General features: G+C 51.8%; 196 protein-coding genes, 1 tRNA gene and 4 pseudogenes (2 of these 201 running past the window's edge). 64 read left to right on the forward strand and 137 right to left on the reverse strand.

What is annotated here, in order from left to right:
- The 5 genes in view from EYZ66_RS08045 to EYZ66_RS08065 are tightly spaced (at most 50 nt apart) and all read left to right on the forward strand, a layout consistent with a single transcriptional unit that may run on beyond the window.
- Positions 1-1,135 carry the 3' portion of a TonB-dependent receptor plug domain-containing protein gene (locus tag EYZ66_RS08045; RefSeq protein ID WP_009574921.1) on the forward strand. 716 nt of this gene lie to the left of the window's left edge, so the window shows 1,135 of its 1,851 coding nt (coding positions 717-1,851); the start codon falls outside the window, past its left edge; it ends in the stop codon at positions 1,133-1,135.
- 8 nt (positions 1,136-1,143) lie between these two features.
- A complete protein-coding gene (gene cobO, locus EYZ66_RS08050; RefSeq protein WP_009574923.1) occupies positions 1,144-1,749 on the forward strand; it encodes a cob(I)yrinic acid a,c-diamide adenosyltransferase in 606 nt (201 codons plus the stop codon).
- Positions 1,736-2,749, forward strand: a complete 1,014-nt coding sequence (locus tag EYZ66_RS08055) for a FecCD family ABC transporter permease (protein ID WP_244948410.1) — start codon at positions 1,736-1,738, stop codon at positions 2,747-2,749. Before cobO ends, EYZ66_RS08055 begins: the two co-directional genes overlap by 14 nt.
- Positions 2,742-3,533 carry a heme ABC transporter ATP-binding protein gene (locus EYZ66_RS08060; RefSeq protein ID WP_009576616.1) on the forward strand — a complete coding sequence of 264 codons (792 nt, stop codon included), beginning with the start codon at positions 2,742-2,744 and terminating at the stop codon, positions 3,531-3,533. Before EYZ66_RS08055 ends, EYZ66_RS08060 begins: the two co-directional genes overlap by 8 nt.
- A 50-nt stretch (positions 3,534-3,583) precedes the next feature.
- Positions 3,584-4,441: a cobalamin-binding protein gene (locus EYZ66_RS08065; RefSeq protein WP_158027012.1), complete on the forward strand. Its 858-nt coding sequence runs from the start codon at positions 3,584-3,586 to the stop codon at positions 4,439-4,441.
- On the opposite strand, the gene sstT is transcribed toward EYZ66_RS08065, so the two are convergent.
- Complete coding sequence (gene sstT / locus EYZ66_RS08070) at positions 4,392-5,633, reverse strand: serine/threonine transporter SstT (protein ID WP_009576618.1); 1,242 nt, start codon at positions 5,631-5,633, stop codon at positions 4,392-4,394. The genes EYZ66_RS08065 and sstT overlap by 50 nt on opposite strands.
- Before the next feature lie 85 nt (positions 5,634-5,718).
- Here sstT and EYZ66_RS08075 point away from each other — a divergent pair.
- A pseudogene (locus EYZ66_RS08075) lies at positions 5,719-6,996 on the forward strand (O-acetylhomoserine aminocarboxypropyltransferase/cysteine synthase family protein).
- 61 nt (positions 6,997-7,057) lie between these two features.
- On the opposite strand, the gene EYZ66_RS08080 reads toward EYZ66_RS08075, so the two are convergent.
- From EYZ66_RS08080 to EYZ66_RS08150, 15 genes are all read right to left on the reverse strand, one after another.
- Positions 7,058-8,656: an isocitrate lyase gene (locus tag EYZ66_RS08080; RefSeq protein ID WP_009576621.1), complete on the reverse strand. Its 1,599-nt coding sequence runs from the start codon at positions 8,654-8,656 to the stop codon at positions 7,058-7,060.
- A 130-nt stretch (positions 8,657-8,786) separates the two neighbouring features.
- Positions 8,787-9,815: an RNA-dependent RNA polymerase family protein gene (locus EYZ66_RS08085; RefSeq protein WP_009576622.1), complete on the reverse strand. Its 1,029-nt coding sequence runs from the start codon at positions 9,813-9,815 to the stop codon at positions 8,787-8,789.
- A complete protein-coding gene (locus EYZ66_RS08090) occupies positions 9,812-10,669 on the reverse strand; it encodes an ABC transporter ATP-binding protein (protein WP_009576623.1) in 858 nt (285 codons plus the stop codon). Before EYZ66_RS08090 ends, EYZ66_RS08085 begins: the two co-directional genes overlap by 4 nt.
- On the reverse strand, positions 10,666-11,031 hold the full coding sequence (locus EYZ66_RS08095) for a GntR family transcriptional regulator (protein WP_009576624.1): 366 nt from the start codon (positions 11,029-11,031) through the stop codon (positions 10,666-10,668). Before EYZ66_RS08095 ends, EYZ66_RS08090 begins: the two co-directional genes overlap by 4 nt.
- A 12-nt stretch (positions 11,032-11,043) precedes the next feature.
- Complete coding sequence (locus tag EYZ66_RS08100) at positions 11,044-11,862, reverse strand: GIN domain-containing protein (RefSeq protein WP_009576625.1); 819 nt, start codon at positions 11,860-11,862, stop codon at positions 11,044-11,046.
- Positions 11,863-11,980: 118 nt separating this feature from the next.
- On the reverse strand, positions 11,981-13,372 hold the full coding sequence (gene der, locus EYZ66_RS08105) for a ribosome biogenesis GTPase Der (protein ID WP_009576626.1): 1,392 nt from the start codon (positions 13,370-13,372) through the stop codon (positions 11,981-11,983).
- Between the two features lie 3 nt (positions 13,373-13,375).
- The gene (gene bamB, locus EYZ66_RS08110) at positions 13,376-14,548 is read right to left on the reverse strand and encodes an outer membrane protein assembly factor BamB (RefSeq protein ID WP_009576627.1); all 1,173 of its coding nucleotides are present in this window, start codon (positions 14,546-14,548) and stop codon (positions 13,376-13,378) included.
- Between the two features lie 2 nt (positions 14,549-14,550).
- Entirely contained in the window at positions 14,551-15,234 is a 684-nt protein-coding gene (locus EYZ66_RS08115; RefSeq protein ID WP_009576628.1) for a YfgM family protein, read from the reverse strand.
- Between the two features lie 40 nt (positions 15,235-15,274).
- Entirely contained in the window at positions 15,275-16,549 is a 1,275-nt protein-coding gene (gene hisS, locus EYZ66_RS08120) for a histidine--tRNA ligase (protein ID WP_009576629.1), read from the reverse strand.
- A 12-nt stretch (positions 16,550-16,561) separates the two neighbouring features.
- Positions 16,562-17,686: a flavodoxin-dependent (E)-4-hydroxy-3-methylbut-2-enyl-diphosphate synthase gene (gene ispG, locus EYZ66_RS08125; protein ID WP_009576630.1), complete on the reverse strand. Its 1,125-nt coding sequence runs from the start codon at positions 17,684-17,686 to the stop codon at positions 16,562-16,564.
- Positions 17,686-18,474, reverse strand: a complete 789-nt coding sequence (gene pilW, locus EYZ66_RS08130) for a type IV pilus biogenesis/stability protein PilW (RefSeq protein WP_009576631.1) — start codon at positions 18,472-18,474, stop codon at positions 17,686-17,688. The genes ispG and pilW overlap by 1 nt, the downstream gene beginning before the upstream one ends.
- Positions 18,474-19,625, reverse strand: coding sequence for a dual-specificity RNA methyltransferase RlmN (gene rlmN, locus EYZ66_RS08135; protein WP_009576632.1), 1,152 nt, complete (start codon positions 19,623-19,625; stop codon positions 18,474-18,476). Before rlmN ends, pilW begins: the two co-directional genes overlap by 1 nt.
- Positions 19,625-20,053, reverse strand: coding sequence for a nucleoside-diphosphate kinase (ndk, locus tag EYZ66_RS08140; RefSeq protein ID WP_009576633.1), 429 nt, complete (start codon positions 20,051-20,053; stop codon positions 19,625-19,627). Before ndk ends, rlmN begins: the two co-directional genes overlap by 1 nt.
- Before the next feature lie 138 nt (positions 20,054-20,191).
- On the reverse strand, positions 20,192-21,352 hold the full coding sequence (locus EYZ66_RS08145; protein WP_009576634.1) for a cysteine desulfurase family protein: 1,161 nt from the start codon (positions 21,350-21,352) through the stop codon (positions 20,192-20,194).
- Positions 21,345-22,121, reverse strand: coding sequence for an RNA methyltransferase (locus EYZ66_RS08150; RefSeq protein ID WP_009576635.1), 777 nt, complete (start codon positions 22,119-22,121; stop codon positions 21,345-21,347). The genes EYZ66_RS08145 and EYZ66_RS08150 overlap by 8 nt, the downstream gene beginning before the upstream one ends.
- A 107-nt stretch (positions 22,122-22,228) precedes the next feature.
- Here EYZ66_RS08150 and EYZ66_RS08155 point away from each other — a divergent pair, with 107 nt between their 5' ends.
- Positions 22,229-23,029, forward strand: coding sequence for an inositol monophosphatase family protein (locus tag EYZ66_RS08155; protein ID WP_040817133.1), 801 nt, complete (start codon positions 22,229-22,231; stop codon positions 23,027-23,029).
- 49 nt (positions 23,030-23,078) lie between these two features.
- Here EYZ66_RS08155 and secF read toward each other — a convergent pair whose 3' ends face one another.
- The 3 genes from secF to purL all read right to left on the reverse strand — a co-directional run bounded on the left by secF (position 23,079) and on the right by purL (position 29,823).
- The gene (secF, locus tag EYZ66_RS08160; RefSeq protein WP_009576637.1) at positions 23,079-23,993 is read right to left on the reverse strand and encodes a protein translocase subunit SecF; all 915 of its coding nucleotides are present in this window, start codon (positions 23,991-23,993) and stop codon (positions 23,079-23,081) included.
- Positions 23,990-25,873, reverse strand: coding sequence for a protein translocase subunit SecD (gene secD, locus EYZ66_RS08165; protein ID WP_009576638.1), 1,884 nt, complete (start codon positions 25,871-25,873; stop codon positions 23,990-23,992). Before secD ends, secF begins: the two co-directional genes overlap by 4 nt.
- 89 nt (positions 25,874-25,962) lie before the next feature.
- Positions 25,963-29,823 carry a phosphoribosylformylglycinamidine synthase gene (purL, locus tag EYZ66_RS08170; RefSeq protein ID WP_009576639.1) on the reverse strand — a complete coding sequence of 1,287 codons (3,861 nt, stop codon included), beginning with the start codon at positions 29,821-29,823 and terminating at the stop codon, positions 25,963-25,965.
- Between purL and mltF the strand changes: the two genes are divergently transcribed.
- Entirely contained in the window at positions 29,822-31,348 is a 1,527-nt protein-coding gene (gene mltF / locus EYZ66_RS08175; RefSeq protein WP_009576640.1) for a membrane-bound lytic murein transglycosylase MltF, read from the forward strand. The two genes, purL and mltF, sit on opposite strands and share 2 nt — an antisense overlap.
- Positions 31,349-31,393: 45 nt before the next feature.
- Here mltF and tadA read toward each other — a convergent pair whose 3' ends face one another.
- Complete coding sequence (gene tadA, locus EYZ66_RS08180) at positions 31,394-31,873, reverse strand: tRNA adenosine(34) deaminase TadA (protein ID WP_009576641.1); 480 nt, start codon at positions 31,871-31,873, stop codon at positions 31,394-31,396.
- Between the two features lie 104 nt (positions 31,874-31,977).
- On the opposite strand from tadA, the gene pgi reads away from it, so the two are divergent.
- Positions 31,978-33,555, forward strand: a complete 1,578-nt coding sequence (pgi, locus tag EYZ66_RS08185) for a glucose-6-phosphate isomerase (protein WP_009576642.1) — start codon at positions 31,978-31,980, stop codon at positions 33,553-33,555.
- A gap of 137 nt (positions 33,556-33,692) precedes the next feature.
- On the opposite strand, the gene sppA is transcribed toward pgi, so the two are convergent.
- The 3 genes from sppA to EYZ66_RS08200 all read right to left on the reverse strand — a co-directional run bounded on the left by sppA (position 33,693) and on the right by EYZ66_RS08200 (position 38,303).
- Entirely contained in the window at positions 33,693-35,507 is a 1,815-nt protein-coding gene (sppA, locus tag EYZ66_RS08190) for a signal peptide peptidase SppA (RefSeq protein WP_009576643.1), read from the reverse strand.
- A 97-nt stretch (positions 35,508-35,604) separates the two neighbouring features.
- Positions 35,605-37,605, reverse strand: a complete 2,001-nt coding sequence (locus EYZ66_RS08195; protein ID WP_009576644.1) for a beta-propeller domain-containing protein — start codon at positions 37,603-37,605, stop codon at positions 35,605-35,607.
- Positions 37,606-37,622: 17 nt separating this feature from the next.
- Positions 37,623-38,303: a 2OG-Fe(II) oxygenase gene (locus tag EYZ66_RS08200; RefSeq protein ID WP_009576645.1), complete on the reverse strand. Its 681-nt coding sequence runs from the start codon at positions 38,301-38,303 to the stop codon at positions 37,623-37,625.
- 158 nt (positions 38,304-38,461) lie between these two features.
- Here EYZ66_RS08200 and EYZ66_RS08205 point away from each other — a divergent pair, with 158 nt between their 5' ends.
- Positions 38,462-38,692: a YgaP family membrane protein gene (locus tag EYZ66_RS08205; RefSeq protein ID WP_009576646.1), complete on the forward strand. Its 231-nt coding sequence runs from the start codon at positions 38,462-38,464 to the stop codon at positions 38,690-38,692.
- 3 nt (positions 38,693-38,695) lie between these two features.
- Positions 38,696-40,636 (forward strand): putative bifunctional diguanylate cyclase/phosphodiesterase, encoded by a 1,941-nt coding sequence (locus tag EYZ66_RS08210; RefSeq protein WP_009576647.1) that lies wholly within the window; start codon positions 38,696-38,698, stop codon positions 40,634-40,636.
- Between the two features lie 103 nt (positions 40,637-40,739).
- Here the strand turns inward: EYZ66_RS08210 and EYZ66_RS08215 are convergent, their stop codons facing one another.
- A complete protein-coding gene (locus tag EYZ66_RS08215; RefSeq protein ID WP_009576648.1) occupies positions 40,740-42,293 on the reverse strand; it encodes a bifunctional 3-(3-hydroxy-phenyl)propionate/3-hydroxycinnamic acid hydroxylase in 1,554 nt (517 codons plus the stop codon).
- 73 nt (positions 42,294-42,366) lie between these two features.
- Here EYZ66_RS08215 and EYZ66_RS08220 point away from each other — a divergent pair, with 73 nt between their 5' ends.
- The 5 genes from EYZ66_RS08220 (at position 42,367) to EYZ66_RS08240 (ending at position 48,844) form a co-directional block, all read left to right on the forward strand.
- Complete coding sequence (locus tag EYZ66_RS08220; RefSeq protein ID WP_160195639.1) at positions 42,367-42,978, forward strand: TetR/AcrR family transcriptional regulator; 612 nt, start codon at positions 42,367-42,369, stop codon at positions 42,976-42,978.
- 10 nt (positions 42,979-42,988) lie between these two features.
- Entirely contained in the window at positions 42,989-44,065 is a 1,077-nt protein-coding gene (locus tag EYZ66_RS08225; protein WP_009574348.1) for a VOC family protein, read from the forward strand.
- 13 nt (positions 44,066-44,078) lie between these two features.
- On the forward strand, positions 44,079-45,029 hold the full coding sequence (locus EYZ66_RS08230) for a fumarylacetoacetate hydrolase family protein (protein WP_009574347.1): 951 nt from the start codon (positions 44,079-44,081) through the stop codon (positions 45,027-45,029).
- A 177-nt stretch (positions 45,030-45,206) separates the two neighbouring features.
- The gene (katG, locus tag EYZ66_RS08235; protein ID WP_009574346.1) at positions 45,207-47,429 is read left to right on the forward strand and encodes a catalase/peroxidase HPI; all 2,223 of its coding nucleotides are present in this window, start codon (positions 45,207-45,209) and stop codon (positions 47,427-47,429) included.
- Positions 47,430-47,593: 164 nt separating this feature from the next.
- Positions 47,594-48,844 carry a transporter substrate-binding domain-containing protein gene (locus EYZ66_RS08240; protein WP_083814300.1) on the forward strand — a complete coding sequence of 417 codons (1,251 nt, stop codon included), beginning with the start codon at positions 47,594-47,596 and terminating at the stop codon, positions 48,842-48,844.
- Here EYZ66_RS08240 and EYZ66_RS08245 read toward each other — a convergent pair.
- The gene (locus tag EYZ66_RS08245; protein ID WP_009574344.1) at positions 48,841-50,586 is read right to left on the reverse strand and encodes an AsmA family protein; all 1,746 of its coding nucleotides are present in this window, start codon (positions 50,584-50,586) and stop codon (positions 48,841-48,843) included. The genes EYZ66_RS08240 and EYZ66_RS08245 overlap by 4 nt on opposite strands.
- A 117-nt stretch (positions 50,587-50,703) precedes the next feature.
- On the opposite strand from EYZ66_RS08245, the gene EYZ66_RS08250 reads away from it, so the two are divergent.
- Positions 50,704-51,888, forward strand: a complete 1,185-nt coding sequence (locus EYZ66_RS08250) for an MFS transporter (RefSeq protein WP_009574343.1) — start codon at positions 50,704-50,706, stop codon at positions 51,886-51,888.
- On the opposite strand, the gene EYZ66_RS08255 is transcribed toward EYZ66_RS08250, so the two are convergent.
- Together EYZ66_RS08255 and EYZ66_RS08260 are read right to left on the reverse strand one after the other, a co-directional pair.
- On the reverse strand, positions 51,885-52,520 hold the full coding sequence (locus tag EYZ66_RS08255) for a glutathione S-transferase (protein ID WP_342353802.1): 636 nt from the start codon (positions 52,518-52,520) through the stop codon (positions 51,885-51,887). The genes EYZ66_RS08250 and EYZ66_RS08255 overlap by 4 nt on opposite strands.
- 9 nt (positions 52,521-52,529) lie before the next feature.
- A complete protein-coding gene (locus EYZ66_RS08260; protein WP_040815675.1) occupies positions 52,530-53,315 on the reverse strand; it encodes a crotonase/enoyl-CoA hydratase family protein in 786 nt (261 codons plus the stop codon).
- Between the two features lie 119 nt (positions 53,316-53,434).
- Here EYZ66_RS08260 and EYZ66_RS08265 point away from each other — a divergent pair, with 119 nt between their 5' ends.
- The gene (locus EYZ66_RS08265) at positions 53,435-54,370 is read left to right on the forward strand and encodes an alpha/beta fold hydrolase (RefSeq protein WP_160195640.1); all 936 of its coding nucleotides are present in this window, start codon (positions 53,435-53,437) and stop codon (positions 54,368-54,370) included.
- 53 nt (positions 54,371-54,423) lie between these two features.
- Here the strand turns inward: EYZ66_RS08265 and EYZ66_RS08270 are convergent, their stop codons facing one another.
- The 4 genes from EYZ66_RS08270 to EYZ66_RS08285 form a co-directional block, all read right to left on the reverse strand.
- Positions 54,424-54,633: a hypothetical protein gene (locus tag EYZ66_RS08270; protein WP_139042503.1), complete on the reverse strand. Its 210-nt coding sequence runs from the start codon at positions 54,631-54,633 to the stop codon at positions 54,424-54,426.
- Between the two features lie 128 nt (positions 54,634-54,761).
- Positions 54,762-55,319: a nuclear transport factor 2 family protein gene (locus EYZ66_RS08275; protein WP_009574338.1), complete on the reverse strand. Its 558-nt coding sequence runs from the start codon at positions 55,317-55,319 to the stop codon at positions 54,762-54,764.
- A gap of 10 nt (positions 55,320-55,329) precedes the next feature.
- Entirely contained in the window at positions 55,330-56,385 is a 1,056-nt protein-coding gene (locus EYZ66_RS08280) for a phosphotransferase (protein ID WP_083814299.1), read from the reverse strand.
- Between the two features lie 40 nt (positions 56,386-56,425).
- A complete protein-coding gene (locus EYZ66_RS08285; RefSeq protein ID WP_009574336.1) occupies positions 56,426-57,526 on the reverse strand; it encodes an Rv3169 family protein in 1,101 nt (366 codons plus the stop codon).
- Positions 57,527-57,696: 170 nt separating this feature from the next.
- On the opposite strand from EYZ66_RS08285, the gene EYZ66_RS08290 reads away from it, so the two are divergent.
- Positions 57,697-59,229, forward strand: a complete 1,533-nt coding sequence (locus tag EYZ66_RS08290; protein WP_009574335.1) for a 4-hydroxyphenylacetate 3-hydroxylase family protein — start codon at positions 57,697-57,699, stop codon at positions 59,227-59,229.
- A gap of 38 nt (positions 59,230-59,267) precedes the next feature.
- On the opposite strand, the gene EYZ66_RS08295 is transcribed toward EYZ66_RS08290, so the two are convergent.
- The 5 genes from EYZ66_RS08295 to EYZ66_RS08315 are packed head-to-tail and all read right to left on the reverse strand — an operon-like array spanning position 59,268 to position 67,692.
- Positions 59,268-62,138 carry a DUF7133 domain-containing protein gene (locus EYZ66_RS08295; RefSeq protein ID WP_009574334.1) on the reverse strand — a complete coding sequence of 957 codons (2,871 nt, stop codon included), beginning with the start codon at positions 62,136-62,138 and terminating at the stop codon, positions 59,268-59,270.
- 12 nt (positions 62,139-62,150) lie between these two features.
- Positions 62,151-64,049, reverse strand: a complete 1,899-nt coding sequence (locus EYZ66_RS08300) for a TonB-dependent receptor plug domain-containing protein (RefSeq protein WP_009574333.1) — start codon at positions 64,047-64,049, stop codon at positions 62,151-62,153.
- Positions 64,050-65,141 carry a Gfo/Idh/MocA family protein gene (locus EYZ66_RS08305; protein WP_009574332.1) on the reverse strand — a complete coding sequence of 364 codons (1,092 nt, stop codon included), beginning with the start codon at positions 65,139-65,141 and terminating at the stop codon, positions 64,050-64,052. It abuts the gene before it with no gap.
- A 7-nt stretch (positions 65,142-65,148) separates the two neighbouring features.
- Positions 65,149-66,510: a divalent metal cation transporter gene (locus EYZ66_RS08310; protein ID WP_009574330.1), complete on the reverse strand. Its 1,362-nt coding sequence runs from the start codon at positions 66,508-66,510 to the stop codon at positions 65,149-65,151.
- 24 nt (positions 66,511-66,534) lie between these two features.
- The gene (locus EYZ66_RS08315) at positions 66,535-67,692 is read right to left on the reverse strand and encodes a Gfo/Idh/MocA family protein (RefSeq protein ID WP_009574328.1); all 1,158 of its coding nucleotides are present in this window, start codon (positions 67,690-67,692) and stop codon (positions 66,535-66,537) included.
- A 212-nt stretch (positions 67,693-67,904) separates the two neighbouring features.
- Here EYZ66_RS08315 and EYZ66_RS08320 point away from each other — a divergent pair, with 212 nt between their 5' ends.
- The 4 genes from EYZ66_RS08320 to EYZ66_RS08335 all read left to right on the forward strand — a co-directional run bounded on the left by EYZ66_RS08320 (position 67,905) and on the right by EYZ66_RS08335 (position 71,459).
- A complete protein-coding gene (locus tag EYZ66_RS08320) occupies positions 67,905-68,810 on the forward strand; it encodes a ThuA domain-containing protein (RefSeq protein WP_009574323.1) in 906 nt (301 codons plus the stop codon).
- A 40-nt stretch (positions 68,811-68,850) separates the two neighbouring features.
- Positions 68,851-69,564 carry a 3-keto-disaccharide hydrolase gene (locus tag EYZ66_RS08325; protein WP_244948411.1) on the forward strand — a complete coding sequence of 238 codons (714 nt, stop codon included), beginning with the start codon at positions 68,851-68,853 and terminating at the stop codon, positions 69,562-69,564.
- A 177-nt stretch (positions 69,565-69,741) separates the two neighbouring features.
- Positions 69,742-70,548 carry a putative RNA methyltransferase gene (locus tag EYZ66_RS08330; protein WP_160195641.1) on the forward strand — a complete coding sequence of 269 codons (807 nt, stop codon included), beginning with the start codon at positions 69,742-69,744 and terminating at the stop codon, positions 70,546-70,548.
- A gap of 26 nt (positions 70,549-70,574) precedes the next feature.
- Positions 70,575-71,459, forward strand: coding sequence for a crotonase/enoyl-CoA hydratase family protein (locus EYZ66_RS08335; RefSeq protein ID WP_009576701.1), 885 nt, complete (start codon positions 70,575-70,577; stop codon positions 71,457-71,459).
- A gap of 59 nt (positions 71,460-71,518) precedes the next feature.
- On the opposite strand, the gene EYZ66_RS08340 is transcribed toward EYZ66_RS08335, so the two are convergent.
- The 4 genes from EYZ66_RS08340 to EYZ66_RS08355 form a co-directional block, all read right to left on the reverse strand.
- Positions 71,519-72,979, reverse strand: coding sequence for a coniferyl aldehyde dehydrogenase (locus EYZ66_RS08340; protein ID WP_009576700.1), 1,461 nt, complete (start codon positions 72,977-72,979; stop codon positions 71,519-71,521).
- Positions 72,980-73,218: 239 nt separating this feature from the next.
- Positions 73,219-73,998 carry an SDR family NAD(P)-dependent oxidoreductase gene (locus EYZ66_RS08345; protein WP_009576699.1) on the reverse strand — a complete coding sequence of 260 codons (780 nt, stop codon included), beginning with the start codon at positions 73,996-73,998 and terminating at the stop codon, positions 73,219-73,221.
- Between the two features lie 288 nt (positions 73,999-74,286).
- Complete coding sequence (locus tag EYZ66_RS08350) at positions 74,287-75,462, reverse strand: phytanoyl-CoA dioxygenase family protein (RefSeq protein ID WP_009576698.1); 1,176 nt, start codon at positions 75,460-75,462, stop codon at positions 74,287-74,289.
- 94 nt (positions 75,463-75,556) lie between these two features.
- Positions 75,557-76,438, reverse strand: coding sequence for a TauD/TfdA dioxygenase family protein (locus EYZ66_RS08355; protein ID WP_139042615.1), 882 nt, complete (start codon positions 76,436-76,438; stop codon positions 75,557-75,559).
- 232 nt (positions 76,439-76,670) lie between these two features.
- On the opposite strand from EYZ66_RS08355, the gene EYZ66_RS08360 reads away from it, so the two are divergent.
- Entirely contained in the window at positions 76,671-77,573 is a 903-nt protein-coding gene (locus EYZ66_RS08360) for a LysR family transcriptional regulator (protein ID WP_009576696.1), read from the forward strand.
- Positions 77,574-77,642: 69 nt separating this feature from the next.
- Here the strand turns inward: EYZ66_RS08360 and EYZ66_RS08365 are convergent, their stop codons facing one another.
- From EYZ66_RS08365 to EYZ66_RS08405, 9 genes are all read right to left on the reverse strand, one after another.
- Entirely contained in the window at positions 77,643-79,304 is a 1,662-nt protein-coding gene (locus EYZ66_RS08365; RefSeq protein ID WP_009576695.1) for an N-acyl-D-amino-acid deacylase family protein, read from the reverse strand.
- Positions 79,305-79,397: 93 nt separating this feature from the next.
- Entirely contained in the window at positions 79,398-81,338 is a 1,941-nt protein-coding gene (locus EYZ66_RS08370; protein ID WP_009576694.1) for a serine hydrolase domain-containing protein, read from the reverse strand.
- Between the two features lie 262 nt (positions 81,339-81,600).
- Positions 81,601-83,268: an amidohydrolase family protein gene (locus tag EYZ66_RS08375; protein WP_009576693.1), complete on the reverse strand. Its 1,668-nt coding sequence runs from the start codon at positions 83,266-83,268 to the stop codon at positions 81,601-81,603.
- Between the two features lie 71 nt (positions 83,269-83,339).
- The gene (gene bla, locus EYZ66_RS08380; RefSeq protein ID WP_009576692.1) at positions 83,340-84,338 is read right to left on the reverse strand and encodes a class A beta-lactamase; all 999 of its coding nucleotides are present in this window, start codon (positions 84,336-84,338) and stop codon (positions 83,340-83,342) included.
- Between the two features lie 67 nt (positions 84,339-84,405).
- A complete protein-coding gene (locus tag EYZ66_RS08385) occupies positions 84,406-85,527 on the reverse strand; it encodes a membrane protein (RefSeq protein ID WP_009576691.1) in 1,122 nt (373 codons plus the stop codon).
- 115 nt (positions 85,528-85,642) lie between these two features.
- Positions 85,643-87,877 (reverse strand): TonB-dependent receptor, encoded by a 2,235-nt coding sequence (locus EYZ66_RS08390; RefSeq protein WP_158027013.1) that lies wholly within the window; start codon positions 87,875-87,877, stop codon positions 85,643-85,645.
- A 62-nt stretch (positions 87,878-87,939) separates the two neighbouring features.
- On the reverse strand, positions 87,940-89,109 hold the full coding sequence (locus EYZ66_RS08395) for an NAD(P)/FAD-dependent oxidoreductase (protein ID WP_083814410.1): 1,170 nt from the start codon (positions 89,107-89,109) through the stop codon (positions 87,940-87,942).
- A 155-nt stretch (positions 89,110-89,264) separates the two neighbouring features.
- On the reverse strand, positions 89,265-89,660 hold the full coding sequence (locus EYZ66_RS08400) for a RidA family protein (RefSeq protein WP_050793455.1): 396 nt from the start codon (positions 89,658-89,660) through the stop codon (positions 89,265-89,267).
- Positions 89,647-90,315 carry a helix-turn-helix domain-containing protein gene (locus EYZ66_RS08405; protein ID WP_009576687.1) on the reverse strand — a complete coding sequence of 223 codons (669 nt, stop codon included), beginning with the start codon at positions 90,313-90,315 and terminating at the stop codon, positions 89,647-89,649. Before EYZ66_RS08405 ends, EYZ66_RS08400 begins: the two co-directional genes overlap by 14 nt.
- Before the next feature lie 346 nt (positions 90,316-90,661).
- On the opposite strand from EYZ66_RS08405, the gene EYZ66_RS08410 reads away from it, so the two are divergent.
- A complete protein-coding gene (locus tag EYZ66_RS08410; RefSeq protein WP_160195642.1) occupies positions 90,662-91,951 on the forward strand; it encodes a serine hydrolase domain-containing protein in 1,290 nt (429 codons plus the stop codon).
- Between the two features lie 138 nt (positions 91,952-92,089).
- A complete protein-coding gene (locus tag EYZ66_RS08415; RefSeq protein WP_009577283.1) occupies positions 92,090-93,289 on the forward strand; it encodes an acyl-CoA dehydrogenase in 1,200 nt (399 codons plus the stop codon).
- A 146-nt stretch (positions 93,290-93,435) separates the two neighbouring features.
- Here EYZ66_RS08415 and EYZ66_RS08420 read toward each other — a convergent pair whose 3' ends face one another.
- Entirely contained in the window at positions 93,436-93,666 is a 231-nt protein-coding gene (locus EYZ66_RS08420; RefSeq protein WP_139042650.1) for a hypothetical protein, read from the reverse strand.
- Positions 93,667-93,694: 28 nt separating this feature from the next.
- Here EYZ66_RS08420 and EYZ66_RS08425 point away from each other — a divergent pair, with 28 nt between their 5' ends.
- Complete coding sequence (locus EYZ66_RS08425) at positions 93,695-94,756, forward strand: efflux RND transporter periplasmic adaptor subunit (RefSeq protein ID WP_009577282.1); 1,062 nt, start codon at positions 93,695-93,697, stop codon at positions 94,754-94,756.
- Positions 94,756-97,863 (forward strand): efflux RND transporter permease subunit, encoded by a 3,108-nt coding sequence (locus EYZ66_RS08430; protein ID WP_009577281.1) that lies wholly within the window; start codon positions 94,756-94,758, stop codon positions 97,861-97,863. Before EYZ66_RS08425 ends, EYZ66_RS08430 begins: the two co-directional genes overlap by 1 nt.
- A 13-nt stretch (positions 97,864-97,876) precedes the next feature.
- On the opposite strand, the gene EYZ66_RS08435 is transcribed toward EYZ66_RS08430, so the two are convergent.
- The gene (locus tag EYZ66_RS08435; protein ID WP_009577280.1) at positions 97,877-98,101 is read right to left on the reverse strand and encodes a putative signal transducing protein; all 225 of its coding nucleotides are present in this window, start codon (positions 98,099-98,101) and stop codon (positions 97,877-97,879) included.
- Positions 98,102-98,175: 74 nt separating this feature from the next.
- Entirely contained in the window at positions 98,176-98,850 is a 675-nt protein-coding gene (locus tag EYZ66_RS08440; RefSeq protein ID WP_160195643.1) for a tellurite resistance TerB family protein, read from the reverse strand.
- 700 nt (positions 98,851-99,550) lie between these two features.
- Here EYZ66_RS08440 and EYZ66_RS08445 point away from each other — a divergent pair.
- Positions 99,551-100,555, forward strand: a pseudogene (locus EYZ66_RS08445) (IS256 family transposase); the annotation flags it as partial.
- On the opposite strand, the gene EYZ66_RS08450 reads toward EYZ66_RS08445, so the two are convergent.
- Entirely contained in the window at positions 100,543-101,076 is a 534-nt protein-coding gene (locus tag EYZ66_RS08450) for a glutathione S-transferase family protein (RefSeq protein ID WP_009577157.1), read from the reverse strand. The pseudogene EYZ66_RS08445 and the gene EYZ66_RS08450 sit on opposite strands and share 13 nt — an antisense overlap.
- Positions 101,077-101,441: 365 nt before the next feature.
- Between EYZ66_RS08450 and EYZ66_RS08455 the strand changes: the two genes are divergently transcribed.
- From EYZ66_RS08455 to EYZ66_RS08465, 3 genes are all read left to right on the forward strand, one after another.
- Complete coding sequence (locus EYZ66_RS08455) at positions 101,442-102,023, forward strand: thymidine kinase (protein ID WP_009577253.1); 582 nt, start codon at positions 101,442-101,444, stop codon at positions 102,021-102,023.
- A 309-nt stretch (positions 102,024-102,332) separates the two neighbouring features.
- Positions 102,333-104,675, forward strand: coding sequence for a sulfatase-like hydrolase/transferase (locus tag EYZ66_RS08460; protein ID WP_009577252.1), 2,343 nt, complete (start codon positions 102,333-102,335; stop codon positions 104,673-104,675).
- Between the two features lie 231 nt (positions 104,676-104,906).
- A complete protein-coding gene (locus EYZ66_RS08465; protein WP_009577394.1) occupies positions 104,907-105,755 on the forward strand; it encodes an SDR family NAD(P)-dependent oxidoreductase in 849 nt (282 codons plus the stop codon).
- Between the two features lie 133 nt (positions 105,756-105,888).
- On the opposite strand, the gene EYZ66_RS08470 is transcribed toward EYZ66_RS08465, so the two are convergent.
- Complete coding sequence (locus EYZ66_RS08470; protein WP_160195644.1) at positions 105,889-108,417, reverse strand: membrane-bound PQQ-dependent dehydrogenase, glucose/quinate/shikimate family; 2,529 nt, start codon at positions 108,415-108,417, stop codon at positions 105,889-105,891.
- A gap of 371 nt (positions 108,418-108,788) precedes the next feature.
- On the opposite strand from EYZ66_RS08470, the gene EYZ66_RS08475 reads away from it, so the two are divergent.
- The gene (locus EYZ66_RS08475) at positions 108,789-109,853 is read left to right on the forward strand and encodes a helix-turn-helix transcriptional regulator (protein WP_139042614.1); all 1,065 of its coding nucleotides are present in this window, start codon (positions 108,789-108,791) and stop codon (positions 109,851-109,853) included.
- Between the two features lie 189 nt (positions 109,854-110,042).
- Complete coding sequence (locus EYZ66_RS08480; protein ID WP_009577104.1) at positions 110,043-110,825, forward strand: SDR family NAD(P)-dependent oxidoreductase; 783 nt, start codon at positions 110,043-110,045, stop codon at positions 110,823-110,825.
- Positions 110,826-111,035: 210 nt separating this feature from the next.
- Here EYZ66_RS08480 and EYZ66_RS08485 read toward each other — a convergent pair whose 3' ends face one another.
- A complete protein-coding gene (locus EYZ66_RS08485; RefSeq protein ID WP_009577103.1) occupies positions 111,036-112,013 on the reverse strand; it encodes a transketolase family protein in 978 nt (325 codons plus the stop codon).
- Entirely contained in the window at positions 112,010-112,876 is an 867-nt protein-coding gene (locus EYZ66_RS08490; protein WP_009577102.1) for a transketolase, read from the reverse strand. The genes EYZ66_RS08485 and EYZ66_RS08490 overlap by 4 nt, the downstream gene beginning before the upstream one ends.
- 283 nt (positions 112,877-113,159) lie before the next feature.
- Between EYZ66_RS08490 and EYZ66_RS08495 the strand changes: the two genes are divergently transcribed.
- From EYZ66_RS08495 to EYZ66_RS08505, 3 genes are all read left to right on the forward strand, one after another.
- The gene (locus tag EYZ66_RS08495; protein ID WP_009577101.1) at positions 113,160-114,347 is read left to right on the forward strand and encodes a DUF1214 domain-containing protein; all 1,188 of its coding nucleotides are present in this window, start codon (positions 113,160-113,162) and stop codon (positions 114,345-114,347) included.
- Positions 114,348-114,395: 48 nt separating this feature from the next.
- A complete protein-coding gene (locus EYZ66_RS08500; RefSeq protein ID WP_009577100.1) occupies positions 114,396-115,229 on the forward strand; it encodes an SDR family NAD(P)-dependent oxidoreductase in 834 nt (277 codons plus the stop codon).
- A gap of 94 nt (positions 115,230-115,323) precedes the next feature.
- Entirely contained in the window at positions 115,324-116,568 is a 1,245-nt protein-coding gene (locus EYZ66_RS08505) for a sulfotransferase family protein (protein WP_009577099.1), read from the forward strand.
- Between the two features lie 399 nt (positions 116,569-116,967).
- Here the strand turns inward: EYZ66_RS08505 and acuI are convergent, their stop codons facing one another.
- The 12 genes and pseudogenes from acuI to EYZ66_RS08565 all read right to left on the reverse strand — a co-directional run bounded on the left by acuI (position 116,968) and on the right by EYZ66_RS08565 (position 129,338).
- Positions 116,968-117,951: an acrylyl-CoA reductase (NADPH) gene (acuI, locus tag EYZ66_RS08510; protein WP_009577098.1), complete on the reverse strand. Its 984-nt coding sequence runs from the start codon at positions 117,949-117,951 to the stop codon at positions 116,968-116,970.
- A 263-nt stretch (positions 117,952-118,214) separates the two neighbouring features.
- Positions 118,215-119,168, reverse strand: a complete 954-nt coding sequence (locus EYZ66_RS08515) for an alpha/beta fold hydrolase (RefSeq protein WP_158027023.1) — start codon at positions 119,166-119,168, stop codon at positions 118,215-118,217.
- 315 nt (positions 119,169-119,483) lie between these two features.
- Positions 119,484-120,491: pseudogene (locus EYZ66_RS08520) on the reverse strand (IS91 family transposase); the annotation flags it as partial.
- Between the two features lie 206 nt (positions 120,492-120,697).
- Positions 120,698-121,002, reverse strand: a pseudogene (locus tag EYZ66_RS14205) (transposase); the annotation flags it as partial.
- Positions 121,003-121,082: 80 nt separating this feature from the next.
- Positions 121,083-122,423, reverse strand: coding sequence for a BatD family protein (locus tag EYZ66_RS08530; protein ID WP_009576556.1), 1,341 nt, complete (start codon positions 122,421-122,423; stop codon positions 121,083-121,085).
- Complete coding sequence (locus tag EYZ66_RS08535; RefSeq protein ID WP_244948412.1) at positions 122,420-123,007, reverse strand: tetratricopeptide repeat protein; 588 nt, start codon at positions 123,005-123,007, stop codon at positions 122,420-122,422. Before EYZ66_RS08535 ends, EYZ66_RS08530 begins: the two co-directional genes overlap by 4 nt.
- 101 nt (positions 123,008-123,108) lie before the next feature.
- On the reverse strand, positions 123,109-124,080 hold the full coding sequence (locus EYZ66_RS08540; RefSeq protein WP_009576559.1) for a vWA domain-containing protein: 972 nt from the start codon (positions 124,078-124,080) through the stop codon (positions 123,109-123,111).
- A 2-nt stretch (positions 124,081-124,082) separates the two neighbouring features.
- Positions 124,083-125,069 carry a vWA domain-containing protein gene (locus EYZ66_RS08545; RefSeq protein ID WP_009576561.1) on the reverse strand — a complete coding sequence of 329 codons (987 nt, stop codon included), beginning with the start codon at positions 125,067-125,069 and terminating at the stop codon, positions 124,083-124,085.
- The gene (locus EYZ66_RS08550; protein WP_009576563.1) at positions 125,062-125,577 is read right to left on the reverse strand and encodes a DUF4381 domain-containing protein; all 516 of its coding nucleotides are present in this window, start codon (positions 125,575-125,577) and stop codon (positions 125,062-125,064) included. Before EYZ66_RS08550 ends, EYZ66_RS08545 begins: the two co-directional genes overlap by 8 nt.
- Positions 125,574-126,539 (reverse strand): DUF58 domain-containing protein, encoded by a 966-nt coding sequence (locus tag EYZ66_RS08555; protein ID WP_009576564.1) that lies wholly within the window; start codon positions 126,537-126,539, stop codon positions 125,574-125,576. The genes EYZ66_RS08550 and EYZ66_RS08555 overlap by 4 nt, the downstream gene beginning before the upstream one ends.
- 36 nt (positions 126,540-126,575) lie before the next feature.
- The gene (locus tag EYZ66_RS08560; RefSeq protein WP_009576565.1) at positions 126,576-127,550 is read right to left on the reverse strand and encodes an AAA family ATPase; all 975 of its coding nucleotides are present in this window, start codon (positions 127,548-127,550) and stop codon (positions 126,576-126,578) included.
- A 285-nt stretch (positions 127,551-127,835) separates the two neighbouring features.
- The gene (locus EYZ66_RS08565) at positions 127,836-129,338 is read right to left on the reverse strand and encodes a transposase (protein WP_138773302.1); all 1,503 of its coding nucleotides are present in this window, start codon (positions 129,336-129,338) and stop codon (positions 127,836-127,838) included.
- A gap of 94 nt (positions 129,339-129,432) precedes the next feature.
- Here EYZ66_RS08565 and EYZ66_RS08570 point away from each other — a divergent pair, with 94 nt between their 5' ends.
- Positions 129,433-130,044, forward strand: a complete 612-nt coding sequence (locus tag EYZ66_RS08570; RefSeq protein ID WP_083814427.1) for an AMP-binding enzyme — start codon at positions 129,433-129,435, stop codon at positions 130,042-130,044.
- Between the two features lie 34 nt (positions 130,045-130,078).
- Positions 130,079-132,637, forward strand: a complete 2,559-nt coding sequence (locus tag EYZ66_RS08575; protein WP_009577285.1) for a TonB-dependent receptor — start codon at positions 130,079-130,081, stop codon at positions 132,635-132,637.
- Positions 132,638-132,694: 57 nt separating this feature from the next.
- On the opposite strand, the gene EYZ66_RS08580 is transcribed toward EYZ66_RS08575, so the two are convergent.
- From EYZ66_RS08580 to EYZ66_RS08590, 3 genes are all read right to left on the reverse strand, one after another.
- Positions 132,695-133,165: a DUF533 domain-containing protein gene (locus tag EYZ66_RS08580; RefSeq protein ID WP_280525404.1), complete on the reverse strand. Its 471-nt coding sequence runs from the start codon at positions 133,163-133,165 to the stop codon at positions 132,695-132,697.
- 221 nt (positions 133,166-133,386) lie between these two features.
- Positions 133,387-134,055, reverse strand: coding sequence for a nitroreductase (locus EYZ66_RS08585; protein ID WP_009577322.1), 669 nt, complete (start codon positions 134,053-134,055; stop codon positions 133,387-133,389).
- Positions 134,056-134,192: 137 nt separating this feature from the next.
- Positions 134,193-134,813 (reverse strand): DJ-1/PfpI family protein, encoded by a 621-nt coding sequence (locus EYZ66_RS08590; RefSeq protein WP_050793493.1) that lies wholly within the window; start codon positions 134,811-134,813, stop codon positions 134,193-134,195.
- A gap of 186 nt (positions 134,814-134,999) precedes the next feature.
- Here EYZ66_RS08590 and EYZ66_RS08595 point away from each other — a divergent pair, with 186 nt between their 5' ends.
- Entirely contained in the window at positions 135,000-135,338 is a 339-nt protein-coding gene (locus EYZ66_RS08595; RefSeq protein ID WP_009577320.1) for a hypothetical protein, read from the forward strand.
- Positions 135,339-136,255: 917 nt separating this feature from the next.
- Here the strand turns inward: EYZ66_RS08595 and EYZ66_RS08600 are convergent.
- The 7 genes from EYZ66_RS08600 to EYZ66_RS08630 are packed head-to-tail and all read right to left on the reverse strand — an operon-like array spanning position 136,256 to position 144,869.
- Complete coding sequence (locus tag EYZ66_RS08600; RefSeq protein WP_244948413.1) at positions 136,256-136,498, reverse strand: glutathione S-transferase N-terminal domain-containing protein; 243 nt, start codon at positions 136,496-136,498, stop codon at positions 136,256-136,258.
- Positions 136,440-137,555 (reverse strand): class II histone deacetylase, encoded by a 1,116-nt coding sequence (locus EYZ66_RS08605; protein ID WP_009577316.1) that lies wholly within the window; start codon positions 137,553-137,555, stop codon positions 136,440-136,442. Before EYZ66_RS08605 ends, EYZ66_RS08600 begins: the two co-directional genes overlap by 59 nt.
- A 53-nt stretch (positions 137,556-137,608) precedes the next feature.
- Positions 137,609-138,463, reverse strand: a complete 855-nt coding sequence (locus tag EYZ66_RS08610; RefSeq protein ID WP_009577315.1) for a phytanoyl-CoA dioxygenase family protein — start codon at positions 138,461-138,463, stop codon at positions 137,609-137,611.
- Between the two features lie 60 nt (positions 138,464-138,523).
- Positions 138,524-139,009, reverse strand: coding sequence for a RidA family protein (locus tag EYZ66_RS08615; protein WP_050793492.1), 486 nt, complete (start codon positions 139,007-139,009; stop codon positions 138,524-138,526).
- 26 nt (positions 139,010-139,035) lie between these two features.
- Positions 139,036-140,538, reverse strand: a complete 1,503-nt coding sequence (locus tag EYZ66_RS08620) for an NAD(P)/FAD-dependent oxidoreductase (protein WP_235714754.1) — start codon at positions 140,536-140,538, stop codon at positions 139,036-139,038.
- Positions 140,535-142,475, reverse strand: a complete 1,941-nt coding sequence (locus EYZ66_RS08625; protein ID WP_244948419.1) for an outer membrane protein assembly factor BamB family protein — start codon at positions 142,473-142,475, stop codon at positions 140,535-140,537. Before EYZ66_RS08625 ends, EYZ66_RS08620 begins: the two co-directional genes overlap by 4 nt.
- 12 nt (positions 142,476-142,487) lie before the next feature.
- The gene (locus EYZ66_RS08630) at positions 142,488-144,869 is read right to left on the reverse strand and encodes a TonB-dependent receptor (RefSeq protein WP_009575250.1); all 2,382 of its coding nucleotides are present in this window, start codon (positions 144,867-144,869) and stop codon (positions 142,488-142,490) included.
- 286 nt (positions 144,870-145,155) lie between these two features.
- Here EYZ66_RS08630 and EYZ66_RS08635 point away from each other — a divergent pair, with 286 nt between their 5' ends.
- Positions 145,156-145,821: a TetR/AcrR family transcriptional regulator gene (locus EYZ66_RS08635; RefSeq protein WP_009575249.1), complete on the forward strand. Its 666-nt coding sequence runs from the start codon at positions 145,156-145,158 to the stop codon at positions 145,819-145,821.
- A gap of 471 nt (positions 145,822-146,292) precedes the next feature.
- On the opposite strand, the gene EYZ66_RS08640 is transcribed toward EYZ66_RS08635, so the two are convergent.
- A complete protein-coding gene (locus EYZ66_RS08640) occupies positions 146,293-146,655 on the reverse strand; it encodes a type II toxin-antitoxin system VapC family toxin (protein ID WP_009575248.1) in 363 nt (120 codons plus the stop codon).
- Entirely contained in the window at positions 146,652-146,840 is a 189-nt protein-coding gene (locus EYZ66_RS08645; protein WP_009575247.1) for a type II toxin-antitoxin system VapB family antitoxin, read from the reverse strand. Before EYZ66_RS08645 ends, EYZ66_RS08640 begins: the two co-directional genes overlap by 4 nt.
- Before the next feature lie 239 nt (positions 146,841-147,079).
- On the opposite strand from EYZ66_RS08645, the gene EYZ66_RS08650 reads away from it, so the two are divergent.
- On the forward strand, positions 147,080-148,117 hold the full coding sequence (locus tag EYZ66_RS08650) for an IS110 family RNA-guided transposase (RefSeq protein ID WP_009575246.1): 1,038 nt from the start codon (positions 147,080-147,082) through the stop codon (positions 148,115-148,117).
- Between the two features lie 317 nt (positions 148,118-148,434).
- Here the strand turns inward: EYZ66_RS08650 and tnpC are convergent, their stop codons facing one another.
- From tnpC to EYZ66_RS08710, 12 genes are all read right to left on the reverse strand, one after another.
- Positions 148,435-149,310: an IS66 family transposase gene (gene tnpC / locus EYZ66_RS08655; RefSeq protein ID WP_139042552.1), complete on the reverse strand. Its 876-nt coding sequence runs from the start codon at positions 149,308-149,310 to the stop codon at positions 148,435-148,437.
- Between the two features lie 6 nt (positions 149,311-149,316).
- The gene (locus EYZ66_RS08660) at positions 149,317-150,036 is read right to left on the reverse strand and encodes a DUF3592 domain-containing protein (protein ID WP_050793388.1); all 720 of its coding nucleotides are present in this window, start codon (positions 150,034-150,036) and stop codon (positions 149,317-149,319) included.
- A 208-nt stretch (positions 150,037-150,244) separates the two neighbouring features.
- Positions 150,245-151,402, reverse strand: a complete 1,158-nt coding sequence (locus EYZ66_RS08665) for an esterase/lipase family protein (RefSeq protein WP_009575243.1) — start codon at positions 151,400-151,402, stop codon at positions 150,245-150,247.
- A gap of 736 nt (positions 151,403-152,138) precedes the next feature.
- The gene (locus EYZ66_RS08670; protein WP_235714686.1) at positions 152,139-152,603 is read right to left on the reverse strand and encodes a YybH family protein; all 465 of its coding nucleotides are present in this window, start codon (positions 152,601-152,603) and stop codon (positions 152,139-152,141) included.
- Positions 152,604-152,622: 19 nt separating this feature from the next.
- On the reverse strand, positions 152,623-153,516 hold the full coding sequence (locus tag EYZ66_RS08675) for a copper resistance D family protein (RefSeq protein ID WP_009575239.1): 894 nt from the start codon (positions 153,514-153,516) through the stop codon (positions 152,623-152,625).
- A gap of 18 nt (positions 153,517-153,534) precedes the next feature.
- The gene (locus EYZ66_RS08680) at positions 153,535-153,882 is read right to left on the reverse strand and encodes a copper resistance CopC family protein (RefSeq protein WP_009575238.1); all 348 of its coding nucleotides are present in this window, start codon (positions 153,880-153,882) and stop codon (positions 153,535-153,537) included.
- A 38-nt stretch (positions 153,883-153,920) separates the two neighbouring features.
- Positions 153,921-157,082 (reverse strand): efflux RND transporter permease subunit, encoded by a 3,162-nt coding sequence (locus EYZ66_RS08685; protein ID WP_160195647.1) that lies wholly within the window; start codon positions 157,080-157,082, stop codon positions 153,921-153,923.
- A 15-nt stretch (positions 157,083-157,097) separates the two neighbouring features.
- On the reverse strand, positions 157,098-158,852 hold the full coding sequence (locus EYZ66_RS08690; RefSeq protein ID WP_009575235.1) for an efflux RND transporter periplasmic adaptor subunit: 1,755 nt from the start codon (positions 158,850-158,852) through the stop codon (positions 157,098-157,100).
- Positions 158,852-160,237, reverse strand: a complete 1,386-nt coding sequence (locus EYZ66_RS08695; protein WP_009575234.1) for a TolC family protein — start codon at positions 160,235-160,237, stop codon at positions 158,852-158,854. Before EYZ66_RS08695 ends, EYZ66_RS08690 begins: the two co-directional genes overlap by 1 nt.
- Positions 160,237-160,734: a DUF411 domain-containing protein gene (locus EYZ66_RS08700; RefSeq protein WP_040816288.1), complete on the reverse strand. Its 498-nt coding sequence runs from the start codon at positions 160,732-160,734 to the stop codon at positions 160,237-160,239. Before EYZ66_RS08700 ends, EYZ66_RS08695 begins: the two co-directional genes overlap by 1 nt.
- Before the next feature lie 103 nt (positions 160,735-160,837).
- Positions 160,838-161,215 (reverse strand): hypothetical protein, encoded by a 378-nt coding sequence (locus EYZ66_RS08705; protein ID WP_083814349.1) that lies wholly within the window; start codon positions 161,213-161,215, stop codon positions 160,838-160,840.
- 189 nt (positions 161,216-161,404) lie between these two features.
- Entirely contained in the window at positions 161,405-161,926 is a 522-nt protein-coding gene (locus EYZ66_RS08710) for a permease (protein WP_009575232.1), read from the reverse strand.
- Between the two features lie 35 nt (positions 161,927-161,961).
- Between EYZ66_RS08710 and EYZ66_RS08715 the strand changes: the two genes are divergently transcribed.
- The 7 genes from EYZ66_RS08715 (at position 161,962) to EYZ66_RS14395 (ending at position 169,107) form a co-directional block, all read left to right on the forward strand.
- Positions 161,962-162,168 carry a metal/formaldehyde-sensitive transcriptional repressor gene (locus EYZ66_RS08715; protein WP_009575231.1) on the forward strand — a complete coding sequence of 69 codons (207 nt, stop codon included), beginning with the start codon at positions 161,962-161,964 and terminating at the stop codon, positions 162,166-162,168.
- A gap of 83 nt (positions 162,169-162,251) precedes the next feature.
- Positions 162,252-162,575, forward strand: a complete 324-nt coding sequence (locus tag EYZ66_RS08720; protein ID WP_050793387.1) for a YkvA family protein — start codon at positions 162,252-162,254, stop codon at positions 162,573-162,575.
- A 138-nt stretch (positions 162,576-162,713) separates the two neighbouring features.
- Positions 162,714-163,061, forward strand: coding sequence for a hypothetical protein (locus EYZ66_RS08725; RefSeq protein WP_139042551.1), 348 nt, complete (start codon positions 162,714-162,716; stop codon positions 163,059-163,061).
- A gap of 63 nt (positions 163,062-163,124) precedes the next feature.
- Entirely contained in the window at positions 163,125-164,435 is a 1,311-nt protein-coding gene (locus EYZ66_RS08730; RefSeq protein ID WP_009575229.1) for a TolC family protein, read from the forward strand.
- Between the two features lie 23 nt (positions 164,436-164,458).
- Positions 164,459-165,673, forward strand: a complete 1,215-nt coding sequence (locus EYZ66_RS08735; protein ID WP_009575228.1) for an efflux RND transporter periplasmic adaptor subunit — start codon at positions 164,459-164,461, stop codon at positions 165,671-165,673.
- Positions 165,674-165,686: 13 nt separating this feature from the next.
- The gene (locus EYZ66_RS08740; RefSeq protein ID WP_160195718.1) at positions 165,687-168,833 is read left to right on the forward strand and encodes an efflux RND transporter permease subunit; all 3,147 of its coding nucleotides are present in this window, start codon (positions 165,687-165,689) and stop codon (positions 168,831-168,833) included.
- Between the two features lie 31 nt (positions 168,834-168,864).
- On the forward strand, positions 168,865-169,107 hold the full coding sequence (locus EYZ66_RS14395) for a DUF6316 family protein (protein WP_083814429.1): 243 nt from the start codon (positions 168,865-168,867) through the stop codon (positions 169,105-169,107).
- Here the strand turns inward: EYZ66_RS14395 and EYZ66_RS14210 are convergent.
- Positions 169,009-169,281: a hypothetical protein gene (locus EYZ66_RS14210; protein ID WP_009577303.1), complete on the reverse strand. Its 273-nt coding sequence runs from the start codon at positions 169,279-169,281 to the stop codon at positions 169,009-169,011. The two genes, EYZ66_RS14395 and EYZ66_RS14210, sit on opposite strands and share 99 nt — an antisense overlap.
- Here EYZ66_RS14210 and EYZ66_RS14400 point away from each other — a divergent pair.
- Entirely contained in the window at positions 169,245-169,358 is a 114-nt protein-coding gene (locus EYZ66_RS14400; protein WP_083814430.1) for a DUF1232 domain-containing protein, read from the forward strand. The two genes, EYZ66_RS14210 and EYZ66_RS14400, sit on opposite strands and share 37 nt — an antisense overlap.
- A gap of 52 nt (positions 169,359-169,410) precedes the next feature.
- Positions 169,411-170,780, forward strand: a protein-coding gene (locus tag EYZ66_RS08755) for an IS3 family transposase (protein ID WP_139042653.1) whose coding sequence is annotated in 2 segments (ribosomal slippage) — positions 169,411-169,735 and positions 169,735-170,780 — 1,371 coding nt in all. Because the reading frame shifts where the segments join, the coding sequence is not laid out codon by codon here.
- A gap of 1 nt (position 170,781) precedes the next feature.
- Here the strand turns inward: EYZ66_RS08755 and EYZ66_RS08760 are convergent.
- The 4 genes from EYZ66_RS08760 to EYZ66_RS08775 form a co-directional block, all read right to left on the reverse strand.
- Positions 170,782-172,155 carry a DEAD/DEAH box helicase gene (locus tag EYZ66_RS08760; protein WP_009577306.1) on the reverse strand — a complete coding sequence of 458 codons (1,374 nt, stop codon included), beginning with the start codon at positions 172,153-172,155 and terminating at the stop codon, positions 170,782-170,784.
- 18 nt (positions 172,156-172,173) lie between these two features.
- Positions 172,174-173,175 (reverse strand): hypothetical protein, encoded by a 1,002-nt coding sequence (locus tag EYZ66_RS08765; RefSeq protein WP_009577307.1) that lies wholly within the window; start codon positions 173,173-173,175, stop codon positions 172,174-172,176.
- 15 nt (positions 173,176-173,190) lie between these two features.
- The gene (locus EYZ66_RS08770) at positions 173,191-173,592 is read right to left on the reverse strand and encodes a hypothetical protein (protein WP_009577308.1); all 402 of its coding nucleotides are present in this window, start codon (positions 173,590-173,592) and stop codon (positions 173,191-173,193) included.
- Between the two features lie 272 nt (positions 173,593-173,864).
- Entirely contained in the window at positions 173,865-174,614 is a 750-nt protein-coding gene (locus EYZ66_RS08775; RefSeq protein WP_139042654.1) for a hypothetical protein, read from the reverse strand.
- Between the two features lie 1,536 nt (positions 174,615-176,150).
- Between EYZ66_RS08775 and EYZ66_RS08780 the strand changes: the two genes are divergently transcribed.
- Entirely contained in the window at positions 176,151-177,038 is an 888-nt protein-coding gene (locus tag EYZ66_RS08780) for a hypothetical protein (RefSeq protein WP_160195648.1), read from the forward strand.
- Positions 177,038-177,760: an ATPase AAA gene (locus tag EYZ66_RS08785; protein ID WP_009576547.1), complete on the forward strand. Its 723-nt coding sequence runs from the start codon at positions 177,038-177,040 to the stop codon at positions 177,758-177,760. Before EYZ66_RS08780 ends, EYZ66_RS08785 begins: the two co-directional genes overlap by 1 nt.
- A 68-nt stretch (positions 177,761-177,828) precedes the next feature.
- Here EYZ66_RS08785 and EYZ66_RS08790 read toward each other — a convergent pair whose 3' ends face one another.
- Complete coding sequence (locus EYZ66_RS08790; RefSeq protein WP_040817035.1) at positions 177,829-178,140, reverse strand: hypothetical protein; 312 nt, start codon at positions 178,138-178,140, stop codon at positions 177,829-177,831.
- Positions 178,141-178,813: 673 nt separating this feature from the next.
- A complete protein-coding gene (locus EYZ66_RS08795) occupies positions 178,814-179,134 on the reverse strand; it encodes a hypothetical protein (protein ID WP_009576545.1) in 321 nt (106 codons plus the stop codon).
- A gap of 433 nt (positions 179,135-179,567) precedes the next feature.
- On the opposite strand from EYZ66_RS08795, the gene EYZ66_RS08800 reads away from it, so the two are divergent.
- Positions 179,568-180,137, forward strand: a complete 570-nt coding sequence (locus EYZ66_RS08800) for a tyrosine-type recombinase/integrase (RefSeq protein WP_040817041.1) — start codon at positions 179,568-179,570, stop codon at positions 180,135-180,137.
- Here the strand turns inward: EYZ66_RS08800 and EYZ66_RS08805 are convergent.
- From EYZ66_RS08805 to guaB, 3 genes are all read right to left on the reverse strand, one after another.
- Positions 180,134-181,468 (reverse strand): tyrosine-type recombinase/integrase, encoded by a 1,335-nt coding sequence (locus EYZ66_RS08805; RefSeq protein WP_235714743.1) that lies wholly within the window; start codon positions 181,466-181,468, stop codon positions 180,134-180,136. The genes EYZ66_RS08800 and EYZ66_RS08805 overlap by 4 nt on opposite strands.
- A 215-nt stretch (positions 181,469-181,683) precedes the next feature.
- A complete protein-coding gene (guaA, locus tag EYZ66_RS08810; RefSeq protein WP_280525413.1) occupies positions 181,684-183,261 on the reverse strand; it encodes a glutamine-hydrolyzing GMP synthase in 1,578 nt (525 codons plus the stop codon).
- A 47-nt stretch (positions 183,262-183,308) separates the two neighbouring features.
- A complete protein-coding gene (guaB, locus tag EYZ66_RS08815; protein WP_009576541.1) occupies positions 183,309-184,778 on the reverse strand; it encodes an IMP dehydrogenase in 1,470 nt (489 codons plus the stop codon).
- Between the two features lie 79 nt (positions 184,779-184,857).
- Here guaB and xseA point away from each other — a divergent pair, with 79 nt between their 5' ends.
- Entirely contained in the window at positions 184,858-186,228 is a 1,371-nt protein-coding gene (gene xseA / locus EYZ66_RS08820; RefSeq protein ID WP_009576540.1) for an exodeoxyribonuclease VII large subunit, read from the forward strand.
- Here xseA and EYZ66_RS08825 read toward each other — a convergent pair.
- Positions 186,218-186,865, reverse strand: a complete 648-nt coding sequence (locus EYZ66_RS08825; RefSeq protein WP_009576539.1) for a Crp/Fnr family transcriptional regulator — start codon at positions 186,863-186,865, stop codon at positions 186,218-186,220. The genes xseA and EYZ66_RS08825 overlap by 11 nt on opposite strands.
- 194 nt (positions 186,866-187,059) lie before the next feature.
- Here EYZ66_RS08825 and EYZ66_RS08830 point away from each other — a divergent pair, with 194 nt between their 5' ends.
- The 3 genes from EYZ66_RS08830 to EYZ66_RS08840 are packed head-to-tail and all read left to right on the forward strand — an operon-like array spanning position 187,060 to position 190,389.
- Complete coding sequence (locus tag EYZ66_RS08830; RefSeq protein WP_083814403.1) at positions 187,060-188,496, forward strand: adenylate/guanylate cyclase domain-containing protein; 1,437 nt, start codon at positions 187,060-187,062, stop codon at positions 188,494-188,496.
- Position 188,497: 1 nt separating this feature from the next.
- The gene (locus EYZ66_RS08835) at positions 188,498-188,866 is read left to right on the forward strand and encodes a response regulator (RefSeq protein WP_009576537.1); all 369 of its coding nucleotides are present in this window, start codon (positions 188,498-188,500) and stop codon (positions 188,864-188,866) included.
- Positions 188,863-190,389, forward strand: a complete 1,527-nt coding sequence (locus EYZ66_RS08840; protein ID WP_009576536.1) for a sensor histidine kinase — start codon at positions 188,863-188,865, stop codon at positions 190,387-190,389. Before EYZ66_RS08835 ends, EYZ66_RS08840 begins: the two co-directional genes overlap by 4 nt.
- Here the strand turns inward: EYZ66_RS08840 and EYZ66_RS08845 are convergent.
- From EYZ66_RS08845 to ffh, 16 genes are all read right to left on the reverse strand, one after another.
- Positions 190,340-190,906 carry a hypothetical protein gene (locus tag EYZ66_RS08845; protein ID WP_040817028.1) on the reverse strand — a complete coding sequence of 189 codons (567 nt, stop codon included), beginning with the start codon at positions 190,904-190,906 and terminating at the stop codon, positions 190,340-190,342. The genes EYZ66_RS08840 and EYZ66_RS08845 overlap by 50 nt on opposite strands.
- A 57-nt stretch (positions 190,907-190,963) precedes the next feature.
- On the reverse strand, positions 190,964-192,448 hold the full coding sequence (gene lysS / locus EYZ66_RS08850; RefSeq protein ID WP_009576533.1) for a lysine--tRNA ligase: 1,485 nt from the start codon (positions 192,446-192,448) through the stop codon (positions 190,964-190,966).
- 9 nt (positions 192,449-192,457) lie between these two features.
- Positions 192,458-193,556, reverse strand: a protein-coding gene (prfB, locus tag EYZ66_RS08855) for a peptide chain release factor 2 (RefSeq protein ID WP_139042607.1) whose coding sequence is annotated in 2 segments (ribosomal slippage) — positions 192,458-193,483 and positions 193,485-193,556 — 1,098 coding nt in all. Because the reading frame shifts where the segments join, the coding sequence is not laid out codon by codon here.
- Between the two features lie 52 nt (positions 193,557-193,608).
- Positions 193,609-195,354, reverse strand: coding sequence for a single-stranded-DNA-specific exonuclease RecJ (recJ, locus tag EYZ66_RS08860; protein WP_009576531.1), 1,746 nt, complete (start codon positions 195,352-195,354; stop codon positions 193,609-193,611).
- A 10-nt stretch (positions 195,355-195,364) separates the two neighbouring features.
- Positions 195,365-197,134, reverse strand: coding sequence for a gamma-glutamyltransferase (gene ggt, locus EYZ66_RS08865; RefSeq protein ID WP_160195649.1), 1,770 nt, complete (start codon positions 197,132-197,134; stop codon positions 195,365-195,367).
- Between the two features lie 54 nt (positions 197,135-197,188).
- Positions 197,189-197,920 carry a DUF599 domain-containing protein gene (locus EYZ66_RS08870; RefSeq protein WP_009574804.1) on the reverse strand — a complete coding sequence of 244 codons (732 nt, stop codon included), beginning with the start codon at positions 197,918-197,920 and terminating at the stop codon, positions 197,189-197,191.
- Positions 197,921-199,315 carry a threonine synthase gene (gene thrC / locus EYZ66_RS08875; protein WP_009574805.1) on the reverse strand — a complete coding sequence of 465 codons (1,395 nt, stop codon included), beginning with the start codon at positions 199,313-199,315 and terminating at the stop codon, positions 197,921-197,923.
- 16 nt (positions 199,316-199,331) lie between these two features.
- Positions 199,332-200,639, reverse strand: a complete 1,308-nt coding sequence (locus EYZ66_RS08880) for a homoserine dehydrogenase (RefSeq protein WP_009574806.1) — start codon at positions 200,637-200,639, stop codon at positions 199,332-199,334.
- Positions 200,640-200,649: 10 nt separating this feature from the next.
- Entirely contained in the window at positions 200,650-201,840 is a 1,191-nt protein-coding gene (gene alaC, locus EYZ66_RS08885) for an alanine transaminase (protein ID WP_009574807.1), read from the reverse strand.
- Positions 201,841-201,906: 66 nt separating this feature from the next.
- Positions 201,907-202,668: a DsbC family protein gene (locus EYZ66_RS08890; RefSeq protein ID WP_009574808.1), complete on the reverse strand. Its 762-nt coding sequence runs from the start codon at positions 202,666-202,668 to the stop codon at positions 201,907-201,909.
- A 75-nt stretch (positions 202,669-202,743) separates the two neighbouring features.
- The gene (gene xerD, locus EYZ66_RS08895; protein ID WP_009574809.1) at positions 202,744-203,640 is read right to left on the reverse strand and encodes a site-specific tyrosine recombinase XerD; all 897 of its coding nucleotides are present in this window, start codon (positions 203,638-203,640) and stop codon (positions 202,744-202,746) included.
- 133 nt (positions 203,641-203,773) lie between these two features.
- Positions 203,774-204,124 (reverse strand): 50S ribosomal protein L19, encoded by a 351-nt coding sequence (rplS, locus tag EYZ66_RS08900; RefSeq protein ID WP_009574810.1) that lies wholly within the window; start codon positions 204,122-204,124, stop codon positions 203,774-203,776.
- A gap of 44 nt (positions 204,125-204,168) precedes the next feature.
- Positions 204,169-204,909, reverse strand: a complete 741-nt coding sequence (trmD, locus tag EYZ66_RS08905) for a tRNA (guanosine(37)-N1)-methyltransferase TrmD (protein WP_009574812.1) — start codon at positions 204,907-204,909, stop codon at positions 204,169-204,171.
- 15 nt (positions 204,910-204,924) lie between these two features.
- On the reverse strand, positions 204,925-205,446 hold the full coding sequence (rimM, locus tag EYZ66_RS08910; protein ID WP_009574813.1) for a ribosome maturation factor RimM: 522 nt from the start codon (positions 205,444-205,446) through the stop codon (positions 204,925-204,927).
- A gap of 5 nt (positions 205,447-205,451) precedes the next feature.
- Positions 205,452-205,706: a 30S ribosomal protein S16 gene (gene rpsP / locus EYZ66_RS08915; RefSeq protein ID WP_009574814.1), complete on the reverse strand. Its 255-nt coding sequence runs from the start codon at positions 205,704-205,706 to the stop codon at positions 205,452-205,454.
- A 148-nt stretch (positions 205,707-205,854) separates the two neighbouring features.
- On the reverse strand, positions 205,855-207,219 hold the full coding sequence (gene ffh, locus EYZ66_RS08920) for a signal recognition particle protein (RefSeq protein ID WP_009574815.1): 1,365 nt from the start codon (positions 207,217-207,219) through the stop codon (positions 205,855-205,857).
- Between the two features lie 93 nt (positions 207,220-207,312).
- Between ffh and EYZ66_RS08925 the strand changes: the two genes are divergently transcribed.
- Together EYZ66_RS08925 and EYZ66_RS08930 are read left to right on the forward strand one after the other, a co-directional pair.
- The gene (locus EYZ66_RS08925) at positions 207,313-208,107 is read left to right on the forward strand and encodes a cytochrome C assembly family protein (RefSeq protein WP_009574816.1); all 795 of its coding nucleotides are present in this window, start codon (positions 207,313-207,315) and stop codon (positions 208,105-208,107) included.
- A gap of 82 nt (positions 208,108-208,189) precedes the next feature.
- On the forward strand, positions 208,190-209,446 hold the full coding sequence (locus tag EYZ66_RS08930; protein ID WP_009574817.1) for an HlyC/CorC family transporter: 1,257 nt from the start codon (positions 208,190-208,192) through the stop codon (positions 209,444-209,446).
- On the opposite strand, the gene EYZ66_RS08935 is transcribed toward EYZ66_RS08930, so the two are convergent.
- From EYZ66_RS08935 to EYZ66_RS08955, 5 genes are all read right to left on the reverse strand, one after another.
- Positions 209,439-209,678 carry a DUF1289 domain-containing protein gene (locus tag EYZ66_RS08935; protein WP_009574818.1) on the reverse strand — a complete coding sequence of 80 codons (240 nt, stop codon included), beginning with the start codon at positions 209,676-209,678 and terminating at the stop codon, positions 209,439-209,441. The genes EYZ66_RS08930 and EYZ66_RS08935 overlap by 8 nt on opposite strands.
- On the reverse strand, positions 209,678-209,998 hold the full coding sequence (locus tag EYZ66_RS08940; protein WP_009574819.1) for a YqfO family protein: 321 nt from the start codon (positions 209,996-209,998) through the stop codon (positions 209,678-209,680). Before EYZ66_RS08940 ends, EYZ66_RS08935 begins: the two co-directional genes overlap by 1 nt.
- On the reverse strand, positions 209,995-211,134 hold the full coding sequence (tgt, locus tag EYZ66_RS08945) for a tRNA guanosine(34) transglycosylase Tgt (RefSeq protein WP_009574820.1): 1,140 nt from the start codon (positions 211,132-211,134) through the stop codon (positions 209,995-209,997). Before tgt ends, EYZ66_RS08940 begins: the two co-directional genes overlap by 4 nt.
- 9 nt (positions 211,135-211,143) lie before the next feature.
- Complete coding sequence (gene queA / locus EYZ66_RS08950) at positions 211,144-212,184, reverse strand: tRNA preQ1(34) S-adenosylmethionine ribosyltransferase-isomerase QueA (protein ID WP_009574821.1); 1,041 nt, start codon at positions 212,182-212,184, stop codon at positions 211,144-211,146.
- Between the two features lie 65 nt (positions 212,185-212,249).
- On the reverse strand, positions 212,250-212,528 hold the full coding sequence (locus EYZ66_RS08955) for a hypothetical protein (protein WP_009574822.1): 279 nt from the start codon (positions 212,526-212,528) through the stop codon (positions 212,250-212,252).
- A gap of 195 nt (positions 212,529-212,723) precedes the next feature.
- Between EYZ66_RS08955 and EYZ66_RS08960 the strand changes: the two genes are divergently transcribed.
- The 3 genes from EYZ66_RS08960 (at position 212,724) to EYZ66_RS08970 (ending at position 214,424) form a co-directional block, all read left to right on the forward strand.
- Positions 212,724-212,810 (forward strand) — tRNA-Leu (locus tag EYZ66_RS08960).
- A gap of 114 nt (positions 212,811-212,924) precedes the next feature.
- On the forward strand, positions 212,925-213,266 hold the full coding sequence (locus EYZ66_RS08965) for a hypothetical protein (RefSeq protein ID WP_040816034.1): 342 nt from the start codon (positions 212,925-212,927) through the stop codon (positions 213,264-213,266).
- A gap of 6 nt (positions 213,267-213,272) precedes the next feature.
- Entirely contained in the window at positions 213,273-214,424 is a 1,152-nt protein-coding gene (locus tag EYZ66_RS08970; RefSeq protein WP_009574824.1) for a site-specific integrase, read from the forward strand.
- Positions 214,425-214,998: 574 nt separating this feature from the next.
- Here EYZ66_RS08970 and EYZ66_RS08975 read toward each other — a convergent pair.
- The 4 genes from EYZ66_RS08975 to EYZ66_RS08990 all read right to left on the reverse strand — a co-directional run bounded on the left by EYZ66_RS08975 (position 214,999) and on the right by EYZ66_RS08990 (position 221,881).
- Positions 214,999-216,852 carry a hypothetical protein gene (locus tag EYZ66_RS08975; protein WP_139042529.1) on the reverse strand — a complete coding sequence of 618 codons (1,854 nt, stop codon included), beginning with the start codon at positions 216,850-216,852 and terminating at the stop codon, positions 214,999-215,001.
- Positions 216,853-217,926: 1,074 nt separating this feature from the next.
- On the reverse strand, positions 217,927-218,976 hold the full coding sequence (locus EYZ66_RS08980; protein WP_160195650.1) for a toxin-antitoxin system YwqK family antitoxin: 1,050 nt from the start codon (positions 218,974-218,976) through the stop codon (positions 217,927-217,929).
- A gap of 61 nt (positions 218,977-219,037) precedes the next feature.
- On the reverse strand, positions 219,038-219,214 hold the full coding sequence (locus tag EYZ66_RS08985) for a hypothetical protein (protein ID WP_009577386.1): 177 nt from the start codon (positions 219,212-219,214) through the stop codon (positions 219,038-219,040).
- Between the two features lie 1,380 nt (positions 219,215-220,594).
- Positions 220,595-221,881: an amidohydrolase gene (locus EYZ66_RS08990; RefSeq protein WP_009577002.1), complete on the reverse strand. Its 1,287-nt coding sequence runs from the start codon at positions 221,879-221,881 to the stop codon at positions 220,595-220,597.
- Positions 221,882-221,990: 109 nt separating this feature from the next.
- On the opposite strand from EYZ66_RS08990, the gene EYZ66_RS08995 reads away from it, so the two are divergent.
- Positions 221,991-222,659, forward strand: coding sequence for an SDR family oxidoreductase (locus tag EYZ66_RS08995; protein WP_040817588.1), 669 nt, complete (start codon positions 221,991-221,993; stop codon positions 222,657-222,659).
- Positions 222,660-222,682: 23 nt separating this feature from the next.
- Here the strand turns inward: EYZ66_RS08995 and EYZ66_RS09000 are convergent, their stop codons facing one another.
- The 9 genes from EYZ66_RS09000 to EYZ66_RS09040 all read right to left on the reverse strand — a co-directional run.
- Positions 222,683-223,471 (reverse strand): crotonase/enoyl-CoA hydratase family protein, encoded by a 789-nt coding sequence (locus EYZ66_RS09000; RefSeq protein ID WP_009577000.1) that lies wholly within the window; start codon positions 223,469-223,471, stop codon positions 222,683-222,685.
- 44 nt (positions 223,472-223,515) lie between these two features.
- Positions 223,516-224,364, reverse strand: coding sequence for a DUF3667 domain-containing protein (locus tag EYZ66_RS09005; RefSeq protein WP_009576999.1), 849 nt, complete (start codon positions 224,362-224,364; stop codon positions 223,516-223,518).
- A gap of 14 nt (positions 224,365-224,378) precedes the next feature.
- Entirely contained in the window at positions 224,379-225,287 is a 909-nt protein-coding gene (locus EYZ66_RS09010) for a DUF302 domain-containing protein (RefSeq protein WP_040817585.1), read from the reverse strand.
- A gap of 161 nt (positions 225,288-225,448) precedes the next feature.
- Positions 225,449-226,399, reverse strand: coding sequence for an alpha/beta hydrolase (locus EYZ66_RS09015; protein WP_009576997.1), 951 nt, complete (start codon positions 226,397-226,399; stop codon positions 225,449-225,451).
- Between the two features lie 16 nt (positions 226,400-226,415).
- Positions 226,416-226,844: an MAPEG family protein gene (locus EYZ66_RS09020; RefSeq protein ID WP_009576996.1), complete on the reverse strand. Its 429-nt coding sequence runs from the start codon at positions 226,842-226,844 to the stop codon at positions 226,416-226,418.
- Positions 226,845-226,934: 90 nt separating this feature from the next.
- Complete coding sequence (locus EYZ66_RS09025) at positions 226,935-227,918, reverse strand: BatD family protein (protein WP_009576995.1); 984 nt, start codon at positions 227,916-227,918, stop codon at positions 226,935-226,937.
- Positions 227,911-229,428 carry a vWA domain-containing protein gene (locus EYZ66_RS09030; RefSeq protein WP_160195651.1) on the reverse strand — a complete coding sequence of 506 codons (1,518 nt, stop codon included), beginning with the start codon at positions 229,426-229,428 and terminating at the stop codon, positions 227,911-227,913. The genes EYZ66_RS09025 and EYZ66_RS09030 overlap by 8 nt, the downstream gene beginning before the upstream one ends.
- Positions 229,425-230,399, reverse strand: a complete 975-nt coding sequence (locus EYZ66_RS09035; RefSeq protein WP_083814316.1) for a VWA domain-containing protein — start codon at positions 230,397-230,399, stop codon at positions 229,425-229,427. Before EYZ66_RS09035 ends, EYZ66_RS09030 begins: the two co-directional genes overlap by 4 nt.
- A protein-coding gene (locus EYZ66_RS09040) for a DUF4381 domain-containing protein (RefSeq protein ID WP_160195652.1) crosses the window boundary here: on the reverse strand, positions 230,389-230,686 show its 3' portion. It continues 188 nt past the right edge of the window; only the last 298 of its 486 coding nucleotides appear in the window; its start codon lies off the right edge, out of view — the gene reads right to left on this strand; it ends in the stop codon at positions 230,389-230,391. The genes EYZ66_RS09035 and EYZ66_RS09040 overlap by 11 nt, the downstream gene beginning before the upstream one ends.

Raw genomic sequence — 230,686 nt, forward strand, 5'->3', positions numbered from 1 at the left:
GACCACCTCAGCGACCAACGAATACGATGCTTGCTACAACGCGAGCTTCCAAGTGACCCATGACTGCTCCGACCAGTACGACAGCGAAGCTCACCAAATTTCCGCAAACTATACCGGCGATAACGCAATGCATCGGCTCAGCTACAGTCAAAGTCAGACTGACAAGGCTTTTTACAGTGATAAGGCCTTTTCCTTTGGCGCTAGGGGTAAGTTGAGGTCACTTGCATGGGCCAGCAAATTGGATTTGAACGAGCGCATTCATGCGGTTGTTGGTGCCGATGCCGATCAATCAGAACTCAATGACGGTAGCCTGACCCGACAACGCGATCAGCTCGGCGTGTACGCCGAACTCAAATGGGCCCCAATTGATACCCTCACGTTAGCTGCCGGTGCACGGACTGATGACAACGACGACTTTGGGCGTCACAACTCGATTCGACTCACGGGCACTGCCGTGCAACCACTCAACGATAGCGTATTAAAATACAAAATTAGCTATGGTACGGGCTTCAGAGCCCCTAGCCTGTACGAAGTCGCGTACAACGCGGGGCCATATGCCTATGGTCTAGCCACGACGACTCAACTCAAAGAAGAACGCAGCGCGGGCTTTGACATTGGGGTTGAATGGCTCGTCAACGCAGACCTTCATGTTCAGGCCACCTATTTTCGGCAGACCGTAGAGGACGAAATTTTCTTCGATTTAGAGGCTTATACCGGCTACTTACAAGACGACGGTGAGGCATTGGTATCGGGGCTCGAGCTGAGTGCCGACTGGGCGGTAACGGAAGGCTTGACCATAGCAACCAATGCAACAATGATGAACAGTGAACGACCAGACGGCAGTGCTCGAATTTATCGTCCCGATAACCAAGCGGCGCTATCCGTCCGCTACAGCCATCCGCAGCACAAGCTTTCTGGTCAGGTCGCCATGCAGTACCGAGGCGATTCGCGGGGCATAGTGAATCAGTCGATCGACGGGTATACTGCATTGAGCTTCAAGTTACAGTACGCCTTGACACGCGATCTTAAGCCCTACCTGCGCGTAGAAAACGCGCTAGACGCAGATACCCGTGAAATCCCCGGTTATTACGCCAGTCGCGCGGCAATTTATGCCGGCGTGTCCTATCAATTTTAGAGGTCCTTATGTCTGAACAACGCGAGCAAAAGCACAAAAAGGCGATGCAGAAACAAAAAGCATCGGTCGACGCGAGCATCGCCCTAGCGACCGAGGAACGGGGTATTGCGCTGTTGTTAACCGGAGATGGCAAAGGCAAATCGAGCTCAGCCTTTGGCATGGTAATGCGCGCTTTAGGATACGACCAAAAGGTTGGCGTTGTTCAGTTTATTAAAGGTGTCATCTTGTCTGGGGAAGAAATGTACCTGCGCAAGCACTGCCCCCAGGTAGAGTTTTATCAAATGGGCACAGGATTTACCTGGGACACTCAAGATCGAAGCGGTGACATTGCAGCCGCCGAGAGAACCTGGGCGGTAGCGAAAAGCATGCTGACGAATCCAGCGTTTGATCTTGTCATCCTCGATGAGCTGACCTACATGCTGTCGTTTGACTACCTGAATCATGACGAAGTGCTGACAACCATTTCCCAACGCCCTAAAGAACAGAGCGTGGTAGTCACTGGCCGCGGCGGTGGCAAGGCATTACAAACCATCATGGATACCGTATCGGAAGTCAAAGAGATCAAGCACGCCTACACGGCTGGGATCAAGGCTCGTCACGGTGTGGATTACTAAACGAGCACAGCCGACAACACTGCTGATACTGGCGATACTATTGCTTGGGGCCGGCGTTGCGGCTCTGTTTACCGGTACTATTGATATTGGTCTTGCGTCTCTTTTCGACACCGCTCGACCCGATCACCAGAGTGCCCGGCTCATCGTTATGGAACTTCGGCTTCCAAGGGTACTGTTAGCGGGGCTGGTTGGCGCCATACTGGCGCTCGGTGGTGTTGTCATGCAAGCCCTATTCCGCAATCCCTTGGCGGACCCTTCTCTGATCGGCGTCACCGCTGGAGCCTCGCTGGGTGCCAGCCTTGCCATTGTCCTGTTCAGCGCCACTGGCGTGGGCTTGATGTCCCTCACGACCGTCAGTGTCGGCGCCTTCGTTGGCGGTCTAGCCGCCAGCTATCTGGTGTATCAACTGGCTAAAAGAGGCAGCGAATTCTCTGTGAGCACCATGCTACTCGCGGGCATTGCGATCACGGCTCTGGCGGGCAGCTTGGGCAACCTCATGGACTTTTTCGCCGATAATGCCGCCCTGCGGCAAATTTCGCTGTGGCGCATGGGCGGCCTGGACTCAGCAAATTTTGAGCGCGTAGCGGTCGTAGCAGGACCGGCCCTTTTGTTAATGGCAGCGGCCTTGCATTACCGCAAAGCACTCAATGTTATGTTACTTGGAGATTCACAGGCGCGTTATCTCGGCATCGACGTCTCGAGCGTTCGTAACTCGCTGATCATCGCCGTAGCAATTGCGGTATGCACGTCGGTTGCGATGGGGGGCACCATCGCCTTCATCGGGCTCATTGTTCCGCACATGGCGCGACTCCTCTTCGGCCCGAGCCACACACGGCTAATTCCTGCCGCCAGCGTGTTGGGGGCTTTTCTGCTTATCTGCGCTGATACGATTGCGCGCACGGTACTCGCGCCAGTGGAATTACCGGCGGGAGTGATCACCGCTCTGCTTGGCGTACCGTTCTTTCTGTATCTGTTGAATCGTGGTAGGACGCATGCCTAATCAAACGGTCATTTCAGCATCCGAAATCAGCGTCGCGATTAGCGGCAAGACACGCTTACACAGCTTATCCGTTAATCTCTTTCCGGGCGAAATCCTTGGCTTGATGGGGCCTAATGGCGCAGGCAAAACCACGCTACTCAGAGCTCTAATCGGTGAGCTAGAGCCAACCACCGGCCACGTGAGGCTGCAAGGAAAGGCGATGCATGAGTGGCCTTTGGACGAACGCGCTAAAATCGTAAGCGTGATGCCTCAATACACACGACTTGATTTCGATTTCAGTGTCGACGAGGTTGTATCGATGGGCCGAAGCCCTCACAGCACAGGGCAGGAATTCGATCGCTCATGCATCAATCGAGTGCTGGATGTTTGCGGCTTACAGGCACTTCAAGATCAGCCTTATACGCATCTATCCGGCGGCGAACAGCAACGCTGCCAATTGGCTCGCTGTCTGGTGCAGATCGAGCAAACGACAGCGGCATTAACCGGTTGCACCCTGTTGCTTGATGAGCCTTTCAGTAGCATCGACATCGGCTACATTGATACGATCAAATCGTATTTAAGAACCCTGGCTCACCGGGGTTTGAGTATTGTAATCAGTCTGCATGACGCCAACTTATTGGCCCAATTGAGTGACCGAATGTTGGTTTTAAACGAAGGGTACTGTGTGGCAAATGCCAGCCCCGATGAGGTCATGAGCCCAGCTCTATTTGAGGACGTGTTTGGCGTTTCAGTGCACGTAGTGTCGCACCCCACGACTAAGACGCCCTGGACTATTCCCTTATGATATTTCGTTCTCTGATGACCGCCGCAATAACAGTCGCTTGTTACCTGTCAATGATATTACCAAGCGCTCACGCAAGGGTTGAGGTCATTGACGACACGGGGGTAGTCGTTGTTCTCGAACAACACGCGCAGCGTATCGTATCGCTTTCACCGCACATCACCGAGAACCTATTCGCAGCGGGCTTGGGCGATCGGATCGTAGCCACAGTAGCGCACGCGGATTACCCTGAGCCAGCCAAAGACCTGCCCCGAGTCGGGGGATACAACAGTCTGAACTTAGAGGCTCTAATCCAGTTACAAGCGGACTTGATCATCACTTGGGGTAGCGGGATCAGTTACGAATCGAAGGCAAAACTAGACGCTCTCGGCATCCCTATTTACGTCAGTGAGCCCAAAACGCTGGAGGACATTCAAGAAAACATAAGGGACTTCGTTAAACTTGGAGGACTTGCTGAGCAGGAAGTATCGGTTCTCTACACATTAGACCGAGTGCTTGCTGAGTTTCCTCGACGCAAGGCGACGGCCACCGTGTTTTACCAAATATGGAACGATCCTATTCAAACCTTAAATGGCCTGCATATTGTCAACGACGTCTTCTCTCGCTGTGGTTTATACAACGTCTTTGCCGAAGCCCCCAGTGTCGCGCCGACGCTGAACGTCGAAAGCATTATCGCTGCAAATCCTGACCTAATCGTTGCGAGCGGTCTTGGCAACGAACGTCCGGCGTGGCTCGCGCGGTGGACACACTATCGCAGTATCAACGCGGTAAAAAATAATGCCTTGTATGCGCTTGACCCCGACCTAATGCAGCGGCCAACGCCGCGCCTATTAGAGGGGCTTGCACAGATCTGTACCTGGTCTAGTCAACTTCACGAGTCAAACCCAGACGCTCACTCACCGTTGCAGTAAAGACGACATCTGTGCTGCTATTGAGTGCAGTTTCCGCACTGTCTTGCACCACACTGATCACGAAGCCTACTGCGACCACTTGCATGGCCACATCCGCCGATATGCCAAACAATCCGCAAGCCAAGGGAATCAGCAGCAGGCTCCCAGACGGAACACCACTGGCACCACATGCCGCGAGTGCCGCGACAATACACAAGAGCAAACTGCTCACCAGTCCAACCTCGATACCCAATGTGTTCACCGCGGCTAAAGTCAGCACCGTTATGGTAATCGCCGCGCCCGCCATATTAATGGTGGCGCCCACGGGTATCGTCACGCTATACAGCGAGCTGGGAAGTCCAAGACGTTCAGACAAGGCCAAGTTCACCGGAATATTAGCGGCAGATGAACGCGTGAAAAATGCGGTGATACCAGAGTCTCTTAGACAGGCTAATATCAGGGGGTAAGGGTTTTTCCTCGTCAACAAGCCTACGATCAGTGCGTTAACGCCGAAAGCCACTACCAGCATAGCGGCGACCAAGAGCAGAGCGAGATTGAGGTAATCCATCAGCGCATCGACGCCAACTCGCGCCACGGTCACGCTTACCAACCCAAAAATTCCGAGCGGTGCAAGCTGGATGATCCAGCGTACGATTTCAGTCAGACGTTCGGATACCGCAGCGAGGCCATGACGAAGACTTCCGGGAGCACTGCGGAAACTCAGGCCAAACAACACTCCCCAAACGAGACAGGCGAGGAAATTCGCTTCGATTAAGGCTCTTATGGGGTTGTCTACCATGCGCCGGAGAACATCGGCCAGCACAGCAAGCACCGAACCCGGCGGATTGCCATCAACTGCGCTCAGCAAATGTAGCTGCTGAGGAAATGCCACACTCAACAGCAAGGCCACGACCGCCGCTCCAACGGTACCTAACAGATACAACAACAACGTAAGGCTTATCGCTGGACGCGACGTTTGACTGCGCTGCAAATTCGCTAGGGCCGAGGTCACTAAAACCAATACCAACATCGGCGCGATAGCTTTCAGTAAACCCACAAATAATTCACCGAGAATTCCGACCTGCTGTCCAAGATCGGGAGCCAACAGACCCAACACAGCACCGACAATAACGCCCACAGCGATGCGAAAAACGAGACCTTTAGAATCAAACAGCGCCATAACATCCCCTAAAGCAATAATGACCGCGAGCATAACACAGGCCTGAAACAATACGCATGAGTGTAGCGATTTTCCTCAGATCTGTTAGTGTTGCTCCTTTTGGGAGAGGACTTAAATAATGAAACCAGAAACCATTGCACTGCACACAGGCTACGACGGCGACCCAGCGACAAACGCCGCCACAACACCCATTTACCAAACGACGTCTTATACCTTCAATGACACGCAGCACGGTGCGGATTTGTTTGATCTGAAGGTTCCGGGCAACATCTACAGTCGCATCATGAACCCCACCAACGCTGTTCTTGAAGCACGCCTAGCCGCATTAGAAGGCGGTGTTGGTGCGCTCGCGGTAGCCTCTGGCATGGCGGCGATCCGCTACGCTATCGAGGCGATCGCTGAGGTTGGAACCAATATCGTGAGCACGTCACAACTGTATGGCGGCACCTACAATTTGTTCGCACACACTTTTCCTAGGCAGGGCATCGAAACACGTTTTGTGGCAGCCGACGATTTCGATAAGATTGCGTCGCTCATTGACGAGAATACCCGCGCGCTGTTTTGCGAATCAATCGGCAACCCAGCCGGCAACATTGTAGACATCAGGCGCTGGGCCGATATCGCGCATGCGGCCGGCGTACCGTTGATCGTCGATAACACCGTGGCAACACCTCTTTTGTGCCGCGTGTTCGATCACGGCGCCGACATCGCGGTTCATTCATTAACTAAATACATCGGCGGGCACGGTACAACGATTGGCGGCGCCATTGTCGACTCAGGAAGGTTCGACTGGGCTGGCAACAAAGATCGCTTTAAAATTCTGAACGAGCCCGATCCATCGTATCATGGCGTGGTGTACACCGAGGCTTTGGGACCCGCAGCCTTCATTGGCCGTTGCCGTGTTGTGCCCTTGCGCAATACCGGTGCTGCGCTGTCGGCGCAATCGGCTTTCCAGATCATGCAGGGCCTAGAGACACTCGCCCTTCGAATGGAACGCCACTGTGAGAACACCGAAGCGGTCGCAGCGCACCTCGAGCAACACCCCGCGGTCGAGTAGGTTAACTATGCCGCGCTTCCGGGCTCTCCGTATCACCAAACGTGCCAAAAAATTTGTGGAGGTAAGGCCTCGGGCATTCTTAGCTTTGGAATTAAGGGTGGTAAAGAAGCGGGGGCTAAGTTCATTGATGCCTTGCAGCTCATTCTGCGCTTGGTAAATATCGGCGACGCAAAGTCACTGGCTTGCCACCCCGCCACTACGACTCACCGCCAGTTGAATGCTGAAGAACTCGCCTCTGCCGGCGTAAGCGAAGCAATGGTGCGCTTGTCCATCGGCATCGAACACATTGATGACATCCTGGCCGATATCGACCAGGCGCTAGCGGCTTCTCAAGCGTAACTCACTGCCATAAAAAAAGGGGCGCCAACGGGCGCCCCTTTTTTGTTCTCAGACCGAGAGGTTAAGAGAACTGGTTCATCGTATTGTCTTTACCCGATGCTTTCAGGGCGGCCTCACCAGAGAAATACTCTTTGTGATCATCGCCCATGTTTGAGCCTGCCATATCTTGGTGTTTGACGCAGGCAATACCGCGGCGAATCTCTTGACGCTGAACGCCACGCACATAGGCCAACATTCCTTCTTCACCAAAGTACCCTTGCGCTAGGATGTCAGTTGACAGTGCCGCCGTATGGTAAGTCGGCAAGGTAATCAAGTGGTGGAAAATACCTGCTTCACGTGATGCATCCGCCTGGAATGACTGAATCCATCGATCTGCCTCAACGGCCAACTCTGAATTGTCATAATCAACGCTCATCAATCCGTTGCGATCGTAAGCCGACAGATCTTTGCCCTCTGCACTCCACGCATCAAAGACTTGCTGACGGAAGTTTAGCGTCCAGTTAAATGAGGGGCTGTTGTTGTACACCAGCTTCGCGTTTGGAATGACTTTGCGAATTTCGTTTACCATCCCGCCAATCTGCCCAACGTGCGGCTTCTCGGTTTCAATCCAAAGCAAATCAGCACCGTTTTGCAGGCTGGTGATACAATCCAAAACACAACGCGCTTCACCTGTACCCGCTTTAAAACGGTACAAGCCGTTGGGCAGACGAACAGGTCGCACCAAAGCGCCGTTCTGCTTCAAGATAACATCGCCCTCGTTGACGTCATCTGCGCTCATAACAGGTTCGACTTCTAAGAAGGCATTGTATTTTGACGCCAAATCACCCGCTTGAGTACTGACCGGAATCTTCTGAGTCAAGCCGGCCCCCAAGGAATCGGTGCGCGCTACGATGACGCCATTGGGTACACCCAACTCTAGGAACGCGTAACGTACTGCATTGATTTTGGCCAAGAAATCTTCGTGAGGAACGGTCACTTTACCGTCTTGGTGGCCACACTGCTTGGCATCTGATACCTGGTTCTCGATTTGGATTGCACAGGCACCCGCTTCGATCATTTTTTTGGCGAGCAGGTAAGTCGCTTCTTCGTTACCAAATCCAGCATCGATATCGGCTACGATTGGCACTACGTGTGTTTCGTAGTTATCGATCTTGTCCTGAGCTGCTTGTTCTGCTGCGGCATCACCCGTGGCACGCGCTGCATCTAGTTCGTGGAACAGGTGGCCCAATTCACGAGCATCAGCCTGACGCAAAAAGGTGTACAGTTCTTCGATCAATGCTGGCACTGAGGTCTTTTCATGCATTGATTGGTCGGGTAACGGTCCGAACTCCGAACGCAAGGCAGCGATCATCCAACCCGACAGATACAGGTAGCGCTTGTTGGTTGTGCCATGATGCTTTTTAATCGCAATGAGTTTTTGCTGTCCGACAAAGCCGTGCCAGCAACCCAAGGACTGCGTGTACTGACTGCTGTCTGCATCGTACTCGGCCATATCCTGGCGCATTATATCGGCGGTGTAACGCGCGATATCCAAGCCTGTGCGAAAGCGGTTCTGCACCGCCATACGGGCAGCATACTCTGGGCTAATGGCGTCCCAAGTTCCTGCCTGCTGACCGATAAGATTAGCGAATTGTTCTACGGTTTCTTTATATTGGCTCATTGTTCACCTCTGCGGTTGCCGGTTGAGTCTGATCTAGGTTTGGCCTAGCTGTCTTGTTCGAGACATGCTAGGCCGGCAGAGGGTATAAATAAAATCAATAGATTTGATTTTTAGTATTCACAGAATGAATTCAAAGCTCGAGCCGGTAGCGCCTAACTTTCGCTGCTAGGATCAGCAATCCGATACCGACGACGACACCCGCGACCTGCTCGGGCCAAGTCGCTTGGAACATTTCTAGCATAGAGTCATACTCGTCTCCGCCGGGTAAGCAACGCGCCACTCGCTCGGCTAGCCAAGAGCTTCCCAACAGCCACCGTTCCGCAAAGATAGCGCCAGCGGGAAGGCCAAACATCCACAATACCGGTGAATTTTTAGCCCAGGCCGAGGCAACAAAACTCCACGCATACAAAGGAAATGTCATGACAATCATCACGGGTAACTTCAGCAGAGTATTCCGGAAAATCTCAGAAATACTCAGCCAACTGAACGCTGACACTTGTTCGAGCGGCGTGACGGTTCGGACTAAGAAAAAGGCACCTGCCGCGACGATTACGAGCTGAGTGAGGATCGAAATAATTGCGTAAACGACGGGGACTGCAAGACCAATGGTTAGGTACTTACTGAGCACCTCGCGACGATCGCTTACAGGCATAGAGCGCCAAAAAAGTACGCTCCGATCACGTCGATCGTTGTACAGACTCCCGGATAGATAGTTGACAGATATCGTCCACAAGACCAACAAAAAAATCACATTCAAGGCGTTTAACACCTCGTGAAACTCTTCCCCATCGTTAAACTCATTGACGCCTGTGGGACTAATTGGGGTGCTGAAGGTCCAATCTGCAGAAAAATCCCACTGGGAATCCTCAACACTCTCAGCCTCTGCGTCGGGGTATACCCAATCACCCAAAACAAATCCATCCGCCCGATCACTGGATGAGCGTATCTCAATATCAACCTGCGCATCGGGGATTTGATTCGCAACAAACCAGCCAATACCCTCCTCCCAATCAGAAAATTGACTTGCGAACAGCGCACCACCCCACGCGACGACCGCCAAAAATGCGGCAATCACAATTGGGGTGACTAAGAAAGAACTCCGGTACTCGGTAAAGTCTCGGCGCAACATCGCCTTTGTCGGATTGTAATTTGGATTCATCGGACACCTCCTGCCATAGCAGCCACAAAGAGATCAGAAATCGCCGGCGTATGACACGCGCCATATTGTTCAAGTTCGTGTCTGGGGACCGAATCGAAGATGAATGCCTGTCCGCCCAAGATATGGCGTGAGCCAAAATAACGCAGCCGATTGACTAACGCGGCATTCTCGCCAAGAGCATGAACTTCTACAAAACGATCCTCCAGTGCCGTCATCGGGGCATTCATGAGCATTTCGCCGTTTTTCAAAAATACAAAGTGCGTGAGGATGTGCTGAACCTCTTCGACTTGGTGAGTCGATATCACGATGGTACGTTCTGCATCAAAGTAATCATTGAGAAGCTGGTCGAAAAACTGCTTTCGATACAAGATGTCCAAGCCCAAGGTGGGTTCATCGAGAATCAACAGCCGAGCATCGACAGCCAAGGTCAGGGCCAAGTGCAGCTGTACCATCATACCCTTTGATAAAGTGCCGATTCGGGCCTTAGGTCCTACCGACGTTTGATCCAAGAATCGCTCTGCTTTTGCTCGATCAAATTTTGGCTGAACACCCTCTACGTAAGAAATTAGCTGATCTACCCGCAGCCAGCGCGGCAGCACAGCCGTGTCAGCAATGAAAGCCACGTCCTGCATCAGCTGATGTCGCTCAGTACGAGGGTCCTTTCCCATAACTTGCAGCGTACCCTCGCTGTGGGTCAACCCTAACAGGGCTCGCAACAAGGTCGTCTTACCGGCACCATTCGGACCTATGAGGCCAACGATACTGCCGCCTCCTACCCGCCAATCCAGAGACTTGATTGCATAGTTACCCTGATACTGCTTTGTTAGATTGCTCACTTCAATTATATTGGTCATTGTTCTTGCTCCCACTGCGCGAAACGGTCGCACAACTGTGTCGAACTAATCCCCAAGCGCAGCGCTTTGTCGTAAACTCGGGGTAACTCGATGTCGAAAAAATGGTGTTGCAGGGATGCTCGCAACTTAGCCTGCGCGCCCTCGCACACAAAAACACCTACGCCGCGTTTAGAGCACAACACCTCGTCTTCTATAAGCGACTGATACGCCTTATTAACCGTTAAATGATTGACTCGAAAATCGCTCGCTAACTGTCTGACGGATGGGATGCTGGTTCCCTCTCGCAACGAGGCATCGACAATTCGCGAGGCGATGACGTCGGCGATTTGCCGGTATATCGGTTGGTCTGCTCGCCAGTCCATGATGCTGACTCCTTAATCTATCTTCTTGAGTTCACCAGAGCCTAGGATCGACGCTGACGTAGTGTCTGCAGCTCGGTAATAGACGTTGCCTGATCCAATAATGTTGGCGTTCACTCGACCAGCTGAGCCGATGCGAACGTCACCGCTACCAATAATGTTTGCGCTGGCCGCGTCAACGGCACATGTCTCGCCGTTGAAGTCTCCGCTGCCGGCAATGTTGACTGTGACATCGTCAACGACGACGCAGTCATCGATAACGCCAAAGTCGCCGGATCCTCCGATAGAAACCAGAGTGGATGCCGCTCGCAAGGTACCAATCTGAACTGCCCCAGAGCCCGCTATGTTGACCACTAACCTTTCAACCGCGATTCCACTCGCATCGACGTCACCCGACCCACCAAGCACAAACGTCAGATCCGTAAATTCGCCGTCGTGCAAATACACCGACCCAGAACCTTGAAGTTCGAAGTTCAGCGCTTGGTTCGTCGTTACAGGCCGCACAAATACTCGTCCACTGCCTCGTAAAGTCACCCTTTCAAGCTCAGGAAGACTGACTCTAAATTTCACCGGCTCGTCGTAGTAAAGCCCTTGCTGAGACTTTCCCATGAATAGCGTGTTGTCATCTTGCGATATCAAGGTATCGCCATCTTGCATACCCTGGACCTGAACAGAGAAATCGCCAAGACTCAGTTCAAGCTCGTGATGCCCGCTTAGCACAACGCGGTTAAAGCCCTGAATTTGATAGGTATGTGTCACAACCTCTGTAGCATGAGACCCGGTCGCACCGAGCAAGGTGGTGCTACAGAGTAGGATAACTTGAATGACTCGCATGAGCGGCTCCTTGATAGCTGTTATAGAGAACTATAACAGCGTGCCAAAAGAGCGCGAGATACTGTCGGTGAACTGAGCGGTTAGCCCGCCCAGTCGAGTGAAACGTTAGCTTAAACGCTTACTTCTTCTTTTTTACGTGCGCCATCAAACGGCGTTTACGAGAAATTTGACGCTGCGTGAGTTTGTTCTTACGCCCCGCGTAGGGGTTCTCGGTGGTCCGAAATTCGATTTTAATCGGCGTTCCCTCAATACCCAATTCACGCCGATAAACATTCTCTAAATAGCGCTCATACGATGCAGGCACCTTGGTCGTTTGATTGCCATGAACCACGATCCGGGGAGGGTTTTGGCCACCAGCGTGCGCGTAGCGTAGCTTGATTCGACGACCGTTTACCATGGGCGGCGGATGATCCGATACCGCACCTTCTAAGATCCGGGTTAAATAATTAGTGCTCAGTTTCTGGGTCGCCGCCAGATACGCCGTATGTATTGCTTGGTAAAGATGTCCTACGCCACTGCCGTGCAAGGCCGAGATAAAGTGCATCTGTGCAAACTCAACAAACTTCAGGCGTCGCGATATCGAGTCTTTAATACGGTCCTTTTGGTAGTCATCAAGACCATCCCATTTGTTGACCACCACCACTAAGGCACGTCCAGCTTCGATACAATGCCCAAGCAGATGCATATCTTGGTCAACAATACCCTCGTGTGCATCCATCAACAGTAAGACGACGTTGCTGTCATCGATCGCTTTCAATGTTTTTACAATGGAGAACTTCTCGACGCTCTCCTTCACATTTTTGCGACGCCGCACACCGGCGGTATCAATCAGCGTGTACTGTTCACCCTCGCGCTCAAAGTCGATATAGACGCTGTCTCGAGTCGTGCCCGGGTGATCGTAAACAACCACACGCTCTTCCCCAAGCATCCTATTGACGAGCGTTGACTTACCTACGTTTGGTCTGCCGACAATGGCGACTTTAATACCGTGCGCCTGCTCCTCTGCGGTGATTTCGTCCTCAGGAAAAGGAGCGAGGACCTCTTCGATCATCGACCGTACACCCCTATTATGAGACGCGGCGATTCGATATAACGGATCAATACCCAGAGAGTAAAAGTCGCCCATAGCGGTATCACTGTTCATGCCATCGATTTTATTGACGACAACATGAAACGGAATACTTTGACGCCGTAGCAGGCTGACCAACTCTTGGTCAACACCAGTTAAGCCGGCGCGAGCGTCTAAGATGAGTAAGACGATGTCGGCCTCATCAGCTGCCGCCATGGACTGCTGTGCCATCGGTAGATCAATGCCGTTCTCATCGCCCGTAATTCCGCCAGTATCGATAACGACATACGGCCGCTCACCAACTTTACCCTCACCGTACTTTCGGTCGCGCGTCAGCCCCGAGAAATCAGCCACCAAGGCATCGCGCGATCGCGTCAACTGATTGAATAAGGTCGACTTGCCGACATTAGGGCGCCCCATCAGGGCGATGACCGGTTTCATGGATTAATCCTTGGCGCTGACCTCATAGGCAATCAGTTTTCCCTTGTCGGTAAAGACGAAGAAACGATTACCTTGGCTAATAATATCTGCACGTGCCGCAGCGCCTATTTTATCGCGCCCCACAAAGCGCCCATCAACCTGCGAAAGCAAATGAAGCACGCCATCAAAATCTGTGAACGCTAAGTAGCTCGCCACGGGTACTGGCTTGGTTGGAGCGCGATACGATAAATCGCTTTGAGCCCAGCGTAATCCCTGGCCATTACGATAATAAGCCGACACAGTGCCGTCCTGATCAGACACGTATACGTTACTAAACCCCTGGGATACGCCACTGACGGTCGAGACGTCTTGCTGCCAGAGCTTGCGTCCAGTCCGCACATCCGCGGCGACTAGATATCCCTGGTAACTCGCCGCGTAGAGCTCGTTACCGATAATTTCCAAGGCTCCGTCGATATCCACCATACGCTCTATTTCTGACCGGCCTTGTGCAATAGCCACGCGCAATTCCCACTCAACAGTGCCTTTCTCGACATCAAATGCCACCACGCGACCATTCGCGAAGCCTACGTAGGCATTACCGTCGCGGAGGATGGGTGTTGAAGTCCCCCGAATGGTCAGCACGGGTACGTTACTGTCGTAAGCCCACAGCAAATCGCCAGTCTTCGCATCCAACCCTTGGGCGCGCCCGTCGTAGGTTTGAACCACAACCACGCGGCCATCAGACTGCGGTGCTGAAAGCACCTCTCCGCGCAAGGTCTGACGCCAGAGCACCGATCCATTACCCGCGTCTAGGGCCAACACTTGTCCCTCAGAGGTACCAACAAACAAACGATCACCACTGACGCCAACACCACCAGAGACGCTCTGATCCAACGCCTGACGCCAAATGCGTTTACCCGAACTTAACTGCAAGGCTACAACCTCACCCTCGTTGGATGCCGCGTAAATCTGATCACCCTGAATAGCCGGCGTTAGGCGATAGAGACCCTCACCCTGGCCATTACCAACGCTCTCGCTCCACAGCTTTTTGAGCCTGACCGCCTCAGTGAATTTTTGAAGTTCGGCGGGTTGATTTACCTCTTCATCATCGAGTGAGAACCAGCCTGATAGGGTCGAACAACCGGCGGTGGTGACGAGTAAAGCAATGGCAATACCGCGTCTTAATATCAAAAACATGGTTACTCTCCACTCGCGACTGGACTGACGTTGCTATCTCGGCGCGCATTCACAAAAGCTAACTTAGTTTCGAGATCAGACCGAAGGTCGCCGTTCTCATCAGCCACAAGAGCCAAAGACAGGGCTTCGGCAGCCAGCGAATACTGTTCTTGCACAATATAAATGTCAGCTTTAGCCTGCCATACCGCTGCAGCGACGGCACTCGTTTCCAAAGAAGTCAGTGCCTGCAAAGCTTGCTCAGTGTCACCCAAAGAGGCTTGTAAGCGCGCTCGACGCAGTTTCACGATGGGGTACATCGCCACATCATCTGCCACGCTTGACTCCAAAGCCTGCAAAGCGGTCAGGGCTTCCTCTGCGCGACCCTGCGATACCCAAGCCGAAACCTGCAGCAGTTGGCCCAGTCGAGCGTAACCGGTTCCCGCGTAATCTTCTGTTAGTGTCGCGGTCAATTCATCGAGACGAACCTTATCAGCGTCGCTACTGAGCTCCTGAGCACTCAACGCCAGAAGCTCTTGATAGATCCCAGAAGCCGCCTCGGCTTGGCTGACCTGTCGATCTTGCCAACTCTGCCAGCCGACACTGCCCAACACCCCAATAACGACCGCCGCGATAACGCCCTTGCCGTTCTCACTCCACCATCGTTTGATAGCTTCTACTTGTTCTTCTTCCGTTCTGTAAGCGTCCACTGTTTTTCCTTTTCGCGTGTTTGCGGCTCAGGCCGCTACTCTACATGGTATTGCTGATTCGTTCGAGTTCTTGTGTGAGCAATGCGCTTGCCACAGTTTTCTGAGGTTCATCATCGCGCAAAAACTTAAGCGTTACCGTATCGTTTTCGGCTTCGGAGTCACCCCAGATCAATGCAACGCGAGCGCCGGATTTATCAGCGCGTTTCATTTGTGCTTTGAAACTGCCGCCACCCGTATTCAGGCGGATATCATGCTGCGGTAGATCGTTACGTAGGGCCTCGATCCCCGTAAAGCAAGCTTTCTCGCCCGCTTCACCCACACCAACCCCAAAGGCAAGCGGCGCGGAACGTGGTGCTGTGATACCCTGAGCCGCAAGCAGTAACAGCACGCGCTCTAGGCCCATCGCAAATCCCACTCCGGGTGTCGTTTTCCCGCCCAACTGAGCCACCAAACCGTCGTAGCGCCCACCCGCACAGATCGTTCCCTGAGCACCTAACTCGGTGGTCACCCACTCAAATACCGTTTTGTTGTAGTAATCCAAGCCGCGCACGAGTTTAGGGTTCACTTTGTAGTGCACCCCGACACTGTCCAACAGGGTTCTGAGTCTAGCAAAGTCATTCGCAGACTCGTCATCTAGGAAATCGTGCAGATTGGGCGCATTGTTCAGCAGCTCTTGAGTCCCTGCATTTTTGCTGTCTAAGATGCGCAAGGGATTGGTCTGTAAACGACGCTGACTGTCCTCGTCGAGATCCGCTTGGTGTTTACTCAAATACTCTACAAGTGCCGCCTTGTAGGTCGCTCGAGCTTCAAGGCTACCAATGCTGTTGAGCTGGAGTTCAACAACATCTGCGACCCCCAACTCTCTCCACAAGCGCGCGCTCAACGCAATGAGTTCAGCGTCGGCATCAGGTGTGGCGACGCCAAACGCCTCCAATCCAATTTGTTGGAATTGTCGCAAACGACCCTTTTGAGGGCGCTCGTGCCGAAACATGGGGCCCTGATACCAAAGCCGTTGCGGCGTCGATATCAAATTGTTCTGAATGGCTGCTCGAACACAACCGGCCGTTCCCTCCGGCCGCAACGTTAACGAATCACCGTTGCGGTCGGCAAAGGTATACATTTCTTTTTCGACAATATCGGTGACTTCACCAATAGAGCGCGCGAACAGGTGGGTCGACTCCAAAATCGGCATGCGAATTTCTTGGTAGCCGTAGGATTGAACCAAGTTCCGAACCTTTTGCTCCAACCACTGCCAGGACTCAGTATCCACGGGTAAAATGTCTGGCATGCCGCGAATGGCTTGCAGGGTTTTCATAAGAGTTACCTACTAATTCTTTGCAATGATATTGGCGTCAGCTGCGGCCGCGCTCTGTGCCAACTCGCTCGCCTTGGTTCGGATAACCTGTTCCAGGTGGTCGACGAAATCTTTATTGTCGATTTTATGATTGGGCTTGCCATCCAAATAAATCAGATTGTTGGGGCTAGCACCAGTCAAGCCAACGTCGGCTTCTCGTGCCTCGCCTGGCCCGTTCACCACGCAACCAATAATGGCAACATCCATGGGCTGCCGTATATCTTCAAGCCGCATCTCCAATTCGTTCATCGTCGCTATGACGTCGAAGTTTTGGCGAGAACAGCTCGGGCAAGCGATGAAGTTTATGCCATTACTGCGAAGTTTGAGACTCTTAAGAATGTCAAAGCCCACCTTGACTTCTTGCACGGGGTCAGCGGCGAGCGAAATACGTATGGTGTCACCAATGCCTTCCATCAATAACAAGCCTAAGCCAATCGCTGACTTCACCGTACCGTTGCGGAAGCCGCCTGCCTCGGTTATACCCAAGTGCAGAGGCTGATCGATTTTTTTGGCTAGCAGGCGATAGGCGTCCACGGCCATAAATACGTCGGAGGCTTTGACGCTGACCTTAAAATCCGGGTAGTTAAACCGGTCCAGTAGCTCGACGTGGTTCATGGCCGACTCAACCAAAGCCTCGGCAGTTGGCTCGCCATATTTGCGCTGCAACTCTTTGCCCAGCGACCCAGCGTTGACGCCAATGCGAATCGGGATACCCTTATCTCGCGCCGAGTGTATAACCTCTTGCACCTTTTCCATTCGCCCGATATTGCCAGGGTTAATACGCAAACAATCGACGCCATATTCCGCAACGGCTAGAGCGATTTGGTGGTCAAAGTGAATATCCGCAACCAAGGGCACGTCAACCCGCTGACGGATTTGTTTAAAGGCCTCCGCGGCGTCCATACTGGGCACAGAGACGCGGACAATGTCAGCGCCCGCCTCCGCAATCGCTTGGATCTGAGCAACGGTGGCGTCAACGTCGCACGTCTCGGTGTTCGTCATGCTCTGCACACTGATCGGCGCATCCCCGCCAACGGGCACTTTGCCGACCCAAATTTTACGGCTTTGACGACGAATGATTGGACTTGGTGCATGCATTAGTGACTACTCCCAACTCCGTTTGGCCTCTGCACCTTGCGCTGTTCCCGCATGGCTTTAGCTTCCGGCGAATCTGGATATAAATTTTGTAGCGCGAGCTCTAAGCTCGCTTGCTCATCTTGCAGCTGCAAGGCTTTGGCAAGGCGAACACCGGTCCACAACCCCGCCGCTGGCTGAGTCCTGACCAATTTGCGATACGACGAATAATAACTTTGACCATTGAGGTAATCGTTTTGTTCCAGATAGAGCTGCGCTAATGTGAGAAGCGCTAGAGGATTGCGCGCCTCCATTGTCAGGGCACGCTCTAAGGCTTCTATCGCTGACTCAGTTTTGCCCAAACGTGCTCGGCATAAACCCAAATTCGTAAAAGCCTGTGGACGACCACTGTACAAGGTGTCGCGCACCACCAACTCCAACTCGACTTCAGCTTCAGCAAACCGCTGCTGCCCAAACAAAAACGCTGCAAAATTATTGCGGGCACGCGACAACGATTTATCGAGAGCGAGGGCCTTACGAAAATTCGCCTCTGCGGCCTCGAACTCGCCCGTGGATTGATATACGAGCGCAAAGGCTTCGTACACTTCGGCGTTATTGGGGTCAATCTCGGCGGCCAGCTTTAAGTTGCGTTTAGCGTTTTCCCAATTGCCCTGACCGATGTAAGCACGTGCCAGCTCAACCCGGCGTTTGAGAGCGACATCTGGCGCTTCCTTGTTCGTGAATACGGTCTCGTTGGTGGTGACACAACCTCCGAGAATCAACGCCAAAATGGCACCAAGGACAATACGCATCAGCTGACCTCCACCACCTCAAGGTGGCCCTCCAGCGCGGCCTTATGCCGCTGTGATCGCTTCGTTCGATCAACCACATCACCCACTAACTGACCGCAGGCAGCGCTGATGTCATCTCCCCGCGTCGTGCGGACAGTGACGATAAACCCAGCATCAATCAAGACCTGCCAAAACCGTGACACAGCATTACCACTCGGTCGCTGGTAAGACGAGCCAGGAAACGCATTAAATGGGATGAGGTTAATCTTGCAGGGGAAATTTTTCAGCAACACCGCCAGTTCGCGAGCGTGCTCTGGCTGATCATTCACACCAGCGATCAAGGTATACTCTATGGTAACCACGCGTTTCCGATCGTTTTGTGCATCGAGGTAACGCTGCGCGCTCGCCAGCAATTCGGCGATAGGATACTTCTTGTTTATGGGCACCAACTGATTGCGCAGGGCGTCGTTGGGCGCGTGCAAAGACACCGCCAGACTCACACAACTGACCTCCGCTAGCTTGTCTAGCGCGGGCACCACGCCCGAGGTGCTCAGCGTTACGCGGCGTTTTGACAATCCGTACGCCAGATCGTCCATCATCAGATCCATGGCCGAGACTACCGCGTCAAAGTTGAGTAGAGGTTCACCCATCCCCATCATGACGACATTGGTCACGACACGATCTTTGCCGGGTTGAAAGGCGTCAAAGGAGTCAATCGCGAGCCACACCTGCCCGATGATATCTGAGGCTGTGAGGTCCCGTTCAAAACCCTGCTTCCCGGTCGAGCAAAAACTACAATCCAAACTGCAACCGACCTGCGAAGAAACGCACAAGGTTGCGCGATCACCGTCGGGAATTAAAACGGATTCGACCAACCCCCCTTCGATAGAGCGGACCAGCCACTTGCGCGTCCCGTCGGCCGAATCGTGACGACTGACGACCTCGGGCGGCCGAACACAAGCGCGCTCGCTGAGTTTGGCCCGAAGCGATTTTGACAGGTTGGTCATTGCCTCGAAATCGCACACCCCGTGGTGATGGATCCACTTCATGACCTGTTGAGCGCGAAACGATTTTTCTCCACACTCTGCAAAAAACGCTTCCATCTGCGCGCGGGTCAACCCGAGCAAATTCACTCGTGTATCGCGGGCAACAGGAAGCGTATCAGTAACCATTAGGCGCGATCGCACAGTTCCGTTTGCGCGAAAAAGTAGTTGATCTCGCGCTCGGCCGAAGCCAGAGAATCTGAACCGTGAACCGCATTGGCGTCAATGGATTGCGCGAAGTCAGCACGAATCGTACCCGCCGCTGCTTCTTTTGGGTTGGTAGCGCCCATCAGCTCACGATTTTTCATCACGGCATTTTCACCTTCCAGCACCTGCACCATAACAGGACCTGATGTCATAAACTCGATCAAGTCTGGAAAAAATGGACGCTCTTTATGCTCAGCATAAAATCCACCAGCGGTCGCATCGGTCAAACGCACCATTTTCGCAGCAACCACTTTCAGGCCATTAGATTCGAAACGAGAGTAAATCTCGCCGATGACATTTTTGCCGACTGCATCGGGTTTAACGATAGATAAAGTGCGTTCTACTGCCATTGGTACTACTCCAAGTCGTTTAATTCAATATCGGGCTCGGGGGCATCCCGAGTTGGCCGCGTATTATACGGACTTTGGTCACGTCGCGCACCTTAACACTCTGGTTTTTTTACCATTCGATGCGCCTAATTTTCTTCGTTAATCCAAAGGCTTACCGCGCAACAGTCGAAGAGTAGCGTCAAGTTCATCGATCGCCGCATCGATATCTTCGCGACGCGTCGAGCGCCCCAAGCTAAATCGAAGTGCGCTGTCGGCACGGGCGCGCCCCGCCCCAATACCCAAGAGCACATGAGACGGTTTCATGACAGCTGAGTTACATGCCGATCCTGAGGAAATCGCCAGCCCCACCAGCGCAGATAACAGGGCCTCACCCTCTACCCCATCAAAAGATATATTTGCGGCCTGCGGTAACCGAATCGTTAAGCTACCGTTTAGTGTCGCTCCCTCGAGCCCGAGAAGACGCTGAGTCATGTATCCACCCAAGCTAGCATAATGTGCTTGATCTTCCTCCCAGCGGTCGCTGGCAAGTTTCGCAGCAGCGCCGAAACCCGCTATCTGATGGGTCGGCAAGGTGCCACTGCGAAAGCCTCGCTCATGTCCACCACCGTGAATTTGGGCTACCGGGGCTGGTGTTGCGCCTCGACGCACAAACAGAGCACCAATACCTTTTGGTCCATACAGTTTGTGACCCGACAGCGACATGAAGTCGACCGGCACATCGGCCAAATTGATTGGCAATTTCCCCACAGCCTGGGCAGCATCGACGTGCAATAAGATGCCCTTGGACTTGACCAGCTGGGCGATTTCTGTAATCGGGTTAATCGTGCCCAATTCATTATTGACCCACATAATTGATACCAGCTTGGTGTCGTCACGCAATGAGCGTTCCAGTGCATCGACATCCATCAAACCTTCTTTAGTCGCGGGCAAAAACGACACGCCAACCCCTTTGCGTTGCAACTGATTGGCAGGGTCTAACACGGCCTTGTGCTCAATCGCGCTGGTCACAAAATGACCCTTAAACTGTAACGCCTCGAACACACCTTTGATCGCCAGATTATTTGCTTCGGTTGCGCCCGACGTAAAAATAATTTCGCGCGGGTCAGCACCAATCAAATCGGCAATGGCACCCCGAGCTATTTCGACGCGATGCTCCGCTTGCCATCCATAGACGTGGGTCCGCGATGCCGGATTACCAAAATCCCCCGTCTCGTCAAGGCACCCAAGCATTGCATCTCTCACTTCAGGTGCAATCGGCGTAGTCGCTAAATAATCTAGGTAAATTGGCTTACTACTCATCGTCATCAGTCTTTTGATTAAGTTTCGCGCGAAGTGCACTGCGTTCGAACACCACTTTTTGCGTTTCGGTCAGCATCCCTCGCAAGATGTTGAGTTCCATTTCATCGATACGCATTCTGTTATAAAGCCGCTGCAATCGCGTCATCAACTGACGGGGTGCACTCGGATCCAGAAATTCGATATCGATCAAGGTTTGCTCCAAATGCTCATAAAAGCGCTGCATTGCCTCTTTCGTGGCAAACGGGGCATCCCATTCCTCATCGGCGCGCTCCGGCAAACTGTCATACAAGGTCTGCATACGCAGCTCATAACACAAAATTTGCACCGCCATCGCAAGATTCAGTGAGCGGTAAGCCTCGTCGGTAGGCACGTTGACATGCAAATCGCAAAGTTTAAGCTCGTCGTTTGTTAAGCCCCTGTCCTCACGTCCAAACAACATCGCGACCTGCCCCCGTGCCGCTTCGCCTCTGATTTGCAACGCCGCGCGCCGCGAGTCTAATATCGGCCAGGGGATGCGTCGCTCACGCGCGCTCGTTCCCACCACAAAATGACAATCTGCGATAGCTTCCTCAACGGTGGCCACAACCCTTGCGCCATCCAACACATCTGCCGCAGAGGCCGCTCGCCATGTCGCCTCTTCGTCTGGAAAGCGACGCGGCGCAACCAAAACCAGATTCGTAAACCCCATGTTTTTCATGGCGCGTGCAACGCCACCGATATTGCCGGGATGCGACGGCTCGACCAAAACGATACGCACAGACTCAAACATTGCATTTCTCACTGCTAAATTAGTGACAAAGTGTAACAGTTTTCTCCGTGCGAAGGAGCAGCAGCGCTGGTATACTCCCGCGCTTAATTCAGCAGGACCCGAATACCATGGAACCAATGGTCAGTATTGCTTTGCGCGCGGCGCGTAAGGCCGGCGACACGATCGTCCGCGCGGCGGATGAACTCGACCGCCTTCCAGTCGACAGCAAAGGTACCAATGACTTTGTCTCAGAAGTCGATCGCAACGCCGAACGCGAAATTATTCAGCAACTCGCAAAAACGTATCCTGATCACGCGTTCATCGGTGAAGAATCGGGGCGAACGGGTCCCGAAGAAGCCGAATACGTCTGGATTATCGACCCGCTCGACGGCACGACGAATTACCTCAGAGGCATCCCGCACTACGCGGTTTCGATTGCCTGCACTTACAAAGGTAAACTCGAGCACGCAGTTGTTCACAACCCTGTACTGCGCGAGGAATTTACTGCCTCGCGAGGACGCGGTGCACAGTTCAACGGGCGCCGCATCCGGGTTTCTAATACCCAAGGCCTAGAGTCAGCTTTAGTGGGTACGGGTATTCCCTTTAAAGGCCACTGCGCAGAACACCTACCCACTTACTCGGCCGCATTGGCTGAAATTGCCTCGCGCAGCGCTGGGATTCGCCGAGCTGGGGCCGCGTCTTTAGACCTCGCTTACGTCGCTGCAGGACGTTTAGACGCGTTCTGGGAAATCGGGCTCGCACCCTGGGACATGGCAGCAGGTGTGTTATTGATAAAAGAAGCCGGCGGCTTAGTCAGCGACTTTGATGGCGGTGAAAAGTTTATGGAATCGGGCAGCATTGTCGCCGGAAACCCCCGCGCCTTTAAATCCGTCCTGCAGATCGTCGCTTCAAAAACCCGCGTCGGTTAACGTGCTACGCGCTAGGCTGATTCTAAGAATCAGCCTTACCGAAGAGATCTCAAGGCTCCAGCGCTAAATCATCGACACCCTCTTGGATGGGGATGACCAAATCTTCTTTGCTGACACCCAGAGCAATCAGCAAATTCGCGGCGACGTAAATCGACGAGTACGTACCGACAAACACACCAACTAACAGTGCTAACGCGAAACCGTGGATCATTTCGCCACCCACAAAAGCCAGAGAAATCAGCACCAGCAAAGTTGTTAACGAAGTCACCAACGTCCGACCCAGAGTCTCGCTTAACGACTGATTGATCACTTCCAATGGATCTGTACGACGTAACTTGCGGAAATTTTCGCGAATGCGATCGCTCACTACGATGGTATCGTTCAGGGAGTAGCCAATGACCGCTAAAATCGCCGCTAACACCGTCAGGTCGAACTCCAAATCAAACAGCGAGAAGAAACCCAACACGATAATGACGTCATGCGCTAAGGCACCCACGGCACCGAGTGCAAACTTGAACTGAAACCGAAAGGCAATGTAAAGCATCACCAAGCCAAGCGCCAACAGCATAGCCAAACCACCCTGCTCACGAAGCTCCTCGCCGACTTGAGGGCCGACGAATTCGATCCGACGCAACTCTACCTCAACCTCAGACTCGTTTTGTAAAATACCCAACAAAGCCGCACCTTGCTCATCAGAGGTACCTGCAGGCAAGCGAATCAGCACATCACGATCAGTCCCAAAGCTCACTACGATCGCCCCTTCGTAACCACGTGACTGCAGGGTCTGGCGGATAACGGTCAAATCTGCCGAGTCGGCGTATTCAACTTCGACTAAGGTGCCCCCAGTAAAATCTAGTCCCCAGCTCAACTCCTTAACACCGAGCGAGACGACACTTGCCAGAATCAAGGCAATGGATAGCCCCGCGGCCAAACGGCGCCATGCCATAAAGTCAATAATCTTCATTTTGAGACTCCCCCAATCGACAGGGTCTTAACTTTGCGACCACCGTAAATCAAATTAATTAAGGCCCTAGTTCCAATGATCGCGGTAAACATCGAGGTCAAAATGCCGAGTGACAGGGTAACGGCAAATCCCTTGATTGGACCCGTGCCCACTGCGTAGAGAATAACAGCGACGATCAGCGTGGTGATATTCGCATCTAAAATCGTGCTTAAGGCCTGCTCAAAACCTTTGTGAATGGCCATCTGGGCACTGGAGCCGCCATTTAGCTCCTCTCGAATCCTCGAAAAGATGAGTACATTGGCATCTACGGCCATACCAACCGTAAGGACAATACCCGCAATACCGGGCAGTGTCAGTGTTGCCCCCAGCAAGGACATAAACGCCAGCAGCAATACGAGGTTGCAGCCCAGAGCGACAACCGCCACAGCACCAAAGGCACGATAGTAGACCAACATAAAAATAACGACCAGAGCCAAGCCAATCTGCACTGATTTTACGCCTAACTCGATATTCTCTGCCCCAAGCGATGGCCCGACTGTGCGCTCTTCAACAAACGAGATGGGGGCCGCCAAAGCGCCAGCACGCAACATCAAAGCCAGCTCACTCGCCTCTAGCGGGCTGTCCAGCCCTGTTATCTGAAACTGAGCTCCCAAGGCTTGCTGGATAACCGGAGCTGTCAGAATCCGTTTTTCATCGTAAGGTATTTTGGTGATGACATCGCTACCGTCGGCCGCAACATCGTAGGAAGTCTTGTATTTACGCTCGATAAATAGAACCCCCATGCGACGCTTAACGTTGTTGCGAGTCGCCCGCGACATGAGCGTACCTCCCTCGCTATCGAGGCTAATGCTCACATTCGGTCGGCCGTTTTGATCAAACCCTGCTGCCGCATTAGAGACGCGCTCACCGGTAATAATGACGTCACGCTCCAACCACTCGCTCATACCCAAACGATCTTCGCTACGGTATTCGAACCGCTGTTTTTCTGAGGGGCGTGCATTACTGCTCGCAACCAAGCGAAATTCCAGGTTCGCAACTTTACCCAAAATACGCTTTGCTTCAGCGGTATCTTGAATACCCGGGAGTTCGACCACAATACGGTTACGCCCCTGCCGCTGCACCAGCGGCTCGGAAACCCCCAGCTCATTCACGCGATTACGCAGGGTCGTTAGATTCTGCGCTACCGCGTAGTCAATGAGCTGTGCTTTTGCCTGCTCAGTCATGCTGACTTTTAAACCAAATTGGCCTTCTTGCTCGTCGAGACGGTCAAGCATGAGTTCAGGCATTTCGTCTGCAATAGCACCGCGCGCGTCTTCCCGTTCCTGCTCGCTACCGTACTGAGAGACAACGGCGCCCTGCTCGTCCAGATCGACCAAACCTCTGATACGGTTTTCTCGCAACAGCTTTTTGACCGCAGTCAAATAATACTCATGCCTGCGTTCTAGGGCAGCATCGACATCGACTTCAAGTTTGAAGTGCACACCACCGCTCAGATCTAGGCCTAACTTCATCGGTTGAGCGCCCAAGTCAGTCAACCATTTTGGCGTGGTGGGCGCCAAGTTCAGAGCGACAATGTAACCGTCTCCCAAGGCCCGAGCGATACGCGCCTGACCCACGAGCTGCTGATCTGCAGCGCCCAGACGAATGAGTGCGTTGCGACCATTGTCCGAAATCGATTCGCCAAAGTGTTGGATATCGGCATCCTCTAAGGCTTCCAAAGCACGCTTCAAGGTAGCATCGGTAATCGCTTGACCGCTGCTTGCGCTCGTTATCTGAATCGCAGGGTCAGGTGCATAAAGATTTGGGGCTGCATAGACAAACCCAAACAGCACGAACACCAAAACCAGCAGGTTTTTCCAGAGGGAATAACGGTTTAACATAGCTTACTCATAGACTTTTTGACTCACTTCACGACACTGACCGTTTGCCGCCCGAATTACGGGCAGGCTCTGCCTACCCCATTGTTGTTTTACTCTATCCACACCCTAGCATTCCTGAACAAACGCATCCAGGCGCCATCTTCTCGCCAGTCCGTCGGACACCACGAGTTTTGAATCGCTCTAAACACCCGCTCAGGGTGTGGCATCATGATCGTCACTCTGCCGTCGTCACTGCAAAATCCGGTCACACCCTCTGGCGACCCGTTTGGATTGCTCGGGTACACCTCGGTTGCGCGAAGATCGTTATCTACATACTTGAGGCTGACCAATCCGGAATTCAAGGCTTGTGCCTGACTATTTGCATCAAACCACTGAGCGCGGCCTTCACCATGAGCCACGGCGATCGGCATGACACTACCCTGCATCCCTCGAAGTAGAATAGACGGCGACTCCATCACTTCCACCAGTGCAACACGCGCTTCGAACTGTTCAGAGGTATTGCGCTTAAAACGAGGCCAGTGGGCTGTGCCGGGGATCAGAGGTGCTAACTGCGACAGCATCTGACAGCCATTACAAACACCCAAGCTTAAGGTGTCATTACGTTCGAAAAACGCTTGAAATTGATCCGAAAGCGCTTGGTTAAACAGAATGGACTTAGCCCAACCGGACCCAGCACCCAACACATCACCAAACGAGAAACCTCCACAGGCCACCAAACCCTTAAAGTCCTGAAGGCTGTGTCTACCAGACACCAAGTCGCTCATGTGCACGTCAACCGCGTCAAATCCAGCGCGATCGAAGGCTGCGGCCATCTCCACCTGACCATTGACACCCTGCTCACGCAAGATAGCAAATTTGGGCTTACTCTTAACGTTTAGATAGGGCGCGGCGATGTCATCATTGTGATCAAAGGTCAGGCGCACCGACATTCCCGGGTCGTCCGCCCGAATACCTTCGTATTCTTGGTCGGCGCATTCTGGATTGTCTCTGAGCTTCTGAATCTCGTAACTGGTGCGAGCCCAAAGTTTCTGAAGCCTTGTTCTAGACTCCGCCAACACAATGCCTTCCTCAACCGCAACCGTAATCTCGTCTGAATTATTCGCGAAACCCAGAGGCACAATGCAATCTTCCAGGCCCAAAGCCTTGCAGCGACTGACAAAGGCGTCGGCACGATCAGCCTTGACCTGAACGACGGCGCCTATTTCTTCACTGAACGCAGCACCCAACAGCTGATCACTGGACACCGGCAGCGAAAGCTCTAGGCCTGCATGGCCGGCAAAGGCCATCTCTAATACCGAAACTAGGGCTCCACCGTCGGAACGATCGTGATAGGCGTGCAATACCCCTTCACTGACCGCCCATTGAATCAGTTCGAACAGCGCGCGAACCGAAGTTGCGTCGACATCGGGGCAGCGATCTCCAAGCTGACCAAAGCTTTGAGCCAGCACTGACCCACCCAAACGATTAGCGCCTCGACCGAGATCAAGCAATAAGATGGGTGCGTCAGCATCAGTTGTGAGCTGCGGAGTCACAGTACGACGCACGTCCGTCACTGGCGTAAACGCCGAAATGATAAGCGATACAGGAGCAGTCACAGACTTGTCTTCTCCATCTGACCAAACAGTTCGCATGGACATAGAATCTTTGCCGACAGGAATGGTCAAACCAAGCTCAGGGCAAAACTGCATGCCGACGGCTTCAACCGTGTCGTACAGAATAGCGTCGTGATCTCGATAGCCTGCAGCGCACATCCAGTTTGCCGACAGTTTTATATCAGAGAGCTTACCGATTTGAGCGCCTGCTAAATTGGTAATCGCTTCTGCCACGGCGAGGCGTCCCGATGCCGGGCCAGAGATAAGCGCAACGGGGGTTCGCTCTCCCATTGCCATGGCCTCGCCTGCGTAGCCTTTGTAATCAACGGTGGTGATCGCGCAATCCGCGACCGGCACCTGCCAGGGACCGACCATCTGATCTTGCGCCACCATCCCCGTAATCGAACGGTCACCAATGGTGATCAAAAACGATTTGCTCGCGACGGTGGGATGAGTCAAAACGCGATCCAACGCGTTTGCAAACGTGCACTGGATGTCAAGCGCTGTCGCGATCGCGGGCTGACGGGTCACAGAACGATGCATTTTTGGGGGCTTGCCAAACAGCACTGACATCGGCAAGTCGACGGGCGTGTTGTCAAAATAACCATCACTCACCGCGATATGCTGTTCTTCGGTCGCCACCCCCACGACAGCAAATGGGCATCGCTCGCGCTCGCAGAACGCCCTGAAGACGTCTAAGTTTTCAGGTTCTACAGCGAGCACATAGCGCTCTTGCGACTCGTTACACCACAACGCCAGAGGCGACATACTGGGTTCATCATTGGGCACATCGCGCAGCTGAAAACGCCCCCCTCGACCGCCATCTTTGACAAGCTCCGGCAAGGCATTAGAAAGGCCTCCAGCACCCACATCGTGAATAAAGGCGATCGGATTCGACTCGCCAAGCTGCCAACAGCGATCGATAACCTCTTGGCATCGGCGCTCCATCTCGGGATTCTGGCGCTGAACCGAGGCAAAATCCAAATCTTCCGCCGAGCTACCGCTCGCCATCGACGAGGCAGCACCACCGCCCAAACCAATCTGCATCGCAGGGCCACCCAGGACAATTAAGTGCGCACCAGCGCTGAACTCGCCCTTCTCGACATGCTCCTCGCGTATGTTGCCGTAACCGCCTGCAATCATGATAGGTTTATGGTACCCGTAGACGCAGTTCTCGCCGTCCTGTGTGACCTTTAGCTCGAAACTGCGAAAGTAACCACTGAGATTGGGACGACCAAATTCGTTATTAAATGCTGCGCCCCCAATGGGACCTTCAAGCATAATATCCAGCGCTGACACAATACGACTCGGCTTGCCATAGTCGCTATCCCATGGTCTAGGAAACTGCTGAAGATTCAGACCCGAGACCGAAAAACCCGTGAGCCCAACTTTGGGTTTAGAGCCGCGACCGACAGCCCCTTCGTCACGTATTTCACCACCAGACCCCGTACCGGCACCCGGGAACGGCGCAATCGCCGTTGGGTGATTGTGGGTCTCGACTTTCATCAGCAAATGTACCGGTTCCAATGTCGCCGTGTACGAACCTGTCGCTGGGTTTGGATAGAAACGATAGGCTTCGGTGCCCTTGACCACCGCCGCGTTGTCCGAGTACGCAGACAGGACGTTATCGCCGGCCAGATTGTAGGTGTTACGGATCATGCCAAACAGCGAGTTTGGCTGATCGACTCCATCTATTGTCCAGCTGGCATTAAAGATTTTATGACGGCAGTGCTCGGAATTTGCCTGAGCAAACATCATCAATTCAACATCGGATGGATTGCGCTGCAAGCCTTGAAAACTTTCGACGAGATAATCAATCTCATCTTCTGCCAGTGCCAAACCGAGCGTCTTGTTTGCCTGCTCTAGGGCTGGGCGACCGTGGCTTAGAATATCGACAGAGGTCATTGCCGCTGGCTCTGCAGCCGCAAAAAAGGCATCAAGACCGCTCCAGCGTGTAACGGCCGACTCTGTCATCCGGTCATAAAGGACTGAGGGAACCGCACAATGACCAATGTCACCGTCGAGTTCAAAAACGAGAGCCCGCTCTATTCGTGCAACGGCGTGTATGTCACAGTGCTTGGCGATATCGGTGGCTTTGGATGACCATGGCGAAATCGTACCCAGACGCGGAGAAACCACGCATATCGGCGCGCTGGACTGAGTGTCTACTAAATCTTCAGCCGCGAGCAGATCCATCAGCACTCGCTGACTTTGCTCCGACAAATCGGACTTGAGCTGCACCAAGTAGGCGTAATAAGTCGAATCTACCCTGACTGGGGATTGATCTGAGACCAATTGATCGTTAATTTTAGCGACACGAAATGCCGAAAGTGCAGCGCCACCGCGGAGAATGAGCATGCTTTATTTGACTCCATGCTATCGAGTACAAGAAAGCAGCGAAGTGTACCTCAGTTCGCCTGCTCTGGCGACGAATAGGCGCACAAAGTCGCGCTTTTTAAGGGGAAATCCACTGAAATTCTGCCTGACCTTAATGCTTGCGTTCATTCTGGTGGGCTGTGAACAAAAAGATACTCTGCAGGAGGTTAAAGAGAGGGGCTATCTCACGGTTGTCACACGCACCAGCCCTACGACGTACTACCGCGACAATACCGGGCCTACTGGATTTGAATATCAACTGGCGCAACGGTTTGCAGATCAGCTAGGCGTAGAGCTCAATGTCCATACCGAAAGCACTATCACCGGAATTTTTCGAAATTTACGTGAAGGGACAGCTGACTTAGCCAGCGCGGGGCTGAGTCTCAGCGCAGCAAGAGCCGAAGAGTTCTCGGTTACGCAAAGTTATTTTGAAGTTCAACCGTTAGTCATCTACCAGAGCGGCCAGTACCGCCCCTCTTCGATCACAGATCTCTACGAACGGACTGTTCTCGTCACGGCGAATTCGAGCCACCTTGAGCTTCTGGAACAGTTGCTCGAGTCGCATCCTAAACTGCGCTGGAAGGTCATTGCCAGCTCAGATTCGGCGGACCTGCTTGATCAGATTAACGAAGACACCCCGTTTGCAATCGTTGACGACTACGATTTTGCTCTTCAGCAACCCCTCTTTCCGCGCCTAAAAGAAGCGTTCAGCTTCGGGGACAAACAACAACTCGTCTGGTTCATAACAACCGATTCGCAGAGCGACACGCTCACAGAAGCGGCCAATTTATTTTTAAGTGAAGTGAAAGCTGATGGGGTTTTGCGCGGGCTCGCAGAAGAATTCTTTAGCTATGAGCCCCTTGTATCTCGTGCCGGCACCTTTACGTTCTCGCAAAACATGGACAGCGTTTTGCCCGACTATGAGAATATGATTCGACAAGTCGCGCATGAGTACAACATCGATTGGAACTTACTCGCCGCTATGGCGTATCAGGAATCTCATTGGGACCCCAAGGCAAAGTCTTTTACCGGCGTTCGCGGCATGATGATGCTGACCCAGCGAACCGCCAGAGAGTTGAACGTTAAAAATCGCTTAGATCCACTGGAAAGTTTGCGCGGCGGTGCACGTTATCTCAACAAACTCAAGCGCCGACTTGACCCAGCCATTCCCGAGCCCGACCGAACTTACATGGCAATGGCTGCTTACAATATTGGCATGAGCCATCTGCAAGACGCGCGCAAACTAACCGCTCAGAAAGGCGACAACCCTATGGTATGGCGCGATTTGATGAAGCATTTGCCGAAACTGCAGAAACCAAGCTATTACCGAACTCTTCGATTTGGTTATGCGCGCGGCGCTGAAGCGGTGACCTATGTTCAAAATATCCGTCACTACGCCAATATATTATTGTGGCGAGATATTACCCAAGGGCAGGAGATAGAGCCGCACAACAGCCGTGATTTCCTCCCCGAAACGCTGCAGGAGCTTCATCTGTTGGGGCTGTGATGCAAGCCTCAATGGCGCGTCGGCGCCAACAGTCTCACTGTCTCGCTACGAGCTCTGACGCGCAGATTTTTGTAGGCTTCGTCGCTCTTTAAAAAAACGACTTAAAAGCTCGCTTGATTGCTGGCCCATGACACCTCCCTGCCACTGGACCCGGTGATTCAAATGGTCAAAATTCAGGGCCTCACAACGACTGCACACAGCCCCCGCTTTTGGCTCGGTTGCTGCAAATATGAGTCGCTGAACTCGGGCGTGCACCATCGCTCCAACACACATCAGACAGGGCTCGAGCGTGACATAAAGACTGGCATCAACCAAACGATAATTCCCGATACGGCTACCTGCGTGCCGCAAGGCAACAATTTCGGCGTGAGCACTCGGGTCAGCAGAGCTAATCACCACATTATGACCACTCGCTATGAGGCTACCGTCTCTCACTATAACGCAACCGACTGGGACTTCACCGCAAGCATACGCCTGCTCCGCTTGCAGCAAGGCTTGCCGCATCCAGTACTCGTCTTCATTCATACCTATTCAACTCTGTTCAATTCACAACAGCACCAACTTCGCAGCCAGCTTATGGTAACATTTAGGCCCAAACCATTCGCCCATCGTTTCAAGGATCATATCACGTGTTAGACTTTCGTCCGGAACTCAACGCCATTTGGGCGCAACTTCAAATTACAGCTGCAGATACCCCAGAGATTGCCGCCTTATTCCAGCAAGAGCCGCAACGCGTCAGCGATCTAACGCTGGAAGCGGCGGGATTGCGTGTGGACTTATCAAAAAACAAAGTCTCTCAACAGCAACTCAAGCTATTGCTTGAATTTGCGGCACAATCCCCCTTGAGCTACCACCGATCGGCATTATTTGAAGGCAAACCGATCAATTCCAGCGAGAATCGCGCTGTGCTTCACCCAGCGCTGCGCGATTTTGGCGAGATCACAGCACTGACCAGCGGGTACCGCGACACCGTCTACGAACAGCGCGCCCGGATGCTGACCGCGGCAGAGCAAATACGTTCCGGCGAATGGCTCGGGCACACAGGCAAACCGATCACCGATATCATTAACATCGGCATCGGCGGATCTGATTTGGGCCCTAAATTGGTGTATGAAGCGCTCAGAGAATTTCGACACAACACACTGACAGTGCATTTTATATCGAATGTCGACGGTGCGGAAATCTACTCACTGTTAAAGACACTGAATCCGGAAACCACGTTGGTCGCTATTGCGAGCAAAACGTTCACCACGCAAGAAACCCTGTTAAATGCTAAAACAGCACTCGCGTGGTTGCGACAAGGACTGGACATTGAGCAGGTGGAGGCGTCGTCGCATGTGGTCGCACTCACCGCGAGCGCCGCTAATGCAGTAAGCTACGGCGTCGCTCCAGAAAGAGTCCTCCCCTTTGAAGAGTGGGTTGGCGGCCGCTACTCACTGTGGTCAAGTATCGGATTTGGTATCGCCTGTGCAGTAGGCGGTGAAGCGTTCAGCGAATTGCTGCAAGGCGCCCACGCCCTAGATAAGCATTTTGCCGAGGCACCTCTCGATCAAAATATCCCCGTATTGATGGCATTAATCGGCATTTGGAACATCAATTTCTTGGGTTACCCCACACAAGCGGTCATTCCCTATTGCGAGCGACTGGGCCTGCTCAGCGCGTACCTGCAGCAATTGGACATGGAGAGCAACGGCAAAAGTACGCTGCGCGACAACACTCGTGCCAATACAGCGACAGGTCCGATTGTATGGGGCCAAACCGGCACTAATGGTCAGCACGCATTTTTTCAACTCATGCACCAAGGGACTCACACCATTCCGGTGGAGTTTATTGGCGCTTTGCAAGACACACTCAGCGATGCAACACACCATCGCACTTTGTTAGTCAATATGATTGCTCAGGCATCAGCATTGATGAGCGGAAAACCCGCCCCCGACGGTGAGGCATATCGGGATTACCCCGGTGACAAACCATCAACTATGATTCTGATAGAACAACTGACGCCCGCATCGCTGGGTGCACTGATCGCTCTGTACGAGCACAAAGTCTTTGTGCAAGGGTCGTTATGGGGAATAAACTCCTTCGACCAATGGGGTGTAGAACTGGGCAAAAAATTGACCAACGAACTGTTACCTAAAGAGGCTGACCTAAAGGCGTTTGACGAATCAACGCGGGCACTCATGGGCTTGGTGAATACGCGTCTTTGATCAACAAGGCAACGGGCTGCTTTCAACAGCCACAGGCGTTCTAAATCTTCGTGAAAAACGCCCTCGGGCTACGAAGCAGGCCTACACTTACGAAAGGTAAAACGAGGCCGGACGAGTGAACGCCCGGCCCCCGAGTATTACAACTCAACCATGCACTCGGTGCACAGCACAGTGGCGCGAGGCTCAGACACATCCTCAAAGACCCCAAAGATGCGGGTCATGTAGTCGCTAAACGTAATCACTTCGCTCGATACACGCACACCAATTCCACCCTGTAACTCTTTAAGGATCATCATCGCTTTCGAGGGCTTTTTAGTCACATAATCGACGCTGTGATCTTCCAGCTGCGCCAGCTCCGCAGCGGCTGTGATAGCGGCCTCCAAATCACCCATTGCATCGACCAAGCCCAATTCTTGAGCCATGCTGCCAATCCACACCCGGCCACCGGCAATCGATCGAATGTAATCTGGCTCTTTATTGCGACCCTCCGCCACCAAGTTCACGAAGCGATCGTAGGCGGTCGAGGCCCAACGCGCAAACAGAGCATCTAACGCGTCGCTCATCGGCAACACAGGTGACCATCCGGTATTCTCTGCCGTTGTAACACCGTCAAAATTAATACCCGCCCAGTCCATGACACGCTCGAACGTAGGAAAGGCCACAGCAACACCAATCGATCCTGAAATAGTTGTGGGCTCGGCGTAAATTTTGTCAGCCGACATACTCACCCACACACCACCAGACGCTGCCACGTCGCCCATACTGACGACCACGGGAATCCCCTTGCGCTGAGCCGCAGAGACCTCATCGCGGATCATCTCACTCGCAATAATGGAACCGCCTGGGCTATTCACCCGCAGCACTATGGCCTTGGTGCTGTCCTTTGAATAAGCCGTTCGCAACAAATTCGCGATATCGTCGGCACCGGCAACGCCCGGACCCTGCGGTCCTTCCTGAATACCACCTTGCACGAACACCACGGCCACTGCATTTTCATGTTGCTCGGGCGCATCCTGTGTTAATGAGGCATACTCTGCCATTGAAATGTGTGGATACGTATCGCGGCCGTCCTTGCTGATTTTCCCGAATCGTTCCATCATGTACTCTCGATATTCCGGGAAGTTCATGGTGCCATCAATCAGGCCCATTGCCTCAGCCTGGGCCAAATTGTGGTAGCCCGCCTCACCCAGCAGAGGCACCGAGTAATTGTCAGCCATGTCTTGAATGACGCTAGCATCGACATCTCGCCCTGCCGCCATACGCGCCTTCATTTCTTGCCATATGGGTTGCAGCAGCTCAGTACGCTGCTGGCGATCGGCATCACTCATATCTCGTCGGGTGAGTCCCTCGGTTGCTGATTTGTAATCGCCCTGGGAATAGTTGTGCACGTTAATACGCAGTTTGTCGGTCAAATCGCGAGTGTAATCGCGATAACCGCCCAGACCAGACACCGATAGCGCCCCAGCTGGATGCACAAACACTTCATCTGCTTGCGAGGCCATTAGGTAACTTCCGGTACCCAGGGCTCGACTGTAAGCAATAATAGGCTTACCGGTATCCCGCAATGCAGACAGCTCTTTCGCAACCGCCAACGCCGTCGTCGGTCCAGCAAAGCCCGTCTCGCTGAAATCTATGCTGACAGCAGCCAGCGAGGAGTCCTCGGCGGCCCGTCTTAAAAGAGCCACCAAATCGCGCGTTTGAATTTGCTCAACGTCAGATACATTGAATGGAAACTCCAGCTCATCGGGAAAGGTTTCTTGGTCAAGCACCAATCCCTTTGGAGCGATCATCAGAACCTTACCGTCCGCAGTAGGCTCTTCTGGCCGATCAAAGATGGACTGAACCACTCCCGAGATCAACGCGATGACAATCGCAAACGTAATAAGATTCAGAACAAAACCACGCAAAGCACTTAAAAAGCTTCCGAGCTTTGTGAAAAATCGTTTAAACATAACAACACTCCTTAATTCAGGCACCAGTGTATGCCAAAGCGAGCTCGATGTCCCTGCAGAGCATCGCCAGTAGCTAACAACTCATCGAATACGACGATTAATTTGGCCCGATACTCGACGCTAGGTCAGACCAGGGCGCAAAATACAGGGAAGTGCCTGTCACGAACAAAACGGTCTGGCCATCAATCACCGAGCGCATGGGTTCATCTGCCGCATTGAGATCGTCTGCCGCCGCCTTCATATACCCTTGAGAGACCAGCCTAGCTTGGCTCGCTATGGCTGGCGACTCAATAGAGAAGCCGTAGAGTCGCTTTTCGTAGGTATAAAACCCTTCGCTATCCTTGGTGCCGCTAACAGGCACCGTGAAACGATAGGCATCATCTGCTAACACAGTGAAGGCGCGACGATCGTACTCAGCTGGCGTGTAAGACCAGAGTAAATCGGTGCCTAAATCAACGACCCCTAAGCTCAAAGGCTGAGTCAGGTCGCTGACATTGAACAGCTCAACTTTAGGATTGTTCAACTCATTGCGGCCGATGCCGAGCAAAACATCTTCGCTCACAGGATGCAGAAAGTTAGAAAAACCAGGAATTTCCAAGCTACCAGCAATGGCTGGATCTCGCGGATCAGTGAGATCAAATACGTATAGCGGGTCAAGCCGCTCGAAGGTCACTGCGTAAGCCCTGTCACCCAAAAATCTTACCCCGTACAAATCTTCATTAGGCTTTCCGATTGCTGCAGTTCGAACCTCATTGGGTAATTGCGCCGTAACGGCGAGCTCACCATCCACAACATTAACATCCAAAATCCACAATCGATGATCGAACCGATCGTCCGGATCCTCGGTAATGCTGGTCGTAAAAAGGCGCAAAAACCCGGCGTGCTCGTTCAACCTAAAGTCTCGCTGACCACCTAAAAACAGTTGCCCGTCAACGCGCCCCGAACCTTGATACTCGGTTGACGGATTCATCGCGAATTGGTGCAGTAGGGTAGCCGGCGCCGGGCCACTGCCATTCTCCAGCAAATACAAATGATCTGCTGTGACATAAACGCCCGAGACATCCCCAAAGTAACACTGAATGTTCAGGGGCTCTGCTGTCGCGGCATCAACTTGGGTCACCATCGTCAGAACAGGGTAAGGACGAGTTACTCCCGCCCACTCGTGGTTGGGATTGACTCGCAAACATGCAGTCGCCGGTGGAAGCTGCACCGCGTCATCATTCCATTGAACCTTGGGTAAAATCTCTTCGATATCCAGCTGTTCCAGAGCGGCAAGATTGGTATCTAGTTGCTCTTGGGTATTGGGGTAATAATTATAATCTGGCAGGTCCGGCGCAAAGCGACTGATGACCGTGACCGTCGAACCGACTTTACGACTCTGAACATAGCCCCCTTCGATTCGAAGTCGGCCGTTGGCAGCCGGCGTAAGCGGGTTAGCCAAAGACCAGGCCTCGATCTCAAGCCGCTGCCCCGCCCAATCACCGACAGATTCGCTATCCCACGCATAAGCGCCCCACCAGCTACTCGAGCTCACGACCTGCGCTTGGGAATCCTGCAGATAAAGCCCCTCTACCGTCAGCCCCTCGCTCAGGGGTATCTGTGCTTCGCTGGTCACGCTCATTTGCTCAGCATCTGTGACCAATACTCTGACCTGCCCATCAGCAGCTGGTATCGGCGCAAAAAGTGCATCAGCCGGGGCATTCTCTGCCGCATCAACCGCAATGAAACAGCACCCCCCTGAGCGCGAAGGCGCAATTAAGAGTAGCTCACCGTTGTATTGTACAAGATCCGATTCAGCCACCTCGGACTCAAGGCGGTAGCTGGTCGAATACGCAGGCGCAGCGGGGATCGCGGCATCGGCGGCAAGTGCCACCTCAGCCACTCGACTCGAACCCGCGTCTGCAAGGCCATCGCGCACAAATTGCACGATTTCTTGCGAACTAGAAAAGGATACTAACAAGCGCTCATCCTCGGGCTCTTGAGTCACCGGGGGCGCGGGCACTGCACCGGCACCACCGCCGCCACCGCAGCTGGTGATCAAAAAACACACCAAAAAAGACCACCAAAGCCTCATACCACGCTGTAGAATCTTGGACATCTTACCCTCCTGAACACTCACCTTGGCGGGTCAAGCGTATCCGAACTGCTCGCGTTGACCCGGTACCAACCCGCTATGGAAAGTCGATCACGCTTGGCGGGCAATACTTCGTGAGGAAACTCTTCGCTTAAAAACACCACCAATGTACCCGCCAGAGGCGTCACTCTCAAACCCTCCCGATCTTCGGCATCTTTGTAGAGCACAAGTTCGCCACCGTCATCCGCTGCCCAATCACTGTTCAGATACACCACAACGGACAGCACCCTATTCGTCTGACCTCGGAACGCATCATAATGACGCTTATAGTAGGCCCCAGCTTGATACCAAGCGTAGTGACTTTCAAACGAAAATAAGCCCATGAATAGCCGCCGATTGATCGCAACCCGGAGCGCCTCGGCCCAGTCAAGCCAGGCCTTGCCGGTGGGTGTTTCACCCGTCATCCAACACACTTTGTCTGAGCGCACAAAATCGTTTGTGTGGTGCTGGGTATTGCGACCAATACCCGCCCGAAAAAACTCGTTTGCATCCAAGGTTCGGACTTGCTCCTGTAAGGCCGTTAAAATGTCGACGGGTAAACAGGCGGGCTGAATCGAATACCCCTGGTACTGCAAATCATCGCAAATACGCTCGGCGCGTTGTTCGAAGACTCTTTCACGGTCTGAGTGAACCGAGAGCCTCTCATCGAGTAGCACATTCATTGCTGGTTTTCCTCTAAAGTACTGCAGTTTACGCTATCTGACGCAAATAACCTGTTATGCCACTCGAAATATAGATAAATTGTCATCTGCACTGTACAAAATAGTGTGAACTGTGTCACATTTGCATATGAATAAGCGCCGCAAAGGGAATGCCTACCATGCTCGTGAAAAATCTCTCCCCGATCGACCGCGCGATCCGCGGAATTGTTGCCGTTGTCGCGTTAACGACCGCGATTTTCTTTCCTGAGGTTATCGGAGATCCTCTACTTCAAGGCATTCTCGTTGCCTTCGGGTTGCTCAATGCGATTTCTTTGGTGTTTGGCAACTGCTTGGTCTATCAGCTGACTGGAATATCGACTTATAAAGGTGCCGACGCAAAGGACAGCTAGATCGTGGCACTGCAACCCCTTCTGCTCGCAACCGATTCGGGGCTTAAGCCCCGAATCATTTTTGGGTCGCTAGGACTGGCCTTTATTGTGTCACTCATCTTCATTGCGGTTGCCTATCGTCTCTCGACTGAACTGGGCTTGGATGTACAAACCGAAAGCGTCGAGACCCGCGCCAAGACGTTGGTTCACGCGCTAGAATTCGATGCCGAGAACCATACCCATCATGGCTTGAACACGAGTTATCTGGAACACTTGGTCGCGCAAAATTTCAATGACGCCTCAATTTTGGTAACTTGGGACGGCCAAACAAAGCAGTACGGACAAATTCCCGCTGACGCACTTGCCGCTAAGATGAGCCTGATGAAAAACGGCGAGGGTAAAACAGGTCTCATCGAAACGAGCTCGCAGACCTACATGTGGGCGCGAGCAAGATCGCCCAATATCGAGCTGCAGGTGTTTCTGCTGACGCCCGTCGACGTGTTCACCAAGGGTTTAGACGCCATCAGTAAGCGATTAATGTTTGTCTCGTTCATTACGCTATGGGTGGCTATTTGGGGCGCTCTATCTCTGTCAGTCATTATCAGCAAGCGTTTCGAGACAATCAATTCTCGGCTCCGCGACGCGGCCTCGCGTGACAATCTAACAGGACTTTACAACCGTGCTTATATGCTTGAGGCCTTCGAAGCTCGTTTGTTAACTCACGGCAAAAACGAAGCCCCCTCACCTGGCGCTTTTTTATTGATGGGTGTCAACAAGTTCAAGGAAATCAATGAGATCATTGGCAACATCGGCGCCGATGAGTGCCTGAAAATTCTGGCGCTAAAATTCTCCAAACTGGTACCGCCCCCCTCTGTCGTCTATCGCTACGATGGTGATGAATTCGCCTGCTGGATCGAGGGGGCCAATGAGCAGCAAATAGAGAGCATAGTCCAGTCATTTGTCGCTGCGGCGAATGAAGCCATAACGGTGAAGGGCTGGACGTTTAACTTAAGCTTGTCAGCCGGTATTGCTTTATTTCCGCGTGACGCAATAGACAGCAAAGACATCATTCACTGTGCTGACATCGCATTGCAAGACGCCAAACGGTCTCGCCAAGCGCTCTTGTTTTATAACCCTCAGTACGATGAAAATACCCAGCTTAAAGCGCTACTTCGCAATCAGGTGCCTGGGGCTATCGCTCGAGCCGACTTTTCCATGTTTTTTCAGCCAAAAATTGACCTTGCAACTGGCGCCATTGCAGGGGTTGAGGCTCTCGCTCGATGGCACCACCCCACACTTGGCAACATTCCGCCCGATGTCTTTATTCCGCTGGTTGAGCAGGGGCGAGAAATTAATGCGTTCAGCCGTTTAATGCTGCACACGGCCATTCAGCAAGCCAAATCTTGGCAGGTTGAGGGCAAATACATCCCCATCGCTGTTAACCTATCGCCCTATAACTTACTCGACAACCAACTCGTCGAATTCATTCAAAGAGAGCTTGAGGCCGCTGATCTAGCCCCTGAGCTACTGGCCGTGGAGTTGACTGAGAGCGCGACAATGTTCGACGTTAACCTGGCCCAGCGGGTCTTCACCGAACTAAGAGACATGGGTATTAAGATTTCAATTGACGATTTTGGCACGGGCATGAGCTCAATGTCCTATTTACAAATTTTGCCTATCGATTGCGTGAAGCTGGATCGAAGCTTCATCGAGAACATACAAACCGACAAAGTGGCTCACGCGATCGTCTCTTGCATGGTGTCGTTGTGCCACACGCTGGGCAAAACTGTTGTGGCGGAGGGCGTTGAAACCGAAGCACAATCGAAGGCCCTTCGAGAAATTGGCTGCGACCAAGCGCAAGGCTATCTATTTGCGCGTCCATTACGAGTCAACGATAAAGAACTTATCGATTGGTTTCGCGCCGAGGTCCCCGCCATCGCAATGGATACAGGCACCCGTGCCTAGTTGGGATGATCTACCTGTTACTTTTATAGAAACGTGATTGCAGCGAAGCGGTCGCGCTTTCATATGCCAGACCGCTTACGATTTCAGTCCAGCGCGACACCAATTAAGACAACAAACCTATCGCCTTTTGCATGACGACCTCTAACCTTGTAGCTTTGCTAGCGGCCAGTATCAAACGGTCGGGACGCAGTATCAGAGCGACTTCTGATTTGGGGAGGTCTTTCCCATCCACGAGCCAATCACTGCCAAACTTGCATGCTCTGCCAGGCGTAGACAAGCACACGAACTCCCCACCTAAACCTTGCCACTGCTGTCTCAATTCCTCGCTGATATAACGTCGGGGGTCGCAGTTGATGCCGACACACACAAAGCGGATCCCAAACACCTCGTCACTACGCTTGCGATCGCCGGCGGCCGTTTGAAGCCACCACTGCGGTAAGTGAGCCCCTGCCGCAAAAGCACCCCTGAGGCCCCCTTTCAAAAACAAGCCGTCATCGAAAGTGTTTTGCGGTTTCACCTTCATATCGGTAAAGACCGTGTGGACCACAGGCAACAGACCGATAAACTTTGCTAATCCGTGCACGAAGATCGCTTTAACTCGGCTCGAGGGCATGATCAGCTCGCCCAAAAATTGCGCCAGCCGTATCATTTTACCGGCGTGCGGCTTGCGTTCCTGCGTGTAGGACGCTAACACACCGACAGACACCTCGCGTCGAAGAACCGCTTTTAATTTCCAACCTAAATTCGCGACATCGCGCAGACCCGACACCAAGCCTTGCCCGGCGAACGGTGGTGTCACGTGTGCTGCATCACCAGCCAAAAACACCGATCCTACTTGAAACCTATCGGCTAATCGGGCGTGAAATCGATAAACGGCTTTGCGCTCCAAGGTGATGTGCTCGAATGTTGTCCAAGGCCTCAGCAAGTCCTTAATCTTGGCATCTTCCATGAATTCGTCCTGACTCTCACCTGGATGTAACATGAACTCCCAGCGCTGCCGTCCTCCCGGTGCTGGCATATGAGGAGCGGGACGCGCGGGATCACAGTAGAACGTAATTTCCTCCACCGACTCTGGAACATTCAATGCATCGACAATCAGCCAGTCCTGCGAATAGCTCACACCCAAAAAGTCGACACCCAAACTTTGACGGGTCGCCGAGCCAGCGCCATCGCAGGCCACCACAAACCGCGCTTTGAGATCTCGTTCAGTGCCATCCTCTAAGTCATGAACACGCACAAGCGCCCCCGCCTCGGAATTTTCGATGACTTGGGCGCGCGCGCCTCTGAGCACCTGCACCGAGCCAGTAACTTGAGCTTGCGCCGCTAAACTCGCTTCCAAGGCGGGTTGAAAAAACGTGACCAAGGGGGGCAGTGTGTCAACGCTGTCTGAGGTATTCATCCTCCCAAACCGGCCGAAAAAGGGGCTGCGATAATTCACCGCAGGAATAGTCACCAAATCCAAGTCTTCAAGGACCAGACCGCACATTGCCAGAATACGCAGGGCTTCGTTATCCAGAGCGATTGCACGCGGGTCTGTCTGAATAGCATTGAGTCGATCGACGACTAGCGTATGGACACCGAACCGTCCCAGCAAAGCCGCCATTGCCATACCGACGGGACCCGCACCAATAATGACAACCTCGTAATCGTGGTCCATAAGCAACTCTCGACATTTTTTGACACATTTGAACATTAATGTTCAAATGTGTCCAATCAAAACGGGAAACCTCATGGCCTCACCGACATCACAAAAAAGAATTCATGCCGCGGCCATTCGCTTATTCGCAGAGACGGGCGCACAAAAAATCAGTATTCGCGATTTGGCAGAAGAGGCAGGCGTCGCACGGGGTACCATCTATGCCTATCTCGACCAAAGCCCGGATTTGTTTGAACGGACCGCCGAGCGCCTCGCGCATGACTTACACCTTCGCATTGCAAAGGGGGCCGTTAAACTCGATGACCCAGCCCACAAAGTTGCCTTAGGTATCTTTCACTTTATTGATCAGGCGCAAGCCAATCCCGATTGGGGCCGCTTCTTATGTCAATTCGGGTTCACCGCCCAACAACTTACACAACTTTGGCACGCCCAACCCATGCACGATATCAGTCTCGGCGTACAACGGGGTCGGTTCGATCTAACACAGTCGCAGATACGCAGCGCTGTGACCCTGCTTGCCAGTGCCGTGATGGGGGCCATTCAAGTCATACTCTCGGGTCATAAAGGTTGGCGCGAAGCCTATGTTGAGGTCACCGAGTTGATTTTAAAAGCGTTCGGCATAAACAGCTCTGAAGCGAGCGCGATTGCCGCGGAACGAGCCAACCACACACCCTTACACAGCTGAGAATCAGACCATGGACACACCGACATTGGCGGTCGATTACTTGAAAGCGTCGGTCGCGCCTGACATTAAAGTGACTCGGCTTGGCTACCTCCGATTTGAGCGCCCCGACCTCGATCTAGCCGAGCGCTTTTTGTCAGACTTCGGTTTAGTCACGGTGCACAAGTCACCGCAAGATTTGTATCTTGCTGCTAATCCAGGCTCGTCTTGGTGTTATCACATCAGGCGGTCAGATCAAGCCAAGTTCCTGGGATTTGGATTTGATTGTGCCTCACTTGAAGATCTGCAGAAACTCGCCACCGAGCATAATCAACACATCGAACAAGGTGAGGAGCTTGCACCCTATGCCCGCGTCATTCTGAACGACCCGAATGGCTTCCGCGTCGAGATCAACGCAGCGGCGAGTGCATTCGATTACGGACTTCCCAGAAACGCGGCAACACTAAATCATTCAAATTCGCCCGAGCGTATCAATGCAATGCAGGAGTTCCCTGCCGCGCCTTCACCCATTGTCAAGTTGGGACATCTAGTCATCGAAACCGCGGGCTACGAGGAAACCGTAAAGTGGTATACCAAGACCCTGGGGCTCATCCCGTCCGACACCCAGGTACTTCCGTCTGGCGATCCCATTGTCACGTTTTTTCGAATGGACCTCGGCGACACTCCCACTGATCACCATACCATCGCAATAGCCCACACTTTCCAGGCCGCTTTCTCTCATGCTGCATTCGAGACTCTCGATATTGACGCGATTGGTGCAGGGCAACAGTGGCTGCGTGATCGGGGCTGGCGCCACGCGTGGGGCATCGGCCGCCATGTATTGGGAAGCCAAGTATTCGATTACTGGTCCGACCCGTGGGGCGCGCATCACGAGCATTACGCAGACGGCGATGTATTCACCGCCGACCACGCTATGGGCGTGTCCGCCGCGAGCGCTCAGGCTATGAGCCAATGGGGACAAGTCATGCCCGCACAATTCATCAAACCTAAACTTACCCTCGAGACGCTGATCACCCTAGTCAAAAACCTGAGGAAACACTCGGATCTTACTGTTAAAAAACTGGCAGCGATTGCCAAAGTTATGACCTAAAAGGATCAATCACATGGCCGTAAATATTGCGCGTATTGACTACCAAGGTAATACCCAGTGGGGACGCCCGTCGGGCGAGAGTATCACCCTACTCCCAATTCCATGCAGCACCACCGGCGAACTGATTTCCGCGTACTCCGCCGACGAACTCAAATCGATGAACGGTCCTGAGGTGACGCTCTCGCACGTTAAAATCTTGAGTCCAGTGACAACCAATCAGCAGTTCGTCTGTCAAGGCGCAAACTATCGGCAACATATGATTGAGTCGGGCGTCGACCCTGATGCCAAGTCGTTTAATATGATTTTCACCAAAGCGGCTAGCTGCATATGCCCCGCGGATAGTCCAGTGATTCGACCCAGGCACGTCAAGTTACTCGACTACGAAGTAGAGCTCGGTTTAGTCCTAAAGCAAACCATTGAATCTGCGATTGAAGTCAGTCCTGAATCCATCTTGGATTACGTCGCCGGTTTGGTCATCGTCAATGACTACTCAGCACGCGACATACAAATCCCGCAAATGCAATTTTACAAAGGTAAAAGCTTCCGCACCTTCGGCCCGGTGGGACCTTGGCTGTGCTTGCTAGAACCGGGGGATGATGCCTATCTACTCAATCTTGACCTTGAGCTGAAAGTCGACGGTGAGATTCGCCAAAGGGACAACACCTCTAATCTTGTCTTCCAGCCAGCAGAGACATTAACCGAACTCTCTGGCGTCCAAGACTTTGCGCCTGGTGATTTGTTGGCGACAGGCACACCCGCGGGTTGTGCTTTAGCAGCACCCTCACCACGAGTCCAGCGCCTGATGGGACTCATTCCAGAACAGACCAAGTGGCGTTTATTTGTCAACGCTCAGAGTAAACGCACCCAATACCTGCAACCTGGTCAAACAGTGACAACAACGATTCGGTCCCAGTGCGGTTCCATCGATTTGGGCACCCAAACCAACCGAGTCGTTGCTGAGTAATTACGCTTAAACCAATCGGTTTTTTTAAACCCATTAAAAAAACCGATTGATCTCTTCGAAAATATCAAATTCCCTTTGCGGTCCCCTGCCCATACATTACGCCCAACGACGGCGCGTTGTGGCTGACACGCGCCTATCGTTTGAACTTCTATGTAATGAACTGGAGGCTGGACGAACATGAAAAAACAAAAACGATCATTGGTAAGCGCCGTTGCCATGGCGCTGTCGTTAACGGCAGCATCATCTGGCGTTAGCGCTATGAGCGAGGCCAAGACCACACAATTCTGGTGGCCTGAAGCCATAAATTTAAGCCCTTTGCGACAACATGCGCCACAGTCAAACCCGTATGGCGACGATTTTGATTACGCCGCTGAATTTGCGAAGTTAGACCTTGATGCCGTCAAGTCAGATATCGAGGCGCTACTGACACAGTCTCAAGACTGGTGGCCAGCAGACTACGGCCATTACGGTCCGTTCTTTATTCGCATGGCGTGGCACAGCGCTGGTACTTATCGAGTGAGCGACGGCCGTGGCGGCGCAGGCGGTGGCCAACAGCGGTTTGAACCACTAAACAGCTGGCCCGATAACGCCAACCTCGACAAAGCACGTCGACTGTTATGGCCCATCAAGCAAAAGTATGGCCGAAGCCTATCTTGGGCCGATTTGATGGTGTTAACGGGTAACGTTGCGCTTGAGTCTATGGGCTTTAAAACCTTTGGCTTCGCTGGCGGACGTGAGGACGACTGGGAACCCGATTTGGTTTATTGGGGACCTGAGAACGAGTTTTTAGATGACAAACGCTACCACGGTGATCGTGAGCTGGAGCGCCCATTAGCGGCGGTACAAATGGGCTTGATCTATGTGAACCCCGAAGGTCCCAATGGCAATCCTGACCCCCTACTGGCAGCGAAAGATATCCGCGAGACCTTTGGCCGCATGGCAATGAACGACGAAGAGACTGTTGCCTTGATTGCAGGTGGTCACACCTTTGGTAAAGCGCACGGCGCGAAAAGCCCAGAGGAATGCGTAGGCCCAGAACCGGCAGCTGCCGCTATTGAAGAGCAGGGCTTAGGCTGGACCAACAAATGCGGAAAAGGCAACGCCGAAGATACGATCACGAGTGGCTTAGAAGGCGCTTGGTCTGTGAACCCGATCGCTTGGACCACACAGTACCTAGACAACTTGTTTGCTTACGAGTGGGTCCAGACCCGCAGCCCAGCGGGTGCAATTCAATGGATCCCCGCGGACGGTCAAGCGGCAAATTTGGTGCCTGACGCCCACATAGAGGGCAAACGTCACGCCCCGATTATGTTTACTACCGACCTATCGTTGAAGATGGACCCTGAGTACCGCAAGATCTCGAAGCGTTTCCAGGAAAACCCTGCAGAATTTGAGTTGGCGTTCGCCAAAGCATGGTTCAAGTTGACCCATCGTGATATGGGGCCTGCGGCTCGTTACTTGGGCACCGATGTACCCAGCGAGACTCTCACTTGGCAGGATCCTATCCCAACGGTCGACCACAAGTTGGTGAGCGATCGTCACATCAAGAAACTCAAGAAAGCGATTCTTGATACTGGATTGTCAACTCAGGAACTGGTCAGAACGGCATGGGCGTCAGCCTCTAGCTTCCGCGGCACAGATATGCGCGGTGGTGCCAACGGCGCGCGTATCCGTTTGGAGCCTCAACGCAGCTGGGCAGCCAACAACCCAGAGGAGCTTGCGGGCGTCTTACTGAAACTGGAGCAGGTGCAGGCCGACTTCAACAAGTCAGCCCGTGGCGGCAAACAAATCTCCTTGGCGGACATTATCGTCCTCGGGGGAGCAGTAGCGATCGAAGAAGCCGCTAAGCAGGCGGGCTACGACATTGACGTTCCGTTTAACCCGGGCCGCGGCGACGCAACTCAGGATCAAACCGATGTTGAGTCATTCGCTGTGCTTGAGCCAAACGCAGACGGTTTCAGAAACTACTACACCGATGCGTCTTGGTCATCACCTGTGAACATGATGATCGACAAGGCTAACTTGCTGAATCTGACAGTACCTGAAATGACCGCACTGGTGGGTGGTTTACGTGCTCTGGATGCCAATACTGCTGGCGCCAAACACGGTGTATTCACAGACCGCCCAGGGACGTTGAGCACGGATTTCTTCACAAACCTGCTCGACATGTCCACCGTTTGGAAGCCAGCGAAAGAGGCCGGTATTTACGAAGGTAAAGATCGCTCCACGGGTGCCCTTAAGTGGACGGCCACGCCCGTCGATCTAATGTTCGGTTCGAGCTCGGAGCTTCGCGCGATAGCCGAAGTCTACGCCGCTGCAGACGGTGGCGAGAAGTTCGTCAACGACTTCGTCGCAGCGTGGACGAAAGTCATGACAGCCGATCGTTTCGATCTTAAGTAAGCCGATACCATCCTATCCACATTGAGGCGGCCCGAGTGGCCGCTTTTTTTTACCCGCTCGTCTGCCTGTGTTTATCGCTGTGGCACTCACTCAGTCCAGGTAGAAGTCGACAAGCACCCCACGTTTAGTATCATGCGCTATCTTCTGACTGCTTGTAATTTGGTATGCGTAAACCCCGGCACATAACGGCTCTCTTATTCTGCTTGCTGACCTCCCTGACTAGCGTCGCAGATAACCACTCAGAACAAACGCTCTACCAACTCATGAGCGAACGCCTTGCGCTCATGCCCGAGGTCGCTAAGTACAAGTGGCATCACAACCTGCCCATCGAAGACCTCGCTCGGGAAGCCATGGTGTTAGAACGCACGGTTTCGCGCACCACGGTGCTTGATCCAATCCATACCAAAACCTTTTTCGGCCTGCAGATGACCGCTGCCAAAGCGATTCAAGCAAACGTCTTTCAGTCCCTAACAAACACAGACGTAGTCGCGTCCGACGTTCGCTCTTTGAATGACGATCTTCGTCCCAAACTTACCTTGCTGGGCGATCAAATCATTGAACAACTGCTGATCTCTTATCAAAACGGAACACCGTTGAACCGAGCGCACTTTGACGCGCACTTCGCACACTTCGAACTTAACCCCCAAATTAAAGACGGTTTGTTCAAGTCTCTTGAGCTAGTGCTCACGCCGCCTAACCTCGACCCGCGCGATACCCTCGCGCGCCTTGAAAAAGATAAAACCTTGCGGGTGGGCGTCACCCTCGATTACGAGCCCTTCAGCTATCAAGACAACGAAGGCAATAGGGCCGGGATTGACATCGAACTCGCAACAGCGCTTGCCAAAGAGTTTGGCTACCGCATCGTTTGGGTCAAAACATCATGGCCTACGCTGATGGCTGACGCCGAAGATAATTTGTTTGACATCGCACTGAGCGGGATATCAATTACTGCACAACGACAGCATCGCATGATGTTTTCTGCCCCCTACCACACCGGCGGGAAAACCGCGATCGGCCGTTGCTCTTCCGTCGACGAGCTCAACACCCTTGCCTTGATAGACCGCGCCGAAACCCGAATCATCGTCAACCCCGGAGGCACCAATGAGCGCTTCGTTCGCAGCGCGCTGACCAACGCGAGTATTCGCATCCATCCTGACAATCGCACGATCTTTAACGAACTTGTCAGTGGCACAGCAGACGCGATGTTTACAGATTCGATAGAGGCACAGCTACAGGCCACCAAACACCCCTCGTTGTGCGTGCTATTGGATCAGCCGTTAACCTTCCAGCAGAAAGGCATATTACTGCAACCCGATCCAGAACTGAAAAAGCGTATCGATACCTGGCTGCTCGACTACCTGTCGTCTCATGATGTTAGCGCGTTGTTCTCGAAGCACGGGGTAGATCCAGACTAACGTTTGAATAGACCTTTGAGCTTATCCTGGACTTTGTCTTTGAGCTTGGACTCCACCTTCGATTTAACCGCGTCTTTTGCCAGGTCCTTCAACTGAGACTCCACGACGCTCTTATCGACCCGAATTGATGGATTTGCAAAGGCACCCTGTACCGATACCGGAATATCAAACCGCTCAACGTCAATCGGCTCGCCTTTAATCATCAGGCTCGCATCACTCAGTTGCGCCGCCAGTAGCAGGTTCAGCTCGCCTGTATCCCTGTGATTAAAGTCGCCGCTTAGCGCTATATTTACGATGCCGTCGTTCACCTTATTCGCAACAGAGCTGTTCAGCTGAGCTTTGATGGCCTGGTAATCAATATTGTTGAAGTAGCCCTGTACCCTGCTATTTACGCCAGAACTCACCAGCGACTCAAAAATGACATCCAATGCAATGTTGTCCGACGCTGAAGTCAATAACAGACGGGGCGCCGCGGTGTTCTGCGCAGGCTGTGAGCTCAATGAAGTCATCTCGATCGCCAGAGCCTCAGGCGCAAGCCAATCAACGGTTAGCGCATCGATGTAAACTCGATCAATGTTGGTTTGCCAATACCGACGAGCCAAAGGCTCATGAACCACAGAGGCATAACCACTGTTCTGAATTTGCTCATCCAGCCAAGTCTCATAATCTGGATCCGCTGGACTAGGTTGTGTCGCTTGTTCGTCCGATTCCCACCGATCCAACCATTCTTTGACCTGAGCCAGACGTTCTTTCCACTCTTTGGCTTGCTTCAAGTAATCTTCGATGCTTTCCGAATCGACGTCACTCACCTCGGGCACATGGACCACAGGCCCGGTGAGTTGACCCTCCGTCGCACGCGGACTACCCGATTGTGCCTGACGCAAAGTTAACTCATCGACTTGTACCTGCTTGCTCAGCAAGTCAGCCCAACTCACTGTCATCGATAGCTGGTTTGCGGCGAGAAGATTGGTCGCTAAATTTTCCGAATCCGCGATCTCTAGGCCCTCCAGACTTAATCGCCCACGCCAGATATTGAATTCGGCTTGTTCGATATCAACGGTCGCGCCATTGGCTGCAGCGAGTGCTGATGACAAAAAACCACGCGCATGGTTGTTAGCCCATTGATTGCCCGTGAAGCCGGCAAAAAGGATGACAACACCCGCGACCGCGGCACCCTTCCAGCGCCAAAAACCGATGTGTTTATCGAGTGCCGCTACAATGCCGTTCGAGGCGCTGACACCCAAGGTCAGTTGGAGCACCCACCGCCCAACCGGCTTACTGGCAAAGGATTGATATTTGGAACTCCCCTCAAGAGAGGTCGCTGTGCGACGCAACCAGCCCAATCCCGCCATCAGCAAAGCCGATATCGCCACCGTCATTGGCAAAGTCCATAGCAAGGCGCCAGACACTAGAGGGTATTCCAACCCAAACCAAGCCAGCACAGGAAGGGACGCAATATTCATCCAGTTTTCGGCAAGCGGTCCCGTCAGCAGCCATTGCCCTGAGCTGAAGACCACCCCTGCCCCGAGCCAGAAGAGCGTCTTCATTACAAGCGTAGCTACGGCCAAAACGCCCCAGTTGACGCGAACGACGCTCGTCAACACCAACACGCTCAACAACAAGCCTAAGCTATTTGACGCACTCACGACACACGCGAGGCAAGCACCCAACCAGGTACTGACAACGATATGTGGCGTCGAAACACCACCTCGTAAAAACTGCTTAATCGAATGTCCTACCACGCGCCCGACTCCCATTAACAAAGGATTGATCGTGACATCATACACTGGCAGGTCTGTTGTATAATAGTTCGCTTCAATAACACTGGCTCGGATGAGCCGCTAATCAGAGCCCTCCCCATGTCTATCGCAACACGTAACTTAAGCTTGCTTATCGGCGCGCAAATGGCGTTCGTATCGGGCTCTGTCATCACAGTAACCATGGGGGGTATTATCGGGGCCAAAATAGCCCCCAGTGCCAGTATCGCGACACTGCCCGTATCCCTCATGATTCTGGGTACAGCGCTCGGCACCATACCAGCCTCTCGAATCATGCAGGCTTTGGGTCGAAAAGCGGGTTTTATTGGCGCTGCTCTGGCCGCTGCCGGCGCGATGCTGCTGGCGGGGTTTGCTATTAAAGCGTCTTTATTTTGGTTGTACTGCATCGCGACAGCCTGTACGGGTATTACGATTGCCTTCAGCCAGCAATTTCGGTTTGCTGCCGCCGAAAGCGTGCCGTTACACAGAGCAGGGCTCGCCATCAGTTTGATTTTAATTGGAAGCATCGGTGGCGCCTTCCTGGGGCCAGAGCTCATTGCCCAAGGCGAACGATTTGCGGAAAGCGCATTCATGGGCGCTCTGCAGGCGGCTGCAGGCTTATTTTGCATGGCCGCGATATTGCTTGCCTGTTTGTCGCTACCGGAAATGATCGCCGATGCCGACGAACATCCAGATCAGGCAGCTCGTCCGCTACGAGAAATTGCCCAAAATCCTTATTTTCTGTTGGCCGTGCTCTCGGGTACCGTCGGCTACGGCGTCATGACCTACATCATGACAGCCACCCCGGTATCGATGCACGTGCACGATGGCCACAGCCTGACCGATACCGCTCAAGTCATTCGTGCCCACGTTCTGGGAATGTACGTCCCCTCGTTATTCTCCGGTTTGCTGATCACGCGCTTCGGCGAAAAACCCATTATCACTCTTGGGCTAATCGCTTACGTAATAACACTCGGAGCAGCACTCGCCGGGCAGCAAGTCATGCACTACACCATCTCCATGATTCTTTTAGGCGTCGGCTGGAACTTTATGTTTGTTGGCGGTACCACACTGCTGGTTAGCACCTATCGGGCGTCCGAGCGTTTTAGGGTGCAAGGTATCAATGACGCCGCAGTGTTTGGCACCTCTGCCCTAGGCAGTCTATTGGCCGGAACGTTGCTATCCAGCTTTGGCTGGACCACTGTGGTGATCTCAACGGTACCAGCTTTGGTCGCGGTCAGCGGTATGTTGATTTGGTTAAAAGGTCGGCCAGTGGCAACAGTTTAGGGAGCCTCCGAAAACGAGAATTCCAAGCGTTTGTCCATAACAGCGACAAACGTCGGGTGCTCTAGCCAGAAACTTAACCAATGTCTCAGTGCCTGCAGATCTTGCTGCGAGTCGAACCAGGCGCGATCAACGTTGGCAAACTGCCGCACAAATGGGAATAACGCCACATCCGCGGCACTGGGTTTTGGGCCCAACAGGAATTCTGACGCCTGTAACCGTGCATCCCAGGCATTCAGGGTCCGTAGCGCTTGTGAACGATAGTATTCGGGGCTGTGCTCCGGATAACCGACATGGTACTTATAGCGATCCAGCCAGGGCTTAAACACCTGATCGCACTCGTCGATCAAAGCCTCAATGTACTCCGGACCGGGGGCCAACCACCCGTCATGATCGGCTTGCGCCAGTGCCCAAAAAAGAATATCACGACTTTCATCTAAGACCTCGCCGGTTGGCAAGGCCAGCACAGGCACAGTGCCCTTTGGCGATAAGGTCAGCATGGCTGCAGGTTTATTTTTAAGCTCAACTTCAATCAGCGTAAGCGTAACTCGAGCTTGATAAAGTGCCATGCGAGCCCGCATGGCATAGGGACAGCGGCGAAAACTAAACAGTCTAGGAAGCGCCATACACCACATGCTCGCTACCTATTGAAAGTTTGCCGCTCGCCCTTCCATTTGCGCCATCACGGCTTCAATTTGATTGGGTTTACCAATGACCTTGTCTTGCTCGACGGACTCGGCCATCAGCAACTCGGCGTCGCTGCCCTCACCTAAAAGATTACAAATACGCTTGCTACCGCGAATGGCCGCCGGATTCTTGCCGGCAATAACGTTGGCTAGGGCCATGGCATCCTCTAGAGGATCAACTGCCACGTGTGTAGCGAAACCCATAGCCTGCGCTTGAGTCCCAGAGAATTCCTCATTGGTATAAATCAACTGTCGCAGATGATCTTCGCGCACGATGCCGCGCCATAAGGGGAAGCCGCCCATATCGGGCACCAAACCCCATTTCATCTCCATGATAGAGCACCGCGTATCGGGGTGAATGAAGCGAATATCGGCCCCCGACATGATTTGAAAGCCGCCACCAAAAGCGATGCCATGCACCGCTGCGATAACGGGCACATCGAGAGTGCGCCACCCCCAAGCCACCTGCTGCCAGGCATTCGCAAGCCCATAGGTGCGCTCGATCAAATCAGAGCCAGGACTGCCTCCCGAATTCGTGAAGTTACTCAAGTCCAAACCCGCACAGAACGCACGCCCCTGTCCTTTTAATACCACCACTCTGACATCATCCATAGTTCTCAGCTCGTCAATCATGTTGTTGATTGCCTTAAACATCTCTGGATCCAAAGCGTTCATTTTATCGGCGCGGTTGAGTGTTACGACGGCGATGTGGTTGGCAACTTCGATGATGACTCGTTCAGACATGATGGGCCCTTTTGTTATGCTGTAAAAACCTAACTGTAACCCAAAATGAAAAGCTTGTCTGGCATCCATCGGGATGTTCCTTTACGATCCCAGCACAATAAAAAAACTCAGGGTGCCCCATGCATATTTTGACAAAGATCATCCTTTGGCTGTTCGCACTGGTCGTCGTGATAACCGCCATACCCTATGGCTACGTCTTACTGACCACCGCACCGCTCGACCGAGCTGAGCAAGACACTCTAGGCGGTTTATACTTGGATACCAAGCAAGGACGGTTATCGTATACACGTGACGGCGACGAGAACGCGCCAGCAGTGATTCTGGTTCACGGCTTCAGCACGCCTAAATTTGTTTGGAATCAAGTAAAACCTGAGCTCGTCAATGCTGGCTTTGAAGTCATTACCTTTGATCATTTGGGACGCGGTTTCTCTGACCGCCCCAAAGGCCCCTACGACAGCAATTTATATCGCCAGGAACTTCTGGACGTCATCGAAGGGCTCGACTTAAACACACCAGTAAGTATGGTTGGCTACTCTATGGGCGGCGCCAACGTCATTGATTTTGCTGCAGAGTACCCAGAACACGTTAAACAACTTGTTTTAATCGCGCCTGCTGGCTACATGGGTAATTCAGGCTCGCTAAGCACTCTAGCCAAGCCAATACTCGGTGACTATATCGCCACCGTATTTGGTAAAGAGTACGCAATAAAATCCATCCGCGAAGAGGTCAATTCGGGCGCGGCGCCCGCCGAGATGTTGCCCTTGTTTGAACAACAAGCGTCGTATCACGGGTATACCAACGCTTTGTTATCTACTTTGCGACATTACCCGATGGGTGCCATGTCAGAGCGCTATCAGATAGTGGGTCGAACCAACATCCCAGTTCACGCGATTTGGGGCACAGCAGATCAAGTGGTCCCCTACTGTGGCTTGGCAGAAATGGCGGAAGACGTGCCACAGTTAACCTCGACAACCTTAGATGAAGGCAACCACAACATTACGTATGCGCGAGCGAGGGAAGTGACAAGGGCTTTACTGGATGCACTTGCCCCCTGAAAGTCATATAAATCAAACGTCGTTGCTTGCCGCGGGTGTTGCGCGTCTGGTCACTATTCTGACGCCGTCTGGGAAATCGGCATGGAAATCTGATGCAAGGATTCGAGAGGAGAAACGGCCCGCAACAATTGCACTTCAATCAAGCGCTCGATGAGTCGACGCTGATAGTCCGAATCTGGTGTTTCGTTGGACTTATCATTCTGGCCGCACCCTGCCAGTAGCATAGAAATTCCAACGGACGCGAATAACAGTCTGCGAGACATTACGAATACCTTACTTCCCAGCGCTTAGTCTTTCACAATTAAATAACACCTGCAATGCTAAGACATGACGTTCATTGGCAAACCTAACCTAACCGATACAACGGATTCCGCGCCGGCATTTACTGCAGCTAGTCAGCGTCTTGATCGAGCAAGCCTGCTTGACGCCTCAGCAGCAACCATTGCGACCCCGCTCGTTGCCATACGTGCCAGTACCGAGAAGTCACAGACTCAAATTCATCGCTTTGCCCCTGAGTTCGAACCGTACCCCAGATGAGCGTGCGATCAGCCGCCGAGTAAAAATAACGGTCGCCTAACTCGAAGCGCTCGACTAGCTTGGGACTTTGCCTTAAGTATTCGAGCAGGCGATGTTTGCTCAGCTCTGTTTGGTAATGCGTTAAGTACCTAAAGTCTTCATGCAACAGATCAGCGATAGAGGTAGAGTCTGACGCAAGACGCGCAAAGTACTCGGCATCCAACGCCAAAACAAAAGCGCTTTGAGAACTTTCATCAGTCGCCTCGGCAGCATTGATCGAGCACGAGACCGCAGCGAAACAGACAGCGACTATCAAAGCGCACAGCGACAGGCAGCTGCGCCTATCACGACGAATCGATACGGACATCTCCCGCTCCACTATCCGATCAACAACACGATGCATATCGCCCTCTTTAGAGTGAATGACTTTCATAGCGTCTGGCTCAGTCAAGCTTGCTCAAAAACGCCACACTATCCAATTCTAACGCTTGCCAACCGGGACGCTCGGCCATCACCGCAAACATTTCATCACCTCGCTCCGTGCGCTCGACTAACATGCTAGAGAACACCGCCATAATCAGCCCAGAAATAGCCTGTAGCCGATATTCCCGCAGCAATGCGTCGCGATCAAAGATCGCACCCGCTTGCTCTAGAGTAGCAAAGTAACATTCAACCAGAGCCATTTCGTTCACTCGTCGCTCACTCCGATCGGCGATGCTCGTTCCGATAAAGTAGGCCACGTCCTTCATGGGGCACCCCATGCCCAGCGTCTGCCAATCCAACACGAAAGGACGTTCTCCGCTTGATCCAAACAGTGAGTTGTCCAGACGAAAGTCGCCGTGAACAAGTGTCACCAAGGGTGATTGGCGTTGTTCCAAGGCTACATAGTGCTCGGCAACAACATCGCCCATTGCCAAAATCTCGGCGTCGAGCCGGTTCTCATATCGAGCCTTAAACTGGGGCCAAAACTCTGCATAAAGGGCGATGCGAATCGCCCGCATAGCTTGATCTTTTGCAAACAAACGGTGCGCAGCCAGGGACTCATCACCTATGAAAGGGGCGTGAAGGTGAGCTAATTCTTTGACGCCTGCAACGACCTGCGCGAGGCTAGCACCTTGGAGCTGATCTCCTTGACAAGCTGGCGAGCAATCCTGCAAAAGCAATTGAAAATTGCCCGTATCGGCATCGAACCAACTGCCAAAATACTCAGGACAATGAATGTTCGAACGAACCCGCAGCTCTTCATACCAGAGCAATTCTTTTTCGTACAAGCCAAACTCCAGACTGGTAGCTCGACTGGTCGGATCCTGGCTTGGACATTTCACGACCACAGAGCTTGGCGTGGACTGACCGGGATCGGCCCACTGCAGACGTCCACGATAACTTGCCGCGACCTGCCCTGTTCCCACCGAGTCCCAAACGATAGCCTCAAGCTTCCCTGGCGTCGCACCCAGACAGCGTTCGACCCATCCCAAAGAGACCTGCGGCTGTGACATCATCGCGTTCCTTTTTTGTTGTTGGCTAATGGAAAATGACGCTTCATGAGCGGTGAACGTCCAACCCCTCGCCCATACCCGTGGGCGCGTGTGCACCAACAAACATCTGCTCTACAACACCGGTCCCTTGATGAATCGCACCCTGAAATTCCAAAGTGACATCAGATATCGCTTGAATGTGGAGAAAACGTGGATCCAATGAGCATTGATGCACATCCCACGTGTCGTGCGTAACTGCCAGGTCGCCGTGATCAGTGCCATGGCCCCATTCAGGATGCATGTAGCCAAGCCCTGGCATAAAAAAGGTCGCGGTCGGTCGGAACGTCAGCACCGCGTCGCCCTGCTCTGACTGACACAACGCTCTCAGCTCTTTGATTTTGCGGCTTGAAGGCCCCTCCCACTCGTACTGGTATGCCACTTCGTCAAATTTAATGATATCGCCATCAATCGCTTGAATGGCGCCTAAGCGATTCCAAGGTCGTCCGTATTCGTCATCATTAGTGTGCGAAAACGCCACGTAGTCATCAAAGTTGCACGGGTTCCACAACCAAAAAAACTGCGATAAGCCTCCCGCGGCTGGCGGCTGGGGGTCGGGCAAGCCAACTGGGCGGATGCCCCAACTACGATCACGCGTACCTCGGACCTTGCGTCCGTCAAGTTCAGAACGATTGCCATCGACACTGATAAAGCCCGACCACTCAACATTTTGGGTCATTCGGGTGTAATCCATTAGCGAACGCGTCCCAATACGGCGGGTAAACCGAGGCTCCTCCACCGGTGCATGACGTGCCGTCATCGTGACATCGATAGTCATTCCACTATCGTTGTCAGCCAACACAATACGTGACTGACGCAGTGGCTGCTCGATATGAATTGACAAGGGACCGACTTGCAAGACCGAGCGCTCGCCTTGCATGCGTTTACTGGCGCGAACATTGTGTTGCTTGCCACCGTGCAAAATACTGACGGCACCATCCATGATGTCTAAGTTGGGGTATACGCCAAAGGCTATCGCGAAAAAGATTTCACCGTCAGGTGAATACCCATTAAAGAAGTAACGATCGTAAAAATTGCGATCGGTGCCTGCATAGGCCATGGGTTCTGGGGTTTGGTGAAAGGGGTATTCGTCAGCGCCGGTGATCATATTCATAAACCTTATTATTCTGTGAGACAAGTAGCCTATCGCATGTCATTAACGGACTTCCAGCTCTATTTCGATGCCCTTTAGTCATCGACCGATAGCCGCGATTGATTGAAGTTTTTACCTCGTCCAGTATGATCGAACGACGCATAAAAAATCTAGGACTTACACGCATGTCACAGGAATACCGGTTTCCAAAAGAAGAAACAGCGGCGGAACGCTGGGCCCGTTTTACCCCCATCAATACTGGCGACGACTATATCGCGAGCCTCAGAGGTCGCGATGTCAAAGTTTACTTATTCGGCGAGCAGATAGCAGAACCGGTAGATCACCCGATTATTCGCCCATCCATCAATTCGCTGCGAATGACCTACGATCTTGCTATCGAGGATCCAGAGCTCGCAACAGCGCACTCCTCTCTAATTGACGCCACGGTGAACCGTTTTCTGCATATTGTCGAGTCACCCAACGATCTCGTCATGAAAAATAAAATGCAGCGTCGCATGGGCCAACTGACAGGCACCTGCTTCCAGCGTTGTGCAGGGCTAGACACGATCAGTGTTCTGCACTCAATCACCTACGATATTGATCAAAAGCACGGCACAACATATCACCAACGCTATTTAGACTTCATTAAACAGGCGCAAAAGCACAATATTATTATCGGCGCCGGCATGACCGATCCGAAAGGTGACCGCAGCAAGCGACCCGCCGAGCAGGCAGACCCCGATCTTTTTATGCATGTCACACGCCGAACCGACAAAGGTTTGTACGTAAAAGGCGCCAAAGCACATATGACAGGCGGCTTAAACTCGCACTGGATCTGCGTGATGCCTACTCAGAATATGTTAGAGGGCGACAAAGACTATGCGGTTATCGGCATGGTACCGGGTGATGCGGCGGGCCTAACCTACGTTTATGGTCGCCAATCTTGCGATACCCGCGCAATGGAGGCGGGCGATATCGATAAGGGGAATGCGCAGTACGGAGGTCAAGAAACTCTGGTTATGTTTGACGACGTATTCATTCCCTGGGAGCACGTGCTAATGGACGGCGAATACGAATTCGCGCAAGAGCTAGTAACACGCTTTACCGCTTACCATCGCGCCAGCTACGTCTGTAAAACGGGCTTGGGTGATGTCATGGTAGGTGCCGCCGCAAGCATCGCTGAGTACAATGGCGCAGACAAAGCCAGTCACATCAAAGACAAGCTCGTAGAAATGACCCACCTGAACGAAACGATTTATTCGTCAGGAATTGCATCGTCCTATGAGGCCAAGCAACTACCCTCGGGCATTTTCATGAATGACCCACTGCTTGCAAACATCTGTAAGCACAACGTCACGCGCTTCCCTTACGAAATTTCTCGTCTGGCGCAAGATTTAGCCGGCGGAGTCATGGTGACCCTACCTTCTGAAGCTGACTTTAATAGCCCTGAAATGGGCGAACTACTCAAAAAATACTTTCAAGGTCGTAGCGACATTTCGACTGAAGATCGAACGCGTATGCTACGTTTAATCGAAAACATGACACTGGGACGCAATGCGGTAGGCTATCTGACGGAGTCGATGCACGGTGCCGGCTCTCCTCAAGCCCAGCGCATCCAAATTACTCGGGGTATGGATGTCGAACGCAAAAAGCAGTACGCCAAAGACCTCGCGGGGATTATTGCAACCGATCGTTCAGCCAGTGACGTTGCCAATTAGAGCGGCCTTGGTGTGATCCACGCCAAGGCCCCACCCCATCAAGCATCTTTGCGCTTCGCCGGAATCGTTTGACCATCCCGGTTAATAATCAAGCTTTCCGCAGGACCATCACTTGAACGAATAAACTCCACCGTCATGGGCGTATCTCCGCCTTCCACGGCGAATAAATTCTTGCCTCTGGGAGTGAGCACCCCATTCCCGGCCATGCCCGCACTCATCGTCAAACCCTCGGGCTCTTCGGTAATATTGATCGTAATGAAAGAGACCGAATATTTACCCAAATAGGGCCCAAAACCACGATCAAAAGGCACCTTCTCGAGGTCTGCAACGGTCCATGGCTGTTTCCTGTCTTGCGAGGCCGCGCGGATTGAAGCTGCATCTGCCACCGATACCGACGTCGCCATATTGCCCCATGATCGGCGCAAGTAGGTCATCAAGCCCGCCAGGGTCTCGTCGTCAAGATCCGAAATGTGACCATGCGCCGGCATCACACCGTTCCACTCTTTACCTTCGACAATCAAAGGACCCGCCATGCCTTGCAGAATGATGCGACCTAACCACTCTGGAGGGCCCGTCACCCACTCTACGCCCGCGAGAGGTGGCGCTAGACCCGCTAAGCCAGCACCGTCTGTTCCGTGACAACCCGCGCACCGCATGTAAAAGGTCTCGCCTTTTGCCATCAGGGCTTTTTGCTCGGGTGTTAAGGGGTCTACCCCTGCTGCTAGAAGATCACCGGGCCACGTAAAGGCGGGATGCGCGTCTCTGCGTGCCTCAGCTAAAACTTTGGAGTCAACCTGTGCGGTGAATATCGTAGGTGCCGACTCTAGCAAGGCCGGATGAAACCCCGGGACACGCGACAGTTTGCTAAGCCCATCTAACATCGCAATCTGCTGCCATTCTTGCGCCCCAGTTGCCGATTCGATCACGGCGATGAGCTGACCCAAAGCCTCGGGAGCAGGCTCTTCACTCTTCAAGTCACCACGCAACTGACGGTAGGCGTACGCCGCCAAATCAGACAACAACGCGTGCTTACCCTGTGACGCCTCTTGCATCGAGGCATCAGCCAGTAGGTTACGCAAAAATCCAAGTTCCTGCTCAGCAACCGCAACCACAACTGCCTGACGCACAAAGGCATTGTCGATGTGCTGATAGACAAGTTGCTTGAGTACATCGGACACCGAGGGGTTCTCAACTTGATCCGACACGGCGATAGCCCACTGCATGGCAACCAGTGGTGACATACCTTGCGCAGTGTCCGCTAGCTCTAGCAAGGATTCAGTATTGAGCAGCGACGAGCCTGCTCTCAGGGCGTGAATTTGACGCCAAGGATCGTCGACTGCAAAGGCAGACGCCACCACCTTGTCATCGAGTTCACCGCGGCCCTCGAGGGTCCATAGGGCATGAATCGCCGCAAGCGTTTTACCACCTAAGACCACAGCCTGAAGGTCCGCTGCCACATCGGCCTCGCTCGCAATTAACAAACGCTGCGCCGTGTCGCGCGTCCAACCATTATCCGAGCCCAAGAGTTCTACCAGCTCTAAAGCCGATTTAGTGCCTAGATTGGGGAGAGGCATGCGAGGCTTACCCTCCTCATGCGTCACGCGCCAGATCCGACCTTTCCCCACCGGTTTATCAAGGTGACGCTGTAATATTTGCGCTCGAAGCTCGTCGCTCATGTAGTACGAGTCCTGGATAATGCCGCGGTACATATCAACGATATATAGCGCACCATCGGGGCCGTTAAACGCATCAACGGGTCTGAAACGCTCGTCGGTTGACCCTAAAAAGTCTCGTTCACCCCATTGCTCATCGGCATAGAGCTGCTGGGTGGCCTTTAGGCTCATCCCCTCGTCACTCAAACGAAACTGCGACACGACATTACCGGCGCTTTCAGGGATAAACACATCGCGGCTAAAACGCTCAGGGAATTGATCGCCTCGATAGACAGCCAATCCACTCACGCCGGTGGACTTGTTCAAACGCCCATCTTCACGCAAAGTGCCTTCGATATAAGCTCGGTTGACGCCAGGATTAACGCGGACCGAATATACCAAACTCGTTTCAGTCAGATTTTCTTCGATACCCTGATACTTTCTTTCTCCACCAGCGGCGAACAGATCCTCACCAAAAAATAAATCCCCCTGTAGCCAGGTCGAGTTGTGGTTGTAAAACAAGCGTCCGAGGTCGTCTTTGGCAATACCCCACTGACCCCGTTTAGGGCCCATGCGCACCTCTAACTCGCCATTGCGATAGCGAAAGCTCCGTGCCGATTTCGAGTTATACAACCAGTTATCGATGCCCGCCAGAAGGCCATTTTCCATGTGTTCGACGTTCGCTTTACCCACATCGGGCCCGTAATCGCCAATGCGCTCTGGCTGATCACATACCGCGTTGGGCTCAGGCAGTCGGCACAACCATAAATCGGGCGGTACGCCGACCAAAATGCCTTCGTTAACGACCGCCACCGCGCGCGGATTGATGAGCTTGTCCATAAAGACCTCTGACTCATCCATAACGCCATCGCCATCGATGTCACTCAAACGCACGATCTGCCCTACAGGGTCATTTTTACCGTTGCCAAAAATATCAGGCATGTAACCGCGCATTTCCACGACGTAAAGACGACTGTACTCATCCCACGCCATTGCAACAGGGTCTTCTACCAATGGCTCGAATGCGACCAGTTCAATGTTAAACCCCGGCGCGATACGAAAGGCCTTCAAGGCCTCCTGCGGGTTTAAAATGGGGGCTGGCTCAGTGTCGAGCTGGGTGTAATCAAGTGTAGATTCCACCTCTGACCCCTGCGGGTCACTGTCTGCCGATGGCGCCTCGCCAGACGAGCAAGCAGCCACCAAAAGAAATGCGGCGAACACAGCGATACGCTTTGCCATAGTGTTATTGATTTGCATTATTAGCACCCTTTAGCCAGCCTTCCACTGAATCCCTAAACGCAGTGTCCTGCCTGCATTTGGAAAACCAACGGACGTTTCAAAATTGTCATCCAGCACGTTATCGATTGCTAGATTCATACTGAGGTTAGCGGTAGTCGCCCACGTTAAACGCCAGTCAAGCTGGCGCTGATCGTCCAGCGCTTGGGTAAAGGATTGCCCTGTGTGTAACGAGGAGTTAAACACCTCACCCACCCAACGATAGTCTAAACGGGCTGTCAGGTCAGAATTGAGCGCCCACAGCGCGCCAAGCGTCGCCTGCCAATCGGGGCGACCCTCCAGTTCCCGAGCGCTACCGGCGACCTCGATGTCTGTTTTTGTCAGCGCAAAATTGAGCGAGAACGTCTCGCCACCCTGAAATTGACCCCACACTTCGAAACCCTGAGTGTCGACGCGATCACGGTTCACATTGGTAAAGGCCTGTGGATCAAAATCGATCAGATTCGTGTAGCGATTTTCAAACCACGACACCCCAACCACACTTGAGCCCGACAGTTGCCACTCAGCGCCTAGGTCGAAGCCTTTGGCTTCTTCTGGCAGCAAATTTGGGTTGCCCACCAGTGCGTGCCCCAACGCAAAGAAGCTAGGTAGCTTAAAGCCCTGCCCCCAGTTGGCTCGCAGTGCTAGTGCTGGCGTCAGGTCATAACGCAACCCTAAGCGCGACGTGTGCTGGTTTTGGCCTTGATCAGTATCGTCATAACGTGTGCTCACGTTAAGATCCAAAGCCTCTGCAAGACGAGCTCGCCACTGGAGGAAAACGCCCGTCGTTTCGCGCGACAAGCGATAATCCGTGGGAATTAAAAATCCAAAATCCAAATAACCTTTGCTGTCACCACTCTCATCACGGTAATCGGCACCGAAGCTCAAGCTATGATCATTGCCAAACTCGGCCGTATTGACCCAAGAAACCGTCTGTTGCTTAAACACGGCATCCGTACCATTCGCGGGAACCGAGGTGTAAGGCACGATGCCCGGAGAATCTGTTTGCTCTTGATAGCGAAGCGTATTGAGTTTTATGTCAGTACGAAACGTGTCACTCCAGTCTCGCACCCACCCCAAAGCTGCCAACTCGCTAGTATAATCGCTGCGTTCTAAGGCTGAACTCACGCTCAGCCTTGGCCCACCACTTTGCTCAGGGTAACTCGTTCGGTCACCCTCAAGCCATTGAATCTGGGCTGTCATTTGGTTTTCGTCGATCGACCACGCGGCCATCGCATTGATAAAATCAACCTGACGTTCGCTACCTGCCACCCACTCGCCGCTGTCTCGTGTGCCGGCGTTCACAAAGACGCCCACCGGACCCAAATCTGCGCCAGTGGATAGCTTCAAGTTGTAGTAGCCATCTTGACCACCCTCAACGCTGACTTTGGGACGCAGAGCAGCGCCGGGCTTGGGTGTCACCAAGTGGATAACACCGGCCAGGGCATCCGAGCCGTGTATCACTGACTGCGGTCCTTTCACGACTTCGATACGGTCCACCTCGAGATCGTTCAGCAAGTTCATATCATAACTCCCACCTCGAACATTGGTGGGGTCATTCAAGGCAACACCGTTCAACAAAATTTTTGTGAAGTTCCCCTCGCCACCACGAATGGACAAAGCAACCAGACCCCCAGCGCCACCCTGCTCTTCAATTAACACGCCGGGCAAGGTTCGCAACGCATCGGACAGCTGCGCCTTGTTGAGTTCACTTAGGGCATCAGAATCCAACACAGTGACCGATGCGGCTGTGGCCGAAATACTAGAGGGGGCGTAATTTTCAGTCACAACTATCGTTTCCAAAGGTTGACCCTGTAAAGTTTGATCGGCCATTGCCGACTGGGCCGCTAAAGTACTAACTAGGCTAATCACAATGCCCGGATACCGCTTCATTTAATCTCCTAATTTTGATGCTGGTTGTTCTGCGACTTGCTGAGCTCGCAAACTGAGTTCTGCTGCTTTGAAAGTATGATTTTGGGTCATCGCCAACTCGGTTCCGTTAACGCAATCGAGAATCAACTGACCAAAAAATGGAAAACCAGTCTGCCCTAAACACTCCTCTCGGTGTTCACCCGCGGCATCAACCAACAGAAGAGTAGAACTCGGGGCAGCGCCGGTAATATCAATATACTTACGCAGCTCGATACTGCCCTCTGTGCCCAGAATGAAGGTTCTGCCATCACCCCAAGTTCTGAGACCGTCGGGCGTATACCAGTCAACTCGGCTGTAGAACGAGGCGCCATTGTCGGCGGTCATTGAAAACTCGCCGAAATCCTCAAGCTCGGGATAGCCTGGATTGTTGAAGTTCTCGACCCGAGCAAAATTCACCTGCGCATCTGTTGCATTTGCGTAAGTTAGAAACTGTTCTACCTGATGTGAGCCAATGTCAGTCAGAATACCGCCATATCGGCTCTTCTCAAAAAACCACTCGGGGCGACTGCTCGGATTCAAACGATGGGGTGCAATATTCAATACCTGCAGCACCCTGCCGATGGCGCCCGAAGCGACAAGCTCACCGGCACGCCATGCGGCATCGTTGTGGATGCGCTCGGCGTAGTAAACCCAATACTTTAAGCCCGTATCAGCGACACATTGCTTAGCGCGCACAAGCTGTTCAAGTGTTGTGAACGGAGCTTTGTCGGTAAAGTAATGCTTGCCCGCTCTGAGCACTTCGATTCCAATCTCCGCCCGTTCGCTGGGTATCGCGGCAGCGCAAACTAAGTGGATGTCTTGTGCCTGTAAAATAACCTCGAAGCTGTCTACCGCTTTGACTTCTGGGTAGCGCTCACAGAATGCAGCGAGTCGGTCGGGATCCGGATCGTAAACATAGCGCAAGGTTGCACCGGCATCACGTAAACCATTCACTTGACCATAAATATGTCCGTGATCAAGAAACGCTGCGGCAATGCCAAATTCGCCCGCTGCAACCACCTGTTTTGCAGCACCCGTCGGCGCATAGTTCGCGCCATCTTTAATGTTCGTCATAACAAGCTTACATCCAACCTAAGGCCACCAGAGTGCTAAAGACAACGCTGGATAGCACCGTAAAAATACAGACTAACATCGCGGCGTTGAAGATTGCGGCACGGCCACCCTTGGGGCGGTCGGCCCCCATGTAATCTCGGCGATTGTTCAACAGCAACCACCCCAAATACGCGATAGGCAGCAAGAATCCGCTGATAGCAGAGGTGGGCAAAATCACATAGGCACCCATCGTCGACCATAAAAACACGCCCAACACAGCAGGTGTAGGCAGTAACAACCACCACCGGTAGGCACGAGAATGTGGCTCTAAATTGAACAACTCGCCAGCGACGGCGCCGCAGCACAACATATGCATGACCAATGAGCCCACGGCCATACCTAAAATACCGATCGCAAAGATCAAACGCCCAGTCACGGGGTTTATCCCGGCCTCGGTAAACATCGATGCGGCCTGAGCAGGACTGAGCTTACCCTGAATATCGAGGCCACTGCCATGCAGTGCACCAGCGGCAGCAATGGCAATAAGCGTGGTAACCAAGATGTAGGGGATAACCAACCCCATGACAATATCGTAACGCGCCAACTCTCGGTGCTCACGCCCCCAACCTCTCTCGAGTAGGGTATAGCCGTAAATAAAGGTCATGTTAATACCAACAGCCGTACCCAAGGCGGCCATAACGGTTGTCACGCCTGCCAGATCCGTGGGAATGCGTCCCGGTATGAACCCTCTTAACACGGCAGCCCAATCCACCTTGCCTTGTAAGGAGGCGTACACGACGACCCACAAGAACGCCAAAATAATGCCCGTACTAAGCCATTTGATCGCTGTTTCGAATACTTTTACGGGGCGACCGCCACGGCCATAGTTCCAAGCCGTGTACGCGCACACACACCAAACAAGAATGGCAAAAGCAAACAACCAAAGTTCGCGACCAAGTCCGCTAGCATTGGATAGCTCTACACCGCTGGCAACAGCCACAACCTCTTCGATCATACCCGCACTCAGAGGGTAATGCGAAAACCCCCAAATCACCGAGGAGGCAATAGCGGCGAACGCCCACAAAAAGGCCAGAGTGCCGCTAATGTGCTGTTTCATCGCGCGATAAGGCTTAACACCCGTACTCAGTGTTTGGTGTGACAAAGCAAATAACATGATACAGCCAATAATCATGGCAATAGGCTGTACCCACAATAAGTCGTAGCCGTATTGCGCCCCAAGCGTCAGTGACGTAATCGCACTACCACCACCCAAGGTCATTGCCCCCTGCAACCAACCAGGACCGCTAAAGCGTAAATAGGTTGGCAGTCTGGCCAACGTGGACTTATCGGCTAAAGCCGCGAGCTGTTGCGCTTCGATTTGAGCACTCATTATCGGTCTCCAGGTAGCTGTTTATTATCGGTACGAGCTGTCCATATTGATTTCGGCTTCGACATCTGCTTTGACTCGCAGCGAGGACCGGTCGATTTTTGTCTGCAAATGCGTCTGATACTCACCAGCATCGATGGGGAATTCAATCGTTTGCTCTTTCCAAGTGGACAACAACATTGCGTTAGCAATAGACAGAGAGCGTAAGCCCTCGGCCAAAGGTGCAATCAGAGGCTCGTTGTCACGAATTGCATTCACAAAATTTTGCATCAAGACCGCGTGCTGATTGACCTTGCGATCGATAGCCAACAGGTCAGTCACGGTTTCGGGCATTCCAAACATTTGCTTTGTGGTGCGATTGAACATCGCGGTCGAAGGCATATTTTGAGCCAGACTCAGTTGCGACCCGTCGAACACCAGACTCCCGGCGTCGCCAATGACCTCGAAGCGATTCACACCAGGCGCCTCACCAGTAGAGCCCACAAATACGCCGGTTGCACCATTTTCATATTCCAAATAAGCCGTCACATCATCTTCAACTTCGACGTCGTGAAAACGACCGAACTGGCAGTGCGCTCGCACCGCTTTTGGCATACCGCACAGCCACTGCAATATATCGAGGTTATGTATGCACTGGTTGACTAATACACCGCCGCCCTCGCCTCGCCAGGTAGCGCGCCAATCGCTGACTTGAAAGTAAATTTCGGGGCGAAACCAGTTGGTCATGCACCAATTTATACGAATCAAATCACCCAGAATGGATGACTCGATAATCTCTTTCATGCGCAAGAACAAGGGATCAGCTCGCTGATTGAGCATTAATGCCGCGACGCTGCTGGGTGTGCATCGGGACAGCAAACTCTCACCCTCTTGTATCGACAAGCCCATCGGCTTTTCCATCATGAGGTGAAGATTGGCGTCAAGCACAGCGCGCCCGATGTCTAGATGCGAGTGTGTTGGCGTGGCAACAACAATGGCGTCGCAGACGCCCGAATCCACAAGCGCGCGGTAATCTTGATAATGCGCTACGCTCGTAGCAAGACCCTCGGGGCGTTGACTGCGGCTACACGTCGCCGTTAGTACAGCACCCGCAACATGGCCCTCAACAAGATTCCGGATGTGCTGCTGAGCAATATTGCCCAGACCAACAACCCCTACGCGAACAGACGCCTGTATCGAACCCAATGTAGTCTCCTAAAAACATCGCTATCGGAAAAACCGGTAAAGTGGTCATGCCGATTATGCTCTCAAGCACACGCGCTTGTGTCAATGAATCGATCAGTACGATCGTATGACACCGTGTAACCATAGCGTAAAACTTTTGGCCTTACCACTTTACCGGATTACAGGCTTGGGTTAGTCTTCATAAAAACCTATAACACGAGGGGAACATCCACATGGCGATATTAAAACGCATTCTTGTCGGCTTACTTGTCATTGCCGCACTCATCGCACTTGGCTTATTCGGTTACGCAAAATATACCGGTATTTGGAATATCTTTTTCCCCTCGACCCATCATGACACCAAAGCGCCGACGATCACCCAGGATATCCCGCGACCTGCGCTCCTGGTATTTAGCAAGACTAACCAGTTCCGACATAGAGAAAGCATCGAAGGCGGCTTGATCCATTTTGAAGCATTGGCCAAACGGCGAGGCTGGGGTTTTTACGCCACCGAAAATGGCGCCGTATTTAATACCGACCAGCTTGCCATGTTTGACACCGTGCTATTCCTTAACGCGACCGGTGACATGCTGAGCGATACGCAAGAACAAGCGTTTCAGAGTTGGATGGAATCAGGCGGTGGCTGGCTCGGCGTGCATGCGGCGGGTGACGGCTCCCACAAAACCTGGGATTGGTACATGGAAAACTTTATTGGCGCGCCGTACGTCGCTCATATTCTAGGCCCTCAGTTCCAAACGGCAACAGTGGTTACAGAAGACCACAGCCACCCGGTTAATCGCGGAATGCCAAGCACATGGGAGCACGAAGAGGAATGGTACTCATGGGCCTCTAGCCCGCGCGAAACGGGCTTTAACATCCTTGCGACCGTTGACGAAAGCACGTACTCCCCCATCCAAAATTGGCGAGGAGAGTCCAACGACCTGTCCATGGGGGATCACCCTGTTGTCTGGTCTAATTGTGTGGGCACAGGCCGCAGCGTTTACGCAACCATGGGGCATCGCGCCAGCGCTTTTGAGCAGCCACAGTATAAGCTTATCCTTGAGAACGCTCTGGAATGGACCTTAGGGGTTATACCCGATACACGATGTGCAAGTGTCACAGCGCCTGCAGCGCAATAGGTTCTCACGACCAGAGGTCCGCAGTATGAAGCGCGCGCTCATGATAACTTCCGCTGCACTGTTAACAGCGTTAGCGGTAGCGGCAATCCAATACAATCCCGCAGACACCGAGCTATGGTCGCCCGTGCCGCCGGCCGTGTCTGCCCCCCCTGGCGAAGCGCCATCAGACGCCATCGTTCTGTTTAATGGCCAAGATTTGTCCGCTTGGACCGCGCGGGACGGCACGCCCGCGCCATGGCGAGTTGTAGATGGTGCTCTGGTGGTTGAACCCGGTACTGGCGACCTCCTCTCTCGCGACGCATTTTGCAGTGTGCAACTGCATTTAGAGTGGATGGTGCCTGAACCTGATGTCAGTTTGAGTGGCCAGCAGCGCAGTAACAGCGGTGTATTTCTACAAGATCGTTACGAAATTCAAGTGCTCGATTCGTACCAAAATCCGACCTATGTGAACGGCCAAGCGGCGGCGGTGTACAAACAGGCACCACCCTTAGTAAACGCGATGCGCCCGCCCACGCAGTGGCAGACTTACGATATCATTTTCACCGCACCAACGTTTGAGGGCGAGCAGGTCGTTACACCGGCTTATGTCACTGTACTGCACAACGGCGTGCTGGTGCAAAACCATACCCAACTTCAGGGCCCAACCGTATTCATAGGTCAACCGAGTTACAAGGCCCATGGATGCGCTCCGATCCGCTTGCAAGATCACCGCAACACGGTTTATTTTCGAAACATCTGGGTTCGCACGCTGTAAATTGCCGCAGTAAACTCATCCCCGTTTCCCCTCAGGGGTATTTGGGTTCTGCGAACCGCCGATACGAATGCCTCAGATAACCCGTCAGGTCCACTTCCACCTACTTTGAAATTGTGACTTGTATCGCAAAGGCGCCCCATCGACAATGGCGATACACTAGGGAGTATCGAAGAACGCATGATTTTTAATTGTCCCAACTGTGCTCTGTCACTGCACAAATCGGCATCTACATGGATATGTGAAAACCGACACACATTCGATATCGCGAAGGAAGGCTACATAAACCTACTCGTCCCCGCCAAAGGACAAAGCAAGATCGCGGGTGACAGCGCCGACATGATTCAAGCGCGCCGAGCCATTCATGAAGCGGGCATATACAAGCCATTGGCGGCAACCTTATACGATGTAATTCGTGAACGCCTCCAGACCCCAACGAATGTACTCGACATCGGCTGTGGCGAGGGCTATTACTCCCGTTATTTCCACGAGCGCATGCCGTCACATCAATACTTCGGTCTCGATATATCCAAAGCTGCCATCAAAACTGCAGCCAAGCAAAACACGACCATTCAATACACGGTTGCCAGCGCTTTCAGAATACCGGTTGAATCGGCGTCAGTTGGGCTAGCCACCCGAATCTTTGCACCCTCTGACGACGGAGAACTCCATCGCATACTGTCACGTGACGGCCACTACCTAGAGGTCGGCCCGGCTCCGAACCACTTATGGGAGCTTCGCAAAGCACTTTATGACGAACCCACACCGCACGCGCCACATCGAGTCGCATTGAACAGATTTGACCTTGTACAGCAAGGCCAATATCACTACCCTTTTGATTTGAACAATGATCAACTCCAACATCTTATTGCTGCAACTCCCTTTGCCCACAAGGGCCATCGGGAGAAACGCGTGTTACTGCTGCAACGAAACCAGATAGTGGTCACTATGGCGTTTGAGTGGCGATTATTTAAAAAACGACCCTAACCCAACATTACAACAGGACTTCACCCATGCAGTACCAGTCAATTGCTTACGACATTAAAGATCACATTCTGACCATAACACTCAACCGCCCCGATCAGATGAACGCCTTTACTGTTGAAATGGCCAATGAACTCGTCGATGCCTTCACACGTGCTAGCGCCGATGACGAAGTTCGAGCAGTCGTCGTAACGGGCGCAGGTAAGGCGTTTTGCGCAGGTATGGACTTATCAACGGGTGGCAATGTGTTTGGACTGGACGAAAGTCTCGAACCCTCTCTAGAAGACATGCACACACGCCTAGACGACCCCGCTATTTTTGAAGGCGTGCGAGATACAGGCGGCCGTGTCAGCTTAGCGATTTACGATTGTGACAAACCTGTGATTGCCGCCATTAACGGTGCCGCAGTCGGTATTGGTGCCACCATGACCTGTGCAATGGACATACGCCTTGCGTCGGAGAAAGCGCGCATCGGCTTTGTCTTCAACAAAATTGGCGTGGTACCCGAGGCCTGCTCGAGCTGGTTCTTGCCCCGTATTGTCGGCATTTCACAGGCCTTAGAGTGGTGCTACAGCGGCGACATCTTAACCGCTGAGCAAGCGCTAGCCGGACGACTTGTCAAAGCCGTCGTACCGGCTGAATCCCTGCTCGACGAGGCCTACAAGATCGCAGCACGCATTGCCTCGCACTCTTCTGTTGCCATAGCCTTCACTCGACAAATGATGTACCGCAATGCGGCGGCTCAGCATCCGATCGAGGCGCATCGACTCGATTCGCTCGGCATGTTTTACTCGAGCCGAGATGACGGGAAGGAAGGTGTTGCTTCTTTCTTAGAGAAACGCGCACCTGAGTTTAAGGGCAAGGTATCGAGCGATATGCCAGAGTTTTACAGGGAGTGGAAAAAGCAACCTTAAGCGCTGCTTTGCACCACAAAAAAAACACCGCCGAGGCGGTGTTTTTTTTAAACGAAACGCTATTTCTTGAGTGCTGATTTAATACTTGTCTCGGTTGCCTTGCCGTAGGGAGGCAACAAACCCGCCAACTTACCTACATTAAAGCGCGTGGTCTGGCTGTAAACCGATTTCGCGTGGCTGAAGGTTTTGAAACCTTCAACCCCGTGGTAGGAGCCCATGCCGCTGGGGCCAACGCCACCGAAGGGCATGTCTTCTTGCATAATGTGCATGATGACGTCGTTAATACACACGCCACCTGAAGTGGTGCGCTTCAAAATAGCCTCTTCCTCTGCCGCGTCTTTACCGAAGTAGTAAGCTGCTAATGGGCGTGGGTTGGCGTTGATGTGCGTGATGGTCTCTTCAAAGTCTTTGTAAGTGCGAATCGGTAGTAGCGGACCGAAAATCTCCTCTTGCATGCACTTAGCATCAACATCGGGGCTTACGATCAAGGTCGGGGGGATTTTACCTGCCGCGTTACCCTCAAAGTTCTCATTCGCAGGGTTGATTGGGACAATACGATGTCCACGCTCTGCTGCATCGGCTAAGTAAGACGACAACCGCGCATTGTGACGCTCGTTGATCACCGCTGTGTAATCATCGTTGGCCAACAAGGTTGGGTACATCGCGCCGACGGCTTTAGTCGCCAAAGAAACCACTTCGTCCAACTTCTCTTCGGGCACCAGCAAATAGTCGGGCGCCAAGCAAATTTGGCCAGCATTCAAGGTTTTACCCAACATGATGCGCTCGAGCGCCTGCTCCAAATCAGCGCTGCGTGAAATGACTACGGGAGACTTGCCACCAAGCTCTAAAGTCACTGGCACGAGGTTGCGTGCCGCCGATGCCAACACGTGGCGAGCAATACTGGTCGCACCCGTGAAAATCATGTGATCGAACGGCAAAGAGGTAAAGGCCTGCCCTACTTCGGGGCCACCCGTCACAGTTGTCACCTCTGCAGGATCAAAGCCCTCGGCAATGATCTCGGCGATCAGATCTGATGTAATCGGGGTGAATTCGGACGGTTTGACCATGGCGCGGTTACCGGCCGATAAAATACCCGCTAAAGGCTGAAACACCATGGATACCGGAAAGTTCCAAGGCGCGACGATGCCGACGACACCTTTGGGCTGGTACTCAATATGAGAGCGACCACCCAACAAATTCAGAGGGAACAAAGTCGGACGTTTTTCGGGTTTCATCCACTTCGCCATATGTTTTTTACAGTGCTTGAGTGAGCCGATAGAACCTGCCACATCGGTCATCATGTTGACGCTGCGTGGACGACACACAAAATCTTCGTTCAGTGCATCGCTAATTCGCTCGGCATGACGCACCAGAATATCGATGGCTCGATCAATCCGATCTTTGCGAACATCTAAAGATACAAAGCCTTCCGCTAAGTAGCTCTCTCGTTGATGTTTTAGGGCCTCCTGCATTTTTTGTTCTGCATCGGGGCTTATTACCACTTGTTGAGGTGCGTTCATTTTCTAGCTCCTTGGTCGCAAGGTGTTATTAGTATCCCATCGAGTGTATCGCGTAAAAATGAATTAAAACAGCCCTAAAATGGGGTGCGAAGTGGACAATTCAATCGTTTTTGCGCCTAGCTGTGCTGCTCCGCCCGAGGCATGACTGCCCCCTATCGCGCTAACCGGGGCGTGTTCACGTGCCAGACAAACAAAAAAGCCGGCGTAACAGCCGGCTTCATGTGATCGTGAGCAGCAGATCACTTGGGTGGCATACGAATACCACCGTCCAAACGAATCACTTCTGCGTTCATGTAAGGATTGGTAATACAATCCATAATCGCGAACGCCAACTCTTCGCCCTGCCCTAAGCGTTTCGGGAACAGTACCGATTGACCTAGGTGCGCTTTAAACTGCTCGGCGTGCTCACCTTCACCGTAAATGGGGGTATCGATTAAGCCGGGAGCCACCGTGTTGACTCGAATACCCACCGCACTCAAATCACGCGCAATTGGCAGTGTCATGCCAACAACACCGCCTTTAGAGGCCGAATACGCCGCCTGACCGATCTGACCGTCAAAGGCTGCACACGATGCCAAGTTAACAATAGCGCCGCGGCTACCATCGGCGTCCATAGGCTCTTGCTTAGCCATAGCGGCAGCGGCACGACTTAAGACGTTAAAGGTGCCGATCAAGTTCACGTTAATAACGAAAGCAAAACGGCCAAGATCATGCGGGTTGTTGTCGCGATCAATGGTGCGTCCCGGAGCGCCCAAACCCGCCGAGTTGACACACGCGCGCAATGGGCCCATGGCAACTGCAGCTTCCACAGCCGCGTCTGCATCTTCCGTTTTAGTCACATCACACTTTACAAATACACCGCCAATCTCGGCGGCAACCTTTGCACCTTTTTCTTCGTTGAGGTCAGCGATGACAACTTTCGAACCCGCAGCCGCGAGTTGACGTGCCGCCGCTTCACCAATGCCCGAGGCACCGCCGGTTACGATTGATGAGCTACCTTCTAAATTTACGCGTGGCATAATTTTTATTCCTGTCTATGAATTTGCGGGGGTATTCTTCGGCACACCCAGTGAAGTGTCAAGCCTAAGCACCTTGCGCAGGTCTTCGTCATACCCACTCACGAGATAGCTGCGCTGTGCTATCCGCCCCCTAAAGCACAAAATTTTCAAAACCGATTACTGGCGTCTAAACTGGATCAACCTACTCTGAGTTAGACGTGCCAAAACTCCGTCTTCAAAACAACATTTCAACAGATTAGCTCTATGCGACAGCAGAGTTGCTTACGAGCGCCTCCACAGTTAGACACCCTAAATACTCAAATCTAGAAGATTGTAGTCGTGTATCGCCTTTTTCGCAGCCTCGTCCCATTCGTGACGTTCATCGGACTCGAGGAACGGCTTGTATTGGTAGGGAGTTTCTTGTGGATACTGCTTAGCTCGGGCATCGATCGCATACCCGATGACGCGAGATCGCTCTTTAATCACGCCTGCGTCATATACTGCCGCAGGACTATGTATCCCCGCGCCTTTGACATCGAGTACCGAAGAGCGTCGGTGAAAACCAAAATTAATCGTGAGTCTTGGCTCAAATCCAGAATTGGCAAACGAACCGTGAACCAACTGCCGATTACAGATAACCACATCTCCCTCATCACACACCAAAGGTATGGCGTCTTTTAATCGTTCGCTTCCAGATTCCTGCACCATCTTTTTAATGTCGACCTTTCCTACTTTGTGCGTCCCAGGAACAACCCAAACACCATTTACTGGGGTGCTACCGTAAGCTTGGGCCATAAAGTTAAAGCCATGAATATCCTCATCAAAATTGGGGCTTTCCCAGTGCGTATCACCATCTTGGTGCCAGGATACCGCGGCACCCAGCCCAGCATCTTTAATGAACAGCACTTCGTTGAACGGTGCGAAATCGTCTCCGTTTATAGCTGCGGCAACACGAAGCAGCTGCGGATGACCATATAAACGCAGGGCGGCCTCAGAAAACTGAAGGGAGCCAAGCAATATAAATGGTGCATCTTTGGGCGCGTCGGGCCCTGCATCTAAATCCTTCAGTTTTACTTGGTGACGCCCGTTAGCCATTGCGGTGCCTCCCAATGGATCGCTCAGTGGTTTGCTCCACATGAGTCCGGGTCCCTTACAGTCCACCCCGAGGGCCGGCCTGCCTAAAGCATCGACTGCTGAGCCTGGGTGGGTTGGCAAGCGCATGCGCAACTCATCAATATCGGCATGGATATCTTTCATTTCTTGGTCGCCGATTACCCCTTCAAAGACATAGAAACCGAACTCGGAGTACGCATCCCTGATACCTTGATCCAGTGAGCCATCGTCATTGAACAAGATTGGCCCTCTGTTACCCAGCTCACGCGCTTTTCTGAGACCTTCGGTCATGTACTTCCTCACCGAATCAGCCTCGTCACCGTAATAGCTGGCACAGGCCTCGATAGATTCACGATAGTCTTTTTTATTCATGACGCTCTCCTAGTCTTAAAGATAACCCATAGGCATTTTTGATCTCTTTGAAACTCAAATGTGTCACCCAAAACGACACATTTTCGATACTCGCTTAACTGTTTAATGCTGCCTCGGTACTCGGGTCACCTGCAATCCGCGAATGAAGCATAACGCGAGGCTGTGAAAAATTCCAAGGGCATGCTCGGTGCATCAAACAGCGGTTATCCCACAAAATAGCATCACCCTCTGACCAGATGTGATGGTATGTGCGAGATTCATCGGCGACGGCGAAATCGATCAAATCACTCACAAACTGAGTCGATTCTTGCTCTGCCATACCAGTCACCCCGAACGCATGCCGGCCTACCGCGAGGGTTTTTCGGTCTGTCTCAGGGTGAATTTTAAGCAAAGATCGACGCGGAACCGTACTCACATCGAGCCCGTACCCGATATACTCGCTATCGCTGCTTTTTACATCTTCCCCGAGGTTCTTTTGACTTTGCGCCAACGAGTGATAAGCGGATAGATTCGCCAAACGGTCTTGAGTCTCAGTGTCTAAAGCGTCCCACGCTGCGCGCATATCGGCAAACCCTGTCTCACCTCCGCTCGACGGTACTCTCTTGGCACTGAACAAAGCACCCTTTGCTTGCAGGGGCATATAGGTATTATCTTGATGCCACTGCATGTTACCCCGAATGATCTTCATCATATCGTCATCCGGAGCCGCTCTGACCTCGCCGGTTGGTAACAGGTTACTAATCTCGACTGCCTCGAGGCCCTCCACTAAACAGCCAAATTTAGACGCCGCATCGCGCTGCTGCGAGTCCGTTAGATACTGTGCAGGGAAAATGAGCAGTGCATACTGCAACCATTCCCGGTATAGCAAACTGAAAGTGTCCTCATCCAGTTCACTGAGTCGCACTCCAGTCACGACTGCCCCAAACGTTTTACCAGGTAAAGGTTCAATCCTAACTATCTGTTTACCGTTACTCATTGCGTGCCGCTCCATCGCAGAGAACCTCTCTTAAATGTTTCCGTGGAGAATCTACTTTCCGCTACGTAAAGACAAAAGCGGAATTGCCCGTAATCAACTCTAAACAAGTCAGATAATTCATGCTAATTTTATTTTTTTTTATTATTAATAGATTTTAAAAATAGTATGCCAAGCGCGCAAAGCTAGGAAAGCTCAACGCCATGCGTCAACATGCACACAGTGGGAACTCATCATGTTTAACTTGAATCAGCTGTATCACTTCGCATTGGTCGCCGAGACAGGAAATTTTGCTCAAGCTGCGAAGCGTGCTCACATAACTCAACCCGCGTTAAGTAACTCCATAAGAACACTCGAAGAACGCGCGGGCCTAAAGCTTTTCGACCGTAGTGAAAGGCCCATTAAATTAACGCCTGTGGGGCGTAATTTATTGTCTCGGACTGAGAGCCTCCTAAAAGAGGCAAAAAACTTTGAAAAAGAGGTTATGTATCTGGGGAGAGGTATGGCAGGCGAGCTCAGAATAGGATTCACCGCGCAATCATCGGGCAGCATGGGAGGAAGGATTCTAGGCGAATGGCAAGCCCAAAATCCAAAAATGAGCGCTGACGTGACCGTTGCTGACACGCCCGCCTTGATAGAGCTTTTGAAAGCGGAGCAGCTCGACCTCATCATAGGCGATGGACGCGACTTGCCGTCGCACTCTTCTGACCTTGAAATGATACCAATTCCTCCCGAGGTCGGTGGTATATTTTGTCGCGCCAATCACCCTTTGTTAAAAGACGACGATCTTAATTTCAAATCATTACTTCCGTACCGATTTGCAGGGGCACATCTATCAGAGACTCTGCTAGATGCGTTAGCTGACCGATTTAATTTACGGGATCGACACGAAATTCACTTCGCAATAAAGAGTGACAACATTGCCGTTCTGCGGGACGCAGTCATGCACAGCGACCTCATATTACTGTCAACACCGGGCGCCGTTCACAACGAAATTGCCGCCGGATTCATGGCCAAACTTCCCATCAATCCAGAAGAGCTTGCGATCTGGTTCTCGGTAACTTTAAAAACCACGGTAGCTCACCCCGCAATGAGCAATCTCAGAAAAGTTATCGAAGAAAAAACGAAACCACAGTGAGCGTAAGAGGTGTGGGTGACCCAGAGAATAATAGCATCCAGCTATCCTAGTCATCGTTGTAAGCGTGGCTCACCGCATCCAGCCTGAACCGCGAATAGCTCGCCCAGGCCTAGCACCGGTATGCCTCCCCTCAAAAACAACAGGTTGCCCGTTAACCAGCACATGCTCCATACCGACCGAGTACTGGTGAGGTGTGCTGAACGTTGCCTTGTCTTCAATAGCGTCGGGGTCGAAAATAGCAATATCCGCAAAATAACCCAGTTTAATACGACCTCGCTCACGGATCCCCAAACTCTGTGCTGGCAGCAAAGTCAGTTTCCGAATGGCTTCTTCCATAGCCAGAACTTTTTCTTCGCGGACATACTTGCCCAGCAATCGGGCCACGTTGCCATACGTTCTTGGGTGGACGCCGCTATTCAGCGTCCTACCTTCTGCGGCGGGCGCCGTGGCATCAGAGCCAAACATTACCCAAGGTTGACGCATTTGCTTCTTAAGATTCTCTTCTGACATCAAATAATACGCCGTAGCGACCCGAGAACCATCTTCAAGAACCAAATCAATAATCGTATCACGAGGGTCCTGTCCGCGTTCCATGGCTACTTCAGCCAGTGTTTTGCCCACGTATTTGTGCAGTGCTTCGTTCTTAAACTCGAGAAATACCACTCCATCGGGCGTAGCGAGATAACCCAAGTTTTCCCATTCCTGCGTGTTCACACCCATCTCGTTTTTAACTCGCTCGCGAATTTTGGGATCTTTGAGACGCTCAGCCCATTTTCTATAGCCACCGGCCTGCACCCAGGTTGGCATTGCTGCTTCCAGACCACTGCCGCCCGCGACATAGGTATACATATCTGCCGTAACGGGAACACCTTCGCGGCGCGAAGCTTCGATTTTTTCGATAGCTAAATCCATCTTGTGCCAATTCGGCTTTCCAGCTGCCTTTAAATGGTGGATTCTTACCGGCAGCTTAGCCTCTCGGCCGATGCGCAAGGTCTCGTCAACGGATTCGATAAGCCGATTACTCTCAGAACGAATGTGCGCTGTATAAACACCACCGTAGCGACTAACGACTTTTGCAAGTTCGATGAGCTCTTGAGTCTCAGCGTAGGTGGCCGGCGCGTATATCAAAAACGTGGTAAGACCCAGTGCTCCATCCTCCATTGCCTGAGCCACCTGCAGCTTCATTTTATCAAGCTGCTCTGGGGTTGGATCGACGTCATCCGTACCGATAATGTTCATTCGCACGGTGGCTGCTGATACAAAGGTGGCGAAGTTTACCGAGACACCGCCTGCTTCAACGGTTCGAAGGTAATCGTCGACTGTAGTCCACGTCATATCAACTTTCTCTTTAGAGAAATACGACCAAAAGGCCGCAGACGTTGTTGTTAAGGGGCTGAACGAAATCTCGCTAAGGACCTCAAAAGTCACGCCCTGCATTACATCGCTCATCGCTCTACCATCACTGATTAAGGATAAGTGCGAATGACTCAGCATATTGAAAAAGCCGGGGGCAACCGCAAGACCCGTAGCATCAATTTCAAGAGTGGCGGAGCCAGAGGGAATTTGCCCGATAGCGCTTATGCGATCTTCACGAATTCCCAGGTCTGCAATGTAGGGTGCTGCACCAGTTCCATCATAAACACTGCCATTGCGGATGATGACATCGAACTCAACCGCTGCCGCAGTGGTGGCAATCACGCTCAAAACAACGACAATAACTATTCTCAGCATAGCGGTACTCCCAGTCTACATCATTGATTTATCGCTGTGCGTTCTTGACCTAGTAATCCGCATTGCAAAACCTTTTAGGTGCTCCTAAAAAACCTAGCTAAAGTAATTAAAACCCAAGAGATTCCAGTAGCTATAAAACCAGACCATGTATAGCCCCGCTAGATTGACTACGATTAGCTTGGCAAGCGCCCTAGGGCCTTCAAGTTCGCCATGTCGCAGGACCTGAAACGTGCAATAAATATGGTAAAGGGTCAACAAAGCAGCCAATATTGGAAAAATCAGAGCAATTTTCAAGGTAAGCGGAACATCATACATAAGGGCTATAAGACCGCCGCTGGCGCCTACTGCCGCAAAAGTAAGGAATGAAAAGTGTGTCGCAGCCAAGAGAGTTGAAGCCACCACTGCTTTTCTTTCGAACGCTACAAGCGTATTAAATTCACGCCTTCGATACACCGCTTGCAACAAAACATGCATAAAAACCAAAAGCACCGAGCCAAGCGAGAGCATTATGAATCGACCTGTTTCGTAAAACGGTGCTCGATAAAACTGCATGACGCCAAAACCATCGATGACGAGACCCGTTATCTTGCCATTTACGTCTTCTTGAAAGGCGATTCGACCATTATCGTCCGCTTCCTGAAATAAGTTAGTGTCGATTTCAACGTATCGCTTACCTCCAATCATCAGCGTGTTATCGGGCAATAAAACCACCTTCAAACTTGTGATAAGACGAAGCAACGACTCGATCTTAGTGAAGCTCGAGCGCCAGCTATGGTAGGTGCCCTCGTAGCGCTTACCCCGCTCGAAAAAATCAGCAGGTGGATCGACCTTCGATGCTTCGCTCGGGAAAAACTCATCGTAAAACGATTTAACAAACGTACTGTGTACCTCTTTAGCACCCGGGCCGCCAAAAGAAGAGAACAGCATAAAGTTTTCTTTAGACGACAAACCCAAATGGGAACTGAATATGGTGGTACCACCATCGTGGCCGAAAACGTCTAGATCATCTCGCCCATATCTGCGTTTGAGAAATCCAAGGCCCATTCCCCGAACTCGCGGGTCATGCGTAAAGCCGCCATCCACCATTTGCTGCAGCGTTGATGATTTTAAAATTCGCTTTCCATCAACAGCGCCCCCATTCAGTAAAGCTTGCGCGAAAATCGACATGTCACGCGCAGACACGGCTGCCGCGCCAGCCGGTCCAAAGTTAGAGATGATCTCGTAATTTAGCTCGACATAACGTCCTTGTGAATAGCCGTAAGCCTTGGCCACGTTCGAGGCGAGTTGCGGTGGAAGGGGCTCCAAAAAACTGGAATGAGTCATGCCCAAAGTATCAAAAATGTGGCGCTGGACATAATCATTAAATGACATCCCGGATACTTCCTCAACAACCAAACCGGCCAATGCGGTAGCCCAGTTTGAATAGGCTGTATGCACCCCGGGCGGATTAATGCGCTGCGGTTGATATTTAGCTAACGATTGTTCGAGCGGCATAATACGGCTAGGGTCATCTATAATCAGATATCCGAGGAATCCGTCTTCAAATCCTGCGGTATGAGTCATAATATGACGCAGCGTAACCGGCTGCCCAGGCCACGTATTCGCAACTTTCAAAGACTTAAGATACCCATTAACGTCGACATCTAAATCCACGTTACCTTGTTCTACTTGCTGCATGACCGCAACCCAAGTGAACAGTTTAGAAATGGAGCCTGGGCGGAAAAGTGTCGTGTTTGGATCAACAGGAATACGTTTTTCTACATCAAGAAAACCATAGCCCTTGGAGAAAATCATCTCACCATCTTTCATGACAGCTACGACACCGGCAGAGCTCTTGGCGTTCTTCATGCTTGCTTTAACGACACCATCCACGAACGCCTCAACCACATCGGAATTCGCGACATTCGGAGGGATCGAGGCATAACTTCCGTCATTCCCCATCAAAAAAGCAAGGAATACTAGCCCAAGTTGCTTTGAACCGATCTTCAACTTATCAATCATCATATGTGTCTCTAAAAATTCGGTAATTACCATGAATAACCCCGAGGTCTGGCATTTTTCAATCTTGTATTGCCCATCGGGTCAGGTTGCACGTAACCTAAGTATCTACCCCTAGGGCGACGCCATCTCCTAGACAGGCGGCACGGCCACAACCTTTTGCGCCTGACGAGCTGCGCTCGCTGCACTCGAGTCAGCGCCCCGTGAGACGAACGTTCACTGAGACCTCTGCATTAATCGTTGCAGCATTTCACGGCCACGCGAGCGCCAGCCACGAGTGCTTACCCTGTAAACTAACTCAATGCGCTCGCGGATCAGAAAAGTGCTCGTCCTGAAATTCAATAGGGAGCGACATGGTGGTATTGTCATCCAGCCACTTACTCCACTCCACACGCTCAAAGCGGCCCTCAGCCGACACTGGAAAACGAATCGGTTGTCCAGGTTTTACGGGCTGCACAACTGAATCGCGGACCACAACAGTACCGTTAACAATGACCCAAGGAATACCCGCTGAGGGCAGCCCATTCTCGCCGGATTTGTAGGTTGCCCTAGGGCCAACAGTCGCAGGGTCAAACAACGTCAGATCGGCAATTTTGCCGACCTGAACACGACCGCGCTCCTGCATCGAGACCAAGCCCATATCACCCAAGTGTTTCGCATTCCAGTAGCTTAACTGGGCTAAGGTGAACATTAGAGGGATATCTTGCTCGCGCGCTAGTTTTAAGGTGGTTGAAAAAGTCGACACTGTGCGCGGATGCCCTGCGTATTCACTGGGATCGGCATCGTAGGGCAACAGATCTCCGTTCTTATCGAATCCCATCATTGCATCAGATGCGACCACCATCTCAGGTATGCTCAACCAATATTTCATCCAATCTTTTCGCGCCGGCATAAAAACCACAATCACGCGCGCAGGGTCTTTCTCAACAGCCTCGAGATACTCTGCCTTGCTCAGGAATTTATCTAGGCCGGGATCATAGAGAGTCTCTGAGTACTGATAACCATTAACCTCTTCCCACATAGAAGGCTTGAGAAAATCGGCGCTAATAAACGTGGATCCTGCTTCAAACGGGTAATATTCGCCCCAAACGTTGTAACCCTTTGCTCGAGCAAGCCTTAACTTTTCTTGATTCTCCCACCAACCGTAATCGTTGTCGTGGGCCAGCAATAAAGGTGCATCCAACAGCATTGCATTTAGTAACACCTCATCAAGGGCGATGGGCGCTTCTGTCGGAGTCTTGGCGTTAAGATGATACCGAGTGTGCACCGAAGCAAGCCTGCCGTAACGCGCCGCAGTTCTCTGTATTTCAAACAACTCATAACTCGTCATGCCACGCTGCATATAAGCGGCACCCACTCCAACACCCAATGCTCCCTGCCGCAGGTCCTCGTCAATCAGTTGTATTATTTGATTCAGCTCAGACAAATTACTACGTTTCATTGACCAGCCCGGCGTACCATCTATCGCTGCCTGATCGAGAACTGTGCCAAGCGTCGATGCATCAACAGACTGGTCAATGACCACCTCTGGATCGTGCACCAGTAATCGGGTGACACCAACGCTCGACGTCGTACCATAATTAACCTGCCAACCAGTTGCTTCTTTATTTTTATACCATTCGCCAACACGGCTCGCTCCAGCTTCCAGATCCATACCGGTGGTAATGCCGTCGCGCACAGCGAGTTTTGTCGCAAAAGGGTCTACGGAGTGAAAATGGGTATCAATAAATCCCGGAGCAACAACCAAACCGGTCGCATCGATAACTTCCTTGCCTGCCAGGGGCTCTTGAGAAATTGCAGCTATCCTACCGTCGTTAATGCCGACGTTTGCGACACCATCGTACATGGTCTCGGGGTCCATCACCCGACCATTCGCAATAACGAGATCGTACTCTTCTGCGTTTGACGCGCCCGAAGCAAATAAAGCAGCTAGCAGTATGTACAAGATTTTTTTGATGGGTGTCATGGGGTTATGTTCTCCACAAAAATAACTACTTCATAAATTCAATGTTTATAACGGACGGATGTAATGACTCATCAGAGAAACGAAAAATAGTCATACAAGGTTCTTGCCACTTCGGCTATTGCACGCTCGCGGTCGCTCGGCGGGCTTTGACTACCGCGGGTAAACACAGCAATCGCAAATACGCGTCCATTGGGCAGTGTGATGTACCCGACATCGTTAGCGACCCCTCCGACAGTACCGGTTTTGTGTGCAATTGCCGTGTTCTTTGGAAGCAATGCGCTAAGACGTCTGGGCATCGTCACCGTTCGCATCATTGTATCCATCAACAACCGGGTGCTTTCATCGCTGAGCGCTCGTCCGCTGCTCAAGGTCGTCAACAAATTGAGCATCGCCCTAGGAGTAGATTTGTCTAGCGGATCTGCCTCAAACTCAGGGTTAGCCGCAATGGCTTTGTTGGGGTCAGCCGCAGCGATGCGCACTATTTTTCCTAGATTTTCTCGGCCCGGTTCGACGCCGTAAAAATCTCTCAGAAGATCAGCCGTAGAGCGATCGACGCGCATACCATCAATACCCAACTGCCCTAAATATTGATTAACGGCCGAGGGTCCGCCAGCAAGCCTCAAACAGATATCAGTGGCAGTGTTATCGCTCTGCGTAATCATTACCTCTAATAGGTTAGCAATGGACAGCGATACCCCTTGATGAATAAAATTTGCCGCAATGACTTGCGAATAGACCCATTCACTATCGTCAATATCGACCATATCTGTCAGGTTAAGTTCACCGTGATCAACTTTGGCTAGCAGAGTCATCGCTATGGCGATCTTGTACGTACTTGCCATCGGAAATGGCTCGTCTCCATTCAAAAATATCTGAGCGCCGGTGGTCATATCTTGGGCAGCAACTCCGGCAACACCAACCAAACCTGAGGTCACTGTATGTAGTGCCAATGCGACTTTAGCGGGCGCTACCGCAGAGCCAACTTGCTGCGGCTGACTATTACCCTTTGCTGAGGCAAGCATAACAACCAAGGCCAAACTTATTAACCAAAACCTTGTATTCACTCTCATGACCATTCACCACTATGGAAAGTTAAAACCCTGTAAGCCCGCGAGAAACAAACGTCTAAAGAAAAACTCATCCTCTTTCCGGGCTTGCCTCTAACGATTGTGTAATACCAGACGATTTCACGATCTTCACAATACCTAAGGTGCAGATAGGAATTATGTATACCATCGCAAAACCCACTGATAGCGCGCTGTACCCGCTAGCCACGAGCGATACTATACCGAAGGTACCTAACAGACCGCCCACCCCTAGGGCGAATATTGCGATCATGGCTCTCGGGAAGTGACCCAAAGACTCCCCCTCGTTTGGCTTCAGCACAACTTCAATACGTTCAATAAGACCCTGTACCAGACCAGCACCGGTTTCCACCAAGGTGCCGAGTAAAGCGAGCAAAAAAACGGCTAACAACAGCGGATTGGTGTACTCCGACATCATCCAATAATTAGGGACTGGCTTGTCCAGCACCTCGGGATAGCCGACAGCGTAGCTTAAGTGAAACAACGTGGCTGGGATCATTACCACAACGCCGGTAACCAAACCCGACATGGCCGCCTCTTTGCGTGAGGCGATAGCACGAGTCGAAAACAATAGCACGGGGGCGATCGCTAAGTTGTACATCGCGTACAAAACACCGCCTTGAAGCCAACCGGGCTCAACGCCACTAGCACTAAACGCTTTCGACAGTATGACGCCATCATTGCTTATGACAGCCACAAAATAAGCGATAAACACCCCGTACATACCTATGGACCACCAAGTGAGTACCTTTTCTACCGCTTGTCTCCCAAAGTACACCAGCACAATGACTAAGCCCAAGACAGCGCCCATGCCAAATACACCAGAGATACCAAATTCCTGCTCAAGTAAAGTGCTAGCTGCTGAGCCTACAACCCCAAGCACCAGCAAAAACAACAGTAAATACAGAATTTCGAAGCATATCCAAAAAGGCCCAATGAGCTTACCGAAAAAAGAACGGTAGTCGTAAACCTGAAACACTCGAGCAAATTCGTAAGTACAGGCCAGAACAAGAGAAAAAAGACAGGCCGAGACCCCAATGCCAAACAAGCCCCCGAGCAAACCGTAGCGCGTGAAAAACTCGACAACTTCCCTACCTGTACCATAGCCGCCCCCCATTACTACCGAGATAAAGACTGCGGCGGGTACAACATAAACAGGCATCAGGCGTTTCATAGCGGCCTCGCAGAAAAATAGCAACAACATGCGTTGAGCACAGTGGCAAAAGACAATGTACCCAACGCGTTATCTACCCAGATCAAATAGTCGTTTGATGCAAAAACATAAACGTTTACTGACCCAAGTTATACTTCACTTCGACCCCGAATAAACGTGGCATACCCCAAATATTGCGCTCAACCGCTGTCAGCGCCGTCTGACTGTGATTCACAATGTACTCCTCGTCTGTAAGATTGCGAACCCAGGCTGAGACTTGCCATTGGTTATTCGTTGGGGTGTAACTCACGCGCGCATTCCACAAGTCATAGCTAGGCACTAACACAATATCCGTATTGGTATTGTTCGTGTACAGATCATCTTGATAGGTGTAATCAAGATTAAAAATAAGCTCACCGGCACTGCCAACTGGCTGAGCATATTGAAGTCCCGCATACAATTTAGTTTTCGGCGCGTAATTCAAATCATTGCCATTAAAATCCTTGGGCTGAGTTGGGTCTACGGCAGATATGGGGTTTTCAAATTTATCGTAGGTCGCATCCAAATACGTGGCGTTAACGGTCAGCTGCAGGCTATCCGAGGGCAACCAAACGGTTTCCAACTCTACGCCCTGACTGGTCGCCTCACCAGCGTTAGACACAATCTGCACGTTTGTATTGCCAACCGGTACTGATTGGAATAACTGAAAGTCAGAGAATTTCTGAACAAACACATCGGCATTGACGCGAAGCTTGCCATCAGCTGACGTGGACTTCACACCCACTTCAAACGCATCGACATACTCTGAATCAAACTGAATAGCAGGTAGGTAAGGGTTGAAATCGCCATTGAATCCACCGCTTTGATACCCTCGAGAATACTTCGCGTAGTACATAACGCTATCGTTTAGCTTGTAATTCAAGCCAATAGTAGGCGACACATGACTATCACTGTACTTATCTTGGTAGCTTAAGTTAAACGCGTTAAACAAAGCTCCCGGAGCCTGAGAAGCGAGGAAAGCGGCAGTCGCAGCAGGAAGTCCGAGTCCTACCTCTAACACGACCGCTCCGGTCGCTGGGTCGCTCGGCGCATTGACCTGGTTAAAATCAAAGTCTTTTTCCTCGTCGGTATAGCGCAATCCCGCGGTGAGCTCCCATTTGTCAGCGAAACGATAATTGCCTTGGACGTAGGCGGCGTAACTCGTGACATCGACTACGCTAGGAATCGCGATAGTACCGCTGAGTGCTTGACTGGGTAGCACAGGGGCCCCAAACAGCAAATTTCTCCCTGTGGCGACAGAGCTCTCAAAATAGTAGAGGCCGGCGACCCAATCAAAGTCTTCGGACTCTGGCGATACAATACGAAATTCTTGCGAGAACTGGTCCGAATCTTCGTCAAAGGTGGTCTGAAATGCGTCAACAGCAGGGGTAAAGTCTTCGTCACCATACAGGTAATACTTATTCTCTCGATAGGCCGAAATTGACGACACTGTGTATCCGCTGTCCGTTGAGTAGTTGACCGTCAAGGCAGTACCCCAAAAATCCACCTCATCCAACTCATCATCTTTACCCGACTCAAAAGCAGGCCGCGCTGCGGTAGTAAAAACCGGAGCCTCATTCGAAGACTTACCCCAGTCTGCAGCAAAAACCATCTCTAATTGATCACTCGGAAGGAATCGCAATTGTGCGCGCGCACCTTCTTGCGCCCAGTCGCCGACCTCTTTACCGAGTACAACATTATTGAACAAGCCGTCACGTTCTTGTTTCGTGTAGGCAATCGATGCGAAGACGGTCTCGCTCAAAGGCCCACTTAAATAACCAGAACCCGTCCAGTAACCTTCGTTTCCAATACCGGCCTTGAGCTCTCCCATAAAGTCTTCGGATGCTTTCCTGGTGTTCAGGTTAATGGCGCCCGACACCGTATTTTTACCGAACAAGGTGCCCTGCGGCCCTCTCAGTATTTCAACGCTCTCCAGACCCAGCAGAGGCTGGTTCGCTGTGGAAGACCTACCTTGGTAAACACCATCAATATAAACCCCCATCCGAGCATCGATACCGATGTTTCGAGCGAAGTCTACTACGCCCCTCAAACCGCTCTGCGTATTACTACCTGGAATACCACCAACACTCAATGAAGGCGCGCTTGCGGCCAAATCAAAGAGTTCGGTTGCACCGAGTTTCTCGATCGACTCCGCTCCGAAGGCTTGAATACTGATCGGTACATCTTGGCTGCTCTCGCTCCGTTTTTGGGCGGTAACAATGACCTCCTCAAGCACAAACCCTTTAGCCGCCTGTTGTGCTATCGCTGGCGACATCGTTGCCATTGCTAGTGCGGCCCCCCCAATATGAAGTGCTAATAGTGTCTTACGCATAGTGATACTCCCGGCCGTAGCCTTTTTTGTGTTTTTATCTTGGTACTTTTTGTGTTTTGGCATTAACTCGCCGCCGCTTCAAACAATCCACCTACCTCTTCTGATCTAGAGTTCAAACGGTCGGGAGCAACAAAGTCTCGTTTAAAACCAGCCGCCTCTAAATCCGGGGGAACCTGATTTTTAGAAATCAGAGACGCTGCTAATCGAGCCGCTGCTGGTGCAATCTGGATGCCATGCCCCCCTTGCCCTGCCAACCAAAAAAATCCCGCCACACGGGAATCGAAACCGATGACGGGCGTCCGGTCTCGGGCAAAGGTGCGCAAACCCGCCCAGCGATGGCGAACTTGCTTAACATGAAGATTTAGAGCCTTTTGTGCATAGTCAACCGCATACGCTATGTCTAACTCTTCTGGCTGAGCGTCACAGGCTAACGATGGATTTTCATCGGCCGGGGACGCCAAGATCAAGCCAGCATCAGGCTTGAGGTAAAAAGAACCGTCGACTGCCATAACGAGCGGCCAGGCAGACACATCACAAGCGACTGGCGGGTCAAGCAACACTGCTGTGCGTCTCAAAGGCATAAGCCCAAGGCGATCCACACCGGCGAGCGCAGCTAATTCGTCAGCCCACGCACCCGCTGCGTTGACGACGACAGGCGCCGAGTACCTAGCACTGTCGGTCGACACGGTCCAAACCCCATGATCTCGTGTTAACGCGCCGATCGTACAGTTACTCACCAACTGCCCACCCGCCTGCTTCAAAGCCTTTAAATATCCCAAGTGCAAGGCATGAACATCCATGTCAAACACATCGGGCTCAAACCATCCGGATTTTGAATATTCGTCGTTAATAATCGGCACGTGTTGTCGAATGACCTCTCGGCCAACCTTGACAATATTCGGTATAACCACCTGCAGCTTTTCGAGCTCGGTTTCGACCGACACGGCGCAATCAGGCGGACACAAAGACAGCAATCCACGACGATGCAGCAGGGTCTCGACTTGAAAATCGGCTGGAGGCTCAGCCAAAAAATTCAAACTGCACTCAGTTAGAAACCGAAGGCTTGGGTTATCGAAGCCGTAAGACGGGATGTACGCCGCAGCGGATCGCCCCGTAGAGTGGTATCCGGGCTGCTTTTCTCGCTCAAGCACCAATACGCTGGCAGTCGGAGCCAATTCCGCCGCGACAGATGCGCCCGCCATTCCTGCGCCGATAACTATGACATCGAACACGTCCAAGAGCCCTACTCTCCGTTCAACTTAATTATGTGTTGGTTCTAACCGTAACACGAAATTTCGATATCGAAAATATTTTATCGAAAAAATTTTTCGGTTACGAAAATTTAGGCCCAAAAAAAACCACCTAAGTTGCCTTCACAGTGCCATCACTAAACCTCCTGATAGGTTGCGACAGCTTCAATTTCAACCCGTGCACCAGGCAACATAAGATCCGATCGAACAGTAGAGCGCGCTGGACGATGCCCGCCAAAAAACTCGATATACGCCGCATTAAATCCAGCAAAATCGTCTATGTGTGTAAGCCAAACCGTAACTTTGACGACATGCTCATTCGACAAACCTTCAAGCTCAAGCAACTTCTGAATATTCGCGAGACAGAGTTGCGTTTGCTCTTTAATGTCACCAGTATTCAACCGAGCGTCGGCATCAAACGCCAACTGCCCTGAGGTAAACAAAAATCCGTTGGATCGGTAGGCAGCCGACAAGGGTGCCTTATCGCCACTCGGCAAGATAATCTCTTTCCCGACAGGTCTAGTCTCTTTCATCTTTTTCCCTCTTCATTGGTCGAAACGTATCCGACACGTTTTGATAGCCCTCTAAGGACATACTAATTAATATCTCCGCAGGATTTGGCCCAACCGATACGTAATGATGACCCATCGAAGAGTCGAACAGGATGCTATCCCCCGCATTCAACAACACAGGTTCGTACAATTCAGTATACAGCTCTAGTCCACCGCTCAAGACATACAGGAACTCTTGCCCTTGGTGGCGATGCCAGGGCAAAGAATCATCAAAAGTGAACGAGTTTACGACACCCTTAAGATAGCCCTGCCGATGATTAGCGACTTCACTGCACAGCACCTCGTAATCGACATCGGTCGTGTTAAACATAACCCCATGACCACCAATCGTAATTGCTCGACGGCCCATCATATGGCTACTCGGGTTGGTCAGATCAGTTACAGCAAGACCCAGCCCCGTCGCGAGTTTATTGACACTACTAAAATTGAGATCTGTCTTGCCGTGCTCCAGTTTCGACAACGTTCCTACCGAGATACCCGTTCTCTTCGAGACATCGGCGAGCGTCCAGTCCTGCTCCTTTCGAAGCTGTCGCAGGCGACGTCCGATAGGATTAGGAAGCCGGTCTGCCTCTTCGTTGGGCGGCTGTGCCTTCTGTTTTTTTACAATACTGACCAAAGAACTAATCCTCTAAAATCAAATTGACTGACGCCACCAACACCACACAATACACTCTTTTTTTCGACAACGAAACGTAGCGCTACACCCTAGACGCCGAGCTAGCGAAGAGCTTACCGAGAAATTGTAAGCACCTAAACCGCTCTACATCAATGTTGCAGTCTGCAAAGCACCGCTATGAATCCCCTAAAAGTGATAGACTCACACAGTACGAACCATTAGTGTTTTTACACTGCGACCAGAATCGGCGTTCCAAAGCGTTTGCTTTAGTTAGGGCACAGCAGAAAACCGGCACAAGTAACGTTTTTTGAACGACTCTAAAACGCCCCGAACATGAGAAAGCACAATGACGAAAGCACCTGCGAAAACCAACATTTTTGGTGATACCAGCCCAGGTTTTGAATCCGTTCGGGACCTGTTTACAAAAAATATGAACCAATGGGAAGAAGAGCACGCCCAGCTTTGCGTGTATCACAGAGGTCAAAAAGTCGTCGATTTGTGGGGTTCAAAGGGCGACACCGGGCAGTTTACGCCAGACTCCCTGATCAACATCTTCAGCAGCGGCAAAAGCCTAGAAGCATTAGCAATTGCTCATCTAGCAGGCGCTGGGCAGTTAGACTACGACGCACCCATTGCTCGCTATTGGCCAGAATTCGCAGCTCAGGGCAAAGACGCAGTGACGGTTGCGGATCTCATGCGCCACGAAGCGGGGCTGGCTAATTTTGACGTTTCACTTGAAACCGAAGACTTGCTCACGCATCGAATCAAAGAAAACGCGATCGGGAAGTATATCGAAGAGCACTCACAACATTTCAAAGACCGAGCACGCACCGCAAGAGAATATCATGCGCTAACACGTGGCTGGATCGCTAACGAACTCTTCCGACGTGTGGACCCACAAGGCCGCACCATAGGCGAATTCGTACAACAGGAAATTAGCCAACCCCTGCAACTCGACCTAGCCATAGGCGTTACCGAAGAGCAGTATGAGCGTCGCGTACCGATAACCCCTCTTCATCCACTTAAACATTTGCTCGCGACCTTCCGCCCCAAACTATTTGGACGTCGCGTTTTGCATAACACCTTTCAGCTGTTCGCACGCTTGTTCATGCTGATTAAAACCCTGTTTAGAGGACCCTCGAAAAAATGGCCCACCCCCATTCAAGGAATGACCGGCATTGGTTTTTTTAATGATAAGAATCTAGCGATGGGTGAAACGCCCTCGGCAAATACCAGCGCTTCGGCCCGGGCACTTGCAAAAGTGGCAGCAGGTATGGCTGCTGGCGGCATGTTCGAGGATCATACAATTCTGAGTAAAGAAGCCTGGGACCTACTGCACACCGACCCCGTACACGCCACCATGGGTGGCTTCCTTCCGTGCGCATTCACGCAAGGCGGTGTCGCACATTATGCCCTTTCTAGCTCTAATTCCAACTGGCTTCAGCGCGCCTTTAATCAAGGACGCGAAGGCTTTTACGGCTGGATGGGCTTGGGGGGCTCCCTATTCCAGTGGCACCCCCAGCATGAGATCGGCTTTGCATTTGTGCCCACGTCGCTCCACATGCTGGATTTAATGAACGAGCGCGGCAAGTGCTACCAGGAAGAAGTCCTGCGTTGCGTCAGCAACTTAAATTAGGTGCTTGACCCGAATACGTTTAAAACTCATGAACATTAAATCAGACAGCACATCGACAGGCTCAGAGTACGATAAAATTACGTGCTAACCTAGCATACGACCCGTATCGGACCAGCACACCACAACACGGCGAACGTTATGACGAATTCCACCATTTCAAAAACACCTTGGACCACTTTCGATTGGCAAGATCCCTTCCTACTCGAGCAACAGCTAACCGATGAGCAGCGCCTAATACGGGACACCGCAAAGCAATACGCGCAAGAGAAATTACTACCCCGTGTGACTCAGGCGTTTCGAGAAGAAAGCACGGACGCCAGCATTTTCAAAGAGATGGGTGCCTTGGGCCTATTGGGCTCGACGATCAAGGGCTACGGCTGTGCGGGTGTCGATTACATCAGCTACGGCCTGATCGCTCGTGAGGTCGAACGCGTCGATTCTGGATATCGCTCTATGTTGAGCGTGCAGTCCTCGCTGGTGATGTATCCCATCTACGCTTTTGGCACGGAAGAGCAGCGCGAAAAGTACCTGCCCAAACTAGCGACCGGCGAGTGGATTGGATGCTTCGGTCTAACTGAACCCGATTACGGCTCGGATCCGGGCGGCATGATCACTCGCGCTCGAAGTGTTGAGGGTGGCTATCGCTTGAGCGGCGCCAAAATGTGGATTAGCAACAGTCCTATTGCCGACGTCTTTGTCGTGTGGGCTAAAACCGATGACGGGCAAATTCGCGGATTTATTCTGGAAAAAGGTATGCCAGGCCTCAGTGCTCCTAAGATTGAAGGGAAGCTTGCACTGCGGGCCTCCATCACGGGCGAGATCGTGATGGAGGATGTCTTCGTCAGCGAAGAGCAGTTACTGCCCAATGTTAAGGGGCTGAAAGGACCATTCAGCTGTTTGAATATGGCGCGCTATGGTATTGCTTGGGGAGCTTTGGGTGCAGCAGAAACCTGCTGGCAAACCGCACGAGCCTATACACTCGAACGCTCTCAGTTCGGTCGCCCACTGGCCGCGAATCAGCTGATTCAGCTCAAGCTCGCTGACATGCAAACCGATATTGCTTTAGGCTTACAAGGCTGCTTTAGGGCTGGGCAGCAACTCTGTGATGACGGGATCGCACCAGAGCTCATATCCCTGATCAAACGCAACTCGTGCGCTAAAGCTTTACACATTGCTCGACAAGCGCGCGACATGCTGGGCGGTAATGGAATATCTGATCAATACCCGGTCATGCGCCATATGATGAACCTAGAAGTGGTGAACACTTACGAAGGCACCAGCGATATTCACGCTCTAATTCTAGGGCGTTCACAGACTGGCTTGGCCAGTTTTAGCTGAGGATCGCATGAACCGGCGGTCTACTGTGCGATTGACTAGTGTACAGTGACCATCGTTGGCAGCTGTGGTTGCCAGCATAGGGCGCACTGGCCTCTGTGCCCATGATGTTAACGTTCATGCTGTTCCATTGCATGTCTGATCTATCATCACTTTGCCGACGTAACTACTGGCACGCCCTGCTGCTTGAATAAAGCCCAGTACCCAAACGATGCCAACGGCGTCCGCGTGGCCAGCGCGAGAGCATAAACCGAGCCAGCGCCAGTACCTTTTGGGCTACAATGCGAGTCGACAATGGTAGGCGAGGTTGAGTGTCTTGTTGTGGGCTTGAATACAGACACGCCGTAATACCCTATAACGTTGCGTGTTTCAAAATACACGATTGCTCCATCGAAGGGTTACACCACAATGACGAACCGCTCGCGCCAAAAATTTTTAACCTCTCACCTCACGCTGTGGTGTTTGTTGCTGAGCATTCATGCCACTGGACAACCTTACGGGAGCAGAGAAGCGCTCGTTTTAGTAGAGCCCATTGTTTATGCGAACGAAGAAACTCGTCTCGAAGCGGTTGGCACCGCAGAAGCGAGACGCTCCGTGACACTCTACGCCGCCGTCGCTGAGCGAGTGGCAGCCGTCAATTTCAAATCTGGCGACTACGTTACGCAAGGCGCCATACTGGTGCAACTTGATGACCGCCGGCAACAAGTGGCTCTGAAACAAGCTCAACTCAATCTGCAGGATACTGAACGCACTCTTGAGCGCGTACGCAAAAATTTCGAGCAAGGAGCCGTGCCGCAATCAGACCTTGATCGAGCTAAACTTGCACGAGACCTCGCGCTCGTAGATTTAAACCAAGCTCAAATCGAGGTTGAGGATCGCCAAATTATTGCACCGTTCAGCGGTTATTTAGGTCTTTCTGACATTGAGCCAGGAGACAGAATCAATAGCCAAACGGCAATCGCCACGCTCGACGATCGTGAAACATTGATCATCGATCTTAAAGTCCCCGAGGCAGCGGTCAGTTTGCTGGCAACCGACGCCACGCTCACCGTGCAGCCTTGGCGCTACAGTGGTGATCCTGTGACCGCCACCGTCGTAGAAAAAGACTCACGGATCGATCCGCAAACGCGATTATTCCGAGTTCGTGCAGAATTAGACAACCGCCGAGACGATTTCCTGCCAGGAACAAGCTTCAGAACAATCATCCAAAGCGTTGGTGAGGAGTTTATCGCAATCCCCGAGGCCGCTCTGTCGTGGGGCCCCAACGCGCCCTATATTTGGTTAGCGCGCGACCGCGTCGCTCGACGTGTTCCCGTCCAGATCGAGCAACGCCAACGCGGGCGGGTATTAGTCTCGGGGGATATCTTATTCAATGACTTATTGATCACCGAGGGCATTCAAAATATCCGTGAAGAACAAGCACTCAAATTTAAAGACCTTCCTCCTCCGGGAATGGAGGCGGCAGAATAATGACCGATCAATCACGCACAGAGGCCCCTTCGGCCAACGATTTACCCTCGGTATCTATCCGGCGGCCAATTTTGATTGTCGTTTTGAATATACTGGTGGCACTGGCCGGCATTGCCGCCCTCAATGGGGTAGAGGTACGAGAGCTCCCGGACGTCGACCGCCCCGTCGTCACCGTGCGTGCGAATCTACCCGGAGGTGCACCTGAGACGGTCGATGCGGAAGTCACCAGCGTATTAGAAGGGGCCGCAGCACGAGTCTCGGGCGTGAAATCGCTTCGATCACAATCGGAAGAAAATTCAGCGCGAACCGTTGTGGAATTTCGCCCAGGCGTCGACCTTGACGTTGCCGCGAGCGAGGTACGGGAATCGGTCAATCAAATCCGTCGTCGCTTGCCCAATGATGTAGAGCAGGTCAATGTGGTTAAGGCCGATGATGATGCCAGAGCCGTTTTGGATATAGCCATAAGCAGCGATACGCTGAGCCTAGAGGAATTATCGCGACGCTTAGAAACGGATATTGCGCCTGAGTTTTTATCCATCGATGGGGTCGCCGATGTTCGCCTGAACGGTGCGCGCGAGCGCGTTTTGCGCGTTGCCATTGACCCGCTCAAACTATCGAGCTTTGGCCTTTCTATCTCTCAAGTCGCGAATGTTTTGCGCCAGGCCCCTTTCGATGTGCCCGCTGGTAGTTTGATATCTACCGATCAACGATTGATCGTGCGTGCGGATGCAACCTCGGTCACTGCGGAGCAAGTCGAGAATATTATCGTATCGGGCAACACCAGAATTGGCGATCTTGCTCAGGCTTATTTTGGCCCCGCAGACGCAGGGAGCTTTGTGCGACTGAACGGCAAGCCCGTCGTGGGCTTGGGCGTCATACGTCAAGCGGGATCGAACACGATCGAGATATCCGATCAAGCGTTGCCAATGCTCGATCAACTGCGTGACCGCTTCCCCGATTTAGAGATGACAGTAACCAATGACGACGCCCTGTTCATTAGAAAATCTGTGAGCGAGGTCATTACGACACTTGCGATCACCGTCGTACTCGTTGTTGCAACCTTGTGGGTATTTATTGGGTCTTTTAGGGCCACCATCGTTCCCGCGTTTTCCATACCTATAGCGCTGTTTGGTGCCATCGCCGCGCTATGGCTAATGGACTTCTCGATTAATATTCTGACACTGCTGGCTCTCGTACTTGCGACCGGGCTGATCGTAGACGACGCCATCGTAGTAACAGAAAACATCCAGCGGCGACGCAGTATGGGCTTAGGCCCCCGAGCGGCGGCTGTGCTGGGCACACGCGAAGTATTCTTCGCCGTCGTCGCAACGACTGCGGTGCTGGTCGCCGTGTTTGTGCCCATTGCCTTCTTACCCTCAACTGCTGGGCGATTGTTTCGTGAATTCGGCGGTGTATTAGCCGCTGCGGTCATCATCTCGTCCTTTGTCGCGCTATCGCTTGTGCCTGCATTCACGGCTAAATTGCCTAAATCTGCGGGGCAAAAAAACCACTTTGCCTTTGTCGGTCGAGGGTTTGCGAGAGTCTACGAAAAAACCTTGCATTGGGCGCTCAACAAAGCTTGGTTGATTGCAGGGCTGTCGCTAGCGTCAGCACTGGGTGCGGTAACACTTTACGACGAGGTGGCATCTGAACTACTACCCAGCGAAGACCGCGGCACAGTCCGCGTGTTCTCGAGGGGACCAGACGGCGTAGGGCTTGATTTCATGGACCGACAAACACGTCAGCTCGAAGAGATCTTGGCCCCCTACACTGAACAAGGTGTATTTGACTCTGTGTATACAGTCGTGGGGCAATGGGATGTCAATTTGAGTTTCATTACGGCCAATATGAAACCTTGGGAAGAGCGAGATATTTCGCAGCAGCAAGTGATTCAGCAAATACGGCCAGAACTGGCCAATATACCGGGCGCTCCCGGTAGAGCTTTTGGATCGAACTCACTCAATGTGCGCGGCGGTCGCGGCGGCGGCGCCATTGAAATGGCTATTACCGGCGAAAACTACAGCGATATTTTTGCGGCTGCGCAAGCGTTCACAAAAGAAGTCGTAAAACGAGATCCGAAGTTCAGTCGCCCCGACATCTCTTACCAGCCGACGCAACCACAGCTGCGCTTTAAAATAGATCGCCGCAGAGCCGCGGACCTCGGCGTTGCGCTGTCCGATATATCCTCTACCCTAAGAGCGGCGATTAACGGGGACAACGTGGCCGACCTCAATATTGGCGACCAACAAATTCCGGTCTATCTGCAAACACGACTCAACGCCGTACGATCGCCTCAAGACATGCAGAATCTTTACGTCCCCGCACGTAATGGCGAGTTGGTACCGATTTCCAGTGTCGCCGAGATTGTTGAAGAGGGCGTATCGGCCGAGCTCGAGCGACATGGACAACGCCGAGCCATCGAAGTGCAATTTGAAATCGCCGAAGACTACCCCTTATCGGAAGCAACAGCAGCACTGCGTGGCTTTGCCCAAGAATTACTGCCCGACAGCATGGGCTTGCTGTTTTTGGGCGAAGCGCAGACCTTTGAGGACACCAATCGAGAAGTCGTGATGACCTACGTGCTCGCATTTTTGATTGTGCTTCTGGTATTAGCCGCTCAGTTCGAGAGTGTCAACAGCGCTGTCGTTGTTGTATTGACCGTACCCTTTGGTCTGGCTGCTGCGATCTATGCCCTGTATCTGACTGGAATTTCTTTAAACATTTATTCGCAAATAGGCCTCGTAATGCTCATCGGACTGCTCGCGAAAAACTCGGTTCTTTTGGTTGAATTTGCAAACCAGTTGCGAGATCGCGGAGAGACCGTCCGCGACGCGATCGAGCATGCGGCTACCATTCGATTGCGTCCTATTATGATGACGCTTATCTCAACGATTCTTGGGGGCCTTCCGCTCATTTTATCGACCGGCGCTGGCGCCGAAGCGCGAAACTCGATCGGGTGGGTCGTGTTTGGAGGTCTAGGGCTGGCAACACTCTTCACGCTCTATTTAACACCCGTGCTGTATCTGTGGCTCGCGAGGTTTGCGAAACCCCGCGCAGATGAATCAGCTCGACTGGAGCGCGAGCTTATCGACGCAGACAGGCTCTAACATCGCTCACAGCCTAACGGGACGCCGAGCTTTCATAATCCTGAAGGATTTGAAAAGCCTCTTGCGTCTGCGTGTTAGGAACGGAAATGAAGATTAATCCGGCGGCGGGTAGTTCACCCATACCGCCAACGAGCGTGTCACCGTGGACTTCGGCTTCAACGCCGAATTGCCGCATCATTCCCTTTAGAAGATGTGCCTCAATTAAGGTCGCTGGCTCATAGACTTTGATGCGGGACATATGCGGTCGCCATTTAGTTTACAATCGCCCTCGGTACAGCAACCTAGGGCCGGTGCAGCCATCTATCGTGCGCTTCACATCGCCAATAGTTGTCGTTCCAACTCGCGTGTGATCACCGGATCAAGCTCTAAGGCGCTTGCCAGCTGATCAAGCCAGGCGCGTTCCATTGGATTTTGGTCATCGATAATAGCTGCACTCACCAAGTAAATCTCCCTCTTACCTTGTGGGCAATCAACTGTTCGCGCGAAGACAGAAGGATCAAGGGGGGCATCAAACTGCTGCTGAATCCACGCATGGAGCTCATCGTCAGGCTGCAATTTTGCAATTTCCTGAGACAACAGTTCGCGTTCCTTACCGTCTATGTGACCATCCGCGCGTGCAGCCATAATCATCGCCTGAAGAATTTGTAAGCCCCGTTGCTCTTGCGGTACCCCGACAAGCTGATCAAGCTGCTGGCCTTGCTGTTCGACCGAGGAGGACGGCGCCGCTGTTTGCTGTGAATTACTTTGATAGTTTTGATAAGCCTTCCAGGCTAACGCGCCAACCCCCGCAACAGCACCGTATTTGAGCGCCTTCTTCCCCATTTTTCGTCCACGCTTAGAGCCCAGCAACAGCCCAAGAGCCCCACCACCAACTAGACTTTTCATGTCAATTCCACCCCCCGATGAACTGGGCGTCTGCTGGGGCTGGTTTGACTGCAAAGTGCCGGCTTGATTCATGATCTGGTTAAGTACAGACATTATGTTCATGCTCTCTCCCATCAAAAAGTAACGGTTGGGTTATGACCGTCTGTATTAAAGCGAGTTTCAGATACAAATACCACACAAGGCGCGCGCTGTCCGAGCAACGGTTTGTTAAGGCCTCTGGTTTCTCTGCGGTATGAATGTACCCATGACGCAATCGCCTGCTATTGGGACGCACTTAGGGCAGAGGTTGTGCTGCAAACGCCTTTGGGGGAGGTATTTAACCTCGACCCAGTGCCAGAAACTTTTAAAAACGGCGTTGTCAATGACGAGCTGTTGACGCTAATAAATGCCCGTGACTCGACTACTTTTTTTCATCGCCGTCTGAATCAGATTGACTTTTTCGTTGTTTGGAGGCGATCACTACAATCGCGATGCAAATAATGACAGCAACGACGACGCCGACTACTTCACTTTCCATGATGGCTCTCTCCTCAATCAAACGAAGGCATCATCGCCCCCCTATTGGAATTATTCCCACTCGATTGTAAATGAGAGCATATTTCTATTTATTTTCAAACAGTTACAAAGAAGCATATTCACAATACCATGAAAAATACCATGCTCAGAAATTTCTTGTAAAAAATTTATTTTGAGCGGATAAATGCGCCATTTTACGGCGTATCTGAAGATAACCTCCCAAATCCGGGGGTGTAGATAATTCTGTGTGTTGAGCCATACCATGGCCTTATTGGAGGGCGCTAGTATGGCAACAAAAAAACGCACTGATGGCATTAATCGAGATGTCCTCGATCAGTTGATCAAAGAGCGAGGTGCCGTGGGGGCTGCTGACTTTGAATCTCTGGCTGCCGAGCTCAAGAAAGCGCTTGCGGAGCGTATGCTCAATGCTGAGTTGGACGTGCATCTGGATGGTGAATCGGAGCAAGCCACGGGCAATCATCGCAATGGCACAAGCCCCAAGACAGTCGATACCGGCTCTGAGCGGATCGTCCTGGACATACCCCGCGACCGCCAGGGCCGTTTCGATCCGGTCCTGATCGCCAAGTACCAGCGCCGCTTTCCCGGCTTCGACGACAAGATCATTGCGATGTACGCCCGGGGGATGAGTACGCGCGATATCCGTGACCATATTGGTGAGATCTATGGCATTGATGTATCGCCGGACCTGGTATCGGCGATTACCGATAGCGTCATTGATGAGGTCCACGCTTGGCAGAACCGGCCTCTTGAGGAAACGTACGCGATTGTCTACTTCGACGCCTTGCGAGTGAAAATCCGCGATGAGGGGATGGTGCGCAACAAGGCGGTTTATCTTGCCATCGGTGTCACCTGCAATGGCGACAAGGACGTCCTCGGGTTGTGGATCGAGCAGACCGAAGGCGCCAAATTCTGGCTGCGGGTTATGAATGAACTCAAGGCCCGTGGCACACACGACATCCTGATCGCTGTCGTTGATGGCCTGAAGGGGTTTCCAGAGGCGATTACCAGTGCGTTCCCGGACTGCGTGGTCCAGACCTGCATCGTCCACCTAATCCGTTACTCCATGCAATTTGCCGCCTGGAAAGAGCGGAGGTCTCTCGCAAAAGCGCTGAGGCCGATCTACGGCGCTGTGAATGCTGAGACGGCGGCTCAGGCCCTGAAGGAGTTTGAGACGGGCCCCTGGGGCGAGAAATATCCTGCCGTAGTGGCTAGCTGGCATCGGCGCTGGTCCGAGGTCGTGCCCTTCTTCGCCTTTTCTCAAGAGGTGCGACCCAAACGCTTGCTCATAAAGGCTGCGTGCCCCAGCATGATATCCGCGCCAGAAAAATCGCCAATCAGGTAGTCCTTACCTTCAAGCGCGGCCTCTACCGGCTCCCAAGCCTTGGTCAGCAAACGTTTGGCCTGGCCGAGTACGGTCTCGTCGCGGCGCTCCGGCGGAAGCAATAAGGTGTGAACAACTATGGTATTCACGGGCGGCATCACCATACCTTCGCAGTAATGGAACCACTGCAAGTACATGGGAAACTCCGGGCTGTCGACACTCGGTTTCAAACCACCGTTTTTGTGGCGTTCCAAAATATATTCCACAATCGCACCCGACTCATAAATCGAGACGTCTCCGTCGTCTAGGACCGGCACTCGGCCGAGCGGATGCCGAGCACGGTGCTCATCCGATTTAGGATCTTTGGGGTGGAAAGACATCATATTGAGCTCATAGGGAAGCTCGAGCTCTTCAAGTAGCCAGCTGATTCGGCTTGCGCGGCTGTTCGGTGCAAAATGGAGTTTGAGCATGTGCGTTACCTCTCGATTTATTTGTTCTGATCATAGTGTGCAAGCACGCGCTCTGTATAGGTCATTCCGCGTTAATCTAAAAGGTGAGAGTTAATGCGGAGTTCGGAGTTCGGAGTTCGGAGTTCGGAGTTCGGAGTTCGGAGTTCGGAGCTCGGAGTTCGGAGTTCGGAGTTCGGAGTGCCAGAAGTTTGTCGATCGGCCCTCCTCACTACCAATCGCGGTTGAGACTAAAACGCAATCCCTCTGGGCCGCTCTGGTCTACTTGCAACGCCGGTTCATTTTACGCAGCGCTTAACTTAGGAGTCTTAAGAGGAGTCAACTTCAGTGTTACACTGGCGGTCGCGAGAAATCCAAGGTTCGACCATATGAGTAAACTCTTCTTCCGCTACGGCGCAATGAATAGCGGTAAAAGCACCGCGCTGCTTCAGGTGGCACACAACTACGAAGAGCGAGATCAATCCGTTATTTTGGTCAAGCCCGCCGTTGATACCAAAGGCAAAACGAACGTAGTGTCACGGCTCGGCGTGAGTCGGCAGGTTGATATCTTGCTCGGCCCCTCGGAAAACCTGAGGGAAGCGGTGGCAATAAAACAAACCCGGCATACGGATACAGGCAAACCCATCGCCTGCGTTCTAATAGACGAAGCGCAGTTTCTAACGCCCGCTCAAGTCGATCAGGCACTCGAGGTCGCAATCTATTTGAATCTGCCCGTCATCGCCTACGGCCTTCGAACCGACTTTCGAACGCAGTCGTTCCCAGGCAGCCAGCGTTTACTCGAGGTCGCGCACACGCTCGAAGAAATGAAAACCATCTGCCGCTGTGGCCGGAAAGCCATATTTAATGCGCGCCTAACGGATAGCGGCAAAACCAAAGAGGGTAGCCAAGTCATGATCGATGAGGGCACGGTGCGCTATGAGGCGCAGTGCGCTGAATGCTACCTAGCCTAATCGAAAAATTATTGGGGAGACGCCGAGACGTCACACAAAAGGGTTAGAGTCGACTCCGACCCTTTGAAGGCAGTTAAGGCATGACCGATGAGGCCTCGGTGCGCTACGAGGCCCAATGCGCTGAGTGCTACTTAAGCTAATCGTTACAGCCCTCTGATCCAGCGCGAAGCTACCGACGAAGGGGTCGGAGTGCACTCCGACCCTTTGTATGTTTTGGCACTTTTTGTGACAAAAAATGGCATTTGCCCTTTACACTCGGCCAGGCGAGCTGTCAGACTGAAAGAAAAACAGGTTTCTTGAGGAGACGTTATGTTGAATCCAAAGACCACACTTTTTCTTTTATTAACCGTTTTTCTTGTCGCGTGCAGTGGCGACGACGGAGCCGATGGACTAAATGGCGCGAACTCCATAACCACCCAAACGGAGCTCAGTGCCGACGATACGCGTTGCGAAGCTGGGGGTGTCGAAATCAACAGTGGGACCGACACCAACGGTAATGGCTCACTCGATTCGAACGAAATTACCAACACATCGGTTACCTGCAACGGGTTGGATGCCACTGGCGACGCCAGCGGTACCCTTCCCTTCGAAGAGGGCTATACCCTACCCAATATCATCTTTGTCGTAGCCGATGATGTCGGGGTGGATCAATTCGAGTCATTTGGGTTCGGAGGACTCGACGCCCCCGCTGTACCCACACTCGATTCACTCGCTGAATCTGGCGTGCGATTCGCCAACACGTGGTCAATGCCGACCTGCTCAGCAACGCGCGTCGCTTTATTCACCGGCCGTTATCCACCGCAAACCAACGTCAACACGGCGATTGTATCAATCGATCTCGCAAACTCGCAGATGTCGCCTTACGAACTCGCACTACCCAAAGTACTCGCGAGATCAGGCTATGAAAACGCCTATATCGGCAAGATTCATGCCTCCGGCTCGGACGTCAATCCAGCCAATTACCCGCTCGGAGATGCAACGATTACAACACTGGGGTGGGATTATTTCGCAGGCTATTTAGATGGTGGGCCCCGACCCATCGACAGCAGTGCAGGCTTAACCAATAGACTAGCGACCGATGAACCCTATACCTGCGGTTTCATACCAACCAGCGCAGATCACCCCCAGGGCGCTGATCAAGGTGCATGCTATATTGCAGACGGCACCTGCCAAGACATCAGTAATTCAGCTACGGCCTCAGCGGGCAAACAGTGCTTGGATCGCGGGGGCATCCTGGATCCCAATGCGTCTTGCGCAGCGCAACCCCCTGCTCACGTTGACTTCAGCCGAGCCAACGCCTATTACACGGCCGATCTGATCATCAGCGATGACCTTGGCGTTCGCACAATTCCCACCACGGACCCTCGAACACGAAAGCACCGGACGGCGCTGGAAACGGACCTCGCGCTCGACTGGGTTCAGTCGCGCAAGCAGAACAGACCGTGGATGCTTACCATCGGTTATTCATCGGCGCATGCGCCCCTTCAGCCCGTCCCCGACGATCTGATTCCCGGCGCGACCCCCTTAGAATCGGGCGTTAGCTGCACGGGCATTCGGGACGTCAGAGCACTCATGAACCAGAATTTGACGGGAATTGATGCAGAGATCGGGCGCCTACTTCAAGGTATAGGTGTTATGAAAACCAATGAGGCGGGCGAATTGGTCTACGATCCAGAAAGTAACACTGTGGTGGCTTTTATTGGAGACAACGGCAGCCTGGGCACGACGGTGAAAGCGCCCTTCATACCGGCTCGAGCCAAGGCATCCATCTATCAAGGCGGCGTGTGGATCCCCATGTTAGTAACCACACCGTACAACGCCAACCTGGGAGCGCGTGTCGACCATCTGACCAATGTAGTCGATCTGTATCAGCTGTTTTCGACCTTGGCCGAGCAAGAATTGTCCAGCGACGAGCTAGATAGATTAGATGTAAAACCCCTACTGCCTTACCTAACGGAGGTCTCACCACCCCCACAACGAGACTACAATTTCACGTATTCCGGCCGCAACATTCAGCTTGAAAAACCCGCACCTTGCGTATTGCCGGACCTCACTATTTGCCTTCAACTCTTCCCACAGCAAGCTGTTTGCCAATCCGAGGGGGGAGATTGGTATGGTGAAGGCGGTGTCGTCAGCGGACAATCATTTGATTCATGCTGTGCGGTAAATGAGTACTTTACCAGTCAGGGCCAAGAACAAGTAGCTATCCTTGCTGAAACACAAGCGGCAATCCGTAACCGCGACTACAAGTTACTGCGATTCGAGGAGCCCAATTGCGCAGCGGGGGGCGTGCTTTCGGCTCGAGAGGAGCTCTACCGACTTACAGCGGGCACGAACAACCCAGAAGCCAATCTCGATAACTTTGCGGTGGAAGATTTGCTTACAGACGGTGTTTTGGCGCTCGAAGTGGATGAAAAACTTAACTACGACGACTTAGCCGCAGAGCTTGATAAAACTCTTGCCAACACATCCAACTGTGCTGGCGATGGCAATCAGGATGGTGTAATCGACCAACGCGATATTGATGACTGGGAGTTTTGGGCAAACAAGACTTCGGGGCAATCAAGCTGGTATGACATCAATCTCGATGGATTAACCGACGAGGCCGATAAACAAATTATCGAAGATCGCCTCGGTGTGACTTGCCCGTGAACTATGTGGGGGCGGAATTCACTCCGCCCCCAGTGTCGCGACCTTAGTGTCACGGCCGCTCCATCGGAGGCCTTTGGTCAACGTCGTTTCTTCACTGTCCTGCACCCAACTCATCCATATGCACCATACGCCATGCCTGCACCCAACTCATCCATATGCACCATACGCTATACCTGCATCTCGCGGTAAGCTTAATCCCCTGATCACAATAACGTAGGGAGCGCATCACGTATGAGCACACCAAATTCATCACCTATTTGTGTCATCACCGGTGCCGGCAGCGGCATTGGCTCCGGCCTAACACGCGAAGCCATACGCCGCGGCATGCGCGTCATCGGCGCCGATATCGACAACGAAGGGCTAGAGCGAGTCGCAGACAGCTTGGGGGATCAAGCCGCGCAGTTTTCATATCAGACGCTTGATGTAACAAACGCCGAGGCGGTAGGCGCTTTTGCGGAGCAGGTGTTTGCTGAGCACGGCCAGGTGAATCTTATGTTCAACAATGCAGGCGTGCTGGTGGATGGCAAATGCTGGGAGCGTCCCCTCGCCGATTGGCGTTGGATTATCGAAGTCAACTTCATGGGCGTATTACACGGCATACATCATTTTGTTCCCAAAATGCTGAAGCAAAACGCCCCGGGGCGGATCGTAAACACCGCGTCCATCGGCGGCATACTGGGCGGCGGCACCTTCATGAGCCCCTATCAAACCACCAAACATGCTGTCGCGGTCTTATCCGAGAGCCTGTATAAAGAGCTGGAACAAGAGCCGGCAGATATCACAGCATCCGTACTGTGTCCCGCCGAGGTGGCCACTCAAATTTGGCATTCCGATCGCCATAGAAGCGACGACGAGCGCTTTGATCTGGGCGCAGCCGAACAACAGTTTCACGATGCCGTGGCGGACAATGTCGCCAAAGGGCTTGATGCAGATACCTTTGCGACTCAGGTGTTTGCTGGCATCGATGCCAATAAGTTCTGGCTGGTGCCCGATGTATCCTTCGCGCCCATTTTGCGCGAGCGCACCGAGGATATTTTGGCAACGCGGAACCCAAATCCGATTACCGAGATCGATTTCTAGGCGAATGATTTCTGGGGTAGTGAGTTCTAGCAACTTTACACGAAGGGGTCGGAGTGCACTCCGCCCCCTTCGTTAAGCGAACGTTCAGTACCACCACACACCGCTACGTCGGTCTCAGCACCACCCCATCCCACTAATTCGGTAAGGAGTAAGCAACCAGATAATCACCTATCTGGGTTTGCATATACTGATGCCCGCCTGCCGCAATCACAACGTACTGCTTACCGTCGTCTTCCGATACAAAACTCATCGGGGTCGCTTGGCCGCCCGCCGGTAGTCGCCCTTTCCACAGCTCCTCCCCCGTCGCGACATCAAAAGCACGAAGGTAGCTGTCCTGCGTTGCACCTACAAAAATGAGCCCGCCTTTTGTCAGAATCGAGCCACCCTGCGTGAAGGCACCCGACATGGCAATACCAAATGGAGCGTTGTCCTTAGTGGTTCCCAAAGGCCGCTGCCAAACAAGCTCGCGTGTTTTTAAGTTGATCACGGACATCTTGCCCCAGGGTGGCGCATTGCAAGGGATGCCCAAGGGCGACAGCATCGGGCGCTCGGTTCTAACGCCGTAGGGCGTGCCGATTTGTGGTGAAAGCGGTACGTAGTTTTCATCAAAGAAGATCTGCTCGCCCTCGGGCATCTCTTCGCGCGGCACCAGCTGCACCACCAAGGGCGCATTTGATGAGTTCGTTGCGAGCAGGCCGCGCTCGGGATCAACCGTAATACTGCCCCAGTTCATCACCCCCATGTTACCCGGCCACTGCAAAGAGGCATCGAGCCCTGGGGGCGTAAAGCGACCCTCGTAGCGTAATTTTTTAAATTCAATTCGACACCACAACTGATCCAAAGCAGTAGCGCCCCACATATCCGCCTCGGTCATTTCGGGTGGATTCAAGCTGGGGATACCCACACTCACGGGTTGAGTAGGTGAATAGCGCTCGCCAGGAATATCACCTTTGGGCACCGATTTCTCCTGCACCTCTGCTATGGGCTCTCCGGTTAAACGATTCAGCATGAACAGCTCACCCTGCTTTGTGGGCTGGATGAGAGCAGGAATCAGTTCGCCTGCCACAGGAATATCAAGCAGAGTGGGCTGCGAGGGCACATCGTAGTCCCACAGATCGTGATGCACCGTTTGGAATGACCAAACGACATCTCCGTTTGCCGCATTGAGCGCAACAACCGAGGTTGAGTGTTTATCCTGAGCCTCGGTGCGATGCGCGCCATAGTAATCAGGCGTGGTGTTCCCAGTTGGAACGTAGACCATGCCTAAGTTTTCGTCAGCACTGAATAAACTCCAGGCGTTGGGTGAGCCGCGAGTATACGCTTCGCCGGGCTGCCAGCGACCCGCATCCAAAGGTCGACCGGAATCCCAAGCCCACAGCTGCTCACCCGTCTTAACCGAGTAGCCTCGCACCACGCCCGGCGGCTCATCGACCGACATATTGTCTAATACGAAGCCACCCACCACCGCGACATCACCCACGATCGCCGGCGGAGAAGAGACCAAGTAATAACCCGGTTTAGCCTCGCCCATTCCTTCAAGCAAAGAAACCTGACCGCCTTGACCAAAGCCTTCGCATGGTTCACCCGTTTTGGCATCGAGCGCGATCAGACGGGCATCGAGCGTTGCCGTGATAATTCGGCTGCTACAGGCTTCAGCTGAATCCGAATCCGCGTCTATTGCCGAACCTATGGTTGAGCCAAAAGCCTCAGCTGCAAAGCCGGCGCCGGCGTCGAAGTCCGAAGCAGAGGCCTCGGCTTTGGCCAAGCCAGCATCAGCACCAGCTAATGATACCGATTCGCTTACAGAGGACACGGCGTCTTCATGGTACGAGACGCCTCTGCAGGCAAACATAAAGACCCCTGTGGTATCAATCTTGGGGTCATATACCCACTTAGGCTCGCCCGTCTCAGGATCCAGTGCATGCACGCTGTTATTACCAGCACACACATACAGCGTGTCGCCCACTTTGATTGGCGTAGCCTGAAAAGCGAACGCCGTGGTACCACCCGGATAGGCCTCGGGCGTTACACCGGTTTGGTAGGTCCAGGCGACCTCTAGATCCTTAACGTTGAGCACGTTGATTTGATCGGCGCCAACAAATCGCGTTCCCGCCTGTGTATTGCCGTAATGAGGCCACTGACTTGGATCACTTTCAACCGATGCCGGATTTGCGTCGGTCGACCACATTGAGGGATTCGCCTCGTCGATCGAGCCATTAAGGCTAAAATGCCCATCTATCGAGAAAGCGTAAATCAGAGCGAGGCCGCCCAAACCTAGGGTGCCCCAGGCACTGCTTTGAAGCCTACGACCGCTTTGCTCGAACTGCGCGTCAATGAGCTCCCGAGAAGTCCGAGCCCAAATCACCATCAGCAATAGAATACCAAAGGGCATCGCCAAACGCGGCAGTAACAGCCAAAAGGCGAAACCCACTTCGTACAGGGCCCAAATCAGAGTCAGCGCGCTCAGTGCCGCATAAACTACAATGCCCGAGGCGGACTTTCGCCAAACGAGCCCAGCGCAGGCGAGCATGAGAACACCTGAGCCGAGGTAATATAGAGACCCGCCCAAGCTCGCTAACTGCACTCCACCGTAGGTGAACCAAGCACCCACAACCAATAGACCCAAGGTGAGCAAGCTCCGGAGCACGATTTCTAAATTCATGGCGTTATTCTCGTTTTAGTTGCACTCAGGTTATCGGAGCCTCTTCAGATCAACATCATGCATTTGTAGCAAATCGTCTGCGCACTTTGAGTGGTACCCTTGGGTGCAAACGTCTACTATCTAACCAACGAGAGTTGCACAAAATAAATCGAACCAATGCTGAGCCCATGCTGACATCTACAGGAACCGAACCGCTAAGGCACACAAGGATCAACACACCTGTGCGCCGGAAGGACGGCGTACCCTCGTTAACAAGGACCGGTCTGTTTTTGTTACCCAGTATCGGCCAAAACTAGAGACCACGGCGGATGCCCACTCCGAGCAACCCAACAGTCACACTAAGCGAATTTGCCTCTCTAGCAGCGGCACTCATGCGTGGCCCACTGCAAGACGCTCCATGGAGCGACTTTTTGAAAGCGCTGCGAGAGCAACTATCGCCCTGCATGGTGGTGATCGGCTTGGATCTTCCTCAGCCGGGCGATGCCGGAATTTCATTTATCGAAGGCGGCGAATTTTCCCCTGAAGACAAACTCGGCTTTGCTAACAAACACGCCTCGCTGGATCCACTGCTGGGCCTACCCGAGGGCACACTCGTCTCGCTTGACGATGTCATACCGAGAGAAAAGCTGATCGAAACCGACTTCTACCAAACCTTCATGAAACCGCTACGGCACTCGCAAATCATGGGCTTTGACGTACATCGCAAAGGTAAAATGGCCCTTTATTTGCGAATCATTCGTCATGAAGGCGAACCCGATTTCAGTATCGAAGAGCGAGCGACTGTTGAATTACTGATTCCCTTATTCCATGAACTCGCACATTGGATGGAACACAACCAGCGCCACACCCGTGAACACTCTCTCTACGAACAAGCTTTCTCAACGCTTGCTGTCGGCACCGTAATTTTAGACGATGAACTGAAGATCGTCTTTGCGAACCAAGTGGCCGATCAGCTCCTCGAGGACAACAAAGACATCACCGTGCATTCCAGTAAGTTACGGCTGGCGCGACAGCATGAAAATCAGAATTTACAGAAAGTACTGCAGAGTCTGTTGACCGATGACGGACACGCGGTCCCGCAAGTGATCCCGGTTCAACGAGCGAGCGAGTCCTCGCCGCTTTTCATCACTGCGCACAGGCTTTCTTTGCAAGATCAGCTGGAATCTAAACACCATATCGCGCTCTACATGACCGACCCAGAGCTCCGCCAAATCGATCAGACCCAGCTGGTCATGCAAGCTTTCTCTCTAACCAAACAGGAAGCGCGACTGGTCATCGCTTTGGCCAACGGCGGCACACTTGAAGATTTTTCTTTAGAAACGGGGGTGAGCAAAAACACGGCGCGGTCACATTTATACTCAAGCTTTCGGAAGGTCGGCGTCACCCAGCAGTCCGCCTTGGTGAGCCATGTGATTCGGGCTATTTATGGCCTGTAGCGAAACCCACATAGTTTGCAGCGCAGTGCCTGATGCCTGATGCCTGATGCCTGATGCCTGATGCCTGATGCCTGATGCCTGATGCCTGATGCCTGATGCCTGATAATCTCAGCTCATAAATTTGCATGAGGCTACCGCACCGTTTTACAGACATCATGAACGTTTACTAGAACAATAATAGGAGAACGCATGTATCCTGACCTTAAACACAAAGTCGCTGTTGTCACCGGCGCAGGCAGCGGCATCGGTCGCGCTACGGCACAAGCACTCAGCCGCGAAGGCTGTCGACTGGTTTTAAACGATCAAAATGCCGAAGCCCTAACCGAGACGATAAGCTCACTTCAAGAGCCTCAATCTGCTCAAGCGGTGGTGGGCAGCATCGCAGAATCGAGCACATCCGATAGGCTTGCTATATCGGCCAAAGAGCACTTTGGCAAACTCGATATTTGGATTAATAACGCGGCGATATCGATTTTTGGCCCCCTCGCTGAATGCACCAATGAAGCGTGGGATACCGTGATGGATGTCACCCTTAAAGGCAGCTTTTATGGTGTCCGTACCGCGCTTCAACACATGCTTGCGCAAACCCCCTCGGGCGGCGCTATTGTGAATATTTCCTCGGGAGCGGCGCTGGGCGGTGAAGAAGGCTTGGGCTCGTACGGTGCGGCTAAAGCCGCTTTGGCAAATCTCACAAAAACCACGGCAGTAGAAAACGCCAAGCAAGGCATCCGATGCAACTGCATCTTACCTGGCCCTATTGCCACACCGCCCATGCTGGCGGCCGCGGAATACGCACCCGGCGGCATGCAAGGTTGGGAAGCGCAAACGGTACCGGGGCGTTTTGGTCAGCCCGAAGAAATCGCAAACGCCATTTTATTTTTGGTATCGGATCAAGCGTCCTACATTAATGGCGTATTGCTCAGCGTGGATGGCGCGCAATCAGCGCGAACCAATTCGCCCAAATTTTCCTAAACGGTGCGTCTAACCACTCGGCCTAGCAAAGTTTGTTCACCACACTACAACTCTCTCGCAATGGTGAAACGCACAGGCAAAGGCCTGTCGCTTGTGGCTAGAACGGTTTAGGCGCTCCCATTGAACGCACACCAACTTCGCGACAGGATAAAAAATAGACGCACACCCCAATATCCGCGAGGAGCCCTGCCGGTGTGCGCCTGAGTAAACCTATCGAGAAGGCAGTAGCTCACGCATACGTTGCGCCGTATTCGCAACCGTCAGGCCATAGTGCGCGTAGAGTTCGTCCGGCATACCGACCGTGAGAGTCTCATCCGGCAAACCCAAAATCGAGAAGGGGATTCCCGAACGATTACGCGCCAATACTTCACCCACAGCAGTGCCTAAGCCGCCACTCACGATATGTTCTTCTACGGTGAGGATGGCGCCTGTTTCAGCGGCCGCCGCGCGAATGGCTTCTTCATCTAATGGCTTAAGGCTATATGCATCCAGGACTCGAATCGAGAGACCCTCTTTAGCCAACTCGTCGGCTGCGCCGACTGCCAATTGCGCACCCAAACCGGTACCAATAATAGTGGCGTCACACCCCTCACGAACCAAACCGAAGCGCCCTAACTCGAGTTTGGGCGGCGCCTCATAAACAGGATTTATGTTCGCATCAGTGAGTCGAATGAATACCGGACCATCGGCCTGCTCAGTCAGCTTTAACATGGCCGTTGCCGCGTTATCGTCCGCCGGCGCGAAAACCGTGAGCCCGGGGATCGCTCGAGTTATCGCTATATCCTCTACCGCGTGGTGAGAGGTGCCAAAAAAGCCCATTGCCAAACCACTCCACGCAGAAAGAATACGCACCGGCGTCTTAGTAAAGGCGATATCGGTACGAATCTGCTCGGCGCATTTGATCGCACCAAAAGCGCCCATTTGCAGAACAAACACTTTATACCCGTAACAGGCCATGCCCGCTGCGATCGACATCGCATTGCCTTCGGCGATACCGGCGTCAATAAAACGATCGGGAAAACTTTGTATAAATGGACCGGTAACAGGGCCACCGCCCAAATCAGGCGAGATCAACAAAACATCTTCGTCTTGAGCACCGTAAAAACGAAAGGCTTCGCCTAAGTTGCCGACATAACTGCTTTCGACCGCACCCGCGTTAAAGCTAAAAGGATCACTCATACCGCTCATTGTCCGGCCTCCTCAATTTCTTGCTTGGCTCTAACCAAGTCTTCACCCATCAATGCACCTAAATGCCACTCCCTCGGCGATGCCTCCATAAATGAGATTCCCTTCCCTTTCAGCGTGCGCGCTACCACACAGAAAGGTTTACCCGGGCTCTCAGATGCCTGCTTAAAGGCCTGCATGAGTGCTGCGGTATCATGGCCATCGACCTCGACACAATGCCAGCCAAAACTGCTGAAACGATCGACCAAGGGCTCGATGCTCATAACCGACTCGGTCGGACCATCTGCACAAGATCCGTTGGCATCCACAATAGCCACAAGGTTATCCGCTTTATAGTGACCGGCCGCCATCGCGGCCTCCCAAACCTGCCCCTCGTGGATTTCGCCATCACCTAGCAAGACGTACATACGATGATCAAATCCGCGTCGCTTTGCTGCCAGAGCCATCCCCAAACCGACCGATAGATTGTGTCCAAGGGAGCCAGAGCTAAAGTCCACCCCCGGAGCACGATGCATATCCGGATGATCGGTCAATTTACTGTCGAGACTGCCGAATGTTTTCAGCCAATCGGCTGGAAAGAAGCCAAGTTCCGCAAAGAGTGGCCACAGGGCTACAGCCACGTGTCCTTTGCCGAGCAAGAAACGGTCACGATCAGCCCACGCTGGGTCGCCTGCACGCAACCGCAGCACGTGTTTATACAGCGTTGCTAAGATTTCGGCGCAGGATAAGCTGCTGGAATAGTGGCCCATTGGGGCGTGGCTGATCACATCCAGTATTTCAAGCCTGAGCTGCTTGGCTCGTGCCGCGAGTTCAGCGGCGCTGGTGTCACGAAAGCGTTCGAGCGTGACGATACTCGGGGTAGTCATTAACCTGTTTCTCCTTAGGCACTCAGCTAAATAGGTTCGAAGAGTGCGTTTTTATTGTTTTCTTACAAAGGAATAGGATTGCACTCCGACCCCTTCGTTATCAACTTACCTTTACACGTTACCTAAAATCGCTTCTGCAAAACTCCTGCGTTTGTACGAGTCATCTCGTCAAAGGCACTGCTATTCTGATATCGTCAAAAACAAAAGCACGATTACGTGCACTCGGTTACAACCCGTTTAAACCGAGACCCGAAGCACCGAAAGACAATAAAAAGGAATCCATATGAGCGCATCTACGTCTCAAGATACCGAACTCGCTCGAGCCTGGGATCAGTTCTGTGATCAGCTCAAAGAGGCCGGCAAGATACCTTTTCGAGAAGGCGTGCCAGCAGGTGACTTGAGCCGCGTAGCGGGCTTTCGCTGCCTCGTTCAAAATATCGGCTTGGGCGTACAGTTCTACCTAGAGAACGATGACCCGTTGCACCCGGAACTCTTGCATTACTTCGACCCCATTCGTAAGCAGGGGGGCGACAACCCCGACGCGGTATACGTCGGTGGGCCCATTAACGGCACCGATACTTACCGAATCCATGGCAATCGCGGCTCAGCAAAATACTTCGCGGTTACCGCGGTTGAGACCGGCGATACACCCTGGGGCGGCGGTGTTGCGAGTACGCTGTTTGGCCAAGATATGAAGGTCGATGAAGACGGCAACTTCGAAATCATTTGCAGCCCAGAGCCGCACCCCGGCAACTGGTTAAAAACCACCCCCAATACCTTTCGGGTCACCTTCCGGCAGTTCTTTGCGGATTGGGAAAACGAGCGCCCCATGCACGCGGCGATCGACCGTATTTCGCCCATGGTTGCGCCCAAACCCGTAATGGATGCCGATCGACTGAGCAAAGGTTTAGACGCCGTGTCGCGCTGGGTTGGTGTTTCGCTGAACTACTGGGCCGATATGATCGAAAAGTGGAAAGCACAGCCCAACCGGTTTTTGTCTTACCGCCAACTCGACGATAACAAGATCGACGCGACGCCGGGCGGCGAGCCCCTGATCATGTATTGGCAGTTACCTGCCGATGAGGCCATTGTGATTCGCGTAAAACCACCTGAGGCAGTCTACTGGGCGGTGGAGTTTGGCAACTACTGGTGGTGCTCCATGGATTACCGCAGCATTTTGAGCAATACCAACTGCCACTATGCTCTGCTCGAGGACGACGGCGAACTCATTGTGGTTGTGGCTCACCAAGATACGGGGCACGCCAATTGGCTTGATCCCGCGGGATTTAGCGAGGGCTATGTCACCATTCGCTGGATGCAGGCGGATCACTACCCGACGCCCATCGCAACACAACTTAAACTGACCGAACTGGGGAACCTGTTACCTCAGGCTAAAAAATTGACACAGGAAGAGCGAGTCGAGCAGATCGCAACGCGGCGCCGGGGTGTCGTTCAGCGCTTTGGCATTTGATTTACGAGTACACACAAACACAGTAAGTATAAAAACGAGGAGTAAATTATGGATCTAGGACTACAAGGCAAAACCGCAGTGATCACCGGGGGCAGCGGCGGCATAGGCCGAGGCTTAGTGCTTGAATTCGCCCGCGAGGGCTTGAATGTCGTAAGCGCTTCGCGCGATGCGGCGACCGGTGAAAAACTGGCGGCCATTGCCGAAGAGCAAGGTTTCGCGGGTAAGATCCTCGCCGTTGCGACCGACGTGACCGATCGCAAAAGTGTCGATGCCATGATCGCCAAAACGCACGAGGCTTTCGGCTTAGTAGACGTGCTTGTTAATAACGCAGGCGGAGTCGCTATCCCATCGGATTTTGAAGCCATGACAGCGGAAAGCCGCGATTGGGAAAAAGCCCTTAACATCGACGGCGTTGTGAACTGTTGTCAAGCCGTTGCTGAAGACATGCTGTCCCGCCAAACCGGCAGCGTAATCAACATATCCTCGAATTCATCGCTCTTGGGCGAAGCCGCTGCCAACATCGTGCACTACGGTGGTGTTAAAGGGTTCGTAAACAGCTTCAGCAAAGGGCTCGCTTGGGAATGGGCGCGTAAAGGCGTGCGCGTCAACAACATCTGCCCGGGCTGGATTGTACCGCGCGACGAGACAGAAGTCGGCGAGGGCAGCTTCTGGAACCGCTTTGGCTTTGACATGATGGGTCGTCCAAACGAAATGGACCAAGCATTGCAAGACGGCACGCTGTACAACATGAGCAGCCTACCTATTCCAAAACTGGGCCGCCCAGAAGACATCGCTTGGCTAGCCTTGTTCCTTGCGTCAGAGCGTTCCGGCTACATTACCGGCCAGATGATCTCGGTGAGCGGCGGTGCGTGGATGCCCTAGTGAGCAATCTTTGCCACTTATGTTATAGACCCAACCGGCATGCAGGTAGATAAACATCGACCTGCACTACCACCGACCCACAAGGAGACACAAAATGAGTAACTGGACGCCACCAGAGCGCCCCGAGTGGGTCGCGAAAGTCATTGAAGAAGGCGAGCACATGGATATTAAGCGGGTGGTTCCGCTGAATCCAGACGAACTCATGGCCACCGCGATCGAGGCAACCGGCTTTAGCGACTTTGGTGCCGATTATTGGCTCGAGGGATTTCATGTCTTTATCGACGCCCTCGAGAATGAGGCTGAACTGCACTTGCTTGGGCGCCTTATGGCGCGTTCGGACATACTGAATTGGCTGCAAGCAAGATTGGGGATAGAAGCAGCTTACGCTCAGCACCCGGAAATCGAAGATGAAGTGATCGATAGCCCCGTCGTGGTAACCGGCCTACCTCGTGCCGGCACCTCCATCCTGTTCGAACTACTGGCGCAGGATACCCAGTTCGGTTCGCCGCGCAACTGGGAGATCGTGTTTCCCTACCCCCCTCCTGAAACAGCGACCTACCATACGGATCCCAGAATCGAGCAGTGTGAACAACTGGTCACCCAGTGGAATCGGGTGACGCCTACATTCGCGGCGATGCACGAACTAGGAGCAGAGATTCCAAACGAATGTATCGTAGCCATGAGCTACACTTTCTTAACCGAGAATTTGCCGGGGCAGTACCAAATACCAAGCTACAACGCCTGGTACTACCAGCAGGATTTACGCCCAGCTTATGCCGATTACAAGCGTATGCTTAAGCTTTTACAGTGGAAAAACCCGCGCAAACACTGGCTCTTGAAAGCACCATCGCACTTGGGCAACCTGCCTGTCGTGTTTGATACCTTCCCCGATGCCCGGGTCGTTATCACTCACCGAGACCCCATTGTCGCACAGGCGTCGGTCACAAATTTGCTGGGAACGCTCTACTGGATGCGCAGTAGCCAAGCGTTTGATGCGGGCGCCTTCGAGAACCTGATGACACCAGAGGCGGGCGCTGCGAGACTTAACGGTGTGGTCGATTTACTTGAAGGCGGCACCGTACCTACCCCTCAGATTCACCACTTTTTATACGCCGATTTGGTCAGCACCCCCGCCGAGGCGTTGACGCGTTTGTATCAAGAATTCGGTGAGCCCATTACCGCGGATGCGCTGACGGCGATGCAGAGCTACTTGGAACACAAGCCCCAGGGTAAGTTCGGTAAGCACAACTACTCGATTGGGGAGCAGCAAGAGATCGAGCGAAAGCGCGGCCTTTATCAGCGCTACCAATCCTACTTTGGAATCCCGAACGAGTTTTGATGAATAAACAAATGGGGCGAAGTACGACACAGGAGTCGGAGTGCACTCCGTCTCCATCGTTGTGCTAGCGCGAGTTACACCTGCAACTCACTCCAGAGAATATACGAGCCCAGGAAAGGCTAATTAGAATATCGGGCTGAACAACACCGCTTTTCGACCGATGGAGCTCGACTTTGAACACAGGGGTCGGAGTGCACTCCGACCCCATCGATCCGATCGAGCTTTAAACAATGAGCAGGCGTCGAACAAATGGGCGGACTAGACTCCACCCACGATGTTCGCGACCCTTTAGTTCTGATCTCATTTTTTCAAGCAGTTATAGTGTGAAACGGGCAGCCCTGAAGAGCGGCAAGACACCACTAACCATTCACATCCACCACTAGCGATTCACATCCACTACTACCGATTTACATCCACCACAACCCGACCTTTGATCTTGCCTTGCAAGATATCCTCGCCGGCTTTAACGGCATCGGCTAAACCGATTTCAGTAGCAATGGAATCAAAGACGGTAGCATCGAGATCGCGCGCTAGACGCTCCCATGCCTTCATGCGAATCGGTTTAGGCGCCATCACACTATCGACACCTAGCAAAGCGACGCCGCGCAAAATGAACGGCATGACCGTTGCCGGTAGATCGGCGCCCTGTGCCAAACCACAGGCGGCAACCGCGCCGCGATATTGAGTGGAGGCCAATGCGTTAACAAGTGTATGACTACCAACCGCGTCGACCACGCCTGCCCAGCGCTCTTTTTGTAAGGGGCGGCCCTTTTCAATAAGCTCTGCACGGTCGATCACCGCGCTGGCACCAAGTGATTTCAGGTAAGCCTCCTCGCTTAATTTACCCGTCGCAGCGACCACCGAAAAACCCGCAGCGGCTAACAGACATACAGCAAAACTGCCAACACCACCTGTGGCGCCGGTGACTAAGATCTCGCCCTGATCTGGGGTTATGCCGTAATCGACCAGCGCATCAACACACAAAGCTGCTGTGTATCCACCCGTACCAATAGTCATCGCTTGCTTGGTCGTAAAAGCCGACGGCAAAGGAATCAACCATTCGCTGTTGAGTCGCGCTTTTTGTGCAAGGCCACCCCAATGGCCCTCGCCTACGCCCCAGCCATTCAACACGACCCGATCGCCCACTTTAAAATCGGCGCTGTCGCTGGCCGTCACACGCCCCGCAAGATCAATTCCCGGAACCATGGGGAAAGATCGCACAACGGGCGATGCGCCGGTAATGGCCAGTCCGTCTTTAAAGTTGATCGTGGAGTACTCGACGTCAATTGATACATCACCGTCGGGTAGTTGCGTGTCTTCTATCTGCTGAACAGCAACCGTTTGTCCTTCATCGGTTTTATTAATTACGATCCCTGAAAACATAGCAAAGGCCTTTTAATTGCGTTGATGAGTAGTTCCGGCTCAGTTTATCACCATACGTCATCGGATTGGCTTGAAAACGAGAAGAACCTAGGAAAGGTACAAAGGAGTGAGTCAAAGAGCGACAGCGCACTCAAACAAGAGTGTGAGAGCGCACTCCCGAACCAGCGGTAGGATTAAAGTGACGCCGGGGTCGGAGTGGACTCCGAGCCCCTCGTCTCTAGACCAATGCGTATTGCGAACGACACAACACCACAAGTTCTCAGTTAGTGAGATTGATCACACGTCGTCTCAATTTCAATTCCGAGAAAACGATCCTGCACAAAATTAAGCACATCTGCGGTGGCACCCGGCACGACACCCCTATGATCTAAATCCGGATAAAACTTCGAAACAACGGCGGTTCCTGCCTCGCACATTTTGTTAATCAACATCCTTTGCATCTTCGGCGGCGTATCTCGATCAAGCCCGCCCGTTCCTACAAATATGGGAACATCGAGAGCAAACTTGGGATACGACATCGCCTCAAAACTTTTGAATAAAGCTTGCCTCGGCGACTCATCAAAAGATTCCGAATAAGTGAGGGCTGCCTCCGTCACGAGCTCTTTCATTTCTCGGTAACAGAGATCATCGACCCGCGCGGCGATAGGCATGGCTTTCTCAGACACGTACGCTGACATTGAAAATTCAGCATCAAGTTGCTCTGTTAGGGTCATTGCAAAGAAAGAATACCCAAGCAGAGGATCCGGCTTGCTGGGATTCCTTAAGCGCTCCATTGCCTCAAAAATAGCAGGTACAAAAAACGGGACTCCCGTTGCGACCACACCGATGACGCTGAGCTCCGGTGCGTAGGTCGAGGCATAGCCAGCGGAAGCTACAGCGGCACCGGCGCCCTGAGACTGACCTATCAGAATCACGTCGTTTGAAACGGAAAAAGGTGCCCGCTGAGCGGCTCTGATGATATCCAAGTTACTGTATGCCGCCGATCTTGATGCGAGGTAAGGGTGCGTGCCTTCTGTCCCAAGCCCCTGGTAATCCGATGCCACGATGGCAAAGCCGTGTGTCAGAAAATGATTCAAGTAAGCTTCATCCTGCGCTTGTCGCCCATCCCATGAGGGCGCGCAAGAATCGGCAATCCCAACGGTACCGTGTGTCCAAGCCAGTAGAGGCCACCCACTGGCTGGTGGCTCACCTTTAGGCAGATATAGAGCACCAGACACAGGAACAATTCGGTCATTCGATATTCCATCTGTGGAGGTATAGAGCAAGCGTAGATTCGAACCCGCTTGGCTCAGAGACTGCTGTGAGTATAGGAAGAATAAACGCCGTTTTTCTCCAAGTCCAGCCACTGTAGACCGCGAATGACGGCCTGCTTTGCCAGTGGGTGATTCTGAATCCGGCCCGTGTAGCCATCGATCCCGCCGAAAATTCACCCGTTTTTCCCGACAGCCGGGGCCAACCCAAGCCGCCGGCATAACGCATCCCTGCCGCGGCTGAATTACCGCAGCATCGTGATCGGAATCGTTTGGGACGGGTCAGGTAAACAGACCCGGCGACAGGCCAGCCGGTGGTGCCCGGCTCTCGGGCAACGGGCTGGACTCGTTGGTTTCGGCTTTTTGCTTCAGATGGTCGAGGATCTGCTTGATCACTACCGGATCTTCAATACAGGCAATCACCTTCATGGCACCGCCGCATTCGCTGCAAGTCTCGATGTCGATTTGGAATACACGCTTGAGCCGCTGTGCCCATTTCATCGACGCTCGCCGCCCAGCGGGTGTTGGCGGCTCATCCGATACCTTGACCTTTTTGCTCCCCTTGCCCCTCATGGCAGGTGTAACCAGGGCGCGGTGCTTGCTGTTGGGCGCAAACACCCCATGAAACCGGGTAAGGTTCACACGTGGCTTCGGCACCAACGCCGACAGTCTTGCGATGAAGTCCAGCGGCTCAAAGATCACATGCGTGGTGCCGTCCCGGTACGGCGTCTTGAGCTGGTAGCGCACGTTGCCATTCTTCGTGAGCGACAGCCGTTTCTCAGACACCGCCGGGCGGCTGATGTAGTGGCACAGCCGTTCGAGTTTGCTGCGCTCATGGGCCTTGGCCGCTACGCCGGCATGTAGCGAGAAACCGGCAACCTTACCGGGCATGTCACCAAACTGATCTTCCGGGTCGCAGGCGGGCAGTGTCTGCAGGGTGAACACCTTGCGCCCTGCCTGTGGCCCCACGGCGATGCGATACGTGATGGAATGCCCCAGCAGTGGAGTCATCGCATCTTCATCCACCGCATCCAAGGCCAGGTAACTGTTTTCAGCATCCCGCTCCAGTAGGCCTTGCCGCTCCAAATAGCGGCCGACCCGATGGGCGATGGTGTGCGCCAGTTGGGTGAGTTCGGCGCTGGTCGGCGCCCTGACCCAGAGGAACCGGGCTGTTCCATTGGGACGCTCAACGTACACGCCATCGAGGAACAGCATGTGAAAGTGAATGTTGAGGTTCAGTGCACTGCCGAAGCGCTGGATCAGGGTGACGGCACCGGTCTTGGCCGCTTGCTACATTTTTCACCTGCATCGAGTAAGTCGCGATGAATCCATGGGTTGCCATAGGTGCCACCACTGGCCATATAAGATTCTTTAATGAGCTTCATCAATCGCTGACCTTCTAGTGCCCTGTTAGAAAGCGGTTGATGCAGCCAAGCATAAAAACCACTGCGATGCAGTTTAAACACGCGGCACATACTCACCACAGAAAACTCATCGCGGTGATCACGAATGAAGGCGTACTTTACTCGGGGTTGTTGGCAAAGTACTTTGCGGCCTTTTTTAGAATGTCGCGCTCCTCTGTGACTCGATTAAGCTCAGCTTTGAGCCTAGCAATCTCTGCCTGATCGTCGGATGACTTTATTTCTTTTGGGCTGCCGTGGAAGTCGGTACGCCATTGATAAAGCGTCTTTGTACAAACGCCGAGTCGCTCCGCGACTTCGGCTACACTGTAGCCGCGCTCAATAACCTGTTTAACCGCCTCTTTTTTAAACTCTTCTGTATATCGTTTGCCTTTGCTCATAAACACCTCTGGTTGAGTTACATTTTAACTCTTTTAGGTGTCTAGCAAGGGCTGGGAAGTCCAATGCCATGGTTTGCATTTCAGTTATTAACCGACGGGATTCGAGTGGACTCTGGATTTAACTGAAGTGACACCTCACAATCCATATTATTTTTAGTTACATCAGTCACTTTCCATAGCATCTTAAGCTCATTCACCTCTGGCGCTTTTCCAACACCATAAGCATGCGCTAGAAGAGCAGCTGAAACCCTACTCAATTCTTGATCATGCGCGCAGGCCATCTCTAATTGCCATTGTGAATAATCAGACATACGCTCATATAATAGGTTTAAGCACTGCTGAGTATTTTGTTCAGAGGCGGCACGCATATAGCCTGCTTTTAGCTGACGCTTTTGCTTTGCTAGATCTAGTCTGTTTCTAATTGATATAAAACTAGGTAATTGAATTAGCTTTCGAATCACAAAGAAGCTCAAGGCCAATGCAAGTATCCCAATGCCTGTGTATAGAAAAAGCCATTTATTCTCTTTAAACGAAGGCTTTAATGAAATTTGGCTACCTAAACTCAAACCTGATACTTCAAATTCACGCCCCGGCAATTCTATTGTTTCAACTGAGTTGGTATCTAGATCGAGCCAAAAGAGTTGATCATCTGGAATAGTGAATGAACCTGCGGTGTTAAAAGTAATGACTGTCTTTTCTTCTCGAATACCCTGTATTGATCCTCTAACCGTTTTGTCGTTCACCTTTGCCGGTGCTTGGTATACCTGAAGCCCGTCAAGCTTAATCTCAGGGGAGTCTGGTATCGACATAGCTGGGGCTGAATCAATCGTGAAGCGCCTAATACGGGTGACGGCATCACCGACCTGATACTCTTCAAGCTCGCCTTCCCAAGATTCATCCACCGTAAAATCCGTCGATGCGACCCAATAATCCAAAGCCTCTGATCCTGGTGGTGCTTGTATTTCAAGCTCTGGTGCCTCTAGCGTAATTTCTCCTTCGATCACACCATGCATTTCAGTATCGACAGAAATAAAAACCGTTAGAGGGGGAGTCTGCAGACGGCCTGTTTTTTGGGCATAGAGGTAAAAACTCCAACTTTGAAACGACCAGGTATCGCCATCTCGTCGCCTTGAATCATTAAAAGCAAAACTTGAGGTTGGGCGCACTAAAGTTTCAGCCACAATGAAATCATGTACCTTAGTGCCACGCTTAAACCAACGATCAGTACCGACTTCGACCGAGATTTCAATCGGTGCTTTCTGATACAGCGGTGGTTTTTTTTCAATAACAAGCTGCGCCTCTAACTCACCTGCTGAGATAAGATCTTCAATGGTTTTGATTTCTATTGATTCTGTTGCCTGCGCAAATTGAACACTTAGTGAAAGCAGCATGAGCCATAACAAACGAATGGATTTATTCATTGCGAGCCCTCTTCTTTTGCTTCCTTTCCTTCTTTTTCGTCTTGCTCAAGCTGAAGATAAAATTTAGTACTTAGAAATTCAGAAGGATCACGTTGTATTTGTCTAAGCCACATATCGGTTAGATTGGGGTCTTGCAATAACTCATCGGCACTGAGTTGCTCTACCTCCATGCTTTGACGTTCACTACCTTCAGAAGATTTTGGTCCCTCATCGGTTTTTGGATTAAGCTCACCTCTTTCACTAGCTTGGCTTTCCGACAAGCGCTGATTATCTTTAATCAGCTGCTCAATAATTGGCAGATTAACTTTCAGCGCAGGGTGGTCTGGGTAGTGTTTCGCCAATTCTTGGTAAGCACGCCTTGCAGGTATGTATTCGCGCTGATGAGCTAATGCATTGGCTCGAGTTAACAAAGACTGTGCATCTTTAAAGCGTGAAAAATAATTAGCTGCTTCGTCAAAGTCTTCAGCGGCATATAAACTAAAGCCCTGCCATCTAGGGTTTTCAAAAGTTCGAGCAGCACGTTGATAATCACCCAACTCGAACCATAGCCGCCCTTGTTGATCTGGGGTTAGCCATAAATTCACAAAGGATTGCGTGTCGGTAAACGCCCAAACTAACACTGAGGCTATAAACACGGCCGATATACGCCTGCTTTTGCTTACATCTTTTATACGCTTCGCATGCTTCACCATTTCAGCGACCAGCCCTGTCTAAACCACAATAAGAACAGCAACATAATAGGTCCAACAAAGTAATAGCCTGAATCTATCCATGGTCTTGAACTGTCTTCACTAAGTTCATAATGTCGATTAATACGGCTAAGAATTTGTTTAACATCGTCATCGCTAGCGCTTACTCGCTGGTAGGAGCCAGCAGCGGCACTGGCCAGTTTTTTCAATTCTGCTTCTTGAAGTGGCAAAGCAGAATTTTCAAGCCCTCGTTCCGCATCCTTATTCATTTCATCTACGGTTTTACCCATACCCCAAACAATCACTTGCATACCTGATGCTTTACCCAATTCCTTAAATGCATCGATGGAAGCTTGCGAGGCCCCATCAGTAACGATCAATAATGTTGCTGAATTTTGATCTTTTCCTTTTGTAAGCAATTTTCGAACAATAGGTAGGTTCAACTCAGGTGACTTGCCCTCTTTAGGTAACATACCCACGTATAAAGCATCTAAATAATGCAGTAGCAGATTTCTATCATCCGATAACGGTAATACCATATGGCCAGAACCTGCATAGGCAAGCAAGGCTGTATAAGCATCCCCTCTAGCTTTAGCTAACTCTAAGACTTTACTTCTTGCTCTTTGCATTCTATCAGGCTGAAGGTCCTCACTGCTCATGGAGTCACTTAAGTCCATCGCAATCACAAGCGCGGCAGAGTCTACGGCAAAGGGCGACTCACCCCGTGACCAACTCGGGCCTGCCAGAGCGATAACTAATAGGGGAATCACCAAGGCCGAAACCCACAAAGGAGAGAACAAGCGGCGCTGACTACCGCGCACGATCATTTTTGGCAGCAGATGCGGTGCAATAACCGCCTGCCATTGACGAGCATAATCACCTGTACGCCATTGCAGATAAGTGATTGCCGCAAAAGGGATCAATAATAAAAACCATTCAGGTCTTAGAAAGTGAAAGTTTGCAAGCACGATTAGCTAAGCCTCCTCTTCCTGTGACCTAAGAGTGAAAACAACGGCATGGCAATCACGTACAACAAGGCAAACGCCATCAGCGGTATATGAAACAGAGAAGTACGCGGACGGTAAGAAAGGCTGTCGTAACTCGCAGGCTCTAATTCATCAATGCGCTGATAAGTTTCTTGCAAAGCTTTCAAATCAGCAGCATTAAAACTAACGCCACCGGTTGTTTGTGCGATAGAGTCTAAAACCTCTAAATCTAAGGCTTCTTCACCAACTGTTTCAGGATCACCCACCGCCACTGTATAGATAGTTACACCTTCTGCCTTAGCCACTTGTGCAGCATCTAAGGGAGGGACTTTACTGCCCGTATCATTACCATCAGTCAGTACAATCAATACTCTGTTTTTGGTTTTAGACTCACGAAAATGTGCAATCGATAAACCAATTGCATCACCTAATGCGGTGCTTGGTCCTGCCATGTTAACAATGCTCTCATCGAGTAAGGCCAGCCAAGTCTCTCGATCATCGGTAAACGGAGCTTGCAGGTACGCTGCACTACCAAACACAATCAAGCCTAGTCGATCACCCTCGCGCCCTGCTACAAATTGCTTAAGCACTTGTTTTGCTGCACTTAAACGATCTGTTTGCTTGCCTGTTGCATCAACAAAGTCGGTAGCTTCCATCGAGCCTGAGATGTCCACAGCCAGCATTAAATCACGTGCGGTTTTCTCAATTTTAATCGGCTCACCAACCCAAACAGGGCGAGCTAGAGCCAATACCAATAGGCACCAACCGATCAAACTCGCTACGGCCTGAATGACCAGGCGCCTGCGAACGCTGGCACCTGAGCGTGGGGTTTCACCGCTTAAATCAACCAAGCGCTGAAAATATGGCACTTGCAGCGAATCACTGCTTTCTCTGTGGGCTGGGGCTAACCAACGAATCAATAATGGCGCCAGAAGAAAAACAAAAGCCCAAGCTTCGCTAAACTCAAGCATGGCTATCCTGAACCCTATGTCGTATGATCCAGCGTTCAACATCCGCTATTACCGCCTCTAGATCTATGAGCTCTAGCTCTTCTTCAACAAGAGGTGCATAGGCAAGATATTCAAGCTGTTCTATCGGCAAGCACTCTTCATCAGGTGCCAACTCAGACAAAGCCTGAGCATAAGCTAAGCCTTGTAGGTTAGACATGGCCTCTCGACCTGCCGCGGCGACTGCGGTGGCTTTAAGCAAGGGCGCAATATCTCTCACCGCTTCTTTAGAATTTTCTTTCAATCGTAATTTAATCTCAGAAAGCTCAGCCAAAGCTTCTCGGCGGTAACGATTGGCTAAATATCGCTGTCTGATCCGCCAAACCGTTCTTATGATAAGTACTACAATCAGTGCTAAAAGTAACCACCAGCCAGGTGTTTGAGGCCATAATGAAATCTGCTCAGGAAATTCTGGCTCAATAAAAGAACGCAGTACCGGATTCCCCCAAGTTGAATCAAACACTTTATTCATATCTTGGCACCTATCTTAGAACCTAAGGCAATCAGCAGCTGTCTTAAAGGATCATCTACGGTGTTGATTTCAATTAAAGGTAAGCCGAAGCGCTCAAGCGCATCACTCATGTGCTTTACGTGATTTAGATAACTGTCTTCGAAACGACTTTGTAATTGTTGATGTGTGCCCGAGACGATAATCTGCATTTCGCCATCAGAAACCACCAGCTCTTGAAGATTAGGCAGCTCTTGCTCTGCACGATCAAATACCTTGATGGCAATCACATCGTTTTTGATTGAGAGTCTTTTTAGTTTCTCATCGCTTTGTTCATTCCAGCCAAAGCCATCACCAATATAGATAACTAGAGCATCGTGTTTGACATACCTGAGCAGCACATCGAATGCTTCGTTAAATTGTTCGGCATTAGCTTGACAGCCCGAGCTTAAAGCAGCATTAGTCTTTTCTAAACGCTTAAGAATATTAAATACCGTTTCTCGGCTGCGCTGCGGTTTAAAATAGTAACTATTCTGATCATCAAAGATCAAAGCACCAACTCGATCACCCGATCCTAATACGCGCCATGCAGCCAATGCGGCAATCTCTGCAGCAACTGCAGATTTCATTGCATGCTCTGAGCCAAAATACATACTGACGCGTTGATCCACAAAGAGAAAAATCTGCCGCTCTTTTTCTTCGGTATAAACACGCACATGGGGCTTGCCGGTACGGTTGGTCACTTTCCAATCCATGGTGCGAATATCATCGCCTGGACGGTAGTGACGCAGCTCCTCAAAATTTAGGCCTCGACCGCGTAGCCTTGAGCCATGTCTGCCGCTAAGAATACTATTCACCGGCTGGCGTGGCAGAAAAGAGAAGCCGCGGGCTGTAAATTCTAAGGCTCGCAAACGCGCAAGACTGACCGCAACACGATCGTCTTGTTCGCTATCAGCCTCTTGATTAATGCCCTTAAACCATTTCATCGGAACTTATTTAGGATTAATTTATGCAGGGGTCATTTATGCAGGAAGAACCTGCTTTAAGATTTCATCAATAACAGCATCAGCATTTACTGAATCAGCCAGTGCGTCGTAACTTAAAATTAAGCGATGGCGCAGAACCGAGTGTGCAACACCTCGAACATCATCGGGCGTGACATAGTCCCGACCTGCAAGCCATGCTGAGGCACGCGCACATTTATCTAAGGCAATACTGGCCCTTGGGCTTGAACCCACTCTAATCCAATCTTTCAAAGGTGAATCGGGATATCTTTTAGGGTCGCGTGTAGCCATCACTAAAGCGACAATGTATTTATTGATATTAGTAGATACGGTAATAGCGGCTACTTCCTCTCTTGCAGCAAAAACCATATCTTGAGAAAAACGAGGCTCTTCTATTGCCTCACCGGCCTCCTCCCCTCTAACCAAATTAATAATGGCTTCTTCGGCAGCATCATCAGGATAATCGACATTAACCTTCATCAAAAAACGATCCATCTGAGCTTCAGGCAGAGGATAGGTACCCTCTTGCTCAATCGGATTTTGAGTGGCCAACACCATAAATAGAGGCGGAAGCTCATAGCTTTTACCGGCAACCGTCACGGTACGTTCTTCCATGGCCTCTAACAAAGCAGCTTGGACTTTTGCAGGCGCACGGTTAATTTCATCGGCAAGTACGATATTATTAAATACCGGGCCTTGCTGAAACTGAAGCAGCTGACGTCCTTCAACTTCTTGATAGACCTCGTTACCGGTAACATCTGAAGGCAGCAAATCAGGCGTAAACTGTATACGCCCCAAGCTGGTTTCTAAACAACGCGCCAAGGTTTTTACCGCTCGGGTTTTCGCCGTGCCAGGCAGCCCTTCAAGTAAAACATTGCCATTGATCAGCAAAGAAAACAGTAAGGTTCTAACCACCTGCTCTTGGCCAACAACCGCACGGTTAATCGCATCATTAAGCGACTGAAACGCTTCAAGGTTCGTGTTAGCTTGCATAGTTTATCCTTAAAAAACCATTAATTGGTACGAACCACTTCACTAGGTCGCCACGGAGTATAGGAAGAATAAACGCCGTTTTTCTCCAAGTCCAGCCACTGTAGACCGCGAATGACGGCCTGCTTTGCCAGTGGGTGATTCTGAATCCGGCCCGTGTAGCCATCGATCCCGCCGAAAATTCACCCGTTTTTCCCGACAGCCGGGGCCAACCCAAGCCGCCGGCATAACGCATCCCTGCCGCGGCTGAATTACCGCAGCATCGTGATCGGAATCGTTTGGGACGGGTCAGGTAAACAGACCCGGCGACAGGCCAGCCGGTGGTGCCCGGCTCTCGGGCAACGGGCTGGACTCGTTGGTTTCGGCTTTTTGCTTCAGATGGTCGAGGATCTGCTTGATCACTACCGGATCTTCAATACAGGCAATCACCTTCATGGCACCGCCGCATTCGCTGCAAGTCTCGATGTCGATTTGGAATACACGCTTGAGCCGCTGTGCCCATTTCATCGACGCTCGCCGCCCAGCGGGTGTTGGCGGCTCATCCGATACCTTGACCTTTTTGCTCCCCTTGCCCCTCATGGCAGGTGTAACCAGGGCGCGGTGCTTGCTGTTGGGCGCAAACACCCCATGAAACCGGGTAAGGTTCACACGTGGCTTCGGCACCAACGCCGACAGTCTTGCGATGAAGTCCAGCGGCTCAAAGATCACATGCGTGGTGCCGTCCCGGTACGGCGTCTTGAGCTGGTAGCGCACGTTGCCATTCTTCGTGAGCGACAGCCGTTTCTCAGACACCGCCGGGCGGCTGATGTAGTGGCACAGCCGTTCGAGTTTGCTGCGCTCATGGGCCTTGGCCGCTACGCCGGCATGTAGCGAGAAACCGGCAACCTTACCGGGCATGTCACCAAACTGATCTTCCGGGTCGCAGGCGGGCAGTGTCTGCAGGGTGAACACCTTGCGCCCTGCCTGTGGCCCCACGGCGATGCGATACGTGATGGAATGCCCCAGCAGTGGAGTCATCGCATCTTCATCCACCGCATCCAAGGCCAGGTAACTGTTTTCAGCATCCCGCTCCAGTAGGCCTTGCCGCTCCAAATAGCGGCCGACCCGATGGGCGATGGTGTGCGCCAGTTGGGTGAGTTCGGCGCTGGTCGGCGCCCTGACCCAGAGGAACCGGGCTGTTCCATTGGGACGCTCAACGTACACGCCATCGAGGAACAGCATGTGAAAGTGAATGTTGAGGTTCAGTGCACTGCCGAAGCGCTGGATCAGGGTGACGGCACCGGTCTTGGCCGCTTGGTGGGTATAGCCCGCTTTCTTGACCAGATGCGTGGCGATGACGCGGTAAACGATGCCCAACACCCGGCCCATGACCTCCGGCCGGCTGGCGAACAGAAAGCGCAATTGAAAGGGAAAGCTGAGTACCCATTGGCGCATGGGCTGTACGGGCAGAACCTCATCGACCAGTAGCGCGGCGCTTTCGGCCATACGCCGTGCGCCACAACTAGGACAGAAGCCCCGACGTTTGCAGCTGAACGCAACCAGGTGCTCAGCGTGACACGACTCACAACGCACCCGCAGAAAGCCGTGTTCGAGACGGCCGCATTTGAGGTAGTCGTCAAACTCGCGTTGCACATAGCCGGGCAGTTCCCTGCCCTGCGCCGCCAAATGGGCAGCGAACGTCGGGTAGTATTCTTCGACGATCCGATAGAGCAGGGTTTGCTCGGGCCGGTGACGCTGGTAACGACCAGTGTTCTCGTCCCGGCTGGCCATCCTGGCCGCCACTTGGGGCATGATCCGCATCCTTGCGATACTGTGTTTTTATACAGTTTATCGCTCAGCTGCGAGATATTGAAGTCTCAGCTGTGATGCCAGCCAACGTGATGATGTGCCCGTGTACGCGCTGGGCTTTGCCGACGAACTCGCCCCAGTTGCGCTACTGGACAATGAAGGTAATGAAGTTGCCGTGGGCGAGGTGGGGGAAATCGCCATAAAACCAACCGAGCCCTACCTTATTTTTAACGGCTATTTTGATGACCCAGAAGCCACAAAAAAAGCCTTCCATGGCGACTGGTATTGCACTGGAGATATGGGTAGGCAAGACCCAGCTACCGGCGCGTTTTTCTACATTGATCGAAAGCGCGACGCCATTCGCTTTGGTGGTCGCAATATCTCGACGCTGGAAGTTGAAGGCGTAGCGCGAAAGTTTCCTGGTATTGCGGATATCGCTGCCTATGGCATGCCGCACCCTGACGTGCCCGGGGAGCATGAACTCGCGCTCGCTATCGTTGAGGCTCAAGGTGCTAAAGTGGATGAAAGAGCGTTGTGCGAATTTATAAATGAAAACGGGCCATACTATTTTGTGCCCAGGTACATCACCAAATTTGAGGCTCTGCCCTATACGCCAACGAACAAGGTGCAGAAGTTTCAATTGCAAGAAAAAGGGGTCTTAGTACAAACGTGGGATATAAAAACCTCTGACTATGTAGTAAAACGTTAACAAAGATTAACAATAACCAAAATGGGAGTAGCACATGAGCTTAAACAAGCAAACTAAACGGTCGGTTCTCGCTTTGTCGGTCGCCGCTGCAGTGGGTGGATTTAGCGTTCCGTCAGCCTTCTCGCAGAGCGTGTTGATGGAAGAAGTAATCGTTACCGCTCAGAAACGAGAAGAAAGCAACCAGAATATCCCGATTTCTATTACCGCAATGAGTGCTGAGATGATGGAAAAGCGGGGCATCCAGAACACGCAGGATTTGCTGCTTCAAACCCCTGGTATGGGCGGTTTTGAGTCGCCTGGGTCAAAGGGTACAACGGCGATTAATATGCGGGGCGTTGGTGCGGGTCAGCCGGCTAACTTGTCGGTGGATCCAGCGATCGGGATTTATGTCGACGGTGTCTTCATCGGGAAGCAGGTAGGATCGGCACTCGACGTGGCAGAAGTTGAGCGCATCGAAGTGCTGCGTGGCCCGCAGGGCACACTGTACGGTCGTAACACCGTGGGCGGTGCAGTTAACTTCATCTCGAAAAAGCCAACGGGCGAATTCGATATGAAAATCCAAGCGGGTGTAGGCAACTACGGCGCCAAGAAATTCCGCGTAGTGACCAACCTGCCAGCGGTGGGTGAGGTAGGCAGCGGTTTAGGTCAGCTTTCAACTAACTTCGTTTACCAGACACGCGAGCGTGACCCTTTCTATGATGATGTGGATCCGTCAAAGCCCGGTTATAACGATCAAGACCGTCAGGCCTATCGGTTTGCGGCTAATTTAGACGTGAGCGAGCGGTTCTCGATTGACTACATCTACGACAAGAGTGAGCTCGATGAACTCAATAACTTGGAACGTATCGTTGGGGTTAACCCTCTTGATCCCGCCGGTAACGTGCCGTTAATTGGGACTTTGCAAGGTTTACTTCAAGGTGCTCAGTTTTGGGGTAGTAACCCTGCGGCTGACCCATTGATAGCATCGCGGTGGGTACCCTCGCTGCAAAAGACCATCGCTGAATACCAAGCGCGTCTTGCAGAGGGTAGTGGCCGCAAAAGCAAGGGCGCTTCAGATTCGACTCCGGTAACCGTAACTGAAGCAGACGGTCATAACTTGTCTCTGACCTGGGACTTTGATGATTTTCAGGTTAAGTCGATCACCGCGCAGCGCGAAATTGAGAGCTACGTGGGCGGTGACCTTGAAGATCTTGATAGCCGATTGGACGCAAATGGCATCGGTGCTTATGGTGATCTCGTGCATTTGACACTAGGTCAGATTTACGGTGGCACGGTAGCTGCAACCGCGGGGTTATTTGGCCCGGGAACCCCGGGGGTCGCTTTCGCATCGCCATTTACCGCAGCGCTTTGGAATGCCATTGATACCCAAGGCGCTAACCAGAGCTATCAGGATACGTATAGCGACTACGAGCAATTCAGCCAAGAACTTCAGGTGGTTGGTTCCAAAGATCTTGTCGAATATGCCTTTGGTATTTACTACTTTGAAGATGAAAGTAACTACGATCGTTACGCTATCTTCGCGGCGCCGCTTACCGGTAATGGCTCGCAGAAGTATCGGCTAGAAACGGAGGCTGTAGCAGTCTATGGCCAAATGACTTTCCGCCCAAGTGAAGACAGCCCATTTGCTGCGACTTTTGGTATTCGCTATACGGAGGAAGACAAGTCGATAGCCTATAACTATCCCGCATACAATACGCCCTTCGGCCCCGCGCCTGCGCTTGTGGGTGATGATGCCGAGAGTTTTGATGACATTAGCTATACGCTCGCTTTGTCATACCAGCCAAGTGATGATCTCAACGTATATGGTCGCTACGCTACCGGTTATCGATCTGGCGGTTTTAACGGTGAACAGGCAGGTAGTGATGCTTTCCAGGAAGAGAAAGTAAACTCTTGGGAGTTGGGTGCCAAGAGCTCACTCATGGATGGTCGCTTACGCGCAAACTTTGCGCTGTGGGGTTACGTTTGGGAGGACATTCAGGTTGCGGTAAGTGATACCTCCTCTGGTAGCATCACTTCTGGCTTGGTTAACGCCGGTGAAGCAGATCGTTGGGGTTCCGAAATTGAGCTGATGGGCGCCTTGAGTGACAACCTCGTACTCGGATTTAACTACAGCTATATCAACGGTGATTTCGAGGAATTCCCTGACGTGTGTGGCTTCTCCGGTATTTGTATTGACGGCACATCGGCGGCTACACGAGGTACCTCGCCCAGCAATCAGTACAGCGTGTTCGCTGATTTTACGGTGGCGCGTTTGAGTAACGGTGAAATCACGGGTTTTGTTAACGCGTCTTATTCAGACGAGATTGCTGAGAACGCACTGTGGTCCCAGATTTTGAACGATGCTGATGGTAGGGCAGCGTTTCCACGCGTAAATCCACCACAGATTCTAGATCAAAAGACCTTAGTTAATGCACAGTTGGCTTGGCAAGATATTCAAGTGGGCGACGGCACGTTAACCGTGACCTTATGGGGCCGCAACTTGCTCGATGATGACTATCCAAACTACTCCATTAACTTTGGTGGTTTGAACTTCATCACTGAGTCTTATGGCGATCCTAAAACCTACGGTCTGGATTTTACCTACGAGTTCTAATCCATTACGAGTCTCAAAGAAACCCAGCCTCGGCTGGGTTTTTTTTGGCCTTGCGAGTTACAACTTGGATTGAGCGAGGTAGCTAGCCTGAATCGGCGAGTCAACTCCATGAGGGCAGCGAATCAACTCTGTGAGTGGATTGAATCGAATCCGGTCCGCGCGTGCGGCCATAATCATCGCCTGAAGAATTTGCAAGCCCCGCTGCTCTTGCGGCACCCTAGCAAGTTGATCAAGCTGCTGGCCTTGCTGCTCGACCGAGGGAGACGGCGTAGCTGCTTGCTGTGTGTTAGTTTGATAGTTTTGATAAGCCTTCCAGGCTAAAGCGCCAACCCCCGCAACAGCACCATATTTGAGTGCGTTCTTCCCCATTTTTCGTCCACGCTTAGAGCCCAGCAACAGCTCGCAAATTGCAGGGCAATAAGAAAGTAATGCTAATTCCCGCGCAATAGATCCGAGATCCTGCAGAGAGAGGATCAAGATCGGCTCGAAAAAGCGGGAGTTGAAGTTGTCGAAGCGCGGATAAGCCACTCAGCCTACTCGCCAGAGATCGCTAGTGCGATGCGTCAACGCTAACAAGCCTCCGCTATCGTAGCTGCGCGCCACAATATTGCTGAAGGTGCGGTAAGCATAGTCGGGGGCCACTTTAGAACCAAGCTTAACTCCACTGATCTAGACGCAGCCATTCAAACATGGAGCAGCACCAAGCAGCTCTGTTAAAAGCGCACCCAGAAATTGCGGTGGCTGTTGAATCAAGAAATGTCTGTGTGCCACTGAATCAGATCGCCAAAATCAGCACGAGCCGTGCGACACTGGTTGACCGGCGCGTCCTCTATAGGCCGGCCAAACGACAGACCAAACATCAGTTTGCGACCATCAGTAATGCCCAGAGCATCCCTCAAAGTGCCTGCATGAAAACTCAAAGCCGTTTGCGGACAACTGCCGAGCCCCTCGTTTACCAAACCCAACATAACGCTTTGGGCAAACATCCCCAGATCGCACGCCTCTCTTTCCGCAAAGCCCGCGGGCAAATAAAAGAACGCGACATGAGGCGCATCAAAAAACGTAAAGTTACGCATAAAGGCGATGTCGCGATTCACTTTATCGTGCCGGTCAATACCGGCTGCCTCTGTCAATGCCTTCGCGGATGCGATTTGTCGCTCCCTAAATTCCCCTTCGTACGCGCCGTCAAAAGGAAAATCTAGTTCGATCTCGCCCGCCTTCATTTTATTAGGCAACACCGCGCGTAACGCCTCGAGCTGAGGGCCGCTAACAATGTGGACATACCACGGCTGCGTATTGCAGTTACTGGGTGCTGCAAGCGCGTTCTGAAACACTCGCTCGATGACGTTTTGATCTATCGTCTCAGGATAGAATGCTCGCGTCGCACGTCGTTTATCAAGTACCTCATAAAACTCCATAAAATGAATCCTTATCGCCACAAAGTTGGACCCTCACAATGTATAGGGAGTGCTACCTATTGTCGAGTAGCTTCAGTCTGTCACAAACCCAAGTCCATACGGGCGAAAAAGATCGCGCAAATCAAAGAGGGCATTAGCTAATTAATGAGTACCATTCTGCCAACATCGTCTGCGAATTGGCCGCTATCGCGGTATCTGCAGGATTGAAGGCGAACAGTTAATGGTTCTTGTGTTAGATGGTGGCCAGTGGAGGTGATATTTTTTCCCGGTTGCAGACTAACGTTGGGATAGTGCGACTCGAACTCATCCACCATGTGCCAGAAGACGGTGGCGACCTTGTTGTCGAGCAGACCAGTCTTGGCGAAGAGAAAAGTACCGGTGTGCAGGCAGGCGATCATGGCTCCCCTTTGGTGTTGCTCGAGTAACCAATCGATAGTGGTCCTGTGTGTCTCAATAAGCTGCTCTACTTCACACCAGATACCGGAGACCACAATCAAATCTGTATGCTCGACATCTGCAATTGAACAGTCACGTTGGTACCGTGAGCCGCTAGAGGTTTGCACCTGCTCACCGTCCTGAGTGGCAACCAAGACCTGCTCTCTGGAGCGAACGGTTGTTGCGGGCTCGGCGTGCAGCTGTGCCACTGCTCCGGCGTGGAACAAATCTCGTGCCATCACAATACTCATCTCCATCGAGCCATCAACTGCCAAGATGGTGACGGAATTTCGGGGGGTGGGAGTTGCGCGCGCGGCACTCATAAATGGGCATTCTCCGATTCATGCAGCTTCGTCGTTGGGTAAGTGTACTGTTGAGAATATTACTATGTTGGGCCGTTTTATCTTATCAGGGGGTGCTTTTACGCAGGGCCATACTTGTTCGTCAGTCCTATGATGGTTCCTATATCAGTTATCCATCAAACCGACTTACCTGACAAGGAGGTTGCAATGCCCACTGTACTGTACGAAAGACGCGGGAGAATCGCTTACGTTACCCTTAATCGTCCCAAGGACATGAACGCCATTAACGAGGAAATGCACAAACTCTTGTGGGAAGTCTGGCAGGAGTTTGCCGCCGAGGAGATGGCCACGCGTATCCTGCCCAATGAGCAGTGGCGGTGCGCTCGGCCACGGAGACCATTCTTAACGTTATCGGCAGCCAAGCTCGCCTACGAGGCCTTCACCGGCTATTCGGGCGCAGCCAACCCGCCTGTGGTAGAGCTGTTGAAAAATTTTGCCGACAAGACTGACAAGGGACGCGCAGGAAGAAACAAAACCGAGCTGTAGTTGGCTGGGCCCGGTACCAGACTTCTGAATCAGTGTGGTAACGGGCAACTGCAACCGAAACTTCTGCTTTCAGATCGTGACGCACTTTAGCTCTTGCAGCCTATCGCCTGGCCGCTAGATCTTGAAGCTTAAGCAGTGACGGCAGCCAATGCCAGACGTTGCCTGTGAGTACCTATCACTCCCACTCTATTATCAATAAGCCATTTTCGTCTTTTATTTTCAATGGCTTATTTTACTTCTAATCGGTAATACCATGAAAAATACCATGCTGAGAAAATCCTTCAAAAAGTTTCATTTTTCGGCAAATCCGTAAGCACCGCATGTCTCATTCGAACACTCTTTCAACAGGATAGCCGTGAACGTCGAGGGCAGTGCAGGTCCACTTGTGCGTACTAACGGCCACTACCCTCAAACTCAGGCGACAAGCGGTTTAGCCTTCTCTATTCGTGCCCGCCGCTTTGGTGTGTTAAGCGCTTTCCACAGCATTCAGGGTAGTCTTTAAACGAGAAAGCTTGAAAGGACTCTACTCACTCACAACCGGACAGTTCCGATCAATGTGGGCCCTGCTAGCGAGTTTAAAGCAAGAGATATTAGTCCGCCTGCATTTTTGCGCGCGGCAATCACGTTGGGTAACCAAGTACCGCCCGTCACAACCACTCGCGCGCAACGCAGAACGATATCCGCAAGCGTGATCTGCTCACCATCAGAAAGGGGGTGAAGTGTCCCACTCGTTGAATGGACACAAGTGCCTAGACCATCAACACTGCAACATCGTCGAGTACTGACTTCTCCAACGGCGCTCCACCGATGGGCGCAGGGATCACGCGCCAGCTCTGGCTTTCTATGTAAAACTCACAGATCTTCATGAGCTCGTGCATTTTCGCCTGACCCCAGATATCCGGCGGTGACAAAGGCTGTTACGGATAGCAGGCTTCAATATAGGCCAGAATCAGGCCGGTTTCTGACAAGAAGCGGCGGGGTGTTTCGATGCAGGGAATTTTCCCCAACGGACTTTTGTCGAGAGAGGTTGGATCGGTACCCGGTACAGCGGCTACTTCTTCAAAATCTATGCCGCTGCTCAACATTGCCGTTACTAAAACCTCAGGTGATAAAACGCAACATATTTTCAGCACGCTGAAGGAATTGATCTTGTTGCTCACTAAGTTTCTGATGCTCCTCAACGATAAACCCTGTGTAGGGGCCCTCAAAAGGATTGTCCTCTTTAGTAATTCTGGATTTCAGCCCACTCAACTCCTCGAAGATCGCCAGTGCCAGAAACGGCGTCATCGTCGGGTCATACCCCCCCTCATGGCTCAGCACCAAGTTACCGCTACACACATTAGCGGCGAGCTCCATGGTATATCGCGTCATTAGGCGGAAGCTTTCCGAGTGCAACAACATGCGCGCCGTTGGGTCGCTGAAACCTGCATCCAAGCCACTGGCCACAACGATCAAGTCCGGGCCAAACTGGGTCACAGCTGGAATGATGATGCGCTCGAAAGCTGTGAGGTAGGCGCCAGTCCCGGAACCGGGTGGAAGCGGGATATTGAGGTTGTAGCCCTCCCCGTCGCCTTCACCGTTGTGTTCGACAAAACCACGCCCATAAATCATCTGGTCCTGATGAATCGAGAGCGTCAGAACCGAAGGATCAGAGTAAAAAGCGGATTCGGTTCCGTTTCCGTGGTGGGCGTCCCAATCAATTATTGCGACTTTCCGCAGGCCATGCTCTTGCATAGCGGACTTCACCGCGACGGCGATATTGGAAAACACACACAGCGCCATACCCGTGTCTTTCTCAGCGTGATGCCCTGGCGGCCTCACCAACGCATAGGCATTGCTGACTTCCTTATTTAATACGGCATCAATTGCTGCCTTAGTGCCGCCCGCCGCCAACGCGGCCAGCTCGAAACCCCCGCTAGGCATGAGCAGGCCTGACCCCGCGTAGCCTCCATGATCCGCGCTAATCTCTGCCACGCGGTTGATATAGTCCAGATCGTGGACAAGTGCTAATTCCTCGTTGGACACACACGCCGGCTTGATCAGTTTAAGCTGTTCCAGAAGCCCGGCCGTCTCGAGCAGATTCAGTATTCGCCGCTTGCTTTCAGGTGTTTCGGGCTGAGTACCTGGTTGAATGAAACGGTAGTCATTGAACACGCTAGCGTAGGAACCGAAGTCGTACCACATATAACGCTCATCCCACACCAAACCCGTTTTCATCGCGATACTCCCGTTCTAGTTGAGTTTCTGCAGCCTCATCATTGCCGGCTACTTTACAATCTGCCTGCTGCCAGCATGTCCGCTGGGATGCCGTTATCCACCGCCCCTAAAAAACCTTCGCCTTTTGCGATTCCATCATGCACGCCGAAGCCCAAGAGCTCTTGTGCTCTACGCGACATTTTCCGAACGCGCTCTCTAGAAATGGATAAATAGCTGTTCTCTTCGGTCCGGAGCCAGCCAAGGCAAAAGCTGGTATGCATGCCTCGCCGGACGGCGTCTGTTCTATTAGAGCCCGCACCGTGCAGCGTAGACCCCAGATAAATCACTGCCGATCCTGGAGCCATTTCAGCAATGACGATTTCTTCGGGTTTTGGCACTCGATCATGGGGCCACCGATGGCTACCTGGCACCACGCGAGTCGCACCCATATCTGCAGTGTACTCACTGAGAGCAATAAGTGACGCAAATTGCACATGGCCACCGATGGCACTCGTTAACTCCCTGGGCCAGACATCCTGATCGCGATGAATCAATTGATCCCCTGACCCAGGCCCACGATCGAGAACGTGAGCAAGATTTAAAGTATAATCAGAGCAATTGGGTAGCAGTATCTGATCACCTACCAGCTTGAAAATAGGGTGAAGCAATACCGCATTCACAAATGTGTCTGACACATTGGCAACCCCGGTCAAATGTTTTGTGTGCGGACCGTGAAAGAACTCAACCGCTGCGTTTGGATGGGCATGATTCACCGGTTTCTTTTCCAGCGCAGGGTTAATCTCAGCGTTTAACCGATCGAGTTCCTCGCTTGTCAAAAAACCCTCAATAACGAGCGCGCCATTTAGGTCAAGCTCGTTGAGGATGTCCGCGGCTGAAGCCGTCACAGGGAAGTGTTTGAGAGTCGTCATAGAATATGCGTCCACAAAATAGTCACGTTTTCTTTCACAAAATAGCGAGCTAACCCGACATTAATTCGACGCGATAGCTGAAACTTCAATCAGTATTCTGGAGTCAGCGAGTGTTTCCACGCCAATCATGCTGAAAGCGTGTGCCGGAAACGGCTGACCCTCAAGTGCTACGGCCATTCCTGCCATGATTTCCTGTGCAGCTTCTGCATTCAGGCCGCGAATATACAAGGTACTACTGACGATATCTTCCGGCTCGGCCCCCGCCGCGCGAATCGCGAGAATGACATTCCCAAGTGCTTGTATTGTTTGCGCACGGTAATCACCAATTCCCACGAGTTTCATGTTTTCGTCATAGGCGACCTGCCCCGCAACGTAAATCGTCTCGCGGCCGGTTGTCGCCATCACTTGATGGAAACCTGGCATTGCGAACAAGCCGGGGGGATCTATCGCCCGATGGGTAAGTGGCTGGCTTTGAGGGCCAGTGGCGGAGCACCCTTGTGTGACAATCGCCGCAAAAACAACCAGCCATGCATATAAAGGTTTCACTAACGTTCTCCGTAAAAGGTTTTTGCTTACAGGATACCGAGGCGCTGCGCTATACGTGCCGCCGGAATCATCAGGCTGCGGATCAAGAACTCCTGCTTCCCAGGATTTGAGACTGCTTGTGGGCGTTCAATAGGAAACGGCAGTTGATCGAGACGGTCACGGGCGATAGCCGTTGCGAGCGCCCTACCCATCAACGGCGCCATGACGTTGCCCCAGGCATTGAAGTGCATCAAACCGTAGATGCCGGGCCTCAATTCGTACATTCCTGGGAACTCCTGCTGCCGCATTGCGACCTTTCCTGTCCAGTAGGCCTGGAGTTTGATGGGGAACTCTCGTGTCACAGGCCACGTACGATGTATCCACGCCAAATGCTGCTGAAAGTGCCAGTCGGCATCCCAAGGTTTACTCCGGCTGGGCATAGAAGCCGTGATGATACGGTCGTGACCGTCGATCAGAAATGGATTGAGGTCGAAGGGCACCTGCGCGAGTGTTGCTCTGCTGGGCATAATTTGGTCCCGCAGCTCGTGTGGCAGTGGCCCACTGGACAGTGCATAGGCGGTCATCGGATAACAGGATTGCCGTAGCTCGGGTACCACGTCGGTTGCATAGGCGTTAGTGCAGAAAACCACCCGCTTGCAGCGCACCGTTGATCCATTCTGCACGCGAACGCGCCAATCGTCGCCGTTCTGCGACAAGCTGGTGACTTCAGTGTCGCCAAAGATGCGTGCGCCCTGCGCACGCGCCGCAGCGCTCATGCCGGCGGTAAACAGGTAGGGATTGATGCGTCCTCCCGAGGGATACAGAACCCCGTGGGAGTAATAGTTGGAACCCGTCATTGCAAGCATGGCAGGCGCATCGACAGATTCCAGATTCTGCCCTAACTTGTCGGCGGGCTGCGTCGAAGCCGCATGAAACTTCTCAAAGGCACTTTGCGACGTCATGGCATTAAGATAGCCGCTTTGCGTGGCATCACAGTCAATATTGTAGCGCTGCGCAATCTCGAACGGGATACCGTGATGCTCCCGAAAGAGTTCAAAAAAAGCGCGGCCTTGATCAGGGAACGACTCGAAGACACTCATGTCACGCAGTAGTGGCAGCACATGACCAGCATTGCGGCCCGAGGCGCCCCAGCCGGGTTGGTGCATTTCCAACACGACAGTACTGAGTCCCAGCTCGGTCAGGTGCAAAGCCAGGGAGCTGCCGGCGAGTCCCGCACCCACAACCACAACATCTGCTGTCAGGTCTTGCTCTAGCGCTGGGTAATCGGGAGCAACGCCCAAAGTTTGGGTCCAGCCGCTATTGGCGATTGGCACACTACCTTGCTCATAGAGATCTTCCGTAGCATGGTGCCCCTGCACTGTCGTGCCGCTGGCGACCTCCGTGTCAGCAGCGTTACCGCAGCCCGCCAGTGCGCTGCCCATCATCAGATATCCCCCGTTGCGCAATATATCGCGTCGAGTTAATGAATCATCGACGCGATTGTCGGCTTTGATGACCACAGGGAGATCTCCTGTTTTCCTAATGTTCATTGACCATCTACCGTATAAACAAGCAGGGCATTGCCGGATTTCATGATAGAGCTTGCGCCGGAAGTGATAAAGAGAGCTTCCCTGCCAACTGTGACGGGGTAGCCGCTGACCTGCCCACCACTTGCCGTGCCGTTAACCCCATCGTATTCGATGGCGGTATCAATTTCGCGCAGCAAACGTCCGTCCCCTGTGGCGTAGATGCGCACATAGCCATCCCAGAAGCCGGCGAACACCATATCTGAGACCACGGTAACCGCCGCTACTTGGCCGGCGATACAGTTTTGGCTCTTATCCCAATTACAAGCCGCCTGAGGAGCTTTGGTGCGCCATACCACCTCTCCGTTGGCGGGATTGAGCGCAACCAGCGAACCGGTGAGGCGCTGCTCGGGAGAATCAACATCAGAGATGGGCACGTAAATCTTCTTGTCATCTGCCCCTAAGCCATACATAACGCCACCCAGGTCACCACCCTCTGAGACCTGTGTGGACCAGAGCACCTTGCCGCCCAAGTTCGGGTCAATACCGTGGACCTTACCCGATTTCTGCCCGACAACCAGGATGTCTTTGCCATCAGGGAGCGGATGAATAAGCACAGAGGTCCCCATGGAGAAGAAATTTCTGCAGTCTGTTACCCGCTCGGCGCAAATGCGGCTGCGTTCGTCGGGTTCGGGCAGGAATGATTGCTCCCAAGCCCGTTTACCGGTTTGCAGGTCATAAGCGATGACAGAGTATGGCCCTGCAGCACCGGTAAAGCCGTATTCCTCCGCAGTAGTCGCATAGACCACACCTCTTTTCGCATCAATAGTTAGCGGCGTGTAGGTTGATGCGCCAGCGGGGCCCTGCTGGAACTGCCCGGATGCGTGCTCTTTGCTCAGTGGCGCAGCAGCGCTCTGAGTGCTGTGATGTTGTGACTCTAGCACTAGCGAAGCTAGTGACTCGGTGATGTGATGCTGTTTCCACAGCAGCCTGCCACTGCGTAAATCAACCGCAGCCACGCCGCCGCGCGCGCTACAGCAAAAGTAGCTTTTGTCATGCGTTAAGGGATCTTCCATGGATGAGAGCGGGATGTAGACGATCCCGTCATATACCGTAGGCGCCGACGTTATGCGCGTCAGGACATGGTTCTCGACATTGGTTTGCCACAGGATTGCTCCGGAAGCCGCATTGAGGGCAAACACCGTGCCCGTATCATCGCCAAACAGCGCTACGCTGGACGCCGCGTTTTTATCACGTCCACTGCTATCGTCAAACGCGACGACGGTGACCGCGCGCACAATCCGGCCTTGCGTGGGATAGGCCCACTGCGCGCAGCCGCGCTCGGCATTCAGCGCAACAACGTAACCCGTACCGGCGAGAAACAGGGAGTCGCCTGCTTGTGTAACCGGGCCCGCGGCCCCTCCGGGATAGGCATAGCTCCACTTGAGCTGCAAGCGCGCCACCGCGCTTGCGGTGAATTCCGGGTGCTGGCGAGAACGACGCCCACGAATATCGCCGTGAGTGCTGCTCCAGTCGCCTTCCATTAGCGCTACGCTGGCTGGAAGGTTGGCACACAGCTGCGTGGCGGGATTGACGATCTCCTTCGGTTCGCGCCCGGTGAGCAGTTTCACCAATGACTTGATCTGCTCGTCTGCAAGGCCTTCCACCATAGGTGCCATGGCACCACTACGCAGTGCTTGGTAGACACCTTCTGGGGGGCGATAACGCAACGAGGCACGCGGCGGCGTTCGTCCCTCGGCGTTGTCATGGCATTGCGCGCAGCGGTCTGCATAGATTTTCGCCGCAGGTGAATCGGCGTTTAAGGCGTGGAAGTTGATGTTACCCATACCATCCATTAAGGGCTCATCCTGGCTCCAAACCACAGACGCGAAAAGCAACCCTGCCAGAATTGCAGTCACCAAGGTCGAGCCTCTTGTATAGCCGATAAGGTGTGTAAACATCACTGTAAGCCCCTAATACCGATAGCTGAGGTCGAAACCCACGCTGCGCAATTCCCGGTACGTGTTCACTGCAAAGCCGAGGGCACCAAAATCGACACCAAATTCGCGCACCTTTTCATTGCCGAGGTTTCTGCCCCAAGCGGCTACACTCAGCTCACCGTGGGGCACCGGAATATCGGCCAGCGTCAGGCGCGCATTGAAAAGCGTGTAAGAATCAGCCCGGTCGTACAGATTCAGTTGCGTCTGAAAGGTTCTATCGCCGGAATAGGCAACATCGAACTGTGCAATCCACTGGCCGTAGCCCATGTGCGGAAAGGTGTACTGCAAGATCGCCGAGGCGTTGCTCTTGGGTGATCCCGCAATGGTGCTGGCGGTATTGGCAATATCGGCAGTCAGTGGTTCGCCGTCCTCTCCCCTCGCGGGGAAACCTGTTATCGGATCCGAGACACTGGTGATGAATTTATTGTAAGACAGATCGGTGTAGCCATAGCTGAATGTTGCCAACAAGGCATCAGTCGGCATAACGGTAAGTTCTAGCTCTGCCCCCCATGCCTCGGATTCCCCTGCGTTGACCAGCTTTGAGGAAGCGCCACCGGAGCCCGCTTCAAATTGTGAAACCTGCTGGTCCTCATATTCGTAGTAAAACAGTGCGCCGTTAAGACGTACCCGGTTCTCCATCCATTCACTCTTGCCACCCAATTCAAAAGAGGTAACATTTTCTTCGTTTACAGGATCTTCAAACGATGTTTGGGTGGTGGCGCGAACGTTATAGCCGCCGGCACGATAGCCCGTTGCGATCTTGCCGTAGAGCATCAGATCATCGGATGCGGTGTAGGTCATGGTCAGATTAGGATTGAACTTACTCCAGGAGTCACTGGCTGACAGCGTCGTTTCGCCTACGTCGTCAAACGTGTTGGTCAGGCGAAGTTCGCGCTCATCCTCACTCCAACGCATCCCGAGTGTTGCCGCCCACTTTGGACTGATGTCATAGGTAAACTGGCTGTAAAGCGCCCAGGCATCGTTGTCTGCTTCATAATAGTTCGCGCCAGAGTTTAGTACGATGCTTTTGCCGAAACAGTCACCGGCACAGAGAAAAGCTTGCGTTCCCGCGTCCAAACTTCCGAGTGCCAGCAGCGCCGGGAAAACAAACTGCTGAGGATCGGCTTGCCGCCCCTCCTCTCCAAAAAAGTAGACGCCCGCAGTGTAGGAAAGTCGATCATCAGCGAGTGCGCCGATGACCTGGAACTCCTGGGACCATTGTTCGTGTTCATTAAAACCCTGCGAATCAAACATTTGCACGAAGTCACCGGCAGGCACTGTCGTACCATCAAATGATGCTGAGAGAAGCGTCTGCCCATCGCTAGGGAACTCTCCAAAACCCTGACTGGCATAGCGATTGGTGAACTCGCGCCACGAGGAAATCGACTTCAGTGTGTAGCTGTCTGCCTCCCAAGCGAGTGTGAGTGCGTGACCGTCAATCTCCATCGACTGATCCTTGCCATCACCGATAAACGGCAGGCTGCCCGACCGCCTGGGTGATGCGGCCGCCGCAGCCTGCTCATACTGCCCGCCGCCGAGGCTCAGCTGCAGCGGGCGCACAAAGCTGATTTGACTGAGGTTGGTGTTAGAGTCCTGCTGAAAATGGTCAAAGGTGTAGTCCGCGACCAAGCGTTCTGTTGGGGTCCATCGCACCGCCAGGCGCACCGCCTGCTGATCGTATTGGCCCAAGTCACCGCCCGTATAAGCGCTGCGCACCAATCCACCGCGCTCGCCATGGGTAAAACTTAGCCGCGCTGACAGGTTCGACCACTCGGGGGTTTCTATAGAAGTGGCACTGCGCAGCAGCTCGCGCTCACCCATCGTCACTTTCTGCTCGAAACCGAATTCGCCCGATGGCTTCTGGGTGACAATATTGATGGCACCGCCTGTGGTGTTGCGACCAAACAAAGTGCCCTGGGGCCCACGAAGCACCTCAATACGCTCCATATCGACGATTTCGAAGGCGGCCGCCGAGTTGCGCCCAATGTAAATACCGTCGATATAAATTCCCACCGTAGGGTCGATGGCCAAAGAGGGTTCGCTGGAAGCAATGCCACGAATACTGATCCCGTAAGCGTTCTGACTTGCGGGCGTCTTGTTCATCCGCAGGTTAGGGGTATAAGCCGCGATATCACCGCTTTCGATAACACCAAGATTCTCAAGGCTTTGCTGATCAAAGGCCGTTAAAGAGATGGGCGTATCTTGCTGGGACGCGACAACGCGTTCGGCTGTCACCAAGACTTCCTCTAGGCCGCCCCGGGATCCGAATTGCTCTTGACCCAACACCACGGTGGAACACAAAGCGCTGAGAGCGACGCTCGATAGACGTAACGGTACGTGCGGGATCATTGGCATGGGAAATTCCTCAAGAGATGATTTATTGGATCGAACAGAATTCACCATTATACAAGACGGCTGTCTTGTTGTAAAGTCACTTGTCTTTTCGTGCGCCAATCATAATTTGAGTGGCTTACAGTTTTGGCTGTATTGCCGGATAACAACTCCAGCTCTGCTGCGGGGCTTCACACCGGGAGCATCAGTCAATAGAATGTCAACGCCCTGCGCAGGAAGTACGATGGCTTCCTGACCTGTCGGTGTCGCTTCGCGCGAATCCACGGGATGTGAACTGGAACAATTGGCTATGGATTCAACAACTAAGGAGGGCGCTTTTCCCCGCGTATCGGATTCAACGCAGGAACGGCGCGAACATATTATTCAGGCGGCTACCGGCGTGATTGCGCGGGAGGGACTGGCTGCCCTTTCGGTCCGTTCTGTCGCCACGGCTGCAGGCTGCTCACGGGGGCTCGTCGAGCATTATTTTCGCAATAAAAATGCGCTATTGGTGGCTTCCAACGATTGGGCAAATGCCACATATCTGAAACGCGTGCAGACGGCAGTTGATAAAAAAAGTGGGCTTCAGGCGCTCGAACTGCGCCTGCGCAACCTGATACCCTACACCGACACGATTTATGATGAATGGAAAGTGCGTGTCGCGTTTTGGCATCAAGGGGTGACTCTGCCCTTAGTGGAAGAGGCGAACAACCGATCGTTCTATGAGGTATACCATGCGATTCTGGAGGATATGCGTCAGGCTCAGGCGGCTGGCGAGCTTGCAGCTGGTATTCCGCTGCGCGTGACATCGGAGTTATTGCTGATGACCATGATTGGCTTGTGCATGAGCAGCATCAATGACACCAACCTGCGCCGAAAGGCGCCCCTTGACCGTCGTCTAGCCATGATCCTCGGTTTCCTCAAGACAGGCGATGCAGCGGCACTTGAAGTCGGGGATCCTGAAACAGAATATTAAACGTGCCCCGTCATCGCCCTTATATGACGACTGGAGAGCCTCGTCAGGATTAAAGGGCACGGAAATCTCCGTGACTGGTGATTGATGGTGTACCAAAAATTGGAGATTCACTCACAGCGTACAACTTGCAAAGCGGAAAAGGCGCTGGGAGGACGTAGCCTTATAGATGGTATATCTAAAGCTCAGGCGCCCCGGAAATTAGTACTCAACTCGGGTTTCAATAGCTTATTTTCCTGCTGAACGGCGATATCGTGAAAGACACCATGCTCAGAAATTTCTTTGAAATATTCCCCCTGGATTACTTACCAACCCTTTGACAACGAGGGATTCGAACCCTGAGCCATGCGTTTTGGCGCCTCGCCATGCCCCTTAATGCCTTCTAAATCAGAGAGTTAAAAAATGGGCCCGGCATGTGAGGGCGTCAGAAGGCGTGAGGATGGTCCCATGGTGGTCCCAAATTATTCCGGACAGCTACTGATAAGCCTTGTCGAGTTCGACGGCAAGTGCCGCCAACCGCTTATCTCGCGTCCAAATCTTTGTGGGGCCGCCAAGAAACGTTGACGATAGCAGGTGCGCATCAATATACCCCACGCCGCGCCCCATCAATTGGTGCTGTTCAATAAAAAATAAAACTTCCTCATCTGTCGCCGTCACCACCCTCGGTAGATCCGCCAGCAACGCCAGAACTTCCGTTCGATTGCCCAAATTACCACAGGCCAGCTCACCGATAACGAATGGGTGGGTTAGTACTTGGGTACTGTCCAGCAGCTGCGCCAGAAGCTTATCGCCAGACCTCAGGTGGTCAATCCAGACTGATGTATCGACTAAAATCATGTACGTCTACGGGGCACAGATTTCAGCTCCGGATCAGTGGCGCCTAGCTTCGCTAGTCGACGCGCACTTTCACGCTCGATAAGAGCCTTGAGACCTTCGCGTACCAGGGCCGCTTTCTCAACTACCCCGGTAATCCGCTGCGCCTCGGACATCAACTGGTCGTCGATAGTAACTGTGGTTCTCATAATTTCTTCTCCGATGCTGGAGTAATAACATCGATATCTTACACCATTTGATGCTATTTTTGATGTTCGTTGACTCCATTGGTATTAATGAAATGAACCATCCTCATCACTAGTATTTCCTGGTTTGTCCTGTCGGATAAATGTAAGCAATGGGATGGACTCCTCCTCACCTAACCGGCATCTACGTGCCAAAATGGTGAGTGATAAGCCAACCATCATGAAGATGAGGAGAAGCCCAGATGAATATTATCCGCGTCGGTGTTGATATTGCCAAGTCAGTCTTCCACGTGCACGGCGTAGACCGTCACGATCAAACTCAATGGCAAGGCAAATACTCCCGCCACAAGTGGCTTGATGCGATCAGCCGGAAAGTACCGGCCGGCGCCGAGATTGGCATGGAAGCCTGTGCCTCATCTCACTACTGGGCCCGGGAACTGCAGAAGCGGGGTTATCACGTCAGGTTGATTGCCGCACAGTTTGTGAAGCCCTATGTCAAAAGTAACAAAAATGACCGGGTGGACGCGGAGGCGATCTGCGAAGCCATGAGCCGGCCGAACATGCGTTATATCGCCCCCAAGACGGTTGCCCAGCAGGACATTCAGGCAGCGCACCGTATCCGGGAAGAGCTTGTGGGACAGCGTACCGCCAAAGCCAACCAGATCCGGGGACTGGTGGGAGAGTACGGCATTGTCGCGCCGGTGGGCATCCAGCAGCTCCGCCGGGCCTTACCAACATGGCTGGAAGACGCCGAGAACGGACTTAGCGATAGTTTCCGCATTCTGCTGAATGGGCTGGCTGAGGATCTCCAGCACCTGGATGATCGCGTCGCAAAGCTTGACGAGCGGATCGCTGACAGTGTCAAGCAAGATCCTGTGGCGCAACGTTTGATGACCTTGCGTGGCGTGGGGCCGCTCACAGCAAGTGCCTTGTCGGGCGCCTTGGGCGACGCGAAGGCTTTCCGCAGAGGACGGGACTTCGCCGCCTCTCTTGGGTTGACGCCCAGACAGCACAGCACCGGGGGTCGGGATCGTCTGCTGGGGATCAGCAAGCGCGGCGACAGTTACCTGCGCAAGCTGCTCGTTCATGGAGCACGAGCCGTGTTGCGTCATGTTGATGGCAAAGACGACGGACTGAGTCATTGGCTTAAAGGCCTTGCCTCCCGAAAGCATGTCAATGTGGCAACGGTAGCACTGGCCAAAAAAACAGCCCGAATTGCCTGGGCGCTGGTGCACAACGACACGGACTATGACAACAACCTGGCTGCAGCCAGCATGTGAGGTGCCGTCTGAACGTGGCACACAAAGTGAGTTAAACAGAGTTTCCAAGGGAGACATCCAACACCGCGATTGCATGGCATTTTGATTGATGGCGAACAGGTCGAACCGACGCCGGGAAAACCCTTTATGAGCGTGGAGCCACGAGCTCGTGTAAGCGATTGGGAACCGGCGTGCGAATAGCCCATCAGGGTCCGATGCCTATAAAACGGCATCATTGGAGAGACCGGATACACGTAGGCAGTCGTACCTTCTCGTGATCAAAAAAGTGCTTGCAATAGAGGAGGAGTCCATACACGGTTTATTAACCGCGGGGTTGCCTATGACGTTTCCGCGGAGATTTTTTTCAAAGACCACGGCAGGAAGTCTTCGATATCCTCCACGGTGTCGGCCTGAGGCAGCCGGGTGAACACCTCACGCAGGTACTGATATGGCTCCAGCCCGTTGGCCTTAGCTGTTTCAACCAGGGAATACAGATTGGCGCTGGCCTTCACGCCCTTTACCGAGTCTGAGAAGAGCCAGTTCTTGCGGCCAATCACGAAGGGGCGGATCGCATTCTCCGCCAGGTTGTTATCGATCTCCAGGCGCCCGTCTTCCAGGTAGCGGATAAGCTTCGGCCACTCGTTGTTCAGGTAGTTCAGCGCCTTGCCGGTCAGGGTGCTCGGCGGCACATTGGGCAGACTGGTGTCCAGCCACGTGCGCATCTTTTCAAGGATCGGGGCGGCATGCTGCTGGCCGTACAGCTTGCGCTCCTCAGGTAGCATTTCTTTGGTACGGGCCACTTTCTCGATGCGGTAGAGCTTCTGGATCCACGCCAGACCCTGCTGGGCTTTGCCTACCCGCTTGCTCTTACCCTGGCCTTTCACCGCATCACTGAAGTTCCGGCGCGCATGGGCCATGCAGCCGAGTTGCTTCAGCTCACCGGCAGCCACCACACCGTTGTAGCCACTGTAGCCATCGGTTTGCAGATAGCCGGCAAAGCCTTCCAGTAAGCCCATTGGCACGGTCTGGTTGCGGGTCGGGTCGTAGTCAAACAGCGTCACCGGTTCACCCGGTAGCCCACCTGTTGAATTGCATTGAATCTTGATCCAGTTTCCAGAGGTATTTGCATATGTGATTGACCCGTCTTTGATCCAAAAACACGAGATCGCCCAATTAGTTGGGGCACTTTCTCCGGGGCAGTATAAAATGCAAATCGCGGGTCAGATTTCACTGCAAATCAACACGGCTGCGGTCTGCTCGATATCCACAGCCCCTGCGCGCGCACGCTGCGCCAGAGAGATCAGGTCGGAGAAAAATCCGCTGCTGGCCCCCGCCTCACGCCGGTCGCGCCGGCCGCCGATGAATAGCCAGACGCCGAATATGATCAGCGCCACGCTCACCAGCAGACTGAATAGTGACAACAGTACCACCATGCCCCCTGCGCCAACGAAGATCAGGTGAAACTTGCCGTCGATCCCGTCGGTGCGATAGGCATTGGCAGGATTGCTCGCGGAATAGAGGATGTCCACCGATTTGCCGATGGTGGGGCGGCCGCTGGAGCGTACCGAGGAAGTGAACTGGTATTCCTCGCCATCCACGGTATAGCCGTAGCGAGGCGCATACATCGTTTCGCCGTCGCTGTTTCGTCCCTCTTCCACCTCGACAATGGTGCCTCGCGTTTCCACCCCATCGGTCAATTCATCCGGTGCCATCAGGTTGCCGGCGCCCAGGAAGATGAGTCCGAAGACAACGCCGAAAATGCCGCCGAACAGCCCGCCCTTCTTGCCCTTGCGGCCATCGGTCACGCCGCGGATGGTGCCGAACAGCCCCTCGGCGACCAGGACTGCGCCGGCGGTCATCTTTGCCGCTCCCCGGGCCGCAGGATCGTCGGACCAGTTGGTGGACACTGTGTTCATGAAGTGCTTGATACGCTGAAGCATGCCCCCCCTCTTACGCCAGTTACCAATGGATACAGAGTGCCAAGTAAATGACGGTCAGGCAATCACGCTGCCAGAAATAGCGTCAGACCCCTATCGAGGGGCAGCAGGCAGCGAATCCGGACCTGATTCCCAGTGTCCATTGGTGACTCACCGCAAGCCGTGCTCTGGTCGGGGGCAGGACGCTAGTGCACATTGCCCAGCCATGCCGTCAGCTGATCCGTGACCCGTCGATCGCGCAGCATTGCCAGGTGACTGAGGTCATACAGAATCCGCGTGTGGTCGGGTTGCAGGGCAAGATCGTACTGCGGGTTGCCGTGCCTTCCCGTTGCGCTCGAGGGATGTACGAAGCCGTCGCCCAGCAATCGGCCAGCTCGCTCCCCGGATTTTTTTGACAGGGTTGCGGCGATGGCAAAGTGCTTGATTTTCCGCGGCAGCGGCGTGGGGACCCGGTAGTCGGCGTTGTCGCTGTGTGCGTCGTGATGTTCCCAGTCGTCGTCGCGCAGGTTGCCGTGACGCAGATCGGTAATGCCGTCGCTACGAATTCTGCCAAGCACCGCAAATGGCGCGGTATAGGGGCTGTAGGTGAGCAGTTTCTGCAGCCAGAAACCCCCCGTTCCATCACCGCACCATGGTGCGGTGTGCCGATGTACACGGCCTTGTCGACCCGTTCCAGCCAGCCCTGAGCTTCCTCTTGCGCAACGTGCATGGCACTGCGCGCCACCAGCCCGCCCATGCTGAAACCCACGAAGGTAATGGACTGCACCGGTCCGGGCCAGCTGGCCACCAATGCGGCGAGTGCCGCGGACAGCTCCTGCCCATTCCAGGAAATATGTTTCCCCGAATTGTAAGTGACATAGACCGGGGTGAAGCCCTGCTGGCGGGCCAGGGTCTCAATGTGGTTGTGATTCTGCCAGGTCCACTCCCGGTCGTTCATGCTCAGGCCGTGGACGGCAATCAGCAGCCGGCGGCCCGGTTTGCGGCTGCAGTCGGCCTCCCCGGGCAGGCCGACCCGCAACCGCATTTGCATGGCCAACGGATTGCCGGTACGCGCCAGGTGATCACCGCAGACACCATTCAGCGCGGCGATGATCGCCTCGCGGTTGGGGCCCGGCGGTGCCATGGTGTCCAGCTGCGACGAAAACCGTCGCAAGGCGATATCGAGGGCGCTGCGGGAGACGCCGTTGACCTTGCGGATGGCGCGATGCACAAACCCGGCAATCCCCGGTGCGGAGCCCTCCGGGGCCTTGCCCAGGGGCCATGCCCCGGCGGCTATGTTGCGGTACATGCCCTCGACGATATGGGTAACACCGTCGACGGCATCAAATACCAGATGGGCGCCGCCGCGCAGGGTCTTGCCTGTTTCCATGACTGCTCCTACCGGAGTGCCATCCTTTCAGCATAGCGCATTTGCCGGGGGCGGTGTTGGCGAGAAAAGACTCGGTGCCCAAGTCACTCAATAACCGAATTGAAGGCGAGTAAGTGCCTTTACGTGCCCGTCATTCCCACTCAATAATAGAGCTGTATTTTTTCCATGTAAAACAGTAGGTTACGCTCATATAAATGAGGTTTGTAACTTCTTTGCAAGTCGCCGCCATTTTGGCTCCCGAAATGTGTTTGTCTAAATCTATTGGCAATCAAACACCTGCTACATCTGCACTTACAAGCTTTGTAACTATGGCTAAACCTCCACTGTCGCATGATGCGACAAATACCATCGCCGCGCAGAAGGCACTCTTCTATTACATCCACTACCCTTTAGCTTGTATCCACTAGTGACTATGACGACCCTAGCGTTGAGTGAGTTCAACCCCGAAGGCCATATTAAATTCATCACAGCGATGCAATCACTTCTAGGCTTTATGATGCTGACATGGTCTGCTACGTTTTATTACAAACTTTTTTCGCAAGAAATTCCAAACAAAAAAAGCAATTAAACTCTTACGAACAACAGCACGATTTCACGGTTTTCCGACATATATCAATTAAGTTGCGACAAGCTTTAGCGCACTCCTGATAATACTGGGTTCCATTTTTTCTCAAAGCTTCGCACAGATAACACTGTGGTGAAGTCAATTTTATTCTCAGTCTTTTTTACCAATAAATTAATGAGACCAATGAATGTGCTTGATTTTCCATTCACCATTTTGTTTTTCTAGCACCATTGTTTCCATACCTTCGTAATCGCGCTCTTTACCCTTGTAAGAGCCTGTAGTATGACTACGCGAGGCCGATATCGCAGTATTACCAAGAACTGTCACTTGGTGCTCTAATGTTTCGCTCTTCATAGCCGCCAAGTACTTCATATCAGACAACATATGATGATGAGCGTATTCGTCTGCGCTTCTTTCAACACGACCGCCCTCATAAATGGTGACATCATCAGCTAATTGAGCACGCGCAAGCTCTTTGTTACTTGTTTCTAACGCTTCATGAAAAGCTAATACAACTTTTGCAGCTGGGGTATCCAGCCCTTTAAGCATTCCTTTATCTTTTTGTTTATCACCATGAGCGTGAACTACAAAGCTAACCGTCATTAATAAAACGAGTAGTATATTTCTTTTTTTCATTTTCATTCTCTTTTCAGGTTTAATTTACAGGGCCGACAATACTAGTAAGCACTGCTGTTACAGATAAAATGGCAATAGCTACAAACATTTCAATTGAGATTGATTTGGATAATGTTTTTCTGCCATCACTATTTTTGAGCTGCGGGACTAATTTCAATTTATGTGTAGCGGCTATCTTCATTACACAAATCACTAACAACAATTTAACTAATATGGTTTGTCCATAATTAGTAAATAGCAGAGCATCTAATCCACCCACCAACTGAATTGCCAATAATAAGCCAGCGATTAAGAGCAGACTTACCATGACACTAGCTTGTTTTCCAAACCTTTCCATCAATTGATAAAGCTTTTCGAATTCCAACTTATTGCAGGCTTTTTTAAGAGGGTAAAGGGCACCAAACCACCACGCCATTACAATGACATGCACCATTAATAGACCTTTTTCAAAGACCCCCATGACGGAAACGTGTCCAGCCAAAGTAAATGAATAAGAAAGAAAAAATAGACATATGACAAGCACGGCGTTTAAGACATATTTAGTAAGCTTCCAAACACAAAATTGAGAAGAAATTACTACTATCGCAACCCCAATCAGGCCAATCAAGCGCCATAGTGTGGTATCGCCTATTGACGAATCCCACATGATACTAATCATATCTAGGTCTAGCGCTCCTACTATTCCTTCTTCAACCATTGCGCCAGTGTTAGCAAAGAACCAAATTGCATTTGCTAGAAAAGCTATTAAGGCGGCAATAAGGGTTATCTGACTAAATGATCTTCTTTCTCCATTTTCCAAAGTATTACCGCCGTACACATTGCCAAAAAATGTATATCCAGCAATACAGGCAAAGCCAACGTAGAACGCAGTTTTCGTCAGCACTATGACCGTATTCCAGATATTAATTTCCATAGTAATTACTCTACTTAATTAATGAACCATGAAGCCAAAGTTGTCCTTCATCTTGTGACCATCTTTACCTAAGAAAGTGACATCTACGATGTAATTGGCTGGAGCCAACTGAGGTAGCTTCCATGAGAATTCACTGCTCGCTTCTTTTGAAGGTTGAAAGCCAAACTTTACTTTTTTTCCCTGCTTATTTTTTAACGATACTTTGACTAAACGCACTTCTTTACTGAACTTAAGTGTAAGTTCCTCTGGGGATGTCATTAACATTGCATTATCCGAAGGCGAACTTTTTTCAAGATTTACGTGTGCGAACACAGCGCTACTAATAACAACGCTGATTACCGCTAAGATTTTGATTAATGCTTTCATATTTACCTCTTTTAAAATTTATGGTTTAACGACTAAATTTAGCTTTTTGATAACTCTTGATTAAAGAAATTTATTTCTCTCTTTTTAACAATTGAATAAATAGCAGGCAGTACAATGAGAGTTAGTAACACTGCACTCGTCATCCCACCGACCATAGGTGCTGCGATGCGACTCATGACCTCCGAACCAGTGCCTGTTCCATATAAAATAGGTAATAGACCGATGATGATTGTTGCCACGGTCATCATGACAGGGCGTACACGCAAACCAGCGCCATGTAACAAGGCATCTTGATAATCTGCGTCAGAAATCTGTTCTGCTCGCTCGGTCGCTTTTTCCTTGAGATCTGTAAGAGCTTGATTCAAGTAAACCAGCATGATGACTCCAATCTCTACGGCAACACCTGCTAGCGCAATAAAACCAACACCTACAGCGACGGAAAAGTTAAATCCTTCCAAATACATTAGCCATAAGCCACCAATCATTGCCATAGGTAATGTCACGACAATAATGGCTACTTCGCTAAACGAGCGGAAATTCAAATAGAGCAAGATCAAAATAATGGCTAGCGTTAAGGGCAAAACAAATGTCAATTTTTCTTTTGCTCTTTCCATATATTCATACTGCCCAGCCCAAGAGATTGAGTAACCTGTTGGAATTTCTAGATTTTGCTCAAGGTACTCTTTAGCATTCTCTACATATGTCCCGACATCCACGCCTTCGATATCAATAAATGACCAGCCATTAATGCGAGCGTCTTCACTTTTTATTCCCGGAGCGCCATTCTCAACACGGATATCTGCTACATCTCCCAATGCGATACGCTGATCATTCGGAGTAATAACAGGCAATCTAGCGAGTTGCTCAGGCGAATCTCTATAGTCTTGTGGATATCTTAAATTGACAGGGTAACGCTCTTGTCCCTCCACAGTTTGAGTGACATTCATGCCTCCAATAGCCGTCGATACCACCTGCTGAACATCAGCAATATTTAACCCGAATCGACTCGCCTTTTCACGAGAAATATCTATCTTGATATAACGGCCGCCAGCTACACGCTCGGAATAAACCGATGCTGTTCCCTCTACCGCTGGTAACAATTGTTCAATTTGCTGACCTATTTCTTGAATCTTATCAAGGTCAGGTCCTGCTACCTTTATTCCAACAGGAGTTTTGATACCCGTCGCTAGCATATCTATCCGGGTTTTTATTGGCATCACCCAAGCATTTGTTAAGCCGGGTAATTTAACCAATTCATCAAATTCAGCTTTTAAACTTTCAGTGGTTACTCCGTCTCGCCACTGCTCTTGTGGTTTCAACTGAATGAATGTTTCAATCATCGTTAAAGGGGCAGGGTCAGTGGCGGTTTCAGCACGACCAACTTTGCCAAAGACGGTCTCGACTTCAGGCACTGTGCGAAGTAACTTGTCCGTTTGTTGTAATAATTCGCGAGCTTTACCAATGGATATGCCGGGGTAAGTTGTTGGCATATACATCAGGTCACCTTCATCCAATGGCGGGATGAATTCACTACCAATCTTATTAACAGGCCAAAAACCCACGGCGGTAACCAATAACGCAATTACAATGGTTGATTTAGGGAATTTCATAACCTGTCTTAACACAGGCATATACAGAGCGGTCAGTACGCGGTTCAATGGGTTTTTCTTTTCCGATATAATCTTTCCACGAATAAAATATCCCATAAGAACGGGAACCAGAGTTATTGCCAATCCAGCGGATGCAGCCATCGCATAGGTTTTAGTGTATGCAAGAGGGGCAAACATTCTTCCTTCTTGAGCTTCTAGAATAAAGACTGGTAAGAATGACACTGTGATAATAAGTAGACTGAAAAACAATGCTGGACCAACTTCACTTGCAGCTTTAGCAACAATTTGCCAACGGTTTTCATCCGTCAATGGCACGCCCTTTTTATTAAGAGCTTCCATGTGCTTGTGCATATTTTCAATCATTACAATTGCACCGTCCGTCATGGCTCCTATCGCTATTGCAATCCCACCTAATGACATAATATTGGCATTGATACCTTGCATGTACATGATGATAAAAGACACCAAAATTCCTAAAGGCAAGGTAATAACTGCGACAATGGAAGAACGTAGATGAAACAAAAATGCCGCACAAATTAGTGCAACCACAATTAGCTCTTCAATCAATTTATCTGATAGATTGCTAACCGCTCGTTCAATTAACTTAGATCTGTCATAAACAGGAACAACTTCAATACCTTCAGGCAAAGAGGCTTTTAATGATTCAAGTTTTTCTTTTACACCGTCAATTGTTTGCTGTGCGTTTTCTCCAAAGCGCATTACCACGACGCCCCCAACAACTTCGCCTTCACCATTTAACTCCGCTATCCCTCGGCGCATCTGTGGACCCAATCCAACATCAGCTATATCGCCAATACGCAATGGCGTACCCTGCTCATTAACGCCTAACGGTATTTTTTCGATGTCACCAACGGATTGAATATAGCCAGTGGCAGTTACCATGTACTCAGCTTCGGCCATTTCAACAACAGACGCACCTGTTTCTTGGTTACCTCTTTTCAGCGCCATTTGAACGTGAGTCAATGGTATACCGTAGGCTCGCAACTTATCTGGATCAACTTGAACTTGGTATTGTTTAACCATGCCACCAATTGCAGCGACCTCAGAAACTCCCGGAACCGTTTGAAGCTCGTATTTTAAAAACCAGTCTTGGATACTTCGCAACTGACTAAGATCATGATTACCAGATTTATCAGTGAGCGCATATATATAAACCCAGCCCACACCTGTTGCATCAGGCCCTAGCTGTGGTTTTGCTGCATCTGGTAAACTCGAAGCAACTTGACTCAAATACTCCAACACACGACTCCTTGCCCAATAAAGGTCTGTGTCGTCGTCAAATATGATGTAGACATATGAGTCGCCAAAGAACGAATAACCTCGAACCGTTTGTGCTCCCGGTACTGAAAGCATCGCAGTAGTTAAAGGAAAAGTTACTTGATCTTGTACTACCTGAGGTGCTTGTCCCGGATAACTCGTTTTGATAATTACTTGAACATCTGACAAGTCAGGAAGCGCATCGACAGGTGTATTTTTTAACGCAAATATTCCACCAAATGCGATGATAAGCGTGGTTAATAACACAAAGAAACGGTTACCCACTGACCATCTAATTATTGATTCAATCATTACTAATCTCCCTATTTAATGGTTCGAATGATCGACAACAGCTTTCTGTTCATGATTTGTCTCATGTTCGTCGCTGTTTTTTTCATTTGCTTCAAGGGAAATTTCAGTGATAACCAATTCATCTCTCACTTCAAACGTGAAAGTGACGTTGTCACCAACATTAAAGTCAGCTATTTCTATATTTTCCGCGACGATAAAATCCATCGTCGCAGCAGGTCTATCCCACTTCTCTATTGGGCCTCGACTAATATTGAAAGTGCGATTGCCTAAGGTTATTTCATTAATTAAACCTGAGACTGTTGCAGAGGATACTTCTGGCTGACTCATGATATGAATACCAGTTACTTCATATCCACTATCTTCGGTTTTAGACACCTCGAAGTGTAAAGATTGACCTGACTTTAAAGAGTCAACATCAACATTCTCAGCCACATTAAAGTCCATTGTCATTTCCGGCCAATCCCAAGCTTCAGCCGGGCCATGTGTAATATTGACAATACGATGTCCTGTCATGACGCTGTTTACTTCACCTTGCATCCAGATAGAGTTCGGCACCTCATCATGTGTCATACGCTTAAAGTCTGATGACTTACTTGATTCCGAATCAATTAGGAATTGAGCAGACGTAACAACAACATCATCTTCATTTAAACCGCTCAGAATCTCGATACTATCTTTATCAACTCGACCAATAGTTACCTCAATTGATTTAAACTGTCCGTCACCTAAGGCGAGGACGACTCTGTCTTGCTTGCCTGTGCGTATGACCGCTTCTTTAGGAACAATAATCGCACTGTCGGCTTGATTCGCATGGATCGAAACTTGTGCGAACATATTGGGCTTTAATTGAAAATCAGGATTACCAAATTTCAAGCGAACTCTAAGTGTGCGAGTTTTACTGTTTAATGCTGGGTAAACATAGTCAACCACACCTGTCCAATCTTCTCCGGGCAAGTAGTCTAGAGTCATCGATACTGGCAACCCTTCTTTGATAAGCGCTGCATCTCGTTCAAACACTTCAGCCTCTACCCATACTTGGTCAAGTTTGCCGATACTAAGCAAAGTATCTCCCGGTTTCACATAGAAACCTTCTCGTATCTTTAACCCATCTACAACACCTGCTTGAGGCGAATAAAAGGTAATTGTTTGTCGAACTTTTTTTGTTTGCTCTAGTTCTTTAATCAAGCCTGCTGAAAGTTGTAAGGCTTTAAGACGATCTTTAGCTGCCGTAACTAACGAGCCGTTATTGCGCTTTAAGGCGATTAACAATTCTTCTTGAGCATTAACTAACTGGGGAGAATATAAGCTGTAAAGGGGTTGACCTTTTTCTACAGGGTCACCCTCAGCCTTAACGTATAGTTTTTCGATCCAGCCATCAACACGTGGGTGGATATGAATTAGTTTATCTTCGTCATATTGTACATAACCCACCGTAGAGATTTCAGTGTGCATATTTTCTACCTCAACAGGTGCGGTACGAACACCAAGATTATTCACCACATGAGGAGCGACCCTAACAGCACCGGGGCCGAAGTCATCAGTTGATGATTCATCTTCATACACAGGAATTAAGTCCATCCCCATAGGAGATTTACCGGGCTTGTCCCGGCGGTAGTTAGAATCCATCGGGGCAACCCAATAAAGCGGCTTTTTCTCTTCAGAATTTGTTTTCGGTCCTTCAGAGTTAGGATTTAGGAATAAACCCAATGTCCCAGCACCTATTGCTGCACCAATGATGATCGCGATAATTATTTTTGTATTAGATGACATTATTTCTCTCCGAATTTACCAGTGTGTGCGGGTGCTGATTTTGAATGTGACTGTGCGAAGAAATAATTGATACGAGTTACTGTTTTCAATGCATCAACATCTATTTTTAGTGCGGAAATTCTGGCATTAAGCATTGCGATTCTAGCTCGAACAACTTCAGAAAAATCACCATCATCGTTGGTATAAGCAGTCAACGAAGCTTCTGCGTGGTCGTGGGTTTGCGTAAGCAATTGTTCTTTATATATTGACTGCCTTTCTGATAGTCTTTTCAGCTGCCTTAGCTCTTTTTCAATTTCGCTAATCATTTGTTTTGTTAACAGCAATTTCTCTGTTCTGACAGCTTCTGTTTCCGCGATTGATGCGGCAACTTGTTTATCTTGTCTATTTTCAGTGAATAACGGTAAATCAAACGTCACACCAACAGAAAACAAGTCTGCTCTATTATCTCCTGATGGCATATCATCACGATAGGCATAGCTGGCGTTTACTCCCCACTGGGGCTTATATTGTTGTTTGGCTATATCAACAGCTGTTTCAGTCACTTTTTTCTGAACATCAATTGAGCGAATCGCAGGGTGATTTTCTAATTCTAATGCCAGAGCATTTCGCGAATAATGAGCCTTCTTTAAAAATGCGGGGGTTTGCAATCGAATTTCAGGTAGAGTTTCTGAGACATTGAATGCCATTGGTTGCGCATCAAAATCAAACGCTTTTTCATAGTTACTGTCATCATAAAGATGAAGCCATTCGTTTAGACGAGCAATTGAGGTTTCTAATTTTTGCCTCTGGACTGTCAACCTATCTTCCAATTGAACGATTTCTAGTTGTGCTCGAATGACATCTTGTTGTCTTGTTTTTCCAATCACATTTGAGTAACTGGCTTTTGCTATCTCCGCCATCTGCTCAAATAGTTCCCAATCGTTCTCGATTAACTTAATGGTTTGTTGCGCTAGAAAAGCGTCTAACCAAAGTTGGGAAACTTCACTTTTCAATTTCGCCTTACGATTTTCGCGTAACAGCGGGTATTTAGTTGATTCGATTTTTAGCTGTTGTCGTTTGAGTTCCAAACTATCTCCTCTAGGAAACATTTGAGAAACTCCAACTTTAAATTGAGTCATACCTTCCTGATCTAAGTTCCATGTATCTGTTGGTAAATTCATCATGCCCACAGACATAATAGGGTCAGGCAATGTTCCAGAAGCTATACTGTTATACTCAACAGCTTGCTGTTTCAACTTGCTGCCGTGCAGCCAAGGGTCATTTTGCTGTGCTAATGCTATCGCCTGATCAAGTGAAATGATCTTTTCTGCTTGGGCATAAAATGCAGAAAATCCGATCATTAAACTAACAGTAATCTTTAACAGACTTGGAATTCCAAATTTCATTAGAATTGCTCCTCATAGGTTTTCACCTCTGCATACACTTCGCTAGTACCATCTTTAAATAGAATCAACACGTTATAAGGCATAAAACGTTCACCTACTTCCATCCCCGGAGAGCCAACAGGCATCGCTGGGACTGACAAACCAATGGCGTTGTTGTATTTTTCAGCTAAAAATTGTTTTATGAATTTGGCAGGCACATGCCCTTCAAACGCAAAGCCATTTCTAGTAACGGCTGTATGACAAGAGCGATAATTAGGTTTGATACCGTACTTAGTTTTTATATTGGAGATGTTGCGGTAATCTTTGGAGTGCGCAATCACCCCTTCATCTTCAATATGGGTTATCCACTTTTTGCAACATCCACAAGTCGGAGTTTTGTAAACTAATAACTCGATTAGCTTTGCTTCGACATGACTTTCATGATTATGCTCGGTAGCGTGAGTAAACGCTGGTATTAGCAGTATAGCTACCGCTAACTTAAAAAATAATTTGATCATTTTGCCCCCAGACAATGCTGGATAAAATATAGGCGCAATAGCGCTTAATTAATTAACAAGAAAAGTTATTCTGTGCGTAAATTTTGGACGCACTAACCCTGTGTTAGGCAAATATTGGTGGACGGAAAAGGGAAGTAGACATTGACTTTGGGTGTTCAGCGCCTTGGTTCACTATAGCTTCAGTAAAGCCCAAAATATCAGGTGAACCATTGTTTGAATTCAATAATGTGACTGATGTACATGCATTTGCAGGACAAATACAGTCTACGTCGCAGCAGTCTTTTGAACTTGAAGCACTAGCCTTCATATCACCATGTTCCATACCTTCATGAGACTTCATTGAAGAGTGTTCCATAGTCATATGAGATTGATGAGAATCTGCCGACATTTCACAAAACATAGATGTATAAGCCAATGCTTGCCCAACAAAGGCAGTAAGCATGGCAACAACAACTAAGACTTTTGAAAGTGGTTTAAACATACAGTTCTCTTAAAAATACCTTATCATGATAATCTAAACTTGTGTTTGTGTAAATGATACAGAGCGTTCCCTCTCAAAAAAAAACTAACTGAGCACAACGGTTATCAGCAATTCAGATGTGACTGTATAGACGAGGCTAGAAGTAGGATCGATGCAAGTCGCCCAATTTAAGAAAAATGCGCTTGTAGATTAGAAAAATGGAAGCACAGCCACACCAATTGCAAGCCATCCATACGCGACAATCGAAAGCGACAGCAGTATCCAGTCGCCAAGGCTTCGATTAGTTGACATCGATTTTTCTTTTTTATAGTACTGCCAAACGATGAATGCAGTGGTTAGCGCGAGAAAGAGCAAGTTCAAGAAAAACGTGTAGTCTATGTTAAAAAACTCACGATCTGTCATTGACTGAAATCCTGAAGCATCAGGCAAGTGTCCCAAGAGATCGAGTCCATAGTGCATGACGAGCGATACGCCCACAAGCGCACATAGAAATACAATCAGTATATAAATGGCCATTTTCCAGCCATAGTACTGCGCCTGAATCCGCAACACTGGAAATACCACCAGATCACTAAAGATAAACGCCATTACTCCAGCGAAACTTACCCCCTGCCCGAATAACACGGCCGCTAGCGGAATGTTGCCCATGGAGCCGATAAAAGTAAAAAAGGCCGCGACGGGGCCAACGATGGTTTGCGCAAGAATTTGCAAAAAGGAATTCGATTCTTGCCCGGCTCCGATGAAAAGTGATTGAAAAAGCCCTGGATCAGGGCAAGGATTGCACCGCCATACTGCAACAGATAGCGGCTATTCGCGGCGCCATTAATGGCCTGATGTCCGAAGTGCTCGAAGGTCATCTGCGTGAACATCTGGGCGCAGAAGACATTTCTCAGGCACAGCGTCAGCAGGAACTCGATGATGTCATCGACATACTGCGATCGTATTTAAAATAGGTCATTCAACGATTAGTGCCGAAATACCGGTGAAGACATTGCGAAGGCACCTGAAACGATGAGCCAGGCTTATCAGGCAGGACATGTATACGGTGTGGCTGGTTGCGCGGGACTCTCGCACCCCTCTGCACACCAAAATACTGGCCTTCGTCGTCGGTGCCTATGCTTTTTCCCCTATCGACCTCATACCAGACTTCATCCCGGTTATTGGTTACCTGGATGACTTATTGATCGTTCCGGCGGGCATCTGGCTGGTAATAAAAATGACTCCAGAGATTGTCATTCATGAGAATCGCGAACGCGCTAGACTCCACCACTCAACGCCGATCAGCCGGGTCGCGGCAGGCGTCATTATCGGTCTGTGGCTATACGCTATAGCGGTATCAATCTATCTATGGGGATATTGATGACGCAATTTAATTATCGCCTCCAATTGAATTGCTCAGGCCAGCGCACTACTGACTCACGTAACGCCATGGGAGTCCAGTCCTTTACATGTGGTTGCCTTTCTGCTAGGCTTACGATCAAATTCCGGGACCACTTGCATGATTAAACGCTGTTTCATAGTCGCAATGACGCTGTTGATTGCTTTGCAGTCAGTGGCGTCTATTGCCTATGAAGCACAACCGCACAACCCCGCAATGCCACATTATGATGAGCATTCACACGAATCAGCGGATTTTTCCAGCGAAAATCAGGCAACCAAGTCGTCTCCCGACAGCCCCTATCATTCAGCGGACCATTGCCATCACAGCCATAGCTGCTTTCACATGGTATTGATGGGAACCCTCACCAACATTTCCGGCTTGACTGCAGGAATAGTACTGTCCGACTACCAAGCCAACTTCACCACCGGGGTTCAATCCTCCCTTTTCCGCCCTCCTATCGTCTGATCCTGCGAATACCTTCCCCACCCGGGGAACAACTGTCATTTAGACTTTCGTAGGAGCAGTCCCATGCTTTTCAGAATGCCCGTAAAAAACGGGCGGCGCGCAATGCCGTGCCACTTTATTATCCATGCCTTTTGCCTTCTAGCGCTGGCATTCGGTTCCGCCCTGGCACACGCCGGAGAGAAACCGCTCACTCTGTCCGAGGCCCTCTCGCGGGCCATGGCGCAAAACCCCGGCCTCCAGGTCTTCGATTTTCGCCTTCAGGGCCTTGAGGGCCGCCGCCTTACGGCAGATCAAAATCCTGCCCTGGAGGCCGGACTGGAAGTGGAAAACTTCCTCGGCAGCGACAATCTGCGAGGAGTTGACGGGGCGGAGTACACCCTGTCCTTGTCATCGGTCCTCGAACTTGGCGGCAAGCGTCAGGCCCGCGTCAGCGTGGTTGAATCACGATACGGGCGGGTCGAGGCCGAGCGTCGGGCCGAGACCCTGGATCTCTTGGGACAGGTGACCCAGCGCTTTGTCGCCACACTGGCCCTGCAGGAAAAACTCGAACTGGCCGCTGAAGCCGTGGCGCTGGCCGAGGCCACCCACGAGATCGTCACCCGCCGCGCCGACAGGGGCGCGGCGCCCCAGGCCGAAGTCCTGCGCGCCAGGGCTGCGCTCACCCAGAGTCGTATTGAGCAGTCCCGTCTTCGAGCCGCCTACGAGAGCCGGAAAATGGCTCTGGCTTCGCTGTGGGGTGATACCAGCCCGGACTTTCAAATGCTGGAAGGCGATCTGTTCCAGTTCGGTTCCTCCGACAACTTCGATGCCCTGTACCAGCGGGTCAGCGACAGCCCGGCCATTCAAATCTACGCGAGCGAACAGCGTATCCGTGAAGCGGAGATTCAGTTGGCGCGCAGCCAGTCCGAGAGCGATATCCGTTGGCAGGTGGGCGTCCGGCGTTTCGAGGAGACGGACGATACCGCCTTGACCGCTGGTTTCTCAGTACCGCTCTTTTCCGGACGGCGCAATCGCGGCGAGGTGCAGGCCGCCCTGGCGGCGCGGGATGAGGTCCGATTCCGCCGGGAGGATACCCTGCTGCGCCTCCATTCGCGCCTGTTCGACGCCTACCACTTGCGGCAACAGAGTATCGAGACTGTTGAGCAGATTCGCAGCCAAATGCTTCCCGACCTGACCGAGGCACTCACTCAGACCCGCGAAGCCTATGAAAACGGCCGCTACAGCTATGTGGAGTGGACCGCCGCACAGCGGGAGCTGCTCTCAGCACGGGAGGCACTGGTCGACGCCGCCACCACGGCGCTGCTCAACCAGGCGTTGATCGAACAACTTACGGCGCAGCCACTCGCGACTGTTCCGGGCGCCCCGACGCGCTAACCCACAAATTCAGGATTCACACCATGCAACTGATAAAACAACTCTGTCTGATTCTGGTGGCCACCTGCCTTGCCATCAGCCCCTTACAAGCTGCCGAGGAACAACACGACGAATCGCAGGCAGAGGCCAGGGGGCCTCACGGCGGCATACTGCTGCAACAGAACGACGCCACCGTCGAACTGCAGATCTTCGAGCAGGGGGTCCCACCGGAATACCGGGCCTGGGTCACCAGGGATGGCCGCGCCGTTACTGATGATATTGACCTCAATGTCCAGCTCACCCGCCTGGGTGGGCAAGTGGACACCTTCGACTTCGCCTACCAGGGGGACTACTGGCTGGGGGATGGCGTGGTGACCGAACCCCACTCCTTCGACGTAGAAGTGAGCCTCGCCATGGACGGCAAGAACTACCGCTGGCACTGGGAATCCCACGAAGGTCGCACCCGGATCGCCCCGGCTATCGCCCGAAAAGCGGGTATCACAACGGCCGCAGCCGGGCCGAGTGCCATCGAGCGCAGCCTCACCACCTACGGCAGCCTGACCACGGCACCGCAGCAGATTGCCCGGATCCGCGCCCGTTTCCCGGGCGTGGTCAGCCAGGTGAAGGTCAATCTGGGCGATCGGGTCGAGCGTGGTGACGTGCTCGCTCAAGTCGAGTCCAACGAAAGCCTGCAAACCTACGCACTGCGAGCGCCCATCGACGGGATCGTCATTGAGCGTCGGATCAGCAACGGAGAAATGACCGGGGAGCAACCCCTATTCGCCATTGCCGATTTGACCACTCTGTGGGCGGAATTCAAGGTCTTCCCCGGCCAACGGGCCGAGGTTGCCATTGGCCAGAAAGTCCGACTGAAGGCTGACGGCATTGACCGGGAAGGCACCATCCGCCACCTGCTGCCGGCACCCGGCAACGCGCCCTACACCCTGGCCCGGGTCGAAGTCGACAATGCCGAGGGACTGCTGACCCCCGGTTTGCTGGTGGCCGGGGATATCGTGGTGGAAACGGTGGAGGCCCCCTTGGTGGTTGACAACCGCGCCCTGCAATCCTTCCGGGACTGGACCGTGGTGTTTATTCAGGTGGATGACACCTACGAGATCCGCCCACTGGAGCTGGGCCGCAGCGACGGCAACCTGACTGAGGTGCTGGGCGGCCTGCAAGCAGGCGATCGCTATGTGGTGGAAAACAGTTATTTGATCAAGGCCGATATCGAAAAATCCGGCGCATCCCACGACCACTAACCAGGAGGCTATGATGATCAATGCCATCTTACGTCTCTCGATAGAGCGGCGGTTTTTAATGTTATCCCTTATTCTGGCGCTGGTCGGCGTGGGCGTGTGGAGTTTTCAGCGCCTGCCCATCGACGCGGTGCCGGATATCACCAATGTCCAGGTACAGATCAACACCGAGGCACCGGGCTATTCGCCCCTGGAGGCAGAGCAACGCATCACCTTCCCGGTGGAAACGGCCTTGTACGGCCTGCCCAACCTGTCCTATACCCGGTCCCTGTCCCGCTACGGCCTGTCCCAGGTCACGGTGGTGTTCGAGGAAGGCACGGACATCTATTTCGCCCGCAACCTGATCAATGAGCGCTTGGGCGCCATCAAGAGCGCGCTGCCACCCGGGCTGGAGCCGGAGATGGGTCCCATCGCCACCGGTCTTGGCGAGATCTTCATGTACACCGTAGAAGCCCTGCCCGGTGCCACTCAAGCGGATGGCAGTCCGCTGGACGCTACGGCACTGCGTGAGATCCAGGACTGGATCATCAAACCCCAGTTGGCCCAGGTGCCCGGCGTGATCGAGGTCAACACCATTGGCGGCTACGACAAGCAGTACCACGTCACGCCGTCGCCCCAACGGTTGCTGGAGTTCGGCATCACGGTGGATGAACTGGTCAGCGCCCTGCGGGCCAATAACACCAATCGCGGCGCCGGCTATATCGAACGCAACGGCCAACAGCTGCTGGTGCGCTCGCCCGGGCAGCTGACCACCATTGGTGATATTGAACAGGTGGTGATTGCCAACCGGGATGGTGTGCCAGTCCGGGTAGCCGATGTAGCTGAAGTGGCCATTGGCAAGGAGCTGCGCACCGGCGCCGCCACCCGCGACGGCAAGGAAACGGTGATGGGCACCGCCATGATGCTGGTGGGGGAAAATTCCCGGGCGGTGGCACAGGCGGTGGCCGAAAAGCTGGAGGCCATTCAGCCCTCCCTGCCCGACGGCGTCAAGGTGGAGGCGGTATACGACCGCACAGCCTTGGCGGACAAGGCGATTGCCACGGTGGAGAAGAACCTGCTCGAAGGGGCGCTGCTGGTGATCGTGGTACTATTTCTGTTGCTCGGCAATCTGCGTGCCGCTTTGATAACCGCAGCGGTGATCCCCTTGTCCATGCTTGCCACTATCACCGGCATGGTGCGGTCTGGCGTATCCGCCAATTTGATGAGCCTGGGGGCGCTGGACTTCGGCCTGATCGTCGACGGCGCGGTCATCATCGTCGAGAACTGTATCCGGCGCCTGTCCCAGGCCCAGCACCAGGGTCAGTTGGCTCTCAAGGAACGTCTGCAATTGGTGTTCGAGGCTACCAACGAAGTGATTCGTCCCAGCCTTTTTGGTGTCGCCATCATTACTGTGGTGTACCTGCCGATCTTTGCACTCACCGGGGTCGAGGGCAAGATGTTCCACCCCATGGCGGCCACTGTCGTAATGGCACTGCTAGCGGCCATGGTGCTGTCACTGACCGTGGTGCCCGCCGCTGTGGCGGTCTTTATGGGGGGCAAGATCAGCGAAAAGGAAAGCCCGGTAATCAGCGGCGCCAAATCGCTCTACAGGCCCGCGCTACGGGTGGCCATGAGGTTCCGCTGGCTGGTGTTGGGCGGCGCGACCGCGCTGGTAGCGGTCTGTCTCTGGCTGGCGACCACCCTGGGGTCGGAATTTATTCCACAACTGGATGAAGGGGATATTGCACTCCATGCCCTGCGCATCCCGGGCACCGGACTGGAGCAATCTATCGAGATGCAGTCGCAGCTGGAAGAACGGCTGAAGGCGTTTCCGGAGGTAGACAAGGTCTTCGCCAAGATCGGCACGCCGGAAGTGGCCACCGACCCCATGCCTCCCAGCGTGGCGGACAACTTTGTCATCTTAAAGCCCCGCGACCAATGGCCGGATCCCGACAAAACCAAGGATGAACTGGTGGCGGAAATGGCAGAAGCGGTGGAAATGCTTCCCGGCAACAAGTATGAGTTCACCCAGCCCATCGAGATGCGTTTCAACGAACTGATCTCCGGCGTGCGTGCCGACCTCGGCATCAAGGTGTTCGGCGATGACCTGGATCAGTTGCTGGCATCGGCTAACGACGTCCTTGAGGTTGTGGAATCCATGGAGGGCGCCGCCGATGCCCGGGTCGAACAGGTGACCGGCCTGCCCATGCTGTCGGTACACCCCAAGCGCATGGCGCTATCCCGCTACGGGCTGACCGTGGATGATCTCCAGGGTCTGGTGGCGGCCGGTGTCGGGGGCGAAAACGCCGGCCTGATTTACGAAGGCGACCGCCGCTTCCAGTTGGTGGTGCGTCTTCCCGAAGACATCCGCCGGGATGTGGACAGCCTCGCGGACCTGCCAGTCCCCCTGCCGGACGGCGGCTATGTGCCCCTGTCGGAAGTGGCCGAGCTGGAGCTGGCTCCGGCGCCCAACCAGATCAGCCGGGAAAACGGCAAGCGTCGGGTGGTGGTCACCGCCAACGTGCGGGACCGCGACCTGGGCGGATTTGTCGAGGAAGCACAGGCGCGCATTGCGGACGACGTGGACCTACCTCCCGGATACTGGCTGGATTACGGCGGGACCTTCGAGCAACTGCAGTCCGCCAGTCAGCGGCTTGCCATCGTGGTGCCCGTGACCCTCGCCATCATCCTCGCACTCTTGGTGATGGCCTTCGGCTCCCTCAAGGATGCCCTGATCATCTTCACCGGCGTGCCACTGGCCCTCACCGGCGGGGTTCTGTCCCTGTGGCTGCGAGACATGCCCCTGTCGATCTCGGCGGGTGTTGGCTTTATCGCCCTCTCCGGGGTGGCGGTGTTAAACGGCCTGGTGATGATCGCCTTTATCCGCGATCTGTGGCACGAGCAGGGTGACCTGATGAAGGCCATTGTCGAAGGCGCCCTGATCCGCTTACGGCCGGTATTGATGACCGCCCTGGTAGCAAGCCTCGGCTTTGTACCCATGGCACTCAATACCGGCACCGGCGCCGAAGTACAGCGTCCTCTGGCGACCGTGGTGATCGGCGGGATTATCTCGTCCACCCTGTTGACGTTGTTTGTACTCCCTGTGCTCTATGCGTTGTTGCATGGCAGAAGTGCCAGTAACTCCACTCCCACAGGCGACATTAAGCACGACACTGATAGTTAACCAAAGCCCTACCATGGGGAGGAATCTCCCCATGATTTTTTCAACGTTCTTTTATTGCGGTTTATACCCTGGTAAGACTATGAACGATCCACCCAAGCAACGAAAAGATGACCCGAAGGAAGCTCCACACTTTCGAACACATCGCATCCACGCCATTAACAGTGACTGGTATTTTTTAACCCGTGAAGGTCAAAATATCGGGCCATTCCCGAACAAAAAAGCGGCCGAAGATAGCCTTGCGGAATTCCTGAAAGCTGTCAAAAAGGATGAGTAGCCAATGGCCCAACAACACAGCATTCAATGTGCCGCCCCCATAGATGCGTTGGTATAACTCTTCGCTTCCGAACTGGTACAGCCTCTGAGCATCATGGCCGGCGGGGTAGATGTTGACGGTTTGTGCTGATATGCGAAATGCCTCGTCATGATTGTTGTTGCCTACGCTACGCATTGCGCCCCATCGACCTGATCCCAGACTTCATCCCCGTTCTGGGCTTGTACCCCGTCAGCATCAATTGGACAGATTAGCCTGATTGCCTAAGAGACGGTTTTGGCTCATCGTTAACTCTGAGAGGAGAAGATGATGAAGCAAAAAACCGATGTTGAAAAGACCGTTCGTGACATCCGTCGTCGCACCCGCAAACAATATTCTGCCGAGGAAAAAATCCGTATTGTTCTCGAAGGGCTTCGGGGCGAAGACAGTATCGCTGAACTGTGTCGTCGTGAAGGTCTCAATACCAATATCTATTACCGCTGGTCGAAGGAGTTTTTGGAAGCTGGCAAGAAGCGACTATCTGGCGATATTGTGCGGGAAGCCACCTCCGATGAAGTAAAGGTGTTGCGTTCAGAGGCAGCGGCGCTAAAAGAAGCCCTGGCCGAAGTAGTGATGGAAAACCGCCTGCTTAAAAAAAGCGTGATCGGGGATGGGGAGGACGGTATATGAGATACACGGCCTCCGAGAAGTACGAGATTATCCAGTTGGTGGAACAGTCCAGTTTGTCTGTCAGGCAAACACTCCGGCGGCTGGATATACATCACTCAACCTATTACAACTGGCTGAAGCGTTTTTATGAAGGCGGTATTGATGCGTTGGAAGATAACCAGCCTCACCCCCAAGTAGTATGGAATCAGGTGCCAGACAATCATCGGCAGGCGATTGTCGATCTTGCCTTGGAAGAGCCTGAATTATCGCCACGGGAGCTGGCGGTACGTTATACCGATAACCAGCGTTACTACATCTCGGAATCAACGGTGTATAGGCTGCTGAAGGCGCACGATCTGATTACCAGTCCTACCTATATCCTGATGCAGGCGAGTGACAGGTTCCAGCATCCGAGTCGACGGATAAACGAGCTGTGGCAGACCGATTTTACCTACTTCAAGATCATTGGCTGGGGCTGGTATTACCTGTCAACGGTGCTGGATGATTACTCTCGCTTTATCCTGTCCTGGCGTTTGTGTACCAGCATGGGGGCCGGTGATGTAATGGATACACTGAACGACGCGCTGGATTTTACCGGGCTTGATCAGGTCAAGGTGAACCACCGGCCACGATTGCTCAGTGACAATGGCCCGTGCTACATCTCGGGTGATCTGGCCGACTATCTGGACAGCAAGGACATGACGCACACACGAGGTCGCCCTTATCATCCACAGACACAAGGTAAGATTGAGCGCTGGCATCGCTCGATGAAAAACCAGATTTTGCTCAATCACTATTACCTGCCCGGTGAGCTAGAGGAGAGCATCCAGCGCTTCGTGATGCATTACAATCACGAGCGTTATCACGAGTCGTTGGATAACCTGACGCCCGCTGATGTGTACTACGGGCGAGGCCAGCAAATATTGGAAGAGCGAGTAATGATTAAACAAAATACCATGGCTCAGCGCCGACAGTTACATTATGGTCGGCAACTAGGCCACAACCTGATGGGCCAGACTGTCTCTTAAATCAGGCCGCTGACTGTCCAACTGGGTTTGACGACGTACATTTCTGGGTACGTTTTGACTCTGTGAAGATGATTGCCTTACGAGGGCCGTTATATTCAGCCATTTTTTTAAAACCCATCTCCAGGGCTTTTAGTAAAGACTGGGCCTTTGTGTCTGTTTTGAGTGACCTTGCCTTTTCAATAAACCCCTCAATCTCGCCGATTTCTTCAATCAAGTCATCTTTTGACAATGCCGGCTCTTCGCTCTGCCCTAGCTCGACATCTTCCTGGTCGAACTCAGCCTCCTCTAGATATTCATCTTCAAGGTCATCATCCTCGACCAGCTTTGCTAAAAAATTATCTTCTTCTTGTTTTTGATTATCAAAATCATCACGCAACTTTTGCAAACGTTCACGAATTGTTAGCAACGTTCCTAGAACGGCATATGGGCTTGACGCAAGTAGCTTCCGTAATATCAGGCCAGTTAGGTGCCGTTGCTTCTTTGGCAAAGCAAAAGAGTGCTCTCTTTGCAGGAATACAGAGATGGCTTCATACAAGCTGTGCTCCTCATTAGTGGGTTTGAACGGCTGTGTGAGTGCCAAACGTTCTGTATATCGAACGTACTCAAGTACCTGCTGTCGTAGTGTACGCTTGACAAAGCCAGCAAGCCTTTCTCTTAGCTCCTCGTTAGAGCCTTCGCCGTTGATATATTGCTTACGAAATGCCTTCTCATCACCAAACAAATGCTCATCAAGTAACGTTGAAAGGCCATAAAGCTCCATCAATGAATTTTGTAGGGGCGTAGCTGTTAGCAATATCTTGCGCCTACCGTTAAAGGCCAGCTTAAGAGCCTGCCCCATGCGGTTGCTAGGACGATGCGCGTTTCGAAGCTTATGCGCCTCATCGATAACCACCAGATCCCATGGAATCGGCACGAGATCATCCGCCAGCTTGGCGGCAAAGTGGTAGGACATGATGACCACTTGTTTTGAGGCAGTCGCGCTCAAAGCCATTCTGGGAGACATGCCAGACCTGCGCACATACGTAGCATCGATTACGACACTGGGCAGAGCAAACTTTTCAACGAGCTCTTGAGACCACTGCTTCCTCAGCGCCGCTGGGCAGATAATGATCAATCGGCGCTTTCTCTCTGCCCAGCATTGGCATAGTACTAAAGCAGCTTCGATAGTTTTTCCAAGGCCAACTTCATCAGCCAGCAAGACGCCCTCTTGAAGCGGGTTCCGTAGTGCAAATAGTGCTGCCTCAATCTGGTGAGGGTTAAGGTCCACACTGGCATCAAAAAGCGACTGAGACAGGCGATCAACACTGTCAGCAGCATGGCGGCACGTCAGCTCATGAGCATAGTATTTGGCGTGGTGCGGCGTTATGGTTGTCACTCTATTGAGCCCCCAGGATCAGCTGTCCTTGAAATCAATTTCAGCGGATTGATAGAGTCGCATCACTTGCTCCTCCGAGAGCTTTCCGTTCTGCAACAAGGTCATAAGATACTTCTCTGTTATTCCGACAAATTTTGAAAGCTTTGTCAGCGACGCACTGATTTTGTCTGCGCTCTTCTTGATAGAACCCACTTCTTTTTCAACAGACCGATAGTCGTTCAAAAGATAGAGTAGACGCTCGACAACCATGGCCACAGATGCAGACTCCAAAGTGTTCACATCAAAACGCGCTTTCGCCATTTCACGAGCAATCGAATAAAAAATTGCGAGATTCTCGTAGTCTCCTCGCCTAGTATTAACGATCACTACGAAACCGATAGCTTGGACATATTTGATGCCGTTTGGACATGCCGCTGCAACCGTTGCATCCATGCTGTCTTCGTCAAACACAATCGCATTCGCGTCGGTCTCACGGTTAGTGCGCATTTCTAAAAGCTGGCCTATCGCGGTATCTGTTTGGGCGGCGGGGTCACGATTATCGATTTGTCCAAGCTTTACGCCTTTATCAAGCTTTATCTCAAGACCAATAGTGACGTCGTTGCAACCGTCCACCTCAATCAACAAGTCTCCTGTCTTGTTCCTGGGTAATACACCTCGAACGGTTGATAGATCCGTAATTTCATCGTCGGAAAATGCAGAAGTAGTTTGGATATCCTTTAGTGCCTGAAGGATTTTCTGCTCAGCATCAAGACCTTTACTGCTCGTCTCGCGATACCGCATTTCACGTAACTCATACAGAGCTTTCAGATTTGCCAATCTCTTGCCAATTTCGCCCTCGGTTTCATTCAGAAATTGAGCTATCTCACCTTTTATCTCTGCGAGAATACCGATCCCCAAAGCCTTAATAACTGCTTCCTCTCGCTGAGCTTCGGGCAGACCTGCCAGGTATTCGGCCATCAATGGGTTCTCTACCTGGATGTTTTTAATTTCCAGAGTATCCTTTCGGAGCTTAATGGCCATAGATCTGTCTCTTCGTTATTCGGGATGCCTGGATGCGAGGGTATTTACAATTTCTTTAATCCGAGCCGATTCAAGCTCAGAGTTTGAAATACTGTCCTCTAGCTCGGGGCCAGAGCATTCACCAGATTCGATGCTTACCCACACAAAGTGACAAATCTCTTCCGCTGGTCTCTGTACAACTGACCATGCGGTCTTCTCGTGTTCTGGGAAGATGAAGTTTTCATCTCCAGAACATTTATGGATGTAGACCGCGAAGGACTGTTCGTTGAGATCTTCAATTCCGTCGTCATCCTCTTGATAGCCATCGAAAGCAATTTTGATCGCTGGAATTACGCTGATGTTTTCGCCCAATTCCGGCAGATCATCGACGTTACTCGAGATACTTCGTAGCACCCAACCTTCGATAATGTTCTCCATAAATCGCATCCTTTTTTTGCTTTTTTCCGATACCGACACTTAGTTGTAAGCGAGGATATTTTTCAGAAACTTATCGAACTAGACGAATTTCGCCCGAAATTCAGAAACCATCTTCATTCTTTAACTATTGGTCAGTGTCCAATAGGCTAGTGAATAATAGCTTCTACTCAACACTTCAATCGGCTTACGTTAAGCCGTTTCTTCGAGCTTCCATACATCGAATTAAAGTGATTAGCGTCGTCAAGGGTGAACTATCACAATGCACTAATTGCTCAATGTCCGAACCCAAATTCTCCTCGCTCAACAGCAGCAATATTAGCTTCAGCTTTCTTGATCAGCTTGTAAGTGTTTGTTCTTAGACTAGCTTTACGAGCAGTCCTTACATAATTAGTTTTAAGGAGCCCCATTTCTTTGTCTAATAATGCGTCGTAATCCACATCGTCCCAAGTCTTGCCCAATCTCTCAAGGCGCTTTGAGACAATCTCCTCAGCCCTCTTTAAGCGCTTGTTATACTCCGCATGGTTTTGCTCACTCATCTCGACTAGGCCTTCTAAATCTACCTCCCTTGGATTTTTCCGCCCATCGATCAGCAAGTCCTCAGCTTCCTTAGGTGTCACACTCTTTACTCTAAAAGCAATTTCAAGCGCATCTAGCCCTTGCTGCTTTAAGTCATACGCAAGTAAGCAATTCTTGAGACTGTCAGCGTCTACTTTCACATGTTTAATCTGGTACTTAGCGAGATCATTTCTCGATGGGTCAACGTTCATTTGACTGATGAGCTTACCAACACGATTTTTCAATGCTGATTTGGTGAGATTAGTAGGCAAAGCTACCAACTGGTAATTACCTACGGCAATTTCAGTCTCCAGCTCTGCAAGCTCCTCAAGAGAGCAAAAATCATTCAACTGGGACACTGGGGAAATCCCGAAGAGATACTGTCCCCTTTCATTCCACCACTGCCAAAAACCATCTAGTCCTTGGTACTGAAAGATATCTCCAAAATCATCGAAGATTTTCCTCATACCCTTGCCCTTACTCGCACATGCAATTTTGTACTTATTACTGCGCTTCAAATACTCAAACCACAAGTAATACAGACTATCCGCAGTCCACGTGCCTTTCACTAGCACGGGCTTACCCTTTCGAATCAAAACTCTTCGCCCTTTGGCGTCGAGCTGGACTTTTGTATTTGGGCTAAGTGGCTGTGGTTTGGGAAAAAAAAGAGGCCCCATGGTTATCAATTTCTCCGTTTTATTTACTTAAAGCAGATCAATAGGTCTTAACGCCTAAGATACGTAATTCATTGTCTTACTGCTACAGCATGTATCAAGTATTTCAACTGCTTAGAAAAACCAATGTATACGATATGGCAATGTAACAATCATCACACAGGTCGGAAAGATGCTACGCCAGATCAGAATTTGTAGCAAGTATAGAATGAAAAATACTTAACCACCTTATACATATTTTTGTCTCGTACCATTATTACGTAACTTACTAGAACGGAAAAAAAGGAAAATTAATATGTTGATCAAAAAGCTAAACAACGAAACTTGCCCTATCACTCAAGGAGCCATTGTTAGCAATAGCCGCGCTCGCGTTCGCAAAACAATCAGCAGCATGGTTTGCCCTAACAAGCTGCTCAACTTAAGCGCAAGACTGTATCGAATCTCTAAGGAACATCCAGCTGCAAACAGTCTTCAGCGCGAGGCCGAACTAGCCACACAGAAGGCGATTGAAATTCGTAGCCGGCCCGAGTACGTGGCTTGGACTGTTATTAAAGACGGCTGTTCATTCTTTAAATCCAACGGCAGATGCCCTCCTAAGGGTCGACTTACGCAAATGCATAACAGATATGGGAGCTGGACACTTGTTCACAAGCGAATCATCGAAAAAGGCTTTGGCGGCAAGAACTTTTTGTGGCTGCGCGACCAAAACAAACTTGAGCTAACAAGCGAATGGTTTATCGCCCGCCACGCGCCTGAGTTGGTCAACGCTGAAACTAGAGCTGCACTTAATGCTCTGCTAGCACCTCCTGCAAACTCCAAATCATTGGCGGCATAAGGTGTCCAATAAAGACAGGATTATCAAGTCACATCTACCACACGGCGTCGAGCTTCACTACACAGCTCATCGGGAACGAGCTGCTGAGTTTCGCTGCGAAGGGTGCAACACACATTTGTGCTGGGCATCAGTGGAAGATTTGCAAACTTGGAGGGATCTTGGCGCAAAGCTGAAACCCAAAGTCACGCCAAGGGACAACATCAAGGTGGTCGCAACTAGTGGAGGCAACAATGAAAAAAAAGCATGAGAAACATCCCTGCATCGTGCGCCCAGTGCCGAAGTCGTCGCCTCATAGATACGAGGTCTACTGCACGAGATGCAAGAAGCACGTGCAATGGGCAAAGCCGAATCTCTACGAAGCACACATGGCTTTGCTCACTGAAAAGTAACCGTGTCGCATAAAGCGACAAACTGAATCACTCGCACTAAACCCATTGTCCGCACGCTTGCGAGTGTGTGGCTGCGGACACTTTTGTCTCAAAAAGGAGATCGATATGACTATCTCAATCCAAAACCGTCCATCTGAACAACACAAGGAGCAGACATTTATGCCAACTCAAACCGCAACAGCCATAACCAATGCTAACCAAAACCAGGAGCAATTTATGAACTATCCAACTGCCAATTTTCTGATGACATCGCCGGCCAAGACTCGCACTGAAAGCATCATCATCCAAAATGAACATGGCGTGATGATTGAGCAATCTCTGCGTAATGTGTCTGTTATGGCAAGCACTTGGTATAAAAACAGTACGAGCCAGCTCTACGCTGTATTAGGCCAATGTTATGAACTGCATTATTTGGTTGAAAAAGCCGATAGCAGCCAGCGAGACAAGTACAGGGATGACGTCAAAGCAGCTTATGTCGCTTTAGGAGGCGCCCAAGGCGCAAATTCACTGCTAAGTCGCATTGTTAGCGTGGTTTTCAATTTCGCTGATTTAGACAGGCGCCAACGCAGCCGCTATAGCAGCGTTATCAAAGCTGCCTATGTAAGTGAGCAACAGCCTACTGATGCAGCTGGTTTCATAAATTGGTTAGAGCATGCTGGCGGCATTGTGGCTGCGCTGGAGAAGCGTAGCGACACCAGCAGCACAAAAGTCGAGCAAAGCGAAATCAATGAAACTGTTCGAGCAATGCCTGCAAAAGCGCAGCTGAACATTGCTAACAGCGGCAATAGGTTTGTGGTGTTGCTAGCGCAACCCATAGACAGTGAAACAGTGGAAGTGCTGTATCAATTTGAGGAGGATTCGATTGGGGATTCATTGGCTACCAAGGCCTATAAAGCTCAACTGAAGCTGGCTAAAGACGCTGAAAAGCGCTCAACAGCTGCTATCGCTGCGGACAGGCTGGCTGGCGAAGGCGCTGGACAGGAGGTAGCGTAATGTTACCTGCAAATATTGATGACGTTGTGCTCACTCACTCAGCTGAAGAACGGCACATAAAGCGACTAGTGATGGGGAAGCTAAGCTTCCCCAATCACGCCAAAAGCGGATTGCTGCTGTACGGCAAATACGGCACTGGTAAAACCACTCTGGCTCACTTGTTAGCCGTTTTACTAGAGCATCTGCACGCGGATGACTCAGATAAAACCAGCTACAACTGGTGCTACGACTATCGCAGCACGCGAGTCAGCGTCACACCAGAACAATCAGCGATGGCTGACGTGACGCCAGCCAGCTTTACACTCATCAACTGCGGCAAGCATCACAGCAACAGCAGCACGAGCGTGGTGCAGCGTATTGAGGACATCAGCCTCAACAGTCTGAAATATGGCTGTGTGGCTGGCAGCTTCAACCACTTTGTACTTGATGAGCTGGACTGCTGGAGTGCGGCTGCACAAGCCAACCTGAAAGGACTCATCACTGACAGCCCTGCGTGGAATATCTTCTATGTGACAACCAATAAGAGGTACGACATTGACGAAGGCATCATCAGCAGGTGCATCAATGTTGAGCTTAATGGAGGTGAGCCAGAGCGGCACTTGCGAGTGCTTCGTCAGCACTATGAGCATCTGGCGAACTACACAGATGAGCAGCTGACTGGCGTGGTGACAGCTAGTGGTGGTGATTGGCGAGAGCTGGAGGATGCTGCATGTAGATTGTGATGCCCGCTGGCTCAAGTCCAAGTCCCGTCCGTCGCCCACAAAAAAGGGAGCCTCGTCAGCTCCCTTTTTTATGCTTTTGCTCGTTCCAGTAACCTGTGTACAACATCACCCGCTAGCGCCATATGAAACTCAGCCATTTGCTGCCATCTGCTCTGTAGGCGTTGATTGGACTCAGTAGCTGCTGCACTTCGCCAAACACTACCTATGCCAGCAAGCTCCCCATATAGATTTAGCAGTACATCATTGCTGACATCTCTGCCTTTGTTTCTCCTGTTGCACAGATAACTGCGACTGGTTTTTAGGTATTTGGTAGTAAATTCATTCTCAGTGAGTTTTCTGTCTACTGTTTTCAGTTGAGCGAATATTTCATCTGTTATCAATTTGAACTCCTTTGTTGTTGTGAATGGTTTTGATTGGTTTTGATATTTCAGTCATTACTAAGCAAACACAGCCCTCTGCTGTGATAAATACAACGGAGGCATCCGCTTCACCGCTTATTGCTGTGCTTACGTATGAAGCTGGCTTTCGTGCAGAAAACATCCTCGTTGCGCTGATTTGCTTTAGCAGTGTCCTTGTTGCTGTACACGGACACTGCTTGCTGATTTTTTATCTGATTGCCACTTAGCTGGAAAAGGTAGTCGTCGCTCCAGTCACCAGCTCTATTCTGAATATCCAGCCAAGTGCGTTTTATGTGAGCCAGCAGTGACTCGTCTGACTGACTCCCGTAACGCTTCATCATCACATTAGCGTGATAGAAGCTGGCGCACTCAATACACACAGCTCTCTCAATGCGGCATTTTTTTGCTCCGCTTTGCTTGAGCTTCCTTTTTTCGTAACCCCACTCGTCGCACTCTAATCTGTAAAAAAGCTTCTGAACTTGCGCACTCAGCTGCTCGTAGCTGAGAGGATTTCTGCGAGCGTGCTGTTGGTAATTCAGCACGAAGTAAAAATCTGGTTGGACTCTCAAACATAGCTCTACGTAGGCTTTGGTTATCTGTTGGCTGTTCATGCAGTTATTTATCAATTCTGCTTAGTCGCGTAAGCAGAATTGGGTTATTTTTCGAAGCGCTGCTGGAACTCACGTTGACGCTGGATGTACTGCTTTCGCGCCTCTGGTGACTTCGCAAGTGCCTTGTTCAACTCGTACCGCAGTAGCTCGTACTGGGTACGCTCATCAGGTTCTATTCGGCCACCATTGAGACAGCTGTCCGCGGCATCCTGCAGCCCCCTACGTAGCTCTCGTCTGAAATTATGTAGCGGATCAGTGACTATCTCGTCATCACTTTCTTCGCGCTCGATGTCTTCTCTGTCCCGTTCAATGCGGCCGCTTCGCTTGGTTAACTTGCTGATGAAATGTTTACTCGTTTGTTCCATGTGCTTCTCCTTACTTTAGTAAGCACATGTATTTATCCCAACGCTCAAATCAGCCGTTACAGCGTGGTTGCAAGTCAGCACAGCGAAGATGCTAGGAACAGAATGAAACGTGCTGTAGACGCTTACAGGGCGTTTTATGTGGAAGCCTTGGTGTTACCAAAGTAAGCAGATTTTGGAGATTTCAGGCTGAAAATGTATGGAAACTAGCAATTTCATACATTACTCCAAAAAACCCAGTAATTACGGAAACTTACAGTTTTCAGCAAAAACCGGTCGTCCTTTGAAATATATGAAAATACAATAAAAGGTAACAAAAACAGGTATTTAGGTGATTTTATGAGCGACAAGGGACGACTCACAGAGGAGCAACTCAAAAAGATGCTTCTCGTAACCCATGTCGTCATTGGAGCCCCAATTACTGAGGAAAGCAAAGATGAAGCAAGCACGTGTTTTGAACGACAAGGAACTACGAACTGTTCTCAACAGCACCAAGCTGACGAGATACCAACACAGGAACAGGCTGATGGTGATGCTTAGCTACTGTGCAGGACTGCGGGCATGTGAGATTGCCAGCTTGCGAATTGGGGATGTGATGGGCAGTAATGGGGAAGCAAAGCACACTATTCTGCTTGAGCGCTGGCAAACCAAAGGCGCACAGCGTCAGCAAGCTGTTGTGAGCGAGAAGCTGAGGAAGGAAATTACCCAGTACATACGAGAGCACAGAGCCAAAGCACCTGCGGGAGCCCCACTACTAGCGAGCCAAAAAGGTGGGGCTTTCAGCAGCCAGACAATCCAGCAGGTGTTTCGCCAGCTCTATGAGCAAGTGGGCATGGATGGGGCGAGCAGCCACAGCGGGCGTCGCACCATGCTCACCAAACTAGCCGAGCGTGGGGTTCATGCCCGTGTAATTCAGCAGATTGCGCGGCACAGCAGCTTGGCGACCACTCAACGGTACATTGAGGTTTCACCCCATTTGCTGCGCAACGCCGTGGAGATGCTCTAGTCCAGCGCCACCACATCTGCTGCACTTCCATCGTAGCGAAGCAGTGCCGCACGCTCCTGCTCAGTTAAGTCTGCATGGTAGTAAGTCTCAGTAAGGTGCTTGAGGCTGGTACCGCACACCTTGCTTAGCGTCAGCGGATTAGCATTACTCTGTAATCGTTTAGTAATGCCGTAGTGCCTGGTGCTGTAGTAGGTGAGGTTACGCTCTTTCCAGCCAGTAATGTCAGCAAGCTTCATCAATTGTGCGTAGTGGTAATACAGCGCATCGCGTGTAACACGCTCACCGTTGTGAGCAGTGAATACCCAATCACCCTGCTTGGTGTTCTTGCTGAGACTGCGCAGCCTGTCAAAGTGCTTGCCCCCTCGCACCTTAATCACCCTGCTCTGCCGCACTTTGCTGGTTTCAGCCAACACGTTGATGGTGACGAGCCTCTGTTCTTCAGCTGAGTAGGTTTCCACATTACCCCACTTGAGCTGATACAGCTCACCAAAGCGCATCATTGTGTTGGCACCAATAAGGAAAAAGTGGCGTACTAGCTGGCGCGTGAACCGCTCGTCTTCACTAAGGGACTCCGCTTTAGCCGTCTTTTTTGCCGTGTAGCTAATGAGAGCACGGGTGATGCGACGATACTCGTCGTCTGTATAGGTACTGCGACGTAACGTGTCAGCATCAACGCCTCTGCGGCTGATGCTGGGAAACACGTAGTGCTGCACTGAGTGCAGTCCCTCATCGAAAGCCCATTTGCAGAGGGCATTGATGGTGGCTTGCTCATTTTTGATAGTGACGTCTTTGGCGCCCTTTTGCTGACGATACTGCTGGTAGCCCTGCAGGCTCTTGCTCTCCAAGTCGCTGAGCCTTGTGACGCTGCTTCGCTCACTGCGCCCCACAATGCCGCAATATGCGACAAAGTGATTCAGCTGCGACTTGATGGTGCCCCAGCGCCCCTCAGTGATGGAGCCGCGCTTAACGTCCACCTCCCAACGATGCTTGAGGTACTCCTCAGCGGCTTGCTGCACTGTAGGGCTGAAGATGCGCTTGCCTGAATTGAGATTGGCTTTGATAGCAAAGAATTCATTCTCCGCGCGCTCTACAGCTGTATCCAAGTGCTTGGTTTTCAGCGTCTTGCGAACGTACTTACTTTCTTCGCTAATCCACATGCGAAAGTGCCAGTACCCGCCGCTCTGCTGGGTTCTGACGATTTCTGCTTTTCCGCCGTAGATAGAGTGTTTATCCGTTAGGAAGGACTGGGTAGGAGCTGAGCGCTTGCTGCGCTGTTTTTGCGTTCTCGTATTGTCTACCACTAAAGCTACACGGGCTGCTGCTGTCATCATGCTTGTCCTTTCTGAGTTAACTTACTCATACAGGATAAGCCCCAACCTATGGGTATCATGTTCAGATAACCTTAGGACGCATACATGATACTTATGATGCGCAGTAATCGCTACCGTTTGTAACTTTGCTTGTAAAAAAGCCCCAAAAACGGGGCTCTTTGTAACTTCTTTGCAACTCGCAAACCTATATAAATCAACAGGTTAGTGTCACCCTATTACTCCCACTCGATCGTCGCTGGCGGCTTCGAACTAACATCATAAGTCACTCGCGAAATACCAGAAATCTCGTTAATGATTCGGTTCGATACCGTCTCGAGCAGCTCGTAAGGCAAGTGCGCCCAGCGTGCCGTCATAAAATCGATGGTCTCTACTGCTCGAAGCGCAATCACGTACTCGTAGCGACGACCATCGCCTACCACGCCGACCGACTTAACGGGCAGAAACACCGCAAAGGCCTGGCTGGTTTTATGGTACCAATCGGCTTTGTGCAACTCTTCGATGAAGATCGCATCAGCTCGACGCAGCAGCTCTGCGTAAGGCTTTTTAACCTCACCCAAAATACGGACACCCAGTCCAGGGCCTGGAAATGGATGGCGATAGACCATGTCGTAAGGCAAACCTAACTCAAGACCAATTTTGCGCACTTCGTCTTTGAATAATTCGCGCAACGGCTCCACCAGCGACATTTTCATGTCTTCAGGCAAACCACCCACGTTATGGTGCGATTTAATCACATGTGCTTTACCTGTTTCGGCACCGGCCGACTCGATGACATCGGGGTAAATCGTCCCCTGAGCCAACCAGTTTACGTCGGTCAATTTCGTTGCTTCTTGGTCGAATACCTCGATAAACATATTGCCAATGATCTTACGTTTGGCTTCCGGATCGGACACCCCTTCTAGCTTGCCTAAGAACAAATCTTCAGCATCGGCACGAATGACTTTTACGCCCATGTTTTGAGCAAACATGGCCATGACCTGATCGCCCTCGTTCAAGCGCAACAATCCATTGTCAACGAAAACACAGGTCAACTGGTCCCCGATTGCCTTGTGTAACAGCGCCGCAACGACCGACGAGTCAACACCGCCCGACAGACCCAGCAGAACCTTATCGCCACCGACCTGAGTTTTCACGCGCGCTATCGCATCTTCGACGATATTAGCGGGCGTCCATAGCGCTTCACAGCCACAAATCTCGAGCAAGAAGTGTTCGAACAAACGCTGACCCTGAAGGGTATGCGTCACTTCGGGGTGAAACTGAATACCGAAGAAAGGTTTAGACCGATGAGCCATAGCCGCTATCGGACAAGATTCTGTTTTCGCAATCACCTCAAAGTCGGCGGGCACCTGAACCACTTTATCACCATGGCTCATCCAAACGTCTAGTAAGGACGCGCCACTAATGCCCACGTGATCACGAATGTCATGCAGCAAAGCTGATTCCGCAATCACTTCAATTTGCGCGTAACCAAACTCACTGGTATCCGACGCCTGAACTTTACCGCCAAACTGCTCTGCCATGGTTTGCATGCCGTAGCAGATTCCCAATACAGGCACGCCCAAATCAAAGACACACTCGGGAGCTCGCGGCGAGTTGTCAGCGCCGACACTCTCGGGGCCGCCGCTCAAGATCACACCAGCAGGCGCGTAGTCGCGAATAGCCTGCTCAGACATGTCGTACGGCTTGATCTCGCTGTAAACCCCGGCTTCGCGAACACGGCGCGCAATCAGCTGGGTGTACTGAGAACCAAAATCGAGAATTAATATTCGGTGAGCATGAATGTCAGCAGTGATCATTGGGGCAGTAATCTCAATGTAAGCGCGGCGATGCCGCGCTTTAATTAACGAACGGGGTAATTAGGTGCTTCTTTGGTAATGGCGACGTCGTGCACATGGCTTTCCAACATACCCGCGGCGGTGACCTTCGCGAATTTCGGCTTAGTGCGCATATCCTCGATTGTGCGGCTTCCGGTGTAACCCATCGCCGATCTTACGCCACCCATGAGTTGGTGGATGATGCCGGACAATGGCCCCTTGTAGGGAACGCGACCTTCGATACCCTCTGGCACCAGTTTCTCGGCGCCTTTACTGGCGTCTTGGAAGTAGCGATCAGACGAGCCTTGAGTCCGCGACATAGCTCCTAGCGAGCCCATGCCTCGATAGGATTTGTAGGTACGCCCCTGATACAGCTCCACTTCACCCGGCGCTTCTTCCGTGCCTGCAAACATACTACCCATCATTACGGCGTCTGCACCGGCAACAATGGCTTTGGCGATGTCACCGCTGAAGCGAATACCACCGTCAGCGATAACGGGGATGTCGTATTCTTTTAGTGCTGACACCACATTATCGATGGCCGTAATTTGGGGCACACCCACACCCGTTACGATTCGCGTCGTACAAATTGAGCCAGGGCCAATACCCACTTTTACCGCGTCGGCGCCTGCTTCGGCCAAAGCAATAGCCGCCTCACCAGTGGCAATATTACCGCCAATAACTTGCACATGCGGGTATTCCGCTTTGATTTTTTTAACCCGGTTTAATACGTTGCGAGAGTGGCCATGTGCCGTGTCTACCACGAGGACATCGACGCCCGCCTCCACCAAAGCCGCAACGCGGTCATCCGTATCAGGGCTTGTGCCCACCGAGGCGCCCACTCTCAGTTGGCCGTGCCCATCTTTACAAGCCAAGGGGTAATTCTCGGCTTTATCGAAATCTTTTACCGTGATCATACCGCACAGCTCAAAATCATCGTTCACCACCAAAATCTTTTCGATGCGGTGCTGATGCAACAACTGCTGCACAAGTTCAGAGGACGCGCCTTCTTTGACCGTGACCAACTGCTCTTTCGGGGTCATAATTTGACTCACGCTTTTCGAAAAATCGGTTTCAAAACGTAAATCGCGACGAGTGACGATACCGACTAAATCTTTACCATCTAGTACCGGCACACCCGAGATACCATTGGCTTTTGTCAGGTCGGTAAGCTCTTCTAGAGTCGCCGATTTCTGGATGGTGATGGGCGACTTCACCACACCACTCTCGTATTTCTTAACCTTGCGGACCTGCGCGGCCTGCTCTTCAATGGTCATCGATTTATGAATAACGCCAATACCACCCTCTTGCGCTATCGCAATCGCTAGCTGCGCTTCTGTCACTGTGTCCATGGCGGCAGAAACTAGGGGGACATTCAGTTCGATACCGCGAGTTAATCGTGTTTTTAGGCTAACGTCAGAAGCAACTACTTCTGAGTAGCCAGGAAGAAGCAGCACATCGTCAAAGGTCAGTGCTTCTTGCTCTATTCGCAGCATAGCTTTACTCCTGCTGGCGGAAATTCGGTAAACCTGCAATTATACGCGTTTGTACACATAAACGGAAACGAAAAGCATCATGGTCGGCAACTTTCAGCCACATAACGCAGACACGCAAGAATACACCGTGAGCGCACTGAACGGCGCTGCCCGACGATTACTGGAAGGCCACTTCCAAATCCTCTGGGTTGTCGGCGAAATCTCGAACTTTACCAGGGCAAGTTCGGGCCACTGGTACTTCAGCCTCAAAGATGACAACGCTCAAGTACGTTGTGCGATGTTCAAAAATCGCAATCAATTTTTAAAGTTTATCCCCAAACATGGCGACAAGGTCCGCCTTCGTGCCAAGGTGTCTTTGTACGAGGGACGCGGCGAATTTCAGCTGATTGGCGAGTACATCGAACCGGCTGGCACCGGCGACCTGCAATTGGCGTTTATACAACTCAAAGCCCAACTTGAGGCCGAGGGCCTATTTGCGCCTGAGCGAAAAAAATCGATTCCGAGCCAGGTAAAGCGCATCGGCGTAATCACCTCAGCAAAAGGCGCGGCATTACACGACATTTTAAGTGTACTCCACGGCCGTTGGGCTGGGCTTGAAGTCATTATCGCAGATACGCCTGTGCAAGGCGCCGAGGCGCCCGCAGGACTCACGTATGCCTTGCACAAGCTCGCACGGTTCCACGAAACGGCACCCATTGATATTGTCATTATTGGTCGCGGTGGAGGCTCGCTCGAAGACCTATGGGCTTTTAATAATGAACAGTTGGCTCGCACGATCGCTGCGTATAAAATCCCCACCATCAGTGCCGTCGGGCACGAGACAGATTTTACAATCTGTGATTGGGTCGCCGATGCTCGCGCTCCAACCCCTTCCGCCGCGGCCGCCATGGCGTCACCCGACCACAGTAAGGCCCCGTCAAGGATTCACGAAGCCCTGGTCAGACTGTCAAAAGGGTATACGGCCATTCTTAAAACCAAAGGCACTGAGCTTCGAAATAGTCGAGCCAGACTCCGACACCCTGGCGAACTGATCGAACAAAGAGTTTTGCGTATCGACGAGCTTGAACTCAGACTCAAAGCACAACAATCTCGTTTAACGCAGCAAAAAACGGCGCAATATCAACAATTATTTAAGCGCCTGAGCTGGCACAGCCCCGCTCGCAACTTACGGGCTTTGAATGAGCAAGTACTCAAATTACAAACACGCTTAATAAGTGGGCAGCAACGTCTCCTGAGCGCACACACTGGCCGACATAAGCAGACTGAGTATGTGCTGCACAGCTTGAGCCCAATGCGCACCGTCGATAGAGGCTACGCGATATTGAGAAATGCCGACGGGCATGTGGTCACTGGCGTTTCAGGTTTTGCAGAGAAGACCAAGGGTTCGGCCACCCTAAAGGATGGCCAAATAAATTTTGAAGTCAGCGCGATAAACCCGCTTAATACTTAGCTGGCAAGCGCGTATTGATGATGATGTGGCGCCCTTCAAAGCGGATATATTCGCCAATCGTCAAATCTTTTAGAATTCTTGCTACCATCTCGCGCGAGGCACCCACACGGTCGGCGATGTCTTGCTGGGTTAGCTTGTCGGGAATAAACAAGGTGCCATCACCGCGCTCCTCGGACAAATCCATCAGCACGTTAGCAACGCGACCATAGACGTCTTGAAGTGCGAGGCTTTTTACGTCGGCCGTCAGTTTACGAACACGTTGTGCTAGGTTGCGGATCAGACTTTTCGCAATGTTGGGGTGGGCCGCCAGCACCGCATTAAAGTCGTCTTTATAGATCACCACGAAGTCGCTTTTTTCTACCGTGCGAACAGATGCAGACCGCAGCGAATCATCCACTAGAGCCAGTTCACCGAAGTAATCCCCGGGACCTTGAGTGTTCATTATGAACTCTTTGCCGTTCTTGTCGCTGCAGTAAACTTTGACCTTGCCCGAAACAATCACGAACAACGAGTCTGCAGGCTCGTTTTCGTGAATGACAACGGTATTCTTGGGAAAAGATCGCTCGGATGACGTCTTGCTCAGGGCGGCCAATTCTTCTGCGCTGAGCCCTTGAAACAGTTCCACTTTTTCTAGCATTAATGCCTCGTCTGTTCTGTAGGGTTTCCCCTCATTGAGAGCAGTTTAACGCAATCCGACCGATTCGCACACCCGCTTAGCTGTTTGTTCGTGTTTTCTTGCCACCGTAGACAATCACGCTGTTGAAAATCACGCGTTTTCATGCAGAAGATAAGCGGGTTATACTGCGGCAAAGAATGTAAAAACAGGCACCCATGAGTTCAGCCAGCACTGCGACAGCTCTATCGACCCAGCGGATTGTAGAACTCAGCGAGCTACTCCAAGATAGCCTCGTGTCGCTCGACAGCGCCGATCTGGTCGAAGAGAGCACACTGCTGGCAAAGTCGCTATCGGCCTTAGCGACCAATACTACGCAAACACTAAGCCGCCACGACCTACTCAATCACTACACTAGCGCTTGCGGCTATGCGGAAATCTTGCTCGAAGAGCTGGGTAACACAACTCAAGAGGCACTGCAGCATGGCCTGACAGAGCTGGTGGCTGCCATCCGCGAGCTCAGTGCAACCCCCGAAGCGGTGGCGAAAGCGAGCCCTTCCTACAAATCTGACCCCCGCAATACAAATGTCGGCAGTATTCTCGTAGTCGACGATCAAAACGATAATCGTGCGGTACTAAACCGCTTACTGAGCCGCGTTGGTCACACTGTGTACACGGCTGACAGCGGCGAAGCCGCTCTCGAACAACTTAGCACCCAAGCGATCGACGTCGTGCTGCTCGATTTATCCATGCCTGGTATGGGTGGCAAGACGGCCCTGACCAAAATCAAGGCCGACCCAAAACTTCGCTCGATCCCTGTCATAGTCATCTCAGGCCATCAAGAATTGGACTCGGTTGTCGAGTGTATTACCGCAGGCGCCGACGATTACCTGTTCAAACCCTTTAATTCCGTGCTACTGCATGCGCGAATTGCGGCGGGCCTTGAACGCAAGCAGTGGCATGATCGGGAGGTGAACTACTTACATCAGCTCGAGCAGCGCGAAAAATTCATCCGCGCCACCTTCGGACGGTACCTGACCGACGAAATAGTGGCGGACATCTTAGAAAAACCCGAGGGTCTGCGTCTGGGTGGCGATCTAAAAGAAGTCACCATCTTAATGGCCGATATCCGAGGCTTCACCCAGCTATGCTCGCAAATGCCACCCGAGCAGGTTGTATCGTTGCTCAATGGCTACCTCGGCACCATGACTGAGATTATCATGCGCCACAGTGGTACGATCGATGAGTTTTTAGGGGACGCCATTCTCGCGGTATTTGGCGCACCAAAAGACGACCCAAATCACGCTCAAAGTGCGGTGGCTTGTAGCATTGAAATGCAACAGGCGGTCGCCGCGGTGAATCGACAACACCAGACCTCGGATCTGCCGCAAATCAGCACGGGCATCGCCATTAATACAGGCACCGTGGTGGCGGGCAATATTGGTTCGGACCGACGCGCAAAATACGGCTTTGTCGGCACACCAATGAACGTCACCTCGCGCATTGAGGACCTGTGCGAGGCCAACGAAATTTTGATCTCCGAAACCACGATGCAAGCGCTACCTAACACCGACCAACTGCATGATAGAGGGACACATTCATTAAAGGGTCTAGGTGCGCCAGTGCGCGTTTTTGGCGTCAAATGGCAGCAGTAAAATGAGCACGAAGTTACTTTTAGTCGAAGACAACGAACTGAATCGCGACATGTTAACGCGACGACTCTTGCGCAAAGGTTTCGAGGTCGTGACCGCAGAAGATGGTCTAGAAGCCCTCGAGCAAATGCGACAACACCAGCCCGACGTGGTCTTGATGGATCTCAACCTGCCGGTCCTGAGCGGTTGGGAGGCGTGCAAGATAGCGGCCAATGATCCCGATCTTGCTCACATTCCCATGCTGGCGCTCACCGCCCACGCCCTTGAGCAAGAGCTCGAAAAGGCGCTGGACGCTGGGTGTAAAGACTACGCAACCAAACCGATAGACTTTCCTGTGCTACTTGAAAAAATCGCAGGACTGCTCAACCCATGAGCCTGCGCAAACGCCTTATCGTCTCCATGCTGACCATTTTAGCGTTGCTGTGCGTTAACGTAGGCACACATTTCTGGGGCAGTTTGGCCAGAAACGAGAGCATGATCGCCTATCGCGACTCCGTTCGCGCGGGTCAATTATCGGATGAAATAGAGCGTTTACTGGAAGACCAGCGACAGCAAGTTCTGGTCCTAGCCCTGCTAAAAGAGACTACGGGCGACAAACTCGGCGCGAGCGAACAACAAGCGGCGCTGGACAACATCGAAAGCATCAATCGTAAGGTACTGTCGCTCGGCCGCCTAAGCTGGGATGATACCGAGCAGACCTACCAGAATTTGAAAAGGTCTAACGATCAACTCCTCGAGCAATGGACTCGATTTTACGGGGGGTACAACGAGGAAGAACTCAACATAGATGTCGAAAACCCCCTGCTCTACCTAGAGACCAATCAACAACTGGACGCTTTAAAGCAGGAGCAAAGCAAGCTCGCGGTTGAGCGAGCCAGCATCATTGATAGCACCATTAAACTGACCGACCGCATCACGGTAGGGGCCTTTATAACCACCCTGTTCCTCACATTTTTGCTTGGATTTATTCTGGTTCGCTATACCAACCGCTCGTTCAAGCGGCTCCAAAAAGGGACCGAGCTGATCGGTGCGGGCGACTTGAGCTTTCGCATTCAAACGGCAGATCAATCCGGCGAACTTGCCGATTTGGGCCGTGCCTTCAATGACATGTCGGAAAAGTTAGCCAACGCCATCGGCGAAGTCCAAATGGCCAAAGAACAGGCCGATTCCGCCAACGCCGCCAAAAGCACGTTTTTAGCCAACGTCTCGCACGAATTAAGGACGCCTCTGAACGCCATTATCGGCTACAGCGAGATGATTCAGGAAGAGGTCAACGACGGTGAGGCGATAAACAAAGACCAACTGCAAGAGGATCTCACTAAAATCGTTTTTTCCGGGCGCCAATTGCTGACGCTGATTAACGATGTTCTTGATTTAGCCAAGATCGAAACGGGTAAGATGACTATCCATCCCGAGAGCTTCGACCCCATAGCAACCTTGCACACGGTAGCCGACTCGATGGCGCCGCTACTGAATACTCAGGGCAACGAGATGTGTTGGGATATTCAAGGCCCACTACCCTGCATTCACACCGACGCCACCAAGTTCCGCCAAATCGTGACTAATTTGTTGAGCAACGCCAACAAATTCACGGAAGCCGGATCAATCACCATTAGAGCCGGCATTACCGATTCCCAAGAGCAAATTTGGATCGAAGTACGGGACACCGGTATTGGCATGACGGATCAACAGCTTGGGCGAATATTTGAAGCCTTTGAGCAAGCTGAGCGGAGCACGAGCAGCCGCTATGGCGGGACAGGATTAGGTCTGTCTCTGTGTCAAGAATTTGCCCACATGCTAGGGGGTGACATCACAGCCTCAAGCACACCCAATGTGGGCAGCTCGTTTATTGTGACTCTTCCCGTGAACCTAGAGTTAGATCCCGAAGACGCTTAAGCGCCTTTTCGCGCTTATCTAGATCGTCCTGCAGACCATCCGCTTGCCGTCGCAAATCATCTGCGTGATCCAGCATACTGACGAACATTTCAAGAGAATCACGCATCAGCAGCACACCGGAGTGAACCTGCATGTCCGCACGATACTGCTTACTCAAACGCTCAAAACTCGCCCTACTGGACTGGGGCTCAAAAAACGGGCTACTGGGTAAGGTGCTGATAAACGCTATGGCAACAGCCGTTTCCCAGGCCGCTGCCTCGGTGCGCTCTATGCGCTGATGTCGCTGAAAATATTGCACTGCACTTATGTGGTCGCCGAGAGTCAGGGCATCGATGCCTTTTTCGAGAAACGTGACCCCTGGGTCATCGTCTGCGCCACCTGGGTCACATGCGCAAGTGGATGCTGCCGGCAAATTCAGCACAATCTCTGGCTGCGGCTCGGGCGTGTCAGATTTTGGCGGCGTCGCGGCACAGGCCGAAAGTAGAACACATCCTATGCCGATACTGATTAATCTCAATACACTGCTCCAGTGGTTTGTGCCACGAGTCTACACCGACTTTACCGCTTTACCAAATTACTCAGGACGCATGTGAGGGAACAGCAGCACATCGCGAATTGATGGACTATCAGTAAGCAACATGACTAAGCGATCGATTCCGATCCCCTCTCCCGCCGTTGGCGGCATGCCGTATTCTAGTGCTCGAATATAGTCTGCATCGAAGTGCATGGCTTCCTCATCACCGGCATCCTTCTCGGCGACTTGGGCTTTGAAGCGCTCGGCTTGATCTTCGGCGTCGTTCAGTTCAGAGAAACCATTGGCAAGTTCTCGCCCGGCGACAAAAAACTCGAATCGGTCGGTCACAAACGGATCGCTGTCGCTGCGGCGAGCCAAAGGCGACACCTCGGTAGGATAAGCCGTGATAAAGGTAGGCTGAATCAGTCGATGTTCTACCGTTTTTTCGAAAATCTCGATTTGTACTTTACCAAGTCCCCATGTCGGCTTGACATCGATGCCTAAGCTTTCTGCAAAAGCACACGCTTGAGCCATGTCAGCTAACTGCTCTGCACTGAGAGTCGGGTTGTGAGCCAAAATCGAATCGAACACCGTAAAGCGGTCAAACTCCCCAGAAAAATCTAGGGTGTGCCCCTGATAGTCGATGGTGGTGGCCCCCAGCACATCGCCTACCAAACCCTGCAACATTTGCTCAGTGAGCAGCATGGCATCGCGGTAGTCAGCGTAAGCCCAGTAGTACTCTAACATCGTAAACTCTGGGTTATGTCGTGTGCTCAAACCTTCGTTACGGAAGTTGCGGTTGATCTCGAAGACTCTTTCAAACCCACCCACGGTTAGACGCTTCAAGTACAGCTCAGGGGCGATGCGAAGATACATGTCTAAATCCAGCGCATTGTGATGCGTCACAAAGGGCTTGGCAGTTGCACCACCGGGAATCACCTGCATCATGGGAGTTTCGACTTCCATAAAACCGCGCGCTTCCATGAAATCGCGAATATAGGCCACAATTTTTGAACGCAATTTAAAGCGAGCACGGACGTCGTCATTAACGATCAAGTCGACATAGCGCTGTCGATAACGCAGCTCTTGGTCTGCTAAACCGTGGTATTTGTCGGGTAGTGGACGCAGTGATTTGGTCAGCAGCCGCGCCTCTTCCATATTGATGTACAAATCGCCCTTGCCCGATTTATGCAAAGGGCCCTTAGCGGCGACAATATCGCCCAAGTCCCAAGTTTTAATCTGAGCAAGCGTTTCCTCACTCAAGGCCTGACGATTGATGTAAAGCTGAATTTGCCCACTCTCTTCTTGAATCAGCAAAAAGGCGCCGCGATTACGAATTAAACGACCCACAACAGCAAACTGCTGATCTGCTTGCTCCAGCGCTTCTTTGCTCTCTGAACCAAACCGGGTCTGCAAATCACCGGCGTAGGCCGTACGTCGGAAATCGTTCGGAAAGGCTACGCCCTGCTCACGCAGACTCGCCAACTTTTGGCGGCGCTCGGCAATAAGCTTGTTCTCATCTTGGGGTTTCACCTGTTCAGACATAATATTTCCTTAGCTTAAGCCACTCTTCAAAGAGGCTTGAATAAACATATCAATTGCACCATCTAATACCGCTTGGGTATTTGAGGTTTCTACCCCCGTTCGCAGGTCTTTGATGCGAGATTGATCAAGAACATACGAGCGAATTTGGCTACCCCACCCGATGTCGGCTTTGGAGTCTTCTAACGCTTGCTGTTTCTCACTGCGTTTTAACATTTCGAGTTCGTACAGTTTACCACGCAGCAATTTCATCGCATTGTCACGGTTCTGGTGCTGAGAGCGCTCGGTCTGACATTGCACTACCACCCCTGTGGGCAAGTGCGTCAAACGCACGGCTGAGTCCGTTTTGTTCACGTGCTGACCACCCGCACCCGAGGCACGATAGGTATCCACGCGCAGATCGGCTGGGTTAATTTCAATTTCGATATTGTCGTCAATCTCGGGCGAGACAAAGACCGAAGCAAAGGATGTGTGCCGACGGTTTCCCGAATCGAAGGGTGATTTTCGTACGAGGCGATGCACACCCGTTTCGGTGCGCAACCAGCCAAAGGCGTAGTCCCCATCAAATTTGATGGTCGCGCTTTTAATGCCAGCGACTTCACCCGCCGAACATTCAATCAGCTCGGTTTTAAAGCCCTTCGCCTCGCCCCAGCGCAAGTACATCCGCAGCAGCATTTCAGCCCAATCTTGCGCTTCGGTGCCACCAGACCCCGATTGAATATCGAGATAAGCGTTGTTCTCGTCAACCTCGCCCGAGAACATGCGGCGAAACTCCAGCTCATCTAATATCGCCAGTAACTTCTGAATTTCGGATTTAATATCCTCTAACGAATCGACATCGTTTTCTGCCACGACCAGATCCAGCAAATCGGCAGTGTCATTCGCGCCCTCGGTGAGAGTCTCGATGGACACAACGATGGCTTCCAGTGCGGCCCGCTCTTTACCCAGGGCCTGGGCGCGTTCGGGGTCATCCCACACATTGGACTCACCCAACTCCAGTTCAACTTCGGTTAAACGCTCTTTACGCTCATCAAAGTCAAAGATACCCCCTGAGCACGTCTGTGCGCGCGCGAATATCTTCGAGTTGATTGTACAGAGGGTTGGTTTCCATACCGAGGCCTGTGCGCTAAATTCAAGGGGCGCTAGTCTACCCTAGCCTGACCTCAGAGTGAATGTTCAAGCGGCCTTTCTGCATATTCTATTATTAATTGCAGAGATTCTAAGCCTCGAAATTCGTTGACGTCTAAGCGATACAAAAACCGCAGCGTCTGTCCAAGGTTCGCCTGATAAAAATCAACATCGACATTAAAGGCAATGGCATCGAGCATTGCGTTTGACGATGCCAATTCCAGACGCATTTTTGCGTGCTGACCCGATAGAATTCGAAGCTCGACAATTCGAAACTCATTATCGAACAGAGGCTCTGGAAACTGCTGGCCCCAAGGCTGCAGGACTCTGAGTTCTTGCGCTACGCTCAAAGAAAATTCGGACTCACTCAAGGCACCATCGCTGAGCTTAACGGGGTAAAACAGTTCAGGAGGTGTATTGTCTTCAAGGAAGTTATCCAAGGCCTGACCAAAAGCCTCTAACGCGGAAGCAGGTATCGTAAGACCTGCCGCCATCGCATGCCCACCAAACTTTGAAATGAGACCTGGATTCATGGTGGCAATCGAATCCAACACATCGCGGATGTGCACTCCTTCAATCGATCGAGCGGACCCTTTTAAATACTGCTCACCGTCATTGGCAAACACAATCACCGGGCGATGATATTGTTCTTTGATACGAGAGGCTAAGATACCGACCACGCCCTGGTGCCACGAGGCATCGTATAAGGTAATGGCTGCGGGTAATTTGCCCGCTTCGAAGGCCGGCAGCTGTGCAAGCAATACCTGGGCGTCAGCTTTCATGGTTTGCTCGATCAAACGCCGCTCTCGATTGAACTCGTCCAAACGATTTGCAAGCTCACGGGCTTCAAACAAATCACGAGATAGCAAGCAGCGAATACCCACAGAAATGTCATCTAAACGCCCTGCGGCATTTATGCGAGGCCCCAAAGCAAAGCCTAGGTCTTGCGCGACGAGCGTCCGCCACGACTTGTTGGCGACTTCTAGCAAGGCCTGAATACCCGGCCGCATGATTCCTGAACGCATGCGACGCAAGCCCTGTTCGACCAAAATTCGATTGTTGCGATCCAGTGGTACGACATCCGCCACCGAACCTAAGGCCACCAAATCCAGAAACTCGGCCAAATTGGGCTCTACGATACCTTTAGCCTCGAACCAGCCCTGGTCCCGCAAAAATGCGCGCAACGCCAGCAAGACGTAAAAAATAACACCCACGCCGGCAAGCGCCTTACTTTGAAAGGCACAATCAGGTTGATTCGGATTTACAATCACATCGGCATTAGGCAGTGTCTCTGCCGGCAGATGATGATCAGTCACCAGCACTTGCCACCCTTTGGCTTTCGCTAAGTCGATACCCGCATGACTCGCGATACCATTATCGACAGTCACAATCAGATCAGGCGCATACTGTGTCGCCACTTCAACGATTTCTGGCGTGAGTCCGTAGCCATAGTCAAAGCGGTTGGGAACCAGATATTGCACCTCATAGCCAAAGGCCCTCATGCAACTCACAAATAGGGTAACGCTGGTGGCACCGTCAGCATCGAAGTCACCGACCACCAAAATCCGTTGGTTTCTCGACATCGCCGAAGCTATAAGCGCGGCGGCATCACGGGCTCCTAACAGGCCAGAAGGCGGGAGCAGACCGCCAAAGCCTAAATCCAACTCATCAGAAGAGCACACGCCACGGCTTGCGAGAATCCGAGCGAACAGGGCTCGCTCGTGCAGATCCGAGCCCGCACCTAAGGGATCTAGCCGTCGTTGGATAAGTGGTTTAGACACAAATACTCACTCAGTACGCCGTTACTGTCCCATCTTTTCGCATCTCGGTCGCACCGGAATATACCCCGGTCTCGGGGTCTCGATAAATTGCCTGGTAACCACCAAACATAGCGCCAGCATCATTGTATTCCACCCTATGCCCCATCGCGCGCAAACGCTCTACCGTGCTTTGTGCTACACCCGGCTCAACATAAAGCACCCCATAGCCCTCGTAGGTCGTATCCGTGGGTGACGCACCGCCGTCGTGTAAAAATCGCGCGGCATCTCCTGCCGCCTGAATATCTATGCCATACACCAACCAATTGATCAGAACCTGCACATGACCCTGAGGTTGCATGCCGCCTCCCATCAGACCAAAACTCATGACAGGTCTATCACCCTGCATCAAGAACGCTGGAATAATGGTATGAAAAGGGCGTTTGCCGGACGCGTATACATTCGGGTGCCCTTCGGTCAAAGCAAACAGTTCACCTCGATCTTGCAGCATAAAACCCAGGCCATCAGGTACAAGCCCAGAACCCATACCGCGGTAATTTGACTGAATCAGAGAGACCATCATGCCCGAGGCATCGGCGACCGTCAGATACGTCGTATCGCCCTCACCTTCGAGCAACACTTCGCTTGGGCCGTAATCATTGGCGGCTTGCTTGGGATCAATACGCTGAAACTGCTGTTTACCGTATTCGTCTGAAATGAGCTGGTGGAGGGGCATTTCAGCAAAATCCGGATCAGCAAAACTGGCAGCCATGTCCGCAAAAGCCAAGCGTTTTGCTTCGACCATGTAATGTATCACCTCAGGAGAGCCTCGTTCCCACTGCGTGAAATCGACGTTCTTCAAGATCGACAGCATCATCAAAGCCGCGAGTCCCTGTCCGTTGGGGGGAAGCTCATACAACGTATGGCCCTTATAATCGACACCCAGCGGCGTTACCCACTCGCCGCGATGCGCCTCAAGATCGGCCAGTCGCAAGTCCCCGCCAATGCGTTGCATATACGTGTCGATGGTTTGTGCAATCTTGCCGGAGTAAAAAGCGCTACGCCCTTCTTGTGCAAGTAAGGCAAGCGTGTCAGCCAGATCCGGGTTGCGAAACACCTCGCCCACCAATGGCGCCTTATCGTCGGCAAAATAGGTCGTCATGGCATTATCGAGCTCTTCTATCATTGGCGCCACCTGCTTAAAACGCGCTAAATTTCGCTCAAAGTAATAAGCGATCACTGGCGAGACAGGAAAACCATCGCGGGCGTAATCGATAGCAGGTGCTAGCACCTCAGACATCGGGAGTTTTCCAAAACGTTCATGCATTGCAAACCAACCATCGACCGTCCCGGGCACCGTAACCGACAAAGATCCGTGTGAGGGAATTCCCTCATAGTTTTCTGGCAAACGCTGCTCTTGCTTTAGCCGCGCTATTGCGTCTTTCAATTCCTGCAGATCTCGTCCCATTGGGGAACGCCCAGACCCGTTGTAGCCGTAAAGTGTTTGCGTTTTTGGATCCCAAATAATTGCAAATAAATCACCGCCGATTCCGTTACCTGTGGGCTCCATCAAACCCAACGCGGCATTTGCGGCAATGGCCGCATCAACTGCACTACCACCCTCTTTCAGGATATCTAGCGCTACTTGAGAAGCCAGCGGTTGTGCGGTCGCTGCCATACCATTCTTGCCGTACACGGGACTGCGAGAATACTCTGGCCCCACAGGGCGCCCGCCCGAGCCCAGCTCTTGAGCGACTGCATTAGCAGATAATATGAATGCCACCAACAGGAAAATCGTGCGCATAACTAAAGCCTCCGTTTGTCGATTGAGTCTGACGAATTGGGTGCAGGAACTCAATTACTGATCGCGCAGGACCTGAACCGCTTTTGACGCAAACTCGCGCTGCGCGAGAGTGAATAGAACCAAAGAACTGGCCCCGAGCAAAACCCAGACGTTGATCAACCACCCCAGTAAGGCTAACGCAAAATAGTAAGCGCGCAACCCGTGATTAAAATCGTGATTTGCCAGATCGGACATCTTGGCCGCTCGCAGGGCGAAAGCTTCGAACTCGTCACTCAAGGGCAGCTCGATCGGCTCTCCATGATGAATAGGCGCCCCGCCCAACAAAATAGCGCACATAATGTACTGCCGAACGGCCCAGGTGAACTTAAAAAAAGCGTACACGAAAATCAGCGCCAAAAAGAAGAGCTTAGCCCGAACAGACTCCGCGGACGCTGAATCCGCCAGATGCGCTGAGTTAATCACCTCCACCAGACCATCTGCCGACATCATGGCCGTTAAGGTACCGGCCAGCAGCAGAATCGTCGTTGAGGCAAAAAAAGTCACCACCCGCTCTAGATTGCCCAAGATTGTCGCATCGCTGACACGCTGCTCACGCAGCATCACCTGGCGCATCCAATGCTCTCGATGCTTGCGCATAATACTGGAAAGCGTGTGCTCCCGCTTAGCGCGAAACTTAGCAATACGCGCGTAAGCAAACCAAGTACCAAAAAATATGGTGATCGCTACCCAATCTTTCACCATCAAAGGCGAATCAAAACCGCCGATCAGGGTAGCCGACCAATCCATTTAGCTGGCCACGTGGGCAGACATATAGGCCTGCACGGTAGCAAGGTCGTTATCGATCACGTCAAAACGCTCTTCGCGCTCGAATAAATCCGCCAAATGCTCGGGCAACGGTGGCGCAAAATCTAATCCGGCTTGAGCAATCGCGCTGGGGAACTTCGCCGCGTGAGCCGTCGCCAAGGTGATCATAGGAGTTTCGGGCTTTCCGTAAAGACGTGCTGCCGCCACACCGATGGCTGAATGCGGGTCAGCCAAGTATTGGCAGTCGTGCCACAAACGCGCAACCTCAGCGCAGGTTTCATCGTCGCTAACGCGATGACTCGCGAACAAGGCTCGAGTACGTGCCATCGCCGTCTCAGAAAAATGAATCGGTTCAGTTTTGAACTGTTCAAATAAATCTGCAATGGCCGCGCCGTCACGATCGTAGACATCAAACAATAAGCGCTCAAAGTTACTCGATACCGTGATGTCCATACTCGGGGATAGGGAAGCCTCTAGTGACATCTTGTCGTAGACACCGGTGGTCATCATTTTGTGCAGCACGTCGTTTTTATTCGTGGCAATCACCAACTGCTCTACCGGCAGTCCCATTTGTTTAGCGAGATAACCGGCAAAAATATCACCAAAATTTCCCGTGGGCACCGAAAAACTGACCGCGCGATCGGGACCACCGACGCTCAAAGCAGCATAAAAATAGTAGACAATTTGAGCCATAATGCGGGCCCAGTTAATTGAATTCACCGCGACTAGACCGCGATCTGCTGGCAGACCAGAGCGATCACCGAATGTCGCTTTCACCAGCGCTTGGCAATCGTCAAAATTGCCGCGAACGGCCAAGTTGTGAATATTCTCACCCACAACGGTCGTCATTTGCTTGCGCTGGACATCCGACACGCGCTGATACGGGTGCAGAATAAAAATGTCGATATTACTACAACGTTTGCAGCCCTCGATTGCAGCCGACCCCGTATCACCTGAGGTCGCGCCCATGATCATAATGCGCTCATCACGGCGCTTGAGGACCTCATCAAGCAAGCGCCCGAGCAATTGCAGTGCAAAGTCTTTAAACGCCAGGGTTGGCCCATGAAACAGCTCTAGCACCCATTGATTGGGAGCAATTTGCACCATCGGTGCAATCGCATCGTGCCGAAATACCGCGTACGTATCGGCCAAAATCGTGTCTAATTCTTCCCGAGAAAACGTATCCTCAACAAAGGGATATACAATTTCGGCTGCGAGCTCGGCGTAGCTTAACGAGCGCCATGAGCGAATTTGTTCTTGACTAAAGCTCGGTAGCTGGTCGGGAACATACAAACCGCCGTCTGATGCTAATCCGGTGAGCAAAACATCTTCAAAATTTAACGCTGGCGCTTTACCGCGGGTACTGATGTATTTCATGACTTCCTCTTTCTCACTAACCTTTCAGCGTTTCAACGCGAATCCGCATTACGTCTGAAAGTGTTGTTTCTAGCGCTTCAATTTCAGCGACTGCGCCCAGTAACTGCGCCTGCTCTGCTGGGTTCGTTAATACCACTAAAGACACGCTTTGCTGACCTTTAGTGGGCGGTTTTTGGATTAGAGCCTCAATGCTGATGCCTCGCTCGCTCAGGATACTCGATACCTTAGACATGACTCCGGGCTTGTCTTGAACATTCAAACGCAAGTACCAGGGCGTGACCACTTGAGCCATAGGCACGCTGTCGATCTCCGTGATCGAGTCAGCGTCTACACCCAAGGCGGGAATTTGCGGCAACTGATCAGCGGCCAGCTCTCGCGCAATATCCACGATATCTGCAACCACGGCTGACGCTGTCGGAGCGGCCCCTGCACCTGCACCACAGTAAAGCGTTGGTCCGACGGCAGAGCCATCAATAAGCACGGCATTTTCAACGCCGTTCACGCGCGACAGCAACTGCTCCTCAGGAATCAAGGTGGGGTGCACTCGAAGATTCACGCCTGCGTCGGTCAGCTTAGCAATACCCAAGTGTTTAATCCGGTAACCCAACTCCTCGGCAAAACTTAAATCTGCAGGGGTTATACGCGTCACGCCTTCGGTGTATACGCCATTGATATTCAAAGGAATTCCAAAAGCAATCGCCGCCAAAATGACGAGTTTGTGCGCCGCATCGATACCCTCGACATCGAAGGTCGGATCGGCCTCGGCATAACCCAAAGCTTGCGCTTCTGCCAGCACATCTTCGAAAGCGCGCTTGGCTGTACCCATCTCGGACAAAATAAAGTTGGTGGTGCCGTTGATAATACCGGCCAGCCAGTTGATTTCGTTACCCGCCAACCCTTCGCGCAGAGCTTTAATAATGGGAATACCACCGGCCACCGCGGCCTCATAGCGCAGTGCCACACCGTGTTCGCTTGCCAAAGCGAATAATTCAGTACCAAACTCGGCAATCAGCGCCTTGTTTGCAGTGACAACGTGCTTTCCCGCTTTGATCGCCCGCTCGACAAGCTCTTTGGCAACGGTTGTGCCACCAATAAGCTCAATCAAGATATCGATCTCGGGGTCGTCGACAACGTCAAAAATATCGCGACTGACCTTAATACCGGCAGTATTGCAAAGTGCGTTATCTCGGCGGGCACCAATGTGCGTAATTTCCAACGTTGCACCCGCTCTGCGGTTAATGGCCTCGCCGCTGGCAGCAAGAACGTTAACCGTGCCGCTGCCCACCGTACCCAAACCGCAGATACCCAGTTTGATCGTTTTCATTGCGTTCCCCTTAACCGACCAAACCGTCGTTTTTAAACATTTTTTTGATGTTGCGGATCGCCTGACGAGTTCTGTGTTCATTTTCGATCAAGCCAAAACGGACATAACCCTCGCCATATTCACCAAACCCAATGCCTGGCGAGACGGCAACCTTAGCGTCTTTCAACAATTTCTTGCTGAACTCGAGTGATCCCATATCACGATAAGCCTCGGGAATCTGAGCCCAGACAAACATCGTCGCTTTCGGGGGTACGACCGGCCAGCCTGCATTGTTCAGGCCACTGCAAAGCACATCGCGGCGGCTTTTGTACAAAGCCACAATATCGCTGACACAAGATTGATCGCCCTCTAAGGCGGCAATTGCGGCAACCTGTATAGGTGTGAACATGCCGTAATCAAGGTAACTTTTTACTTTAGCCAAAGCGCCAACCAAGGTGGGATTACCCACGCAAAAGCCGACCCGCCAGCCAGGCATATTGTAACTTTTCGACATCGTAAAGAATTCAACCGCGATATCTTTCGCGCCCTCGACCTGCATGATCGATGGCGCGACGTACCCATCAAAGCAAAGATCAGCGTAGGCTAAATCTTGAACCACCCATATGCCATATTCTTTCGCAATGGCGATGACACGCTCAAAAAACTCCAACTGCACACACTGCGTCGTTGGGTTCGACGGGAAACTCAGCACCAACATCTTAGGACGTGGCCAGGAATTTTTGATCGAGTTTTCTAATTCTTCAAAAAACTGGTGCTCGTCGCCCATCGGGACGTGGCGAATATCGGCCCCGGAAATCACAAAACCGTAAGGGTGGATCGGATAGCTCGGATTGGGCACCAAAATGGCATCACCAGGCCCAGTGGTGGCCAAAGCCAAGTGCGCCAGACCTTCTTTTGACCCCAGCGTGACAATGGCCTCTGTTTCTGGATCTAAATCAACGTCGTAGCGATTCTTATACCACGTGGTAATGGCCCGACGTAACCGAGGAATTCCCTTAGACTGCGAATAGCGATGTGTGTCGCCACGCTGAGCAGTCTCGACCAACTTATCGACAATGTGCTGTGGCGTAGGTTGATCGGGGTTACCCATACCAAAGTCAATGATGTCTTCGCCCCGCGCGCGGGCTTCCTGCTTGAGCTGCCCTGTAATGTTGAAGACGTAAGGAGGGAGACGGTCGATTCGTGCAAAATGGTCGTTCACAGTGATTCCAAAAATAAAGGGGCCCGGAGGCCTGGTCTAAAATGCAAGCGCGCGTGCGCTCAGTTGCTACTCTTTGGTAATACCCAAAATCTCAGCGAGTTGATCGGCTGTCTTGTAGCCTGGAATGAGCTCGCCCGAGTCTAAAACGATCGCGGGAGTACCGCTCACGCCAACGGCACGACCCAAGTTAAACTGCTCGGTAACTAGCGTGCTGGCACAGGTTTTGAGTGGTCTACTCTCGTTGTTTTTGTATGCAGTCAGGGTACCCGCTCGGTCATCAGAGCACCATGTGCTGACTAATTCATCCAGTCCACGACGATTTTTGTCCGCAGGATTTAGCCCATACCGTGGGTACGCTAGGTAGCGCACCTCAACCCCTAGCTCGTTTAGACGAGGCACCTCAGCATGTAGCTTGCGGCAGTAATAGCAGGTCGTATCGGTAAACACGCTAATGACGGCTTTGACCTCACCCTCCGGCATAAAAATGGTGGTATCGCTGTCTTCCACCGCTGCCATCAATTTCGCACGCTCGCCATTGCGGCGCATCTCAGTAATATTGACGACACCACTTTCAAGCACCGAGAACAAATCGCCGACAAAAAAGTACGAACCTGACTCGTGGGCCACAATCGTGGGGCCATTTAGGAACGTCACCTCGTAAAGCGCATCGACGCCCGCGGGTTTTACAGACTCAACCACCATGCCCGCTAGGCTCGCCTCAAGCGTCTGTTTTAACCGTGACTCGGCATCGTCGTCCGCTCCAAAAACGCGGGACGCAAGCATGGCTAACAGGCAGACAATCAAGATCTTCTGAAGGTTTTTCATCATAGGTCTCTGGGCATTGTGAATTGCACGTTCGGAAAGGTGTTATTGTACCCTGTGTCGCACACAGTTGGTATGGCTCTAACCCCTTGGATGGTGCTTTGCGTGCAAATCTTGCAAGCGTTGCTGTGCTACGTGAGTATAAATTTGCGTTGTCGTTAGATCGGAGTGACCCAATAGCATTTGAACGACGCGCAAGTCGGCCCCGTGATTCAAAAGATGGGTCGCAAAAGCGTGACGCAAAGTGTGTGGAGACAGAGGTGCCTTAATTCCCGCCCGCTTCGCATACAGCTTGATGCGATGCCAAAAGGTTTGGCGCGTCATACCTTGCCCGCGAATACTGGGAAACAACCAATCGTTCGCTTTTTTTTCAACGATCAGTGGGCGCCCTTCGCGCAAATAGCGCGTGAGCCAATCCAGCGCCTCCTCGCCCATCGGCACCAATCGCTCTTTCGAACCTTTGCCTAATACGCGCACAACGCCTTGATTAACACTGATATTCAGCTGCGTGAGCCCTACCAGTTCGCTCACGCGCAAACCGCAGGCATACAACAACTCAAGCATCGCTTTGTCGCGCAATTCAATGGGGCTTTCGACGTTTGGGGCACTGAGCAGGGCATCAACATCCTGCTCAGAGAGTGACTTAGGTAACGCGCGCCCCATTTTAGGCGACTCCACATCCGCTGTTGGATCCGTCACGCACCAGTTTTGCCGCAGGGCATAGCGATAAAAACTTCGTAAACAAGATAGCAGACGAGCCGTTGATCGAGGCGAACGCCCCTGCTTCAACCGAAGTCCCAAATAGCGCTGCAAATCCGCTCCGTCAGCTTGACGTAGCTGCCTGCCAGCGACCGCTTTGTCTAACCAGGCCTGATAGTGGGCAAGATCGGTACGATACGCGCTCAACGAATTATCGGAGAGCCCCCTCTCCATCCACAAGGCGTCAATGAATTGCTCGATATCAGGAGACGTCGCCATAGCACTTGAGCGTTTAACCAAGATCCCCAAACTCTACCACGACGTCAGCAAGCAGTTGTACTAAAACGCAAAAAACGCCGACCGAGGTCAGCGTTTTGCACAAGATGCCCGAGCCGAAGCCCAGAGAAAGCGGTTAGCTAGACAGCTTTTCTTTAATACGAGCCGCTTTACCGCTCAGTTCACGCAAGTAGTAGAGCTTCGCTTGACGAACGTCACCACGACGTTTGACCGAAATGCTTTCCACTAAGGGGCTGTACGTCTGAAAGGTACGCTCAACACCAACGCCATGCGAAATCTTGCGCAAAGTGAAGGCAGAATTCAGGCCGCGATTTTTAATACCCAAGCAAACGCCTTCGAAGGCCTGCAAACGCTCGCGGTTACCTTCTTTTACACGAACCTGAACGACCACGGTATCACCGGGGCTAAACTCAGGGATTTCCTTGCTCATTTGCTCTGCTTCAAGCTGAGAAATAATGTTACTCATCGTTGCTACTCCTTTTGAAACCCGCTCACGCCGGCTCGATCTACTTAATCTGTTTGCTGCTGCGCCAAATACTCGTCCAACAGCGTCTTTTCTTCCCGCGTTAACTCGCGTTGTTCCATTAGATCAGGACGTCGTTCTAATGTCCTAACCAGCGACCGCTGTAAACGCCATTTCCGAATGCGCTCGTGATTACCACTGAGCAACACGTCGGGCACAGCCTGCCCTTTGTATACTTCTGGGCGCGTATAGTGTTCGCAATCGAGAAGCCCGTTAACAAACGAGTCTTGCTCAGCCGATTGGTCGTGTCCCAACACACCAGGGACCCATCGACAAACCGCATCCATCACTACCATCGCCGGCAACTCACCACCGCTTAAGACGTAATCTCCGATCGAGATCTCTTCGTCAACTTCCGCTGCGATCAGCCGCTCATCTATCCCTTCATAACGTCCCGCGACAAAAATCAACGCGTCGTTACTTGCCAACTCTTTAACACGCTCTTGTGTTAGAGGTTGCCCTTGTGGCGACATATACACCACTCGTGCGTTCGGCGCCTGCTTTCGCGCCTCGTCAATAGCCAAACGCAAAGGCTCTATCGCCATTACCATGCCTGGACCCCCGCCATAAGGACGATCATCGACCGACTTGTGCTTATTAAATGCATAATCACGCGGATTTATCGCACCAATCTGCACCAGACCTAAGTCGCAGGCCCTGCTCGTGACCCCTGACCGGGTCAGGGCAGTCAACATCTCGGGAAAAAGTGTCACAAGCATTAACTGCATTGCTTTACCTCCCCTTTACCACTCAGGATCCCAATCGACCTCAATGGTATTCGACGCTCTATCAACGCCGAGAACAAATCGTTCAAGCAAGAATGGAATCAACCGCTCTTGCTCATCAACGCTACCTTCCGTGCTCTTAACAACGAGCACATCATTTGCGCCGGTTTCCAGCATATTGCTCACTTCGCCGAGCAACACCCCTTTTGTCACTACTGTCATGCCAATCAAGTCGCGCCAGTAGAATTCGTCTTCCGCCAACTCAGGGAGCACCGCGGACGGCATCGTTATATCGACACCCTTTAACAACTCCGCCGCGTTTCGATCATCAAGCCCTTTAAGCTTTACTGACCAGCCTTTTGTCAGACTTTTTCGAGCCTCAACTTCAAACGCAGACTTTTTGCCTCTTTGCATCAAGTACAAAGGCGCATACTCAAACAATTGCTCTTCTGGATCGGTGAAGCTTCTTATCCTTACCCATCCTTTGACCCCATGCGCGCCGAGCACTCGCCCGACCGTGATGAGATCATCGCCCGCCATGGGACTTAGGCCTCAGCTGAGCTAGAAGCCTCTTTCAACAAGCTGGCAACGCGATCTGACACTTGCGCGCCATTGCTACGCCAGTAGTCAACGCGATCAAAATCAACGCGCAAACGCTCTTCCTGTCCACGGGCTGTGGGGTTAAAAAAGCCCACACGCTCAATGAAACGGCCGTTGCGAGAGTTACGGCTATCAGCCACAGTAAAGTGGTAGAAAGGACGCTTTTTTGCTCCGCCTCTTGCCAATCGAATTGTTACCATAAATGTGTTCCTGTTAGTTTGAACGCCCCAAATTCTTGGTGTTACAAGGGCAATACCGGCACCCTTGCCGGAAAGGCGCGTATCATACGGAAAAACGGCCCGCTTTGAAAGCCCGATTTTTCACAAGTTTTCGTAATTTCTCAATCATTTACCGAAAGGGAAAACCACCGCCCTTTGGCATGTTACCGGCCATGCCTCGCATCATTCGCTCGAGGCCTCCGCCCTTCATCTTTTTCATCATCTTTTGCATCTGTTTGTGCTGTTTGAGTAGACGATTCAGATCTTGGACCTGTGTACCAGAGCCCAGGGTGATGCGACGCTTACGAGAGCCTGCGATTAAATCTGGATTGCGGCGCTCTTTCGGCGTCATCGAGTTGATCATGGCCTCCATACGCACAAACATTTTGGGGTCCATGCCCTGAGCAGCCTGGGCCATACCACCCATGCCGGGCAGTTTATCCAACATACCCGTTACCCCACCCATATTGTTCATTTGTTGTAATTGGTCACGAAAATCCTCTAGGTCAAAGCGCTTACCTGCCTTCACTTTCTTGGCGATACGTTCCGCTTTGGCCTTATCAACCTTTTGCTCGGCCTCTTCAATCAGCGATAAAACATCGCCCATCCCCAAAATGCGCGAGGCTATTCGGTCTGGGTGGAAAGGGTCCAGCGCCTGGGTTTTTTCGCCCACACCTAAAAACTTGATCGGCTTACCCGTAATCGAACGAACCGACAGAGCCGCACCACCACGCACGTCGGCATCGACTTTGGTCAAAATCACGCCTGTTAAAGGCAGAGCATCACCGAAGGCCTTCGCAGTGTTGGCCGCATCTTGCCCTGTCATCGCATCAACGACGAATAAGGTTTCTATTGGGTCAATTGCCGCGTGGAGGTCTTTTATCTCTGCCATCATTTCTGCATCAATGGCCAGGCGCCCCGCAGTATCTACCAACAGCACATCGCTAAATTGTGTTTTCGCCGTTTGCACCGCGCGCTTGGCAATCTCAACCGGCGATTCGTTCATGTCGCTTGGAATAAAACGAGCACCGACCTCCTGAGCCAAGGTTTCTAGCTGCTTGATCGCTGCCGGACGATAAACGTCAGCACTGACTACCGAGACTGATTTCTTCTCGCGTTCGATCAAACGACGTGCCAACTTAGCCACCGATGTCGTTTTACCCGCACCCTGTAGACCAGCCATCAGGATAATAGCGGGAGGCTGCGTAGCAAGGTTTAACGACTCGTTGGCCGAGCCCATGGTGGACTCAAGCTCTGATTGAACGATTTTTAGAAAAGCTTGCCCGGGGCTTAAAGCCTGAGCCACTTCTTGACCTAATGCCCGCTGTTTAACCGCCTCCGTAAACGTTTTAACGACGGGTAGGGCAACATCGGCCTCAAGCAAGGCCATACGCACTTCGCGCAGTGTGCCTTGAATATTATCCTCACTCAGCTTCGCTTTACCGGAAATGGATTTTAGGGTCGCAGACAAGCGATCTGACAAACTTTGAAACATGCTGACCTCTCTAGGGCTTCTGCCCTATTGATTATGTGACTCGATCTGGGTACAAAGGGGGATTATACGTCAACCACAGGCCAGCGCCCACTCATGACCGCCTTGATTATTGCTTTAGCGACAGCCACAGCGTATCTCGTGGCCGCTGGGCACCAACTTTACTACGCACCCAGACATCGTGGAGCCAGCTCTGTTTTGGCCTTGAGCAGCGGCGCACTCGCAATTATGTTGCACGCTTACTTAGTTTTTGGGGCTTTGCAGTCCCACGCTCTCGCGCCGCTGGGGTTTATCGAGGCATCATCACTCGCATTCCTGTTGACCAATGTCGTCGCCGCACTATTGCTGGTCATCAGACCCTTGCAAACGGTGCTGATTGGTCTATTCCCACTCTCTGCCCTGACCGTATTGGTCAGCGTACTGGCACCCAGCGAGATACAGGCCACCTCTCTGGCACCTGGCGTTGTCATTCACATTGCCTGTTCGTTATCCGCCAACGCCTTGCTGGCAATTGCGGCCATGCAGGCCGGGCTCGTCGCCTTACAAGATCGACAGCTGCGTAGACATCACAACTTGGGAGTAACCCGCTGGTTGCCACCACTCCAAAAGATGGAACGCTTACTCTTCGAGCTCTTGTGGATTGGTTTTGCGGTTCTCAGCTTAGCGATCATTACCGGTTTTGTTTTTCTAGAGGACATGCTCGCTCAGCATGTGGCGCACAAAACGGTCTTCACCATCAGCGCCTGGTTGGTTTACGCCAGTCTTTTATGGGGGCATCACCAGCAGGGCTGGCGATCAAGAACCGCGGTAAAACTCACTCTCGCTGGATTTTCCCTCATCCTGCTGGCCTACTTCGGCTCAAAATTCGTGCTGCAGTGGCTCCTCGACTAGAAAAGTATCGCTTTGTTGCTTGCGCGCTGGCCGGAAGTTCGAGACACTTACGCTTCAATAGCCACACGAGATTCACACAGCGTTGAACGAAGCGCCCTTAGAGTTGCTGTTTACAGCTCTCGCCATCTTGATCGTCCTGTCGGGTTTTTTCTCGTCTTCAGAAACAGGAATGATGTCACTCAACCGATTCCGCCTGAAACACTTGCGCAACGAAAAGCACAAGGGCGCAGAGCGTGCCAGTCAATTACTTGAGCGACCCGATAGGCTCATCGGCCTTATTTTGATCGGCAACAACTTGGTCAACATTCTGGCCTCTGCTATCGCGACGGTGATCGCGATCCGCTTGTTTGGCGACGCAGGTATCGCCGTCGCAACCCTGGTACTAACGCTCGTGATCTTAATTTTTGCCGAGATCACACCAAAAACGATTGCGGCGTTGCACCCCGAACGCATTGCCTTTCCCGCAAGCATTGTGTTGCTACCCTTGATGAAAATTATGTATCCATTGGTGTGGGCCATCAATGGAGTTACCAACGGCCTGCTTAAACTTCTCGGGGTAAACCCAGAGAACACCAGCAACGATTCAGTATCGTCCGACGAGCTGCGCACCATCGTTAACGAGTCGAGTCAATTGATTCCGACTCGGCACCGCGGCATGCTGCTTAACATCCTAGATCTCGAAGAAGTCAGTGTCGATGACATCATGGTGCCTCGCAACGAGGTGTACGGCATCGACCTTGATGATACTGATGAAGAGATCATGAAGACGATACAAGCTTCAGAACACACCAGATTGCCGGTCTGGCGAGAAGACATCAACAATATCGAGGGCATTTTGCACATGCGCAATATCAGCCGCATTGTCGATGCCAACGGTTTAGATCGAGAAGCCCTATTGCGCGAGATGGAACAACCCTATTTTGTTCCAGAGAACACCCCTCTGCACACCCAACTGCTCAACTTTCAGCAGCAGAAACTGCGTTTGGGTACGGTCGTGGACGAATATGGCGACGTTATGGGCCTGGTTGCGTTGGAAGATATCCTAGAAGAAATCGTAGGTGAGTTTACCTCAAGTCTGATAGCGCAAGACGATTACATCACGTCAGAGCCAGACGGGACTTTCTTAATTTTAGGCAATGCCTCTATTCGAGATGTCAATAAAGCGCTCGACTGGTCATTGCCCACCGAGGGGCCAAGAACCATCAGCGGACTGATGCTGGAAATACTCGAATCATTCCCGGATGCAAACGCCAGCATGGCTATTGGAGAACATCGACTCGAAATCGTCAGCCTCGACAGCAAGGTTATTCAGTCTGTAAAGGCCTTTAAGGCTAGCTAAGCCCATTACTGCCTTGTTCTAGCCGACGCGCGTTGGCGCGCGCGAGTATTGCCCTCTTCTCTGCTGACGAAGCCATAAACCAATCGGTAATTTCACTGCCTGAGCGAAAACAGCCGATGCACACGTCATTTTCATCGAGCGCACAAATAGACACACAGGGCGAAGGTACGAGCTCCTCACCGGTCAGCGGATCAATGATTACTGGGCGTGGGCGTTGCGCAGATTCAGACATTACAAGCTCTCCGGATCAATCAGGTTAATGACATCAAAGGCGGGTTCTTCGTAGGGGTGCGCATGGCGCAGTGCCTTTACAGCTTCCTTAATGCAGGCATCGTCGCAGACCAGCTCTACTCGGTACTCACTCACGTGCTCGAGCTGCCCACTCTGGCCGATAAACGGCGTTGCCCCGGGCATTGGCTTGAACTGCCCGGTGCCCAAGGTTTGCCAGCAGCAATGCTCATAATCACCCATTCGGCCTGCACCCACCTCAAAAAGAGCCGTTTTGACGTGCTCTAGATGCGTCTGGGGCACAAAAAATACGAGTTTCTTCACAATTCCAGTACCGGAGCTTCCAGCCCTTGCGCCTCGTAAAATCGACCCGCGTACTCATCGAGCGAGTGCGTCTCAATAGCTGATCTAATATTACGCATGTGTGTTTGGTAGTAGTGCAAATTATGAATAGTGTTCAGCTGCGAACCCAAAATTTCTTTGCACTTGTCTAGATGATGCAAATAGGCAACCGAAAAGTTACGACAGGTATAACAATCGCAGTTAGCATCTAGCGGTGCGGTCGAACGCTTGTGCTTGGCATTGCGCAACTTCACCACGCCTTCACTGGTAAACAAATGCCCGTTGCGAGCATTGCGAGTCGGCATCACGCAATCAAACATATCGATACCACGTCGAACCCCTTCGAGCAAATCCGCTGGTGTACCCACACCCATCAAATACCTGGGCTTATCGGTTGGCATAACGTCCTTTAGGATTTCTAGCACATGAAACATTTCTTCTTTAGGCTCACCCACTGAAAGCCCGCCAATGGCGTAGCCATCAAAGCCCAAGTCGACCAAACCCTGCAAGGATTGATGCCGAAGATCTTCGTACATTCCACCTTGAATGATACCGAACAGCGCCGCATCGTTTCCCTCGTGTGCCGCCTTGCTGCGTTTGGCCCATCGCAACGACAGTTCCATGCTGCTTTTCGCGACGCTGTGATCAGCTGGATAAGGCGTGCACTCATCAAAAATCATGACGATATCGCTACCCAAGTCGCGCTGGATACGCATTGACTCTTCTGGGTCCAGAAACACTTTTGCGCCATCAACGGGCGATTGAAAGGCAACGCCCTCCTCGGAGATTTTGCGCATTGCACCCAGACTAAATACTTGAAAACCACCGGAATCCGTCAGGATCGGACCCTGCCAACCCATAAAATCATGCAGATCACCGTGCGCTTTTATGATGTCAGTACCGGGTCGCAACCATAAATGAAAGGTATTACCCAAAATAATATGTGCACCGAGGTCCTCGACATCGCGCGGAGTCAAACCTTTTACCGTGCCATATGTTCCCACGGGCATGAATGCTGGCGTTTCTACTACGCCGCGCGGAAACGTCAAAGCACCGCGGCGCGCATACCCATCTTGAGTGTTGAGTTGGTAGTGCATTCGACAAGATTCATCGCTCATAAAGCCATCCTAGGCAATAAACATGGCATCGCCATAACTAAAAAATCGGTATTCGTGTCGAACTGCTTCATCGTAGGCCGCCAATACCGACTCCCGGTCGGCCAAGGCACTCACCAGCATAATCAGGGTCGACTCAGGCAAATGAAAGTTCGTGATCAACGCATCCACTGTTTTAAACTCGTAACCGGGGTAGATAAAAATCTCAGTATCACCCCGCATCGATTGCAAGCGCCCATTAAGGCTCGCCGATTCTAAACTGCGAACAGACGTCGTTCCAACTGCGATGACGCGTCCTCCGCGCTGTTTGGTCTCTTCGACAAGCTTCACTACCTCGTCCGCGACCTCAAACCATTCTGTGTGCATGGTGTGTGCGCGAATATCGTCCTCTTTGACGGGCTGAAATGTACCCGCCCCTACGTGCAAGGTCACTTCCGCAAATTCGACACCCTTGTCTTTAAGCGCCCGTAAAATTTCAGGGGTAAAGTGCAAACCCGCCGTTGGCGCCGCGACAGCACCCTCTTTTTTGGCGTAAACGGTCTGATAGCGCTCTAAATCGGCTTGCTCCTCCGCCCGCTCTATGTAGGGCGGCAAAGGCATATGACCACAACGTTCAATCAAAGCCGTGATAGCCTCGTCTCGTGCTTCAACTAGAAACAAAGCCCCCTCGCGTCCGAGTACAGAGACTTCGCCCGCAACTCCTGAGCGATCTTTGCTAAAAATCTCGACCATCGATCCTGGTTTGGGAGAGCGACTAGAGCGCATATGTACCAAGGCCTGTTGAGAACTAACAATGCGCTCGACCAATATTTCTAACTGACCGCCCGTCGGTTTTTGGCCGTACATTCGAGCTGGGATGACTTTCGTGTTATTGAATACCAACAGATCATTGGGCCGAACTAACTCAAGCAGATCAGTAAACTGCGCGTGATTGACAGCACCCGAGTTGCGGTCAAGGCAAAGCAAGCGCGAAGCGCTGCGATCCGGCAGCGGGTGCTGAGCAATCAAATGCTCGGGTAAATCAAAATAATAATCGCTTTTGTATGTCGACATACCGGTATGAGCTCACTATAAAAAAGCCCACCGAGGTGGGCTTTACGCATCTCAACGTTTTACGTTTACTCTGCGTCTTTGGTTTCTTCTTCAGCTTGTGCTTCTTCTGCTGGTGCTTCCTCAGCAGTTGCTTCCTCAGCAGCCGCTTCTTCTGCAGGTGCTTCTTCGACTTCGGGCTCTGCGGGTGCTGGCTGAGAAAGCTGGATTAAACCTTCCGCAAGCAATACCGCCGCTTTGTCGTCGCCGTTCACGGCAGCGCCCTTCACAGTCGTTACTGCATAACGACCATCTTTACGCTTGTAGATTTTGTGCGTCGCTGTTTTTTTAACCAATACTGTGGCCATAATCTTTTCTCTCTTGGTACTCAGAAAACGGTTCAGGTCCCATACCCAAACTCGAGGGCGCGAAGTGTACCCTTCAATCGGGTGTTTGGCCACTTTTTCGCTGTCTCTCGATAAAAACCCGATTTCAATGATTGCACTTTTAAAGCGCCTTGCTATAATCCGCGCCCTGCACTCCTGAAGTGCTTTCCCCTCTGTGCCGGAGTGGTGAAATTGGTAGACACGTCGGATTCAAAATCCGATGCCCTTAAAAGCGTGCCGGTTCGAGTCCGGCCTCCGGTACCATTGATGCCTCTAAACACCCCGCAGATAAGCCATTTACAGCCTTCATATAGTTATATTTTGGACAACATTTTGGACAACGACTAGGATATTTGCTGTCCAGAGGGGATTGCGAAGATGGCTAAACCTAAAAAACGATGGCCACCTAATGTTGGCGTCAATAACGGCAGAGTACGCTACAGAAAGAAGGTTCCGCCATACTTGCAACAGACTTACGGTAAGCGGTTATACGTTGAATATTTAGACCTCGATGAGAGTGCAACCTATGACGAAGCCTTTGAGGCAGCGAAGCCAGCCAAGGCTTGTTACGAAGCGAAAATTAAGTCCTTGCGCAACTCAAGCCCTGATGCCTTTACAGAGAATGAACTTGAGGCTCTGGCTGCTGACATACTCAAGCGAGAAAAGATACAACAAGGCGAGCTTGCCCTTCACAACATAGGTCCGGCGTTTATCAAATAATATGGTTTGGAAGGCATAGAAGAGTCTCTAGGCCGTAAGCTTAACAGCGACGATCTGAAACTAATATTCTTTCCCGAATTAACCAAACCTATTGACAGGGCTGAGGACATACAGCGAGCACTGGGCGTCAAAAAAGGCGGTATGTTTGACGGGCTTATTCAGGCCAAGCCTACTATTCAAGAGCTTGCTAGATTCAGAGCAGCCGAAGCAGCAACAACTGTTAGGTCACGTCAGCCTAAGACGCTGTCATGGTGGTGGAATGATTACCTTGAATTTAGAGGATTAACAGATCCCAACGAAAGACATACCAAAAGGCTGCAACGCTACTGGGAGACATTCCTTTGGCGCGTAGGCGACCACGTCATAACGGCAGAGAGTCAAACGCTCATTGATGATGCGCTTGAGGATCATGCAGAGGAACGATTGAGGGCAGTTAAACCTTCAACAGTGCAGCGAGAATTGTCTGAAGTACTGGCTGCATTGAACCGACTGGCGAAGAAGCAACGCCCAAAGTGGCCACGATTCATCTTACCAGAGACACCTTACTATGAAGCCGAAGAACGTGAGCCTCTGACAGTCGATGACCAAATCATGCTGGTACAACACTGTCTTGAGAATGACGATGACTGGGTGTCAGCGGTTCACCTCCTAGAGATTCAAGGCGGGATGATGTGCCAAGAGATAGCGACGCTTAAACCGGAAGATATGTTTCTTGATAACAACTACCCCCACATCGTTGTACGCAAGGGCAAAACAGTCGCTAGGCCACGAGTCATTCCAGTAGTGCTAGGACTATCAGTTATTAAGAAGATGCTACCAGCGGCCATTTACAGCCTTCAGGTAAAAGATCCATCAGCCACGCCAAGGAACCGCATAAACAAAATGTTCGATGGCAAGTATACAAACCACAACCTGCGCCACACCATCAGGGTTAACGCTACTGCATACAGTATTAGCTACCTACATCTACAAACGATCTGTGGTTGGTCGGACAAGGAAATCAACAAGCATACGCTGAAGTATGGCAGCGCAGGTCTGGCTGATTCCTCTGAGATAATTAAGGCCACCTTTGGCGCATCGCTGCAAATCCACCAGCACCTAATGCACCTTGATACTACCGAGATAGACAGGGCTAACGTGGTTCATTTAAACCTCTGAGCTCTTCCGCTATTTTCCTACTACTCCTGCTACAAAGAAAAACCAGTGTTTTCAGGGCTTTCTACTCGTAATACCTAGATAAATATTGGTTATTTTTTTCAGCGAATTGTGTAAGCCTATAAAGCACCCTTCACAACATCTCAACCGGCTCACCAGCGATCTCAGCAAGTCTTTCTTGAACCTGCTCTGCGCTGTACTGCGCGTTATACAGAACTTCACGAGCGCGTTTCTGTCCGCGCAACCTGTATTGGGCGGTTAAAAGGATCAAACCTTTAATAGATATACCTATTAGGGAAGTGATCCTTTTTACATCAGTAATCCTACGTTGCGCGGTTGGCTCTGAGGATAGTTCCGGGCAAGCCGCCAATAAGTGCTTTTTATTTAATGGAACTATGCCGTCACAACTCTGCACTAGCGCGATCAATTTTTGTAGCCCGCTCCAACTCCAGAGATGATCCACAGTGATGTCTAGCGGCATAGAACCCAGTATGAATACGTGCCGCTGAAGGCCTTCTAGATGGCTCCTGAGAAGCCTTAAGCGATCAATGGCCTGTAAGCTCTCCGACTCACGCATCTACTCTAGGAGCGCCTGAGCGCGCCAATCAGGGTGCACTTGCACATCGGTTGTGCCACCGCCGGTTCTGACTCGGTAACCTCGTTGCTCACGCCGAAAGGGTTTGCTCCCAGAGACATCTCCCAGAAGCCGTAGCGGCGCCCTAGCAGCAAACCAGATCCCCCTAGCAGCGGCTTCCAGCGCAGGTGTAGAAGGTTGATTCCGGCCTATCAGCACGACGTTCTGGCTGTATGCGTATGCATTGACGCCTCTGAGGTTATTAAAGTGATTGAGCATCGCTCCCGTATCACTCAGCTGCTCCAATTCGGTTGTAACTTTTTTATTAGCAACTACTAATGTGGCGCCTGTTTGTGCAACACCTGAAATAAATCGGTGGACCTGTTCTAACAGCACATCAGAATCGGCAAAGCCTGTCATTGAGAAAGTTCGATCATTGAACTGATGCACCTCGGCTTGGCGCTCCACTCGAATGCTTTCAATTGACACCGATCGCTCAAAGAACGTTTCAAGGATGGTTTGATTTGCATCGGCATCAATCATCAGCACAGGCGCGTTGGGTAGGTCTAGTTCCTTCCTTCTCAGAATCGTCGCAGTTACTCCATCAGATACAACTGCATGAGAAATATCTCGGTCAGTAGTCTGCAACTCATACGCCAATGTTCTAATCAGCAAAGGTGTGTTATTCGTTGCCGCTGAACGCAGTGCGGAAAGCTGAGCGTCAGTAGATGATTCAATGTCGAGACTTGGGAATCCGCTGGACTGCAGACCCTCATATTGATCAAGTTCATCAAGCAAGGCTATTGAGGTGGTGATTGCCCGTAACTTTTCCAGTAGGTTTTGTTCTTGTCGAATGAGCAGATCCGCCACTTCGGCAATGAGGGACTCTGGGCTAGCGAACGCAAGTATGTCCTTAATCGGGAGCTCTACTGATTTGTGAGCAGACTTGGCAAATCCTTCGTCAATAACGATCAGCGCGGGGTCAGCAAAACGATCCTTTGTTCGAAGAAATAGGTGTTCATGCGTCATCACCTTCACTTCTGTTAGGACGCGGCGTATATCACCCGGAGGTAACTCTTCTTCCTCGAGCTGCTGCAGATAGGCGCAGTTGTCGAAATACTCACATTGTCCCGATGTGTTACGACACAGCAGTGGATATACGTTGCCACCCATTGCTGCAATTTTATTTGCCACATCAGCTTTTCGACACAAGCTGACACCAGCATCGTCCTCCCGACCCCTCCCGTAAATGACCCTCGCTCGCTCGTATGTTGCTTCTTCACTGGATATGTCCAGAGACAGCTCATCATTCAGGTCTTCAATCAGCTGATTAGACAGAGCGTGACTTGGTACGTAGTAGTGAATATCGCCATGCTCTAATAAATTGTAAGCAAGCAATCGCTTAATGACACTTCGTGTCTTCCCAAGCCCCGCGGTGGCCTTAACCGCAAGGATAGGCGCTTCGAGATTGATGCTCTGGTGAAATGCTCTTGAGGCATTGCCGAATTCATCTATGACCGCTTGGAGCTTTTGTTCGCCTTCTTGAAGAGAAAGCTCAGGTTCATCCCAGTACGGCGGTTTATCCCCAAATTTTTCGATCGCGCTTGATATAAGGCTGTCTAGGTACGCATCTGATTCGTACCGACTAATCTCTTCTCTTGAATGGTTACTCTGGTCTGCCGCATCTATTCGCTCTCCTATATCAGCTTTTAGAGCAGCACGTGTTTCTTCCGCTCGGTCTCTACCCACATGCGATACATAAGAAGCAGTAGCTGATGTAAGTACAGTGTTATATCCGCTACAACCAAGTCCATCACCAAGCTTGGTCATCTTCGCTTCGTAGCCAATGCCGCTCAAGGTCGTGTCGTAAGATCGTTGCTGGTAAGTGTCGGGGGCGGACGTATCAAGTTGGAGATCGACGTACTACTGCCCCTTGATCTGCATGAGCAACCTTCCCCCCTTTAAGGGATCCTCAAAGCCAACGCATTCAGGATCAGCTATGAAGTGGGGTTGCACGGCATTAAATGGTGCGGGGTCTATCAGTGTTCTTCCATGCTGTGCGTTGATTGATTTAGCCCATCTTCTTAAGCTTTCATTTGCCCAAGACTTCGACAGCCAAAAGAATAGATGAACAGAAATTTTGTCGGTGAACTTCAGCCCTGAGGATGCCCATAAATGCCAGATGTACGATGCTTTGTGAAACTCCTCCGGTAGTTGCGAAACTGCATATTCAACACACGCTTGCGGCTCCTCTATTAGATCGTAAGCTGGGGGTAGGGGTAATTTATCAATGTCGAGCATCAGCCATCGGCATGTCGCATCCTCAATAGCTTCCTCATTGGGGTCAGAGTTGCCTTTTCTAAGTCTGCGGCGAATTGGCTTATCTGGGTCAAGATCCGCCCGAGGTAGGCATCGTATAAGACAGCTGGTCTTTAGGGGGAGGTGCGTCGCGATGAGGTTATACAAATCCTCTAAACCGCGAAGATCTAGGGTCTCGAATTCAACATAGGTAGGTAGCCGCGCCTCATTGAAATTGACCTTATTCTAAGGGCTTCTGTGGGCAACTTTACACAGCGCCACGGAGAGGGATTTTAGAATCGTTACTTTTCAGTGGCGCCTCGCTCCATGCTGCAATCTCTTTCCGCTCAGCCATTCAATGACCTTAGACTATGCATCGAAATTGTGGAACCCTAGAGTTGCTCTTTCTTGGAAAAGCAGATGCGTTACCAATGGGATAAACAGCTAGATGTAACTGGGCTGGCGAGGGTTGCTACAGATATCGCTGAGTAAGAATGATATTCAGAACGGCAAAGGCTCGTGGCTTGTAAACAGAATTGACCCCAGTAAAACGATTGAGCTAAAGCAGGACAATGGCTATCGTAATGCTATGAAGAGACCGGGGTCTTAGTGGGCCGACCGGCATAGAGTCTGTTACTTGGGTTGCATGACACCGTTGACGAAGTTGTTTTCATACTTCAACGCCCCGTTTTCGTCCCATCCTCTCGAAAGACCTTCTAGTTTGCCGTTGACGAAGTTTTCTTCAAATCTCAGCTGACCGTTTTCGTCCCATCTTCTCGAAAGACCTTCTAGTTTGCCGTTGACGAAGTTGTCTTCAGATCTCAGCTGACCGTTCTCGTGCCAACCACGCGCAAGACCTTCTTCTTGACCGTTGACGAGGTTGTGTTCAGATTTCAGCTGACCGTTCCAGTACCATACTCTCGAAAGACCTTCTAGTTTGCCGTTGACGAAGTTGTCTTCAGATCTCAGCTGACCGTTCTCGTGCCAACCACGCGCAAGACCTTCTTCTTGACCGTTGACGAGGTTGTGTTCAGATTTCAGCTGACCGTTCCAGTACCATACTCTCGAAAGACCTTCTGCTTTACCATTGACGACGTTGTTTTCATAAAACAGCTGACCGTTCTCGAGCCAACCACGTTGAAGACCTTCTCCTTGACCGTTGACGAAGTTTCCTTCGTGGTGCAGCTGACCGTTCTCATGCCAACCACGCATAAGACCTTCTGGTTTACCGTTGACGTAGTTTGCTTCAATTCTCCCTACAAAAAATTCCTCCTGATAACCGATCACTAATGTTCTACCGGTCGCATTACCGTTGAATGCGGTCAAAGTTTCAACATCTATAACAGTAAGCCCATCAGTCGCGTCGTGAATTTCGAGGAGATACTTACCAGTGTCAGTGAAATATTCTTTACCAATAGTTGCAATGTTCCGCACCCTCGAATATGCCTGTTCTCTGCGATTTGTTTCTGCAAGATAGTTGTCAGTGTTCATGACGAACGGTTCGCATGTTCCCCACCTGTGATACCGCTTAATCTCGTCGTCCTCCCCAAGATATGAATCCTGTTGAAGTCTTTCTCTCGCAGTGTTGATGATTCTCAGTCGTTGAAGTGCTTGTTCATCGGTAGTCGCCCTGAGTTCCGCACACGCCGCCTGAGCAATGCTGAGCCTACCTGACTCAGGCATACCACACGCTACGAGAACTAGGGTAAAAATTATTGGGATTAGATTTCTCATGTCGTTGCTCTCAATGACTCACCTCAGCCCCATTCTCAAGCAATATTACTTGCGTAGCCCCGTTAGCACAAGGCTCTAAATGCTGGTACCAGTCTGTCGGGCGGGTCTCAGGCAACGCGTCTAGCGCCTCAAGGGCTTCCCAAAGGTCCTCGACGGAGACTTGGGTTGTTTGTTTGTCATCGGCCATGAGCATCTTCAAGTAAAGCTATCGCTTTAAGCCTACCGCGAATCCGCTGTGCAGACGAGGTCTCTGGTTTGGCGTAGGATGGTCAATAATAGTTAGCTTAGATCTCAATGGAGCTTTGGCGAAGAGTGAGAATGACTGGGCGATAGGTACCAAGAAATTAGTCAAGATGAAGATGATAGTTACCCTCGCGAGGAGGCCCATGGTCGCACAATGATCCTCAGTCTGTTGTTCAGACTCATCTTGACTGTTAGCTGCTGGGATAATTAACACCATCGCGAGGGTTAACACTCATCCCCTCTAAGGGAGAAAAACCATCGGCAAACACCCAGGACTCGACGGCGTCAGGCCCAGTAAGGGCAACCTCAATGTAATCGCCGGCGTTAATTTGACAGCTGGTCTGCCTACAGATTTGTGGTTCATACGCAATCGAGGAGAGCGTAAACAGAAACAGGGGAAGGGTCCGTAAGATTTTCATAAGTCGACGGGGCGCTAGGGTTTAGATATTTTGAATGAGTGCCTCGCGTCTCCGAAAGGCGACATCTCTACGCTAAGTAAACTGTTTCAGGATAACAAGTTCACCCATCTGCGAGATTTTAACTGCATGCACTGCACCAGTGCAAAACTAGAACAGAGACAGCAAAAGTAAACACCGCAACACGATCTAACTTTGATGTATCTACCTAGCACCCACTTGTGACTGAACATGTGTGTAGCTCCCCCGGTGGTTTAAATTGGCTCCTGCTGTGTCTGGCGGGGAACTGTTGCAACAGCGACAACGGTTTCCCGACCGACCCTCTAAAATTGGACAACAATTTGGACAACAAATGTGGATTTTGATACGGTATGCCTTGAAACTATTGCTATATATGGCTTTTACAAAGGGGTTAAAGACGCCACGTTACCGGCCTCCGGTACCAAAAAAGAAATCCAAATCCCCAGCATCTCGAGTACCTCATAGCGTCCCCGACATTCGAGCCGGACGAGAACCGGAGGTTCGACATTTTGCGACCATAGGAGCAAAGTGGGCGCAGGAGCGCAGCGACGGCGGTTGCGCAGCAACTAAAAGCGGCGGAGGCAACGCCGCTTTTATCAATCCGGCCTCCGGTACCAAAAAAGAAATCCAAATCCCTAGCAGCTCGAGCACCTCCTAGCGTCCCCGACATTCGAGCCGGACGAGAACCGGAGGTTCGACATTTTGCGACCATAGGAGCAAAGTGGGCGCGGTATCCCACGTCGACATAGCTGTCATCAAACGAGTACAGTCGTGGCACGCAGGTGTTTTAACCTGTCGTAGCAGAAGGCGCTTAGTGCCAGTGGTTACAGAGCATACGCACTAGAAAATTCCGCTCAGCTCGCCAGACTTTAACGCTGGATCATCCGCTAATTCTGCAGCAAATCCAGCGCCATCGCCGTCATGGCTTTAACCCCGGTATCGATCGATTTTGCAGGGTCTGGCGCAAAAAATGGCGAATGAAGCGACGGCAGGTTCGTCTCGCCACGCTGAAAAGCCTCCCATTTTGCATCGGGCACAACGCCCAAACGGATCATAAAGCTGGGAATTTTTTCGTCGGTACGTCCATAGCGAGCAAAATCCTCACCCCCCATCTCTTTCGTCACTTCAATCACGTTAGCAGCGCCAATAACAGATTTCATGACCGCAACGCTGCGCGCCACTAACTCTGGGTCATTCCATAGCGCCGGCGTATACTCATCTTTCACTTCTACCACGGGTAGCAAGTCTTCCGGAAAACCCATTGCCTCTGCATTTTTGATTGCAATGCGACGAATCCCCTTAAGCAAGGTTTCTCTTGTCGCATCTGAATAAGAACGAACGGTTAGCTGTAAAGTTGCCGAATCGGGAATAATGTTGTGTTTCGTTCCCGCGTGAATCGAACCGACCGTAACCACACCCGGCTCTACTGGATGAATCTCGCGTGAGACGAGTGTCTGCAGATCCATAATGATCGACGCCGCCAACACAATCGGGTCTTTGGCGTTATGTGGGTAGGCCCCATGTCCGCCAACACCCTTCAACTGAATGTCGACCGAGTCGACGTTTGCCATCATCCAGCCCGGCACGTAGCCAATTTGGCCCGCAGGCAAGGTAGCCAATGTGTGCAGAGACAAATTGTAATCTGGTGTCGCGAAGCGCTCGAACAGACCATCATTTAACATGGCTTTGGCCCCCGCCCCACGCTCCTCGGCAGGCTGCGCTATCACCATCAAAGTCCCCTGCCATGCCTCTTTTTGCATCGCCAAGTTGAGGGCTGTTTCGGTCCCCACGGTCATATGCACATCGTGACCACAAGCGTGCATCACGTGTACCTCCTGCCCCGTCATCTCGATGGCTTTTGCTCGACTCGCGTAGGGCAACCCGGTTTGCTCTTGCACCGGCAAAGCATCGGTATCCATACGAATCATTAATGTCGGGCCCTCTCCATTTTCTAGGAGACCGACCACGCCGTGCCCCCCCACCTGCTCGGTTACCTCAAAGCCCGCCTGTCGCCAGGTGCGTGCGAGCAGCGCCGATGTTTTCTCTTCTTGAAAAGACAGCTCGGGGTTTGCGTGGAGATACTCGTAAAAGCCCAGACGATCAAAATCTTGCGCGCTGGTAACGCTCGACGCCAACAAAACGGTGGTGATGGTTGCAATACGGACTAAAGACATCAGAATAAGCCTCACATGTTTTAATGAAGTCTAACAAAGCCGTTCCAAGTAGCAATGCTATTTGTTTCACGCTGCAGCCAAAGACTTCATGTTGACCAAGGAGCACATCATGAGTCAGTTTAGCGGCAAATCTGTCTGGGTTACCTCTGCAGATCGTTACATGGGTCCGTCCATTGCTGACGAATTCGAACGTCTCGGTGCGATCGTAACACGCGACATGCATGTCTTATATGACGATCATTATTTGCGGGAGACTCTTGCGGAGATACCCGATATTGTCATCGCGAACTTGGCCGAGCCACCTCGTAAAGACGCGCTAGAAGCCATTCAAGACGACGATTGGAACCTGTTGTTTGATCACCTTGTTCACCCATTAATGCGGATTGTGCGCCATGTCAGCGGCCCCATGAAAGCGAGAGGACACGGCAAGATTGTGGCGATTACGTCGGCGGCGCCCTTGCGAGGCATCCCTTTTGCCTCCGGCTACTGTGCCGCGCGCGGCGCACAAAACGCCTTTATCAAAGGCGCGGGCTTGGAACTGGCTAAGTTTGGGGTGCAAGCTAACGCCATTGGGCAAAACTATATCGAAAACGATACCTACTACCCGCCGGAACTGATGCAGGATCCACGCTTCATCAGCAACTTGTCTTCTCAAGTCCCAACTAAAAAAGTCGGTAGGGGTCTGGAGACGGCCAAACTAGCCGCCTATTTAGCGGACCCCGATGTGGAGCACGTGGTGGGACAAATTATACCCCTTGCAGGCGGCTGGACGACCTAGTCCTGCGCCGCAATCCATGGGGGTTATTTGCCTTGAAACTTCGCCTGGCGGCGTTCAATGAAGCTTTGCACGCCCTCGATGGAGTCTTGGCTTTGCATCAACTTTGCTTGCACAGGGTCCAGCGCATCAATGCAGGCCTGAACGCCCTCATTAAGAAAACGGCGCGCGCTGGCTTTGGTTGCCTGAACAGCTAAAGGTGCCTGCGTTGTCGCAATGTGCTGTGCCAACTCCAGCGCGCGTTCAAACTCCTGCCCGAAGGGCACAACCTCTTGTACCAGACCAATTCTGAGTGCCTCGGCCGCATCGAACACATCACTAGTGAGCAAGTGGTACATCGCATTACCCCACCCGGCGCGCTCCACAAAACGGAACGTCGCGCCACCCGTTGCATGAATGCCACGTGCAGGTTCAAGCTGAGAAAATCGAGCATTGTCGGCAGCAATAACAATATCGCCAGCTAAGGCCAGTTCAATACCGAAGGTATAGGTAATACCTTTGACCGCGGTGATTACCGGCTTTTTGCATGCACGACCCAATGCGACAGGGTCACATCCCTCTCGCGGGCGACTCACACCAGTGGAGTCTTCCATCGCGTTCGTCCACTTAGGTAAATCCAACCCCGCCGTAAAATGGTCGCCATGGGCATGAATCAAGCCCACCCAAAGACTGTCGTCTTCATCAAGCCGGGTAAACGCCTCGACCAATTGCTTTGCCATCGTAGGCGTATAACCATTGTATTTCTCTGGTCGATTTAGGCCAATTAAAAAGACATTACCGCGCACTTCCGTGCTGATTGAACCTTCGCTACTCATGCTTATCCTTGTCGTTATGATGAACGTGTTATTTGCGTTGAACGTTAAATGATAGAGGCAATACCCGTCGTGACCAAAACCGAGATCAATAACAATCCATAGACTATCATCAAAGACCCAAATTTAAACCACGACAAGGCCCGAGATTGCTGGTAGTACACCCTCAGACTTGTGACGCAATAAAACAGTCCGTAAGGTACCAACGCGAGCTCGAGAGGACCGTGCAATACAACAGGTAGGACCCACTCAAAGCTAACAACTATCGAGCCTACCAAGAACATCGCGCTGTGGTTCGACACCTGCAAGATTAAATGTTCCATAAAATAGCGCTTTGGTCGCCAGTACCATAGCATCATGGTCGCAGCGAACAGGGGCATGAGTACGAACATGCCTTTGGGCACATTGGCAATGAAGCGCTGGGATAATGACTGGCCATTGTCGTTAAGCGCTTGCTCGCAGGCCCCCTGTATTTTGGGCAGCAAATAATCTTTAGCTGGACCGCTGTACTGCACGTCACACGGTTTCCGTTGCTCGGTCACAGCGTCAGCAGCCTCCTCTGCCCTAACTTCAATGAGGGGCGTATCGACGTTAGCATCACCCATACGCGCGTCGATAGAGAGCAGTAGAAAAAACCCTATGGTAATGAGCAAATACAACCGCAAAGGAGGTAAGAACTGGGCACGCTGGCCGGCGAAATAGCGCTTGGGTAATTCGCCGGGGCGAACCAACAGCAGCCAGAGCGTGCGCCAAAGGCGCGAGTCCGCGTGAGTGAAGGCTTCGGTAAATTCACCCAAAAAATCCAGCACCGGAGGTATTTTCGGATTGTGCTTTTGACCACACTGAGCACAGTAGGGGCCGGACAGTTGCGCCTTACAATTTTGGCATTGTGTCACGTACCCTCCAGCAACTACTCTCCGTTAACGGCGGCTGTTAACGCGCCTTGAATGGCTTTAGGACTTGGCATCAAAGTCATAAAGCTGTGTTTACCCATCATGCTCAAGTCTGGGAAGTGCACCGCCATTCTAAAGCGCATGTGCAGGGCAAGGACGTCGCCGTCAACAACCAACACCTGATAGGGTAAGTATGCCGAAGATTTGTGCTCTTTAAAATCGACAATACTCATTTGATAGGCGTCGTCGTAATACTTGCTGTCGTCATCACCTTTGCCTGTCATTGACACACCAAAAAGGGAAGTATCGGCGCGATTTAAAGTCAATTCATACAACGACGAAACGCCAGTAGAATTATGCGCAAACCCAGCTCTTACTGCATCCAAGGCCTCTTGTTGCGAGCTGAATGTGCCCAGCACATAGGGATCATCAAAGTATTCCATGCCGAAGGTGTAGTGGTACTTGCGCAGCTTTTTCTCGGTCAGACCTTTATTAGAGCCATACGCTTCGCCCTCGCCTAGCGCAGCAGCAAGCGCTTGAGTATAGGCGTCCATATCTGACTCAATACGATACGCCATCCCCAGATACTCTGGACTGAGATAGCTTACCTGTACACCATCCTCAACTTGGTTAACGCCCACTCGCAGGGTGGACGCAAAACCGCTGAGCTTACTTTCGTTGGAAAGCGCTTTTAAGTCATTCGAGGATACCACCAGCGCCGAGGCGCCATCGTAAGGTCGGTAATCAGTCAGCACCTCAAAGCCAGAGCTTTCGAGCTTTGATTTCACCTCGCTAACGACGTCCTCAAAAGCGGCATCAGAGGTATAGGCAAGCACAAAGGGCTTGTATCGATCTGCGGCTTGACTGACCGCGGAAGAAATCAAAAGAAGACAGAGAAGAACATGTCGCAGGTGTGCGTAAGTCATAAGAATACCCTAAATATTATTATTTTCGAATATGCTCAGATTAGCACGCTCGCCTGCGAATGCAAATAAAACCCAGACTACGGCTGCATCCCAAGAGTATCGTGAGGGCAATAGGGGCTGTCTGTTATCACGACTCCGGCAAGGCAGCCCCAAGCATTGACCTACAATTGCAGTAAAGCTCGCAAACTTCTCTGAATATCCGTCGATGCCTGCTCAGCAAGTGGCCCCGCGAGCAGCATTTCAAACGCATGAATAGCGCCAGGATAGACATGTAACTCAGTAGGCACACCCGCGCACATTAAGCGCTTGGCGTAGTCGAGATCTTCCTCCATGAATAAATCCAAGGCCCCTGTGTACATGAAGGTGGTGGGCAACCCCGATAAATCTGCAGCTCGTGCAGGCGCCGCGTAAGGCGACACACTCTCGCCGCCAGGTTCTTGCCCAAGCAAGGCACCCCACCCAAAACGATTGGAGGCGCGTGTCCAGATAAATTCACCAACAGGAGGCGCAGGTTCCACACTGGAGGCTGTTCGGTCATCCAGCATCGGATAAATCAGATATTGCCCGAGGAGTGAGCGATCGCCGCGGTCTCGCAACAGCAAGCTCAGCGCCGCAGCTAGACCGCCACCTGCGCTTTCTCCCATTGAAACAATACGTGATGTATCGAATCCAAGAGTTTTAGCATTTGCGACCGTCCACTGATAACCCGCGTAGCAGTCCTCCACTGGAATGGGATGCGGATATTCGGGTGCCAAACGATAATCGACGCTTACTACAGCAACACCCAACTTATCGGCCAAGAGCTTATTCCGCACCTCCATCATTTCGGGAGTACCCATTACCATGCCGCCGCCATGAATGTGATAAATCACGGGTAATGCTTCAGCGGAGCGATTTTCAGGTTGATAAATGACCAACTTCAACTCGTGACCATCCTCTAAGGTGGTAAATACCGCCTTAGAAGTGACCGGCAAATCTTGAACGTATTCAAGCCCTATGGGTTGTGAACGCTGATCCCTCATGGCTTGCAGCGTTTCGGCATTCATCTCAAACGCCATTTCCGGAGAGGTCATAGGTTCGAGTGAAGGATGAACTAAGTGTTTAAACGACATAAGGACCTCTTACTGATCACACAGTAGCCATCACAGCATGAAGGCTCAAAGCGATCAAGCACAGGCTAGATAATAAAAAGAGTAAAAATCGAACGGGTACGGTATTGATGGTGGCCTGCCATAGACTGTGGGCAATACGCAAAACGGTATACGCCCATGCTAGCTGCGCGTTCAAACCATCGCCAAAACCAGCTAAGGCTAAAATCATAACCACGGCATAAAATAAGGTGGGTTGCTCCATTAAATGATTGTAGTTATGCGATTTCCACATCACCTCAGGCGGCAACACAGCCTCCAGATCGACACCACGGGCACCTTTTTTTGCGGTTTTCAGATCAACACCAGCCGCTTTAAACGATCCGATGCGAGTGACTAACAGCCACCCCCACATAACCATAGACCAAGCGATAAGTACCGCCGCAGGCGCAAGAATTGGAGACGACATAAGAGTTCCTTAGTTATTATTGGAAGGCTCTCAAGAGTGCCTGAGTCGCCCCGAAAATACCAGTCCCCAGCCGTGGCATCAGGCGCGACGTTAGGGATTTAATCGCTCCGGTAAAACGGGACTTCTGAGCCGCTTGCAGGCGCTGAGCATGGGCTTCCAGTAGTTCACCACAGCCCAAGCGAGCACCAAACCCGGCAAGATACCCCACAGCCAAAACGTCATCACCTTGCTACCTGAGGCGTCATCCACCACATCTGAAGCGTTCACTTGGATTTCGTAGGGCTTGGAACGCAAGGTTTGAAACTGATGTAAGTCCGTATTCCACCAGTCAAAGGAATAACTCGGAATCATTTGCCTACCACTCTCAAGCAATGTGTACCGCAGCGTCACGACCTGCGTCGAACTGACCACACCGCGTGTGTAGTCAACGGAACTGTCAACAGGAAGCCGATCCACTTTATATGCCCTAGAGGGCATAACATCAACGTCGGGAAAGCTCACCGGCAACGCACCCCGCGCCCTGATCGTTAAGATCTGCTCGATGATCTGCCCAGGGTAAAGCTCCGTCGGCAAATCCAAAAACGATGAAATTTGAGCTTCATCCGCCACTAGGAAGTCCTTTGGTTGAGGGTCTACCTGCGGGTATTGAATCGATAAAGACAGCCCCCGTGCTGCGGCTTCCAGGTCGCTTTTCGTCCCATCGATTAGCACTGGCGCTGTCACCTGCACCTCTGGTAATTGAAACCGCCCAACTTTTTGGAGCCACACAGCATAGCTGGTTACCAGAGTGGGAACTCGTCGACCATCACGCAAGACAAAACCGTTATAGCTGGTTCGCGACTGCTCTAACCAGACGCCAAACTCGAGCTCTGGTAGAACGAATGTAGCGGCACCAACGATCGGCGATTCGCTACGCAAGCTAAGCTCAACCGTCACAATCTGGCCCGACACTAGGGGATACTCATCGACAACGCGCATCTCCAGCTGAGCCCCGCCCCCTAAGGCATTCGAACTGACAACCAGCAGAATGCCTAAAAATACCCAAGAGACACCAGGACGAATCCCGCTAGTCATTGGCTGTATCCTCGCCCTGTTGCTCTAACCACTCCTGGCGAAAGCGGTTCGCCAAAAATCGCTGCGGACTGGATTCGACTCTGGCGCGCCAGCGCTTGAGTGCTTCAGGGTCTGACAATAAACGATCGGCTTCGATTGTCTCCAGCATAACGAGCTCTTGATCACTCATACTTGCCTCCTCATCCTGCGCCTGCTCAGTCTCAAAGGTCACAACATCCCCCATATCGGCTTGCTGCGATTCGCCCTGCTCGGCGGCGAGTTCGAGTAGCGATTGAATTTGCTGGATGTTGTGCAAAACCCCTGGATGATCGGACTCCAACCGCAAAGCCTCATCATAGGCCAAAAGAGCCTGTCGATAATCTCGACTGTGTGCCCAGGCATTGCCTTCCAAAAACTTGGCTTCAAAAGTATCCACGGCTTGCAGTTCAGTCGCCGCCTGCCTAAAGCGACTCATCCTATACAGGGCCAGTCCTCGCCCCAATGAAGACTCAAATCGTTGCGATGCGGCGAGATTTTCACCCCATCGCAGCAACCAATAACCTTGCTGGTCGCGCGTTAACCACATGTCGAGTAGTAGGCTCAGAGGTGGCGGTATTTCCTCTTCGTCTACTGCCTGCTTCGTCCCAACCTGGTCAGGCGCGGCCTCGACCCTCGGTGCAGGTAAAGCGACCCAAACCAAAACCAGACTGGCCACAACGGCTTTGTGCCACTGATCTCGGTAGACAAAAAATGCCAAGAGCAATGCGACAAGGGCAAACCAATGCCCAATGGCCTGCCCCTGGTCTTTGGCAAACCCCAAGTGCAAGCGCTCCAAACGCCGCAAAGTGGAATCAACGCTACCCGGATTCGACCAGTCCATTGTGACGAGGGGGTGTTCGAGCGCTCCCCACTGATTAATCTGCTGCTTGAGGGTACTTAAGCCCCCAGAAGACGTCACCAAAACAACCGGCGTAAAGTCACCGCCTATCCGTATCTCGCCCAATGCTCGTGCCAAAGGCGCAAGCTGTAAACCCTGCAAGGGCATTAACGTACTGTCCAAACTGTACACGTAGCGTCTTAACAGATTGTCGTCATCGGTAGGAGGTAAGACCCAGTGGGCACTTCCCGCGAACGCCAATATACCAACCACGGCGGCACTTTTTTGTTGTATCAACGCGTCTAACTGCGCATGCAAGGTTTGCAACGCCTGCTGACCTCCTGCAAGGTCGCCACTGAGATCAATCGCGATGAGCCAAGTGCTATCAGTAAAGCGCTTATCTCCCTCAGCAGCGGGCAGCAGGGGGTCTGCAACGGCAAATACAACGCTCAGCAGGAGCGTCATTACAGTCATTCGAATCCAACGCCCACCACCCAAAGGCGAGCGACGAACGAGCACATCGGCCAACACTTTAGGCAACGCATTGGCAGGATTCGATCCCGCAACGGCGCGTAAATGCCACCACAACAAGAGAATCGGCCCAATGCCAATAAGCGCCCAAGGTCGCACAAACCAGAGTTCAAGCGTATTCATCGCCCCTCCCCTACCTGAGAACGTGTGGCCCAAAACGCTGCGAATACGAAAAGCAAAAAACTGGCCACCCAAGCAATCCAGCCCAAGGGTATGCGTTTAACGCGCTCGCTTACTCGCTCTTGCTTAGGCTCTAGACCCTCCAAGGTCTGCCACATCGCATCGAAATCAATGACCTGGGCAATACGAAAAAACGCTCCACCTGTGCGCTCAGCCAAACGCCGTAACAAAGCTTCATCAATGGGTTCGCGGTCTGTACTCACGTCTGCGCCTACTGCGGCGACGTAGAGTTTCACATCCAGAGCTTTCGCTAAACGTGCGGCTTCAACGGGAGGTAAATCACTGCCGGTGTCGTTGCCATCTGTGATCAACACCACAATAGCTCGCTCAGAGTCAACATCTGCCAGAAGTGACACAGCATACCCAACACCATCACCCAGTCGGGTACTGTCACCAGCAAAGCCGGTCTCAAGCTGAGAGACCATATAGCGTACGGTATCTCCATAGGCTGTCAGATCGCTCATCACAAACGATTGTTCCCCAAAGGCAATCAATCCAATTCTATTGCCCTCTGATGCATCCAGTAATGACATCACGCCTTGCTTCACGGCGTCTAACCGCGATAAGGCCATTGCCTGGCCAGACTGGCCTTCGATGTCCGCTATTTCCATGGACTGAGAAGTATCCAACACCAGCATGATGTCGCGTCCAGCCAAACCTTTAAACTGTTCCTTTACGGTATAGACAGGGTTGGCCAGGCCCACGATTAACAAGGCCAACCCCAACCATACCTGGGCATAAAACCAAGCGGACAGTTTGCGCACAGCCTTTATGTTGGGCAAATTCTGAATCGCCCGGTCGGTGGCTGGAAACCACAGCGTGTCGTGCACCTTGCTCCACGCGGGTAAGAGAGACAACACGGGTATCAACACCAGCGCCAGTAACCACCATGGATGGCTAAATTCAACCATCATCACGCCCCAGACCGTGCATTTTTAGCCACAATGCAATCGCCTCAAGATAAGCCTGAAGTTCCGCTTCGCTCAACGCTTGGTCGCAATACAGAGCGCGATGCAAGGATGACTGCAACTCTTTTGAAAACACAGGCGTAGCTACCGCAGCATTGAGCAAATCGAACCAATCAGTGTCTGCCAATTTCGCCGTCATTGGGCGACCATACACATAGACTGATACGATTTTGAGGAGCTCATGGGCTGCCGATAGTCGCGTTTCGATGGGCTGTCTTGCAATGCCGTCCAAG

It is taken from the genome of Aequoribacter fuscus (genome assembly GCF_009910365.1).
Lineage (GTDB): Bacteria > Pseudomonadota > Gammaproteobacteria > Pseudomonadales > Halieaceae > Aequoribacter > Aequoribacter fuscus.

Coding starts and splice junctions, on each gene's coding strand:
- EYZ66_RS08560 (WP_009576565.1), bottom strand. CDS start 127,550: ATGCAAGCTAACACGAACCTTGAAGCGTTTCAGTCGCTTAATGATGCG.
- EYZ66_RS08955 (WP_009574822.1), bottom strand. CDS start 212,528: ATGGCCACAGTATTGGTTAAAAAAACAGCGACGCACAAAATCTACAAG.
- EYZ66_RS08300 (WP_009574333.1), bottom strand. CDS start 64,049: ATGAAGCGGTATCCGGGCATTGTGATTAGCCTAGTTAGTACTTTAGCG.
- ffh (WP_009574815.1), bottom strand. CDS start 207,219: ATGTTTCAAAGTTTGTCAGATCGCTTGTCTGCGACCCTAAAATCCATT.
- EYZ66_RS08565 (WP_138773302.1), bottom strand. CDS start 129,338: ATGCCCCAAGTGGCGGCCAGGATGGCCAGCCGGGACGAGAACACTGGT.
- rplS (WP_009574810.1), bottom strand. CDS start 204,124: ATGAGTAACATTATTTCTCAGCTTGAAGCAGAGCAAATGAGCAAGGAA.
- EYZ66_RS08240 (WP_083814300.1), top strand. CDS start 47,594: ATGCGTAAACCCCGGCACATAACGGCTCTCTTATTCTGCTTGCTGACC.
- EYZ66_RS08700 (WP_040816288.1), bottom strand. CDS start 160,734: ATGATCAAATTATTTTTTAAGTTAGCGGTAGCTATACTGCTAATACCA.
- EYZ66_RS08470 (WP_160195644.1), bottom strand. CDS start 108,417: ATGAATTTAGAAATCGTGCTCCGGAGCTTGCTCACCTTGGGTCTATTG.
- cobO (WP_009574923.1), top strand. CDS start 1,144: ATGTCTGAACAACGCGAGCAAAAGCACAAAAAGGCGATGCAGAAACAA.
- EYZ66_RS08280 (WP_083814299.1), bottom strand. CDS start 56,385: ATGATGTCACAGCCGCAGGTCTCTTTGGGATGGGTCGAACGCTGTCTG.
- EYZ66_RS08995 (WP_040817588.1), top strand. CDS start 221,991: ATGAGTCAGTTTAGCGGCAAATCTGTCTGGGTTACCTCTGCAGATCGT.
- EYZ66_RS08665 (WP_009575243.1), bottom strand. CDS start 151,402: ATGGAAACAGGCAAGACCCTGCGCGGCGGCGCCCATCTGGTATTTGAT.
- trmD (WP_009574812.1), bottom strand. CDS start 204,909: ATGCAGTTAATGCTTGTGACACTTTTTCCCGAGATGTTGACTGCCCTG.
- xseA (WP_009576540.1), top strand. CDS start 184,858: ATGGTCGGCAACTTTCAGCCACATAACGCAGACACGCAAGAATACACC.
- EYZ66_RS08620 (WP_235714754.1), bottom strand. CDS start 140,538: ATGAACATTAGGAAAACAGGAGATCTCCCTGTGGTCATCAAAGCCGAC.
- guaB (WP_009576541.1), bottom strand. CDS start 184,778: ATGCTGCGAATAGAGCAAGAAGCACTGACCTTTGACGATGTGCTGCTT.
- EYZ66_RS08465 (WP_009577394.1), top strand. CDS start 104,907: ATGAGCACACCAAATTCATCACCTATTTGTGTCATCACCGGTGCCGGC.
- EYZ66_RS08365 (WP_009576695.1), bottom strand. CDS start 79,304: ATGCTGAGAATAGTTATTGTCGTTGTTTTGAGCGTGATTGCCACCACT.
- rlmN (WP_009576632.1), bottom strand. CDS start 19,625: ATGGTTACTGATACGCTTCCTGTTGCCCGCGATACACGAGTGAATTTG.
- xerD (WP_009574809.1), bottom strand. CDS start 203,640: ATGGCGACGTCTCCTGATATCGAGCAATTCATTGACGCCTTGTGGATG.
- EYZ66_RS09010 (WP_040817585.1), bottom strand. CDS start 225,287: ATGACTTACGCACACCTGCGACATGTTCTTCTCTGTCTTCTTTTGATT.
- hisS (WP_009576629.1), bottom strand. CDS start 16,549: ATGAAAACCCTGCAAGCCATTCGCGGCATGCCAGACATTTTACCCGTG.
- EYZ66_RS08440 (WP_160195643.1), bottom strand. CDS start 98,850: ATGAACATAATGTCTGTACTTAACCAGATCATGAATCAAGCCGGCACT.
- EYZ66_RS08275 (WP_009574338.1), bottom strand. CDS start 55,319: ATGAAAGTCATTCACTCTAAAGAGGGCGATATGCATCGTGTTGTTGAT.
- EYZ66_RS08415 (WP_009577283.1), top strand. CDS start 92,090: ATGACGAATTCCACCATTTCAAAAACACCTTGGACCACTTTCGATTGG.
- EYZ66_RS08775 (WP_139042654.1), bottom strand. CDS start 174,614: ATGAGGAAAATCTTCGATGATTTTGGAGATATCTTTCAGTACCAAGGA.
- EYZ66_RS08685 (WP_160195647.1), bottom strand. CDS start 157,082: ATGATTGAATCAATAATTAGATGGTCAGTGGGTAACCGTTTCTTTGTG.
- EYZ66_RS08205 (WP_009576646.1), top strand. CDS start 38,462: ATGCTCGTGAAAAATCTCTCCCCGATCGACCGCGCGATCCGCGGAATT.
- EYZ66_RS08100 (WP_009576625.1), bottom strand. CDS start 11,862: ATGCGAGTCATTCAAGTTATCCTACTCTGTAGCACCACCTTGCTCGGT.
- EYZ66_RS08725 (WP_139042551.1), top strand. CDS start 162,714: ATGATTAAACGCTGTTTCATAGTCGCAATGACGCTGTTGATTGCTTTG.
- EYZ66_RS08555 (WP_009576564.1), bottom strand. CDS start 126,539: ATGAAATGGTTTAAGGGCATTAATCAAGAGGCTGATAGCGAACAAGAC.
- EYZ66_RS08260 (WP_040815675.1), bottom strand. CDS start 53,315: ATGTCTGAACGAGTCATCATCGAAGTTGCCAACCACATCGCCGTCGTA.
- EYZ66_RS08610 (WP_009577315.1), bottom strand. CDS start 138,463: ATGACGACTCTCAAACACTTCCCTGTGACGGCTTCAGCCGCGGACATC.
- EYZ66_RS08305 (WP_009574332.1), bottom strand. CDS start 65,141: ATGACGAACATTAAAGATGGCGCGAACTATGCGCCGACGGGTGCTGCA.
- EYZ66_RS08605 (WP_009577316.1), bottom strand. CDS start 137,555: ATGAAAACGGGTTTGGTGTGGGATGAGCGTTATATGTGGTACGACTTC.
- EYZ66_RS08800 (WP_040817041.1), top strand. CDS start 179,568: ATGAAGCAAGCACGTGTTTTGAACGACAAGGAACTACGAACTGTTCTC.
- thrC (WP_009574805.1), bottom strand. CDS start 199,315: ATGAAATACATCAGTACCCGCGGTAAAGCGCCAGCGTTAAATTTTGAA.
- EYZ66_RS08475 (WP_139042614.1), top strand. CDS start 108,789: ATGCGTGGCCCACTGCAAGACGCTCCATGGAGCGACTTTTTGAAAGCG.
- EYZ66_RS08460 (WP_009577252.1), top strand. CDS start 102,333: ATGTTGAATCCAAAGACCACACTTTTTCTTTTATTAACCGTTTTTCTT.
- EYZ66_RS08195 (WP_009576644.1), bottom strand. CDS start 37,605: ATGTCCAAGATTCTACAGCGTGGTATGAGGCTTTGGTGGTCTTTTTTG.
- EYZ66_RS08640 (WP_009575248.1), bottom strand. CDS start 146,655: ATGATTTTAGTCGATACATCAGTCTGGATTGACCACCTGAGGTCTGGC.
- EYZ66_RS08695 (WP_009575234.1), bottom strand. CDS start 160,237: ATGAAATTTGGAATTCCAAGTCTGTTAAAGATTACTGTTAGTTTAATG.
- purL (WP_009576639.1), bottom strand. CDS start 29,823: ATGCTCATTCTCCGCGGTGGCGCTGCACTTTCGGCATTTCGTGTCGCT.
- EYZ66_RS08480 (WP_009577104.1), top strand. CDS start 110,043: ATGTATCCTGACCTTAAACACAAAGTCGCTGTTGTCACCGGCGCAGGC.
- EYZ66_RS08735 (WP_009575228.1), top strand. CDS start 164,459: ATGCAACTGATAAAACAACTCTGTCTGATTCTGGTGGCCACCTGCCTT.
- EYZ66_RS08390 (WP_158027013.1), bottom strand. CDS start 87,877: ATGCGTAAGACACTATTAGCACTTCATATTGGGGGGGCCGCACTAGCA.
- tadA (WP_009576641.1), bottom strand. CDS start 31,873: ATGAATGAAGACGAGTACTGGATGCGGCAAGCCTTGCTGCAAGCGGAG.
- EYZ66_RS09035 (WP_083814316.1), bottom strand. CDS start 230,399: ATGATGGTTGAATTTAGCCATCCATGGTGGTTACTGGCGCTGGTGTTG.
- EYZ66_RS08675 (WP_009575239.1), bottom strand. CDS start 153,516: ATGGAAATTAATATCTGGAATACGGTCATAGTGCTGACGAAAACTGCG.
- bamB (WP_009576627.1), bottom strand. CDS start 14,548: ATGTTTTTGATATTAAGACGCGGTATTGCCATTGCTTTACTCGTCACC.
- mltF (WP_009576640.1), top strand. CDS start 29,822: ATGCTTTATTTGACTCCATGCTATCGAGTACAAGAAAGCAGCGAAGTG.
- EYZ66_RS08215 (WP_009576648.1), bottom strand. CDS start 42,293: ATGGACCACGATTACGAGGTTGTCATTATTGGTGCGGGTCCCGTCGGT.
- EYZ66_RS14395 (WP_083814429.1), top strand. CDS start 168,865: ATGATTTTTTCAACGTTCTTTTATTGCGGTTTATACCCTGGTAAGACT.
- secF (WP_009576637.1), bottom strand. CDS start 23,993: ATGAAGATTATTGACTTTATGGCATGGCGCCGTTTGGCCGCGGGGCTA.
- bla (WP_009576692.1), bottom strand. CDS start 84,338: ATGAGAGTGAATACAAGGTTTTGGTTAATAAGTTTGGCCTTGGTTGTT.
- EYZ66_RS08155 (WP_040817133.1), top strand. CDS start 22,229: ATGGAACCAATGGTCAGTATTGCTTTGCGCGCGGCGCGTAAGGCCGGC.
- EYZ66_RS09030 (WP_160195651.1), bottom strand. CDS start 229,428: ATGAATACGCTTGAACTCTGGTTTGTGCGACCTTGGGCGCTTATTGGC.
- EYZ66_RS08780 (WP_160195648.1), top strand. CDS start 176,151: ATGACTATCTCAATCCAAAACCGTCCATCTGAACAACACAAGGAGCAG.
- lysS (WP_009576533.1), bottom strand. CDS start 192,448: ATGTCTGAACAGGTGAAACCCCAAGATGAGAACAAGCTTATTGCCGAG.
- katG (WP_009574346.1), top strand. CDS start 45,207: ATGAAAAAACAAAAACGATCATTGGTAAGCGCCGTTGCCATGGCGCTG.
- EYZ66_RS09025 (WP_009576995.1), bottom strand. CDS start 227,918: ATGACTAGCGGGATTCGTCCTGGTGTCTCTTGGGTATTTTTAGGCATT.
- ggt (WP_160195649.1), bottom strand. CDS start 197,134: ATGCGCACGATTTTCCTGTTGGTGGCATTCATATTATCTGCTAATGCA.
- EYZ66_RS08255 (WP_342353802.1), bottom strand. CDS start 52,520: ATGTGGTGTATGGCGCTTCCTAGACTGTTTAGTTTTCGCCGCTGTCCC.
- EYZ66_RS08765 (WP_009577307.1), bottom strand. CDS start 173,175: ATGGCCATTAAGCTCCGAAAGGATACTCTGGAAATTAAAAACATCCAG.
- EYZ66_RS08350 (WP_009576698.1), bottom strand. CDS start 75,462: ATGAATAAAAAAGACTATCGTGAATCTATCGAGGCCTGTGCCAGCTAT.
- EYZ66_RS14210 (WP_009577303.1), bottom strand. CDS start 169,281: ATGCGTAGCGTAGGCAACAACAATCATGACGAGGCATTTCGCATATCA.
- EYZ66_RS08450 (WP_009577157.1), bottom strand. CDS start 101,076: ATGCTCAAACTCCATTTTGCACCGAACAGCCGCGCAAGCCGAATCAGC.
- EYZ66_RS08355 (WP_139042615.1), bottom strand. CDS start 76,438: ATGAGTAACGGTAAACAGATAGTTAGGATTGAACCTTTACCTGGTAAA.
- EYZ66_RS08575 (WP_009577285.1), top strand. CDS start 130,079: ATGAGCTTAAACAAGCAAACTAAACGGTCGGTTCTCGCTTTGTCGGTC.
- EYZ66_RS08660 (WP_050793388.1), bottom strand. CDS start 150,036: ATGCTTCAGCGTATCAAGCACTTCATGAACACAGTGTCCACCAACTGG.
- rpsP (WP_009574814.1), bottom strand. CDS start 205,706: ATGGTAACAATTCGATTGGCAAGAGGCGGAGCAAAAAAGCGTCCTTTC.
- EYZ66_RS08890 (WP_009574808.1), bottom strand. CDS start 202,668: ATGATGAAAAACCTTCAGAAGATCTTGATTGTCTGCCTGTTAGCCATG.
- EYZ66_RS08690 (WP_009575235.1), bottom strand. CDS start 158,852: ATGTCATCTAATACAAAAATAATTATCGCGATCATCATTGGTGCAGCA.
- EYZ66_RS08590 (WP_050793493.1), bottom strand. CDS start 134,813: ATGAGTGCCGCGCGCGCAACTCCCACCCCCCGAAATTCCGTCACCATC.
- EYZ66_RS08385 (WP_009576691.1), bottom strand. CDS start 85,527: ATGAAACGCCTGATGCCTGTTTATGTTGTACCCGCCGCAGTCTTTATC.
- EYZ66_RS08150 (WP_009576635.1), bottom strand. CDS start 22,121: ATGTTTGAGTCTGTGCGTATCGTTTTGGTCGAGCCGTCGCATCCCGGC.
- EYZ66_RS08080 (WP_009576621.1), bottom strand. CDS start 8,656: ATGAGCCAATATAAAGAAACCGTAGAACAATTCGCTAATCTTATCGGT.
- EYZ66_RS08795 (WP_009576545.1), bottom strand. CDS start 179,134: ATGGAACAAACGAGTAAACATTTCATCAGCAAGTTAACCAAGCGAAGC.
- EYZ66_RS08870 (WP_009574804.1), bottom strand. CDS start 197,920: ATGGATTGGTCGGCTACCCTGATCGGCGGTTTTGATTCGCCTTTGATG.
- EYZ66_RS08425 (WP_009577282.1), top strand. CDS start 93,695: ATGACGAACCGCTCGCGCCAAAAATTTTTAACCTCTCACCTCACGCTG.
- rimM (WP_009574813.1), bottom strand. CDS start 205,446: ATGGCGGGCGATGATCTCATCACGGTCGGGCGAGTGCTCGGCGCGCAT.
- EYZ66_RS08345 (WP_009576699.1), bottom strand. CDS start 73,998: ATGCCACGCGTAAATTTAGAAGGTAGCTCATCAATCGTAACCGGCGGT.
- sstT (WP_009576618.1), bottom strand. CDS start 5,633: ATGCTCGCGGTCATTATTGCTTTAGGGGATGTTATGGCGCTGTTTGAT.
- EYZ66_RS08840 (WP_009576536.1), top strand. CDS start 188,863: ATGAGCCTGCGCAAACGCCTTATCGTCTCCATGCTGACCATTTTAGCG.
- EYZ66_RS08720 (WP_050793387.1), top strand. CDS start 162,252: ATGTATACGGTGTGGCTGGTTGCGCGGGACTCTCGCACCCCTCTGCAC.
- EYZ66_RS08835 (WP_009576537.1), top strand. CDS start 188,498: ATGAGCACGAAGTTACTTTTAGTCGAAGACAACGAACTGAATCGCGAC.
- EYZ66_RS08550 (WP_009576563.1), bottom strand. CDS start 125,577: ATGAATAAAGTGTTTGATTCAACTTGGGGGAATCCGGTACTGCGTTCT.
- EYZ66_RS08650 (WP_009575246.1), top strand. CDS start 147,080: ATGAATATTATCCGCGTCGGTGTTGATATTGCCAAGTCAGTCTTCCAC.
- EYZ66_RS09020 (WP_009576996.1), bottom strand. CDS start 226,844: ATGTCGTCTCCAATTCTTGCGCCTGCGGCGGTACTTATCGCTTGGTCT.
- EYZ66_RS08455 (WP_009577253.1), top strand. CDS start 101,442: ATGAGTAAACTCTTCTTCCGCTACGGCGCAATGAATAGCGGTAAAAGC.
- ispG (WP_009576630.1), bottom strand. CDS start 17,686: ATGCATGCACCAAGTCCAATCATTCGTCGTCAAAGCCGTAAAATTTGG.
- pilW (WP_009576631.1), bottom strand. CDS start 18,474: ATGCGTATTGTCCTTGGTGCCATTTTGGCGTTGATTCTCGGAGGTTGT.
- EYZ66_RS08085 (WP_009576622.1), bottom strand. CDS start 9,815: ATGAATCCAAATTACAATCCGACAAAGGCGATGTTGCGCCGAGACTTT.
- EYZ66_RS08225 (WP_009574348.1), top strand. CDS start 42,989: ATGGACACACCGACATTGGCGGTCGATTACTTGAAAGCGTCGGTCGCG.
- EYZ66_RS08375 (WP_009576693.1), bottom strand. CDS start 83,268: ATGACACCCATCAAAAAAATCTTGTACATACTGCTAGCTGCTTTATTT.
- EYZ66_RS08805 (WP_235714743.1), bottom strand. CDS start 181,468: ATGATGACAGCAGCAGCCCGTGTAGCTTTAGTGGTAGACAATACGAGA.
- EYZ66_RS09015 (WP_009576997.1), bottom strand. CDS start 226,399: ATGTCGTTTAAACACTTAGTTCATCCTTCACTCGAACCTATGACCTCT.
- secD (WP_009576638.1), bottom strand. CDS start 25,873: ATGTTAAACCGTTATTCCCTCTGGAAAAACCTGCTGGTTTTGGTGTTC.
- EYZ66_RS08335 (WP_009576701.1), top strand. CDS start 70,575: ATGCAGTACCAGTCAATTGCTTACGACATTAAAGATCACATTCTGACC.
- EYZ66_RS08635 (WP_009575249.1), top strand. CDS start 145,156: ATGGATTCAACAACTAAGGAGGGCGCTTTTCCCCGCGTATCGGATTCA.
- EYZ66_RS08785 (WP_009576547.1), top strand. CDS start 177,038: ATGTTACCTGCAAATATTGATGACGTTGTGCTCACTCACTCAGCTGAA.
- EYZ66_RS14400 (WP_083814430.1), top strand. CDS start 169,245: ATGCCTCGTCATGATTGTTGTTGCCTACGCTACGCATTGCGCCCCATC.
- EYZ66_RS08270 (WP_139042503.1), bottom strand. CDS start 54,633: ATGTCTCGCAGACTGTTATTCGCGTCCGTTGGAATTTCTATGCTACTG.
- der (WP_009576626.1), bottom strand. CDS start 13,372: ATGAAACCGGTCATCGCCCTGATGGGGCGCCCTAATGTCGGCAAGTCG.
- EYZ66_RS08295 (WP_009574334.1), bottom strand. CDS start 62,138: ATGCAAATCAATAACACTATGGCAAAGCGTATCGCTGTGTTCGCCGCA.
- EYZ66_RS08630 (WP_009575250.1), bottom strand. CDS start 144,869: ATGCCAATGATCCCGCACGTACCGTTACGTCTATCGAGCGTCGCTCTC.
- EYZ66_RS08265 (WP_160195640.1), top strand. CDS start 53,435: ATGCATATTTTGACAAAGATCATCCTTTGGCTGTTCGCACTGGTCGTC.
- EYZ66_RS08980 (WP_160195650.1), bottom strand. CDS start 218,976: ATGCCTGAGTCAGGTAGGCTCAGCATTGCTCAGGCGGCGTGTGCGGAA.
- EYZ66_RS08730 (WP_009575229.1), top strand. CDS start 163,125: ATGCTTTTCAGAATGCCCGTAAAAAACGGGCGGCGCGCAATGCCGTGC.
- acuI (WP_009577098.1), bottom strand. CDS start 117,951: ATGTTTTCAGGGATCGTAATTAATAAAACCGATGAAGGACAAACGGTT.
- EYZ66_RS08430 (WP_009577281.1), top strand. CDS start 94,756: ATGACCGATCAATCACGCACAGAGGCCCCTTCGGCCAACGATTTACCC.
- EYZ66_RS08825 (WP_009576539.1), bottom strand. CDS start 186,865: ATGCTAGAAAAAGTGGAACTGTTTCAAGGGCTCAGCGCAGAAGAATTG.
- EYZ66_RS09000 (WP_009577000.1), bottom strand. CDS start 223,471: ATGAGTAGCGAAGGTTCAATCAGCACGGAAGTGCGCGGTAATGTCTTT.
- EYZ66_RS08340 (WP_009576700.1), bottom strand. CDS start 72,979: ATGAACGCACCTCAACAAGTGGTAATAAGCCCCGATGCAGAACAAAAA.
- queA (WP_009574821.1), bottom strand. CDS start 212,184: ATGTCGACATACAAAAGCGATTATTATTTTGATTTACCCGAGCATTTG.
- EYZ66_RS08330 (WP_160195641.1), top strand. CDS start 69,742: ATGATTTTTAATTGTCCCAACTGTGCTCTGTCACTGCACAAATCGGCA.
- EYZ66_RS08770 (WP_009577308.1), bottom strand. CDS start 173,592: ATGGAGAACATTATCGAAGGTTGGGTGCTACGAAGTATCTCGAGTAAC.
- EYZ66_RS08145 (WP_009576634.1), bottom strand. CDS start 21,352: ATGAGTAGTAAGCCAATTTACCTAGATTATTTAGCGACTACGCCGATT.
- EYZ66_RS08830 (WP_083814403.1), top strand. CDS start 187,060: ATGAGTTCAGCCAGCACTGCGACAGCTCTATCGACCCAGCGGATTGTA.
- EYZ66_RS08740 (WP_160195718.1), top strand. CDS start 165,687: ATGATCAATGCCATCTTACGTCTCTCGATAGAGCGGCGGTTTTTAATG.
- EYZ66_RS08705 (WP_083814349.1), bottom strand. CDS start 161,215: ATGTTTAAACCACTTTCAAAAGTCTTAGTTGTTGTTGCCATGCTTACT.
- EYZ66_RS08545 (WP_009576561.1), bottom strand. CDS start 125,069: ATGCTTGAGTTTAGCGAAGCTTGGGCTTTTGTTTTTCTTCTGGCGCCA.
- ndk (WP_009576633.1), bottom strand. CDS start 20,053: ATGGCAGTAGAACGCACTTTATCTATCGTTAAACCCGATGCAGTCGGC.
- EYZ66_RS08285 (WP_009574336.1), bottom strand. CDS start 57,526: ATGATCACCGGCGCTGACGAATACCCCTTTCACCAAACCCCAGAACCC.
- EYZ66_RS08230 (WP_009574347.1), top strand. CDS start 44,079: ATGGCCGTAAATATTGCGCGTATTGACTACCAAGGTAATACCCAGTGG.
- EYZ66_RS08320 (WP_009574323.1), top strand. CDS start 67,905: ATGGCGATATTAAAACGCATTCTTGTCGGCTTACTTGTCATTGCCGCA.
- EYZ66_RS08595 (WP_009577320.1), top strand. CDS start 135,000: ATGCCCACTGTACTGTACGAAAGACGCGGGAGAATCGCTTACGTTACC.
- sppA (WP_009576643.1), bottom strand. CDS start 35,507: ATGTTTAAACGATTTTTCACAAAGCTCGGAAGCTTTTTAAGTGCTTTG.
- EYZ66_RS08435 (WP_009577280.1), bottom strand. CDS start 98,101: ATGTCCCGCATCAAAGTCTATGAGCCAGCGACCTTAATTGAGGCACAT.
- EYZ66_RS08290 (WP_009574335.1), top strand. CDS start 57,697: ATGTCACAGGAATACCGGTTTCCAAAAGAAGAAACAGCGGCGGAACGC.
- EYZ66_RS08495 (WP_009577101.1), top strand. CDS start 113,160: ATGAGCGCATCTACGTCTCAAGATACCGAACTCGCTCGAGCCTGGGAT.
- EYZ66_RS08065 (WP_158027012.1), top strand. CDS start 3,584: ATGATATTACCAAGCGCTCACGCAAGGGTTGAGGTCATTGACGACACG.
- EYZ66_RS08985 (WP_009577386.1), bottom strand. CDS start 219,214: ATGGCCGATGACAAACAAACAACCCAAGTCTCCGTCGAGGACCTTTGG.
- EYZ66_RS08505 (WP_009577099.1), top strand. CDS start 115,324: ATGAGTAACTGGACGCCACCAGAGCGCCCCGAGTGGGTCGCGAAAGTC.
- EYZ66_RS08310 (WP_009574330.1), bottom strand. CDS start 66,510: ATGAGTGCTCAAATCGAAGCGCAACAGCTCGCGGCTTTAGCCGATAAG.
- tgt (WP_009574820.1), bottom strand. CDS start 211,134: ATGAGCGATGAATCTTGTCGAATGCACTACCAACTCAACACTCAAGAT.
- EYZ66_RS08670 (WP_235714686.1), bottom strand. CDS start 152,603: ATGAAAAAAAGAAATATACTACTCGTTTTATTAATGACGGTTAGCTTT.
- EYZ66_RS08095 (WP_009576624.1), bottom strand. CDS start 11,031: ATGGACTGGCGAGCAGACCAACCGATATACCGGCAAATCGCCGACGTC.
- EYZ66_RS08060 (WP_009576616.1), top strand. CDS start 2,742: ATGCCTAATCAAACGGTCATTTCAGCATCCGAAATCAGCGTCGCGATT.
- EYZ66_RS08250 (WP_009574343.1), top strand. CDS start 50,704: ATGTCTATCGCAACACGTAACTTAAGCTTGCTTATCGGCGCGCAAATG.
- EYZ66_RS08585 (WP_009577322.1), bottom strand. CDS start 134,055: ATGGAGTTTTATGAGGTACTTGATAAACGACGTGCGACGCGAGCATTC.
- EYZ66_RS08645 (WP_009575247.1), bottom strand. CDS start 146,840: ATGAGAACCACAGTTACTATCGACGACCAGTTGATGTCCGAGGCGCAG.
- EYZ66_RS08990 (WP_009577002.1), bottom strand. CDS start 221,881: ATGTCTTTAGTCCGTATTGCAACCATCACCACCGTTTTGTTGGCGTCG.
- EYZ66_RS08200 (WP_009576645.1), bottom strand. CDS start 38,303: ATGAATGTGCTACTCGATGAGAGGCTCTCGGTTCACTCAGACCGTGAA.
- EYZ66_RS08090 (WP_009576623.1), bottom strand. CDS start 10,669: ATGACCAATATAATTGAAGTGAGCAATCTAACAAAGCAGTATCAGGGT.
- EYZ66_RS08370 (WP_009576694.1), bottom strand. CDS start 81,338: ATGGTAATTACCGAATTTTTAGAGACACATATGATGATTGATAAGTTG.
- EYZ66_RS08485 (WP_009577103.1), bottom strand. CDS start 112,013: ATGAGCGGTATGAGTGATCCTTTTAGCTTTAACGCGGGTGCGGTCGAA.
- EYZ66_RS08325 (WP_244948411.1), top strand. CDS start 68,851: ATGATAACTTCCGCTGCACTGTTAACAGCGTTAGCGGTAGCGGCAATC.
- EYZ66_RS08680 (WP_009575238.1), bottom strand. CDS start 153,882: ATGAAAGCATTAATCAAAATCTTAGCGGTAATCAGCGTTGTTATTAGT.
- EYZ66_RS08410 (WP_160195642.1), top strand. CDS start 90,662: ATGACGAAAGCACCTGCGAAAACCAACATTTTTGGTGATACCAGCCCA.
- EYZ66_RS08490 (WP_009577102.1), bottom strand. CDS start 112,876: ATGACTACCCCGAGTATCGTCACGCTCGAACGCTTTCGTGACACCAGC.
- EYZ66_RS08360 (WP_009576696.1), top strand. CDS start 76,671: ATGTTTAACTTGAATCAGCTGTATCACTTCGCATTGGTCGCCGAGACA.
- EYZ66_RS08880 (WP_009574806.1), bottom strand. CDS start 200,639: ATGAAAACGATCAAACTGGGTATCTGCGGTTTGGGTACGGTGGGCAGC.
- EYZ66_RS08625 (WP_244948419.1), bottom strand. CDS start 142,475: ATGTTTACACACCTTATCGGCTATACAAGAGGCTCGACCTTGGTGACT.
- EYZ66_RS08925 (WP_009574816.1), top strand. CDS start 207,313: ATGACCGCCTTGATTATTGCTTTAGCGACAGCCACAGCGTATCTCGTG.
- EYZ66_RS08530 (WP_009576556.1), bottom strand. CDS start 122,423: ATGAATAAATCCATTCGTTTGTTATGGCTCATGCTGCTTTCACTAAGT.
- EYZ66_RS08965 (WP_040816034.1), top strand. CDS start 212,925: ATGGCTAAACCTAAAAAACGATGGCCACCTAATGTTGGCGTCAATAAC.
- EYZ66_RS08220 (WP_160195639.1), top strand. CDS start 42,367: ATGGCCTCACCGACATCACAAAAAAGAATTCATGCCGCGGCCATTCGC.
- EYZ66_RS08935 (WP_009574818.1), bottom strand. CDS start 209,678: ATGTCTGAATCTGCGCAACGCCCACGCCCAGTAATCATTGATCCGCTG.
- EYZ66_RS08500 (WP_009577100.1), top strand. CDS start 114,396: ATGGATCTAGGACTACAAGGCAAAACCGCAGTGATCACCGGGGGCAGC.
- EYZ66_RS08400 (WP_050793455.1), bottom strand. CDS start 89,660: ATGAAAGAGACTAGACCTGTCGGGAAAGAGATTATCTTGCCGAGTGGC.